The sequence below is a fragment of the Pseudanabaena sp. PCC 6802 genome (assembly GCF_000332175.1).
Classification (GTDB): Bacteria; Cyanobacteriota; Cyanobacteriia; order Pseudanabaenales; family Pseudanabaenaceae; genus PCC-6802.
In genome coordinates, this window is record NZ_KB235910.1 from 115344 (window position 1) to 346029 (window position 230686).

229 protein-coding genes, 1 tRNA gene, 1 other RNA gene and 4 pseudogenes (2 of these 235 only partly in view) are annotated in these 230686 nt (G+C 47.6%); 127 read left to right on the forward strand and 108 right to left on the reverse strand.

The features are described 5' to 3' along the window. Together PSE6802_RS0100545 and ssrS are read left to right on the forward strand one after the other, a co-directional pair. Positions 1-477, forward strand: the 3' portion of a protein-coding gene (locus tag PSE6802_RS0100545; protein WP_019498123.1) for a Uma2 family endonuclease. Its footprint begins 270 nt before the window's first position; 477 of the gene's 747 nt are visible here — the last part of the coding sequence; its start codon lies beyond the left edge, outside the window; its stop codon occupies positions 475-477. An 81-nt stretch (positions 478-558) separates the two neighbouring features. Next, positions 559-745, forward strand: a non-coding RNA gene (gene ssrS, locus PSE6802_RS31605) — 6S RNA. Positions 746-924: 179 nt separating this feature from the next. On the opposite strand, the gene PSE6802_RS0100550 is transcribed toward ssrS, so the two are convergent. From PSE6802_RS0100550 to PSE6802_RS0100575, 7 genes are all read right to left on the reverse strand, one after another. Further along, a complete protein-coding gene (locus tag PSE6802_RS0100550) occupies positions 925-1698 on the reverse strand; it encodes an MOSC domain-containing protein (protein WP_019498124.1) in 774 nt (257 codons plus the stop codon). Beyond that, on the reverse strand, positions 1682-3106 hold the full coding sequence (locus PSE6802_RS0100555) for a flavin monoamine oxidase family protein (RefSeq protein WP_019498125.1): 1425 nt from the start codon (positions 3104-3106) through the stop codon (positions 1682-1684). The genes PSE6802_RS0100550 and PSE6802_RS0100555 overlap by 17 nt, the downstream gene beginning before the upstream one ends. 176 nt (positions 3107-3282) lie before the next feature. Next, positions 3283-3555 carry a DUF4351 domain-containing protein gene (locus tag PSE6802_RS35700; protein ID WP_083901636.1) on the reverse strand — a complete coding sequence of 91 codons (273 nt, stop codon included), beginning with the start codon at positions 3553-3555 and terminating at the stop codon, positions 3283-3285. A gap of 33 nt (positions 3556-3588) precedes the next feature. Then, positions 3589-4347 carry a hydroxyacylglutathione hydrolase gene (gene gloB, locus PSE6802_RS0100560; protein ID WP_019498126.1) on the reverse strand — a complete coding sequence of 253 codons (759 nt, stop codon included), beginning with the start codon at positions 4345-4347 and terminating at the stop codon, positions 3589-3591. 159 nt (positions 4348-4506) lie between these two features. Next, on the reverse strand, positions 4507-5895 hold the full coding sequence (locus PSE6802_RS0100565) for a cytochrome P450 (protein ID WP_019498127.1): 1389 nt from the start codon (positions 5893-5895) through the stop codon (positions 4507-4509). Between the two features lie 4 nt (positions 5896-5899). Further along, positions 5900-6463 carry a Uma2 family endonuclease gene (locus tag PSE6802_RS0100570; protein WP_019498128.1) on the reverse strand — a complete coding sequence of 188 codons (564 nt, stop codon included), beginning with the start codon at positions 6461-6463 and terminating at the stop codon, positions 5900-5902. 56 nt (positions 6464-6519) lie between these two features. Further along, complete coding sequence (locus tag PSE6802_RS0100575) at positions 6520-7842, reverse strand: glycosyltransferase family 2 protein (protein ID WP_019498129.1); 1323 nt, start codon at positions 7840-7842, stop codon at positions 6520-6522. A gap of 92 nt (positions 7843-7934) precedes the next feature. On the opposite strand from PSE6802_RS0100575, the gene PSE6802_RS0100580 reads away from it, so the two are divergent. Continuing rightward, positions 7935-8828, forward strand: a complete 894-nt coding sequence (locus PSE6802_RS0100580; protein WP_019498130.1) for a hypothetical protein — start codon at positions 7935-7937, stop codon at positions 8826-8828. A gap of 245 nt (positions 8829-9073) precedes the next feature. Here PSE6802_RS0100580 and PSE6802_RS30605 read toward each other — a convergent pair whose 3' ends face one another. Continuing rightward, on the reverse strand, positions 9074-11419 hold the full coding sequence (locus PSE6802_RS30605; protein WP_019498131.1) for a protein kinase domain-containing protein: 2346 nt from the start codon (positions 11417-11419) through the stop codon (positions 9074-9076). A gap of 394 nt (positions 11420-11813) precedes the next feature. Between PSE6802_RS30605 and PSE6802_RS0100590 the strand changes: the two genes are divergently transcribed. Further along, positions 11814-12368, forward strand: coding sequence for a pyridoxamine 5'-phosphate oxidase family protein (locus tag PSE6802_RS0100590; RefSeq protein ID WP_019498132.1), 555 nt, complete (start codon positions 11814-11816; stop codon positions 12366-12368). A 2-nt stretch (positions 12369-12370) separates the two neighbouring features. On the opposite strand, the gene PSE6802_RS0100595 is transcribed toward PSE6802_RS0100590, so the two are convergent. Together PSE6802_RS0100595 and PSE6802_RS32965 are read right to left on the reverse strand one after the other, a co-directional pair. Then, positions 12371-12865 (reverse strand): WbuC family cupin fold metalloprotein, encoded by a 495-nt coding sequence (locus PSE6802_RS0100595; protein WP_019498133.1) that lies wholly within the window; start codon positions 12863-12865, stop codon positions 12371-12373. Between the two features lie 7 nt (positions 12866-12872). Next, positions 12873-13010 carry a hypothetical protein gene (locus PSE6802_RS32965; protein WP_019498134.1) on the reverse strand — a complete coding sequence of 46 codons (138 nt, stop codon included), beginning with the start codon at positions 13008-13010 and terminating at the stop codon, positions 12873-12875. A gap of 196 nt (positions 13011-13206) precedes the next feature. Here PSE6802_RS32965 and PSE6802_RS0100605 point away from each other — a divergent pair, with 196 nt between their 5' ends. Further along, entirely contained in the window at positions 13207-14673 is a 1467-nt protein-coding gene (locus PSE6802_RS0100605; protein ID WP_019498135.1) for a Fic family protein, read from the forward strand. 170 nt (positions 14674-14843) lie between these two features. On the opposite strand, the gene PSE6802_RS0100610 is transcribed toward PSE6802_RS0100605, so the two are convergent. From PSE6802_RS0100610 to PSE6802_RS0100635, 6 genes are all read right to left on the reverse strand, one after another. Further along, a complete protein-coding gene (locus PSE6802_RS0100610; RefSeq protein WP_026102963.1) occupies positions 14844-17054 on the reverse strand; it encodes a molybdopterin oxidoreductase family protein in 2211 nt (736 codons plus the stop codon). A gap of 53 nt (positions 17055-17107) precedes the next feature. Next, the gene (locus tag PSE6802_RS0100615; protein WP_019498137.1) at positions 17108-19126 is read right to left on the reverse strand and encodes an ABC transporter ATP-binding/substrate-binding protein; all 2019 of its coding nucleotides are present in this window, start codon (positions 19124-19126) and stop codon (positions 17108-17110) included. A gap of 165 nt (positions 19127-19291) precedes the next feature. Beyond that, positions 19292-20128, reverse strand: coding sequence for an ABC transporter ATP-binding protein (locus PSE6802_RS0100620; protein WP_019498138.1), 837 nt, complete (start codon positions 20126-20128; stop codon positions 19292-19294). A gap of 114 nt (positions 20129-20242) precedes the next feature. After that, on the reverse strand, positions 20243-21133 hold the full coding sequence (gene ntrB, locus PSE6802_RS0100625) for a nitrate ABC transporter permease (protein WP_019498139.1): 891 nt from the start codon (positions 21131-21133) through the stop codon (positions 20243-20245). Between the two features lie 107 nt (positions 21134-21240). Continuing rightward, the gene (locus PSE6802_RS0100630; protein WP_026102964.1) at positions 21241-22593 is read right to left on the reverse strand and encodes a CmpA/NrtA family ABC transporter substrate-binding protein; all 1353 of its coding nucleotides are present in this window, start codon (positions 22591-22593) and stop codon (positions 21241-21243) included. Positions 22594-22716: 123 nt separating this feature from the next. Continuing rightward, positions 22717-24291 carry a ferredoxin--nitrite reductase gene (locus PSE6802_RS0100635; RefSeq protein ID WP_019498141.1) on the reverse strand — a complete coding sequence of 525 codons (1575 nt, stop codon included), beginning with the start codon at positions 24289-24291 and terminating at the stop codon, positions 22717-22719. Positions 24292-24679: 388 nt separating this feature from the next. On the opposite strand from PSE6802_RS0100635, the gene PSE6802_RS0100640 reads away from it, so the two are divergent. Together PSE6802_RS0100640 and PSE6802_RS0100645 are read left to right on the forward strand one after the other, a co-directional pair. Continuing rightward, positions 24680-25081, forward strand: a complete 402-nt coding sequence (locus tag PSE6802_RS0100640; RefSeq protein WP_019498142.1) for a VOC family protein — start codon at positions 24680-24682, stop codon at positions 25079-25081. 722 nt (positions 25082-25803) lie between these two features. Then, complete coding sequence (locus tag PSE6802_RS0100645; RefSeq protein WP_019498143.1) at positions 25804-27414, forward strand: mechanosensitive ion channel; 1611 nt, start codon at positions 25804-25806, stop codon at positions 27412-27414. Between the two features lie 146 nt (positions 27415-27560). Here the strand turns inward: PSE6802_RS0100645 and PSE6802_RS0100650 are convergent, their stop codons facing one another. Next, positions 27561-27986, reverse strand: coding sequence for a hypothetical protein (locus tag PSE6802_RS0100650; protein WP_162139182.1), 426 nt, complete (start codon positions 27984-27986; stop codon positions 27561-27563). A 157-nt stretch (positions 27987-28143) separates the two neighbouring features. On the opposite strand from PSE6802_RS0100650, the gene lysS reads away from it, so the two are divergent. The 4 genes from lysS (at position 28144) to PSE6802_RS0100670 (ending at position 32722) form a co-directional block, all read left to right on the forward strand. Continuing rightward, the gene (gene lysS, locus PSE6802_RS0100655; protein ID WP_019498145.1) at positions 28144-29721 is read left to right on the forward strand and encodes a lysine--tRNA ligase; all 1578 of its coding nucleotides are present in this window, start codon (positions 28144-28146) and stop codon (positions 29719-29721) included. A gap of 58 nt (positions 29722-29779) precedes the next feature. Beyond that, a complete protein-coding gene (locus PSE6802_RS0100660; protein WP_019498146.1) occupies positions 29780-30376 on the forward strand; it encodes a Uma2 family endonuclease in 597 nt (198 codons plus the stop codon). A gap of 11 nt (positions 30377-30387) precedes the next feature. After that, positions 30388-31017 carry a class I SAM-dependent methyltransferase gene (locus tag PSE6802_RS0100665; protein ID WP_019498147.1) on the forward strand — a complete coding sequence of 210 codons (630 nt, stop codon included), beginning with the start codon at positions 30388-30390 and terminating at the stop codon, positions 31015-31017. Positions 31018-31156: 139 nt separating this feature from the next. Continuing rightward, complete coding sequence (locus PSE6802_RS0100670) at positions 31157-32722, forward strand: bifunctional aminoglycoside phosphotransferase/ATP-binding protein (protein ID WP_019498148.1); 1566 nt, start codon at positions 31157-31159, stop codon at positions 32720-32722. Positions 32723-32768: 46 nt separating this feature from the next. Here the strand turns inward: PSE6802_RS0100670 and PSE6802_RS0100675 are convergent, their stop codons facing one another. Further along, positions 32769-34115 (reverse strand): Fic family protein, encoded by a 1347-nt coding sequence (locus PSE6802_RS0100675; protein WP_026102966.1) that lies wholly within the window; start codon positions 34113-34115, stop codon positions 32769-32771. Positions 34116-34418: 303 nt separating this feature from the next. Next, the gene (gene rbsK, locus PSE6802_RS0100680) at positions 34419-35366 is read right to left on the reverse strand and encodes a ribokinase (RefSeq protein WP_019498150.1); all 948 of its coding nucleotides are present in this window, start codon (positions 35364-35366) and stop codon (positions 34419-34421) included. Between the two features lie 226 nt (positions 35367-35592). On the opposite strand from rbsK, the gene PSE6802_RS0100685 reads away from it, so the two are divergent. Then, on the forward strand, positions 35593-37803 hold the full coding sequence (locus PSE6802_RS0100685) for a cation:proton antiporter (protein WP_019498151.1): 2211 nt from the start codon (positions 35593-35595) through the stop codon (positions 37801-37803). Between the two features lie 15 nt (positions 37804-37818). On the opposite strand, the gene PSE6802_RS0100690 is transcribed toward PSE6802_RS0100685, so the two are convergent. The 3 genes from PSE6802_RS0100690 to PSE6802_RS0100700 all read right to left on the reverse strand — a co-directional run bounded on the left by PSE6802_RS0100690 (position 37819) and on the right by PSE6802_RS0100700 (position 40039). Then, positions 37819-38466, reverse strand: coding sequence for a class I SAM-dependent methyltransferase (locus PSE6802_RS0100690; protein WP_019498152.1), 648 nt, complete (start codon positions 38464-38466; stop codon positions 37819-37821). A gap of 87 nt (positions 38467-38553) precedes the next feature. After that, complete coding sequence (locus tag PSE6802_RS0100695; protein ID WP_019498153.1) at positions 38554-39264, reverse strand: hypothetical protein; 711 nt, start codon at positions 39262-39264, stop codon at positions 38554-38556. A 115-nt stretch (positions 39265-39379) separates the two neighbouring features. After that, a complete protein-coding gene (locus tag PSE6802_RS0100700; protein ID WP_202950662.1) occupies positions 39380-40039 on the reverse strand; it encodes a Uma2 family endonuclease in 660 nt (219 codons plus the stop codon). A 68-nt stretch (positions 40040-40107) separates the two neighbouring features. On the opposite strand from PSE6802_RS0100700, the gene cobJ reads away from it, so the two are divergent. From cobJ to PSE6802_RS30615, 3 genes are all read left to right on the forward strand, one after another. Further along, positions 40108-41958 carry a precorrin-3B C(17)-methyltransferase gene (gene cobJ / locus PSE6802_RS0100705; protein ID WP_019498155.1) on the forward strand — a complete coding sequence of 617 codons (1851 nt, stop codon included), beginning with the start codon at positions 40108-40110 and terminating at the stop codon, positions 41956-41958. Positions 41959-42000: 42 nt separating this feature from the next. After that, positions 42001-44004 carry a protein kinase domain-containing protein gene (locus PSE6802_RS30610; RefSeq protein ID WP_019498156.1) on the forward strand — a complete coding sequence of 668 codons (2004 nt, stop codon included), beginning with the start codon at positions 42001-42003 and terminating at the stop codon, positions 44002-44004. Positions 44005-44184: 180 nt separating this feature from the next. Next, positions 44185-46206, forward strand: a complete 2022-nt coding sequence (locus PSE6802_RS30615) for a serine/threonine-protein kinase (protein ID WP_019498157.1) — start codon at positions 44185-44187, stop codon at positions 46204-46206. Between the two features lie 428 nt (positions 46207-46634). Here the strand turns inward: PSE6802_RS30615 and PSE6802_RS0100720 are convergent, their stop codons facing one another. Further along, positions 46635-46934, reverse strand: coding sequence for a DUF3593 domain-containing protein (locus tag PSE6802_RS0100720; protein ID WP_019498158.1), 300 nt, complete (start codon positions 46932-46934; stop codon positions 46635-46637). Positions 46935-47035: 101 nt separating this feature from the next. Here PSE6802_RS0100720 and aroB point away from each other — a divergent pair, with 101 nt between their 5' ends. Both aroB and infC read left to right on the forward strand, forming a co-directional pair. Next, complete coding sequence (aroB, locus tag PSE6802_RS0100725) at positions 47036-48169, forward strand: 3-dehydroquinate synthase (RefSeq protein ID WP_019498159.1); 1134 nt, start codon at positions 47036-47038, stop codon at positions 48167-48169. Between the two features lie 216 nt (positions 48170-48385). Next, positions 48386-48907, forward strand: coding sequence for a translation initiation factor IF-3 (gene infC / locus PSE6802_RS0100730; RefSeq protein WP_019498160.1), 522 nt, complete (start codon positions 48386-48388; stop codon positions 48905-48907). Positions 48908-49025: 118 nt separating this feature from the next. On the opposite strand, the gene PSE6802_RS31615 is transcribed toward infC, so the two are convergent. Both PSE6802_RS31615 and psbB read right to left on the reverse strand, forming a co-directional pair. After that, complete coding sequence (locus PSE6802_RS31615; RefSeq protein ID WP_071592241.1) at positions 49026-49124, reverse strand: photosystem II reaction center protein T; 99 nt, start codon at positions 49122-49124, stop codon at positions 49026-49028. A 13-nt stretch (positions 49125-49137) separates the two neighbouring features. Next, positions 49138-50664 (reverse strand): photosystem II chlorophyll-binding protein CP47, encoded by a 1527-nt coding sequence (psbB, locus tag PSE6802_RS0100740; RefSeq protein ID WP_019498162.1) that lies wholly within the window; start codon positions 50662-50664, stop codon positions 49138-49140. A 513-nt stretch (positions 50665-51177) separates the two neighbouring features. Between psbB and PSE6802_RS0100750 the strand changes: the two genes are divergently transcribed. The 8 genes from PSE6802_RS0100750 to PSE6802_RS0100785 all read left to right on the forward strand — a co-directional run bounded on the left by PSE6802_RS0100750 (position 51178) and on the right by PSE6802_RS0100785 (position 59165). Then, the gene (locus PSE6802_RS0100750) at positions 51178-51816 is read left to right on the forward strand and encodes a DUF3318 domain-containing protein (protein WP_019498164.1); all 639 of its coding nucleotides are present in this window, start codon (positions 51178-51180) and stop codon (positions 51814-51816) included. Between the two features lie 277 nt (positions 51817-52093). Then, complete coding sequence (locus tag PSE6802_RS0100755) at positions 52094-53026, forward strand: DUF1517 domain-containing protein (RefSeq protein ID WP_019498165.1); 933 nt, start codon at positions 52094-52096, stop codon at positions 53024-53026. A 226-nt stretch (positions 53027-53252) separates the two neighbouring features. After that, positions 53253-54278 carry a type I glyceraldehyde-3-phosphate dehydrogenase gene (gene gap, locus PSE6802_RS0100760; RefSeq protein WP_019498166.1) on the forward strand — a complete coding sequence of 342 codons (1026 nt, stop codon included), beginning with the start codon at positions 53253-53255 and terminating at the stop codon, positions 54276-54278. Positions 54279-54452: 174 nt separating this feature from the next. Further along, entirely contained in the window at positions 54453-55148 is a 696-nt protein-coding gene (locus PSE6802_RS0100765; RefSeq protein ID WP_026102969.1) for a 2,3-bisphosphoglycerate-dependent phosphoglycerate mutase, read from the forward strand. A 127-nt stretch (positions 55149-55275) separates the two neighbouring features. After that, a complete protein-coding gene (locus PSE6802_RS0100770; protein WP_019498168.1) occupies positions 55276-56454 on the forward strand; it encodes a transaldolase in 1179 nt (392 codons plus the stop codon). Positions 56455-56619: 165 nt separating this feature from the next. After that, positions 56620-57258 (forward strand): histidine phosphatase family protein, encoded by a 639-nt coding sequence (locus PSE6802_RS0100775; protein ID WP_019498169.1) that lies wholly within the window; start codon positions 56620-56622, stop codon positions 57256-57258. A 43-nt stretch (positions 57259-57301) separates the two neighbouring features. Then, positions 57302-58663, forward strand: coding sequence for an aminopeptidase P family protein (locus PSE6802_RS0100780; protein ID WP_019498170.1), 1362 nt, complete (start codon positions 57302-57304; stop codon positions 58661-58663). Positions 58664-58757: 94 nt separating this feature from the next. Then, positions 58758-59165: a hypothetical protein gene (locus PSE6802_RS0100785; RefSeq protein ID WP_019498171.1), complete on the forward strand. Its 408-nt coding sequence runs from the start codon at positions 58758-58760 to the stop codon at positions 59163-59165. A gap of 102 nt (positions 59166-59267) precedes the next feature. Here PSE6802_RS0100785 and mazG read toward each other — a convergent pair whose 3' ends face one another. The 4 genes from mazG to petN form a co-directional block, all read right to left on the reverse strand. Next, positions 59268-60083, reverse strand: coding sequence for a nucleoside triphosphate pyrophosphohydrolase (mazG, locus tag PSE6802_RS0100790; RefSeq protein ID WP_019498172.1), 816 nt, complete (start codon positions 60081-60083; stop codon positions 59268-59270). 156 nt (positions 60084-60239) lie between these two features. Further along, positions 60240-61358 carry a signal peptidase I gene (lepB, locus tag PSE6802_RS32400; RefSeq protein ID WP_019498173.1) on the reverse strand — a complete coding sequence of 373 codons (1119 nt, stop codon included), beginning with the start codon at positions 61356-61358 and terminating at the stop codon, positions 60240-60242. 39 nt (positions 61359-61397) lie between these two features. Beyond that, the gene (locus tag PSE6802_RS35145) at positions 61398-61520 is read right to left on the reverse strand and encodes a hypothetical protein (protein ID WP_263970270.1); all 123 of its coding nucleotides are present in this window, start codon (positions 61518-61520) and stop codon (positions 61398-61400) included. 32 nt (positions 61521-61552) lie between these two features. Then, the gene (gene petN / locus PSE6802_RS31620) at positions 61553-61642 is read right to left on the reverse strand and encodes a cytochrome b6-f complex subunit PetN (RefSeq protein ID WP_071592242.1); all 90 of its coding nucleotides are present in this window, start codon (positions 61640-61642) and stop codon (positions 61553-61555) included. Positions 61643-61731: 89 nt separating this feature from the next. Between petN and PSE6802_RS0100800 the strand changes: the two genes are divergently transcribed. Beyond that, positions 61732-62055, forward strand: coding sequence for a hypothetical protein (locus PSE6802_RS0100800; protein WP_019498174.1), 324 nt, complete (start codon positions 61732-61734; stop codon positions 62053-62055). A gap of 145 nt (positions 62056-62200) precedes the next feature. Further along, entirely contained in the window at positions 62201-64081 is a 1881-nt protein-coding gene (locus tag PSE6802_RS0100805) for a hypothetical protein (protein WP_019498175.1), read from the forward strand. 7 nt (positions 64082-64088) lie between these two features. On the opposite strand, the gene PSE6802_RS0100810 is transcribed toward PSE6802_RS0100805, so the two are convergent. The 3 genes from PSE6802_RS0100810 to PSE6802_RS0100820 all read right to left on the reverse strand — a co-directional run bounded on the left by PSE6802_RS0100810 (position 64089) and on the right by PSE6802_RS0100820 (position 66500). Next, a complete protein-coding gene (locus PSE6802_RS0100810) occupies positions 64089-65411 on the reverse strand; it encodes a 3-isopropylmalate dehydratase large subunit (RefSeq protein WP_026102971.1) in 1323 nt (440 codons plus the stop codon). Between the two features lie 177 nt (positions 65412-65588). Further along, positions 65589-65996 carry a ChuX/HutX family heme-like substrate-binding protein gene (locus tag PSE6802_RS0100815; protein WP_019498177.1) on the reverse strand — a complete coding sequence of 136 codons (408 nt, stop codon included), beginning with the start codon at positions 65994-65996 and terminating at the stop codon, positions 65589-65591. Positions 65997-66065: 69 nt separating this feature from the next. Beyond that, on the reverse strand, positions 66066-66500 hold the full coding sequence (locus PSE6802_RS0100820) for a DUF1824 family protein (RefSeq protein WP_019498178.1): 435 nt from the start codon (positions 66498-66500) through the stop codon (positions 66066-66068). Positions 66501-66577: 77 nt separating this feature from the next. On the opposite strand from PSE6802_RS0100820, the gene PSE6802_RS0100825 reads away from it, so the two are divergent. After that, on the forward strand, positions 66578-67033 hold the full coding sequence (locus tag PSE6802_RS0100825; protein WP_019498179.1) for a hypothetical protein: 456 nt from the start codon (positions 66578-66580) through the stop codon (positions 67031-67033). 90 nt (positions 67034-67123) lie between these two features. Here PSE6802_RS0100825 and PSE6802_RS31625 read toward each other — a convergent pair whose 3' ends face one another. Both PSE6802_RS31625 and PSE6802_RS0100835 read right to left on the reverse strand, forming a co-directional pair. Further along, entirely contained in the window at positions 67124-67888 is a 765-nt protein-coding gene (locus tag PSE6802_RS31625) for a DUF928 domain-containing protein (RefSeq protein WP_071592243.1), read from the reverse strand. Positions 67889-67965: 77 nt separating this feature from the next. Then, on the reverse strand, positions 67966-68205 hold the full coding sequence (locus tag PSE6802_RS0100835; RefSeq protein WP_026102972.1) for a hypothetical protein: 240 nt from the start codon (positions 68203-68205) through the stop codon (positions 67966-67968). A gap of 234 nt (positions 68206-68439) precedes the next feature. Here PSE6802_RS0100835 and PSE6802_RS0100840 point away from each other — a divergent pair, with 234 nt between their 5' ends. Then, the gene (locus PSE6802_RS0100840; RefSeq protein WP_026102973.1) at positions 68440-69231 is read left to right on the forward strand and encodes a TlyA family RNA methyltransferase; all 792 of its coding nucleotides are present in this window, start codon (positions 68440-68442) and stop codon (positions 69229-69231) included. A gap of 11 nt (positions 69232-69242) precedes the next feature. Here the strand turns inward: PSE6802_RS0100840 and PSE6802_RS32970 are convergent, their stop codons facing one another. Next, positions 69243-69968, reverse strand: a complete 726-nt coding sequence (locus PSE6802_RS32970; RefSeq protein ID WP_019498183.1) for a calcium-binding protein — start codon at positions 69966-69968, stop codon at positions 69243-69245. 294 nt (positions 69969-70262) lie between these two features. Here PSE6802_RS32970 and thyX point away from each other — a divergent pair, with 294 nt between their 5' ends. Together thyX and thiO are read left to right on the forward strand one after the other, a co-directional pair. Next, complete coding sequence (gene thyX, locus PSE6802_RS0100850) at positions 70263-70964, forward strand: FAD-dependent thymidylate synthase (protein WP_019498184.1); 702 nt, start codon at positions 70263-70265, stop codon at positions 70962-70964. A 28-nt stretch (positions 70965-70992) separates the two neighbouring features. Further along, positions 70993-72030, forward strand: a complete 1038-nt coding sequence (gene thiO / locus PSE6802_RS0100855; protein WP_019498185.1) for a glycine oxidase ThiO — start codon at positions 70993-70995, stop codon at positions 72028-72030. 144 nt (positions 72031-72174) lie between these two features. On the opposite strand, the gene PSE6802_RS35705 is transcribed toward thiO, so the two are convergent. The 3 genes from PSE6802_RS35705 to PSE6802_RS0100865 all read right to left on the reverse strand — a co-directional run bounded on the left by PSE6802_RS35705 (position 72175) and on the right by PSE6802_RS0100865 (position 74748). Next, positions 72175-72330, reverse strand: coding sequence for an SUMF1/EgtB/PvdO family nonheme iron enzyme (locus PSE6802_RS35705; protein WP_412973430.1), 156 nt, complete (start codon positions 72328-72330; stop codon positions 72175-72177). Positions 72331-72533: 203 nt separating this feature from the next. Further along, a complete protein-coding gene (locus tag PSE6802_RS0100860; protein WP_019498186.1) occupies positions 72534-74357 on the reverse strand; it encodes an SUMF1/EgtB/PvdO family nonheme iron enzyme in 1824 nt (607 codons plus the stop codon). Beyond that, positions 74350-74748, reverse strand: a complete 399-nt coding sequence (locus tag PSE6802_RS0100865; RefSeq protein WP_019498187.1) for a Pepco domain-containing protein — start codon at positions 74746-74748, stop codon at positions 74350-74352. The genes PSE6802_RS0100860 and PSE6802_RS0100865 overlap by 8 nt, the downstream gene beginning before the upstream one ends. A gap of 63 nt (positions 74749-74811) precedes the next feature. Between PSE6802_RS0100865 and PSE6802_RS27225 the strand changes: the two genes are divergently transcribed. Next, the gene (locus PSE6802_RS27225) at positions 74812-75345 is read left to right on the forward strand and encodes a cupin domain-containing protein (RefSeq protein ID WP_019498188.1); all 534 of its coding nucleotides are present in this window, start codon (positions 74812-74814) and stop codon (positions 75343-75345) included. Positions 75346-75356: 11 nt separating this feature from the next. Here PSE6802_RS27225 and PSE6802_RS0100875 read toward each other — a convergent pair whose 3' ends face one another. Continuing rightward, entirely contained in the window at positions 75357-76115 is a 759-nt protein-coding gene (locus PSE6802_RS0100875; protein ID WP_026102974.1) for a carbonic anhydrase, read from the reverse strand. A 175-nt stretch (positions 76116-76290) separates the two neighbouring features. On the opposite strand from PSE6802_RS0100875, the gene PSE6802_RS0100880 reads away from it, so the two are divergent. Continuing rightward, positions 76291-76926 (forward strand): Crp/Fnr family transcriptional regulator, encoded by a 636-nt coding sequence (locus tag PSE6802_RS0100880; protein ID WP_019498190.1) that lies wholly within the window; start codon positions 76291-76293, stop codon positions 76924-76926. 120 nt (positions 76927-77046) lie between these two features. Here PSE6802_RS0100880 and PSE6802_RS0100885 read toward each other — a convergent pair whose 3' ends face one another. The 4 genes and pseudogenes from PSE6802_RS0100885 to PSE6802_RS0100900 all read right to left on the reverse strand — a co-directional run bounded on the left by PSE6802_RS0100885 (position 77047) and on the right by PSE6802_RS0100900 (position 80528). Beyond that, a complete protein-coding gene (locus PSE6802_RS0100885; protein ID WP_019498191.1) occupies positions 77047-77613 on the reverse strand; it encodes a 50S ribosomal protein L25/general stress protein Ctc in 567 nt (188 codons plus the stop codon). A gap of 135 nt (positions 77614-77748) precedes the next feature. Next, positions 77749-79062, reverse strand: a complete 1314-nt coding sequence (locus PSE6802_RS0100890) for an adenylosuccinate synthase (protein ID WP_019498192.1) — start codon at positions 79060-79062, stop codon at positions 77749-77751. Positions 79063-79401: 339 nt separating this feature from the next. Continuing rightward, positions 79402-79590 (reverse strand): annotated as a pseudogene (locus tag PSE6802_RS32980) (helix-turn-helix domain-containing protein); the annotation flags it as partial. A 239-nt stretch (positions 79591-79829) separates the two neighbouring features. Next, positions 79830-80528, reverse strand: a complete 699-nt coding sequence (locus PSE6802_RS0100900; protein WP_019498194.1) for a pirin family protein — start codon at positions 80526-80528, stop codon at positions 79830-79832. A 137-nt stretch (positions 80529-80665) separates the two neighbouring features. Here PSE6802_RS0100900 and PSE6802_RS27230 point away from each other — a divergent pair, with 137 nt between their 5' ends. Next, entirely contained in the window at positions 80666-81085 is a 420-nt protein-coding gene (locus tag PSE6802_RS27230; RefSeq protein ID WP_019498195.1) for a winged helix-turn-helix transcriptional regulator, read from the forward strand. On the opposite strand, the gene PSE6802_RS0100910 is transcribed toward PSE6802_RS27230, so the two are convergent. Together PSE6802_RS0100910 and PSE6802_RS30620 are read right to left on the reverse strand one after the other, a co-directional pair. Further along, the gene (locus tag PSE6802_RS0100910; RefSeq protein ID WP_019498196.1) at positions 81045-82262 is read right to left on the reverse strand and encodes an esterase-like activity of phytase family protein; all 1218 of its coding nucleotides are present in this window, start codon (positions 82260-82262) and stop codon (positions 81045-81047) included. The two genes, PSE6802_RS27230 and PSE6802_RS0100910, sit on opposite strands and share 41 nt — an antisense overlap. 82 nt (positions 82263-82344) lie before the next feature. After that, on the reverse strand, positions 82345-83724 hold the full coding sequence (locus PSE6802_RS30620; protein WP_019498197.1) for a late competence development ComFB family protein: 1380 nt from the start codon (positions 83722-83724) through the stop codon (positions 82345-82347). Positions 83725-84548: 824 nt separating this feature from the next. On the opposite strand from PSE6802_RS30620, the gene PSE6802_RS32985 reads away from it, so the two are divergent. After that, positions 84549-84677, forward strand: a tRNA-Met gene (locus PSE6802_RS32985). Between the two features lie 176 nt (positions 84678-84853). Continuing rightward, positions 84854-86458, forward strand: a complete 1605-nt coding sequence (locus tag PSE6802_RS0100920; protein ID WP_019498198.1) for a TROVE domain-containing protein — start codon at positions 84854-84856, stop codon at positions 86456-86458. A 6-nt stretch (positions 86459-86464) separates the two neighbouring features. Here the strand turns inward: PSE6802_RS0100920 and PSE6802_RS0100925 are convergent, their stop codons facing one another. Continuing rightward, on the reverse strand, positions 86465-87343 hold the full coding sequence (locus PSE6802_RS0100925) for a transglutaminase family protein (protein ID WP_019498199.1): 879 nt from the start codon (positions 87341-87343) through the stop codon (positions 86465-86467). A gap of 19 nt (positions 87344-87362) precedes the next feature. Continuing rightward, positions 87363-88307, reverse strand: coding sequence for an alpha-E domain-containing protein (locus tag PSE6802_RS0100930; protein ID WP_019498200.1), 945 nt, complete (start codon positions 88305-88307; stop codon positions 87363-87365). Positions 88308-88607: 300 nt separating this feature from the next. Here PSE6802_RS0100930 and PSE6802_RS30625 point away from each other — a divergent pair, with 300 nt between their 5' ends. Beyond that, positions 88608-89660 (forward strand): calcium-binding protein, encoded by a 1053-nt coding sequence (locus PSE6802_RS30625; RefSeq protein ID WP_019498201.1) that lies wholly within the window; start codon positions 88608-88610, stop codon positions 89658-89660. Positions 89661-89745: 85 nt separating this feature from the next. Here PSE6802_RS30625 and PSE6802_RS27245 read toward each other — a convergent pair whose 3' ends face one another. Then, positions 89746-92253, reverse strand: coding sequence for a two-partner secretion domain-containing protein (locus PSE6802_RS27245; RefSeq protein WP_162139184.1), 2508 nt, complete (start codon positions 92251-92253; stop codon positions 89746-89748). A 195-nt stretch (positions 92254-92448) separates the two neighbouring features. On the opposite strand from PSE6802_RS27245, the gene PSE6802_RS0100945 reads away from it, so the two are divergent. From PSE6802_RS0100945 to PSE6802_RS27255, 17 genes are all read left to right on the forward strand, one after another. Further along, positions 92449-93036, forward strand: coding sequence for a Pvc16 family protein (locus tag PSE6802_RS0100945; RefSeq protein WP_019498203.1), 588 nt, complete (start codon positions 92449-92451; stop codon positions 93034-93036). 91 nt (positions 93037-93127) lie between these two features. Then, positions 93128-94243: a hypothetical protein gene (locus PSE6802_RS0100950; protein WP_019498204.1), complete on the forward strand. Its 1116-nt coding sequence runs from the start codon at positions 93128-93130 to the stop codon at positions 94241-94243. 12 nt (positions 94244-94255) lie between these two features. Then, positions 94256-96190, forward strand: a complete 1935-nt coding sequence (locus PSE6802_RS34585; RefSeq protein WP_019498205.1) for a phage tail sheath family protein — start codon at positions 94256-94258, stop codon at positions 96188-96190. A 157-nt stretch (positions 96191-96347) separates the two neighbouring features. After that, on the forward strand, positions 96348-96788 hold the full coding sequence (locus PSE6802_RS0100960) for a phage tail protein (RefSeq protein ID WP_019498206.1): 441 nt from the start codon (positions 96348-96350) through the stop codon (positions 96786-96788). Next, on the forward strand, positions 96788-97231 hold the full coding sequence (locus PSE6802_RS0100965; protein ID WP_019498207.1) for a phage tail protein: 444 nt from the start codon (positions 96788-96790) through the stop codon (positions 97229-97231). The genes PSE6802_RS0100960 and PSE6802_RS0100965 overlap by 1 nt, the downstream gene beginning before the upstream one ends. An 87-nt stretch (positions 97232-97318) precedes the next feature. Next, positions 97319-97480, forward strand: coding sequence for a DUF5908 family protein (locus PSE6802_RS34195; protein WP_019498208.1), 162 nt, complete (start codon positions 97319-97321; stop codon positions 97478-97480). A gap of 3 nt (positions 97481-97483) precedes the next feature. Next, entirely contained in the window at positions 97484-98155 is a 672-nt protein-coding gene (locus PSE6802_RS0100975; protein WP_019498209.1) for a CIS tube protein, read from the forward strand. Positions 98156-98157: 2 nt separating this feature from the next. Then, positions 98158-99900 carry a type VI secretion system tip protein VgrG gene (gene vgrG, locus PSE6802_RS0100980; protein ID WP_019498210.1) on the forward strand — a complete coding sequence of 581 codons (1743 nt, stop codon included), beginning with the start codon at positions 98158-98160 and terminating at the stop codon, positions 99898-99900. A gap of 9 nt (positions 99901-99909) precedes the next feature. Beyond that, entirely contained in the window at positions 99910-100188 is a 279-nt protein-coding gene (locus PSE6802_RS0100985; RefSeq protein ID WP_019498211.1) for a PAAR domain-containing protein, read from the forward strand. Positions 100189-100225: 37 nt separating this feature from the next. Further along, on the forward strand, positions 100226-100663 hold the full coding sequence (locus tag PSE6802_RS0100990; protein ID WP_019498212.1) for a GPW/gp25 family protein: 438 nt from the start codon (positions 100226-100228) through the stop codon (positions 100661-100663). A 15-nt stretch (positions 100664-100678) separates the two neighbouring features. After that, the gene (locus PSE6802_RS0100995; protein ID WP_019498213.1) at positions 100679-103636 is read left to right on the forward strand and encodes a baseplate J/gp47 family protein; all 2958 of its coding nucleotides are present in this window, start codon (positions 100679-100681) and stop codon (positions 103634-103636) included. 2 nt (positions 103637-103638) lie between these two features. Further along, on the forward strand, positions 103639-105891 hold the full coding sequence (locus PSE6802_RS0101000; protein ID WP_019498214.1) for a hypothetical protein: 2253 nt from the start codon (positions 103639-103641) through the stop codon (positions 105889-105891). 17 nt (positions 105892-105908) lie between these two features. Next, complete coding sequence (locus tag PSE6802_RS0101005) at positions 105909-108566, forward strand: hypothetical protein (RefSeq protein WP_019498215.1); 2658 nt, start codon at positions 105909-105911, stop codon at positions 108564-108566. Positions 108567-108578: 12 nt separating this feature from the next. After that, on the forward strand, positions 108579-110135 hold the full coding sequence (locus PSE6802_RS30630) for a contractile injection system tape measure protein (protein WP_156815363.1): 1557 nt from the start codon (positions 108579-108581) through the stop codon (positions 110133-110135). Beyond that, the gene (locus tag PSE6802_RS0101015; protein ID WP_019498217.1) at positions 110120-111481 is read left to right on the forward strand and encodes an ATP-binding protein; all 1362 of its coding nucleotides are present in this window, start codon (positions 110120-110122) and stop codon (positions 111479-111481) included. The genes PSE6802_RS30630 and PSE6802_RS0101015 overlap by 16 nt, the downstream gene beginning before the upstream one ends. 20 nt (positions 111482-111501) lie before the next feature. Beyond that, on the forward strand, positions 111502-114705 hold the full coding sequence (locus tag PSE6802_RS0101020) for an eCIS core domain-containing protein (RefSeq protein ID WP_019498218.1): 3204 nt from the start codon (positions 111502-111504) through the stop codon (positions 114703-114705). A 21-nt stretch (positions 114706-114726) separates the two neighbouring features. Continuing rightward, complete coding sequence (locus tag PSE6802_RS27255; protein ID WP_019498219.1) at positions 114727-115158, forward strand: tetratricopeptide repeat protein; 432 nt, start codon at positions 114727-114729, stop codon at positions 115156-115158. 161 nt (positions 115159-115319) lie between these two features. On the opposite strand, the gene PSE6802_RS0101030 is transcribed toward PSE6802_RS27255, so the two are convergent. Both PSE6802_RS0101030 and PSE6802_RS0101035 read right to left on the reverse strand, forming a co-directional pair. Next, positions 115320-115601, reverse strand: a complete 282-nt coding sequence (locus tag PSE6802_RS0101030) for a type II toxin-antitoxin system RelE family toxin (protein WP_019498220.1) — start codon at positions 115599-115601, stop codon at positions 115320-115322. 1 nt (position 115602) lies between these two features. Next, positions 115603-115881, reverse strand: a complete 279-nt coding sequence (locus PSE6802_RS0101035) for a type II toxin-antitoxin system Phd/YefM family antitoxin (protein ID WP_019498221.1) — start codon at positions 115879-115881, stop codon at positions 115603-115605. A gap of 299 nt (positions 115882-116180) precedes the next feature. On the opposite strand from PSE6802_RS0101035, the gene PSE6802_RS30635 reads away from it, so the two are divergent. After that, positions 116181-117236, forward strand: coding sequence for a calcium-binding protein (locus PSE6802_RS30635; protein WP_019498222.1), 1056 nt, complete (start codon positions 116181-116183; stop codon positions 117234-117236). A gap of 264 nt (positions 117237-117500) precedes the next feature. Here PSE6802_RS30635 and ftsH read toward each other — a convergent pair whose 3' ends face one another. Continuing rightward, positions 117501-119387, reverse strand: coding sequence for an ATP-dependent zinc metalloprotease FtsH (gene ftsH, locus PSE6802_RS0101045; protein ID WP_019498223.1), 1887 nt, complete (start codon positions 119385-119387; stop codon positions 117501-117503). Between the two features lie 257 nt (positions 119388-119644). Beyond that, positions 119645-120850, reverse strand: coding sequence for a lipid-A-disaccharide synthase-related protein (locus PSE6802_RS0101050; protein ID WP_019498224.1), 1206 nt, complete (start codon positions 120848-120850; stop codon positions 119645-119647). 184 nt (positions 120851-121034) lie between these two features. On the opposite strand from PSE6802_RS0101050, the gene PSE6802_RS0101055 reads away from it, so the two are divergent. The 6 genes from PSE6802_RS0101055 (at position 121035) to PSE6802_RS0101080 (ending at position 124082) form a co-directional block, all read left to right on the forward strand. Next, positions 121035-121733, forward strand: coding sequence for a DUF3120 domain-containing protein (locus PSE6802_RS0101055; RefSeq protein WP_019498225.1), 699 nt, complete (start codon positions 121035-121037; stop codon positions 121731-121733). A gap of 79 nt (positions 121734-121812) precedes the next feature. Continuing rightward, positions 121813-122808, forward strand: a complete 996-nt coding sequence (locus tag PSE6802_RS0101060; RefSeq protein ID WP_019498226.1) for an adenylate/guanylate cyclase domain-containing protein — start codon at positions 121813-121815, stop codon at positions 122806-122808. 14 nt (positions 122809-122822) lie between these two features. Further along, positions 122823-123002, forward strand: a complete 180-nt coding sequence (locus PSE6802_RS34390) for a hypothetical protein (protein ID WP_026102976.1) — start codon at positions 122823-122825, stop codon at positions 123000-123002. A gap of 29 nt (positions 123003-123031) precedes the next feature. Then, complete coding sequence (locus PSE6802_RS34395; RefSeq protein ID WP_026102977.1) at positions 123032-123304, forward strand: hypothetical protein; 273 nt, start codon at positions 123032-123034, stop codon at positions 123302-123304. A gap of 41 nt (positions 123305-123345) precedes the next feature. After that, positions 123346-123654 (forward strand): type II toxin-antitoxin system HicB family antitoxin, encoded by a 309-nt coding sequence (locus tag PSE6802_RS0101075; RefSeq protein WP_019498227.1) that lies wholly within the window; start codon positions 123346-123348, stop codon positions 123652-123654. Further along, positions 123654-124082: a type II toxin-antitoxin system VapC family toxin gene (locus tag PSE6802_RS0101080; RefSeq protein WP_019498228.1), complete on the forward strand. Its 429-nt coding sequence runs from the start codon at positions 123654-123656 to the stop codon at positions 124080-124082. The genes PSE6802_RS0101075 and PSE6802_RS0101080 overlap by 1 nt, the downstream gene beginning before the upstream one ends. 26 nt (positions 124083-124108) lie before the next feature. Here PSE6802_RS0101080 and PSE6802_RS0101085 read toward each other — a convergent pair whose 3' ends face one another. The 3 genes from PSE6802_RS0101085 to PSE6802_RS32990 form a co-directional block, all read right to left on the reverse strand. Further along, on the reverse strand, positions 124109-124411 hold the full coding sequence (locus tag PSE6802_RS0101085) for a HigA family addiction module antitoxin (RefSeq protein WP_019498229.1): 303 nt from the start codon (positions 124409-124411) through the stop codon (positions 124109-124111). A 54-nt stretch (positions 124412-124465) separates the two neighbouring features. After that, a complete protein-coding gene (locus PSE6802_RS27270) occupies positions 124466-124723 on the reverse strand; it encodes a type II toxin-antitoxin system RelE/ParE family toxin (RefSeq protein ID WP_051050541.1) in 258 nt (85 codons plus the stop codon). A 365-nt stretch (positions 124724-125088) separates the two neighbouring features. Then, on the reverse strand, positions 125089-125268 hold the full coding sequence (locus tag PSE6802_RS32990; protein ID WP_156815364.1) for a hypothetical protein: 180 nt from the start codon (positions 125266-125268) through the stop codon (positions 125089-125091). 31 nt (positions 125269-125299) lie between these two features. On the opposite strand from PSE6802_RS32990, the gene PSE6802_RS32995 reads away from it, so the two are divergent. The 10 genes from PSE6802_RS32995 (at position 125300) to PSE6802_RS30650 (ending at position 133043) form a co-directional block, all read left to right on the forward strand. Next, complete coding sequence (locus tag PSE6802_RS32995; protein WP_225902621.1) at positions 125300-125737, forward strand: hypothetical protein; 438 nt, start codon at positions 125300-125302, stop codon at positions 125735-125737. A gap of 465 nt (positions 125738-126202) precedes the next feature. Beyond that, on the forward strand, positions 126203-126703 hold the full coding sequence (locus PSE6802_RS0101100) for a DUF2231 domain-containing protein (protein ID WP_019498232.1): 501 nt from the start codon (positions 126203-126205) through the stop codon (positions 126701-126703). Then, positions 126700-127302 carry a DUF2231 domain-containing protein gene (locus PSE6802_RS0101105; protein ID WP_019498233.1) on the forward strand — a complete coding sequence of 201 codons (603 nt, stop codon included), beginning with the start codon at positions 126700-126702 and terminating at the stop codon, positions 127300-127302. The genes PSE6802_RS0101100 and PSE6802_RS0101105 overlap by 4 nt, the downstream gene beginning before the upstream one ends. A 27-nt stretch (positions 127303-127329) precedes the next feature. Then, on the forward strand, positions 127330-128265 hold the full coding sequence (locus PSE6802_RS0101110; RefSeq protein WP_019498234.1) for a cytochrome c oxidase subunit II: 936 nt from the start codon (positions 127330-127332) through the stop codon (positions 128263-128265). Beyond that, positions 128262-129941, forward strand: coding sequence for a cytochrome c oxidase subunit I (gene ctaD / locus PSE6802_RS0101115; protein WP_019498235.1), 1680 nt, complete (start codon positions 128262-128264; stop codon positions 129939-129941). Before PSE6802_RS0101110 ends, ctaD begins: the two co-directional genes overlap by 4 nt. Beyond that, positions 129928-130539 (forward strand): cytochrome c oxidase subunit 3, encoded by a 612-nt coding sequence (locus tag PSE6802_RS0101120; RefSeq protein ID WP_019498236.1) that lies wholly within the window; start codon positions 129928-129930, stop codon positions 130537-130539. Before ctaD ends, PSE6802_RS0101120 begins: the two co-directional genes overlap by 14 nt. Before the next feature lie 11 nt (positions 130540-130550). After that, positions 130551-132068 (forward strand): GMC oxidoreductase, encoded by a 1518-nt coding sequence (locus PSE6802_RS0101125; protein ID WP_019498237.1) that lies wholly within the window; start codon positions 130551-130553, stop codon positions 132066-132068. A gap of 28 nt (positions 132069-132096) precedes the next feature. Then, complete coding sequence (locus PSE6802_RS0101130) at positions 132097-132336, forward strand: hypothetical protein (RefSeq protein ID WP_019498238.1); 240 nt, start codon at positions 132097-132099, stop codon at positions 132334-132336. A gap of 40 nt (positions 132337-132376) precedes the next feature. Further along, a complete protein-coding gene (locus PSE6802_RS34200; RefSeq protein ID WP_193372393.1) occupies positions 132377-132550 on the forward strand; it encodes a DUF6888 family protein in 174 nt (57 codons plus the stop codon). Between the two features lies 1 nt (position 132551). After that, positions 132552-133043, forward strand: coding sequence for a DUF6887 family protein (locus PSE6802_RS30650; RefSeq protein WP_019498240.1), 492 nt, complete (start codon positions 132552-132554; stop codon positions 133041-133043). Positions 133044-133192: 149 nt separating this feature from the next. Here the strand turns inward: PSE6802_RS30650 and PSE6802_RS0101145 are convergent, their stop codons facing one another. The 4 genes from PSE6802_RS0101145 to PSE6802_RS0101160 form a co-directional block, all read right to left on the reverse strand. Continuing rightward, the gene (locus PSE6802_RS0101145) at positions 133193-133378 is read right to left on the reverse strand and encodes a hypothetical protein (protein ID WP_019498241.1); all 186 of its coding nucleotides are present in this window, start codon (positions 133376-133378) and stop codon (positions 133193-133195) included. Between the two features lie 389 nt (positions 133379-133767). Next, positions 133768-134163 (reverse strand): efflux RND transporter periplasmic adaptor subunit, encoded by a 396-nt coding sequence (locus tag PSE6802_RS0101150; protein ID WP_019498242.1) that lies wholly within the window; start codon positions 134161-134163, stop codon positions 133768-133770. Between the two features lie 300 nt (positions 134164-134463). Then, a complete protein-coding gene (thrC, locus tag PSE6802_RS0101155) occupies positions 134464-135774 on the reverse strand; it encodes a threonine synthase (protein ID WP_019498243.1) in 1311 nt (436 codons plus the stop codon). A 125-nt stretch (positions 135775-135899) separates the two neighbouring features. After that, positions 135900-136268, reverse strand: coding sequence for a VOC family protein (locus PSE6802_RS0101160; protein WP_019498244.1), 369 nt, complete (start codon positions 136266-136268; stop codon positions 135900-135902). Between the two features lie 177 nt (positions 136269-136445). Between PSE6802_RS0101160 and PSE6802_RS0101165 the strand changes: the two genes are divergently transcribed. The 13 genes and pseudogenes from PSE6802_RS0101165 to PSE6802_RS0101220 all read left to right on the forward strand — a co-directional run. Then, the gene (locus tag PSE6802_RS0101165; RefSeq protein ID WP_156815366.1) at positions 136446-137087 is read left to right on the forward strand and encodes a hypothetical protein; all 642 of its coding nucleotides are present in this window, start codon (positions 136446-136448) and stop codon (positions 137085-137087) included. Between the two features lie 22 nt (positions 137088-137109). Then, a complete protein-coding gene (locus tag PSE6802_RS0101170; RefSeq protein ID WP_019498246.1) occupies positions 137110-137559 on the forward strand; it encodes a VOC family protein in 450 nt (149 codons plus the stop codon). A gap of 131 nt (positions 137560-137690) precedes the next feature. Continuing rightward, the gene (locus PSE6802_RS30655; RefSeq protein WP_019498247.1) at positions 137691-138422 is read left to right on the forward strand and encodes a hypothetical protein; all 732 of its coding nucleotides are present in this window, start codon (positions 137691-137693) and stop codon (positions 138420-138422) included. 736 nt (positions 138423-139158) lie between these two features. Beyond that, positions 139159-139596 carry a large conductance mechanosensitive channel protein MscL gene (gene mscL / locus PSE6802_RS0101180; protein ID WP_019498248.1) on the forward strand — a complete coding sequence of 146 codons (438 nt, stop codon included), beginning with the start codon at positions 139159-139161 and terminating at the stop codon, positions 139594-139596. A gap of 344 nt (positions 139597-139940) precedes the next feature. After that, positions 139941-140282 carry a phosphoribosyl-AMP cyclohydrolase gene (hisI, locus tag PSE6802_RS0101185; protein WP_019498249.1) on the forward strand — a complete coding sequence of 114 codons (342 nt, stop codon included), beginning with the start codon at positions 139941-139943 and terminating at the stop codon, positions 140280-140282. Between the two features lie 165 nt (positions 140283-140447). Next, positions 140448-140825, forward strand: a complete 378-nt coding sequence (locus tag PSE6802_RS35150; RefSeq protein WP_019498250.1) for a hypothetical protein — start codon at positions 140448-140450, stop codon at positions 140823-140825. Between the two features lie 22 nt (positions 140826-140847). Further along, on the forward strand, positions 140848-141198 hold the full coding sequence (locus tag PSE6802_RS35155; RefSeq protein WP_019498251.1) for a Uma2 family endonuclease: 351 nt from the start codon (positions 140848-140850) through the stop codon (positions 141196-141198). Between the two features lie 24 nt (positions 141199-141222). Beyond that, complete coding sequence (locus PSE6802_RS0101195; protein WP_019498252.1) at positions 141223-143025, forward strand: tetratricopeptide repeat protein; 1803 nt, start codon at positions 141223-141225, stop codon at positions 143023-143025. A gap of 8 nt (positions 143026-143033) precedes the next feature. Beyond that, positions 143034-144137 carry a glycosyltransferase gene (locus PSE6802_RS0101200; RefSeq protein WP_019498253.1) on the forward strand — a complete coding sequence of 368 codons (1104 nt, stop codon included), beginning with the start codon at positions 143034-143036 and terminating at the stop codon, positions 144135-144137. A 21-nt stretch (positions 144138-144158) separates the two neighbouring features. Beyond that, positions 144159-145637, forward strand: a complete 1479-nt coding sequence (gene cysS / locus PSE6802_RS0101205; RefSeq protein WP_019498254.1) for a cysteine--tRNA ligase — start codon at positions 144159-144161, stop codon at positions 145635-145637. A gap of 59 nt (positions 145638-145696) precedes the next feature. Next, positions 145697-146014 carry a DUF2281 domain-containing protein gene (locus tag PSE6802_RS27290; RefSeq protein ID WP_019498255.1) on the forward strand — a complete coding sequence of 106 codons (318 nt, stop codon included), beginning with the start codon at positions 145697-145699 and terminating at the stop codon, positions 146012-146014. Further along, the gene (locus PSE6802_RS0101215; RefSeq protein ID WP_019498256.1) at positions 146001-146354 is read left to right on the forward strand and encodes a type II toxin-antitoxin system PemK/MazF family toxin; all 354 of its coding nucleotides are present in this window, start codon (positions 146001-146003) and stop codon (positions 146352-146354) included. Before PSE6802_RS27290 ends, PSE6802_RS0101215 begins: the two co-directional genes overlap by 14 nt. 58 nt (positions 146355-146412) lie before the next feature. Next, positions 146413-146568: pseudogene (locus PSE6802_RS0101220) on the forward strand (CysS/YqeB C-terminal domain-containing protein); the annotation flags it as partial. A 45-nt stretch (positions 146569-146613) separates the two neighbouring features. On the opposite strand, the gene ppsA reads toward PSE6802_RS0101220, so the two are convergent. Further along, positions 146614-149064 carry a phosphoenolpyruvate synthase gene (ppsA, locus tag PSE6802_RS0101225; RefSeq protein WP_019498258.1) on the reverse strand — a complete coding sequence of 817 codons (2451 nt, stop codon included), beginning with the start codon at positions 149062-149064 and terminating at the stop codon, positions 146614-146616. 233 nt (positions 149065-149297) lie between these two features. On the opposite strand from ppsA, the gene PSE6802_RS0101230 reads away from it, so the two are divergent. After that, the gene (locus tag PSE6802_RS0101230) at positions 149298-149819 is read left to right on the forward strand and encodes a CAP domain-containing protein (protein WP_019498259.1); all 522 of its coding nucleotides are present in this window, start codon (positions 149298-149300) and stop codon (positions 149817-149819) included. Positions 149820-150050: 231 nt separating this feature from the next. Here PSE6802_RS0101230 and PSE6802_RS0101240 read toward each other — a convergent pair whose 3' ends face one another. From PSE6802_RS0101240 to PSE6802_RS0101250, 3 genes are all read right to left on the reverse strand, one after another. Further along, complete coding sequence (locus PSE6802_RS0101240; RefSeq protein WP_019498261.1) at positions 150051-151910, reverse strand: tetratricopeptide repeat protein; 1860 nt, start codon at positions 151908-151910, stop codon at positions 150051-150053. A gap of 223 nt (positions 151911-152133) precedes the next feature. Further along, positions 152134-153129: a UDP-glucose 4-epimerase GalE gene (gene galE, locus PSE6802_RS0101245; RefSeq protein ID WP_019498262.1), complete on the reverse strand. Its 996-nt coding sequence runs from the start codon at positions 153127-153129 to the stop codon at positions 152134-152136. 269 nt (positions 153130-153398) lie between these two features. After that, positions 153399-153542: a high light inducible protein gene (locus PSE6802_RS0101250; protein ID WP_019498263.1), complete on the reverse strand. Its 144-nt coding sequence runs from the start codon at positions 153540-153542 to the stop codon at positions 153399-153401. A gap of 123 nt (positions 153543-153665) precedes the next feature. On the opposite strand from PSE6802_RS0101250, the gene PSE6802_RS0101255 reads away from it, so the two are divergent. The 3 genes from PSE6802_RS0101255 to PSE6802_RS0101265 are packed head-to-tail and all read left to right on the forward strand — an operon-like array spanning position 153666 to position 156202. Then, entirely contained in the window at positions 153666-154877 is a 1212-nt protein-coding gene (locus PSE6802_RS0101255) for a zeta toxin family protein (protein WP_202950663.1), read from the forward strand. Between the two features lie 8 nt (positions 154878-154885). Beyond that, positions 154886-155809, forward strand: coding sequence for a bestrophin family protein (locus tag PSE6802_RS0101260; protein ID WP_019498265.1), 924 nt, complete (start codon positions 154886-154888; stop codon positions 155807-155809). Positions 155810-155851: 42 nt separating this feature from the next. Then, the gene (locus tag PSE6802_RS0101265) at positions 155852-156202 is read left to right on the forward strand and encodes a phenylpyruvate tautomerase MIF-related protein (protein WP_019498266.1); all 351 of its coding nucleotides are present in this window, start codon (positions 155852-155854) and stop codon (positions 156200-156202) included. Here the strand turns inward: PSE6802_RS0101265 and PSE6802_RS0101270 are convergent. From PSE6802_RS0101270 to lnt, 4 genes are all read right to left on the reverse strand, one after another. Beyond that, the gene (locus PSE6802_RS0101270; protein ID WP_019498267.1) at positions 156192-157328 is read right to left on the reverse strand and encodes a WD40 repeat domain-containing protein; all 1137 of its coding nucleotides are present in this window, start codon (positions 157326-157328) and stop codon (positions 156192-156194) included. The two genes, PSE6802_RS0101265 and PSE6802_RS0101270, sit on opposite strands and share 11 nt — an antisense overlap. A gap of 74 nt (positions 157329-157402) precedes the next feature. Continuing rightward, the gene (locus PSE6802_RS0101275) at positions 157403-157660 is read right to left on the reverse strand and encodes a Txe/YoeB family addiction module toxin (protein ID WP_019498268.1); all 258 of its coding nucleotides are present in this window, start codon (positions 157658-157660) and stop codon (positions 157403-157405) included. Next, the gene (locus PSE6802_RS0101280; RefSeq protein WP_019498269.1) at positions 157644-157907 is read right to left on the reverse strand and encodes a type II toxin-antitoxin system Phd/YefM family antitoxin; all 264 of its coding nucleotides are present in this window, start codon (positions 157905-157907) and stop codon (positions 157644-157646) included. The genes PSE6802_RS0101275 and PSE6802_RS0101280 overlap by 17 nt, the downstream gene beginning before the upstream one ends. A gap of 126 nt (positions 157908-158033) precedes the next feature. After that, on the reverse strand, positions 158034-159593 hold the full coding sequence (gene lnt, locus PSE6802_RS0101285; protein WP_019498270.1) for an apolipoprotein N-acyltransferase: 1560 nt from the start codon (positions 159591-159593) through the stop codon (positions 158034-158036). Between the two features lie 161 nt (positions 159594-159754). Between lnt and PSE6802_RS0101290 the strand changes: the two genes are divergently transcribed. Then, positions 159755-161479, forward strand: coding sequence for a pentapeptide repeat-containing protein (locus tag PSE6802_RS0101290; RefSeq protein WP_019498271.1), 1725 nt, complete (start codon positions 159755-159757; stop codon positions 161477-161479). A 67-nt stretch (positions 161480-161546) separates the two neighbouring features. Here PSE6802_RS0101290 and PSE6802_RS0101295 read toward each other — a convergent pair whose 3' ends face one another. After that, entirely contained in the window at positions 161547-162074 is a 528-nt protein-coding gene (locus tag PSE6802_RS0101295) for a globin family protein (protein ID WP_019498272.1), read from the reverse strand. 122 nt (positions 162075-162196) lie between these two features. Between PSE6802_RS0101295 and PSE6802_RS0101300 the strand changes: the two genes are divergently transcribed. Further along, entirely contained in the window at positions 162197-162649 is a 453-nt protein-coding gene (locus PSE6802_RS0101300; RefSeq protein ID WP_019498273.1) for a peroxiredoxin, read from the forward strand. Positions 162650-162896: 247 nt separating this feature from the next. Here PSE6802_RS0101300 and PSE6802_RS0101305 read toward each other — a convergent pair whose 3' ends face one another. The 7 genes from PSE6802_RS0101305 to radA form a co-directional block, all read right to left on the reverse strand. Next, positions 162897-163517, reverse strand: coding sequence for a Uma2 family endonuclease (locus PSE6802_RS0101305; protein ID WP_019498274.1), 621 nt, complete (start codon positions 163515-163517; stop codon positions 162897-162899). A 41-nt stretch (positions 163518-163558) separates the two neighbouring features. Then, on the reverse strand, positions 163559-164266 hold the full coding sequence (gene ispD / locus PSE6802_RS0101310) for a 2-C-methyl-D-erythritol 4-phosphate cytidylyltransferase (RefSeq protein ID WP_019498275.1): 708 nt from the start codon (positions 164264-164266) through the stop codon (positions 163559-163561). A gap of 7 nt (positions 164267-164273) precedes the next feature. After that, positions 164274-164789 carry a GIY-YIG nuclease family protein gene (locus PSE6802_RS0101315; protein WP_019498276.1) on the reverse strand — a complete coding sequence of 172 codons (516 nt, stop codon included), beginning with the start codon at positions 164787-164789 and terminating at the stop codon, positions 164274-164276. 1 nt (position 164790) lies between these two features. Then, positions 164791-165009, reverse strand: a complete 219-nt coding sequence (locus PSE6802_RS0101320) for a DUF2839 domain-containing protein (RefSeq protein WP_019498277.1) — start codon at positions 165007-165009, stop codon at positions 164791-164793. Between the two features lie 92 nt (positions 165010-165101). Next, on the reverse strand, positions 165102-165584 hold the full coding sequence (locus tag PSE6802_RS0101325; RefSeq protein WP_026102979.1) for a TIGR02652 family protein: 483 nt from the start codon (positions 165582-165584) through the stop codon (positions 165102-165104). 105 nt (positions 165585-165689) lie between these two features. Further along, positions 165690-166700 (reverse strand): phosphoribulokinase, encoded by a 1011-nt coding sequence (locus PSE6802_RS0101330; protein ID WP_019498279.1) that lies wholly within the window; start codon positions 166698-166700, stop codon positions 165690-165692. A 610-nt stretch (positions 166701-167310) separates the two neighbouring features. Beyond that, positions 167311-168750, reverse strand: coding sequence for a DNA repair protein RadA (gene radA / locus PSE6802_RS0101335; protein ID WP_026102980.1), 1440 nt, complete (start codon positions 168748-168750; stop codon positions 167311-167313). Positions 168751-168971: 221 nt separating this feature from the next. Here radA and PSE6802_RS0101340 point away from each other — a divergent pair, with 221 nt between their 5' ends. Continuing rightward, positions 168972-170198 carry a polysaccharide biosynthesis/export family protein gene (locus PSE6802_RS0101340; RefSeq protein WP_225902622.1) on the forward strand — a complete coding sequence of 409 codons (1227 nt, stop codon included), beginning with the start codon at positions 168972-168974 and terminating at the stop codon, positions 170196-170198. A gap of 284 nt (positions 170199-170482) precedes the next feature. Further along, positions 170483-170923 (forward strand): cupin domain-containing protein, encoded by a 441-nt coding sequence (locus PSE6802_RS0101345; RefSeq protein WP_019498282.1) that lies wholly within the window; start codon positions 170483-170485, stop codon positions 170921-170923. A gap of 93 nt (positions 170924-171016) precedes the next feature. On the opposite strand, the gene PSE6802_RS0101350 is transcribed toward PSE6802_RS0101345, so the two are convergent. The 3 genes from PSE6802_RS0101350 to PSE6802_RS0101360 form a co-directional block, all read right to left on the reverse strand. Beyond that, positions 171017-171382: a hypothetical protein gene (locus PSE6802_RS0101350; protein ID WP_019498283.1), complete on the reverse strand. Its 366-nt coding sequence runs from the start codon at positions 171380-171382 to the stop codon at positions 171017-171019. Positions 171383-171385: 3 nt separating this feature from the next. Then, a complete protein-coding gene (locus PSE6802_RS0101355; protein WP_019498284.1) occupies positions 171386-172039 on the reverse strand; it encodes a hypothetical protein in 654 nt (217 codons plus the stop codon). Positions 172040-172203: 164 nt separating this feature from the next. After that, positions 172204-172464 (reverse strand): hypothetical protein, encoded by a 261-nt coding sequence (locus tag PSE6802_RS0101360; protein WP_019498285.1) that lies wholly within the window; start codon positions 172462-172464, stop codon positions 172204-172206. 329 nt (positions 172465-172793) lie between these two features. Between PSE6802_RS0101360 and PSE6802_RS0101370 the strand changes: the two genes are divergently transcribed. Both PSE6802_RS0101370 and PSE6802_RS0101375 read left to right on the forward strand, forming a co-directional pair. After that, a complete protein-coding gene (locus PSE6802_RS0101370; RefSeq protein ID WP_225902623.1) occupies positions 172794-173963 on the forward strand; it encodes a peptidylprolyl isomerase in 1170 nt (389 codons plus the stop codon). A gap of 9 nt (positions 173964-173972) precedes the next feature. Next, on the forward strand, positions 173973-174920 hold the full coding sequence (locus PSE6802_RS0101375) for a PhoH family protein (protein ID WP_026102982.1): 948 nt from the start codon (positions 173973-173975) through the stop codon (positions 174918-174920). 26 nt (positions 174921-174946) lie between these two features. On the opposite strand, the gene folP is transcribed toward PSE6802_RS0101375, so the two are convergent. The 4 genes and pseudogenes from folP to PSE6802_RS0101390 all read right to left on the reverse strand — a co-directional run bounded on the left by folP (position 174947) and on the right by PSE6802_RS0101390 (position 181495). After that, complete coding sequence (gene folP, locus PSE6802_RS0101380; protein WP_019498289.1) at positions 174947-175795, reverse strand: dihydropteroate synthase; 849 nt, start codon at positions 175793-175795, stop codon at positions 174947-174949. A gap of 6 nt (positions 175796-175801) precedes the next feature. Further along, positions 175802-176281, reverse strand: a complete 480-nt coding sequence (bcp, locus tag PSE6802_RS0101385) for a thioredoxin-dependent thiol peroxidase (protein ID WP_019498290.1) — start codon at positions 176279-176281, stop codon at positions 175802-175804. Between the two features lie 69 nt (positions 176282-176350). Further along, positions 176351-176439, reverse strand: a pseudogene (locus PSE6802_RS35710) (RNA-guided endonuclease InsQ/TnpB family protein); the annotation flags it as partial. A gap of 4 nt (positions 176440-176443) precedes the next feature. After that, the gene (locus tag PSE6802_RS0101390; RefSeq protein WP_019498291.1) at positions 176444-181495 is read right to left on the reverse strand and encodes a diguanylate cyclase domain-containing protein; all 5052 of its coding nucleotides are present in this window, start codon (positions 181493-181495) and stop codon (positions 176444-176446) included. Between the two features lie 51 nt (positions 181496-181546). Between PSE6802_RS0101390 and PSE6802_RS33000 the strand changes: the two genes are divergently transcribed. Further along, positions 181547-181699: a hypothetical protein gene (locus PSE6802_RS33000; RefSeq protein WP_156815368.1), complete on the forward strand. Its 153-nt coding sequence runs from the start codon at positions 181547-181549 to the stop codon at positions 181697-181699. Between the two features lie 575 nt (positions 181700-182274). Continuing rightward, positions 182275-182943 (forward strand): hypothetical protein, encoded by a 669-nt coding sequence (locus tag PSE6802_RS0101395; RefSeq protein WP_019498292.1) that lies wholly within the window; start codon positions 182275-182277, stop codon positions 182941-182943. 376 nt (positions 182944-183319) lie between these two features. Here PSE6802_RS0101395 and asnS read toward each other — a convergent pair whose 3' ends face one another. Together asnS and PSE6802_RS0101405 are read right to left on the reverse strand one after the other, a co-directional pair. Beyond that, positions 183320-184708, reverse strand: a complete 1389-nt coding sequence (gene asnS, locus PSE6802_RS0101400; RefSeq protein WP_019498293.1) for an asparagine--tRNA ligase — start codon at positions 184706-184708, stop codon at positions 183320-183322. A gap of 193 nt (positions 184709-184901) precedes the next feature. Continuing rightward, the gene (locus tag PSE6802_RS0101405; protein ID WP_019498294.1) at positions 184902-185111 is read right to left on the reverse strand and encodes a hypothetical protein; all 210 of its coding nucleotides are present in this window, start codon (positions 185109-185111) and stop codon (positions 184902-184904) included. A gap of 329 nt (positions 185112-185440) precedes the next feature. On the opposite strand from PSE6802_RS0101405, the gene pgl reads away from it, so the two are divergent. Next, a complete protein-coding gene (gene pgl / locus PSE6802_RS0101410; RefSeq protein ID WP_026102983.1) occupies positions 185441-186160 on the forward strand; it encodes a 6-phosphogluconolactonase in 720 nt (239 codons plus the stop codon). Between the two features lie 51 nt (positions 186161-186211). On the opposite strand, the gene PSE6802_RS0101415 is transcribed toward pgl, so the two are convergent. The 4 genes from PSE6802_RS0101415 to PSE6802_RS0101430 all read right to left on the reverse strand — a co-directional run bounded on the left by PSE6802_RS0101415 (position 186212) and on the right by PSE6802_RS0101430 (position 188911). Beyond that, positions 186212-186493 (reverse strand): DUF1816 domain-containing protein, encoded by a 282-nt coding sequence (locus PSE6802_RS0101415; RefSeq protein WP_225902624.1) that lies wholly within the window; start codon positions 186491-186493, stop codon positions 186212-186214. A 106-nt stretch (positions 186494-186599) separates the two neighbouring features. Continuing rightward, positions 186600-187835: a 23S rRNA (guanosine(2251)-2'-O)-methyltransferase RlmB gene (rlmB, locus tag PSE6802_RS0101420; protein ID WP_019498297.1), complete on the reverse strand. Its 1236-nt coding sequence runs from the start codon at positions 187833-187835 to the stop codon at positions 186600-186602. 8 nt (positions 187836-187843) lie between these two features. Then, positions 187844-188206, reverse strand: coding sequence for a Mini-ribonuclease 3 (locus tag PSE6802_RS0101425; RefSeq protein ID WP_019498298.1), 363 nt, complete (start codon positions 188204-188206; stop codon positions 187844-187846). Between the two features lie 360 nt (positions 188207-188566). Beyond that, positions 188567-188911: an STAS domain-containing protein gene (locus PSE6802_RS0101430; RefSeq protein ID WP_019498299.1), complete on the reverse strand. Its 345-nt coding sequence runs from the start codon at positions 188909-188911 to the stop codon at positions 188567-188569. A 109-nt stretch (positions 188912-189020) separates the two neighbouring features. On the opposite strand from PSE6802_RS0101430, the gene gatA reads away from it, so the two are divergent. Then, positions 189021-190490: an Asp-tRNA(Asn)/Glu-tRNA(Gln) amidotransferase subunit GatA gene (gene gatA, locus PSE6802_RS0101435; RefSeq protein WP_019498300.1), complete on the forward strand. Its 1470-nt coding sequence runs from the start codon at positions 189021-189023 to the stop codon at positions 190488-190490. Positions 190491-190619: 129 nt separating this feature from the next. Here gatA and PSE6802_RS27295 read toward each other — a convergent pair whose 3' ends face one another. After that, positions 190620-193295 carry an EAL domain-containing protein gene (locus PSE6802_RS27295; protein ID WP_019498301.1) on the reverse strand — a complete coding sequence of 892 codons (2676 nt, stop codon included), beginning with the start codon at positions 193293-193295 and terminating at the stop codon, positions 190620-190622. A 198-nt stretch (positions 193296-193493) separates the two neighbouring features. On the opposite strand from PSE6802_RS27295, the gene PSE6802_RS0101445 reads away from it, so the two are divergent. Next, complete coding sequence (locus tag PSE6802_RS0101445; RefSeq protein WP_156815369.1) at positions 193494-193835, forward strand: hypothetical protein; 342 nt, start codon at positions 193494-193496, stop codon at positions 193833-193835. A gap of 70 nt (positions 193836-193905) precedes the next feature. Here PSE6802_RS0101445 and rpsR read toward each other — a convergent pair whose 3' ends face one another. Genes rpsR through PSE6802_RS30660 form a run of 3 tightly spaced genes read right to left on the reverse strand, consistent with a single transcriptional unit; the run spans position 193906 to position 195411 of the window. Further along, complete coding sequence (gene rpsR, locus PSE6802_RS0101450) at positions 193906-194121, reverse strand: 30S ribosomal protein S18 (protein WP_019498304.1); 216 nt, start codon at positions 194119-194121, stop codon at positions 193906-193908. A gap of 5 nt (positions 194122-194126) precedes the next feature. After that, positions 194127-194315, reverse strand: a complete 189-nt coding sequence (rpmG, locus tag PSE6802_RS31640) for a 50S ribosomal protein L33 (protein ID WP_071592246.1) — start codon at positions 194313-194315, stop codon at positions 194127-194129. Positions 194316-194373: 58 nt separating this feature from the next. Then, positions 194374-195411, reverse strand: a complete 1038-nt coding sequence (locus PSE6802_RS30660; protein WP_019498305.1) for an RDD family protein — start codon at positions 195409-195411, stop codon at positions 194374-194376. Positions 195412-195664: 253 nt separating this feature from the next. Here PSE6802_RS30660 and PSE6802_RS0101460 point away from each other — a divergent pair, with 253 nt between their 5' ends. Beyond that, entirely contained in the window at positions 195665-195919 is a 255-nt protein-coding gene (locus tag PSE6802_RS0101460; RefSeq protein WP_019498306.1) for a TIGR02450 family Trp-rich protein, read from the forward strand. Here the strand turns inward: PSE6802_RS0101460 and PSE6802_RS0101465 are convergent. Next, a complete protein-coding gene (locus PSE6802_RS0101465) occupies positions 195916-197469 on the reverse strand; it encodes a hypothetical protein (RefSeq protein ID WP_019498307.1) in 1554 nt (517 codons plus the stop codon). The genes PSE6802_RS0101460 and PSE6802_RS0101465 overlap by 4 nt on opposite strands. Before the next feature lie 227 nt (positions 197470-197696). Beyond that, positions 197697-198650, reverse strand: a complete 954-nt coding sequence (locus tag PSE6802_RS0101470; RefSeq protein ID WP_019498308.1) for an ABC transporter ATP-binding protein — start codon at positions 198648-198650, stop codon at positions 197697-197699. A gap of 96 nt (positions 198651-198746) precedes the next feature. Between PSE6802_RS0101470 and PSE6802_RS0101475 the strand changes: the two genes are divergently transcribed. The 4 genes from PSE6802_RS0101475 to PSE6802_RS0101490 all read left to right on the forward strand — a co-directional run bounded on the left by PSE6802_RS0101475 (position 198747) and on the right by PSE6802_RS0101490 (position 204293). Next, entirely contained in the window at positions 198747-199478 is a 732-nt protein-coding gene (locus tag PSE6802_RS0101475; RefSeq protein WP_225902644.1) for a glycosyltransferase, read from the forward strand. A 236-nt stretch (positions 199479-199714) separates the two neighbouring features. Continuing rightward, entirely contained in the window at positions 199715-200473 is a 759-nt protein-coding gene (locus PSE6802_RS0101480; RefSeq protein WP_019498310.1) for an ABC transporter ATP-binding protein, read from the forward strand. Positions 200474-200485: 12 nt separating this feature from the next. After that, complete coding sequence (locus PSE6802_RS0101485; RefSeq protein ID WP_019498311.1) at positions 200486-202852, forward strand: ABC transporter permease; 2367 nt, start codon at positions 200486-200488, stop codon at positions 202850-202852. 7 nt (positions 202853-202859) lie between these two features. Further along, entirely contained in the window at positions 202860-204293 is a 1434-nt protein-coding gene (locus PSE6802_RS0101490; protein WP_019498312.1) for an efflux RND transporter periplasmic adaptor subunit, read from the forward strand. Between the two features lie 55 nt (positions 204294-204348). Here the strand turns inward: PSE6802_RS0101490 and PSE6802_RS0101495 are convergent, their stop codons facing one another. Continuing rightward, complete coding sequence (locus PSE6802_RS0101495; protein ID WP_019498313.1) at positions 204349-204738, reverse strand: hypothetical protein; 390 nt, start codon at positions 204736-204738, stop codon at positions 204349-204351. A gap of 252 nt (positions 204739-204990) precedes the next feature. Between PSE6802_RS0101495 and glgA the strand changes: the two genes are divergently transcribed. After that, entirely contained in the window at positions 204991-206466 is a 1476-nt protein-coding gene (gene glgA / locus PSE6802_RS0101500) for a glycogen synthase GlgA (protein WP_019498314.1), read from the forward strand. A 204-nt stretch (positions 206467-206670) separates the two neighbouring features. Here glgA and PSE6802_RS0101505 read toward each other — a convergent pair whose 3' ends face one another. Both PSE6802_RS0101505 and PSE6802_RS35160 read right to left on the reverse strand, forming a co-directional pair. Further along, complete coding sequence (locus tag PSE6802_RS0101505; RefSeq protein ID WP_019498315.1) at positions 206671-206985, reverse strand: addiction module antidote protein; 315 nt, start codon at positions 206983-206985, stop codon at positions 206671-206673. Continuing rightward, positions 206972-207124 (reverse strand): type II toxin-antitoxin system RelE/ParE family toxin, encoded by a 153-nt coding sequence (locus PSE6802_RS35160; RefSeq protein WP_263970302.1) that lies wholly within the window; start codon positions 207122-207124, stop codon positions 206972-206974. Before PSE6802_RS35160 ends, PSE6802_RS0101505 begins: the two co-directional genes overlap by 14 nt. A gap of 337 nt (positions 207125-207461) precedes the next feature. Here PSE6802_RS35160 and PSE6802_RS0101515 point away from each other — a divergent pair, with 337 nt between their 5' ends. Then, positions 207462-207941, forward strand: coding sequence for a GNAT family N-acetyltransferase (locus tag PSE6802_RS0101515; protein ID WP_019498316.1), 480 nt, complete (start codon positions 207462-207464; stop codon positions 207939-207941). Between the two features lie 570 nt (positions 207942-208511). Here the strand turns inward: PSE6802_RS0101515 and PSE6802_RS0101520 are convergent. Then, on the reverse strand, positions 208512-209933 hold the full coding sequence (locus tag PSE6802_RS0101520; protein WP_019498317.1) for a GTP-binding protein: 1422 nt from the start codon (positions 209931-209933) through the stop codon (positions 208512-208514). A 224-nt stretch (positions 209934-210157) separates the two neighbouring features. Between PSE6802_RS0101520 and PSE6802_RS27310 the strand changes: the two genes are divergently transcribed. The 9 genes from PSE6802_RS27310 (at position 210158) to PSE6802_RS0101560 (ending at position 215181) form a co-directional block, all read left to right on the forward strand. Then, complete coding sequence (locus tag PSE6802_RS27310) at positions 210158-211039, forward strand: Tic22 family protein (protein WP_019498318.1); 882 nt, start codon at positions 210158-210160, stop codon at positions 211037-211039. Positions 211040-211245: 206 nt separating this feature from the next. Beyond that, positions 211246-211431, forward strand: coding sequence for a hypothetical protein (locus PSE6802_RS0101530; RefSeq protein ID WP_019498319.1), 186 nt, complete (start codon positions 211246-211248; stop codon positions 211429-211431). Then, a complete protein-coding gene (gene rpmH / locus PSE6802_RS31645; RefSeq protein ID WP_071592247.1) occupies positions 211428-211568 on the forward strand; it encodes a 50S ribosomal protein L34 in 141 nt (46 codons plus the stop codon). Before PSE6802_RS0101530 ends, rpmH begins: the two co-directional genes overlap by 4 nt. Positions 211569-211620: 52 nt before the next feature. Next, the gene (rnpA, locus tag PSE6802_RS0101535) at positions 211621-211974 is read left to right on the forward strand and encodes a ribonuclease P protein component (protein WP_019498320.1); all 354 of its coding nucleotides are present in this window, start codon (positions 211621-211623) and stop codon (positions 211972-211974) included. Next, positions 211964-212374: a PH domain-containing protein gene (locus tag PSE6802_RS0101540; RefSeq protein WP_019498321.1), complete on the forward strand. Its 411-nt coding sequence runs from the start codon at positions 211964-211966 to the stop codon at positions 212372-212374. Before rnpA ends, PSE6802_RS0101540 begins: the two co-directional genes overlap by 11 nt. Positions 212375-212402: 28 nt before the next feature. Next, the gene (yidC, locus tag PSE6802_RS0101545; protein WP_026102986.1) at positions 212403-213800 is read left to right on the forward strand and encodes a membrane protein insertase YidC; all 1398 of its coding nucleotides are present in this window, start codon (positions 212403-212405) and stop codon (positions 213798-213800) included. Between the two features lie 35 nt (positions 213801-213835). Continuing rightward, positions 213836-214336, forward strand: coding sequence for a Jag family protein (locus PSE6802_RS0101550; protein ID WP_019498323.1), 501 nt, complete (start codon positions 213836-213838; stop codon positions 214334-214336). A gap of 12 nt (positions 214337-214348) precedes the next feature. Then, entirely contained in the window at positions 214349-214858 is a 510-nt protein-coding gene (locus PSE6802_RS0101555; RefSeq protein WP_019498324.1) for a YceD family protein, read from the forward strand. A 68-nt stretch (positions 214859-214926) separates the two neighbouring features. Beyond that, complete coding sequence (locus PSE6802_RS0101560; RefSeq protein WP_019498325.1) at positions 214927-215181, forward strand: DUF6761 family protein; 255 nt, start codon at positions 214927-214929, stop codon at positions 215179-215181. A gap of 21 nt (positions 215182-215202) precedes the next feature. Here PSE6802_RS0101560 and rsmG read toward each other — a convergent pair whose 3' ends face one another. Both rsmG and PSE6802_RS27315 read right to left on the reverse strand, forming a co-directional pair. Further along, positions 215203-215907 (reverse strand): 16S rRNA (guanine(527)-N(7))-methyltransferase RsmG, encoded by a 705-nt coding sequence (rsmG, locus tag PSE6802_RS0101565; RefSeq protein WP_019498326.1) that lies wholly within the window; start codon positions 215905-215907, stop codon positions 215203-215205. A gap of 108 nt (positions 215908-216015) precedes the next feature. Further along, entirely contained in the window at positions 216016-217341 is a 1326-nt protein-coding gene (locus tag PSE6802_RS27315) for a calcium-binding protein (RefSeq protein WP_019498327.1), read from the reverse strand. 284 nt (positions 217342-217625) lie between these two features. On the opposite strand from PSE6802_RS27315, the gene PSE6802_RS0101575 reads away from it, so the two are divergent. Then, complete coding sequence (locus PSE6802_RS0101575; RefSeq protein ID WP_019498328.1) at positions 217626-218060, forward strand: HHL1-like protein; 435 nt, start codon at positions 217626-217628, stop codon at positions 218058-218060. A gap of 88 nt (positions 218061-218148) precedes the next feature. Here PSE6802_RS0101575 and PSE6802_RS0101580 read toward each other — a convergent pair whose 3' ends face one another. Together PSE6802_RS0101580 and PSE6802_RS33990 are read right to left on the reverse strand one after the other, a co-directional pair. After that, positions 218149-218784, reverse strand: a complete 636-nt coding sequence (locus PSE6802_RS0101580) for a YIP1 family protein (protein WP_019498329.1) — start codon at positions 218782-218784, stop codon at positions 218149-218151. A 43-nt stretch (positions 218785-218827) separates the two neighbouring features. Then, positions 218828-218980 carry a hypothetical protein gene (locus tag PSE6802_RS33990; RefSeq protein ID WP_019498330.1) on the reverse strand — a complete coding sequence of 51 codons (153 nt, stop codon included), beginning with the start codon at positions 218978-218980 and terminating at the stop codon, positions 218828-218830. A gap of 289 nt (positions 218981-219269) precedes the next feature. Between PSE6802_RS33990 and PSE6802_RS30665 the strand changes: the two genes are divergently transcribed. Continuing rightward, a complete protein-coding gene (locus PSE6802_RS30665) occupies positions 219270-220946 on the forward strand; it encodes a cupin domain-containing protein (protein ID WP_019498331.1) in 1677 nt (558 codons plus the stop codon). Between the two features lie 48 nt (positions 220947-220994). Here PSE6802_RS30665 and PSE6802_RS0101595 read toward each other — a convergent pair whose 3' ends face one another. Then, positions 220995-221486, reverse strand: a complete 492-nt coding sequence (locus PSE6802_RS0101595; RefSeq protein ID WP_019498332.1) for a 2TM domain-containing protein — start codon at positions 221484-221486, stop codon at positions 220995-220997. Positions 221487-221739: 253 nt separating this feature from the next. Between PSE6802_RS0101595 and cbiT the strand changes: the two genes are divergently transcribed. The 3 genes from cbiT to PSE6802_RS33005 all read left to right on the forward strand — a co-directional run bounded on the left by cbiT (position 221740) and on the right by PSE6802_RS33005 (position 223344). Then, complete coding sequence (cbiT, locus tag PSE6802_RS0101600; RefSeq protein ID WP_019498333.1) at positions 221740-222342, forward strand: precorrin-6Y C5,15-methyltransferase subunit CbiT; 603 nt, start codon at positions 221740-221742, stop codon at positions 222340-222342. Positions 222343-222800: 458 nt separating this feature from the next. Then, positions 222801-223166: a Uma2 family endonuclease gene (locus tag PSE6802_RS27325; RefSeq protein WP_263970275.1), complete on the forward strand. Its 366-nt coding sequence runs from the start codon at positions 222801-222803 to the stop codon at positions 223164-223166. A gap of 31 nt (positions 223167-223197) precedes the next feature. Beyond that, entirely contained in the window at positions 223198-223344 is a 147-nt protein-coding gene (locus tag PSE6802_RS33005) for a hypothetical protein (protein ID WP_019498335.1), read from the forward strand. 205 nt (positions 223345-223549) lie between these two features. Here the strand turns inward: PSE6802_RS33005 and PSE6802_RS27330 are convergent, their stop codons facing one another. From PSE6802_RS27330 to PSE6802_RS32430, 4 genes are all read right to left on the reverse strand, one after another. Beyond that, positions 223550-223924: a hypothetical protein gene (locus tag PSE6802_RS27330; protein ID WP_019498336.1), complete on the reverse strand. Its 375-nt coding sequence runs from the start codon at positions 223922-223924 to the stop codon at positions 223550-223552. After that, positions 223921-224130: a hypothetical protein gene (locus tag PSE6802_RS31650; RefSeq protein WP_071592248.1), complete on the reverse strand. Its 210-nt coding sequence runs from the start codon at positions 224128-224130 to the stop codon at positions 223921-223923. The genes PSE6802_RS27330 and PSE6802_RS31650 overlap by 4 nt, the downstream gene beginning before the upstream one ends. An 85-nt stretch (positions 224131-224215) precedes the next feature. Continuing rightward, positions 224216-224773 carry a hypothetical protein gene (locus PSE6802_RS0101620; RefSeq protein WP_019498337.1) on the reverse strand — a complete coding sequence of 186 codons (558 nt, stop codon included), beginning with the start codon at positions 224771-224773 and terminating at the stop codon, positions 224216-224218. 653 nt (positions 224774-225426) lie between these two features. After that, a protein-coding gene (locus tag PSE6802_RS32430; RefSeq protein ID WP_156815370.1) for an IS3 family transposase occupies positions 225427-226534 on the reverse strand; the annotation gives its coding sequence in 2 pieces (ribosomal slippage) (positions 225427-226266 and positions 226268-226534; 1107 coding nt in all). Positions 226535-226707: 173 nt separating this feature from the next. Here PSE6802_RS32430 and PSE6802_RS0101635 point away from each other — a divergent pair. From PSE6802_RS0101635 to PSE6802_RS34595, 7 genes and pseudogenes are all read left to right on the forward strand, one after another. Continuing rightward, entirely contained in the window at positions 226708-227556 is an 849-nt protein-coding gene (locus tag PSE6802_RS0101635; protein ID WP_019498340.1) for a DEAD/DEAH box helicase family protein, read from the forward strand. Positions 227557-227766: 210 nt separating this feature from the next. Then, positions 227767-228605 (forward strand): IS5 family transposase gene (locus tag PSE6802_RS27335; RefSeq protein ID WP_156815411.1). Its coding sequence is split into 2 segments (ribosomal slippage): positions 227767-228115 and positions 228115-228605, totalling 840 coding nucleotides; the frame shifts between segments, so codons are not numbered across the junction. Between the two features lie 19 nt (positions 228606-228624). Beyond that, positions 228625-228927, forward strand: coding sequence for a hypothetical protein (locus PSE6802_RS0101645; RefSeq protein WP_019498341.1), 303 nt, complete (start codon positions 228625-228627; stop codon positions 228925-228927). Next, positions 228924-229217, forward strand: coding sequence for a hypothetical protein (locus PSE6802_RS0101650; protein ID WP_019498342.1), 294 nt, complete (start codon positions 228924-228926; stop codon positions 229215-229217). The genes PSE6802_RS0101645 and PSE6802_RS0101650 overlap by 4 nt, the downstream gene beginning before the upstream one ends. 25 nt (positions 229218-229242) lie before the next feature. After that, positions 229243-229629: a transposase gene (locus PSE6802_RS27340; protein WP_019498343.1), complete on the forward strand. Its 387-nt coding sequence runs from the start codon at positions 229243-229245 to the stop codon at positions 229627-229629. Next, positions 229523-230113, forward strand: a pseudogene (locus tag PSE6802_RS27345) (transposase family protein); the annotation flags it as partial. The gene PSE6802_RS27340 and the pseudogene PSE6802_RS27345, both read left to right, overlap by 107 nt. A 23-nt stretch (positions 230114-230136) precedes the next feature. Continuing rightward, positions 230137-230343 carry an integrase core domain-containing protein gene (locus PSE6802_RS34595; protein ID WP_071592249.1) on the forward strand — a complete coding sequence of 69 codons (207 nt, stop codon included), beginning with the start codon at positions 230137-230139 and terminating at the stop codon, positions 230341-230343. A gap of 219 nt (positions 230344-230562) precedes the next feature. On the opposite strand, the gene PSE6802_RS0101665 is transcribed toward PSE6802_RS34595, so the two are convergent. Continuing rightward, positions 230563-230686 (reverse strand): ISKra4 family transposase gene (locus PSE6802_RS0101665; RefSeq protein WP_156815358.1); it runs 952 nt beyond the window's last position. Within the gene, positions 230563-230686 belong to an annotated coding region that runs on past the window's edge; the region does not span the whole gene.

The window sequence follows — 230686 nt, forward strand, 5'->3', positions numbered from 1 at the left end:
GGTATAATTCGCCGCAGCTATACTCCCCACTTAGAAGGCGACCCCGTAGCGGTGGTGATGGAGTTTCTCTCAGATGAAGATGGTGGCGAGTTGTCGGTGCGATCGACTCCACCCTACGGAAAAATCTACTATTACGAGCAGATTCTGCAAGTACCTACCTACGTCACCTACGATCCCTACACTCCCAGTTTGGAGGTACGCTGTTTGCAAGAAGGACGTTATCAAATCCAAACAGCCGACGAGCATGGGCGAGTGTGGATTCCTGAGTTGCAATTGTTCTTGGGCATGTGGACGGGAGAGCGATTGCAGCAGACAACTACCTGGTTGCGTTGGTGGAACGCTGCAGGCGAGCTGCTGCTTTGGAGTGCCGAACAAGCCGAACAGGAACGCCAACGCGCCGAACAGGAACACCAGCGCGCCGAGATGCTTGCGGCCAGGTTACTAGACCTTGGTGTCGATCCAGCGCAATTGACCTGAATCAGATAGCCCCCCTAACGTATTTGCATCTACCTCTGGAGTAATTGATTGCTAAGCTTAAAATCCTTATTATTAAAAGTAACTCCTCTGTGGCGTTGGTGACTGCCAAATAAGTTTCTTGATCTATGTTCGTTTTTGAGGAGGCGTTCTCGTCTTAGCAACAGTATGCCAGACTCGCATCTGGAAACTTAAGTAATGCTGAGTGTTTTGTCTCCACCTGGTTAAAACCGGGTCAAAAACTACGGTAAAACGGCGTTGCGGAGGAGCCTTATTAGCAGGCGCTAATGTGGGTCAATACGCCCAAGAAGGGGAGGCAGGGCGGTCTTGGGGGTTCCCCGCTAGAGCCACTGCCATGTTCCACCCCTTCACCCCGTCAATACAACCTGTTCTCAATTGAAAAACGCCATAGTACCTTGTCCGAACTTTGGGGGGCATTTCAACTAATTTTTAATGGAATTCGTCACCTGCAATTAATTTCTTACCCGCTTCTGTAGGTGAAATACGGGTATTGATTGCAAGACGGTAAAAATGATTGAAGCGCGATCGCTCCGTCCATTCCGGTAAGGTTTCATCCCGCTTGCGGACAAATATTTTTTGGAAATCATCATAGACATCGCCAGTTTCAGGATCGCGAGTTGGTACGACGCAGCGCTGGCAGGGGTTAATCCCCTCGAACGTAACATCTCCTAGCTTAAAGATAACGGCATCTCCGGCGGTGGCGAACAATCGATCTTCCCAAAACGGTAATTCTGCATCTAATTCCAGATTGGTACGCAATCGCCGTTGCACTTGTCGATCGGTAAGCGGCGGAAACCACGAGGCGATCGCATTAATCGTGGCAGTACTAATAATGGTTGGCCCTGGGGAATCGGTATCGTCGGGGAACCCCATGTCAAGGTTTTGGGCAATCTGGACTGGCTGCTCGAAGTAGGCACTCAGCCATTCGCTCATGGCAGAGCGATCGCGGTCTAGATCGAACGTCACCCGATCGCGATCGCCCTGCACCCAGAGCGTAACCCTACGCGTGTCGAGATCGAAGACAGAGCGCAGGAGGTGGACTTTGGCATTGCGTTTACCATTGACGAACCTCCCAGCATTATCGATGATGGCAAACTCGCGATCGCCTTTGAGCGCGCCACTGGCAAGGATTTCCACCTCAGTGACGCTTGCGCCGTCTAGGGATTTGATGGGGAAAATATCAATTCTAGCAATTTTGGGCATGGGAAATCGGGTGATATGGGGGATATAACAGGCAAATTCTTGAAATTTCCCGCGCCACACGCAACCCGGAAAGATATGCACCATGTGTAGAGCCGAAATACCTATCTTCCGTTGCTTCGCCAGCAAAAAAGATCCTGCTGTCTAACGATTCAGCCAGCTGTTTTCGCATTTGTGGCGTTGAGCCGACTGCGTTAAATGAATAAGAACCAAAGGTGAAAGGATCTGATGCCCAACGGGTAATCTGATAGTCAAGTGGTTCGGGTATGTCATGACCAAACATGGTTTTGAGCGTTTGCAGCGCGCTGGCTACGATTTTCTCATCTGTCCAGGACTCAATTTCCCGTCCCCGATCTGCCGCATTAAAACCAAGAAGCACTGGTAAATTTGCCGATCGCATAAAACTGAACCATTCTGCCCACTCACCATGTCGAGCAGGGATGTATCCCAGCCAATCGACATTGGCTGGCCAAAAAGCTTTAGGAAAACGCAAAAAACACTTATTGAGAACGCCCATACCTAATTTATCAATGGCATCCAGTTTTGATGGAGGTAGCTCGGGGTTAAAGCGCACTTCCCTAGATTTCAACACGCCCAGCGGTAAAGTGACGATCGCGCAGTCAGCAATATGTTCTGCCTTATTAGTGACAACGCGAACGGAAGAAGTCGATCGCTGGATTTCTTTAACTGTTTGTCCTAGTTCGACGCGAAGGTTTTTTGCCAAGTGTTCGATAATCTGCCAAAACCCTTGCGGAAACAGCGCATCTTCCCCTCGAAATGCTTTATCATCGTCAAACCACCGTGCGGAAAGCTCTTGGATACTACCGGCATATTCGTGCTCGATGTTGACATTTAAAATGAAATCTACAAGCTGGCGATCTTCAGTTGATAACCGAGCGAGATCGATCTCTGCATCAATGGCTTTTTTGATAGAGAGGTCATCATCGCGCTCTTGGAATTTTTTTAATGCCAGATCGATCCATTTTTGCAACTGTTCGAGATGCTCTTCTTCTCGCTCGGAAAGGATCTGGCCGGAGAGGTTGTAAGTAGCATTGCTGTTATAGCTTGTCAATATCGTCTGAGCTTCGATTTGTTGAGCGATCGCGGTTAATGGATTTCTCTTAACTCCATGTATCCACGTTGCGCCCATGTCCAAAGGCGCATCAAGCCAATGCGTACTCGTCCAAATACGTCCTCCCATGCGATCGCGAGCTTCCAGAACCAATAGATCGTGACCTTGCTTCTGCAATTCGCTGGCAGCAGCAAGTCCAGCTATACCTGCACCGATAACCAGAATTCGCTTTTTACGATTGGCAGCTCCAACTCTTTTGTCAAGAGCAGTTTGGGAGCAACTGACTATTCCCCCTGCCAGAATCGCATTTATTAGCCTCAAAATTGCTCGTCTATTCATCGAAGATCGTTATGTTTACTGCTATTTTCCACAGTTGAACTCACCCGCGACGATCGCATTAAGCTTATGCCTAAGATACCATACCAAGTCAGGTGTAGCAATGCGTTTCATCCATAGTTATGTTAAGCGATCGCCATTCTAATTCTCACCCAACTAGCGATCTGCTACTAGTAAAATCACATGGCGATCGCGCTGTCAATTCTCTGTCGAATATAGCGGTTTTCAGATGAAAACGAGAAGGGGGTTTGGGGGCGTTGCCCCCAAGAAGGGGAGGCAGGGCGGTCTTGGGGGTTCCCCGCTAGAGCCACTGCCGTGTGGAACCCCTTCACCCCGTCAATAAAACCTGTTCTCAATTGAAAAACGCTATAGCAATTGAGGTCGGTGATGCTAGTGAAATCTAACAAAGCCTCGCTGAGAGATTCTATTTGCCCAAGGGAGAGATTGGTAATTTAGCTTTGGTAGCGATCTCCAACCTGTCCTGGCTAAAACAAGTCCTTCATGCCTCTTAACTTAGCAAATACGCGATGAGGTTCGGACATCCTGGTGGCAGCTTGTAAAGCGGGGAAATCCCAGCGCAGGAATGGATTTGTTTGTTTTTCTATACCAATATTAGTGGGAATGGTCGGTTCCTGTTTTTGCCTTGCTGCGGTTACATCCCGCAGGCGTTCCTGCAAAATTGGGTTATCGCCATCAACAGTAATAGCAAATTTTAGATTATTCAGCGTGTACTCGTGGGCGCACCACACTCGCGTATCATCTGGTAATTGCCTGAGTCGAGCGAGAGAATCCACCATCTGCGCGGGAGTACCCTCAAATAAACGACCGCAACCGCCCGCGAATAGAGTATCGCCACAAAACAGATCGCCGGATTCGGGAAAGTAATAGGCAATATGCGCGAGTGTATGACCTGGTACGAAAAATACTTCAGCGATCTGGTTGCCAAACTGCACCCGATCGCCTGCTTGCAGAAATACTTGTTGACCGGGGATTCTGCCGCGATCGCGATCGCCGCCATAGATAATTAATTGCGGAAATTTTTGTAATAGCGCTCTATTGCCACCAACGTGATCGGCGTGATGGTGGGTGTTGAAAATCGCTACTAACTCTGCATCTAATTCTGCCAGCTTGCTCAATACAGGCTTAGGCTCTGCCGGATCGACTACCGCAGCAATCTGGCTAACCGGATCGTGCAGCAAGAAAATGTAATTATCGCTCAGAGCTGGTAATCGATAGACTTGCATAGTTTTACATCCAATCCTATCAATGCATTTTGTATACTTATAGCGGTTTTCAGATGAAAACGAGAAGGGGGTTTGGGGGCGTTGCCCCCAAGAAGGGGATCCACCCCTTCACCCTGTCAATAAAACCTGTTCTCAATTGAAAAACGCTATACTTAACGCCTAAGTTGGACTCGCGATCGCCTCTAAAGATGCGTGGGTCTGTTCGCGTCTTCCTTGCATTGCCATTCTCACACCTCTAGCCGGAGCCAGGGTAACGCCGCGACGACGCGGTACTTCTGGATGAGAATCGAGCAGCTTGAGTTGATAGCGGGAGAGTACTGTTGCTAAAACCAACTTCATCTCAAACATTGCTAATGCTTCGCCAATGCAGCGGCGAGTGCCGCTCCCAAAGGGAATAAACTCGTAGGGCGAATACTGGCGCTCTAGGAATCGCTCCGGTCGAAATTGCGTATGGTTGGGATATAAATCTTCGCGTTGATGTGTCAGATACATGCATCCCATCGTTACCGTCCCAGGTTCCAACTGATATCCCATCATCTCTACTGGCTCTTGAACGACCCTTGGGAAAGTTAGCATAGCCACCGGATAAACGCGCAGGGTTTCTTGACAGACTGCCGTCAGGTAGGGCAAACGACTGATATCGACATGTTCTGGGCGATCGCCTAAGCTAGCTAATTCTTGCCGAAGTTTGGTCGAGACTTCCGGGTACCGATGAGCCCAATATAGCAACCAGGCCATGGCTGTTGCTGTCGTTTCATGACCTGCTATCAACAATGTCATCAATTCATCGTGTAGCTCTTCGTCGGTCATAGGCTCGCCGTTCTCATCTCGTGCTGAAATCAGTAAGGAAAGAACATCGGTACGATTTGAATCTAGATTCCTGCGTCGTTCGGCAATCTCAGCATAGATTAGCGCGTCTATTTGTTGGCGCAGGCGGATAAATTTCCCCCAAGGACTCCAGCCTCCCAGATCTCGTTGCAACCAGGGAAAAAATAGAAATGCTGTAGAGAATGAAGAAATAAATAAATCGGCGATCGCGGCTAAAACCTGCTTCAATTGCTGATATCGTTCCCCTGCCGACATGCCAAATACAGTTTCCATGATTATCTGCAAAGAGATGTCCTGCATGGCCGTGCGTGCTAGAAAAGGACGACCTTTTGGTAACCCATCCATTACCTGTTCTGTTGCCCTGACGATCGAATCACCATAGGTACGCACGCGATCGCCGTGAAAAGGAGGCATAACTAACTGGCGGCGCTTTTTATGGCGATCGCCATCAATGGTAATTAACGAGCGATCTCCAAGTACGGGGATTAAGAGCAGATTAAAATCCTTAGGGGCGGAAAACTGCTTGCGATCGTTAGTCAAAATTTGCTGCATCGCTTGGGGATGGCTGACCAGGATCACAGTATCGGCAAATCCTGTCCCCCTAGAGATAAATAGATCGGGATAGCGATCGTGATTGCTCTCTAGATAACTCACAGGATCGAAGAGCCAGTGCAGGGTTTGCCAGATGGGATGAACTTGCGAGCCGACTAAATTTTTCATAACTTCAGAAGAAATCTTTCACAAAGCAACGGAAGCCAGGCAGTAGATCGCTAGTTAGTTCATCGTTGGCATATAGAACAGCAACTAAGCCCAAGGATATTTCCTGTCGACGATAAACTTCGACTTGCTGCAATCTCCAGTCAACGATCCAATACTCCTTTGCCCCACGAACTGAATAGAGCCTGAGCTTGAGATCGCGATCGCGCCGTTCGTTATCTGCACCAGGAGATAGCACTTCTACAACCAGATCGGGCGCATCCATTAAATGTCCTGCTTCATCTAGTAAAGTTGCCAATCTTTCGTTACTAGCCCACACGACATCGGGAATTACGTTATCAGTATCGACAAAAATTATGCCCGGAGCGATCGCAGCTCTGCCTAAACCTGTTCGCCTCGACCAATTCCTTAACTCCGTATAAATATTGCCACAAGTTTCCTGATGTCCCCAATGCGGCGCTCTGGTCACAAATAATTCTCCATCAATAGTTTCATAGCGATTACCATCATCTGGTAGCAGTTCTAAGTCTGCGGTTGTCCAGCGCAAGCGTTCTGTGGCTGACTGAGTCATAGGAAGTCCCCAATTCGCGATACAAACATTTTAAGCTATCGAGATTGCACCCGAAGCTAGCCTTCCAACTCTTCTAGCACCATCAATGTATCTCCTAGACCCTGATGCACGGTCTTGACCCATTTCAGGCGTTTAGGACGAACCGACATCCGCAACGTTACGCTTGCCATCACGGGAATCCAGTGCAGCATATAGATGGTGCCTCGCAGGGTTTGGATCGCTGTAGACATTAAAGGTGGGCGGTATGAGGAGCGAATACCGCAGAACATGCCGAGGGTGGATAAACCCAATGCTAGGGAGACTAACGGACTGAGTATGGGTGGCTTATGCAGCGCGATCGCGCCAATCAGGTCGGGAATGGCAGCGGTTGGCAGCAGATATTGCATGAGCAGAAAGGCCAACATATCAAAGGTTTTGACTGTCCCCATTTTGTTGCCCAAAATCAGCGGCCAGTAGTCGAGGAAGCGTTGGTAGCCACCCTCTGCCCAACGGTTGCGTTGGTGCCATAACTGCTTCCAGGTCAGTACGCCTTCTTCCTGGACAGGGGGATAGGCTAAACAGGCAATGTCCCAGTCGGCAAGATGCAACTTAAAGGTTAGGTCGAGGTCGTCGGTGATGGTTTGTTCGTTCCAGCCACCGCAGCTCAGGAGGGCAGAACGCCTTACAAATTGACCGTTGCCGCGTAATTCTCCCGTGCCGCCCACGCGGATGCGACGATCCTGCAACCACAGATCCAGCGCCATTTCCGCCGACTGTCCCCTCGTCCAGAAATTGGTAGAAAAATTGGCAATGCTTTTACGCAACTGCACGGCACCCATATTCGTTTTTTGAAATAGGGGCAGCAGGGCATACAAACAGTCAGGAGGAACCTGGGCATCAGCGTCAAATACACCAATAATTTCGCCTTTAGTCAGGGGCAGTACCTCATTCAATGCCCCAGATTTACCACCCTGCGATCCTTCACCGCGCCTCAAGGTTTTTAATTGCGGATATTTTTGCTGGAGGCGTTCTAAAACTTCGTGGGTGCGATCGCTACTGTTATCGTCAATTACCCATAGTTCCAGGCGATCGCTCTGGTAATCTAGCTGGCACAATTCCGTAACTAAGCGGGCAATTACTGCCTCTTCGTTCTTTGCCGCTACCAATAGCGATATAAAGGGTAGTTCCTCCTCGCCTGGACTGACGGCAATATGAGCAGCACGCCTTGGCAACACGAGCCGTAAAGCGTGTATGCCTAAAATTGCGGCTAGAGCAAAAACAAATTTCTGTCCCCATGGTGCCAGGTGCAACGCAAATGTACCAGTGTAAATTGATACTAGTGCGATCGCTGCCTTCAGTCGCCGCCTGTCGCCTCGTTCGCTAAAATTTATCTCGCCCATTAACTCCTGACATTATTAAGATTCGCTAAAATCATCATTGCATAATATTAAGACTAAACCATGACTCAAACACCCGATCGCAGGCTTAGATTATGCGCATTCTAGTTACGATCCCTCATTTTTACAACCCAGATGGCGACCATCAGTATGGTTCGGTGTCTCCAGATCCCAAGCCCCGCATTCAAGCCTTGACCAATTGCATATCGGCTTTGCACCACCAATTTGGTAAAGCTCAATATTTCGGTCATTTTGCGCCGTTTAGTCTTTTTTATGCCAATCAGTGCCAGGATGCCACGCTCGATTTAGTAATTTGCACGACGCAGGGTTTGCACGTACTCGACAAGCTGCCAATTTCGGCTGAGTCCTACCAGCATCATGCTACTAATGCCGAACCAATGCTGTTGGGGTTTGAATGTCAGGCTTTCCTGGCCGAGCATCTAGGTAAGTACGACTACTATTGCTTTTTAGAAGACGATCTGATCGTGCGCGACCCCTGGTTGTTTGCCAAGCTAGATTGGTTTACGGCATTAGCGGGGTCAGAAAGTTTGCTCCAACCCAATCGCTACGAACTGTCCCTGACAATCGGCGATGGTATCCAAAAAGTCTACATTGACGGCGACATCGACCCCGATTTCGTCGCTCAATTTCACCCGCAATGGGAACAACCGGAAATTACAGGTGAGGTGATGCAGCAGTCGATATCTTTTCAAAAAGCAGGCAATCCCCATGCGGGCTGCTACTTTTTGAATCAGGAGCAAATGGCTTATTGGCAACAGCAGCCTCATTTTTGCGATCGCGACACCAGTTTCGTTGGGCCTCTGGAAAGCGCCGCCACGTTAGGCATATTGCGCGCGTTTAAGCTTTACAAACCCGCACGTCAAAATGCCAATTTCCTAGAAGTTCAACACTTTGGCAATGTCATGATGCAGAGGCTTCTAAGGGCGGTTGGCATGAATAAATTAGTAGAAGAGGGGAATCCCAATTGAAGCAAGATTGCCTGACGACTGGAAGTTGCGGCTACACAAATAAAGTCCGCGAAGGCGGACTTCAAACCCTAAGATTGCAACGAGTTACAAACTCACCTTACGCGGAAGATCCCGAAACCCTCACCCCTAGCCCCTCTCCCTCAGGGAGAGGGGAACAGAACCAGAGCGGGGGCTACGCCCCTGCGACCCTTATTTATAGAGGGTACGTATAGGTTAAAGGAGATAAGGATTCCGCGTAACATCAGTTACGAACAACCATTACGCTTGTAAAAGCGAGCGGGGTAGAACTGATTTGAACTCAGTTGCTCGTTGCGATAGTCAGCACATTTCAAGATTTCATTTACCCGATTAGCAACTCTACGGAAAGATGTATAATCAGGCTCTTCACCTTGTCCGTATCGAGCTTCCTTCTGGATATCAGCAGGTACTTTCAGTAGCGTTTTTGCAACCAACTCGCGCTCCGGTTGCGACAGGTTTGGTGAAATGTAGACCCCAGCGGGCGGGACTGGGATATCCTCATTCCGGGGTTTAATAATTCTGAATATTGGCTTGCGCTCGCCAGGATTGGGGCTGACAGGAACATCAACATCCGGGGAGGTGGTGCGATCGCCTGAGGCCGTTTCCGATCTATCCTGCCTTACCTGTGGTGCAGATGAATTGCGACGAAAGATCGAATCTTCCCGACCCACACCTACATCTGCTACACCAGATTTGACCTTATCAGAAATTTCTCTGGGTGAGTTGTCATAGCTTGCTTGTAGGGCTGTGCCGTAGAGATGGAAAAGCGGTATGTAGAAAGCTTGCGGACTGTCAAAGTTGCCAAGTGCAATTTTGAGACTGGGATTTTCCACAATGTCATCAAATTTTTGAATGGGACTGTCTGCCCTAACGAAAAAGACTGCTTCAGATGGTTTGCGCTCTGGGTTCGATCTGGCTGCATATGTATATCCATTGTCCTGCGCTACAATCGAAAGCGTTGGTAAAAATGTAAATGCGATATCCCATTCTTTGTTGGCAAGCTTCTGCTTGACTTCGTTAATTGCTTGCTGTCCGCCTCTAATAGAAACCGTTGAAATTTCGTAACCGACATCATTACCCATCTCATTTTTGAGAAACTGTTCCAAGGCTTTGTAGTTATCCTTCGTCAAGTTTCTAGTCGTAATTACACCAATCGTGAGCTTGCGATCGCCACCAGCATCAACTAACTTCGTTGCTGCTGGAGTGGGAAGTATTTGGTTAACGATTGGGAAACCAGCTACTCTTAGCCCAAACACTGTTCCCCCAGCTATGAGCGCAAGGGCTCCAGCCGCGATCGCCAATCGCTTTAACCCACGCCGCTGAAGTTTAGCAGGTGATGACAAAGGTTGACTGGGAGGAAATCCCGACTGAGAGACTGGCTGGGAAATGCCTGGCGTAGCTGGCAGTGGCTGAGCGTTCCCACTGTAATGGATGTTAGCTGGTGGTGTTAAGGGTGATGTGGAGCGATTACTATGACCGGGCGACTGGGCTGTTTTTGCATTAGTAGAATGTACTGCTGCAGCTTCAGTGGGATCAAAGGCTTGACCAGAAACTATTGTAGATTCAGAAACTATGGTAGGCTCAGAAGTCTGACTGGCAACTACGGTTGGCTGCGAGATATAATTTTCCGACGGGGATGATGCGGAATATCTAGCATTGGCTGATATCCGCAGGTTAGGCGGTACGGAGTTAGGAGTTTTCAGAGTTGGCTCTCCAGCAAAAGATGCCTTTGCTCTCACCAGGACAGGAGAAATTTGTTCCAGGGCTTGCAGCACTTCGGTGGCCGATTGATAGCGATCCCTAAAATGAGTTTTTACCATTTTGGCGAGGATGGCTGATAGCTCGGGACTGACTTTGGCAAAATGCTGCCACACAAATTCTCCAGTTTGTTCGTCCTCTTGAAGTTGGCTGGGGAGCATTCCTGTCAGTCCTTGAATGCCTACAATACCTAGGGAATAAATATCGCTATTGAGCTTTGGCCTGCCCTGTCCTTGCTCGGCTGCCATATAGCCAAACGTGCCAATTACATTGGTAGCGGTTACGAGCGGTGCACTTGTTCCAGTTTGCATTTTCAACCGCTTCACGGCTCCAAAGTCAATCAATACTAACTTGCCATCTGCTTGACGGCGAATAATATTATCGGGTTTGACATCGCGATGAATGACACCTTGGCTGTGGACGAAACTTAAAATTGAGAGAACCTCTTTGAGCATCTGAATTACCTGAGGCTCTGTCCAACGATTCCCCAGTGCCATTTCTACTCGTAAGGGATATCCTTCTATGTACTCTCGGACAAGATAAAATTCCCCTTCCTGCTCAAAGTCATCGATTAGCCGTGGAATCCGGTCGTGATCGCTCAATTGTCTTAAGGCATCGACCTCCCGTTTGAAAAGAGTTCTAAAGGTCGATATGCTATTGGGATCTGTATGCATGGGATGCATATGTTTAATTGCATACTTGGGGCTACCTGGTAGGGTCATATCTTCAGCAATATAGGTTAAGCCCATACCGCCCGTTCCCAGTGCTTTAATAATTCTGTAGCGTTCGTTTAAAATCTGTCCGATCGCGGCCATGACTGCACCTCAACTTAATACTCAGGTGTGTATGCAATCAAAATTTACGTGTTTGGAACTCGTGGTGCAGTGACAGAAATCCCGTGCAGAATAAGATCTGCATCACACCCCGATCTTAGCAGCTTATTTTCTGGCTGGAGATTATACCAAATTGCTCGCAAATTTTCTGATAGATAAGGCACAGCAGTTTTGGTCACATCTGCACTAGAGTCAGAATTGTCTAAACCACAACCCCTCACAGACAACTCCAGGTGGGGGGGTTTTTTGTACCCTGCTGTGCCACGCAGAGAGTAGCATACTTTTGCAAATTTGCAAATTAATCAAGTTAGATTATCAGATTGCCGCGATCGCTGCTAAATCTTAACTAATCTTAACTATCTCAACTAAATTAAATATGGCTAAGTTCTATCCCTACTTAACCCCCGAACTGCGAGAGTTTATCGTGCAGCAGCATATTTTTTTTGTTGCCACCGCACCGCAGCAAGGTCGCATAAACCTTTCTCCTAAGGGGATCGATACTTTGCGCTGCCTGAGCGATCACGCTCTTGCGTACCTTGACCTTACGGGTAGCGGCAACGAAACCTCCGCGCACGTGCAGGAAAACGGACGCATAACCATGATGTTTTGTAGTTTCACTGCACAACCGCTGATTTTGCGCCTCTACGGTCAAGGGCACATTTACAGACCTCGCGATGCCGAATGGCCTCAGATGTACGATCTATTCCCCGCTACACCCGGTGCCAGGCAGATAATCAGTATTGACATTGAAAGCGTCCAAACCTCCTGCGGTTTTGGCGTACCGCTGTACGACTATGCGGGCGAACGCGAAATGCTGACCGCATGGGCGCAGGGAAAAGGCGATCTTGGCTTGCAGGAATATTGGAGCAGCAAAAATCAATTCAGTATTGATGGGTTACCGACCAATTTGCTGAAGAATGGGTCGAATTGACTTTATTGTGAGGAGCGATCGCTGAAGTACCCCGTCCAAAGCCGTACTAAGGCTGCTGCCTCTGCCGTACCCTCCAGAGGGAAATGCGGTAGGAAGTCTTTATCTGAGGCGGCTTCGTAGGGGCCTTCCTTAATTTCTAGAATCGCTGTGTCTGGCTGTAGAGCTACCAGGGTATGATAGACTCCCTCCGCCAGTTCCAATCCCCACGGATCGCCACCCACGCGGAAATATTCCTCCACATTTCCGGTTTCATCTAGAATCAGCAGCCCTAGCTCTCCTCTGAGCACTGCAAATAGCTCGAACCCATTTCTGCCTGCTACTCGACGATGACAGTGGGGGCGCACGTAGGTGCCTGGTTGCAGCACGTTGACGAAGCGCTGCACCCGATCGGTTAGTTGGTGGAGGTTATGGTTTTGGCGCAAGCGCGGATTTAAGCGAGCTTGCTCGCCCGCGCGATCGAGCAGAGATTGGGTTAGGAGTGCGATTGGGTTTTCCATAAGTAGCTTAATTTTGCTCCAACCAACTCGATAAATCCTCTGGTGCAGTAAAATCCAACAAGGCTCCTGCGCTGGGTATGAGCCATTGCACGAATTGACGGGGAGATTGCTCGGCCAGGTACTTGCAGAGGTTATCGACAGGCATGGTGATACTTTAGCAAAGTTCAGCGCGATCGCAAGGATGAATTATAGCAGTAAAGAGCTAGTCGTAGCGATCGCCAGTTTTTTGCGGTGTCGCAAGAAGAGTATTTAACCCAAATCCCATCTCACATCCGAAGAAGAACCACTTGCAATCTACATTGCTACAATGTTTTTTAAGTATGTGGCGTGAGTAAACAGTTATGTTGTGGCAACCAATAGAAGATTTACCACTAGATTGGCAAAATTTAGCAAGTTCTGAATTGCCACCTCTTGTAACTGTTTGGGATGAGCAAGCAGATCGTCTGCGTCAATCTGGAGAATTTCGGGCTTTCAATGAGAAGCTACGTAGAGAAATAGCAATTGAAACTGGGATAATTGAGCGTCTATATACAATAGATCGTGGTATTACTCGCTTACTAATTGAGCAGGGGATTAATGAAGCACTAATTCCTCATGGAACTACGGATCGTCCGGTTAAGCAAGTGGTTTCCCTTATTAAAGATCAAGAAGCTGCAATTGAAGGATTGTTTGATTTTGTAGGTGGACAGAGGACACTATCAACTTCTTATATTAAGCAGTTGCATCAACTGCTAACTCAGAGCCAAGACAGCACAGAAGCCTTAGATCCAATTACAGAGAGGATATTTCGTGTTTCTTTAATCAAAGGCGACTGGAAACATCAACCCAATAATCCTTTGCGACCAGATGGTTCTGTTCATGAATACTGCCCTCCAGAGCAGGTCACATCCGAGATGGATACACTAATTGCGTTACATCACCAACATCGCGATCGGAAAGTTCCTCCTGAAATTGAAGCTGCATGGTTACATCATCGCTTTACACAAATTCACCCATTTCAAGATGGGAATGGTCGTGTTGCTCGTTGTTTAGCAAGTCTAGTATTTATTCAGGCTAGTTGGTTCCCTTTGATTCTTACTCGTGACGATCGAGCAGTCTATATAGCGGCTTTGGAAGAAGCAGATCGAGGTAATCTATCTAGTCTGATTAATCTCTTCGCCAAGAGTCAAAAGCAAGCTTTCTTAAAGAGCCTTGGATTATCGGAGCAAGTCTTATCAGAGGCGCGGCGCACTCAAGTGGTCATTTCCTCCATAGCTGAAAAATTAAAGCGAAATCAATCAGCATCTATTCAGGAAAGATGTAATAAAGCAGAAAACTTTGCTTCCAGTTTGTTTGATATAGCTCTTGTTCGTCTACAAGAGGTTGCTGATGAAATTAAGCTATCTGTCCAGAATTTTGTAGATGATGCCCAAGTTTTTACAGTTTTTGCTGCTGCTGGTGGTACTCACTCATATTACCATCGCTACCAAGTTGTGGAAACAGCTAAGCAGTTGGGGTACTTTGCCAATCTTCGTAACTACCATTCGTGGATTCAATTAGTTATTGATGTAGAGACATCAACTACGCTTCTTTTTTCGTTTCATGTTCTAGGACATGAATATCGAGGATTACTTGTATGCACTGCGTGTGCTTACCATAGAGATGACTCTGAAGAAGGTGAGCGTAATATTAGTGATATTCAGTCTTTGACAGATTCTCCATTCCAGTTTTCCTACGCGGATGAAGAAGAGAATTTAGTGGAACGTTTCAAACAATGGTTAGAAGATGTAATTGTGACTGGTTTAGAGTATTGGAATAAGAGCATTTAAGTGTAGTAGAAAGCTATTATAGCTATAGCCAACAGGCTTAGGACGGGGTGCAGGGGTTCCACCCCTGCGGGGGGGCGCAGCCCCCACACCCCCTGTCCTAACAGATCTGTCTATGGCTATACATGGGAAACAAGGCAGCACAATTGGGGCGGCGAGTTGTGGCGCGCAATTCAGGATGGAGTTTTTAAGACAGTTAATTCCATCTGAGAGTCAGTCGATGTGGATTGAACCGCAGCGGTTTTAAGTGGAACAAGCTGTACTGCGCAGGCTTTGAGTTCGGGTTGTTTGGAATCAGGGCAGGCTTCCGCATGAGTCAGTACGTTAGCTTCAGCATCATCTGCCCACAGCGCACCCCAATGCATGGGCACAAATACAGTGCCTGGTGCGATGTTTTTGGTCACAACCGCAGGTAAACGTAACTTGCCCCTACGCGATCGCACTTCCACCCATTCTCCATCTGCAATGCCAACTGTTTTAGCATCGCGGGGATGTACCTCAATAAAAGGGGCTGGATGCATTTTTTGGATTTTGGCAATCCGACCTGTCCGCGTTTGAGTGTGCCAGTGTCCGTACAAACGCCCTACAGTAAGCACAAAAGGGTAATTGGGGTCGGGAGGTTCGGCCAATCCCCGCGAATGATACGCCGCAAATCTAGCGCGGCCATCGGGCGTATTAAAGTGGAGATCGGTATATAGTCGAGAGGTTTCATCTGGGCTGTGGATGTTTTTGTCAGAACACGGCCACTGGAGGGGGCCTTCTTGACTTAAACGCTCGTAGGTAATTCCAGTTTGATCGCAAGGGCGATCGCGAGTGAATTCGGTAAATTCAGCAAAAACCTGGGCTGCGTCGGTAAATTTAAACCGATCCGCAAATCCCAAACGGCGACCGACCTCAGCAAAAACTTCCCAATCGGGACGAGCTTCGCCGGGAGGTTGCCGAAACTGAGGGCATAACGTGACCCTCCGTTCGGAATTGGTCATCATCCCTGTTTTTTCACTCCATTGTGCCGCTGGTAACAAGACATGGGCGAATTCTGCTGTCTCAGTAGGATAGTAAGCGTCCTGGTAAACTGTAAATGGAGATCGCAATAAAGCTGCTTTTGTCCGTTCCAAATCAGGCATGCTCACAACCGGATTGGTAGCTGAAATCCAAACGAAACCTACATCTCCAGTTTCCAATCCTAAAATCATATCCCAAACGGTAAGTCCGGGTTTAGCTGAAATTCTGCCAGGAGGAAGTCCCCATAGTTCTTCCACCTCAGCACGATGTACGGGATTTTTGACCAGTCGATAACCGGGCAAAATGTGGGAGAGACCGCCAGCTTCCCGACCGCCCATAGCATTAGGTTGTCCTGTTAGCGAAAATGGCCCAGCCCCAGGTTTACCAATTTGGGCGGTCATCAGGTGCAAGTTAATCAGGGTACGTACCTTAGCTGTACCTTCGGAGGACTGATTAATTCCCATCGACCAGAGCGAAAGCACCCTTTGCGATTTTGCCCAATACTGCGCTGCCTTCTCTAGATCGCTAACGGAAATACCGCATGTCTGCGCCACAATTTCCGGATCGTAGTGCGAGATGACTTGGGCGTAATCGTTAAACCCTTGAGTACATTCATCCATAAAGAGGGTCTCAATATGTCCATCTCGCATCAGAATATGGGCAATACCATTCAGGAGATCGATATCTGTACCTGGTTTGATGGCTAAGTGCAGGTCGGCAACTTGAGCTGTTTCAGTGCAACGCGGATCGACTACAATGAGCTTAACGTTGTGATTTTTCTTGTGGTTCTTGCGGAAGCGATTGAAAATAATGGGATGACACTCAGCGGTATTGGTGCCAATTAAAAACGCACAGTCAGTGAGGTCTAAGTCTTCGTAGCAGCAGGGCGGGCCATCTGTGCCAAAGCTTTGAGTATAACCCGCCACAGCAGACGACATGCAAAGTCTGGAGTTGGCATCAAAGTTGTTAGTACCCAAACAGCCTTTTAAAAGCTTTTGCGCGACATAGTAATCTTGGGTTTGAAATTGTCCCGACCCGTACATGCAAATGGCATCTGCTCCTTGTGTAAATCGCACGGTTTGAATGCGTGCCACAATACAATTGAGAGCTTCATCCCAACTGACTTGTCGAAATGGTTCATCTAGGGAATCTCTCATCATGGGATGTAGAAGGCGGCTCTTGTGCAGAGATTCAGCAATGGTTGCCCCTTTTACGCAAACCATCCCTTCACTAGAGGGGTGAGCGCGATCGCCCCTTACCCGCCAGACTGGCGTTCCTTCTTCATCTCGGCTTACTCCCTTACCAGATTCAGCAGGTGGAGATACTTCCAGTCCACACCCAACACCACAATAAGGACACAATGTCTTGAAAGAATCACCCATCTAAATATTTTCTCAAGCAATTCAAAAGTTCATGAATTAGGTAGCGACTTATACTATAAAACGCCATTCTCGACTAACTGGGTATTCGCTGCGAACTGAGAGAACTTGGCATGAGCTATGGCTTGAACTGGAGCGGTGGGATCGAACGTGCTACCGTCAGCTAATGTAATCGGAGCCATAGAAGCAGGGGCAATGGGAATTTCCAAGTCCTCAGCAGCCTGTCGATAGACACTGGGTTGCACGACTCTATTGAGTAGCTCTTGATAGCTTTCAGGGAAAGGAGCTATTCCCCAACGAGCCATTTGAGCAAGTATCCAGGTCTGCTCGTCCATGCGAGGCATGTTATCTAATAAGAATTGATTGAAATTCGTGAGATACAAAGATTTACCTCTACCAGTACGTAATGGCCCTGCAAATCCTGGGCGCACAAATAGGGGGTGAAGGTTAAGATATTGAGGCTGGGAAATCACACCCAAAGCCTCATCGCGATTATCCCCAGACTGGCAGAACTGGCAAGCTTCCAATAAAGCCTTGACTAAGGCTAAGTGCGTGTTGGGGTACTGCTCTGCCCAATCCTCTCTCACTCCCAGTACTTTTTCCGGATGGTTCGGCCAAATGTCAAGATCTGTAGCAACTATAAATCCAGCATTTTCTTCCTGAACAGCACGGGAGTTCCACGGCTCTCCTACGCAATAACCCGCAATATTACCAGCGATCAAATTTGATACCATCTGCGGTGGTGGGATGACGATAATCTCTACATCCCGGTTAGGATCGATTCCTCCACTCGCTAACCAATGACGCAACATCAGATTGTGCATTGAAGCTGGGTGCACCATCCCAAATGTTAGTGGTTTTTTGTCTTTATTTCGATCTATGAATTGCTTCAGAGTAGCTAGATCGCGAACTCCTGCTTCGTAAAGGAACTTGCTGAGAGTAATCGCATTACCGTTACGGCTGAGCGTGAGGGAGGCAATGGTTGGTAATGGTGGCTGATTGCCAAGCCCCATGGTCAAAGCCAATGGCATACCCGTTACCATTTGAGCTGCATCCAATCGACCTTCTCTAATACCTTCAGCAATACTATTCCAGCTACTTTCCCTGGTCAGCGCTACTTCAAGACCGTGTTTGGCGAATATGCCCTTTTCCAGCGCGATCGCAAACGGGGCGCAGTCGGTGAGTGGAATAAAACCAATCGCCAGATTGGTCTTTTCGATATTGCCGCGCGAAATTGCTGCCACCTGCTGCCGCTTGGTACGCTCGGCTTTGACTTTCTTTTGCCGATCTAAAAATTCCACCACTTCGCTTCTGATGCGATAGTAGCTGGGATGGTTAACCACATCCATGCGCTGGCGCGGGCGAGGCATATCCACTTCGAGAATCTTGCCGACATTGGCAGATGGCCCATTAGTCATGAGGACAATGCGATCGCTCAGTAACAACGCTTCATCGACATCGTGGGTAATCATCACCGCCGAGATGCGATACTGGTTGCAAATTTCCATCAGCTTCTCTTGCAGGCGACCGCGCGTGAGGGCATCGAGCGCGCCAAACGGTTCGTCGAGCAGCAGCAGCCTGGGACGAAGCGCTAAAGCCCTGGCGATCCCTACCCGTTGTTTCATCCCACCCGAAATCTCGCGAGGATATTTGTCGGCGGCATGACTCAGACCCACAATTTGGATATGCTCTTCGACAATGCGGGCACGTTCGGGTTTGCGCAGGTGTTTGAAGACGCGATTAACGCCGAGGGCAATATTCTGGCGTACCGTTAGCCAGGGCAAAAGGGAATGGTTCTGAAATACCACCATCCGATCCGGGCCGGGATCGTGTACTTCTTTCCCATCCAGTACGATACCACCCGCAGAGGCGCGATCCAAACCCGCCAGAATATTCAAAATCGTAGATTTACCGCAGCCGGAGTGCCCGACGATACAAACAAACTCACCCTCTTCAACTTTGAGGTACACATCTTTAATGGCGATGTAATCTCCTTGTTTGGTGGGAAATACGCGATCGATGTGATCGATCTCCAGAAATGTGGGCTTAGTAGGAAGAGCGCAAGAGGGATTCATAGGATTCTTTATCTATATGAATGATTCTGAAAAAAGCTGACCGCTGAAAGCTATAGCAGCTTTCACTTGAGAACGGGTTTTATTTTTGGGGTGAAGGGGTGGAACCCCGACCTGGGGGCAACGCCCCCAAACCCCCTACTCTTTCCGATCTGAAAACCGCTATACCTAATCAGCTTCGTCGTCAAGGGCAAAACGATGATAGAGGAAGTCAAGAATATAGTTTCTGAGGGTATAGAAGCGAGGATCGTCCATGATGGCTTTGCGATCGCGCGGACGCGCAAAGGGCACCTCTAATACCTCTCCCAATGTTGCGGCAGGGCCATTGGTCATCATCACGATGCGATCGGCGAGAAAGAGCGCTTCGTCAATTTCATGGGTAATCATCAGTGCCGTCACGCGATGTTCTTGCCAAATTTTGAGTAACTCTTCTTGCAGTTCTTCGCGGGTGATGGGGTCGAGCGCGCCAAATGGTTCGTCTAAAATCAGAACTTCCGGTCGGATGGAAAGGGCGCGAGCGATCGAGACTCTTTGCTTCATCCCACCCGACAGTTGTTTGGGCTTCTTATTCATTGCCTCCGTCAATCCGACCATTTCCAAGTTCTGCTTGGCAATCTGCATTTTTTCCTGCCTGGACTTGCGGGGGTAAACCTTTTTCACGGCAAGGTAAACGTTTTCCAGCGCAGTTAACCAGGGTAGCAAAGAGTAGTTTTGAAAAACGACCATGCGATCGGGGCCTGGCCTGGTGATGGGCTTGGATTTTAAGCAGATTTCACCTGTCGTTGGTTTATTAAATCCAGCGACCATGTTGAGTAAAGTAGTTTTACCGCAGCCAGAGTGACCGATCACGCAGATAAATTCACCCTCATAAATTGTGAGATTGATATCTTGCAAGACCGGGTAAGGACCTTTGGGTGTCGGGTAAATTTTGGAAACACCATCAATAGCGAGGAAAGGATCTCGGTTCTTTCTCTGAGTGCGATTGGCCAGATTGAGAGTTTGCATAGTGTAAAAATAAAAATGCCTATAGATGCCAAAAATCTAGAATTTGAATAGATGGGATTGGTTGGGCGATCGCTGTTGTAAAGTGAAGCCTGCCCGCCCTATCTATGGAGTCTCTTAGCTATCTGATTGAACTGCAAACTTGCTGACATAAAAAATCAGTTTATCAAGTAGGAAGCCAACAATACCAATGTATCCCAGGGCTAGAATCAGTTCGCTAAACTTGCCACTGTTATAACTATCCCAGATAAAGAAGCCAATTCCTACACCACCCGTTAACATTTCTGCCGCTACAATTGCCAACCAGGAAAGACCCACAGCAATCCGCAACCCTGTGAATATATAGGGCGCAGCGGAAGGTACCAAAATCGTGAAGAAATACTCGATCTTTGATAAACGCAATACCTTGGAAACGTTGCGGTAGTCCTGCGGTACTTGCTGCACGCCGATCGCCGTGTTCATCAAAATCGGCCAGACAGACGTAATAAAGATGACGAAAATGGCAGCGGCCTCGCTAACCTCTACTCCGATGGCTTTAAGCTGTTCGGTCAGAGCTTGAAACCCTGCTAGAGCGATCGGCAACCATGCCAGCGGCGGGATCGTGCGGAGTACCTGGAAAATCGGGTCGAAAGCACGATACAGCAATTTGCTAGTGCCAATGACAATTCCCAAGCCGACTCCAGCTACAACCGCAGCGGAGTACCCAAACCCCACGCGCCTGAGACTGTTTAAAACCAGCCATCCCATGCCTTTATCAATCTCTAGTCCCTCCACCTTGTTAACTTTACTGTCAAAAAAGGGATAAATAATTAATAGGTATGTATCGGCAATTACTTTTGATGGTGGAGGTAGGGGTGGTTTGGGGCCAGAACAGAGAGCCTGCCAAATAAACAAAAGAACCGCAAATGCGATCGCTGGCGGAATAATAAACCCTGCTTTATCTTGAAGCCATTCCTTAACTTCTTTTGTAAGCAGAGTTTTTTTGGAAGTCAGGCTTCCTGTTGCCATATGATGTCTCTCCTGTTGTGGATGTTTAATTAGTGGTAGTAACCAGTCAATGAGGGAAGTCAGGATTTCCGCCAGGTTATACTCTAGTGGAAATCCTGCTGCGAAATCTAAGCCTTTTTGATCTTGAGTCCCTTTAGATATTCATCGGGTTTCTCAGGATCGAACTTCACGCCATCAAAGAAAGTCTCAACACCACGGGAGGTACTCTTGGGAATGTCTGCTTCCAGCTTCAGTGCCTTAGCAGCAGCTTGCCATATGTCTTCGCGGTTGACAGCATCCACCAGTTTCTTGGCATCGGTATTCGCAGGGAAATATCCCCAACGCATATCCTCGACCACAAACCACAGATCGTGGCTCTTAAATGGATAGGAGGCATTATCCCTCCAGAACTTCATGGAAATGTCTGGAATTTCTGCGGTTCTACCATCGCCGTAATCCACTTTGCCTTGCAGGCGACCGAGGATTTCGGCGGGCGGCACCTTCAGCCACTTGTCCGCTCCGACGATCTTGCACATTTCTTCTTTGTTCTCTGGCTTATCACACCAAACCTGGGCTTCCATCACAGCCATGAGTAAAGCTTGCGCAGCTTTGGGATTTTTATCCACCCAGTCTGCTCGCAACGCAAGCGATTTTTCGGGGTGATCTTTCCACAGTTCGCCAGTTACCAGCGCCGTATAGCCAGATTGCTGTGCGACTAAGCGCGCGTTCCAAGGCTCGCCCACACAGAAAGCCTGCATGTTACCAGCTTTCATGTTCGCCACCATCTGAGGCGGTGGTACTACTATTGTAGAAACATCTACATCGGGGTTAATACCATTCGCAGCTAGCCAGTAGCGCATCCAGAGGTCGTGCGTACCGCCTGGGAAAGTGACGGCACACTTTACATCCTTCCCACCGGCTTTGACCTTAGCAAATACTTCCTTAAGTTTGTCATTCTTGAGGCCGATCTTCGCCTCTTTGAAGTCGTTTGCGACTGAAATCCCTTGCCCATTGATATTGAGGCGAGCCAGGATATACATAGGCACCTTTTTCCCATTGGTGACCTTACCCTCAGAGATCAGATAAGGCATGGGGGTGAGGATGTGCGCGCCATCAATGCCGCCGCCCTCAGAACCAAGCACGATATTATCGCGAGTAGTGCCCCAGGATGCTTGCTTGACAACTTGCACGTCCTTCATGCCGTACTTCTCAAAGAAACCTTTTTCTTTCGCAATAATCAGCGGAGAGGCATCAGTAAGAGCAATAAACCCTAGCTTTGCGGTTGTGACTTCAGGAGTAATAGCAGTACTCGTTGTTGTTGTCGTCGAGGAGGTAGCGGTAGTATCTGACTTGGGGGAGGGGGAAGTCGCCGAACTAGTAGATTCAGTCGCAGATGGCCCTGCACATCCGTGAATCGCAACCGTACTTAATGCCGTCACACCAGCCGTAGCAATAAATTTCCGTCTTGAGAGCTTGCTCATTCTTTATTTAGTCCTTCTAATTTCGATGTTCTTCATCTGGGTTTGGAGATTCTATAATTCCTAGCTTAAGAACTATAGGGATAATACTTTCGTGGCGAGTCTAGGGGGCTGAAAGTATTGGTGTTAGGTAATACCAGCTAACTGGAGGTTCGCATTCGATCGCTCATCTGCCCCTTGCTTTGGCGAGGCACCAAAGTTATCTATGAGAAGCTTACCAACTACTTCTCTGAGATCTTCACACGGCACCTTCTCCATCACGCACTCACCGAGATGGGCACCTTTCCCGACCTTACCACCCATGTAGATGTCAACTCCATCTACAACTTTACCATCTTTCTTGGTCTTGCATCCAGAAAAGCCAATGTCAGCAACCTGAGGCTGGCCGCAGGAATTGGGGCAACCGCTCCAATGAATTCGCACTGACTTGGGTACGTTTAAATCTGCTTCTAGCTGCTCGATTAACTCCAAGGCGCGATTCTTGGTTTCGATAATTGCCACGGGGCAAAACTGATTGCCCGTGCAGGATACCAGCGATCGCCGCAGATTGGTAGGTGCAACTGAGAATTTTTGCAGGAGCGGCTCGCTCAAGAAAGCATCCAGTTTGGCATCGGGGATGTAGGGGATAATCAGATTTTGTTCGACCGTGAGGCGAATTTCGCTCTTGCCATATTCATCGGCTAAGCGGGCAAACTCGTACATGTCAGGCGCGTAGATGCGACCAACGGGTACTTGCAGGCCGACGTAGTTAAATCCCACCTGCTGTTGCTTGTGAACGCCGATATGATCTCGCTTTTCCCAAACAATTTCATCCTTGGGAGCAGCAGGGGAAAGAGAATGCCCTAATTGTTTTTCCACTTCGGTGCGAAATCTCTCTAAACCCCATTCATCGATCAAATACATGAGCCGACTTTGCTGGCGGTTTTGTCTGGAGCCGTTATCCCGAAACACGATCAGAATGGCTTGACAAAGATCGACCACTTCTTCCGGTGTAACCCAGACATTCATCGGCACTGCTTCGGCAACGCGCTTGGAGGAGAAAAATCCACCCACCAGGACATTGAAGCCAAAGTTACGCTCGCCCGTTTCCAGCGATTCCATAAACGCAGGAATGAAGGCGATATCGTTGATTTCGGCATGGGTGGAGTTATCTTTGCATCCCGCGATCGCGATATTGAACTTACGAGGCAGATTCGTAAATTCTGGATTCCCTTCACCGTTGTTAGTAATCGCGGCTTGCACCTGTCGAGCTAGTTCTCTGGTGTCGTACAGTTCGTCCGCGTCGATGCCTGCTACGGGAGAACCAGTAATATTGCGCACGTTGTCCATACCGGACTGTACGCTGGTGAGACCGACGATGCGGAACCTCTCAAAAATATCAACTATGTCTTCAATGCGAATGCCGCGCATCTGAATATTCTGGCGCGTCGTAATATCGGCGACACCGTCCTCACCGCAGCGCTCTACCACACTAGCTAGCGTCCGCATTTGCGCGCTCGTCAAAACACCGTTGGGTATGCGCATCCGCAGCATGAACTTGCCAGGCGTAGTTTTGCGAAAGAACACACCTACCCACTTCAGGCGATGCTCTAGATCGTCTTTGTCGATCGCCTCCCAACCAATCTTGGCAAAGTGCTCTAGTTCCGCTTTCACGGCTAGACCATCTTTGGTCGCCTTCATATCTTCAAACTTGTTTGCCATTTAGGGTATATATATTTCCTAGACAAAAAACTCAATGAGCGCGATACAGTGCTTGCATCTCCAAGCCCAGATTCAGGTCTTGCTAAGTACTGAACCTGGTTTGAAAAACTTTTCACATATGCCAAGTTACCGATCGTCGGCATGGGAATTAGTATTTATTGTTACAAAACATTACGCAATATGTAAAAAGATCGTAAAAATAATGCAGTTATTGCAATTAATTTGATAGGGCAATTTTGACTGACTCCCAAAACCAATAGCTTCGGGGATTTGCGAGCGATCGCCCTTTTACGCAACCCCTAAAAATTACTCGATATTAGGAGCTAGCCTACCTGTAAACTTTTGTGTCATTTATCTTGGGATCGTTAACTAGCAATTCAGGTATCGCATGGAAATTGACTATATAGCCCTCTTTGTTTCAGATGTGGCGCGATCGGTTGCATTTTATCGAGATATTTTGGGGTTTGAGTTTAAAAAGCTGCCCAAAGATAGCGGCTGCGAAGGGCGCAGTGGCTGCTTAAAAATTGGCATCTACGATCGCACCTGGTTAAACGAATTATTTGGCGATCGCACCCAACAACCAGTTGGTGGCACCCCCTTCCTCCTCTCCATGACCGTAAGCGATCTAGATGCGGTCTACCAAGACCTGATGGCAAAGCACGTCAAAATAATCAAACCACCAACCCAAATGCCCTGGGGACAAAGGATCGTATTTTTGACAGACCCCGATAATAACCTCCTCGAAATCGTCCAAAAATCTTCAACCCCTACGATGGTGACGAACGGATAGGCGGTGACGAACGGGTAGACGGTGACGAACGGGTAGGCGGTGACGAACGGGTAGGCGGTGACGAACGGGTAAGGGTTTAGCATTTGTCCGACAGCCTTAGCATCAAATGCAAAAATGCATGACAAATGCTAAACCCCTGCGTCAACGCCCAACGCCTAACCCCTAACCCCACCCCCCCATACACCTCCAATAAAAAACAAAGGCACTGCGGGTGGAAGCAGAACCTTTGCACGAGGAATCTTTGCCTATGAGCTGTATTAGGTAATTGGCATAACAACTAGTTAATAATTGCTAACCCTACCCAGAGGAAGCTTAATGGCTTAACTTAGCTTTTGACACGACTATATTGCAATGCTTGGCCGCAAACGTAAACTTGAGAAGTTGCAATTTCATCAGCATAAAAGTGCAAGTTTTACAGTGATTTTTAGCATCCATCCCGTCACATATGAGCACCAGACTATCTCTAATTCACATCAAATCCGATCTCTATTGTTGGGGTAAGAGGTTAACCCGAGCAGCACTTTTGGTTAAGACAATTTAAGACAAATCTAGACAATTTGAGATAATTTGAGACAATTTATCTCAATTATTCGTTGTAGTATCGGTTAGGGGCAATTGCTTTGTTTTTTCTCAAAATTATTTAGTAACTGCCCCTCAAGTCGATAATTAAAGGCAGTAATATGAGTGAAACTTTGCAGAGTGCGGCACGGGTATTCTGGTCTATGTCGATTTTGCCAGATATCCAGGCACAAAAAAATCTCCCAATCCTGGTAGCACAAGCTACACCTCCTCCAGATTTTCTCAGTCAATTTGGTCTCAGTCCTAATAATCCAGTTCTGACTATTATCCTGGCAGTAATAACACTAGTTGTTGGTTGGATATTTGCTTTGATCGCTAGCAGCATTACCAGCAACTTGTTGAAGCGTACCAGTGCCGATAACCAAATTGCTGGATGGGTTTCTGGTGGTGACCCTAACGCTCGACCATTACCAGTCGAGAAATGGGCGGCATCATTTGTCTTTTGGGTGGTGATGGTCTTTGTCCTCGTCGCCTTTTTGCAGATTCTGGGCTTGTCAGCGGTTGCGACTCCAATCAATCGATTTCTAGAGCAGATTCTCACCTTCCTACCCAAACTAGGTGGGGCAATTCTCTTGCTAGGGATTGCCTGGATATTGGCGACGGTAAGTAAATCGTTACTAATTCGTTCTTTAAGATCGCTGCAATTAGAAGAACGCTTAAACGAACAATTTGGCACGACAAATAATGCTCGGACTAATTTGAGTGAAACCCTTGCCAGTGTTCTGTACTGGCTGATCTTTTTGTTGTTTTTGCCGCTAATTCTAGAAGCTTTGGAACTGCGGCAAACACTCGCACCCTTGAATAACTTAACCGATCAGTTTCTCAAGGCTATACCAAAGATTATTCAGGCGATCGCAGTTGGTGGCATCGGTTGGCTAATTGCTGTAGTGGTACGTCGCCTGGTGACCAATTTACTATCAGCATCAGGTATAGATAGCCTTGGCAGCAGGTTCGGATTGTCTCAAACTGCTGGCTCATCAGCCCCTTCTAGTGTAATTGGCACCATTGCTTACGTCCTCATTCTTATTCCTGTAGCTATTTCTGCCCTGGAAGCTTTGGAACTTAGGGCAGTTTCCGCCCCAGCATCAGATATGTTGGGTCAAGCCCTCAGAACCTTGCCACAAATTTTCATGGCTGGGGTTGTGTTGGTAATTGCCTATTTTGCAGGACGGTTTATCGATCGAACGATCGCCAATATTCTGACTGGCCTTGGGTTTAATAACGTTTTACCAGCGTTGGGTTTCCCACAGCTTACCGGAACCGCTCAGACCACTGACTCGACTCCTGAATCTGAAGGTTCGACCATCCAGCAGACACCGTCTGAAATAGTTGGGATTGTAGCATTTATTGGCATCATGCTATTTGCTGCGATTACTGCCACCAATATTCTGGGGATTCCAGCATTAACATCCTTACTACGCGGCATCATCGATACCTCGGGGCAAATTTTAGGCGGTCTGATCGTATTTGCGATCGGTTTGTATCTAGCCAACCTGGCCTTCAATCTGGTTAATGCTGCCGGTACGCGCCAGTCTCGCATTTTAGGGCATACGGCACGGATATCGATTATTGCCTTTTCTGGAGCCTTAGGTTTACAGCAAATGGGCATCGCTACCAATATCGTTCAACTCGCATTTGGATTATTGTTGGGCGCGATCGCCGTAGCCATTGCGATCGCCTTTGGTCTTGGCGGTCGCGATATCGCAGCCGAGCAAATTCGCGAATGGTTAGCATCGCTAAAGCGAAATGACTAAAGCTATAGCCATAGACAGATCTGTTAGGACAGGGGGTGTGGGGGCTGCGCCCCCACGCAGGGGTGAAACCCCTGCACCCCGTCCTAAGTCTGTTGACTATAGCTATATTTAAAGAAATGCCCTAAATTCAGTTTCTCAGGGCATTTTTATGGTGCGGCACAGTATTGGTTGATTTCACCAATCAGCTTACCTTCGCGATCGCCGTTTGCTTTCGTCTCCTTGGTAATCCGATCGAGTTCGGATTGCTTGTTCGCGCTGGAGGCTTTGCCGATTTCCCTAGCGGCTTGAGCAGATTCTGAATATACGCTAGCCAGCCGCGATCTGAAATCTTGAAGCTTAGGATCTTCCAGTTTTAGAGCTTGCATTTCCTCACTGAGGTTTGCTATGTCATCGGCGATGCGCTCGAACTCCTTAGCATTTTTAGGCGGAGTTATATTTTTGGTCTTATTAGCAACTTTATTCAGCTTATGGCACTGAGCAATACGGCTCTCGCCGCACCCATAGAAAGAAAAGGTAATAAAAGCAGCGATCGCGATCGATAATCTACGATATGTAAACCAGGACAACATCAAAAAATTTCGAGACAGTTATTAAGTTAGTGCTGATCCACGATAACAGTGTTTATGCTCCGCATTTTTATTTTTACTCCTGGTGGTAAAACAACAATTTATGAATATGCTAGAAGAAGTATGTAATTAAGACTTAGACACTGAAGTTAGATTTTTAGATATGTTTTGGGCTGATAAAATAGCGTCGGAAATTCAAGAATACCAGGTTGTCAATGACTCTAAAACCCCATCCGGTCGGGTTCACGTCGGTTCGCTGCGCGGCGTAGTCATTCATGACGTTATCTACAAAGCCCTCAAACACGCAAATAAACCAGTTAAGTTTATCTATGGTGTCGATGATTACGATGCATTGGACACGGTGCCCGGCTACCTGGATAAAACTAAGTTTTCCCCCTATTTAGGCTACCCTCTTTGCAATGTCCCCTCACCTGGCGATCGCGCTTCCGACTATGCCAAATACTTCATGGGCGAGTTTTTAGAAGTATTCGAGCATCTGGGCGTGCGCCCTGAGATCTACTACTTGCGGGATCTCTATCGCTCGGGACAGTTAAATCGTTATATCGATCTGTTTTTGCAAAATGCCCATCTCGTGCGGGAGTCCTATCTAGAAATCAGCAAAGCCAAGCGTCCCGAAAATTGGTATCCTTTCAACCCGATTTGCGAAAACTGCGGCAAAATCGCTACCACTGTAGTCACCGACTATAACGGCAAGGAAGTGTTCTATACCTGCGAACCCAAAGCCATGACCTATGTGGAGGGATGCGGTCACTCTGGCTGGGTATCGCCCTTCGACGGTAACGGTAAGTTGCCCTGGAAAGTAGAGTGGGTGGCAAAATGGGATCTGCTCGGCGTAACCATTGAAATGGCAGGCAAAGATCACTCGCAAAAAGGCGGATCGCGCGATGTCGCCAACTCAATTTGCCGCAAAGTCTTGAAGAAGCAACCTCCATTCCATTCTCCCTACGAATTTATCTTAGTGGGAGGCTCGAAGATGAGTTCCTCTAAGGGAGTAGGCTCTAGCGCTAAGGAGGTGGCAGATTTCCTCCCACCGGAACTATTACGCTATTTGATGCTGCGCACGCAGCCCAAGACCGTAATTGATTTTGTCCCTAACTATGAAACAATTACGAGACTATTCCGCGATTATGATACCTTAGTAGAGAAGTTTAAATCTCAAGCTGGGACAGAAACTGACGAGTTCACTCCACTAGAATATTCGCAAGTTGGCGATCGGATTCTGCCCTATCAGGTGTTCGATTTCAGTACTTTGATTTCGCTGCTGCAAATCCCACATTTGGATATCGAAGCAGAGGTGGAAAAGCGCAGTGCGGCTCCGCTGAGCGATCGCGACTGGCAAGTAATTCGAGAGCGCATAACCGTTGCCCAGAAATGGCTCCAGGACTATGCCGACGAGGAAGAGAAGCTAGTTTTATATCTAGATACCCTGCCTGAGCGCATCAGTGAAGTTACGCCAACTCAATTTACCTATCTGGCAAAACTAAAAGAAAATCTGGAAGTATCTGAAGCATGGGACGGTGAGGCACTGCAAACCATCTTATTTGCCACATCAAAGGAAGTCGGAATTCCCCAAAAAGATGCCTTTGCTTCTGTCTATCTGTCTTTTCTCGGTAAAGAGCGCGGTCCCAAAGCGGGTAGCTTGCTTTCCTATTTAGATAAACCCTTTGTAATTGCTCGCTTACAGGAAGTAGGAGGATTGAATTCTGCCGCGATCGCCTGAGATTCACGAACTTGGAATCGTTTCTATTTACCTAATTACCCAGTCAACGAGGTGTCATATGGTTCAAACTCTACCTAATCCTACAGCAGCCGATCGCGATCGACATCTCATATGTTCCGATATTACTTGGCAACAGTTTAAGCTGATCCAAGCTGGTTTTGCCGAATCCAAAAGAGTACGGCTATTTTATGACAACAATACTATCGAAATTTTTATGCCTGGACTCGCCCATGAATTCTTTAAAACCGTCATTGGGATGTTGCTGGAGTTGTTTTGTCTGGAAAATAACATAGAGTATATACCAATGGGATCTACGACCCAAGAACTTGAAGGGGAGGTTTCGGTTGAACCTGATGAATCTTATTGTTTTGGTACTGCCAAGTCTACCCCTGATTTAGCGGTTGAAGTTATATTTACCAGTGGTAGCCCTCGCAAATTAGAACGATATCGAATTCTCAAGACTCCCGAAGTTTGGTTGTGGCAAGATGGCGTATTTACTCTGTATCACCTGTATGAGGACGGTTACAAGCAAATTACCAGCAGCGAAATTCCTGAATTAGCAAACCTGGATATAGAGTTACTAACTCGATGTGTTTTGATGGCAAAAACCTCTCGCCTGGAAGCGGCGAATACTTTTCGCAATGCGAAGAAATAACAGGGAAGGACATGGCAACCATACTAAGAGAATGGAGCTATCGCTATCAGTGGTTGTACGATACGGTATCGGCACTGGCAGCCTTGAGTGTAGGCGGTAATGCCAGGTTCCGTCGCCTATTTTTGCGGGACTTGAAGATCGCTCCTGAAATGACAGTTTTGGATATGTGTTGTGGCAGCGGTCAGGCAACCGAGATTCTCGTGCAATATTCCCAGCACGTCATTGGTCTGGATGCTTCTCCATTTGCGATCGCTCGTGCCCAAAACAATGTTCCTCAAGCCGAATATGTAGTTGCCTTTGCGGAAAAAATGCCATTCTCCAACGGGCAATTCGATCTAGTAGTCACCAGTACGGCTCTGCACGAGATGCAGCCAGAACAGCTTCGGCAAATTTTGCAAGAAGTGCAGCGCGTCCTCAAACCAGGTGGATGTTTCTGCGCGATCGACTTTCACACTCCTTCTAACTGGCTGTTTTGGCCGCCTCTAGCCTTATTCCTCTGGCTGTTTGAGACCGAAACGGCATGGCAATTGCTCAAAACCGATCTTAACGCCCTCCTGAATGAGGTTGGATTATCCGCGCGCAGCGTCCACCTATACGCAGGTGATAGCCTTCAGGTCGTACAGTCGATTAAACGCTCGTAAGGAATATTGCGATCGGCAATGACGTGTCTCGCGTGGGGTTTTGTAGTTGAAGTCTGCGGCGAAAAAGCGATCGCGCCGCGCACCCCTCAAACGCTAAACTAGATGCACTTGTAGTAACAAAATCGAGTAACGCACAGTTATGACTGCAAATTTGCCGCCTTTAATTCAGCAAATGCTATCTCCTGACTTTTATCCCCATGCAGTCACGCAGGAGATCGAACTAATCCAAACGCATATATCGTTCGTGTTACTAACGGGAGAATATGCCTACAAGGTGAAAAAGCCAATGAATTTTGGCTTTCTGGATTTTTCGACGCTGGAAAAACGTCTCTTTTTCTGCCAAGAAGAAATTAGACTAAATCGTCGCCTCGCGCCCGAATTGTATTTGCAGGTCTTGCCCATTGTCGAGCAAAATGGCAAATTTACGTTTTCCACAGAGAAAGAACCCGCTGTGGAATATTGCATCCAGATGCGCCAGTTTCCTCAATCGGATTTGCTGATTAATGTCTTCGATCGCGGCGAGCTAACTCCCGCCCATGTGGAGGATATTGCCAAACAGCTAGCCAAATTCCATGCCACTGCGGACACAAACGAGCATATCGCCAGTTTTGGTACCAGGGAAGCTGTTAAAGCCGTTGCCGACGATAATTACCAACACACGGTGAAATATATTGGATTGGCGCAGACCCAGGCGCAGTTTGACCAAACCAAAGCATTCAGCGACAAATTTTTCTCAGACTATGCCGATCTATTTGCCGATCGCGTTGCCCAAGGCAAGGTGAAAGAATGCCATGGCGACGTGCATTTAAAGAATATTTGCCTTTATCAAAGGAAGGTGCAAATCTTTGACTGTATTGAGTTTAACGAACCATTTCGCAATAGCGATACCCTCTACGATGCGGCCTTTTTGTTGATGGATTTACAGTATCGCGATCGCCGCGATCTGGCTAACGTCTTCCTCAATACATACCTCGAACAAACTGGCGACTACGATGGAGTACCCCTTTTGCCGCTCTATAGCAGCATGCGTGCTTATATCCGTGCCAAGGTCACCTCATTTTTGTTGGACGATCCTGGCATCCCGCAGCCAGTTAAAGAGCAAGCGCAAGCAGAAGCAGCCGCCTACTACAAACTGGCGTGGCAATATACGCAATCTACGCAGGGCAAAATTACGATCGTGTCGGGGCTGTCTGGTTCGGGGAAAAGCACGACTGCCCGAGGTCTAGCGGCGCGTTTAGAAGCACTTCATATCCGTTCCGATGCGATTCGCAAACACCTGGCAGGGATAGATTTGATGCAGCGCGGCGATGATGCGCTCTATACACCGGAGATGACGGCTAAAACCTACGCTAGACTGGCAGAAATCGGGATGATGCTTGCTAGTAAAGGCTTTAACGTTATTCTGGATGCCAAGTACGATCGCATCAACCTGCGAGCCGATATTATCGAGCGAGCAGAAGCGCAGGGCATACCCTGGCAGATTCTCTATTGCCATGCCGATATGACATTACTGAAGCAACGGCTGAGCGATCGCGTTGGTGATGTCGCAGATGCCACTGCCGATCTGGTGGATAGCCAAGTGCAACAATTTGAGACATTTACAGCGATGGAGTCGGTAAATTTAATGCAATTGGATACTACTAATACTGTAGATTTTGTCAGTTTGGCGAGTAATATCAATTCTCCAAAATCTAACCACGCCTGAATTTTGTGTAAGGGCGAACACCGTTCGCCCTTAATTTAGAGAAAGGTCAGATTTGTAGTCTTGTTTTTAAGTTAGCTGGAGCGAGATAGAGGACTGTTTTGCCGCTTTTAGGTTTAGCCTGCACTAACAAGTCTTTTTCGACTAACTTATTTAGATAACTACGTGCAGTATTTTCGGTTACGCCAAAATCGATCGCTACTTGTCTGGCAGTAAATTCTCTGCCAGGCGCTCTTAGTGCTGCTTTTAATATTTCTAAATGCCCTCGTTTTAATGTTTTCGCCACAGGGCTTCGATCTATCCACTCCATAAATTCATAGAATTCCCGTCTTTTTCTATCCATGTATTCATACAAGGATTTCACAGCTTTTTCTATGGTATCGGTTTGATTGTAGAGAAAATAGGTAAGATCGAAATCGTCAGTTTCCGTGTAGATGAAAGCTCGATCGTACTCTCCACGTTTTTCCTGGATGAATTTGCTAATAGAAACATATTCAAACAGCCAGTAACCCGATCTGAGAATGCTCCAATAGAAAATAGCTCTAGCGGTTCTGCCATTGCCATCACCGAAAGGATGGATATATGCGATCGCAAAATGCAGGACGATCGCCTTGATAATTGGATGGATGAAATTGTCGCTCTGACTGCGATCGCTATTTGCGAAATCGCACAGGTTGGTCAGTCTCTCTCTTAGGGTTTGCCAGTCAGGTGGATGGAAAGCGTTCTCGCCGTAGGCATCCGCAATAAAAATATTATTCTCGTTTCTCAATTCGCCTGGTCTTGCCTGATTCTCGATGGCCTTGTGCGTGGCAATTCTATGCAGTTCTAATATAAATTCGAGAGATAATTCCTCATCTTGACTCTCAACCGCTTTTTGCATCAATAAATAATTATTGAGAATCATCTGCTGAGACTTATCTTTTGGGGTGAGATTCTTTTCCAGCATTTCCTTTGCAACTTCACGAGTTGTGGAAGCACCCTCAAGCTGAGATGAAGTAATGGCTTCTTCCTGGATCGGGTTTTTAATAAGATAATGACTTCTTTCGTAGGAAGATACTGGAACACTAGCTCCGATCTCTCGACTGCCACCTGTCAGCTTATCGATCGCATGTAGTTTTGCCAACAAAGATTCAGGTACGCAATAACTAAAGCAGCGATCGCCTTCGGCTTGTAATAATGGTAATTCCTTAGCGATCGATCTTCGCGCCAGTTTAGTAGCCCCCCATGCCGCCAACTCGTCGTCCCCTGATTCAACCCTCCATTTAAAATCGTTCCAGTGCAAATATCTTCCTTGGGCATCAGTTGCTTTGTATTTCCCAAGCAACCGCAAGAATTTCTCAGGTTTAACCTCTTGCATTAGTTTTTCAAGAGGTGCGGGCACTCTAACTCTTCCCATAGAGGTTATTTGAACTTATATCTGTTTTTAGTTTATGCGATCCTAAAGGTAGATAAACGTAATTTCTTAATTTTGCGTTTTCGCTATGGACAGGAGTAAAAAATCCATTGATATAGCTATAGCCAACAGGCTTAGGACGGGGTGCAGGGGTTCTACCCCTGCGTGGGGGCGCAGCCCCCACACACCCTGTCCTAACAGATCTGCATACGGCTATATAAGGGCAGGTTTGGCTAAATGTTGTTGATTTTTAGCAATAACGCTCTGGCCAAACCTGCCCCTACATGTAGGGTCTCAACGAAAACCTTACGGGGAGAGATTTTCTGGCACAATATGGCGATGCTGCTCTAAAAAACTCGTTAGCTCATCTAGAGTAGGCATAGCCGCTTGAGCGCCCGATTTGGTCGCGCAGAGCGCTCCTGCCGCCGCACCCCAGACTAGGGCTTGTTTGAGAGTTAAACCAGCCGCGATCGCGGCTGCCATTGCCCCATTAAACGCATCGCCTGCCGCCACCATATCTACAGGTCGGATTGGGAAGGCTGGCATAAAGAAAGTTTCATCGGCGGTAGCGCATACGGCACCTTGCCCGCCCAGTTTCACGATCGCCGTCCCCGCACCCATCTGCACCAGAGCTAAGGCGGCTTCGATGGCGGTTTCGCGATCGTGCACTGGAAAGCGTAACAGTTGACTCGCCTCGATTTCGTTGGGGGTAATTATGTCGATACAAGCAAAAAGCCATGCGGGGATGTCAGTAGGTGCGGGTGCAGGATCGAGAATTACTGGTATGTCGTTGGCACGAGCTAGCCGTCCTGCCAGTTCCACCGTATTCAGGGGGATCTCTAACTGCATCAGTAAAACCTTAGCGTAGGGTAGTAACTCAATCATGTTCTCCACATCAGACTGACCCACATTGCCATTTGCTCCTGCCACAATCGCAATTTGATTCTCTCCAAGGCGATCGACCATAATCATGGCTGTACCCGATGGAGATCGCTCGTCTACCGATACATGTGCGATCTGCACGCCTTGAGATTGGAGGCCGTCGCATAACTCAGGACCAAAGCGATCGCGCCCCACACGCCCCACCATATGTGTTTGAGCGCCTAGGCGCGCCGCCGCTACCGCCTGATTTGCACCTTTACCACCTGCTGCAGTCAGGAGATCGTAGCCATCGATCGTCTCGCCTGCGATCGGGAGACGGTTCACTTTCACGACGAAGTCAGTATTGATACTACCCAAAACAATTACAGACATAGTTTTTTAAGCAAAGGTAATTAAGTATAGCTGCAGCCAACCGAGTTGGGAAGGGGTGAAACCCCTGCGTGGGGGCTGCCCCCCACATCCTCTGTACTAAAATATCTGCCTACGGCTACATATAAGGATCGACTTCGTTCGTAGTAATCGGGCGCACTACCGTTGTCACGACATCTAGGCTAAAGTGTTGAGGACGATACGTCCGATCGGGCAGCATGAAAGATCGATGAAAATAGCCATTTTAGTGTTAATTGAAGTTCTAGTCGTGATCGGTCTGTCACGCCTGGTAGGGTTGGCATTCCGCTACATCAAGCAACCCTTGGTAATTGGCGAAATTGTGGCAGGAATTATGCTGGGGCCTTCTTTATTAGGACTAGTGGCTCCCGATGTGGCAGGGTGGTTATTTCCCCCCACTGCAATTCCATTTTTAGAGGTATTGGCGGAAGTGGGGTTAATCTTTTTTATGTTCCTGATTGGATTGGAACTGAATCCTAAGTATCTCAAGGGACAGTTAAACGTCGCAATTTTGACTTCCCATGTCAGCATTGTAGTGCCTTTTTCGTTGGGCACGCTGGCGGCACTACTGCTTTATCCACAGCTTTCCAATGGGAGCGTCTCCTTTACTGCCTTTGCCCTATTCTTGGGTTCGGCAATGTCAATTACTGCTTTCCCCGTACTCGCCAGAATTATCACTGAGAAGAATCTCCAAAATACGCGGATTGGGAGCCTAGCGCTAACTTGCGCGGCGGTTGACGATGTTACGGCCTGGTGTCTGCTGGCAGTGGCGATCGCCGTTGCTAAAACGAACAGAATGGTAGATGCGATCCCAACCGTTTTATTGGCAGCGCTGTACATCATTTTGATGCTGACCGTAGGGGCAAAGTTTATGCAACGCCTCGCCAAATACTACGATCGCACCAAGCGACTGAATCAGTTTGTTTTAGCGATGCTGTTCTCAGGGGTGCTAGCATCTGCTCTGATTACCGAATTAATTGGCATTCACCTGATTTTTGGAGCGTTTCTGGTGGGTGTAATTATGCCCAAGGATGCTGGATTCACAAAGGAAATCGCAATCAGGCTGGAGGAATTTATCCTGATCTTCATGCTGCCTGTATTCTTTGCCTACAGTGGTTTGCGCACTCAAATCGGTCTGCTGAACCGCCCGGAATTGTGGCTGCTCTGTGGATTAGTAGTCGCTGTGGCGATCGCGGGGAAATACGTGGGCACCTATGTGGCGGCGACTTTTAGCGGGATTAATAAGCAGGATGCTTCAGCCCTGGGCTGGTTGATGAATACGCGCGGCCTCACCGAACTAATTGTGTTGAATATTGGTTTGGACTTGAACGTGATATCGCCACTACTATTTACGATGCTGGTGATTATGGCCTTAGTGACCACCTTTATGACTTCGCCCTTAATAGAGGCAATTTATCAGAAGAAACCCAGTAAAGTTGAACCTCTGACCGTGGCTGCCCCCCATGCAGAACTCTCTACAGATATCAGTCAATCTGCGCCCGCATATACCGTTTTGGTTCCTGTCGCCAATCCCAGTACGCAGCAGGGATTGGTCAAACTGGCTTTAGCGATCGCCTACGGACAAGTTCCCATAACTTTTAAGGATAATGGAGAGAAACAGTACGTGTCTGTCTTTCCACTCAGTCTTTTGCAGCTAGAAGTGGAGTATCTCTATGAGAGTCTGCCGGAAGCCGCAGAGATAGCTATAGAAAAGCGACGCAATCACCTGCAAGAATCGCTGACAAACCTGGAGCCAGCCGCAGCAAGAGAATTTATCCATCCGATCGTGCGCGTCTGTGGTGATATCGCTCGCACAACTACGCAAATTGCTGAAACCGAACGCGCTAACCTGATTATTTTGGGATGGCACCATCCCATATTCACGAACAATCGCTTGGGTGGTGCCGTAGGGCAAATCTTGAATACCGCCACGACTGATACCAGTATTTTCTTTGAATCGCGCCAAAAAGATGGCAATGGCGATCGCTTCGAGCCAATCTTCAATAACTTACTGGTTCCCTATGCAGGCAGCATTCACGATTTCTTAGCATTAGAGATAGCTATTCGCCTGTTACTAAATCACCCCGAGTCAAACTTACACATTCTGCGCGTTAGCAAGGATAGCCAGCCGTCAGTTCCACCAGGCCGCAGTTTTACACAAACCTTAGAGCTACTTCCATCTCAGGTCAGCGATCGCATTAAGATTTCTCTGGTTGCGGATAAGGAGATCGATGCGGTGGTAGAAGCAAGCAGTTCTGTAGATCTGACGATCGCAGGTGTAAGTCGCGAATGGGGTTTAGAGCGCCGCACCTTTGGGAAATATACCGATCGACTGGCAACGCGGTGTCAGTCAGCATTGCTGGTTACCCGTAAATATAAGCTGGCACCTTCCCATCTAGTTGGGATTTTGCAGATCGCTTAAAGATTGCCAAATCACCTAATCTTCTCTATAGGCAAGCACTGCATAAAATGGGTCGCTACCACCCATCCCTAAAAATGATAATAAGTTATAGGATTGAGTCTGGTTTACGATCGCTTCGGGCTTGCCAAACCCCGGTACTGCTTGCAAATAGCGTCCCACCAGATGCAAGCGACTCGCCTCCGAACCATCGCGCCACGCCTGAATCGCCTTCTGATAAAACATGCGATTGGAGAAGCTGATAATCACTACACCACCAGGTTTGAGAATGCGATGGATCTCAGCAAAAATAGCTTCGGGATACTGGAGGTATTGCACCGATACCGCAATTAAGACCGCATCAAATTCGCGATCGCTGAATGGCAGTTGCAAATTCTCATTCAGATTCTGGACAAAATAGCGATCGAGACGCGGATTGCGAGCTAATTCTTCCGCATTTAAACCGTGCCCCTCCACGTGCGCGAATTCCATTTCATCCGGCAAATGGGATACCCAGCTACTCATCAAGTCCAGAATGCGCGTTTGGGGCTTCAGGCGATCGCGATACAAATCCGTGAGTTGCTGGATAAACCCATCGTCAACATGGGTGACAAATCGAGGATAATCGTAGAAGAGGAGATCGTTAGTTTGGTCGAGCTTAGCGCGTTGTTCGGGTGATAAGAGCATGTTTAAGAAGCACAAATGTTAATGTCTTCCTTAATAATACTTAATAATTTCCGGGATTACCAGATGATTTAAATCCGCATATTGTAATCATTCTTTTGTCTGGGTAACATCCCCAAATTTGTAGAGATTATTACATACTAGACAAACCTTCTCAAATTGAAATATAAAATCGCAAGATTGAATAAGGTCTTGGATGACTTTCCATTTCTTCCGATCGTGACGAACAGCAAGAACCGAGATACAAAAGTCGGACATACAGACCCAAGTTGCCCAACTTACTGGCATTGCGAGAGAATTCATGCAGTATGAAATATCAATAATATTCTTCTCGGACGAACCCAGATCGTCAATTAATTTGTTCTCAAGACAACTCAGAGCAGTATAGAAGTCTGGAAAGACAGATATTTGCGGTTGTTGCTCGGTGGGATAATGTGGAGATATAGGAAACTGAATTTGATTTTGTAAATTAATAAATAGATTTTTATCAAGCTGCTGCTTTACTATAAAGTAGCTATGGTGTAAGACTCTTTTAAGAAACTTGGTATTAATGCTGCGCCCAAGATACGTTTTAAACTCCTTGACAGAAAGTACATGCCTAACAGCTTCCTGAGGACTACTGTAAAATAAGATCTCAGGTTTAGGGTAACTACTTTCAGCATAAGCTGCTTCAATTATCTCTATAACTTTTTCCTTATCAAGTAATTTTGTAGATACTGCGATGTTTTGCCACTTTACTCTATAGACAGCAAGTATCTCCTTTTGTCCATCCGTTAGTTCGGTAATGATGTGTTGAGACATATCGTATGGAATCTAGCAGGTATCCTAATTTTTTACCATTCTCTGTTCGATCGCATTGAGCAGTCACTCTAACTCCTGGTTGAGAACTGCATACGCCTGTTCGTTTACATGTAGTTCATCTCAAGCTCCGACAAAACTGCCTGACCGATCGCACCACCGTTAAATCCGTCCCAGTTTTTCGTAAATCCAACCATTGTTGTAGCTGTTCCACGCTCGCAATAGGAAATGCTCTACTGGTCGTCGAATCAGTGTAAACTCCATTCTCTAAAATTAGAATCTTAAGGCGATCGCTCTGATATAACCATATCTCTGGTACGGCGATTGCCTGGTAGATAGCTAGTTTATTGTCAGAGCGGCGAGCAATATCTACTTCTATGGCGAGATCGGGTGGTAAATCAGCGATCGCTGTTTGCAAGCCTTGACCTGCTCGAGCATTTTGAATGTAGAAGCAACTATCTGGTTCCAAACCTCGATTTAACTGAGGGCGGTTGATGGTCATGGCACCCAGGTCATTGAACTCATAACCCAGTTCCTCTGCCAAAGTTAAAGCGATCGCTGCTAAAACTCGATTGCTGACCTCGTGTCTTTGGCTTGGCATTCTGATTTCTAAAACTCCATTGGCAAAGGCAACCCGAGTCGAGCGATTATCCCCCAACTCTTGCAGGAGCGCCATATAGTTCTCCCACGTTAACCCAGCGATCTGGATGGCACTGCCAGGGGTAATCTCAATTTGGCTGATGGGTGTGGCGATCGCAGTCATAATTTTGTCGCCCAAGAGGTTTTATCGATATTATAGGCACTACAAAGATGCAAATTTATAGATAGGCTGCTTAATTTTTCTTTATGTTTAACGATCGCAACATTGCAGGTATTGCCGTAACACCAACTGGAACATCTTTGCTTCAGCGTCTAATTGAAATCGAAATCCAGATCGTCGATACCGACCTAAAATCTCATCTTGCCACCATATGGACAAAATATGATGGGTTTGTGTTTTGCTTAGCCACAGGAGCCGTAGTGCGCCTGATCGCACCGTTATTACAAAATAAAGCTACCGATCCAGCAGTAGTGGTGGTGGATGAAGCCGGGAAATTTGCAATTAGCCTGTGCGGAGGGCATCTGGGTGGGGGCGATCGCCTGACTCGCACGATCGCCGCTCAGTTAGGAGCGGAAGCAGTAATTACCAGCGCTTCTGAGAGTGTGCGGCTACCCGCGATCGATACATTGGGCGAGCCGTTTGGCTGGCAGCGCGGCACGGGCGATTGGAATGGAGTGGCAGGTGCGATCGCTCGCCAGGAATCTATTCAGATAATTCAGGAAGCAGGTTCGACATTATGGCAAACGGCTTTACCGCCAGGACATCCCTTTCAATTTGGCTGGACTGAATCGCACGAGCATACTTCTGCAAATTCTCCAGCAGCAAGAGTATGGATTAGCCCCACGCAAAGGCGATTCTCATCCGATGCCGATGTCCCTAAAGTGCAGTGGCATCCCCGCATCCTATGGATAGGGATTGGTTGCGAACGCGGTACACCTCGTACTCTAATCGAACGGGCGATTCAGCAGACCTGCCAGGCAAACCATCTAGCAGAAGCCGCGATCGCTGGAATTGCCACGATCGATCTCAAAGCTGATGAAGTAGGCTTATTGGAGTTCTGTCAATCGCGCAATTTGTCGCTGCGATGTTTCAGTAGCGAATCTTTGCGCGCCGTTGACGTGCCCAATCCCAGCATCGTGGTCGCCGCCGAGGTGGGTACGCCTAGCGTGGCAGAGGCAGCCGCAATTCTGGCAGCCAGGATGCAGGATGCGAGTAATTTATCAGAGCTAGAGTCAAATTCCGCATTGCATTCTCATCTGCTGGTGCCCAAACAAATATTTCGGCGCAGCGAACAGTCGGGAGCGGCAACCGTAGCGATCGCCGTGAGCCAAATGGAATTGACAGGGAGGCAGGGCAGGCTTTTGCTGGTGGGAATTGGGCCAGGCGCGTTAGATCAGATTACACCGGCGGCGCGGGTAGCATTGACGCAGGCAGATGCGATCGTTGGCTATCATCTCTACGCTCAATTAATCGAACCTTTGCTGCATCCCGGACAGATTGTCGAAACTTCACCAATTACCCAGGAACGCCAGCGGGCAAAGCGAGCGGTGGATCTGGCACAGTGGGGTTTGAGCGTCGCGATGATTTCTTCTGGGGATTGCGGGATATATGGCATGGCGGGGTTAGTGATGGAAGAATTAGAGGCTCGGGCATGGGATGGTGTCGCACCCAGCGTTGAGATATATCCAGGGATTACGGCGTTGCAAGCAGCGGCAGCGAGAGTCGGCACGCCGCTCATGCACGATTTCTGTGCCATTAGTCTCAGCGATCTGCTCACGCCGTTAGAAACGATTCGACAGCGCCTCGTCGCGGCGGCACAGGCAGGTTTTGTCACGGCATTTTACAATCCCCGTTCAGCCACCAGAACCGAACCAATGGCGATCGCGCACCGCATATTTCTAGAGCACCGCCATCTCGATACCCCAGTGGCATTGGTGCGATCGGCCTATCGTCCCGACGAACAGATTACCCTGACTACCTTAGGAGATTTGGATATTAACCAAATCGATATGTTTACCACTGTGTTGATTGGTAATGCAACAACCAGATTTTATCAAGGCAAGTTAATTACGTCCCGTGCTTATAAAAATTCGTGACTTGGGTATACTGACGCAAGCTAGCTATGTTGAACAATTCCGATGCTGGGAAAAATACTTGTTAATCGGTTCAAGATTACTAAACGACTGAGTCAGGGTGGCTTTGGCGAGACCTTTATTGCCGAAGATATGCATTTGCCAGATCGCCCCAAATGCGTCATCAAGCAACTCAAACCGATAGATAAACGCCCGTTTGTTTTGGCAGCAGCCAAGAAATTATTCGATCGCGAAGCTCAAACCCTGTACAAACTTGGCAAACACGACCAGATCCCATCCCTATTAGCCCACTTTGAAGAAGGCACGGAATTTTATTTAGCTTTAGAATTTGTTGAAGGTCAAGTACTGAGTGACGAGATCTTCCCCGGACATCCCATGGGCCAGTCCTACGTAATGCATTTGCTGCGAGACTTGTTGAGCATTCTGGATTTCGTGCACAAGCAGGGCGTGATCCATCGCGATATTAAGCCAGGCAACTTAATCCGACGCTTTTCCGACCACCGCTTAGTTCTCATTGACTTCGGTGCGGTCAAAGAAGCCGGCCTACAGCAACCCGACCCACAGGGGCATACTAGCTCGACCGTTGCTGTTGGGACATTTGGCTATATGCCGGACGAGCAAGCTAATGGTAGACCCAAGTTTACCAGCGATGTCTTTGCGGCTGGAATGCTGGCCATCCAAGCTTTGACGGGCATCTCGCCAAATCAATTACCAGAAGACCTGGCTACTGGCGAAGTGGTCTGGCGCGATCGCATCCCATTCATTGACCCCGAGCTAGCGGCAGTGCTGGACAAAATGGTGAAATCGCACTTTACGCAACGATACCAATCTGCGTCAGAAGCGTTAGAAGCCTTGGGAAAAGTAGCGGAGCCAGCCACAATAGTCTCAGTCCCTCCCACTATTCTGTCTCCTCAACCATCCACGCCAAATATTCCCCAACCTGGGTTACCCACCACAAAATCCGAGTTGCCACAAGCACCAGGCCAAACAACCATCGTAACGGCAGAAGCTGGCACAACCGCAGAAACTGACATAACCGCAGAAACTAAAGTAGACGCGGGAACGATCTCTAATCCCACCAAACCACAAAACGCTACTAAACCGCAGGTCAAGCTCCCAAATTCTCGAATTCCAACAACTCTATATAAACAAAAGTCTAGAAGTAATGGAAAACTAATATGGTTGGGAGTTGGAAGTATTGCAGTTGCGGGCGCGATCGCTAGCTACTTCTTTGTCCAATCTGAAGGCGATAAACGCCTCCTGGCAAGGCTAGAAGAAGCAAAAACCTTTAAAACCGCTGAAAACTATTCGCAATGTCTTGAGATGGCGAGATCGATTCCTTTTGGCACTCGCTATGACAAGGAGGCGAAGGCGCTTCTAGAAGATTGTCAAATTGGCCAAGCGAAACCCATCCTGGCTCAAGCGCAGCGACTCGCAAAGGAGAATAAGCTAGAAGTAGCGATCGCGATAGCCAATAAAATTCCCTCTACAAGCGCTGCGTATCCAGAGGTGCAGAAGCAAGTAGAGCAATGGGCGGAGAACTTATTGCAAATCGCCGCCAAACAATTCGAGCAAGGGAAATTAAAAGAGGCGATCGCCTTGATTAAGTCCATTCCACCAGACTCTCCCACTGGGAAGAAAGCCCAGGAATTAGCTGAGCAATTGCGAGCCCAATGGATTGCAGACGAAGCTGCCTTTAAAGCTGCCGATAAAGCTGCAAAAGAGGGGAAATGGAGCGACGCGATCGCTGCTTCGGCGCAAGTTAAAACCACCTTTTGGCAGAAGCAAACATATCCAATTATTGAGAAGGCAAATGCCGCGCTAACACCTGCGACTGCTCCTCCCACCCCCGAGCCCGTTCAAACAACCGTCCAACCAGCACAGACCGTCCAAACAACCGTCCAAACAGCCCAACCAGTGCAGCCTACTCCAACCCCTGTGGTGCAGCAAGCTCCGCCACCGCCACCGCCACCACCACCGCCACCACCGCCACCACCACCGCCGCCACCGCCACCACCGCCGCCACCGCCACCACCACCAGTAAGGTAACCCAACGTAGTTGACTCATGCATAGCAGGCGATCGCTGAGTATAGGCACGATTACCTCAATATTGATGTGGTAAGGCCACAACCAGATGCGATCCGGCAAGCTAATTACGCCCCGCTCTTACGAAAATTTGAGACAGGCGATAAACTAAAAGTAAGCTAGCTAAAATTAAACGATCGCCAATGCTGGGAACAACCCTTGTCAATCGTTACAAAATCACCAGAGAACTAAGTCACGGTGGCTTTGGACAGACATTTATTGCTGAAGATTTGCATTTGCCCGGGCATCCTAAGTGCGCGATCAAGCAGCTAAAACCAATGGACACCCGTCCGGTGGTTTTGGAAGCTGCCAAGAAATTATTCGATCGCGAAGCAGAAACCCTGTACAAACTAGGCAAACACGACCAGATCCCGTCGCTATTAGCCCACTTTGAGGAAGGTGCGGAATTTTACTTAGCGCAAGAGTTTATCGAAGGTAAGGTCTTGAGTGACGAGATTCTACCCGGTCAGCCCTTGAGTCAGCCGTACGTGGTGCAATTAATGCAGGATATCCTGCATATTCTAGATTTCGTGCACAAACAGGGTGTAATTCACCGCGATATTAAGCCAGCTAATTTAATTCGCCGCTTTTCAGACAATCGCTTAGTCCTGATCGACTTTGGCGCGGTTAAGGAAGCTAGTTTACAGCGGCTTGACCCACAGGGGCACACTAGCTCCACTATGGCTGTGGGAACCTACGGCTACATGCCCGACGAACAAGCCAATGGTAGGCCCAAATTTGCCAGCGATATCTATGCAGTTGGGATGTTGGGCATTCAGGCTTTGACTGGTGTCTTACCCAATCAACTGCCGGAAGATTTTGCCACAGGCGAGGTGGTCTGGCGCAACATGGTTCCATCGCTTTCCCCTGAGCTAGCAGAGGTGCTGGACAAAATGGCGCGATCGCATTTCACTCAACGCTATCAATCTGCTTCGGAAGCAATAGAAGCACTACAAAAAGTACCAGAACCAGTCGCAGCAATGGCAGGCGTGGCTCCTACTGTTTTACCCGCGCAATTCAATCCTCCCAGTATTGCACCACCCCCAGCTATCCAACCTTTCGTATCGCCTGTAGTACCTGCTACAGAAACTTCGAAACCTACGGAAGTGCCTCAAGTAGGTCTTCCCATTCAAACACCTGCACTAGAAACAGCAGTCCAGCCAGGTGCGATCGCAAATCCGACAACACCTCAGAATGGATTACCTCAAACCACTACTCCACAATCCAATAATCCTCCTGGAATTCCAATTTCTACAACTCCGCACAAGCAGAATTCAGGGATTAAGCTCAACAAACAACTGGTCTGGATCGGAGTTGGCAGTATTGCCGCTGCGGGCGCGATCGCCAGCTACTTTGTCGTCCAGGGAGAAGGGGATAAACGTCTCCTGGCAAGATTGGAAGAGGCAAGAACTTCTAAAGCAGCAGGAAATTATTCGCAGTGTATCGAGCGCGTAAAATCAATTCCCTCCGGCTCTCGCTATGAGGGAGAAGCTAAAGCACTTGGGGAAGAATGTCAAACTGCCCAAATCAATTCCCAAGCAAAAACTATTCTCGCAGAAGCGCAGCAACTCGCAAAGGATAACAAACTGGAAGCAGCGATTGCTGCTGCTAATAAGATTCCCTCCACCAGTTCATCCTACCCAGAAGTGCAGAAATCGATCGCGCAATGGTCTGAGAGCTTACTAAAAATTGCCACCAGACAATTCGAGCAAGGTAAATTAAAAGAGGCGATCGCCCTGACTAGATCCATCCCACCAGGTTCTCCCACTGGGAAGAAAGCCCAGCAATTAGTAACGCAATGGCAAGCACAATGGAATGCAGACGAGGCTGCCTTCAAAGCCGCAGATAAAGCTGTTAAAGAAGGGAAATGGAGGGATGCGATCGCGTCTTCGCAGAAGGTAAAAACCGCTTTTTGGAAAAAGCAAACCGATCCGATTGTTGCAAAGGCGAATGCAGCGCTGACACCCGCACCCGCACCCGCACCGGAGCCAGTCCAGGCAACGCAACCCGTCCAGACGCGAGAAACCTACGTGGAACCTGCGCCTGTCTACGAGGCTCCAGCCCCTGTCAGACCGGCACCACCACCGGAACCCGCCTACGTGCCACCCCCACCAGCACGGGAACCCAGCTTAGACAGCTTACCCGCACCTAGCAAGGGTAATTGAACAAAAACTATTTCTCGGTGAACCTGCTTTAGCTGGCGATCGCCCGCGCAGTAAATCTACTTCAACCTAGTTGGTAGAACTCCCGATTATTGTGAATTTCTATAGCGGTTTTCAGATCGGAAAGAGTAGGGGGTTTGGGGGCGTTGCCCCCAAGAAGGGGAGGCAAGGCGGTCTTGGGGGTTCCCCGCTAGAGCCACTGCCGTGTGGAACCCCTTCACCCCAAAAATAAAACCCGTTCTCAACTGAAAAGCGCTATACCTAATTTGAGGCTTGAGGATCGGACAATGGCTCAGTCTAGTAAAGTGGAATGATGGTTGTTAAACATGAATGCGATCGCTCCTCAATCTATCTATATTTAACAACTCCTCGATCTAACACCCTATATCAAAGCCATTAGTCAACTGGATGAGCAATTTCAGTAATGTGTTCTAGTTTTTCTCGCCTTTTCTTAAGCGATCGCTGGCATTCTTAAATCCAAGTACGATGAGAATATTGGCGATCGTCAGCAAAGACTCGGCTCCCCCATGTAAAAAATCCACATTGGCCAGAGATTCTTTGTAAACCAACTTGGCATAAATGCCAACGGGAATGGTCACGGCCACAAATACGAGCGTACCATAAAAACCCCAGAGGGCTAGTTTGGGCATTTTCCCCGATCTGGTAATAAACCAAAGAAATGCTAAGTAGGGAAATAACGAAAGTGCGAAGAGGGCATCTTTTGTCAACATGATGATTTCGTTAAAAACTTTGCCGTTGGTAATTTGTACGGCTCTCTACATAAGATAATTAGTATCTTTGAATATAGCAATCTCGATTTACAACTAAACACATGTCCAGTCCTGCCACCACCATTACCGTTGATTTCAGCCATGCCAAACTAGCATCCAGGAATTATGAGATTGCGATCGCACCCCAAAGCTTGCCATACCTGGGCAAAAAAATGATGGAGCTGGAAATAGGCAAGAAAAGTAAAAAGGTTTTAGTGGTTTCTAATCCAGTCATATTCAAACATTATGGTACCACCGTTACCACATCGCTCCAGTCAGTTGGGTATGAAGTTGCCGATCTGATCTTGCCGGCTGGCGAACGTTACAAAAATGCTAACTCCCTGCAAAAAATCTACGATGCCGCACTTGCGCATCGGCTAGAGCGCGGCTCGACCATTGTGGCATTAGGTGGCGGCGTGATTGGCGATATGGCTGGCTATGCCGCTGCCACCTGGTTGCGGGGTATTAGTCTCGTCCAGGTGCCAACCACTTTGCTGGCTATGGTCGATTCCGCAATTGGCGGTAAGACGGGAATCAACCACCCCCAAGGCAAAAACCTGATTGGTGCTTTTCACCAGCCTCGTCTGGTTTGGGTCGATCCCGACGTGCTGCGTACCCTACCAGCACGCGAGTTCCGCACTGCTATGGCTGAGGTAATCAAATACGGCGTAATTTGGGACGCAGAATTATTCGAACAGATGCTGCAAAGCAAACGCCTCGACCAATTGCGCTATATCAAGCCAGATCTGCTGTTTGCCATCTTATCTCGCTGTGCCCGAGCCAAAGCGGAAATTGTTTCCCAAGATGAAAAGGAAGGTAATATTCGCGCTATTCTCAACTACGGTCACACGATCGGTCACGCGATCGAGGCGGTTACTAACTATCGCCTCTTCAATCATGGCGAAGCGGTCGGATTGGGTATGATTGCTGCTGGTGCGATCGCTGCCTCATTAAACTTCTGGACAGAGGCAGAGCGCGCAAAACAACAAATCTTAATCGAAAAGGCTGGCTTGCCACAGCAGCTACCAACCGACATAGATTTGCACGAGATTGTAGCGGCTCTATCTAAAGATAAAAAGGTTACAGATGGTAAAGTACAGTTTGTTGTACCAACTACTATTGGGAAAGCTATGGTTACAGACCAGGTGACAGCGGATACAGTCAGCAAAGTTTTGACGCAAAACTTGACACCCTGAAATTGAAATGTTTACTATAATGACACCAATATGTCAAGCAGTAAATTCTGCTTAGCATCAACAATTATAGCTATAGCCAACAGGCTTAGGACGGGTTGCAGGGGTTCCACCCCTGCGTGGGGGCGCAGCCCCCACCCCCCTGCACTAACCGATCTGTCTACGGCTATAGGTTAAAAATTAAAACAACAATATCGGAGTAAACTTAACAGATTTTTCATGAAGAAACCCAATCGAGACCTTCCTGCAATTAATGAGCGAATTAGATTTCCTAAGATTAGAGTAATCGATGCCGATGGCGGACAACTGGGGATAATGACTCCCAAGGAGGCTCTTAAAGTAGCGGAAGAAAAAGAACTCGATTTAGTACTTGTCAGCGATAAAGCCGATCCTCCTGTCTGCCGTGTCATGGACTATGGCAAGTTTAAGTTCGAGCAGGAGAAAAAAGCGCGCGAGGCTCGCAAAAAACAACACACTGCTGATGTCAAAGAAGTTAAGATGCGCTACAAAATTGAGGAACACGACTACCAAGTGCGCATTAACCACGCCGAGCGCTTTCTCAAGGATGGGGACAAAGTCAAAGCAACCGTTATGTTTAGGGGGCGCGAGATTCAGCATGTCGATCTAGCTGAAGAACTATTAAATCGGATGGCAGTTGACCTGGGCGAAGTAGCAGAAATCCAGCAAGCACCAAAGCGCGAGGGGCGTAATATCACAATGCTCATGGCACCTAAAAAATAGATCGAGCGAGATAGTAATAAATCGCAAAATGCCCCAGCCTATTCCAGGTTGGGGCATTTTGATTAATCTAGTAAGGTGGGCAGTATGCCCCACCTTACTAATTACTGATAGACCATTTTTACTTTTTAGTGACCTTGGGCGGTTCGCGGAAGAAAATCGCGAAAAAGAACAGACCGATAATGCAAGCAAAAATTAATACGTATGCAATACTTTCCATATATGTCTATACCTTAAACGCTTACACGAGTAGACTTGTCGCCCACCTTTTGGAAGGCACCCCATTCGACTTGTTCTTCTTCGAGGTCGGGATCGATACCCGCAAACACATCGCGGAATAGCGTACGCGCACCATGCCAAATGTGACCGAAGAAAAACAGCAGTGCAAAGACGGCATGACCGAAGGTGAACCAACCGCGAGGGCTAGTCCGGAATACACCGTCTGAATTAAGGGTTTCCGAGTCAAAATTAAAGGCTTCGCCGAGTTGAGCCTGACGAGCTAATTTTTTCACAGTGGGCGGATCGGTAAATGTTTTACCATCTAAAGCGCCACCGTAGACTGTAGCCGTGACTCCAGCTTGCTCAAAGCTATATTTGGATTCAGCCCGACGGAAAGGAATGTCAGCACGGACAATGCCTTCGCTATCCTGTAGTACTACGGGGAAAGTTTCAAAGAAGTTGGGCATGCGACGGACACTCAACTCATGACCTGCCTTATCAGTGAAGACAGTGTGCCCCAACCAACTTTTCGCAATACCATCGCCATTGTTCATGGGACCAGCGCGGAACAGGCCACCCTTAGCAGGGCTGTTACCAACGTAATCGTAGAACGCTAGCTTTTCCGGAATAGATCCCCAAGCCTCGCTGCGAGAAATGCCATTAGCAATTCCCGTTTCGACGCGACGCTCGATTTCTTGCTGGAAGTAGTTGTTATCCCACTGATAGCGGGTGGGACCGTATAATTCAATTGGTGTAGCGGCAGCACCATACCACATCGTACCTGCCACTACGAAAGCAGCAAAGAATACGGCGGCAATACTGCTAGATAGTACGGTTTCGATGTTGCCCATCCGCAGAGCCTTATAGAGACGTTCTGGAGGACGGACGGTCAGGTGGAACAAACCAGCAATGATGCCAACAATACCAGCAGCAATGTGGTGGGCGACGATACCACCGGGGTTGAATGGGTTAAACCCATCCGGCCCCCATTCTGGTGCCACGGCTTGAACGTGTCCCGTTAAACCATAGGGGTCGGAAACCCACATGCCAGGGCCGTACAGGCCGCTGAGGTGGAAAGCACCAAAACCAAAACAAAGTAATCCGGACAAAAATAAATGAATACCAAACATTTTGGGCAAATCTAAAGCAGGTTCGCCCGTACGCGGATCTCTAAATAGTTCTAGATCCCAATTCACCCAGTGCCAGATGGCAGCAAGGAAGAGCATCCCTGCCAGCACAATGTGGGCAACAGCCGTACCTTCAAAAGTCCAAAAACCAGGGTTAGTTGCTGTTTCACCTGTAATGCTCCAGCCGCCCCAGGAATCGGTGATGCCCAGGCGAGCCATAAATGGCAGCACGAACATGCCTTGTCGCCACATTGGGTTAAAAACGGGGTCGCTAGGATCGAAGGTGGCAGTCTCATAGAGAGCCATTGACCCTGCCCAGCCTGCCACTAGGGCAGTATGCATAAGGTGTGTTGCAATCAGCCTTCCTGGATCGTTCAGGAGAACTGTATGCACTCGATACCAGGGTAATCCCATTTGCTATTAATCCTCTATCGATGATGATCTTAATGATTCTTTATCTTAAATGATAAGAGACCGCTGAACCGAGCGATCGCTCGATCGTGAGTCACTGCTTATCCAAAAATTTTATTGGTATTTCCCATACATATGACATATATATGACGTATATAGGGGAAATTTTTGCTATTCAGGAATTTCATAGAATCAGCCTAGATGGCAAGCTTCCACGATCCAGTTAGCAAGCTATATAGATAGTTAGTATTCTACTAGTACTAGCTGCTAAAGCATTGTTTTGACTGCAACTATGGCTAGTCTGACTTATATCTTATTACAACATGGGCTTTCATGCGGCAACTGCTTTAGTACTGCTTTAGTTGCCAATGCAATTAGCTGTATGCTACCGATTGCATTCAATTCCAGTATGCTGAAGCAACCTACTAACCAGTTTTTTGTTAATGGTATTAATGCTAGATTATTAAATCTAGAGGATAAACATATCTCGATTGGTTGAATCCTAGATAAAGACTCATGCCTTCCCCAAATTCTTCATTAAAAAACACGTTCTCTAGAACTGAGATCAGGCGACTAGAAGATCTACTGCCCCCAGAGCTGCAAGCATGGGTAAAGGTGATCCCTGCGGACGGCATTCGTCCCAAATTAATTACCTGCGAAGAGGCAGGTGGCGATGAGGTTGTGGTCATTATAGATATGTTGAAGTGGGAAAGGCTGGCACAGGATCAGCGCAACCTCTTGTTTTGGCACGAAGTCGCGCGCATTCAAAATGACACCATTCCTAAAGATGGTTGGGAGGTGGCTGCTCTAGCTATTGGTTTAGGTGGTGCGGTTGGCGAGCTATGGGTACAAAACGGCTTGCTGTTTGTCCTGGCGCTAGCTATCTGTGGTGTTGCCGGGTTCCAACTATGGCGGCGCGGCAGCACTAAAAAAGACATTAAGACTCTGATTGAAGCAGATCGAGGCGCGATCAAGCTAGCAGTCCGCAATGGCTACGCCCTACCTGCTGCCTATAAAAGTTTGGGTAGTGCGCTGAAGCTATTGGTAAATGAAGCTGAGGGCGGTAGGCAAAGGAACAACATGGATAAAAGACTTGAAGCACTAAGGGCCGAAGCTGCCAAAGCTCGACGCAGCTACGAGGGCGCTGGCGAATAAATTCGCGCCTATACGAACCCAGTCTGCGGAGGCAGACTGGGTTCTGACAATCTGCGCAGGCGGATTTTGTTTTTGTAGGTGCAGTTACTCTTCGAGAAGCCGCTTCGTGTCTACAGCCGCCAAGCACAAGGTTTTGTCAGTCAAACAGGCCAAAAGCTAATTTTTGCAGTCTTGCGGTTGATGCCGACTCAGTTTCGCGCGCTGTAAAATAGAGATAAACTAAGCCCGTGAGATTTCGAGTTGAGAGCTTTATATGTCAAGCTTTAGTCAAAAATTTATGAAACGCTTTAAAACGATCGCGCGATCGCTGGTAGCTATCTGTCTGGTGGCTCTCGTATTTTTTAGTCACGCTGGCAATGCCCTGGCCCGTAGAGGTGGTGGGCGCATTGGCGGTGGGTCCTTTAGAGCCCCAACTCGTTCAATTCCTAGCCCCAGTCGATCTGGTGGTAACTACTACCCTGGCGGCTACTATCCTGGTGGCAGCAGTTTCTTTTTGTTACCGTTTTTCTTTGGTGGTGGCGGCGGCGGTTTGTTCAGCATGTTGATCTTGCTTGCGATCGCTGGGGCCGTGCTGCAAGCATTTCGCGGTAACTCTGACTCCGAAGCAGGTATAACTAGCGACACCAGCAAAGTTACCCTGGCTAAGCTCCAGGTAGGGTTACTGTCATCGGCGCGGGAGTTGCAAACCGACCTGAGCCGTTTAGCCCTGGAAGCGAATACGGGTTCTGCGGAAGGTTTAGCATCGATTTTGCGGGAAACTACGCTGTCCCTACTACGCCATCCCGAATACTGGGTTTACGTAAGTAGTGGCAAAGAGATCGCTCAGTTTGCCCTCGCGGAACAGAAATTTAATAGTATGGCGATGTCCGAACGCAGCAAGCTTACCGAAGAAGTAATCTCTAATGTTAACAGTCGCCTGTACCAGGCTCCTACTGCGTCTAAATCTCTGTCAGCGGCAGGTGAAATTGCGCTCGAACATCCTAGCGAGTTTGTGGTAGTGACTTTAATAGCAGCGATCGCGGGTGAGTCGTTAGGGAACCTCGCAAAAGTGCGATCGGCAAGCGAATTGAAGCAGGCTTTAAACGCGATTGGTTCAATTCCAGCAGATCGCCTCCTTGCTCTAGAAGTTCTGTGGGAGCCTCAGTCCGAGGAGTTTACCCTTACTTCTGAAGAAGTACTAACGGTATATCCAGAGTTAGTGCGAATTTAATAGATCGTCAATGGAGAGTTCAAAAAATTCCTCGCCGACAATAGGCGAGGAATTTTTTGATCGGACTTCAGTAGGATTCCTTAAGTAGTGTATAGAAAGAGGTGCGATCGCCCCCAAGGTGTAGCTTAAGAAAAGCTTTATAGATCAACGATCCCAGCCTGGCGCTTTTAGACTTAAGTACGACTGCTTACAAACAAAGCGAATGAATTTATAGGTAGCGATCGTTATGACTAAATTAAAAGTTGGTATCAACGGATTCGGACGCATTGGCAGGCTTGTCCTGCGGGCAGGAATCGGTAACCCCGATCTGGAATTTGTCGGCATTAACGACCTCGTACCGCCAGATAACCTGGCGTATCTGTTCAAATATGATTCCACGCACGGAATCTTTGACGGCAACGTCACCGCTAGAGAAAACGGTATCGATATTGACGGTCATTTTATTCCCTGCACGTCAATTCGGAATCCTGCCGAGTTGCCCTGGGCAAAAGCGGGAGCCGATTACGTGGTGGAATCTACTGGTCTATTTACAGATTACGACGGAGCGGCGCAACACGTTGCGGCTGGGGCCAAGCGCGTAATTATCTCCGCTCCTACCAAAGACCCAGCCCGAGTACCAACCTTCCTGGTGGGAGTGAACCATCAAAACTTCGATCCAGGTAAAGATGTGGTGGTTTCCAATGCCAGTTGCACGACTAATTGCCTTGCCCCAGTTGCTAAAGTGCTTAACGATAATTTCACGATCGCTGAAGGTTTGATGACCACCGTACACGCCATGACCGCCACCCAACCCACCGTAGACGGCCCCAGCAAAAAGGACTGGCGCGGCGGTCGCGGTGCCGCACAGAATATCATTCCGTCTTCTACGGGTGCGGCGAAGGCGGTGGCGTTGGTATTGCCGGAACTGAAAGGCAAACTTACAGGTATGGCTTTCCGCGTGCCGACTCCGGATGTATCGGTGGTAGATTTGACGTTCAAAACGGAGAAGCCCACCAGCTATAAAGAAATTTGTGCTGCCATGAAAGAGGCTTCAGAAAACGGCCTCAAAGGTATTCTCGGTTATACGGACGAAGATGTAGTTTCCATGGATTTTAAGGGTGACTCGCGTTCCAGTATCTTCGATGCTGGAGCAGGAATCGAACTCAATTCCAACTTCTTTAAAGTCGTATCCTGGTATGACAACGAATGGGGCTATTCCTATCGCGTTGTTGACCTCATGCTATCGATGGCAAAGAAGGACGGAATTCTTTAGGGATAATCGCCAGGAATTTGTAGGGTGGGCATTGCCCACCCTACACGAGAAATTCATGTTGGAGTAGGTTTAGCAAGAGGTTTGAACTTTGCCAATATAGCTTGGACAAAACCTGCCCCTAACAATGAACTTTTTATAGTAGTCCTGAACGGCTTACCCTATCAGCTAAACAGCATGTCTACACTGATTCTAATTCGTCACGGTCAGAGCATCTGGAATGCCGCCAATAAATTTACCGGATGGGTAGATGTGCCGCTCAGTAAAAGGGGGCGGGCAGAAGCTGTCTGTGCCGCCTTTAAGATCGGCGCGTACGAAATCGATGTCTGCTTCACCAGCTTGCTGATTCGGGCGATCGAGACAGCGGTGATTTGCCTAACCGAATGCGAAGGAGTTTGCATGGGTAAAAGCCCCATCCTCAAGCATGGCAAGGACGATCCCCAGTGGCATGACTGGGATCGCTACGAAGGCGATCGCGCTCAGGAATTGCCAATATTCCCCAGTGCCGCCCTCGACGAGCGCTATTACGGCGATCTCCAGGGTTTAGATAAAGCTGAGACGGCGGCTAAATTTGGCGAGGCTCGGGTGGCAGCATGGCGGCGTTCCTTTAGCGATCGCCCGCCCCACGGCGAAAGCCTCGAAGATACGATGCGGCGCACCCTGCCATTTTTTCGCGATCGCATTTTTCAGCATCTGTTACAAGGTGATAACGTTTTGGTTGCCGCCCACGGCAACTCATTGCGCTCGATTATCATGGAGTTAGATAATCTAAGCGCTGCCGAAGTTCCCAATCTGGAACTAGCGACGGGCGTTCCGATCGCCTACGAAATCGATCGCACAGGTCAAGTCACCCACAAACAGATCTTGAGTTGATGGCTATAACGTTAACAAAACTGGTTTGAGATGGGGTGTGAGGTGCTGCCCAGCGCATGGGTTCCACCCCTGCACCCCGCTCTAGATTAAGCACTATTAAGCAATAGATTGACAAAGGAGCAAAAACATGGGCCAAAATCTACTAGAACAACTAAAAGAAATGACTGTCGTGGTGGCAGACACTGGCGATATCAACGCGATCGAAGCTTTTACCCCACAGGATGCTACTACTAACCCCTCCCTGATTACCGCTGCCGCCCAGATGCCGCAATATCAGGAAATTGTAGACCGCACGCTCAAACAAGCAAAGCAAGACGCAGGTGAAGGGGCGACATCAGACCAAATTGTCTCCCTGGCATTCGATCGCCTCGCCGTTGCCTTTGGCCTGCGCATCCTCAAAATTATTCCAGGTCGCGTGTCTACGGAAGTCGATGCCCGCTTGTCCTACGATACAGAAGCAACAGTTGCCAAAGCTCGCCAGTTAATCGCACAGTACGAAGCGGTTGGTGTTTCGCGCGATCGCATTCTCATCAAAATCGCCTCTACTTGGGAAGGAATTCGTGCCGCCGAAATCCTGGAGAAGGAAGGCATTCACTGTAACTTAACATTGCTATTTGGCTTGCATCAAGCGATCGCCTGCGCCGAAGCAGGCGTGACTTTGATTTCCCCCTTTGTCGGGCGCATCCTTGACTGGTACAAAAAAGAAACTGGGCGAGACAGCTATCCGCCTGCCGAGGATCCGGGCGTGCTCTCCGTCACCAACATCTACAACTATTTCAAGAAATTCGGCTATAAAACCGAAGTAATGGGAGCCAGCTTCCGCAATGCCGCAGAGATTACCGAATTGGCAGGCTGCGATCTGCTCACCATTTCCCCAGCGTTACTGGCAGAGTTGCAAGAGACAGTGGCTGAACTGCCGCGCAAGCTCGATCCAGACAAAGCCGCTCAGTCGGAGATTACCAAACTGCATATCGATAAGGAAACTTTCGATCGCATGCACGAGAGCGATCGCATGGCATCGGACAAGCTGACGGAAGGCATTCATGGCTTTACCAATGCCTTAATTGCTTTAGAGAAATTACTCGCCGATCGCCTCAAGCTGCTCGAAGGCAATGAAACGCTCAGCCATGCAGCGGAGGATGTATTCCGCGTCTACGATCTCGATGGGGATGGCTTTATTACCCGCGAGGAGTGGTCGGGTACCGATGCCGTCTTTGATGCCCTCGACATCAATAAAGATGGCAAAATTACGCCGGAAGAGATGGCAAGTGGGATTGGTGCAGCCTTTTATTTAGCCAGCGTTTAGGATCTCGTTCGCAAATCAAACCTCTGTAGGAGTAATTCTCTCGCGGTTGCTCCAATTCGGTTTCAGTTACCCCTTTACTTGAAGTCCGCGCAGGCGGACTTTGTTCGTGCAGCCGCGACTTTTAGTTGCCAGGGCAATATTCTCTAGAGAAAAGAGACATCTCATATGAGCCTCAAGTTATACTTTCTGCGGCATGGGCAAACAGAATTTAGCCATGCCAATGCCTATTGTGGCGATCTAGACCCAGAGTTGACCCCAGAGGGATTGCAGATGGCAAAAGCGTTTGGTGTAACTTACAAAACAACACCCTGGGTGGCGGTTTTTGTCAGTCCCATGCGACGCACGATCGCCACCGCCAAGCCCCTATGCGATGCTATCGGCATCGAGATGCAATTGCGCGGCGGTCTGAAGGAGATATCCTATGGTAAATGGGAGGGTATGTCGCCGGAACAAGTTAATCGCGATTTTCACGACGACTACATTCGCTGGCTCGCAGAGCCAGGATGGTACTCCCCCACTGGTGGCGAAACTGGCGTTTGCATCCAGCGTCGAGCTGCGCGGGTACTCGAAGAGATTGAGGAAACTTACAAAACGGGCAACGTGCTCGTTGTTTCTCACAAAGCCACAATCAGAATTATGCTCTGCGAACTGATGGGAATTGATGTCGGTCGTTTCCGCGATCGCATTGGTATGCCCGTCGCCTCCGTCAGTATTGTGGAAATGGCAATGCACGGGCCTTTATTGCACGTCATGGGCGATCGCACTCACCTCAGCGAGTACCTGCGCAATCTGGAAGGGACGTAATCGCAATATCCTGTGGTTTAGTCAAACATTTATATACAGCACCATGTCACTACCAGAAACCCTGCGCGATCGCCGCCAAAAACTCGCCAACTTATGCCCGCATCCAGTAATTCTGTGGTCGGGACAAAGCCATGCCCGCAACTTTCCCCATAACACCTATCCGTTCCGCGCCAGCAGTCACTTCCTCTACTTTGCCGGACTACCCATCGAAAATGCGGCAATTCGCTTAGCATCCGGCAAACTGGAACTCTTTATCGACGAAAGCAGCCCTGACAGCGCCCTGTGGCATGGGGAGATGCCGCTGCGTTCGGAAATTGCCGAGGCGATCGGAGCCGATGCCGCCTTCCCTTTGTCTGAACTTGCTACAAAAACAGACTCCGCTGCCACGATCGCCGTGCAGGATAGTTCCACATATACCGAGCAGACCCAACTGCTCCATCGCGAAATCCATCCCCAAACTGCGCCTACAGGTATCGATCTAGATTTAGCATCAGCAATTGTGGCGCTCCGGCTCGCTCACGATGCTGGAGCGATCGCAGAGTTACGCAAAGCCTCAGAAGTTACAGTTGCAGCCCACAGCGCTGGTATGACCGCTACCGCCACCGCCAAGCGCGAATCGGATATTCGTGCCGCGATGGAAAGTGCCATTATGGCAGCAAATATGGCCTGCTCTTACCAAAGTATCGTCACCGTGCATGGAGAAGTGCTGCATAATAATCGCTACCACCATGTCCTCAACTCTGGCGATCTGCTCTTAGCTGATGTGGGTGCGGAAACTGAGACTGGTTGGGCAGGCGACGTTACCCGCACCTGGCCAGTATCGGGACGATTTTCCCACAGCCAGCGAGAGATTTACGATATTGTCCTTGCCGCCCACGACACCTGTATTGCCAATGTCAAACCCGGAGTGGAATATCAGGATATCCATCTCTTAGCATGTCGCACGATCGCCTCTGGACTGGAAGATATCGGCATTCTGAAGGGCAAAATCGACGACCTCGTCGATATGGATGCCCATGCTCTATTCTTCCCACATGGCGTGGGTCATCTCCTCGGTTTGGACGTGCATGATATGGAAGATTTAGGCGACCTGGCTGGTTATGCGGCGGGGCGAGTCAGGAGCGATCGCTTTGGCCTATGTTACCTGCGCTTAAATCGCCCCTTGCAGGCAGGGATGCTGGTCACGATCGAACCCGGCTTTTATCAGGTGCCCGCCATTTTAGAAGATCGAGAGCGGCGCGATCGCTACAAGGATGTCGTTAATTGGGAGCGTCTAGCCCAATTTGCTGACGTGCGCGGCATTCGCATTGAGGACGACGTACTGGTAACCGACACTGACTGCGAAGTCCTGACCGTAGCGTTGCCAACCGATCCAGATCTCATCGAGCAAAAATTGGCAGCTTAAATTGGCAGGTTCGCTAAAGTTCGAGTACAATTAGTGCGAGCTTATGGTACAAAATTAACCAATTGAGCCATGTCTATGCTAAGGAGTTGAAATTATGTGTGTAGGATGCCTTATTACATCAGCAATTTTAGCGTTTAGCCCCGTGCAAACTGGTACAGCCCCCCAGCAACCCCAGGCTAACCTGACGCAACAAAGACAGATCGCGATCGCGCGGGTAATTAAGCAACTCCCAGCATCAAACGATGTCAAGCTGCTACGCGAAGGTTTGGAGTCAATTCAAGGGCAATTATCCGTCGCGATCGACGACAACGAAGCCCAGCAAATCCTCAAAACTGAGGTTGCAAGCCTCTCGCAAAGAATTACAGCCGATTCCAATGGCAAATTCATGTTTGAGACCCTGGATCGAATCATCACCGAAGACGACACTCCATCCCTGTGGCAGCAGAAATCACTATCAAACCAGAAAGCCCCGAGCTTTCAATGGGGTTGGCTAAAACATTAAGGGATCCGCAATTAAATAACCTACCACGATCGGGAATGCGCCTCTGTAAGGGCGAACGGCCGTTCGCCCTTACGATTGTTATCCTATCAACCTGCAACTCCCTTAAGGGATTTCTCCTCTCTCAGACAGATGGCGCTTGGCAGCTTGCCACAGGCTTTCCATTTCTGCCAGCGTATGCTCGCTCAGAGGTTTGTTAGCAAAACTTTCCATATGTTCGATGCGAGCAATAAATCTCTGGTTCGTACTGTGTAACGCCTCAGTAGGATCGAGATCGTACCACCGTGCAATGTTAATTATGGTGAACAGGAGATCGCCCAATTCGGCTTGCTGCCGTGCTTTATCCTCATACGATAGAGCATGACGAAACTCGCCCAGTTCTTCCTGAAATTTATCCCAAACTCCATCGATATTATCCCACTCAAATCCCTGCGCTGCCGCCTTTTGGGAGATTTTCATCCCTGCCATCAGCGGCGGTAAACTGCGCCCGTAGCGGTTCAGCTTCCGACTCAACTTCTGCGCTTCGGCTGGATCTTCTCCCTTTTCGGCTGCTTTAATCCGTTCCCAATTGCGATGGACTTCATCCATATTTTCTACGTTCAGATCGCCAAAGACGTGAGGATGCCGACGAACCAGCTTCTGCGCGATACCTTCAGCTACCTCCGCGATCGTAAACTGGCCGCGATCGCTGGCTACTTGAGACTGCAACACTACCTGCAAAAGCAAATCGCCTAATTCTTCTGCGATCGCGCTGGTATTGCCGCTGCGAATGGCAGCCACAGTCTCGTAGGCTTCTTCAATGATATAAGGAATCAACGTTTCGGGTGTCTGTGCCAGATCCCAAGGGCATCCGCCTTCAGGCGATCTCAGCTTTGCCACCACATCCAGCAAATGTTGCAGAGCAGATAATTTGTCGTCCATGAGTGAATGGCACTTAAATAAGCAAAGGACATAGATAAAAAGTCTTCAAAGCCCGATCTAGATAGCTCGAAAGCTTAAAGACCCCAAAATCTATGACTAATCATAAGCCCAACTAGATGGAAATGCTCAAACAAAAATTTGAGCAGACTATTAGGACTACTCTCTTAAATCTCTGGGGCGGTTATCAACTGGCCAATAGCGTAAATAACCTCGCCCAACGATATTCTCTGCAGGTAAAAAGCCCCAAATATGAGAGTCAAGGCTATTGTTGCGATTATCGCCCATCACCCAGTAGCGATCTGGCGGCACGGTAAAGCTGGGTTTACCACTAACCTGGACAATCTGCTCCGGCTGAAAGCATTGCACGCAGTCATTTGAACCTTTCGTAGGTAGATTGTAGTTTGTCGGTTCCTTAACGTATGGTTCGCTCAGTGCTTGCCCGTTGATAAATACCTTCCCATCTTGAATGCTAAGGCGATCGCCCGGCATCCCAATTATTCGTTTTACAAAGACCGTTTTAGGGTCACTTGTCACAGGGTTAGCAGGTGGATTAAATGCTATTATTTCAGTCCGCAATGGTTTTCGCAGGCGATATGAGATCTTATCAATTAGAAGGCGATCGTCTGCCTGCAATGTTGGCTCCATCGAACTAGCAGGTATGTATCGAGGTTCAACAACAAACGCTCTAGTAGCTGCACTCAGTAGTGTAAATGCGAGCAGTACTATCAAATAGACACTTAGGAAAATTAAAATTAATTTTTTCGATGATTCTCGGCGAGTGGGTGCAGATATGTAGGCATGATAGGAAACGACAGTACCAAATACGATTTCAAGTAATCCTACAAAAAAATCTGACGAACTCAATAGAACAATCCATAGAGCAATTAATCCAGCTCCAACAACCCACTGCCGCAAATAGATATGCCCAATTCCAGGAATAATTCTAGACAGGAAAGCTGCTAACCAGGGATCTTTATTACTGCGTCTAAGTTGCTCGAAATCAGTATCGTTGCTCTCCCTAGCAGATTTGTGGGCATCAAACAAATTCCAAATACTAAAGCCTATAGAGAGCAACCCTAAATTGAGCGCCAGGATGGAATTACCCTGAGGACTCAGTAAAGCCCAAAAAGCTGATATAAGCAGTGCCAGTGCCAGACCTATAAAAATCCATCCCTTAAGTGCTTTGCCTGCATATATTTGCCCGATACCCGGAAAAATTCCCGATAGGCTTACCACAAGCCAGGGTTCTTTGCTAGTAGGTAGGTCGGTATTCATAATAGGTGGAAGATTTTGCGCTTCAACGAACGTCCGAATTCACTGACGACGGCGATCGCGGCGCGTTAAGTAAGTCAGATAGCCAACTCCAACTGTAACAGAAACGAGAAGAACGAAGGCTATCCATGTAATAGCTGTAATGGTAATGTCGTATCCTGACATTTTTCTTAGTTTTTTACTTAACTATGTCAATACTACAAACCGTTACGTCCCCACACCACAAAGGCGATCGACAGCGTAAACATGCCTAGTAATGCCACCCAACCAAATGTCAAAATATCCATATGCTACGTTTTACAAAAATTGATTAATTTCCATAAATAATAATACGACACTATATACCTACCTAATACGCCGTCTACCTAATCGACCCATGCCGCTTAAAATTATTGACAGCTATGACGCTAGTTTTGAGCTAGATCCGGATGCCAAAACTGCCCTTTTTGCTCTATTAACAGGCACGGCTTTTTTGAGCCAGATCGCCGAGCAGTTGCAGTGTGCCAAAGTCGAATTTATGGAATTGGTGTTTCAGCCGGTGCCCTACACCACATCTGCACCCAAGGGGATGCCGCCGGAGTTCGAGCAGTATCATGACTCCCCTCACCATGCCATTATCAACGTGCCGCCTAATTTTATGTTCAAGGCTAAGGTGTTTAAACCCAGCCGCCTCTGCGCTATATATCGCAAGATCTTTTAGCCAAAATCTCTGTAGGGGGCAGGTTTTGCCAAAGTCTATTGGCAAGAACTGATTAAACCTCATCCAAACCTGCCTCTACCTCAGAAAATTACATCTTATTTTCAAGAACGATCCTTTATAGTTCGTTTAACATGCAGGTAATTTAATGCTCAAACGGATTCAGCAATATCGCGAGGTTTGGTTGCCGGTTGTTTTTTGCCTAGCGATTTTCCCAGCCTGCCTATTGGGGTTTCTGATTGTCAAATACAGCGTTAACGTCCCGTTTCAAGATCAGTGGGCGATCGCGAGATTATTACCGAAATGGGTCGAGGGTACTCTTTCCTTTAGCGACCTGATTGCCCAACATAACGAGAGCCGCAAGTTTTTTCCGCGCCTGATTTTTCTCACCCTGGCGCAGTTTACCCACTGGGACTCGCGCTACGAGATGCTGGTTTCGTTTCTCCTGGCTTGTCTGGTGGCGGTTAATATTTATCGTCTCAATCGACTCACTATTGGTGGTAGTGCCGTACAAGGATTGTTGCTAGCAGCGATCGCTAATCTAATCATTTTCTCGCCCGTGCAATGGGATAACTGGTTGTGGGGCATTCAGGTAGTGGTATTTATGCCCATTGCCTGTATCACCACCGCCATTTCGGTTTGCTATTCCCAACTCAAACTCAACACCAAATTTGGCATTTGCCTGGGTTTAGCCATTGTCAGCATGTACTCCTATGCCAATGGCATCCTGTACTGGTTGGTAGTGTTTCCCGTTCTCTTCCCAACATGGCGCGATTGGCTTGCCCATCGGCGATTGGTCGTAGTCTGGTGGATCGGTTTTGCGATCGCCTGCGCGATCTATTTCTACAATTACCAAAAGCCAGCCCAAACCCCCAGTTTTGCCTATGCTTTGACACATCCCATCGCAGCGGTCCATTATTTCCTCGCCTTCCTCGGCAATCCATTAGGATATGGTGGTGTTTTACCACTGGTTCTGCAATCGTCCATTGTTGGATTATTGCTACTATTGTTAGCTGGGGGCATCTGCCTGTATTTCACCAAACATCCCAAGTTAATCTATCCCAACCGTGGCTGGTTGAGCTTGGGAGCCTATTCATTACTGAGCGCCTCGATTACTACGCTCGGTCGAGTTGGTTTTGGCATCGAGCAGGCTACGTCATCGCGATACACGACCTTTTCGTTGTATTTCTTGGTGGCATTGATACATTTGGGTTGGGGGGCAGGGGTTGGAGGTTGGAGGTTGGGCGGGGGATCCCGCAGGAGTTTAGCATTTGTCTGTCAATCTCCTCATCAAACGCAAGAATTCCTGACAAACGCTAAACCCTTACTGGACGGGAGTGGGGGCGGTTGGGAGTGGGGGCGGTTGGGAGATTGGCGGCGATTTTCGAAGGTGGCGATCTCGGCTGGAATAAGCATTCTCTTACTTCTGCATAGTCAAACTTTCATCTATTCCGTGCAGATGATGGGATACACCAGAACCAGCCGCTTGCAAGGGAAAGCGTGCTTGCTTTTAATTAACAATTTCGTGCAAGAGGATTGTCTCAGAGAGAAAGTGAGTCCCCGCCTATCTGTGGTGCAGGAGCGCGTACACCAGATCGATAAATATGGATTCTTGAAACCACCTTTACTCACTACAAAAGTTGCAGAGGATATCAGTGGAGATAGTTCTGAGAATGCAAATAAATACGGCTACTTTGACAGTCTGCATCGAAACTCAGATGGGAGCTATACGGCGATCGGTTGGGCGATATTACCGCAAAAGCGATCGCCAGCAGATGCCTTAATTCTGACCTACACGGATGCAAATAACAAATCGATTATGTTTGCTGTGGCAGATAACCAATTCCCCAGGGATGACATAGCTAAAGCCTATGGCAACTCTGACTACCGCAATTCTGGCTGGTTAGGAAAGATTGCGAAAGATAAATTACCAACAGGAAAAGTGCAGATTAGCGCCTGGGCATTTGATACGGATACGGGCAAAGCATTCCGACTCAGCGGCGATCAATATGCGATACGCCTGCCCTAACCAGGATCTAAGCCATAAATTCCCGTGGATCGGTGACGTAACCTGTCAGAGCTGAAGCTGCCGCCGTGTAGGGGGAAGCTAGATAAATTTGCGCTTGCTTATTACCCATACGACCGGGGAAGTTGCGATTCGTGGTCGAGACGCATACCTCGGGTTCGTTCAATCTGCCGAATGTATCCTGAGGGCCACCCAAGCAGGCCGCACAGGAAGGCGCGGCAGGCTCGATGCAGCCAGCCTGTAGGAAGATTTCCGACAGAGTCATGCCATCGATTTTTTGGGTAAACAGATCCTCGTACACTCTTTGCGTGGCAGGGACGAGATAGGTGGGGACTTTTACCTGCTGGCCTTTGAGGAGTTGAGCCGCATTGATAAAATCAGTGATTTTGCCGCCCGTGCAGGAGCCAATATAGACGCGATCGATCTTGACATCTTTGCATTCGCTGACAAGGGCGCGATTATCGGGCGAGTGGGGCTTAGCGACAACTGGCTCTAGTTGGGAAACATCGTAATGTTTGCAGTAGTAGTACTGCGCGTCGTCGTCTGCATACAAAGGATTGAAAGATTTATCTGTGCGTGCCCGAACGTAATCAAATGTGGTTTGGTCAGGGGCAATTACACCATTTTTACCGCCTGCCTCGATCGCCATATTACAGAGGGTCATGCGCTCCTCCATCGTCATGCGAGCGATCGTATCGCCTTCAATCTGCAAAGCGCGATAGTTGGCACCGCTTACGCCAATGTCGCCAATTACTTGCAAAATCAAGTCTTTAGCCAATAAATAGGGGGGCATTTCACCGTTAAATACGAACCGCATCGAAGCAGGCACCTTGAGCAAAAGCTTACCCGTCCCCATCACAAACGCCGCGTCGGTATTGCCAATACCAGTGGCAAACTCGCCGAATGCACCCGCATTGCAGGTATGGGAATCGGTGCCAAATAAGACTTCTCCTGGGCGTGTATGACCTTCTTGAGCTAGGGCAACGTGGCAAACGCCCTTGTAGTCGGGGTTAGCTTTAAAGTTAGATAAATCGGTAATGTCGTAGAAATATTTAATTCCCTGTTCTCGCGCAAATTCGCGCAAAATATCGACATTGCGGTTGGCGCGGGCATCTTTAGTAAAGATGTAGTGATCGGGGATCAAAACGATTTTTTCAGCATCCCAAACCTTCGCATCGGCACCAAACTCTTTCTTAAAGACACCAATGGTACCGGGGCCGCAAACATCATGGGTCATCAGCAGGTCGGCATTCACCCAAATATTTTCGCCAGGGCTGACGCTGGCACGTCCTGCTGCTCTTGCCAAAATTTTTTCGGTGAGTGTCATTCCCATAGTTTGCGATCCCGTTGGTTAATTTAAAAAACTGAAGTAAGGTTTAAGTACTAATTGTACATAGTACGACTCAAAAGTAGTGCTCTATCAGACGCATTAGCACGCTCGTATCAGATGATGTCACAGAGCCAATCGCTTATGAATATCAATATCTTCATCGGCGATCGCACCAAAAATTTATAGGGCAGCTAACTTTTCCGGTGTCCAGGTTTCACCATATTTCTCTTGTAAAGACATCCACGCTTCAATTTGCCCCGGTGCGTACTCGCCTGGTTTACCCCATTGCAAAAAGATGCTTAATTGCGACTCATCAGAGTGGTTGAGCAGTCTGATCGCGTAGGTGGTAAAGTTACCGCGTTTGGCTTCTCCCGTTTCAAACCGCACCCGTACGATTTCATCCATGTTGAGGTGAAATTCAAATAGTTCCGAGTGCATGTTGGCATACTTGCCCTTGGGCAATTCAGCGTAGAACAGTTTTTCCAGTTTGCCTTTAACTTCTAAAACCGCACCGCCATTGGTCACAATTAAACGTACCAATCCCAGAGCGTCGCATTCTTCTAGAAAATCTTTTAAAGTAGCAGTCATGCGAACTATGTCCTCAAAAATTTACAAGTTATTAGACTGTTAACATTAGCACTTTTAGAAAACCTGCTTCTAAACCGATGAATTCTTTACGTTGAATAAATCTAATGGGAAGTGTCCGTAGGTAGCGTTATGCCCGTCGCTGTAATCTGATTGGTAAGAGACTAAAACACCTTTATACTCGCCTGAATAGGATGAAGCATGGAATAGATTGCGATTGGGATTAAATTTGATATACACGGAACCGTCGCGATCGCTGTCAATAGGAGGAAGATTATAGGCAAATGCCTGCGCGTACTCTTCTAAGGCAGTGGTACCTTGTACCAAAGAGTCAGCGCAAACACCAAAAATCTGATAATCGGTATGTGCTTTCAGGAATAACAAAGCCTTGCGCAGGCTCTCTTTCTGTTCTTCTGAGCAAACAGGTTTATTGCCCAGATCGCTGAGCGCAACCAAAATGTCATGAGCGTCAGAGATAGTTAATTCATCGCGATCGATAGGTGACATAGTCTTTAGATTATTTAGGTGCCGGACAGAGTCGTAAAATTATTAAAATTAAATATGCGATCTAATCATAATTTTGCATGGAACGTGGACTTCTGTGGTTGCCTTTATTAACTTTATTTATTTGGCTTGCCTGGGCAGGCTGGAATGAATATCAAAAAATAGAAGCTTATCGACGATGGGCAAAAGATTTCGATCGCCATAAATACGATATATACGCCATACTCGGACAGTCAGGCGATCGCCTGGTATGGTGCAAGCCAGCACGCCAACAGCCCATAGAACAAGGGAGTATTAACTTTGGCGAGCTAAAGCAAGTTTGTATCAGGATTGACGATCGCGCATTTTCCGACCTCACTAATTTGCCTGAGACAATTGCCAGCATCAAACACATTAAGACAGTAGCGCTCGAATTAATTCCCAAGACCAGCACGCCGCTATACAGCATTCCCTTTACCGACGTGGCGATCGCGCTGAACTGGTTTCTCTATTTGTCGAAGCAACTAGACGAACGACAAGCCCAAACGCAAAAATAATCTGCCCCCAGAATAGAACTAGCGGGCAGACGGCAATTTCTTTTCCAGATTTAAATTAACCCAATGTAGGTCAAAGATCGGCAATTCAGACTACATTTCTGTGGAATAGTCAACAACTTGGCTGAGACCGACTTGTTCTAGCAACAGACGACGCATAGTCAAAATTTCTGGGTCTTGGGGTTTAGCTTTCCGAGCAGTGTCGATCGCAGAGAGGGCATCATACCAAAAACCCGATTGAGCGTAGGTAATTGTCCGCTCGTAGTCTGTTTTAGCAGATGCGAGCTTTGTCGCTAAATCTGAGGGTGGCAGCGATCGCTCGATCCAACTTTGAGCGTAGATGGAGCTAGAGCGTTGTTTAGGATTGCATATCAGGCTTACGGACCAGCGATAAGCTTTACCAGGCTCTAGCTGAGGTAAGTGACCGGGCAGAGTCACCTTCATTATTTCGGTCTTGCGGACAAACTTTTGAGTAACATATATGGGCTGAGCTACTTTAGGCTCGACGATCGCAAACTCCATCGGTAAGCCGACTCCCCCTGAAACAAACCAAAAGAAGGTGGGATGGCCTTGCATAGTTTGCCCCACATGATTGTCGGGTACTAGGAGACGAAGAGAGGCAGGGATCGACTCTTCACACCCTCGGGAACCAGATGAACCTTGGGTTGTACGAGGTGCAGCTTGAACGGGTGGTATGTATATTCTTTGTCCTCTCGCGCTCTGGGGCGATCGGTTTGTAGAGCTGTGCTCTAGCTTCAGTGGATTAGCACCAACTTGACCAGGGTAAAGAGACAGTAGCAATAAATAAATAGAAGATGCCCCAGCCAAAGATGCTTGAAATTGACGGGGAGTAACCATAACCTGTAATTTTCGGTAAATGAGCTTACCCTAATTCTATAGCTACCACTTCTAGTTTTTCCCTGCGATCGAGAGTGCTAGCGATCTTCTAGCTCAACTAGTGTAAAGCACTCCCACAGGGATCTTTTTCCCTCAAGCTGAAAGTTCACAACTTCCTTGATTTTCTTTCCTTCGTATTCCTTACCTGGCAGTGAGTTTAACCAACTAACAATTTCATCCGGCACACTGCGCCTTAAACTACTAAGCTGTCCGCCACTCTCCCGCTTTAACTGTTCGGCATAGTCGCGGCTGTTCATATATATAACTATACGGGCCATAAACTTATAATTTCAAAAGTAACTGTTACTAAAATTTAAAATTTAAGGAAGTTGCGTATTATTAAGTAAAAATACTGATACCAAATTAGCCTGGTTGTAATGATTTGATAACTTTTGTTAAGGAAATTTTCAGATTTGCTCGACGGGATGCTAGTCCTGAAGAGGGATAGAAGCCTCTCCGCATCAGTCTGGGGAAATATCCTGTCAAAGATTTTTAACAATTACCTAAAAAAATTGAAACAGCGTTTAGATACATTACTAGTTGAACTGGGGCTGATCCCATCGCGAGAGCAGGCGCAAAGGCTGATTCGCTCTGGAGCGGTACAGGTAGAGCATGCTGTAGTTGATAAGCCTGGAACCGAAGTTTTGACAACAGCAGCAATTCAAATTAAAGAGCGATCGCCGTTTGTATCTAGAGGTGGCGAAAAACTAGCTGGAGCATTAGCAGTATTTGAACTCGATCTGAGCGATCGCATCGGTCTTGATGGTGGCATTTCCACTGGAGGATTCACCGACTGTTTGCTCAAACACGGTGCCGCCCGTATTTATGGTGTCGATGTGGGATACGGGCAAGTAGCTTGGGAAGTACGCAAAGACCCGCGCGTCGTCCTGAAGGAACGCACGAATTTGCGCTATCTCACACCAGAAGACCTATACCCACCGGATGCCCCACGCCCCGACTTTGCCGTGCTGGATCTATCTTTCATTTCCCTGACAAAGGTAATGCCAGCACTGTGGGAATTGCTCCTGCCGCCGCGCGAAGTACTCATGCTGGTCAAACCGCAGTTTGAGGCGGGGAAGCAACAAGTAGGCAAACATGGCATTGTCAAAGACCCCAAAATCCGTGCCGAGGCATTTCATCGCGTCATGACTGCCGCGATCGCTCAGGGGTGGTACTTTCATGGTATGACGCGATCGCCAATTCAAGGCAAAACTGGCAACCATGAATACTGGCTCTGGCTGCGGGATAGTGGCTCGGGTAACTTACCAACTATAGATGAAATTAACGTAATGACTGGGGGGTAGGGGTTGGGGATTTAAACGTAGGCAAAATACCTGGCGTTAAGGCTCAAGCCTTCCGTACCGTTAACGATCGCGATGAGGTCATCTTGACCGCCGATCGCAGACAAACCATCTTTATCCAGGTAAATGGCCGTCCCCGTACCGAAGCCCGCAGGCGGAGATGCGGCAGTATAACTGCCTTTTAGGGAAAGCTGGATGCTGTCTTCGCTCAGATTAAAGTCTGTAATTATTGCCATACCAAAAGCTGCCGTATTGCCATCGTCGTAAAATGACTTGCTGGCATCGCCAAGTACGAATATATCCGCGCCCGTACCACCAGTAAGCGTGTCCGTTTCGCCTAAACCAGGGCTGGCATCCGCTGAGTTAACACCGACTAGAGAATCGTTGCCGCGATCGCCGCTTAACGCATCGCTACTGCTACCACCCGTTATGCTATCGTTCCCCCTACCACCGAATAGGGAATCGATACCGTCGCCGCCGCGAACTAGATCGGCACCGATGTTACCGCTAATAAAGTCATTGCCGCCACGGCCAGCTATGGCATCATTATCCTTACCGCCAAGGATGAAGTCGTCACCATCGCCGCCGTCAATGCTGTCATTACCTAGATTACCGCTGATGGTATCTGCGGCATCCAGCCCAAAAATGGTGTCGTCTCCACCGAAACCAAATATGAGAGATGGATCGCCCACAGGGGAAGCCAGCACTTCAGAAGCGTCTGTACCTATAAAAACTGTCATTGTCACTCCAATTAATTTTTAATTTGTCTAAACTTTTAATTACGGTATAGCGTTTTTCAACTGAGAACAGGTTTTATTGACGGGGTAAAGGGGTGGAACACAGCAGTGGCTCTAGTCTGGATTATTCATGAGGAATACAAAATGTGGAGACAAAGGAGCTTGAAACAGTTTAGGATCTAGCTCTCTAAAGCTTTTAATGTCACCATTGTGCCATGACAGAGTGTAAATCAGAAATTCGGTTGCCCCACAGTATACTAGATACCCTGGTTAGTCAATGAATCTGGAGGAAACATTTTGAACTGGATCGATCCCTTAGGAGATGGCAAAAGCAGAATTGAGTTGATCGGCTCGATGGGCAGCGATCTTGATGTAGTCAACGATGCCAGAGCTTCGTTTGAGAAATCATCCCAAACACTGAACGAAAAGGATGTCAAATTGATTAATTATTTGATCGAGCACGAGCATACCTCTCCCTTTCGTGGCGTTGTGTTTAAGTTCAAAGTTAAAGCTCCCTTATATGTATGCAGACAGTGGTGGAAACATGTAATTGCTAGCAATCACAATGACGAGCAGTTGGGATGGAATGAGAAAAGCTTTCGCTATGTCGCGATCGATGATAGTAATGAATTCTTCGTGCCATCGGTATTTCGCCAGCAGTCTGCCAATAATAAACAAGCAACGGAAGGCGCGCTTTCAGAGGAAGCCAACCGACAAGCTAGGGAAACTTATGCGGCTCAATGCCAAGCCAGCTACGAAGCTTATCAGAAACTTTTAGAATTAGGTGTTGGTAGAGAACAGGCGCGAGGCGTGCTGGTGCCATCCGTCTATACCTCGTGGGTTTGGACGGTTTCCCTACAAGCTGTACTCAACTTTATTGGGCTGCGGCTAGGAGCGGGCGCTCAAAATGAAATTGCCAGTTATGCCGATGCTATTCTGCAACTGATCCAGCCCATAGTGCCTGTTTCGATCGCCGCATGGAAAACCCACAAAGGATAGCATTAGCCAACCGCTATAAAATAACACTATGAGTAATGTTCTAATTATTGGCGGCGGTATAATTGGGCTGGCGATCGCGGTGGAGCTATCTCTGCGTGGTGCGTCTGTCATCATTGTGGAACGCGATACGTGTGCTCGGGGGGCAACCTGGGCTGCCGCTGGCATGTTAGCACCGGAGGCAGAACAATTGGAAGGCTCGCTGCGCGAACTGGGTATTCGCAGCCGCGACCTATATGCAGAATGGATTAGGAAGCTAATGCACCTTACTGGTCAGGACTGCGGCTACTGGTGCTGCGGTATTCTTGCGCCTACTTTAGAGCCGCGTCCAGAATACCCTCAATACATCGATCGCGCGCAACTCGATAAGCGACAATCTGGTCTGAGCGCTACTGTCGCGGGAGCCTTGTGGTTTTGGGAGGATGGGCAGGTAGATAATCGCCTGTTGGCAAAGGCTCTGATCGTTGCTGCGCGATCGCTGGGCGTGCAGATCTTAGAAGGCACAAATGTCTACCAAATCGCCACCAGTGGCGATCGCGTTACGCACCTCGACACCAGCCAGGGCAAGATGCAGGCAGATCGATACCTGCTTGCTACGGGTGCGTGGACGCGAGAGTTGATGCCTCTGCCCGTAACGCCACGCAAAGGTCAAATGCTATCCGTATTCGATCGCGATCGCCGCTTGCAGCGCGTCTTATTTGGCACCAATACATATATAGTGCCGCGTCAGGATGGCCAAATTATTATCGGAGCTACGGTTGAAGATGTAGGGTTTGCAGTGGGTAACACGGCCTCAGGCGTAATGCAGCTTCTGAGTAATGCGATCGCCATCTATCCAGCGATCGCGGATATGACAATTGAATCTACCTGGTGGGGATTTCGCCCCTTCGCGCCCAATGAGATGCCGATCTTAGGAGCGAGTTGCTATGAGAATCTCTGCTTGGCAACGGGGCACTATCGCAACGGCATTCTGCTCGCTCCCATTACCGCACAGTTTATGTCAGACTGGATTGAAGGTAAATCTGCAGATCCGCTGATAGAGAAGTTCAATTTCCCTTCAATTGAGTGAGTCAGCTAATTCTTCGGTTTCCCTACCAAGCTAACTGACTCGTTTGATATTCGGATGCAGTCACCCGCATCGCTGGGACTGAGTTTGGACTCTCTGGGTGCGCCCGATGAAATCCCTTTCACCAGTTCTGACTGTAGAGAGTACTCACAGGGAAGAAACCAAGACCACACGAAAACCAACATTGTTGTTGATATCGCGCGCGTTGTTCCTGTTGCGGTTAGACGAACGACAGTTCCTGGCATTGTTGTTCCACGAACCGCCGCGCATCAGCTTGGAACTCAACCCCAACCGATGTGCCATCAAGAAAGATCGACAAAGATCGGCAGGCTCAGTATGACATAAATTCTCGCTTTTTGTCTTGGCGACTTTGGATCGGAGATCGACTACCTGCAAAAGCTAAAAGAGCTAGAAATCGAAAAAAATTCGAGGCGCTTCGCGCCAAGGGTAAAGAGAAAGAAGGGCAGAGAGTAAAAGGGCTAAAGGGAAAAGGGAAAGGAGAGTCCTCACAGGGAACAAACCAAGACCACACGAAAACCAACACCGTCGCCGATATCGCGCGCGTCGCTCCTGACGCGGAAAGACGAACGACAGTACCTGGCATCGAGGCCCCACGCACCGCCGCGCAACAAACGATAACGATTATCATTTTTGTCTACATTCAGATCGCCCCAAGCTTCGTTGCCATTTTTCTTTAAGCGATTTGGTTTGTCGCTATAGCTGTCGTAAAACTCATCTAGACACCATTCCCACACGTTGCCGTGCATCTGGTACAGGCCCCAGGCATTCGGCGAAAAACTATCCACATTAACTGTTTGCTGTCGGTATTCGCCTTTGGGTGCGTCGCCGTAGGGATAGTTACCGTCGTAGTTGACCAGATCGGTGGTTATTATCTTGCCAAAGGCAAAGGGCGTCGTCGTGCCAGCGCGACAGGCATATTCCCATTCGGCTTCGGTTGGCAAGCGTACCTCTCGTCCGACTTTTTCCGAGAGCCTCTTACAAAATGCTCGCGCGTCGTGCCACGATACGCCCACCACGGGGTGCTTGTCGCCTTGAAATTTGCGCTCATATTTTTCAGACGGCTTTGTACCCATCACTGCTTGCCATTGGGCGTTGGTGACGGCATATCTGCCCATCCAGAATGCTTGTAATTCTACCTGGTGCTGAGGTATAGACCAATCCAACCATTGCTCGGCATCTTCTCGCTTGACACCATATTTCAGCGCGTTTTCTAAGGCGATTTTGCGTTCCTCAGGTGGCATTCCCATCGTAAAGCTTCCCACAGGAATTTCTATCAGATCGAGCGTTATGCCACTGCCCAAGTCTATTTGAAGATTGCGAGTCGAATCATCTTCTTTGAGAGCAGTAGAAATGTTTTTTGCACCTCCAGCGTTAGCAGTACGAGAAATTAGCTCGTTTGATTGGGGAGGTTGCTTATTTGCCAAACGCTGAAAGGCAGCGATCGCCTGCATATCCATTCCACCCGCCGCGACATTAACGCGCAACCATAGTTGGAAGGCTAAGGTAAAATCCCCTTCTGCCTCAGCATGAAGAGCATCTATTTTGAGGATGTTAATATCGCTGAGATTCGCAAATTTGGGGAGTAGGATGTAATGCAGCTTTGTAGCTGGTTCGATAACAGCGTAGGGAGTTTGCAAATAATTTTTATACTGTTGGGTTAGTTTGGGAACTTGATGGAGCAAATAGTTGTTGAGTCTTTCCACGGTTGCATTGTTACCCTCGCCTTGAATCTTCAGCGCTTCGAGCAACACATGGGTAAACGCTCCCTGCGCTATCTCATCGATTTCGTAGGAAACCTGACTGGGACTGCATGAAAAGAAAGTTATCACGCCCTGTTGTTTTTCTCGTCCGATTCCTAAACCACTTTTCACACCCTCGCTACGACAAGCATCGATACATAAGACGATGTTATCCGCTCCACTCCTCCGCAAGCGATCGGTTACATCAGCAATGGGAATTGCCAGGTTAGGAGAGCGCGGATTGCCATCGCTGGGCAAGAGATAATCGCGTCCTTCATAGGGCATCCCATGACCGCTGAAATAAAACCACAGCGTATCTCCCGCACTCAAAAATGGCGTTTCAAAGCGATCCGTCAAAAACGATATCAGCGTTCCATAAGTTGGCTGCGTTTTACGCCCGTGCCTATTACGCGGCGAATCGTCGGAGAAAAAATATAAATCCTCTGGTTGGACGTTTAGATCCCGTGCAAAGTAATCGCGCATTTTTTTAGCGTCGCTTTTTGCATACTGCAACGGCTGAATTTCGTCGTAATCGTTAATGCCAATGACAACAGCACAATTTCTAGCCATTTACAGGTTTAGACGACTCCGAACGCTTAAATTTTAACTCGATCGCCCCTTTACCTGCCGCTTTTACGCCCGTACCGAGCAATTTAATCTCACCCTCGCCGCCGATCTCAACCGATAGCGTAATCTCATCCAGTTGTAATCCTGCCTGCGGTTCGACTTGCTTTTGCACGCTGCCAAACAAGCGACTCACAACTCTCACAAACTGCGACATCTGCGCCTCTAGCTTTTCTGCCTTAATGCGGCTATCTTTTAACTCTTCTCCTGAGACTGTCGAACTGGCGTAAGGATTAATCCCCCTTGTAACTTCCTTAGCTCCATCTGTTGGGCGCTCATTGTGAGTAACCGCCGTTACAATCCACAACTCTTCATCTTGCCACTGACTGCTTGCCATAGCTAGTTCCTAAAGTTTACCCCTAATTCTCGCATAGACGAAGCCTATACTCTACACCCTGGCATGTATTTCAGTTTACCTGGGGTAGGGTTGATTGATGGTGAAACTTCCTCTGGCATTGTTATCACTCCCCTGAAGTTCCAGGGAGTATTTAGCATTGGTGGGCCAATTGAGCCAGTAGGTAGATTTGCATACATTGATGGCGGCACGAATTCACTGTTGATTCCACCTGTATATCGAGGCGATCCCAGTTTTTATGCCTTGTATTTCCCTCCCGCTGTAGACCAAACATTGCATACCCACACTAGCTACCGCATTGGCGCGATCGTTCGAGGTAGCGGGGTCTGTGAAACCCCAGATGGCATCACCGAACTGAAGCCAGGAATTATTTTTTTTATCCCGAGCGATCGCCCGCATAAATTTCGCACTAATGAGGATAGCCTGGTTTTAGTCGTCTTTCATCCCGATAGCGATACTGGATTCACTCACGAAGACAATCCTATGCTCAGGCGCACGATGGTTGATGGTATCAGCGCTGCTCAGCTACCAGATATTCACACGACGGTGCTCAATTTGTTGGCAAAATCTCCTCAGTAGTTAAGAAAGTACTAGCTAACCAAGCTAACTACACCTGTGTCTAGATCGTAGTATCCACCGACTACTTTCAGTTTACCCTGCTGCACGAGCTTGAAAATCACTGGAGAGGTTTGCAAGCGCTTAGTTTGCAACAAAATGTTGGACTTAATTGCATTCTCCAGGCGATCGCCAGGTTTCCCTTCAGAAGCATCAACTGCTGGTTTGATTGCATAGACTAAGCTACCGATCAAACCAGGAAAATCACCACCCGTGACGGCAGCTTTAACCGCACCGCAGCGTTCGTGCCCCAATACCATTAGCACCTTGGCACCCAACACTAACGTGCCAAATTCTTGGCTGGCAATATCCTCAGTGGCCGAGATATTGCCAGCCACGCGCACGACAAAGAGATCGCCAATGCCTCGATCGAAGATAATTTCTGGCGTAACGCGCGAGTCGGCACAGCCCAGAATTGCCGCAAATGGGTTCTGATCCTGCGCCACCTCTGTCAAACGTGCAAACTCTTGATTGGGATGCTTGCGCTTTTCTTCTACAAAGCGCTTGTTGCCATCAATTAATCTTTGCAAAGCTTGGTCGGGCGTAATGTCATTTGACTTAGCTTTATCAACAGGTTCAGAGGCAACTGCGGCATCGTCAAATTGAGTTTTGAAGTTTTGGGCGAATTCATTGGTTCCTAACCAACCAGTTATCGCACCTGCGCCAACTGTGCCTGCACCAAATTTTATGAGGGATCGGCGCGATAGAAAACCTTTTCCAGACTGCTTTGTCATACTTTTACCTAAATTTTGGGATATTTCGATCGAAATTTCATCTCTATCCACAAAACCATCAAATATGCTCAATTATTCATAAAATTTACATAATTTGATAGTCCATTGCGATATGCACCTTAACCTCGGCTTAAGACTGACGATCTAGTATGGAAGATAAGCATTACGGGTTTGTATGTCTTACTTCTTAGATTCCACAGCTAATCTGCACTCGGATTGGCGACAATTATTAGAGAATGTCTACCAGGGGCGCAGTCTGTACCCGTTCCGCAGCGGGCAGAATATCACCATGTATCCCCACGAAATTTGGGTGGTTTGTCGAGGCATCGTTCAACTCAGTACGTTGCATCCAAGTGGCGATGAGGTGTCCTTGGGCTTGGTCGGCCCCGCTATCCCCTTTGGCTTGCCGCTCACTTTACTCGATCCCTATCAGGCGATCGCTCTATCGGATGTCGATCTGATGCGATTTACCATGCTGGAAGTCGAATCATCTCCTCAACTTTTGCAGGGTATTTTTCGTCATCTCAGTCTGAGATTGCAACGCACCGAGGCCATGCTGGCACTGGTCAGCCACCGCCGCGTGGAGGACAGGTTAAGGCAGTTGTTGTTATTACTCAAGGATGAAGTCGGGCAGCCCGTTGCCTTGGGAACAAAACTGAGCGTGCGCCTCACCCATCAACACCTCGCCAATGCGATCGGCAGTACCCGCGTTACTGTTACCAGGGCATTGGGTAGTTTGCAGTCAGAGGGAATGATTAAGATCGATCGCGATCGTCACATCCTTCTGATGAAAAACTTTACTCGCACATAATTTTAGGGCAATACTCCCGCGATCGCCCTGGTTGGTAGGGGTCAGGCACGGGGGCACTGCCCCTAAACGATTTGGGGCAGAAAGCACTGCCCCTACGCGTATTGCATTTATGAGAAGCGACTAACCTTTGTTGCGACCAGCCATGATATTAACTACAAGTGGTGTGGCATCGCCAACCAGCGTTACGCCTTCGGGGAGGGCAATATCGCCAACGTGAATGCCCTTACCGACATTGAGGTTGGTAATATCTACCTCAAGGCTTTCTGGGATCGAATTGGGAGGACACGAAACTTTAATTTGGTTCATCAGTACTTCTACCGAGCCACCACCAACTTTAACCCCTACGGGTACTCCGGTAAAATGTAGGGGGATGTCTACTTCAACTGACGATTGCGAGCCGATCGCAAAAAAGCTGAGGTGATAGATATCATTTTTGTAAGGATGCATCTGGACTTCGCGCAGGATTGCTACACCTTTGAAATCACCATCGCTAACGCTGAGATCGATCATAGTATTGTTGACCTTTGCCTGGCGTAGGAGCGCGATCGTTTCTTTGCCGTCCAGGCTAATGGCAGTAGACTCTGCACCTTTATGCCCGTAGACAGTAGCGGGAATGCGACCGCTGCGACGCAAGGCGCGGGGGTTGGTGTTAGGAGTGCGGGTTGTACCTGCAATGCTGAGTTTCATGGTTGTTGTTAGTTGGTATGGGTGATTGTGAGAGATTGGTGGTTATATCGACTGGCCGCACCATGCAAGCCAATGCAGCAGACCAGGAGCTAAAGCTAAACTAGCTGCCATGAGCTTATTGGGTTAAACATTCAATTACACATTGAGCAACCCCCGTTTAGGTCCGTGGATGGGATCTTCCACAATAATTGTTTGTCCCCTGCTGGCACCTATCGAAACAATCGCGATCGGGATTTCTAGCAGATCCTCTAAAAACTTCAGGTAACTTTGAGCTGCCAGGGGCAATTCTGTTAAAGATTTGCAGTCCTGGGTGGAGGCTTTCCATCCGGGCAAAGATTTGTAAATGGGCCTGCACTTGGCAAACACGCGCGCGTTGCTGGGAAAGTCACGGATTTCCTGGCCGTCGAGTTCGTAGGCAACGCAAACGTTAATCTCGTCCAATTCATCGAGGACATCTAGCTTGGTGATGGCAAGACAGTCCAATCCGTTGATGCGGACGGCATAGCGACCGATGACCCCATCAAACCAACCGCATCGCCGCCTGCGGCCAGTTGTAGTGCCAAACTCGGCACCGCGATCGCATAGTAACTCACCAGTACAATCGTTCAACTCCGTAGGGAAAGGCCCTTCACCCACGCGCGTCGTGTATGCCTTAGATACGCCGATAATGCGATCGATCGTAGTCGGCCCTACGCCCGCTCCAATACAGGCTCCACCTGCGATCGGATTGGAAGAAGTGACATAGGGGTAGGTACCGTGATCTAAGTCGAGTAACGTACCCTGGGCACCTTCAAATAAAATGTTGAGGCGCTTTCTAATGGCTTCATCGATTTTCAGCGAGGCATCAACTACATACGGCTTCAGCAACTCCGCATATTCGGTATAGCAGGTAATTACTTCCTGTGGATCTAGCGGTGGCAAGTCATACATTTTCTCCAGAACGATGTTTTTCTGCTCGACTGCCCAACGCAGGCGTTTTTGCAAAACATCTTTGTCCATCAAGTCGAGAATCCTTATGCCAACTCTTTCCGACTTATCCGCGTAGGTTGGCCCTATGCCTCTGCCAGTCGTACCGATCTTATGCTCGGCTCTTTGCGTTTCCGAAGCCTTATCGATCAGTCTGTGATAGGGCATGGTCACGTGAGCCGTCTCTGCGATAAATAGGTTATCTGTAGACACGCCAAGCCGATGTAGCTGTTCTAGTTCCTCCAAAAGAATTTGGGGATCTACAACGGTGCCACTACCGATAATGCACTCAGTTTGCGGGTACAGGATTCCTGAAGGGATCAAATGCAGCTTAAACGTCTGCTCATTGACTACAACAGTATGACCGGCATTTATGCCACCCTGATAGCGCACTACAACATCGGCAGAGCGACTGAGCAAATCTGTGATTTTGCCCTTTCCTTCGTCACCCCACTGAGTTCCGATTACAATTACATTAGCCAAGGATTTGAATTAAATAACGATCGCACAAACACTAGATCGTTACAAATAAATGTCCTCTTGTCAAGGTTGCTAAATTAGCAAATAAGCACCTGTTAGTGCAATTGTGCTGAAACGATCGCAGGGGTACAGCTAGTTCCTTGAGCGGGGGAGTTTTGTGTCCTTGTTTTGGCATTGCAAGCAATGGCGTACGACAGGCGATGTTAGACCAAATCATGGCGACCTGGCATAGCCAGGTCAGAGCCTGGTTGACTGACAAATCTATAGCCCCTCATCCCCCAATCCCTTCTCCCAAAAGGGGCGAAGGGGAGTCAGAAGGATTAATCCCTAGTGGCTACAGCTATACGTCCGATATTCCCGCCAATATTTCAGTGCCACCAGCACGCGGTCTTCGAGGTCGAGTTTGGGCTTGGCTCCTGGTTTCGCTGTCGCCCTCCACTCCGGTTTCAGCGCTTTGACTATCTCCTTGAAGGTTTGATGCCGGATGCCGAAACGCCGCTTAAACTGCCTATCTGTCAAAGTTTGCGCTATTGTATAGCGGTTTTCACTTGAGAACGGGTTTTATTTTTGGGGTGAAGGGGTTCCACCCCTTCTTGGGGGCAACGCCCCCAAACCCCCTACTCTTTCCGATCTGAAAACCGCTATATAATTCATCATCAGGACTGTGTTGATTTTTAATAGTGTTGTCCTGATATTTCCTTATTCTGTCCCTCTTGGCAAAATAACCTCACCCTAATTTGCAAGAGGTCTATGTATTAAAGCGCTAATCCCTAAGCTAAATCGAAGATGAGAACTTCAGCGTCGTCCTTACCGATGAGTTGCAGTTCGCCAGGTTGGCTTGTGGCTGCACCATCACCTGCTTTCATAGGTTGACCGTTGAGCAGCGCTTCGCCTCTTGCCACCTGAACCCAAGCGTGACGACCTGGTTTTACTGTATGCGTTACTTCAGCACCATTGCTCAACACGGTGGCATAAAGATTGAGATCTTGATTGACTGTAACGGAGCCATTACGTCCATCATTAGATGCGATTAGAAGCAGGCGATCGCGCTTCTGCTCGACCGTAAAGTTTTTTTGTTCGTAGCTCGGTTGCAGATTTTGCCGATCTGGCAAGATCCAGATCTGGAGGAAATGCACTTGTTCGGTTTTGGAGTGGTTAAATTCGCTATGCGTAATCCCCGTGCCAGCGGTGAGGCGTTGGACTTCGCCTGGCGCGATAATCGAGCCATTGCCCATACTGTCTTTATGCTCCAGTGCCCCTTCTAATACATAGGAAATTATTTCCATATCTCTGTGGGGGTGCGTGCCAAAGCCCATCCCACCTCGAACCCGATCCTGATTGATTACTCTTAAGCTACGAAATCCCATATGTGCGGGATCGTAGTAATTAGCGAAGGAAAAACTATGGTAGCTATCTAACCAACCATGATTTGCATGGCCTCTTTCTTCTGCTTTGCGTAATGTCAGCATGTCGTGCTCCTTAGTGTTATTTAGCGATTTATTTAACTATATAAACTCTAATTGATATACAATAATATTGTAAAGTATGCACTTTTTAGTAATATACTACCTAAAAAGATACTATACAAAAGTAATAGGGAAATGCGATGAAATTAGCGATCGCCGAGGATAAAGACACCGCTCTTGAAAATATCGAACACAAGCATCTAGAGCGCAGTACCTGCCCTGTTGAATGCGCGCTCAAAGCGATCGGAGGGCGCTGGAAAGTCCTGATCTTGCGGGAGTTGTTTCTGGGCACTAAAAGATTTGGGGAGTTGCATCGCGCCCTGCATGGCATCACCCAAAAAATGCTGACGCAACAACTGCGCGAACTGGAACAGGACGGCATCGTCAGTCGCTATGTCTATCAACAAGTACCGCCAAAAGTGGAGTACTCCCTGACTGGCATGGGACAGACCTTAAAGCCGATTCTGGATTCCATGCACGCATGGGGGTTGAAGTATCTAGAGCAAACGGAGAATAACTCTAGCGCTTCTGTGCGAGTCGAAACAGGAGAAACTGATTAACCTGGGCTGCTTGGAAATTGTTGTCGCTAACCAGGATCAAACTTTGGCTGCCATCTGCTAGTAATGGCCCCAAGGTCATGCTCTCCAGGTTATCCAGGCGTATTCCCAACTTATCGAGATCGAGTAGAAGCTGCTTGCGAATGGGTCTGATATTTGTATTACTTCCTTTCAAGCTGGGGATGCTGGAAATATCGCTGGCACTACCCGTAGCAATCTGAAATAGCTTGGCTCCAAACTTCAGACCGCTAAAAGAGCGCTCTAAACTGAGAAAATGACCGCCGCGATCGATCGCTAAAATTTCAGTTAGGCCATTAATGCCATTACCAGGAGAGGGTTCTACGGGATAAAGATGTTCTGAAACTACTATGGTAGGCCCGCCACCAACCAGGTAGTGCAACATCCGGCTCCTTGCCCCTTGAGTCTTGTCGTCAGTAGCATCGGGATTGTCCTGTTTATCCTGTGCTAAAGCCGACTCAGTTGCTGCAAATATACGAAACGGATCGCCCGGACTCTCTTTAACTACAGTCAGCGCTTCAAACCCCAGATTATCTTCTATTCCTTTGGGAGCTTCCCCCTGCGCGGCTGGTAAATACCGCGATGGAACGGGCAGACTTTTCCGCCATTTTCCAGTTTCTAGCTCGAACTCATCAATAAATGCGGGAATGCCCGAGCGGGCGATCCCCTCGCTAGATATGTACGCTGTCTTACTTGTGGCGATCGCCATTCCTTCTGGGTCGATGCTACCCTTGGCATAGAACTCGCCTTTCGGATTGCTCAGGAACTGAACGCTTTCCACATTCACTCGTTCAAATTTAGGCGTACCAGATTTACCCGGATCGATATCGATCTCCAGCGTGTAGAACCTGGCAGGAGCTAGATCGCTGCGATCGTCAGAGAGGACATAATAGCGATCGCGATCGCGGTCGTAGGAGATCGCCGATAACCCGCCTACAGGCGTACTGGCAAATTCCTGCTTGGGTAGTTGGTACTCGTGCAGAAACTGCAGATCGAGCTGGAGAAAAGTTCGATCTCCTGTAGATTTTGCTTGACTGGGATGAGCTATACCGAAAAATAGGAAGATAGCAGCTAGGAAAGCACCTAACCACGCCCTGTGACGAACTTTAGGATCGCGCGCGCGCGATCGCCATTTATGATATGTACGATCTATCTGTTGCATGGAACTGCTCGGCAGCCAACAGATACAAGCTTAGGAGATTTCTGAGAGAAAAGATATAGCGCTTTCCAAAGGATTTGATGTATTAATATGGCAATACGCCATCATCAACCATTTCGCTGCGAGTATAAGTGAGTGGGAAATCGAATAGCGACGATCTTAGTTCGATGTAGGCAACTTCAGGAAGAGACATCAAGGTAGCCGCAGCCAGATCGCGCGGATTGTCAACCAGTACCCCAAATACTTTGCGAGAATTTGCCTTGATAGTCAGAACGTCACCCTGGGTGCTATCAATGAGGGTAATATCAGCATCTCCAGGTTGGAGGCTCAGGTCATCGTAGATTTGCCCCAGTGTCTGCCACTGCTGACGCCAGTTAACCCGATTGCGGCGCACGTATTCCAGAGCTTTTTCTACAATCGTGTTTACGTTTCGCCAGGTAATATCGCCCCGCTTTAAGATCTGTCTGAGTTCGACTAACGCCTGTTCGTGCTCTAAGTTAAACCTTGCTAATGGTAAAGGGCCGACCAGTCGCTTGGGAGACTTACTCAAGGTCAGGATCGACTGCACTACGGTTGACTCTATTTCGCTTGCCAATTCAGCATGAGCCCTATGGCGCTGCTGGAGCAATCCCTGCTCGCAGGTGGCATAAAGAGGCGGCAGGCGATTTAGAGAATAGGCAACTACATCCTCAAGCTTTACCTTTCTGGATAAAACTGTATCCAGGCGTTCCATTTGTGCTTGCGCGATCGGAACAATCACCTTCTCCAGGGCATTGACAAAGAAACATGATGCTGACAGCATATACGACTCAAACTCTTTGTCCTTGACAGGAGGAGTATCCACGTGATGATGGGATTTGTGGTTTTCCTTGTGGGATTCGTCGGCAAGGGTTTGCTCTGTATTTGTTTTTTTCGCGTTGCGATCGCCATCTTGCCGATCGCAACCCTTATGGTGAACCTTAGATCTTTTCAAATAGCCCATGAGTTCGGAGACGCGACGTTGCGTTGGATCTGTAATCAGATTAATGGGCACAATTCCCTGACTGCCATTAACTAAAGCTTCTTCCACTGCCGCAGGTACTTCTTTCCAGGTTAATTCTGGTTTGTTGAGAAGCTTAGCTAATTTACTGAGCGCCAGCGCCGTGCTCTCTAGCTCGATCTGGGGAATAGGCTTGGGTTGCCGCAAGGGATCGCGCCGCACCGCCATCATGCCATGATGCACGGCGTTGATAATTTGCGATCTCAACTCATTATTAGCCCGCTTGCGTTGCTGCAGCCAGCCGCGATCGGTACTGGCATAAAGAGGTGGCAGACGATTCAGAGCATAGGCAGCAACCTCACCTAAGGCAAGTTGAATGCGTACCTTGCTGCCAAGGCGCTGGATCTGTTCTTTAGCTTCGTCTACAACTAAATCTTCCAATACATTTCTGATGCTGATCGCATATTCAGGCGAGGGAGTAGTCACGGCTTTTACCAATATCTAAAGGTTGAAATACAAAACTATAGCTGCTATACCCAAATTTTCTGGCCTAGCGGTCATGGCAATAACCTCTTTGAGCTCTGTGAATTCAGGCCTGCTACAACAATACCCATTTATTCAAGGTATGTATCCAGTATTTTGACTGAAGTTTGACGCACTCCCACGCTTGAAAGACGTGGGATTCAGCGATACGACGAACATCGTGGAGCTACCCCTGTCTGAAACGTTCTTCCGCTCTAGACAAGGCGCTACCTAGTGAATGACTCCAACAATTAGAACTGGCTTTCTTGCTTCAGGACTGACAGACAATGCGGAACCCTCGATGTTATTACCCCTAGCGATTCAAGTGTTCCAGTTAACCTGTCAAGCCTACACTCTTGCGTTACGTTTGAGCTTTTACCCACTCCATTTCTGAGTGGAACCCACCAAAACCCAAGCATGTTGAAGAGCTTGAAAACTTGCAGATATTATACTAGGGATTTACGCTACCTTAACCTTAATTTGTTATAAAGCGCTACATTCTACCCATAAATGCGGCGGGCTTTGCTTGTAGTTGCTTTAAGCCAAGTACACGTTTACAGGCATTGATATGGTTGCGTTCTTGCAAGAGTTCTAACCCTTCTACTTGCAATTTATTTATAGCTATAGCCAATAGGCTTAGGAGGGGGTGCAGGGGTGGAACCCCTGCGTGGGGGCGCAGCCGCCACACCCCCTGTCCTAACAGATCTGTCTACGGCTATATCGTGTTTTTGAAAATTAGCATTATTACTATGTAGCATTTTTGTAGTATATATGCTACATTGAATTTTGTGGCGGGTAGCTCAGTGGTAGAGCGCCAAAAACATCCTTGTTTGCAACTAATCCGCAAGGGTCGAAAAATGAGGGTTATCGACTCATAATCGGGTGGACAGGGGTTCGAGTCCCCTCCCGCTACACCAATGATTCTTGGGGTGGATGGCTCAATTGGTAGAGCGCCATATTTGCCTGTAAAGGACGAAAGAACGAAGGTTATCGCTCTTAACGATTACCCTCCTTTGTTCGCTGCGAGATGCGGGTTCGATTCCCGTTCTGCCCCCTCTCCATTTATTGCCCGCAAGGGACGGAGCTTAAACAAATGAACTACAAATTCTTTACGCAAAAATCTACTAATACACCCCAGAGTCAGCCAATTAAGGGTCGCGAGTCAGAAATGGTTCAGGGACGTTCGGGTGGCTATATGTTTGATGCCGGTATCTGGAGCATGTTGCGGCGTTGCTTGCTGATTGGTACTGCCAAAAGTACCTACTATGCGGGCAAGCAGGAACTAACTGACGATTTTGTCAATGTCATCCGTCAGTGCGTGCATGAGAATCCAGCCCGCGTGGCTCAAGAGATTCTCTATGCCAGCGACGGTCGTGCCATCAACAACAGCGCTCCTATTTTTGCACTCGTATTGCTGTCTATGGGCGAAGCGCCGGAAGCAAAACAGGCTTTTGGTGAGATATTTGCCCAAGTAGTTCGTACTGGCAGCCACTTCTACGAGTGGTTGAGCTATACCAAATCTCTGCGTGGCTTTGGCAAGATCGTGCGGGAGTGCGGCAAATCCTGGCTCTCTAACCCCAACGTGAAGGCATTAGCCTATCAGTTGCTGAAGTATCAACAGCGGCAGGGATTTTCTCACCGCGATGCTTTGCGTCTATTCCACGTCAAACCCATCAGTGACGAGCACCAGGCTTTGTATAACTGGGTAGTCAAGGGTTGGCAGGAACTCCCTACTGATATCCCATCTGAGACTTTGGCGCAGATCTGGTGGTATGAGTGGCTCAAGCGCAATCCCGATCGCACCCATGAAGCGATCGCGTGCGGTCATCTCACCCACGAGATGGCAGCTCCAGTTGGTAAAATGGACAGACAGGCATGGCAGTTGCTGTTTAACGAGATGCCGATTGGCGCGCTGTTGCGCAACCTGGGTTCGCTCACAGAGTTGGGTGTCTTGCGCGTTGACGACAAGGCAAACCTCAAGCGGGTAGAGTCTATGCTGAATAGCAAGGAGCATCTGCACAAGGGGCGCATCCATCCCATCGACGTGTTGAAGGCACTCAAGACCTATCAATCCGGCGGTCAACTCGGACGCAGCCAAAAGACCTGGCAGGCAATCCCTCGCATTGTAGATATTCTAGAGAAATCTGTGGAATTATCATTCGACGCGATCGCACCAACTGGCAAGGTGTTTATGCATGCGGTAGACGTATCTGGCTCGATGTCTTATACGACAGTTAGTTCCGTCGGTCTCACCTGCTGTGAAATTGCTACAGCAATGGCTCTGGTGACTGCTAAGTCCGAGCAGAACTACGCAATCCGTGGTTTTGCTACCGATTTTTGCGATCTGCGCGTTACTGCTAAAGATTCATTTAGCTCTGCGTTGCAAAAGGCATCCGATCGGAATTTTGGCGGTACCGATGCCTCAGTCGCATACGATTGGATGATTCAGCACAAGTTCAAGGCAGATATAATCTGCTTCTGGACTGACTCAGAGTCTTGGGCAGGTCGCCGCCACCCTAGCGAAGCATTGGCAGCATATCGTCAGAAGGTAAACCCCAATGCGAAGGCTGTCTACGTGACGCTGGCTCCTTATCGGATTACGCTAAGCGATCCTAAAGACCCGATGTCTTGGGATTTGGGTGGCTTCGATCCGGGCACGCCGCGCATCATTCAGATGCTGGCAACTGGCGATCTGTAACATGAGTCATTCAAAAATTTTTTGGATAGAGAGAGAAAACTCTATACTGGAACTGACATTGCCAGATTTCAGCTTACCCGTAATGGGAGCCGTGTAAATGGGGAGGGCGCTAGCAGCGATCGCGATGTGGCGATCGCTGACCGCCAACCCATGCGTTGGATCGTAACCGCGCCAGCCCGCCCCCGGCAGATATATCTCAGCCCAGGCATGAAGATGTCGCTCAGTAGAATCAAGGTCGCCTTCCTGGTAGCCGCTGACAAAGCGAGCGGGTATACCAACGGCCCGACACACTTCCATAAATAAGACGGTGAGATCCCGGCAAGAGCCTTCCTTTCGGCTCCAGGTAAGACCGGCAGGCATGGGTGCACCTTCTTCCCGTATAACATAGCGACATTCTTCGTAGAGTCTTTGATTGAGGTTGCCAAGGAAAGTTACTACCCAATCCTGACTATCGTGTCTTAGTTCCTGGGCAAGCTGAGTAGCGATCGGGTCGCAGATGGATTGTCCGATCGATTGCCCATAGGCTTGTCCTGAATTTAAATATGGCTGTAACTGCGTTAAGTACGAGGCAGGATAATCGATTGGCAGCCGCGTTGCCCAAGGTTCCAGTAGGTAATTAAATGGGTTGTCACAATAGGTCTCCACTTCCGAACTAGCTTGCACTGTAAGATACTGAGTGGGCTGCTCGAACCAAATCTGAGCGATCGCATTACCATCCAAATCGACAATTTGCGAAAGGTTAGCTGGTTCAGGATCGATGTCCAATTGGAAATGCAACAATTTTTGCATGATATCGCAGCGCGGTCGCAACCGCAGCATATGGGGCAACAGGCTTACGGTTTGTGCATAACTATAGGTTGTAGCATGGAAGATTTTGTAGCGCATGATTGGTAACGTTCATGATTCATTCTAAAGTGAAGAAAGTTTGAAATATTTTGTCACCTACATCATTCAGACGTTGTTGCAGATGATCGAGAAATTCATGTAATCCAGACTGAATGATCTCCTCAATTGTCAAATAATCCAATTCCGATCGCAATTGTCCCAGAGTTCGTTCTAAAGGATTTGTCCAGGTACCGGATGGCGTGCCAGCAATCTGATAGATGGAGCGTTCCGCCTGGAGAAGACAGAACTGAATCGAACGGGGGAACTCACGATTGAGGATCAGGAATTCCGCCACTTGAGTGGGCGTAATGCGATGCTGACCCGTTTTACGGTACATTTCATAGGCGCTAGCAGATTTGAGCAGAGACATCCATTCCACTTCATCCAGAGTTGTGCCAACATCTTTGACGGAGGGAAGTAGAATAAAATACTTGACATCAAGAATGCGCGAGGTTTTATCTGCCCTTTCTAAAAAACGCCCCACTTGTCCAAAATGCCAACCTTCATTATGGGTCATCGTAGCATCCATGATCCCAGCAAATAGGTGGCTGGCAATCTTGACTTCTGCAAAAAATTCGTGATGCATTTCTGAAGATGATTGCTTAGTCGCGGCTTCCTGCACGAAAAGATAGAAAGAATTAATCTGTTCCCACATCTCGGTCGAGATAATTTCCCTGATGGAACGGGCATTTTCGCGGGCGGCACGCAAGCAAGAGAGAATAGAATTAGGATATTTAGGATCGAAACTGAGGAAATGAATGACATTTTCAGCAGTGGCTTGACCGTACCTTGTCTGGAACATGGACAGATCGCCGGTGGTCATGATCAATGGCTCCCATTGTGCTAGTCCAATGGGCATTTCCATAATTAGTTTGAGATTAACGTCAATAAACCGAGCGACATTCTCGGCTCGCTCGATATAGCGATTTAGCCAGTAAATAGAGTCAGCAACTCGACTAAGCATGATTCAGATCGACCTTACATTCTTTCACAGCATATAGCTTTTAAGTTTTAAGTATGAGGGTGAGGGCTGTGCCCCACGTAGGGTTACCCCTACACCCCATCCTAATTCCTAATTGGTATACCTTGCTATACAGCTTATACAGGCAAAGCGATCGCAACTTGTGCCTTTTGCTACCTAATTTTAAACCTTACATTTTCCAACTTTTTCTGATTGGTTTAACCAGGCGACCAAATGTGTGCTTAAGTGGTTAAGTTTAAGGCGCTTTGTTTAGTTGACTAAGACATACTAAGTAAGGAGTCTATGGCTTTTTTCGATCTAACTAACGATGTTGACGCTGTTACGTTAAACCTCGAGCAGGTAAACTCAGGAGCCACAGTATACAAGTTAGGCGATTCTGTGCGGGCGCTTGATGGTGATGATACTGTCACGGGTTCGGATGCTGAGGACGATATTAACGGTAACAGGGGCGATGATGTCATTTTCGGGGCTGGCGGCAATGATTTTCTACGTGGCGGACAAGGTAACGATCTCGTACAGGGCGATGGTGGCAATGAGGAAGTCAATGGCAATAACGGCAACGATACATTGAACGGCGATGAAGGCAATGACATTCTGCGCGGTGGGAAAGATGACGATTCTCTCAACGGCGGTGGCGGCGATGATACGCTCTACGGCGACTTTGGTGCAAACATCCTTACAGGTGGAGTTGGAAGCGATACATTCGTCCTGCAATACAATAAAGGGACTGATACAATTACCGATTTTCGCGTTAATGAAGATGCATTTGCGATCGTGAGTGGCGAATTTAATATCGATAATCTCAACGTGTTTGACAGTGGGAGCGATACTGTAATTACAGATAAAATCTCAGGACAGACGATTGCAGTGGTGAAAGGCGTTGACAGCAAAACTATCAGCAGTGAAATCGGTTTCAGTACTACTAATTTCGATCTGCCACTCAGATTAAGAATATCGGCTCAGTCTAATAAAGCTACTGTTGGGCTCACCAATCTCCCTTCTCTAACCCCTGTAAATGCATGGACTAGACTTGGTGGTGGAGGCGAGGGTTGGTCGGCGAGTGGGGTACTCGATATTAACAGCGGGAATATAGTTTTCAGTACATATGTTCCTATCCGCTCTGCTTTACCTGAAACCATAACGCTAACAATCGATACATCCTTGCTTGGCCTGGGCACAGTAGGATTCGAGGAGGCAAATTATGGTTACCAGCTTTTCAACGATTCAGATATAGTTTCAGATATATCGGTTCCAATCGTGCTAAATAGCAATTTGACTACCACCACTATTACTTTCTCTGATAAGCCTTTAGCCCCACTACCATTACTAAACTGAGGATGAATCTCACTGCAATATTACCAAATCCGCGTTAATTATCCCTCATATTGCCTGGCGTTAGCCAGGAACTCGATCTTTTGGGTTACTTGGGGCAGGTAATCGCTCCGATCGCATGACCGGGCGACTGACTATGCGGAACCTGACTCAGCAGTACTACTTTGCCATCTTTTGCGATCGCCCATTGTTGGGCTTCAGTAATTATCTCTGCCTGCGATGCCGAATTGAGATGGGATGACTCCGACGATTGCGCAGATGATTCTACAGGCGAATTGCGATCGCTCTTTAAAAGGGATTCCTCTCTACCTAAATCTTCTAACGTGCTATTTGTCCGCAATAGATCGTTGGGTAATGTTGGTAACCCACCCCTACCTGTAATGATAAATTCGTTACCTTTGCGATCGGCCAAACATCGTTGGGCAATTAACTTGCTAACATCAACGGGAGTGAGGGAGAGAGTCACAAGTCCTTTACTGGCATCAATATCTGGCGTGCGGATTTCTACCACGCCATTGAACTCTTGTCCTAATGCTGAGGTAGCAGTGATTTCACTATCTGGCGTGTTAAAATAGCCTTGCGGTACGTTCGCGATTACGCGACCGCCAAAAGCAAACTCTGCATTAGCACTGATATCGCTATTCTGGAGTGCTGCCAGAGTTGTAGCATTAATAAACACATTGCCACCAGTAGCCGTGCCAAAAGCATTGGCTGAGATGTTGCTGTTGCGCAGTAATTGCAACGAATCTCTGGTTTGCAGGTTGATATTGCCGCGATCGCCTGCTCTAGTTTCCGCCTGCAAGGTACCCTGCCGATCCAGGCGCACCAAATTAGCGTCAATATTCAAGTTACCCGCCGCTCCCGTGCCAGTTGCACTCACTTTAATCTCTGCACCGTTACGGACAATTACAGTTGGAGCTGCGATCGTCACATCCCCTGCTTGCCCTGTGGCAGTGGTAGTAACCCCCTCTAAACCTGACGCAGTGCGGATCGCACTGGCAAATCGATTGTCAAAAGTGCGCCCCGACAATTCCACTAATTCCGATGCCTTGACAGTCACAGTCCCAGCTCTACCCGATCCGAGAGTGCTGGACTGGGCTTCAGCACCGTTGAGGATTGTAAACCGTCCCGCATTAACTACCAGGTTCCCACCGTTACCCGTGGAGTTGATATCCGAGGAAGCCTTCAATCCACCCGATATTGTGGCGCGATCGCTACTGCGCCTATACGCCCCATTTAGTTCGATCGTATTTGCGTTAACGGTTAAGTCTCCCGCCTTACCGGAGCTAAATGTGGTAACCTGAGCGATCGCTCCATCCAGAACCAGTAAACGCTGTGCATCGATCGTGAGATTGCCGCTATTGCCAAACGAATTCGATGAGGCAAATAAACCGCTAGCGATTTCACCATCAGTACCGACTAACTCGATCCGAGCGGCTTTAACGATTAAGTTACCTGCTCTGCCACTGCCAAAGGTATTTGTCGTAATCTGCGCGCCATCTCGCACGCTCAGTAACTTTGTTATCAGGCTAATATCCCCACCATTGCCAGTGGCACGAGAACAGTCAATGCCTGTCGCACAAACGGTTGCCGCTATCCCACTATTAAAGCCTTGAGATTTGCCAACCACTTCGATGGAATCAGTTGTCGTTACCTGAATATTCCCGCCAGGCAAAGCACCTAATGTAGTTGCCTGGATGGCTGACCCTTCAGTAATCAGCAACTGGCGACCCTGCACCTGGATATCACCACCACCGTTGTTAGTCGTGCGATCGGTAGTATCCACAAAGGCTAACTGCGATAACTTAATATCTTGAAAGTCATTCACACCTTGATATCCTAACAACCAACCTTGAGGAATGGGAGCGAGGCTGACCAGGGAGGTAGGAGCCACGCTACCCAGTTCGATCCTTCCCCTTTCAGCAGTGAGAAATCCACCAGCGATGTCTAAATCTCCTCCCACCAGGGCTAATGTCTTTCCAGTCGGCACCTGCAATCCCACATTGTCTGCTTGAGAACGGGTGACGATCTTCGCAGCGGTATTGCCAAACTGCAATCCGGTTGGTACGCTAATCGTTAATAAAGGTGGTGTTTGCGATTCTGTAGCGCTAAATTCAATGCCATCGCCAAATTTGATGCTGTTAGCAGTGCTAGCCACAAAAGAACCACCAACATCCAGTCGAGCATTAGGGCCAAAGATAATACCGCTAGGATTTAGCAGAAATAGATTGGCATTGCCCAAAACTCCCAATACCCCATCAATATTGGAAACATTACCGCCAGTGACGCGACTAAAGATATTAGCGATCCCGCTGGGATTGTTGAAGTAAACTCTCTGCCCGAGATTGATGTTAAACTGTTGAAAGCTATGGAAGAGATTGGAACCCCGCACGGCACCACCATCAATGCGATCGATCGCTACGCCATTGCGAATTACATTAGGAACCACTACAGAATTGCGATCGCCGAGCGTGCGATCGGGAACAATTTGTGCAAAAGCCGGATCGGTAACTAGAGTGGGTGCGATCGCGCTACAAGCTACACAGATGGCGCTGCTAACAACACGAACCCCTGATTTTCGGCGTTGATTTACCACGGCAAAGCAAATCTTCAAGAACTTAAGGTATTCCCAACATTATGTCATTCTTGGTAGGTTAATACTTACCTACCTTCACAAAAGTAAACTCCTTACTTTTTCTGACTTTTTCTGACTTTTTCTCACTGTTCAAATCGGGTTGCGGAATGTAGGATTGAGGGGTGACGTTGTAGAAAGCTATGACTTTTTTCGACAATGTTAGATATTGCACTTACATTTCTTAAAAATGAATTAAATACTTATTTGCAAACCCAGATCGGTTCGGACTCGGCTACTGTCGAGATCGTTAACTTAGTGGATGAGACAGGTAAATATACGGTTACGAACAGCATTGCTGCTTCCATCATCAACATTGAGGAAGATCGTATTTTTAAATCCCAGGTTCCAGATCGCATTTATGCAAATGGGCAACATGTCATCTTAGAACCTGACTTAAAGCTTAATTTGTATGTGTTGTTTGCCGCTAATTTCCCGAAAGACTCTAGCTCCCGACCAAACTACGACCAAGCTTTAAAATACATCTCTTATATATTGATGTATTTCCAGATGCATCCTGCTTTTACCTCACTAGAATATCCTGCTCTCGACTCGCGTATTGATAAATTGACGGCAGAGTTACAATCGCTTAACTACGAGCAATTGAATCAGATATGGGCGTTTATTGGAGCCAAACAATTACCATCACTTATTTACAAGATTCGCATGGTATCAGTACAGGGCATGGTGCCAAAAGCTATTCAGTTACCCATTATGGAAGTCAAAACAAATCTTCACAGTCGATAAACCAAAAAAATTTAATAGAACATTTTAGTTACTCCCGCTACCTGTCCGCTCCTTGACTACTATTGCGCAGTCTATAAGGCTTTCAACGATCATGCTATTTCGCACATTATTTACGATCGCTATATCCCATACATACTATACTCAGGGCTGTAAGGATTTCAGCTTTATCATCCCTGTAGATAGCGTTCAATTGTTAAATAATGGCAAACTAATAGCAAAAATCCGCGATGGTAAACTGCACGTTTTGTTTGCAGTAGATGAGGCGGCTGAAGATGGGGCAGATGCAACAGATCGAACGGGCAAGCCCCTGGTTTCCCTGGCAGGTAAAAGCCTCCGCATTGGCTTAAAATTGCTCAATCCTTTCTTTAGCAACTTCACGCAATTTACTAGCTCCGACTTCGATAACTTGACGCAAATTCCCATCTCGGCTCTAGATTTTTACTCATTTTGCCCTCTCTATAGGAATTCTGCAAATCCCCTTGTTCTGGATAAACCTAAAGCTGTGGCCTTAGTAGGTCAAGTATTGAATCATTCTCTAAGCCAAACAACGGCACGACCGATAACCGTAACTCTCAAAAATAGCGATGGACAGGTTTTACCACCAGAATTGACAGATGCACCAGGCACGATCGCAACCGAAAACAATCGTTCCAGCGTTTCTTTTAATCTCACAGGGAAAGCATCAGGTCTCTATAGTGTCGAGGAATCCAGTTCTAGCGGCACCCAAACTACTAGTTATTACTCCGACTTGGAGTTACAACAGCAAGGGATTTTCGGTGCGATTGAAATTGCGATCGCGGATAGCCTCTATACCAAACCTCCTGACCAACCGCCAGAATTCACGATCGCGTTTAAAGCTAGGGAAGAAACTCTGAAATATTACATACTCGCCCAGAACTACTCTGATTCTCAGTTCAATCAGTTGACTGTTTCAGATGCTGGAGAAGAGGGGCGATCGCAAATTAATTTCACTAAAGTGCTTCCTGCTGCTTTTACGGAGGGTGACATCCCTCCAGGTTTACTTGGCAATGGTGATGTCAAAATAGCGCTGTTTAAGTCGCAGATAACCGTGCCGCGACAGGAAAAAGCCCGCCAGAAGATCCAGTTGAAATCAAACGACACAGTGCTGATTTCCCATTTGCCTCAGCCTGATGTCAATAAAACAAATGCAGATGCGATCGTCCAACTTGCAAAACCTAGACCTTAAGGATACAAACCCATGCCAACTTACAAAACTCCTGATGTTTACGTAGAAGAAATTTCGATCTTTCCGCCCTCGGTAGCAGAAGTCGAAACTGCGATTCCCGCTTTCATTGGCTATACTGCCAAAGCAACCAAACTCTCAGGGAACGATCTCCTGGAAATTCCTACAAAAATCAGTTCGTTACTCGACTTCGAGACTTATTTTGGCAAAGCAGCCAAGATAAATCTTTCCGAAGTTGTAATTGATGAAAATAATAATTTCCTCAGATCTAGTTTTACCAACAATTACTATTTGTACGACAGCATCAGGTTGTTCTTTGATAATGGTGGTGGGAATTGCTATATAGTAGCCGTAGGTTTTTACTCAGAACCAGTAGACCAAGAGAAATTGAAGAAGGGTATAGATGCGTTAAAGAAATACGATGAGCCTACCATTCTCCTTTTTCCGGATGCTGCTGGACTAGATGCTGACAAGCTGAGCGCTGTTCAGATTCATGCACTCTCTCAGTGCGCCAAGCTTGGCGATCGCGTAGGTATTTTGGATACCCGAAGTAATGACCTTAATGGAACCTCTTTCCGTGAAAAAATCGGCATTAATAACCTTAAATACGGAGCTGCCTACACACCCTGGCTGAAAGTCAATTATCCGAAGAATGTGTCTTATAAAGATGTGAAATCAGCGATCAAAAAAGGGGCTGCAACGGTTAACTTGAACACATTGACCACTGATACTGAGATTCAAGCTGCTATTACAAGATTAGATGTGGCATTATCCGATACCGATGCTCTTAATAGCCAAATCACAACACGGTTGGCAGGTATTGCATCGCTCACAGCCAGATACGATACGTTACTTACCGCCTATAAAAATAGTAAAACGCTTGCCAATATGCAGGCACTTTTCGGGTTCTTGTTTGAAATCGCCAGTCTTATAGATGGTTTCCTTGATTCGATTATTGGAGTAAAAGGCACTGAGCTGAAGAAAAACATCGAAGACTCAGTCACCAATTCCCTCAAAAATGCTTTTGGTGAACTGATCGGCAATGAAAAGGAACTGGACGGAAAAGTAGATGGCGCTTATACTCCGCAATGGGAAGTCGATCCCGATCCATCTGCTACCCAATGGGGTAACATATTTACTTCATCATCACCAGCGGCTTCAACAACAGCAATTCCTAGTACGGCGACTACCGATGAGACCAGATCTGCTGCTCTGCTGCCCAACATCAACAAAAACTTCAGTCTGATTAATGAAGCGATCAACAGTTTTATCTCAGGTGCTTTAGGATATGTGAGTACCTACGAGAAAAGCTTGTACGACAGGTACCCAATTTATCAGAATATAATTAGAGGTATCAATGACACTTCAACTACTATTCCACCCAGTGGTGCGATCGCTGGAATCTACGCAATGGTGGACGGACAGCGCGGTGTGTGGAAAGCTCCAGCCAATGTGAGTCTAGCTAGCGTGATTGAACCGACTTATAACTTCGATCTATCCGAAACGGATAGCTTGAATGTTGACGCGAATGCTGGTAAATCCATCAACGCCATCCGATCGCTTACGGGTAAAGGGACATTAGTTTTAGGGGCGCGGACACTGGCAGGAAACGATAATGAATGGCGCTATATTTCGGTGCGTCGCTTTTTCAATATGGTCGAAGAGAGCGTCAAGAAATCCACTTTCTGGGCGGTGTTTGAGCCGAACGATGCCAATACCTGGGTGAAAGTGCGCGGTATGATTGAAAACTACCTCAACCAAAAATGGCGCGAAGGTGCCCTGGCCGGAGCTACTCCCAAAGATGCCTTTTTTGTGAAATGCGGCCTGGGGATTACTATGACCGCTCAAGATATCCTTGAAGGCAGAATGAATGTGGAAATTGGCATGGCAGTCGTGCGTCCGGCGGAATTCATTATTTTGAAGTTCTCACACAAATTGCAGACATCTTAAGAGTTTTTCGAGCAAAAGATATCAATGGGTAGGGGCAGGTTTAGCCCAAATCCAATATCTCTACCCTAAGATCGACCGCAAAACCTGCCCCAAAAATGTTTTATTTCCCCGAATCCCGCGATCGCAAACTAATCCAAATTAAGCAGAAGAAAGAATTATGGCTGACAAACTATATCCCCTTCCCGTCTTTCATTTCCGCGTCGAGTTCGGCACGGAACAACTGGGCTTTACCGAAGTGGCTGGATTAACCCAAGAAATCCAGGCGATCGAATATAGAGCTGGTGATTTTCCCGAATTTTCTTCGATCAAAATGCCAGGTTTGAGAAAGTTCAACAATATCACGCTCAAACGCGGCATCATGCAAAGCGATAACAAGTTCTTTCAATGGCTGATTAGTGGCATGAAGTTGAGCAAGGTAGATAGAAAAGATCTCACGATCAGCCTGCTCAACGAAAAGCACGAGCCAGTCATGAGTTGGAAAGTTACAAGGGCTTTTCCGGTTAAGTTAGAGGGACCGCAACTAAAAGCGACTGGCAATGAAGTCGCGATCGAATCGCTCGAAATTGCCCACGAAGGTCTAGAAGTGGAGAATCTCTAGTGGTCTACTATCCACCAGTTGGGTTTCATTTTAAAGTCGAGGTGCAGGATCTGGCCGCCACCGCTAATGATGTCTGCTTCACGGAAGTCAGCGGACTCTCAGTCGAAATGGGTACTGAGGAAATAGCCGAAGGAGGAGAAAATCGCTTTATCCAGAAATATCCCACCCGCACCAAATACCCAGAATTGGTGTTGAAGCGCGGACTGCTGGTTAATTCAAAGGTGACAGATTGGATTCAACAGTGTCTGGAAGGTTACAAAATTCAACCCAAAGATATCTTCATTAAACTACTGAATGAAGAACACCAACCCCTACTGACGTGGAACGTAGTTAAAGCTTATCCTACCAAATGGGCTGTGAGCGATCTGAATGCCTCAAATAATGCCATAGTGATCGAGACCTTGCAGTTCTTTTATCAATATTTCACCCTGGTCAAATCTTAAATATATCGTAGTGGGCATTGCCCACCCGCACCGTTTCAGTGACATTCCGCCTTAGTTTCTTAGTGAAATCGCAGGAGAGAATTTCTCATGGCAATAGTTGTTGATGAAGTAGTTATCTCAGTAGATGTGAGCAATCAAGCTTCAGGTGGGGCAACTGCTCCTGCCACAGGTACCGCCGATAAGCAAACCATTATTAATGAATGTGTCGAACGAATACTTGACATCCTCAGACAAAAGGAGGAGCGCTAAACCATGAGCGATAAGGGAACGCTAGAAAAATTAACAATTCTATCCTACGAAAAAGCGGACTATTCCGATCCAAAGCCAGAGGGTAGATTTGAAGCCTATGTCAATCCGAGTGAAATCACCATAGCCTATGAGATTGAATATGACAGCGCTCAAGGTTCGGGTACGACTAACAGTCGGATGACTTTTAAAAAAGCAAAACCCGGCGATCTTTCGCTTACCTTCTTTCTCGATGGCACGGGCGCTAATGGCAAACAAATCGACGTACAAAAGAAAATAGAGGAGTTCCAACTCGCCACGGGTTACAGTGGCAAAATTCACCGCACAAAATATCTGAAAGTGATGTGGGGAACTCTGCAAATCAAGCGCTGCGTCCTCAAAAGTGCCTCGATCGCCTACAAACTTTTCCAACCCAATGGCATTCCCTTACGGGCAGTAATTACTGCCAATTTTACCGATAACTCCGACGATAAAACTCGTCAAGCGATCGCCCAAGACCAATCGTCCGATCTGACCCACGTACGCCTTGTAAAAGCAGGCGATACCTTGCCTGGTTTGTGCTATCAAATCTACGAAGATCCTAGCTACTATTTAGAAGTCGCCCGCGCCAACAAGATCGCTAACTTCCGCAGTCTCACCCCCGGCACCAAAATTTTCTTTCCCCCCTTGGAGAAGTAAAAATGCCAGAAACTCGAACTTTACCTATTCCTACCGAACATCGTGAATTTACCGTCAAGGTGGATGGTAAAGCCGTGGGACGCGAACACCAGTTATTAGCGGTGTATGTCATCAAGGCGGTGAATAAGATTGCTTCTGCTCGCTTGGTCTATCTAGACGGGTCTGCCGCTGCCAGCAATTTTCCCTTGAGTAATACGGATACATTTATTCCAGGCAAAGCCATTGAGATTCTAGCTGGGACTGACAAAGATCCGGTTTCCCTGTTCAAAGGAATCGTAATTCGACAACAGTTGAAAGTGCGCGACCATACTGCGCCTCAGTTAGTAGTGGAATGCCGTCACCCCGCTGCGAAGCTGACGGTAGGCCGCAAGAATGCCTACTTTTTCGATAAAACTGACAGCGACATTATTAGCGATCTGCTTAAAAAGGCGAAGGTTGAATCGGACGTAGAGATGTCATCTGTAACTCACAAGCAACAGGTGCAGTATCACTGTACAGATTGGGATTTCCTGCTAGCACGCGCCGAGGCGAATGGCAAACTCGTACTTACAAATGACAAGCAAGTAAAGGTAAAAGCACCTGTTTTGGGCGGCAAGCCAGTCTGTACGCTCCAGTTTGGTGCCACGATTTTGGAGTTAGACGCCGAAATCGACGCTCGCCTGCAATACAAGGCGGTTAAGAGCCTGACCTGGGATTCTGCTCAGCAAGCTACTTTGGAGAAGAATGCCGCAGATCCTAAATTCAAGTCGTCGGGTAATTTGAGCAGTCAGAATCTGGCTGCGGCAGTGAACCTGGATTACTATCGACTTCAACATGTGGCGGTCAGCGAGGATGAGGCACAGGCATGGGCGAATGCCCACTGGCTAAAATCCCAAATGAGCAAGGTGAGCGGTCGAGTCAAATGCGAAGGCATTCCTACGGTGAATCCCGGCGATATCGTCACCTTGAGTGGAGTGGGCGATCGCTACAACGGCAACGTATTTGTGACGGGCGTGCGCCAGGACTTTGACCTAGTGCAAGGTTGGAAAACCCACATCCAATTTGGCAGTGTAGAAAAATGGTTGATGGAGGAAAATGCTGTTTCCGCACCCAAAGCATCTGCTCTTCTACCAGGCGTAAATGGCTTGCAGATTGGAGTGGTGGTGAGTAATGAAGATCCCGATGGCGAACATCGCGTGCGCGTGAAAATGCCATTGGTGAACGATCGCGAAGATGGCACCTGGGCGCGGGTGGCGGCAGTCGATGCGGGTAGCGATCGCGGTTTCTTTTTCCGTCCCGAGGTTGGAGATGAAGTGGTGTTGGGTTTCTTGAATGACGATCCTCGGCAGGCAGTGATTTTGGGAATGTTGCACAGCAGTGCGAAACCAGCACCATTAAAAGGATCGGATGACAATCACGAGAAGGTATATCAAAGTCGCTCCAAAATGAAACTTTATTTCCACGACAAGCAGAAGGCGATCGCGTTGGAAACGCCCGCAGGCAACAAGCTGACGTTAAACGAGGAAGATAAAGCGATTAAAATTGAAGATCAGAATGGCAACAAAATTACGATGGATCGGGACGGTATCAAAATTGAGAGTAGCAAAGCGATCTCGCTCAAGGCTGGAACAGAGTTGACCATTGAGTCGGGAACATCACTAAATGCCAAAGGAGGAACAAATTTGAAGTTAACAGGCACATCGGGAACAGAACTATCCAGCACAGCCACGACCACAATCAAAGGTGGTCTAGTCCAAATTAACTAAAGAAATCCTATGCCAGCAGCAGTAAGAGTCGGAGATCTCAGCAATCACGGTGGCACTATTATCGGCCCCGGAGTCAGCAATGTCTTAATTAGCGGCCAACCAGCCGCTGTCGCAGGCGACGGCCACATCTGCTCGCTCCCACCGATCGGCCATCAACCCACCGCCAGCATTTTCCCAATGGGTAGCGCGAAAGTATTCATCGGCGGCAGACCCGCATTACGGACATCCGATGCCTGCTTATGCGGAGCAATGGCAGCTGTGGGCGCACCAACAGTGACGATCGATTAAAGGCCATTAAAAGCAATTCAAGGGAGAATAAAGTACAATGCCAGACCTAGCCTACACATCATTTCTGGGAACAGGTTGGAGTTTTCCACCTGAGTTTGTGATGGAGACGGGCGAAGTCGTGATGACAGCAGACGAAGAAGATATTAAAGCCAGTCTGAATATCCTATTTGGGACTGCGATCGGCGAACGGTTTTTCAATCCTCAATACGGACTCGATATGCAGGAAATTCTGTTTGAGCCGATGAGTACCACCATAAAAACCTATCTGAGCGATCGCATTAAGATAGCAATCTTAATCTACGAACCACGAATTGAGTTGTTGTCGTTAGATCTCGATACAACAGCTCAAAATGAAGGTAAGATCGGCATTGTCATGGAATATAAAGTGCGAGCTACCAATTCGCGCTACAACCTCGTTTATCCGTTCAGTATCACTGACGGCAACGAAGTCAGGGGAGTGCTGGGAAATTTGTAAAGGCGGCAACCTAACATGGCTGAACAAGACATTATCCAGAATCTCATCTTTCAACTCGGGCAAAGCCAAAGCGATCGCCTGCCTAAGGAGTTGGGAACTCACTTTGCTGACATCGACGAGCGCACCACAGCAGATCTGCTGCGCTTTACCAAAGCATTGGCAGAATTTGTCAACTATTATCGCCATAGTTCTGATGCTCCAATTGGTGACTGGCGTAATTTTTTCCCTAAAGAGTCGGAGATCGATGCGATCGCAGAACTGTTAAAAAACGAAAATACCAATACAGCCAGCACATCCCCTCATCTAGCTCTGTTTCTAGCATTTCTAGAGCTTTACAAACAGCCCCAAAGCATTATCAACCAGATTACGGCACGCCATCTCGATTTTTATTATCAAGACGTATTGCGGCTGCAAAAGAAAACGGCAATTCCAGACAAAGTACATCTATTAATCGAACTCAAAAAAAATGTCGCTCCCATTCGCATTGCACCAGAAAATTTATTCTCAGCCGGAAATGATGCCACAAATGTGGAATTGCTCTACGCACCAACGCGGGAAACCATCGTAAATTCTGCCAAAGTCGAGTCATTGCGTTCCCTATTTTTCGATCGGCAGGGACGCGGCACGATTCGCTATGCCCCAATCGCTAATTCTTCGGATGGCTTGGGTGGGAAGCTAAAGGAAACCGATCCCAAATGGTCTGGCTTTGGCGATCGGAACCTACCTCCGGCGGAAGTGGGATTTGCGATCGCCTCTCCCGTGTTGCGGATGCAAGAAGGTACTCGCAAGATCGACGTATCTCTGCAGTTGACTGATGTAGATGCAACGCAACTAAATAATGCTTCGCTCCATCAGGCTTTTGACGTATCGATAACTGGTGCCAAAAACTGGCTGGGGACATATACTGTTTCTCCCAGTTTGAGCGTTGGAAATATGCTGATATTCAGTTTTACGGTGCCGGAGACTGAAGCTGCAATAGTTGACTACGACCCTACAATTCACGGCTATTCCTACAGCGATCGGTTGCCAGTCTTAAAGATCTTGTTAAGAGCAAATAATCCCAACCTCGGCTATCGCGACTTCAGAAATGTGACGCTGCAAACTGCCACTATCTCAGTGGAAGTATCGAATATTACTGCGCTGCAATTAGAAAGCGATAGTGGTACGCTCGATCCGAAAAAAGCTTTTTTACCATTTGGACCCCAGCCGACTGCGGGTTCGCGTTTCCTCATCGACTATCCAGAAGCATTGGCAAAGAAACTATCTGAAATAACCCTAAAAGTACAGTGGAAAGATGCACCGACAGATTTTTCAAGCCGTTACAGTGGTTATGGAGTCAGTGTCAATAACAGTTCCTTTACTGCCGCTGTTGCCTTCAACGATGGTGGCAGTTGGGTAAATGCAAGTACTGGAGTACAATTATTTAACTCTAGTAATGCTACTGCGCTGCATACCTTGACTTTGCCACCCAGGAGTGGAGAGATCGCCCTCTTCCTCGAACGAGATTTTCTCCACTCTACCTATCGCACTAAATATGTCGAATATGTAGTGAAGTATAGCAAAGAAGGGAAAGATTTGACGATTTTAAAGGAACCCTACACCCCCACAATTCAAAGCATCTCACTAGCCTACAAAGCTCATTCCGATACGGTCAATATTTCCTCCACTGCACCCAATGATTTCGCGAATTCATGCCTGCACTTCTTTCACATCAGTTACTTCGGACAGATGCGAGAGCATGGCTATCAACGCCAACAGATCGAGGATCGGATTCGGTCAGGCATCAACACAGTAGTTCCACTCCTACCGAGTTACAGCCATGCTGGCGAGCTTTTAATCGGCTTGAGTCAATTAAATGGCGGAGATAGCGTCGGCGTATTATTTCAGGTGGCAGAAGGCACCGCCAATCCGGATTTGCCCTCCGAAGACCTCCAGTGGTTTGTCTTATGCGATAACTATTGGAAGCCACTCAACCGCTCTGAGGTCTTACTGGATACAACAAATCGGCTTCTCACTAGCGGCATAATTCAATTTGTTATTCCCCCCGAAGCAACAACTCACAATACGATTTTGCCCAGCGGGTCGATCTGGCTCAAAGCCGCCATTAGAATTAGTCCCGCGATCGCAGATAATGTCACTGCTGTTTGTCAGCTAGTTGATGTCATCGCTAATGCTGTGGAAGTACAATTTGCGAATCGAGATAACGACCCTCGTCATCTCCTGACTGCCCTCCCACCTGGCAAGATTACCAAACTTGAGAACGGACTCTCCGCAGTCAAGACGGTGCAACAACCCTACGCCTCCTTTGGCGGTAGTGCCGAGGAAATTGACGATGCATTTCACGCCCGCGTCTCCGAGCGACTGCGTCACAAGAACCGCGCGATCGCGGCATGGGATTACGAACGCCTGATTCTGGAAGCTTTTTCCAAGGTACATCAAGTTAAATGCATTCCCCACGCCAAGGAAAATGCCTGGCTTGTCCCCGGCCATGTCTTAATCGTAGTTATTCCCGATCTCAAGCACAAAAACACCATGAATCTGCTGGAACCAAAGGTGGATGCGGATACGATCGACCGCATTACCACCTACGTGCAAAAGCGAGCGGGGATGCAGGTAAAGATACAGGTAAAAAATCCACGCTATCAGAGGATTCAGATGGATTTTAAAGTCGAATTTTACCCTGGCTATGAATTTAACTACTACAAAACTCAACTAGATCGGGAGATCGTGCGATTCCTATCCCCTTGGGCGTATGAAAGCGATCGCGATATTTCCTTTGGTGGCAAAATTTATAAATCAGTTATCCTGGATTTTGTGGAGGATTTGCCCTATGTCGATTATGTCACGGATTTTAAAATGTACAGTCCCATTGCAGGCACGACTAAAAATATCGATCTGAATGAGATACAGCCACACACGCCCGATACAATTCTTGTTTCCATCTCCAATCACATAATTAATCCCGTAACCTAGTCATGCTTTCCCAACTCACTATTACCAAGAAGACTCGACAACTGGCATTCGATCGCGAGCAATTGTACGCAAAGGGTCTGGAGTACGTCCAGAAATTGTCCAGTCAAATTTGGACGGATTATAACGTCCACGATCCAGGTATTACGACGTTGGAGTTGTTATGCTATGCTCTGACAGATTTGAGCGATCGCGCCTCGCTCCCGATTCAAGATTTGCTTGCAAGCGAAACCAACAATGCCAGGGAAATGAAGAAGCAATTCTTCACAGCGCGCCAAATCTTGCCCAGCCGCCCATTAACGCTTTTAGACTATCGAAAACTACTAATCGACATTGATGGTGTCAAAAATGCCTGGTTGCAACCTGCTAGACTGACCTATTATGCCGATACGGTCAGAGGGGAGTTACTGCGGGAGAATCCTCGCCGACCGGAGATTGTGGAGGTGAATCTAGCTGGTCTGTACGAGGTAAAAATTCAGTATAGCGATGAAATTACCACTGCTGAGGCTCAACAGAATGTAAGCCAGGCCGTGCAACAGAAATTACATGCAAACCGCAACCTCTGCGAAGACTTTGTTAGTTTTACTGAAGTAGACATCCAGAATTTCCAACTCTGCGCCGAATTGGAACTCGTTCCAGATGCAGATGTGACGAGAGTAAATGCAACTATTCTCGATCGCGTACAGGAATACTTATCTCCATCGATTAGATTCTATACTCTAAGTGAAATGCTAACTCGGCAGAAGGTAGATGGAACTGCCTATACTGTCGATGAAATTTTTGATGGCCCAGCTCTAGAGAACGGTTTTATCGACGATCGCGAACTAGCAAATGCTGACTTACGCAGAGAAATTCGCCTCTCGGATATTATCAGCATCATAATGGATATTGATGGGGTGCAAGCAGTTCGCGATATCATCATCAATCCCGAAGGAACCGCAGCCCCACTAGCTAATAAATGGCTAATTTCGGTCGATCCAGGAAAGCAAGCTAACTTGAACCCTGCCGTATCGCGTCTGGTCTTCTACAAACGCAATATGCCAGTCTTACCTGGCAAGGTAGAAGTTACAGAGCCAACTGCTCGATCGCTAACTAACGAGAAAAACGACCTGGATATTCCTTTAGGAATCTACCAAGAAGCAGGCAATTACTATTCAGTTCAAAACCACTTTCCAGCAATTTACGGACTGAGTGAAGTGGGCTTGAGCAGTACGGCGGACGACAAGCGAAAAGCACTAGCTTACCAATTGAAAGCCTATCTGCTTTTCTTCGATCAAATCATGGCAAACTACATGTTTCAGTTGAGTCGAGTAAAGGAGTTATTTTCAATTAATCCCGACGTAAAGCAAACCTATTTCTATCAAGCAGTCCAATCCTTTGCCGATTACACCAAAATCTACGCTGCCAATGCCACAAATGTCATCGATATCCTGCAAACTCAGAATAGCGATCGCGAAAAAGCTACGGGGTTCAGTCGCCGCAATCGATTTCTCGATCGTTTAATCGCTCGCTTTGCCGAGCGGGTTCATGACATCGGATATACCATGTACTCAAACTCAGGATCTCAAGCCGAACAAAGTATCGCATATAAATGCAGATTTCTTCAGGATTATCCCACAATTAGCAGCGATCGCGCCTTAGCCTATGACTATAGCCTCACAGAAGAAAAAGATTTATGGGATTCTGAAAATGTTTCTGGTTTAGAGAAGCGATTAGCAAAACTATTAGGCATTTCCAATTACCAACGCAGAAATCTCAGTGAAGGTAGTGAGAGTATTGATGAAGGCATGTATTTGATTGAAAATATATTGCTACGACCCGAGCGTCCAGACGATCCCTTCCTACCCATTTGCCCTGACCGCAACTGCACTGACTGCGCAGATCTCGATCCCTATTCCTATCGCATCCAGATTATTCTACCAGCCTATGGTCTACGATTTGGAAAGTTAGAATTAAGACGATTTGCCGAACAAGTAATTCGAGAAGAAACCCCTGCCCATATTCTGCCGAAAATCTGCTGGATTAGCAAGGAAGATATGACCGTTTTTGAGAAGCTCTATCGCGATTGGATCTACCTCAAAGCGGGAGTAGATACTAGTCAACCACGGGAGAAACTGAGCGCATTTATTGACCAATTGTTTGCAGTCAAGAATGTCTATCCCCCTGGTAATTTGCATGAATGCAGCAGCCCTGAAACCCAAGCAAAATTCATTCTCGGACGGACTACCCTCGGCACAGAAAATCAACCCAACAAGTAAGTACAAGGATTAATGCCATGTCAGAACTTCTCCAAAGCCTTGCCAAAATCGATGTTAACTATAGTGTCTTTGAGAAAGACCAAGTATTAACGCACGAGCAGCTTAATAGCATAGCCAACTATTTGGATGACCAAAACCGACTAACTCGAATCATGCTTTTAGGTGTGGGTATTGCCTATGGGTTAAGGGTTTCTATCAATGGCGATACTGTGAAAGTTACGGCTGGGATAGGTGTGCCTACCGATGGCGATTTGCTCTATTTCAATCAAGACACTATTTTCGATCGCTTCAAACTCTACGACAAATCCCAGCCAAAATATTCGCTACTTTACCGCGAAGAAGACATGCTTCAGGTTTACGAATTAGTGCGTCAAGGTAACATCGATGCCGAAGCAGTGAATTTCAACCAATTTGAGACCCAAGTTGGTAAGTCTCGTAGTAGCATGGTAGCTGTTTTGCTGATGGAAAGCTACATCAAGGATAATGATATATGTTCAGGAACTGATTGCGATAACCTAGGACAGGATTGTCTGAATACTCCTAAGTTATTGCTGGTTGACAAAGCCGATATTGAGAATTTAAAGCCGACGATCGTCAGTTTGAATGAAGCTGCCAGCAAACTGAATGAGATTATTCCCGAACGAGCGATCGTTCCGAGAACAATTAATACTTTTAGCGAACTCACTGCCATTTATAGCACCACTAATAATACTCTTGTTAGGCGCATTGTGGATGAATTGCCAAAACTCTACGCTCTCTGCTCTACTTTCTTTAAGGATATCTTTCCCATCGATCCTGCCTGGAAAGGAAAATTAGAAGAAATTAACGCAAATTTTATCCCAGCTAACGGAATTCAGTATTACTATGACTTTCTCAAAGATCTGGCTGAAACTCATAACCATTGCTTAGAGCTTTTATTTGGTCAGACAAACTGGAACTGCCCCGATCCTGCCAGTTTCCCAAAACATTTGCTATTGGGCAACTTGATCCCAAATAACGATCCCGATAAAAATCGCACTCCATTTTACCCTTCAGCAATCACCAGTCAACCCAAGGGACAGTTGGAACACTTCAAATTTCTCGCGAAAAAACTGGATACACTGATTCAAACGTTTCAAGTACCCAATCCCAACACAGATTCAGAGATTCGCATCACCCCTAGCCTATTTGAAGACCAACCATTGGAAGAGAGAGCGATACCCTATTACTACCAGGTCGATGTGGAGAAAAGTAAAGCTTGGAATTATCGCCTGACTCAACGCAAAATGGAAGCACGTAATTATTCCTACAATGCCAATCTCTACAGCGGTATAACCAATCCTTTAGCTCTACAAATTGGGCGCTTTCCATTCTTCCGTATTGAAGGTCATTTAGGTAAAAATGTCGCTAAAACCCTTGATGATATCGAAAAACAGATCGAATCATATAATCTACCCTTCACAGTTCGCGCTGTTCTGCTAGGGCAGGATAAAACCAAATTAGAAAGGAAACCTGGCATTCGCTACACCGATTTGCATCGCTTTCACTATCTGTTGCGGCAAGATGCCTATCATCAATTGAGTGAAGTATCGCAGTTTAGTAGTAATTTCCGCAGCGAAGTTAATAATCGGGCAAGCAGTGTTGTGGAACGGAATAATGATGCTGATGGAATTAAGGCGATCGCCACTGAAAAAGACAACATATTAAGAAGCAAGGCAACTTTAGCCCAAACAAAACTCCAGGGGAACTATTCAAGCTATACTGCCGATGTTTCTTGGAAGAATGATATGAGTGATGTCTTGAGAACAGCAGGTGAATTCAAACGCAACCTGGGTGATGTTGTCAAAACCGAATTCACTACCCCCTTTGATTCTATAATCGGCAACACTCACATTCAGTGGATCGATTGGTTGGATCGAATTATTAAAAATAAAGATGACAAAGAGGAAGAGAAACTCTTGTTCTCTAAATTTATTTCTCAGCATCCCAGCCTGGAGCACTTTGCTGGAGTCACACGCGGTGGCACCTTTGTCTTGGTTTATGATGGCAATAAAACCGTAGTTGCAGACTTTATGTTGCCCTATTACAGTGAAGATAAAGCAGAAGAGGTTCCTGAAGAACCAACTCTAACTAGACCGACAATCAGACCTGAGACAATTATCGATCAAGGAATTCGAGTCACCCCTTCATTTGGTAAACGCTTCCTGGACTTCAAAGGGGTTATCGAACCAGAATTTACCCAGAAATTCGATCAACAACTCAAATATTTGGATATTTACAAAGGCTTTGTCGATACTAGCACAAGTATCTTTACAGCCGTGGGCAATATCAAGCCACAAAAATTTACCGATCCCATCCTAGATGTACAAATTCGCGAGATGGCTGTCGAACGGGAAAAAATCGAGCTACTGAGACAGCGAGAAGACCTGTCAAGGCAGCGCGATCGCGCAGAGCAAGAATTGGCTGCATCGCTAATAGCGATCGCTGAATATATTGGTAGAGCAGGTATCAGTGTTGCATCGGGAAGTGAAGGAGCGAGAGCCATGCAGTCAGTATCCGAGGGTGCAGTAACTATCAGAGCCTCAAGAACAAGTCAAACTCTTGAAACTCTAAAAGGAGAATTGGATGGTGTGGCGAGAAGATTTGATAGACAGGATCTAAGAGAAGCTATCGCTCTAATCCTGCGTTCATTATAAATGTTGCAAATTATGGCGAACCTTTCCCATAGAATCCGCAGACTGCGCTGTTTGGTTACTGCTAATAGCCAAACGGAAGCTTTTGCGATTCGGCAGAACTTGCGCGATCGCTGGCAAGATACCCTGATGCCTGCTTTTGAGGGTGTATTTGACGAAATTGCTAGTGGCGATCGCGTCATTCGCATCCCGAAGATCGAACTCCACCTCAAAGTTTCTTCCGAGCAGCAACTCCTGGAGGATCTGCCGAGGTTAATCCAACAGCAGATCGAGGAGCAATTCCAGTCATTACAGCCAATTGATGGAGAAATAATTCCAGCTACTCAATCGAGAGCGACTGAGCAACAGATAACAGTAAAGCAAAACCAGTTTGCTACTTTACTCCACTATTTGCGGACGGGTTCGTTACCCTGGCACGCAGCGCCTGGCTCAGTATCTGAAGTTGCCACTGACTTTAAAGAACTCTGCCGCACAGAGCGATCGCAACTGATAGATTATCTATCCAACCAACTAGAGACTGCACCCTTCTATTTCCGATTGCTTCAACTCTTGTCGGAAACGGAATCGATCGCTCTCGTTAACACTCTCATCAATGCCATTTCAGATCGCCTTTCGCCGATCGCGCGCGCAGCAATTACCGACTTCATTCGGTTTGTCTTCGATCCAGATCGGAGTCACCTGACTCGTTATACTCAATTACACACATTAGCAGCTATTCTGCCAGAGTATTTGGGACGCTCAAAACAAAACCTGAAACCAGACTTTAGTTCCTCCGCCTTCAGTGGAATTATCGATAAAGGGTTATCTCAAACGGAACTCGACTACAAAACTTTTATCCCCTCGATGCCTGCGAATTCCAATGTTTTATCCCAACAATCTACTTTAGATCGCGCATCCCCTGAAATAATCGATCCCGATACATTGCGATCGCCCCTCAATCCAAACACTATTCATTTATTCCGGGATACAGAGAATATCGATAATCTGTCGAACCGAAGACCTGATTTGTCCGATCGGGCATTGATTTCCGCACCAGAAATCGACTCAACTGGAGATAAATTCCCTCTCTTTGTCAACTACGCTGGGCTGGTTTTAATCCACCCATTTATTAGCTCGTTTTTCGCAGCGACTGGCGTGAAAGAAACTGGTAGTAAAGCGATCGCCGCTTCCCAACTAGTTCGTGCTGCCACCCTGCTCCACTTCCTCGCAACTGGAGAGTCAGAGCTATATGAATACGAACTCGGTTTCATTAAAGTCCTATTAGGGTTAGAACCTGAAATGCCACTCCTGGTCGAGGCGGGATTAGCGCAGGAGGGCGATCGCAAAGAAGCCAAGACATTATTACAGTCCGTCATCAATTACTGGAGCGCACTCAAAAACACCTCTGTTGATGGACTGCGCTCCTCATTTCTACAACGTTCGGGTCTGTTGCGCAAATCAGAAAATGGCTGGAGTCTGCAAGTCGAGCACCAATCCTTCGATATGTTGCTCGAACATCTACCCTGGAGTATCAATATTATCAAACTATCATGGATGCAATATCCCCTCTACACCGAATGGCAAACGTTTTAACGGATAATGCCCAAGATCTCGATCGCGAACTGGATTGGTTTGCTGCAGTCCTGGACGCTCGACTGCGAATATACTTCAAATCAGATCCAGAAGATGAAAACAGCGTAGCATCAATTTTTGATATTCCCCCTCCCGATCTCAGTCATAGCAATTCCTCTTATGCCCAACTGATCCGGCAGCACGATTTTCCCAGCGGCGAACGTTTAGCGATTGTGCTGGCACTTATACCTCACATCCGTCCGCAGCTTCTGGATGTACTCTGGACGAAGAATGACGCGATCGCACGCGGTTTTACAGAATTTGGCGGTTTGCAAGGTACTACTCATGGCGGCTTCATTCCCACGGGCGAAACCGTTGCTTTTCTGCTAGCTAGCGACGATCTTGCCGATCGCTTCAAACTAATGCGCCTATTTGAAGGCGACCATCCCTTCGCTCGTTATAATATCCTCCATCTTGCAACCGTTGCCTTTGGCGAACCTCTGCTCAGCGGTGCTCTAACACTCTCGCGGGAGTATCTATATCGGTTAACCACTGGGATCGAACACAAGCCCAACTTTAATAGCGAATTTCCTGCTCGCCTGATTGAAACAGGACTCAACTGGGAGCATCTCATATTACCTTCAGCCACTTTAGAACAGCTTGATGAAATCAAGCATTGGATTTTGTACGGACATATCCTGCTTCAAGATTGGCAGATGTACCACAAGCTACAACCAGGGTTTACCAGCTTGTTCTATGGCTCCCCAGGTACGGGTAAAACCTTTTCCGCGTGCCTGCTGGGCAAACACTGCGGCTGCGACGTTTACAAAATCGATCTGAGCGCGATCGTCTCCAAATATATTGGCGAAACCGAAAAGAATCTAGCAAAAATCTTTGATATGGCAGAGCACAAAAAGTGGATACTGTTCTTTGATGAAGCCGATGCCCTGTTTGGCAAACGTACCAAAGTGGATGATTCTCACGATCGCTATGCCAATCAGGAAATTAGTTTCTTACTACAGCGAATTGAAGAGTTCAATGGAGTTACAATTCTGGCATCTAACCTGAAAGGCAATATTGACGATGCGTTTATTCGTCGCTTCCAATCCATCGTACATTTCCCCATGCCTAAACCTTCCGAGCGCCAGCGCATCTGGGAACATGCTTTTTCACCTAAAGCTGTGTTGGAAGAGAAGATCGATCTTGCCAGAGTTGCAGAAAAGTACGAACTTTCGGGAGGTGTCATTATGAATGTCGTGCGATATTCCTCCCTGAAATCGCTCAGCCGCAATGAGAATACGATTTTACTTGAAGATATAGAGGAAGGTATCCGCCGCGAATTACTCAAAGAAGGGAGAACTATCTAACTAACCAAGGGATAAAAAGAGTGGAAACAGGTCAGTATAAAACCATAAATCGTGCTTCTACCGTGCAAAAGCCAGCCGCTTCTCTCAAAAGCGTGCAAACTGTCGTGCCAAGAGGCTCGGTGCAGCTACAGTCCATGAAGGTTTCCTCTCCTAAAGATCCAGCGGAAAAAGAAGCCGATACTACCGCTAAGAAAATTATGCGGATGGCAATACCAGAGAGTTCGATCGCCTACGTCAAAACTGGCAGTGACGGTCTCTTCCGGCAGGTGAAACAGGAGGAGAAAGACAAGAAAGTACAGACTAAACTGCGATCGCCATACATCAGTCGTTTTGCCGACTCGGGAATCTTCACCCAAAGGAAGCCCGAAGATATAATTCAGCGCAAAGCAGAAGGCCAGCCCAACGTTGCCTCTAATGTGGCAGCCGACATTCAAACTAGTATGGCTTCCGGTTCGCCGTTGCCCCTCAGCGTGCGTCAGTTTATGGAACCGCGTTTCCAAGCCAACTTCAGTAATGTCAAGATTCATACTGGCGATAAGTCTGCGAAATTAAATCGACAATTAAACGCCCAGGCGTTCACAGTCGGCAATCAAATTTTCTTTGGCAAGGATAAGTTCCAGCCAGAACAATCAGAAGGGAAGGAACTGATTGCTCACGAATTGACCCACACGATCCAGCAGGGTGCCGCCATCCAGCGGAGCGAAGATGTGGCGATCGCGCAACAATCGCCAACTCAGGTGCAACGCTTGGGACTCAGCGATGCGCTCAACTACTTTGCCGATAAAGCTAACCTGATTCCTGGGTTCCGAATGTTCACCATTGTGTTGGGCGTGAATCCAATTAATATGAGTTCTGTAGATCGGAGCGCGGCAAATATTCTGAGGGCGATCGTAGAATTTATTCCTGGCGGCGGCTTCATCACCCAGGCATTAGATAACCACGGAGTCTTTGAAAAGGTTGGCAACTGGGTCGAACAGCAAATTCAAACCCTCGGGCTAGTTGGCAGTGTCATCAAACAAGCGATCGCGAAGTTCCTCGACTCCCTCAGTTGGAGCGATATTCTTGACCTTGGCGGAGTTTGGGAGCGAGCCAAGCGCATCTTTACCGAGCCAATCGATCGCATTATCAATTTTGCTAAAGGACTGATAACCGGAATCCTCAAGTTTGTCAAAGATGCGATCTTGAAACCACTCGCAGCTCTAGCACAGGGTACGCGGGGCTACGACTTGCTCAAAGCCATCCTCGGTGAAGATCCGATTACGGGCGAACCCGTACCGCGCAACGCCGACACCCTGATCGGTGGATTTATGAAGTTGATCGGACAAGAGGAAGTCTGGGAAAACATCAAAAAGGGAAATGCGATCGCTCGCGCTTGGGCTTGGTTCCAGGGTGCACTTGAAGGCTTAATGGGCTTCGTTCGCACTGTTCCGCGCAAGATCGTTGACACCATTACCTCTCTGACAATTCAAGATATCGTGACTGTGGCTGGGGCTTTCACCAAAATAGTCAGTGCGTTTGTGAATATCGCCACGGATTTCATCAGTTGGGGCATCAAACAAGTTATTAGCCTGTTGGAAATCCTGTTCTCTGTCGTAGCGCCGGGAGTCATGCCCTACATCAAGAAAGCCCAAGCAGCTTTCACGACGATTATCAAAAATCCCATTGGATTTGTGGGCAATTTAGTCAGAGCGGGAAAACTAGGTTTCCAGAAATTCGCCGACAATATTCTCGAACATCTGAAGGCTGCCTTAATCAAGTGGATTACAGGGCCGTTGGGCGAGGCTGGAGTTTATATTCCCCAAGCATTTAGTTTGATCGAAATCGTCAAACTGGTGCTGTCAGTGTTGGGACTAACCTGGCAAAATATTCGCAGCAAATTGGTGAAAATAATCCCCGAACCAGTATTGGTTGGTCTTGAAAAAACTGCTGGCATCTTAGTAACGCTGGTGAAAGATGGTCCTGCCGCAGCCTGGGAGCAAATCAAATCTGAGTTGACCGATCTCAAAGATCAACTGATTGCCCAGGTTACTCAAATGATTACGACTGAGGTTGTGAAGGCGGCAGTGGTGAAATTGGTGAGCATGCTCAATCCAGCAGGTGCAGTTATCCAGGCAATTATTGCTACTTACAATACCATCACCTTCTTCATCGAAAAAATCAACCAGATCGCCGCTGTCGTTGCATCCTTTATTGATTCCATTGCTGCTATTGCCGCAGGTCAAATAGACAACGCCGCCAAGAAAGTAGAAATGACAATGGCAAATACCCTCACAGTATTGATAGCCTTTTTAGCTAAGTTCGCAGGCTTGGGCAATATCCCCAATAAAGTAGTCGGCATCATCAAGAAAATCCGAGCACCAATTGATAAGGGATTGGATAAAATTGTGGGCTGGCTGGGCAATATGTTGAAGAAGTTGAAAGGTGCTATTGTTCAAGCAGGTTTGCCTGAAGATCCACAGGAACGGCTTAAATTGGGGATGGAAAAAGCCATCAGTGCTGTTAATCTTCTACCAGGAAACGCGATTGGTAAAGCCTTAATAGCTCCTGTTTTAGTACCAATAAAAATTCGTTACGGATTTCAACACCTAGAGTCTGAATTACGGGAAGGAAATTGGTGGTTAAAAGGGCAGATAAACCCCTCTATCACTATCAAGACTAGTAAAAAAGCGGGTTCTACTGATTCAATCACTCTAAAACCAGGAGCGTGGATTAAATCAAAATTTGTGGATGGAATGTGGGTTGCTCAAATTTCCTCTATTTCTGAAAAGAATGTCACGATTTGGTACAACGACGAAAGAAAAGGAAGAGAAATAATTGAACGTGAAGACTTTATTAAACGATTCAAAGCAGGAGATATATCTGAATATGACTATGATAAAACCAATCGGGAAAAATATCTTGGATCTAATGTTTCCAGAGATGTATTGTTAGCACAATATAAAGCTGAAGGGACACATTATCAAAAAGTTGGTGGTGACGAGCGCGTACAATATCCAAAAGCTAAAGGTGCCCGATGGTATTCCGTATCGGAATGCGACGCAAGCCATGAACCAACTGATGCTGTAACTTACTGGAATAGGACTGGTTACAAGCATGGGGCACTATCTTCACAAGTTAGAGCCTGGATGACAAATCCCAAAAACTATGTTTTTGAACCTGCTAGTTCAAATCGTTCCAGAGGCTCCCGACGTGGAGAGACATATCGACCTCCAGCTAAAGCTTAAATGTTCAAGGAATAAATAAACATGAAAAATGAATTACTTTCACAAAAAATTGTTGACTTCACTCAAAAAGCCAAGGCGCTGATGTTAAATGGAAATTATCAAGCCTCTATCAATAAATATAAAGAGGCATTAGATTTATTGGGCGAAAAAGCTATGAATTCAAAATATGCTGTCATGCTTTTTTCAGGAATTGGTGAGATATATTTCTTACAAAAGAAATGGGAAGATGCACTGGAATATTATGGTTATGCAGTCAATAGCGACGGTGGACTAGGCGAACCCTTGATTCATCTTCGATTAGGTCAGTTACGTTTTGAATTAGGGCATATAGAAAAAGCCAAAGATGAACTGTTGAGAGCCTACATGGGGGGAGGTGACCTGATGTTTAAAGGTGAAGACCCAAAGTATTTTCAAATTATTTGTGAAATCGTCTGTAAGGCAAGTTCGACCTAATGCGATTGGGGATTGATAGAGAGTGCAATCGCATGAGGCTAAAAAAGGCGATCGCTTCTCTGAAGTGGGTGGGAAATTGCGATCGCAATAGGTGAAGAGAGGCGATCGAGGCGTTAGGAAATTCAGATGAGAACGTTAGGATTGTTGCGATCGCGCTTCAATTATCCCAAAAGTCGCTTCAGTTGTTTGTAAACTTCATCATCATTGCGCTTGCCAACCAAGAGTACCTCAACCAAATCATCGTCTGGCTTGAAAAGATAAACAATCCGATATTCACCACTATCCACCCGATAATAACCCGAATAACCAATAAGCTCCTTGCTATCAGGAGGTAATGGATCGATGTTCAAAGATAATACTTTCTTGGCAATCTGCGCCGCAATCTTAGGCTGCAATCCCTTGAGGAAATCTAGAACTGTCCCAAGCCCATCTAGCTTTGCCATGCTACAAGTTGCGGTTATCAAGGGCGGCTAGACGTGTTAGCTCGGTAGTAAAAGTTTCAGTGCCAACCATTTGAGATTGATTTCGGGATAGTTCGGCTAGTTTCCCCAAAGCCCTATCTTCCAGGCTATCTAGACGTTCTATCAATTGACGATAATCATAAATCGACAAAAGAACATAGGTAGGTTGCGATTCCTGAGTTAACAGAACAGGGGCGGCAGCCGCTTGATTAAATACCTCATCCGAGCGATCGCGGATGTCGATAAGTGTAAAGCTCTGCATAAAGTCAGCTTGCTTAAATAGTTCACATACCTATTGTAGTACATCTCCATAGTGCGATCGCAAGATTTTGGGCAGAGGGGAAGATCGGCAGTGCGAGATCGCCTCTCTATTAACGTGAGGTCTATCGAACTGACGTTCTACTAGCTCTAGCAACATAGTTTTTAGAGAACACAAACATAAATTCCTCACTTTTTCTGACTTTTTCTATCTCCCCTACTCAGGTCACTAAATATAGGATTAAGGCATGACGTTTAAAGCACTTTGTTTAGTCGCTCAAAGTTTACGCTGAGTAGGAAGTTATGGCTTATTTCGATTTAACTAACAGTGCTGACAGCACTACTTTAACTCTCGGTCAGGTAGGCTTAAGTGGCGCTGTAGTATATGCATTGGGTGATTCCGTTCGCGCCCTTGATGGGAACGATACCGTCACGGGTTCGGATGCTGATGACGACATTAACGGCAACAAAGATGAGGATGTCATTTCCGGTGCTGGTGGCAATGATTTTCTGCGCGGCGGACAAGGTAACGATCTCATGCAGGGCGATCGCAACAATGATGAAGTCAATGGCAACAACGGCAACGACACTGTTGACGGAGGCGATGGCGATGATACCATGCGTGGTGGGAGAGATGATGATTCCATTAGTGGTGGTGATGGCGCTGATACTCTCTACGGCGACCTCGGCATAGATACGCTTACTGGTAGAGATGGGAGCGATACCTTCGTTCTCCAAGCCAATAAGGGAACCGATACAATTACAGATTTTCGTCCGAATGAAGATGCATTTGCGATCGTGAGCGGTGAGGTTGATGTCAATAATCTCAACGTGCTACCCAGTGGAAACGATACGTTGATTACTGACAAAATCTCAGGACAAACGATAGCAGTGATACAGGGTGTTGACAGCAAAACCGTTGAAAGCGAACTTGGCATTAGTACTGGTAGTAATCTCCCGCGCAGATTGAGAATACTAGCTCAATCTAGTAATGTTGCTGGTGGGAATAACCCTACTCTACTACCTGTAAACCCATGGGAAAAGCTAGGTGGTGGTTCTGGGCCTGGGTGGTCCGCGAGTGGCGTGCTTGATATTACTGGCTCTAGCATTGTTTTCAGTTCGTTTAAACCCTCACTCATTGCTCTGCCTGAACTAATAACGCTGACAATCGATCCGTCTTATCCTGGCTTTGGTAGTTTTGGGTTTGGATCTGCAAATTATGGTTACAAGCTTCCTAACTTTTCAGATCTAGTTACAGATATATCAATTCCACTTGTGCCAAGTAGTAATTTAACTGCTACCACCATTACTTTCTCAGACGATCCATCTGCACTTGCAGGGCTGCCACTGTTAAGTTAGCTAGGAATATAGCGTTTTTCAATTGAGGACAGGTTTTATCGACGGGGTGAAGGGGTTCCACACGGCAGTGGCTCTAGCGGGGAACCCCCAAGACCGCCCTGCCTCCCCTTCTTGGGGGCAACGCCCCCAAACCCCCTTCTCGTTTTCGTCTGAAAACCGCTATACCATCCTTCAGGCTATGCGATCGCTAGCTATGGAAGCATGTTGCCCCTCTATCTCAGACAGAAGGGCAACAGCAGGGGATTTCATTTGCGAGAAATCGCTCTATAACTGGGGAACGTAGCGCTCTTTTTCAGGTACGGCGGTGTACTCGGCCACGATTTGGCGAAACTCTTCACCATCCATAGTTTCTTTTTCGATCAGGATATCAACAATGCGATCGATCGCAGCGCGATTCTCGTAAATTATTTTTAGCGTGGTTTGATAGCACTGGTTGACAATATCTCTGACCTGATGGTCGATACGAGCCGCAATTTCTTCCGAATATTCCGAACGAGACATCAAATTATTCCCCAGGAACACCTCAGTATTTTGTCCTTCTAGAGACAAAGGCCCGATATCTGACATGCCAAAGCGAGTCACCATCTGACGAGCCATTCTGGTCACTTGTTGGAGGTCGTTACCTGCACCAGTCGTGATTTCAGAATTGCCAAACACTACTTGCTCCGCAGCCCTTCCGCCCAGAGCACCGCAAATTCTTGCCAGGATTTGCGATCGCGAGATCAGGAACTGCTCTTCCGAAGGCGTAAACCAGGTGAGCCCGGCTGCCTGTCCTCTAGGGATAAGAGTAACTTTTTGCACGGGATCGTGGTCTTTAATCAGCGTGCCCACGATCGCATGGCCGACTTCATGGTAAGCAATCAGACGCTTATTCTTACTATCGACCAGGGCTTTACCTTCTAGACCAGCTATCACGCGATCCACAGCATCATCGATCTCGGACATGGCGATCGCATCCTTGCGACGGCGGGCGGTGAGAATTGCAGCCTCGTTGAGGAGATTAGCTAGGTCAGCACCAGTGAAGCCAGGGGTTCGACGGGCGATCGCTTCTAAAGAAACCTCAGGACTAACCTTCTTGCCACGGGCATGGACGTTAAGAACTTGCAAGCGACCTTTGATATCTGGAGGATCGACGAGAATCTGGCGATCGAAGCGACCGGGACGTAGCAATGCCGCATCTAAGACATCAGCTCGGTTCGTAGCCGCAATAATGATAATACCTGTATTGCCTTCAAAGCCATCCATTTCCGTGAGGATCTGGTTTAAAGTTTGCTCGCGTTCGTCGTTACCGCCACCAATACCGGCACCCCGCTGGCGACCGACCGCATCGATTTCATCGATAAAGATAATGCAAGGAGCGCTTTCCTTCGCTTTTTTGAACAGATCGCGCACGCGAGAAGCACCAACGCCGACAAACATTTCGACAAATTCAGAGCCAGAAACGGAGAAGAAAGGTACGCCTGCTTCCCCCGCGATCGCTTTTGCTAGCAAGGTCTTCCCAGTGCCAGGAGGCCCTACTAATAACACGCCCTTGGGGATCTTAGCGCCAACTGCTGTAAAGCGTTCCGGCTTCTTCAGAAAAGTGACGACTTCCTGTAATTCTTCCTTAGCTTCTTCAATTCCAGCAACATCATCGAACTTGACACCAGTTTGAGCATCCATCGAGAATCTCGCTTTTGACTTGCCAAAGTCCATTGCTTGCCCCGGCCCTCCCATTTGATTGGAGCGACGGAAGAGGAAGAACAGGCCAGCTACTAGAGCAATTGGAAAGATGAGATTGCTCAAAAAGCCCCAGATCGCAGTATTGTTGCGCGGTGGATATACAGCCAAATCCACCCCTGCCTCATTCAATTTACCCATGAGTTCGGGAGCGTACAGGGGCAAATCTACCCTGGCGCGAATCTCGCGGTTGGCAAGCTGGGGATCTGCGGCGACGACGATCGCAGTGCGCCCGCCATCAAATATATCAACTTTACGAATGCCGTGTTTGTCCAGGTATTCTAAAAAGCTGCCATAGGACATGCGAGAATTGGCAGCATTGATAACCGCTTGCGACTGCGATGGACTGGTCAAAAATGTTTGCCACGCAAAAAATGCGATCGCAACTAGTGGCAAAGACCATAGTAAAAAAGTTTTCCAAGAAGATTTCATAATGTTGCGTATGCCTGCTCGATCGATGCTTAATTAAAGTTAACTTAATTTTCTGCCAAGATACAATGACTCTATGTGCAGATATTGTTTTTAGCTGTTATAGCTATAGCCAACAGGCTTAGGAGGGGGTGCAGGGGTTCCACCCCTGTGTGGGGGCTTCGCCCCCACACCCCCCTGTCCTAACAGATCTGTCTATGGCTATAGCTATTAGCCATTAGCTTTTAGTGGTGTTTTCGTAAGTTCTGGGGAGAACAAACTTATTGCCGCAAAAGCGTGTTACCCCAAAGTAATGCAGCCAGGCGATCGGCAATTTGGGCAGAGCCGCCTGGTTTACCCACTCTTTCTATGCCGTTTTGCTGGCATTCTTCTAGGTAGGCTTTGTCCGCTAGAGTTTGTTGTGTCAATCTCGCTGCTTCTATTAAGGTTTGCGGGTTCGCAGTCTGCTTGCCAACTGTCTTGACTGACTTACCCAGCAAGCGCATTTGGGCTTCGGCAAAACGATAGGTAAACTGCGGCCCGCCGCCAGGAATTTGAATGACAGGCTTGCCCAAACCTACGGCTTGCTCGATCGCCGTACCTGCCATGCCTATTGCCAGATCGCACCGTTGCAGAATATCGGCGAAAGCGTCGCAGTAACAAATAATGGCGATATTGCTGCGATCGTGATAAAGTTTGCCATTGCTCCAGCAATGCCATCCTTGCTGGGTTGCAACTTCCTCCAGGGGTGTCTTGCCATTCACCCCTATTTCCATCATCTTTGGTACCACTGCGGCTCGAAACTGGACTGGAACCGCCGTGAATTCGCGCTGGATTTCGATCGCCAGATCGAGCAGAATCGCTAAATTGTGGCTGGCTTCAGGTAGGCGGCTACCAGGTAAAAGAGCGATCGTGGGGCTGTTGGGAGCTAAATCCAGATCTTTGCCAGTAGGTGCTAGCACATCCATAATTGGGTAGCCTGCAAATACGGTTGTGCTGAAACCTTTGGTTTGCATTAGTTCGGCGGTGAAGCGATCGCGGGTAAATATCTGTCGGCAACGAGGCGATCGCAATAACAGCTTCGCTAGCAAAGGTAATGTTAATTTCCCTTCGTAGTAGGCAGATGATGAGACTAAGAAGGAAGCATAGGGACGACCAGTTATGCCTGCTGCCAGTAAAACCACAACATCGCCAGTGGCAAAGATTAGATCGCAGTTACGGCTGTAGGCTCTAATGGCTTGCAATTGCTGCCCAACTAAGCTCGGCAACCCCGCCTGCACGTCTGCGAATAATTTGGCTCGATCCATATAAACGAATCCACCGGAGGGCAAATGCCTCGTGGGCGCAATAATCGGTATGCCTAGATTGCGATACGCATTCCCCTCCCCGACCATTGGCATGGCTGAGATTTCCGCGCTGGGGTAGCGACTTTTGAATTGTTTTAGAATTTCACAGGCATTTAAATCCTCCCCATGCCCGTTGCTCAAGAATAAAATTCTTTTGGTAGGTAAATCAAGATTTGGAACTAGTGGCGGTGGATTCAATTTATTTGGAGTTGGTGGCAATAATGTCTAGAAAACTGCCCAAGTATATGGGCGGCTGCATAGAATTTAATGATATGTTAAGTAGCAATAATAATAATTAATATAAATTTAGCTAAGTTAATAAGCGTTGTTTTCCTATATCGTTACCCTTCAAAACCGAAACCCCTTAGCACTTCTGCGCACAACCAACATTACCGTATGGCTAGTCGCTGTTTTTTTAGTATCGGTACCTGTTTTCTTTGAAGCCCCTTTAGTCAGGTTTGCGCCCTGGCTTAGTCTGATAATTACAGTCGGCTGGCTATCGCTTAGCAGGCATCTGATCGAGACCGATCGCTCCCCATGGGGCAGCTTGCTTTGGGGATTTAGTCTCACCTGGTTGTGCGGCTCGCTCTATTGGGGATGGTTGCGTTGGGAGCCACTCTGGCACTTGCCCGTCGAAGCGATCGCTTTACCCTGGGCAATTTGGGCATTGCAACCGTCGCAGCGCAAGCTATACGATATTGGAGCCTGCTTTTATCTAGGTTCCCTATTAGGTACCGTTGTAACGGATCTTTACTTTGCGATCGCCGGACTTATGCCGCATTGGCGATCGCTGATGCTGGTAGAAAACGATCTCAGTGCCATTCGACCGATTCTGCAAAGCGCGGTAGCCCAGGTGCAGTCTGGGTGGGGAATTGCTTGGGCAGTAGCTTTGGGTTCCTTACTGGTGATGCTAGGGGTGCGATCGCTGCGATATACTGAGTTACGATACTGGGCATTTAGCGGAGCCATACTCAGTACGATTTTAGTAGATAGTATTTTTGGTATGGTGGCAGCTTTGAACTAGTTGGGTGGGCAAGGATAATAAGCTAATAAGTATACTAAGTGTTTCGTGAACTCAGTCCGCGCAGATTCAGACCCACACTATGGAAACGCATTCTTATCCTTATCTACTAATACATACCGAAGATGGGGATAGGAAAATTCCTCTCATTAACGAGACTTCCTGGTCGCTGGGACGCGGTCAGGACAATGACATTGTATTTGATGATAAGTGGGCATCCCGAAACCACGCTATCTTGCAGGTAATGGACTCGGGCAGCTTTTACCTGATCGATCTGGGCAGTCTGAACGGTTCGTTTGTGAATGGTCGTCGTGTCAGCATACCCGTCACTCTGCACAGCGGCGATCGCCTCACTTTGGGAGCTACAGAAATGCAGCTCGTGTGTCCCACTGCTAAGACCCTCGTAGAAACAGACGAAGGTCCCCCCAAGCAAAAATCGACCGTGATGTTGCATACTCGTCGCCTGATTACCGTCCTGGTAATTGACATTCGCAACTATACTGGTCTAACTCGTCAAGTAGAAGAGCAGCTACTATCGCAAGTAATTGGTTCCTGGTTTGGCAGTGCGGGCGACATCATCCGTCGCTATGGTAGTTGGGTAGATAAATACATTGGCGACGCCGTAATGGCTGTCTGGATTCACAATACTGATAAGGAATCTGGCAGTGTCGCACCCACTGAAATGCTGCAAGTACTGCACGCCCTCCACGCCCTCCACGCCATGAGCGACGAACTCAATAACAAATTCACTCTACCGTTTCGCTTGCGTATTGGGGCTGGGGTCAATACGGGCAATGCAATTGTGGGACAGATGGGGGCAGGCGATCGCCCGGAATATACAGCCCTGGGCGATACGGTCAATGCTGCCTTTCGCCTGGAATCCGCCACCAAAGAAATCAGTGCCGACATCGCCTTGGGGGAAACCACCTATGCCCTGATTCCCTCTGCCGAGCGCCTCAAATTTCAGAAGCACTCTGTCAATCTCAAGGGCTACGACATGCCCACCGTAACCTATGCTGGCACCTTTGCAGATTTAGCCTGTTTTTTGAGCAACCTTCCCACTCAACCTAAAACCTAAATACTTGCCATCCCATGACTACTAGTTTTGCGATCGCCGAAGAGATAACTACGTTTCGTCAAGTTCAGGAAAAGTTAGGTCTGAGTCAGAGCGACGATGCTCAGTTTTTTGTTGAATGGATGGCGGAACTTCCGGCGTTGAGCGAATTAGAACAGACGCGATTAGAGCAGGTGCGCCGCAACTATCTCTACTAGAGCTAGCCCTACCGCAAGCGTTGACATATATGGCAGCCCATCCAGAACCGACTCGACCTCTTTATGGGATGGTTACAAACGGCAGTAGTTTTTTGTTTCTGAAAACTGTGGATAAGCAATATGGGATCTCCGATTTATTTGCGGCGCGATCGCCGTATCGCAATAATTTGTCTGAGGTACTAAAAATCTTGAAATATCTGGACTGCACCGATCGCCTTTTCCTCCAACGCGTAGGCGGACGCTATCGCTTTAACCACAAGCTATTACAAGATCATTTCGCCGAACTGGCAACTGAGCAATGATACTTCTTGTAGAATAAAAACAGAGCAGGAGGAAGCGATCTGTGGAATATCAAGTATTTGTTCAAAATCCAGGCGATCGGCAATTTGTAGCTTCGGTACTAGGAATGCCTACAGTATATGTAGAAGGCACGACAGAAGAAGAGGCTATAGCCAAAGCAAAAGCCGTTTTGGAGTCTCAACTCGCTACAGGAAAATTTGTCCCTATTCAAGTAGATTTACCCAATTTTACAGATCGATCTAGGTTTCATCTGCAATATGCTGGCATTTTTGAGGACGATCCAACATTTGACGATTGGATGGAAAAACTTGCCAATATTCGTAAAGAAGCAAATACTATAGAAGATCCATAATGAATCTCTATGTTCTAGATACCGACCATCTTAGCCTTTACGGACGTAACCACCCAAAAATCGTTAATAGACTCAGGGCAAGTCAAGGACAGATTGCGACAACTGCAATTAACGTTGAAGAACAGTTGCGCGGGAGATTGGCACAGATTGATGCAGCAAGGAAAAATGCAAAAGATGTGGCCAATTTGTGTATGGCATATCAGCTATTGGTAGAAACAATGCTTTTGCTGTCAGAATTTCAGGTGCTTCAATATAATACAGATTCCTATGCGATTTATCAGTCTCTTAAGGCTAATCGGCTCCGGGTTGGAGCGCAAGACCTACGCATTGCATCGGTTGCATTAGCTCATGAAGGCATTCTTCTTACTAGAAATATACAAGATTTTGAGAAAATTCCTAATCTTGCAATTCAAGACTGGTCAGTCTAGTTAAAGTTTCATTAATATTTCTCAAATCAAGCGATATACGGTGCGATCGCCTTAAGAGCTTCATTCTCAGCCTGCTGTGCGTGATGCAAATCCCAACATAATTGCAGATTAAGCCAAAAGTCAGCCGAAGTCGAAAAGAACTTCGCCAAGCGCAGGGCAGTACTTGGGGTTACACCTCGACGACCATTAATAATCTCATTCAGGCGTTGATAAGGAACATGAATCGCCTGTGCTACCTCTCGTTGGGTCAGACCCATTGGAACGATAAACTCTTCCAATAGAATTTCGCCAGGATGTGTTGGTAAGCGATGAGTAGGTATACGTATCATAAGCAAAGATAGAATTCTTCGTAGGTTTGATATCTTTCCAAACGCGATCGCAATTTAATGATAGTCCGTAATTTCTACGCGATCGGCTCCAGCATCAGTCCAAACCAAGCAAATTCGATATTGGTCGTTAATGCGAATGCTATTCTGCCCCTTGCGATCGCCAACTAAAGCCTCTAGCCGATTTTTAGGCGGCACGCGCAGATCGCCTACCACTGTAGCAGCATTGAGTTGGTCGAGTTTTCGACCCGCCACTTTCCAGATTGACTCTGGACAAGTATTGCGTGCTGCCTGAGTATTTTTGCCATTAAAAATATCTTCAGTGCCTTGATTCTTAAACTAGACGATCGTAGTAACATGATAGCACGGTACTCATGCTAGTACACAACGTCAATACAGCAAAATATAAAGATTAAACCTATTCAAACAGGTCTGCCTTATCTATATCCCTAGTCTGCTTTAGCCGACTTCAGCTCTGAGCCAAGAAATTGATTTCTTAGATTTGTGGGATAATGATGGGTAAGTCCTACATAGCTTGGAAATTTGCAAGCCTCTCTATTGCTAATATCTTCGCGATCGCCCACTTTATCCCTGAGCAAGAAAACTTTTTGTAGTTTGAGGTAGAGAGTCTTGGGAAGATTTGGATCGAGTGACAAACCTATTGGGATTTGGCCGAAACTCTATTGTTTCTGGGCTGCGCTTGCGATTTGCTCGGCAGTTGCTCTGGCTGGTTTCTCATCCGCGAGCATTACTCGGCTCTTGACGATCGCGTTTCTCTTTGGACAAATTGCGTTGCGTTCGACATTAGTAAAGGCTTTTTCCTGGCTTTCACCAAGAACTCGATTTATTGCTTTAGGCACCGTTCTTGCTATGGTGGTGGAGGGCTTTCATATGATTTCCATGCCAGTTTTTTTATCGTTACGCATTGGCTGGAATACTTCTCTTTTGCAAGGATCGCTTCAATATGCGCTCGATCTAATCTTTACCGTGCCCGCCTATATTGTAATTTTCTCAGTTATCTGGTACTTCATTAATCGATATAAATATACGCTTTGGCAGTACGTTTTTGTCATGGGACTGGCGCAAGCATTAGGCGATGGCGGTCTCTTTTTTTTCCTAGGCGCACCATCAATGATTTTCTTTTTACCCTATCCAATGACGAATTACCATGCCATCAATATCATTCCTTTTCTGTCGGTGCGCGATCGCCTGAGCCAAGAGCGATCGTCGGGCGCTTTTGCTTACTTTGCTATTCCAGGGGTAATTGGAACCTATTTTATCTGCGGAGCGATCGTAAAATTCCTGGGTAAGTCTTTGGGGCTGGAATAAAAACATCAAAAGCTAGATTTTCGGTTTAACGACGATTTGTTAAACTCTCAAAAGTTAATAACAATCTTAAATTTTTTAGAAACTGCTGTTTCTGAATGCATTAATACATTCAGGTTAAGGCAAAATTTGCTAGGTTTATTTACTAGGTTAAAAATTATACCAATTTAATACGGTAAACCAATTTAATGCAGTAAACAGGACAGATCGAAACGGGTGAAGGTGTTCCAACCCCCTCGTGGGGTCAACGCCCCCACCCCTTAATATGTAACCCAAGCAATTTAAATTAGTATAGCGATGCTAAATCATTTACGAACGGGGTGCAGGGGTAGAACACGGCAGTGGCTCTAGGGGGAAACCCCCAAGACTGCCCTGCCTCCCCTGCGTGGGGTGCAGCCCCACAACCCCTTTTTCACAAATCATTTGCGATTGCTATATTAGAGTCCGGATAGTCTCCAGGAGAGTATTGTGTTTGAATATCTTCCGCCTTTAAACGATCGCAACTTGCCCTACCCGGACACAATTCATCCGATCGTGGTGCATTTTGTGATTGCAATGGTGTTGTTTGCCTTTATCTGCGATGCGATCGGCTTTTTTACGCGCAATCCTCGCTTGTACGAAGTAAGTTGGTGGAACCTGTTCTTTGCCACCATTTCCATCTTTATTGCAGTGATTTTTGGGCAAATTGAAGCAGGTTTATCCGACCCCTATACAGCCGTGGCACCGGTATTGAACTTGCATACGCTGCTGGGATGGTCGCTTTCGGGAATTATTGCTGCCGCGACGGGATGGCGCTACGTGATTCGTTCCCGCGATCCGAAACAGTTGCCGATCGCCTATTTAGGTATGGGAGTGCTGCTAACGGTTTTAACGTGTTTCCAAGTTTATCTGGGCGACGAACTGGTTTGGGTGTATGGCTTGCATACCGAAGCAGTAGTAGAAGCGACCAAAGGAGGAGTTTTGCAATGAACGAAACTGCTTTCGATCCACTGCGAGAGATTGGTGCCAATGGCTTGCCCTATGCCATCCCCATTCATCCCAATTTAGTGCATCTGACGTTGGGGTTGTTTATCGTGGCGATCGCCTTCGACATCGTTGGCGTTCTGTTTCCCCTCGAAAAACCCGTGTTTAAGTTCCTGGCAATTCCAGCTACGCGTTCCAATTTCTTCGATGTGGGCTGGTATAACATGCTGGCTGCCGCCATCATCACATTTTTTACGGTTGCAGCGGGTTTTTACGAAATCATGCTCGCCGATCCACCCGCAAACATTAAAAGTGACTGGGGATTGAAAGCCATGGAAACCATGCTCTGGCACGGTGTTGGTGGTGTGTTATTGTTAGCGGCGATCGTGGCAATGACGGTCTGGCGAGGCTTTCAGCGCTTCCTCTGGCGCAAAGATTTATCCAGACAAGTACAGTGGAGCTATTTGTTAGTGGGTTTGGGCATCTTTTTTCTCATGTTCCTCCACGGTACGCTTGGCGCGCAAATGGCATCCGAGTTTGGCGTGCACATCAGCGCCGATCGCCTGTTATTGTTAAGTAAAGATTCTCTTCTATTGTCGAAATAGTATCTCGAAATAGTATCGCTCGTAATTATGAAAACTCGTACGATTTTGACGTTAGTCGCGATCGCGATCGCGCTAACTGCGATTAGTTTGTGGATGGGGCAGCAGTCGTATTCCTGGTTTCCGCCGCAGGCTTCGGCTGAGTCCATCGAGATCGATAATTTGTTCAGCTTTCTCGTATCGCTTGGCACGTTCATTTTCCTGGGCGTTGCGGGAACTGTAATCTACTCAGTTCTGTTTCAGCGGGCTGGCAAATACGATGACAGCGATGGGCCGCACATTGAGGGCAACGTCACGCTAGAAGTTGTCTGGACGGCAATTCCCATTTGTCTGGTGATTTGGATTGCGGGCTACAGCTACCAGATCTACGACCGCATGTCGATTCTCGGACCGATGGAACACGTACACATGGGTATGCCAGCCGTTGAAGCCGCTCCGCTCGCCGATTCTACCAGCCGCGAACCATCCATACCTGCGGCGGAACCGAAGGAAAGGATTGAAGTGCGGGCGCGCCAGTGGGCTTGGGAGTTTCGCTATCCCGATCGCCGTATCACGAGCACGGAACTGCACTTGCCCGTTAATCGACGGATCGAATTGGCGCTGAATTCTGAAGATGTCTTGCATGGTTTCTTCGTCCCTGCCTTCCGCATCAAACAGGATGTCGTTCCCGGTCGAGCGATCGACTTTGAGTTTACGCCAATTCGCGAAGGTACCTACCGACTGCGCGATTCGCAATACAGCGGCACCTATTTCGCTGCCATGCAAACAAATGTCGTGGTCGAGTCACCAGAGTCCTATCAGCAATGGCTGACAGATGCAGCCAACCGTACTCCCGCCACAGCTTACAACCAAGCTTTTGCGGAATATCGCCGCGCTCAAGAAAGCGGTACGGCGGGATGGAAAACCGTCATCCCCGCACCTCCACCTGTTGTCAATTACGCTAATTCCGAAGAGAGTGCCTCATGACCAATATTTCCGTTGACGCGATCGCGAAACTGCCCGGACAGCCTGACGCGCCACATAACTGGAAGCGATATTTCAGCTTCAGCACCGACCATAAAGTCATTGGCATTCAATATATTGTCACTTCCTTCTTTTTCTTCTTGGTGGGTGGACTCCTTGCCATGATTATGCGCGGCGAACTGATCACGCCGGAAGCGGATCTCGTCGATCGCGCCGTATACAATGCCCTGTTCACCATGCACGGCAGCATCATGCTATTCCTGTGGACGTTCCCCGTCCTGGTGGGTTTGTCCAACTACCTCGTGCCCTTGATGATCGGTGCCCGCGATATGGCATTTCCGCGCCTGAATGCAGTGGCGTTCTGGATGGTACCCGTGTTGGGCACGATTATGATGGCTAGCTTTTTGGTGCCGGGAGGCCCATCCCAATCAGGTTGGTGGGCTTATCCACCAGTAAGCTTGCAGAATCCCACTGGTAACTTAATCAACGGTCAGGTGCTGTGGATTCTAGCGGTGGCGATTTCTGGCATATCGTCAATTATGGGCGGGATTAATTTCGTCGCGACGATCGCGCGGATGCGCGCACCGGGCATGACCTGGTTTCGGATGCCCGTGTTTGTCTGGACGGTATTGGCAGCGCAAATCATTCAACTGTTTGGCTTACCCGCCCTGACCGCCGGAGCGGTGATGCTGCTGTTCGACCTTACGGTTGGCACCAGCTTCTTCAACCCAGCCAAGGGCGGCGATCCTGTCCTGTTCCAGCACTTTTTCTGGTTCTATTCCCACCCGGCGGTATACGTGATTATCCTGCCCATTTTTGGCGTGTTTTCGGAACTGTTTCCGGTCTACGCCCGCAAACCATTGTTCGGTTACAAGGTAGTAGCCGTATCGTCTGTAATTATTACAGGACTGAGCGGCATTGTCTGGGTGCATCACATGTATGCCAGCGGCACCCCCAGTTGGATGCGCATGATCTTCATGCTTACGACCATGGCGATCTCCGTGCCGACGGGTATTAAAGTATTTGCCTGGGTAGCGACACTCTGGGGCGGGAAGTTGCGCCTCGATACGCCCATGCTATTCGCGCTGGGCGGCATGCTGATGTTCGTATTTGCTGGCATCACTGGTATCATGCTGGCATCGGTGCCGATCGACATTCATGTCAACAACACCTATTTCGTGGTCGGTCACTTTCACTACGTGATTTACGGTGCGGTAGTGATGGGCCTGTACGCGGCACTCTATCACTGGTTCCCTAAAATGACCGGACGCATGTATTCCGAAGGATTGGGCAAACTCCATTTCGTCCTCACATTTATCGGTACGAACTTAAACTTCTTGCCCATGCATCCATTAGGATTGCAGGGAATGCCGCGTCGCGTTGCCTCCTACGATCCGGAATTTGCATTTTGGAACGTGCTTGCTAGCCTCGGTGCATTTCTACTGGGGATATCCACGCTGCCATTCATTCTAAATATGGTAAGTTCCTGGATTCGCGGCGAGAAAGCCCCATCCAACCCCTGGCGGGCGATCGGTTTGGAATGGCTGATTGCTTCGCCCCCATCAGTCGAAAATTTTGAAGAACTGCCCGTCGTGATTGCCCCACCCTATGGCTACGGCAAACAGGAACCCTTAGTAGCCAACCCTGACAAACTGGAGGTCGTTCATGAATCCCGCTGAAGTCGATATCGTTCAAACCGCAACGAGTTCCGTCCACGGAACGCACGGCCATGAAGAGGCCGACAACCGCATGTTTGGCTTCATTGTCTTTCTCCTTTCAGAAAGCGTTATCTTCCTGAGCTTTTTTGCTGGCTATATCGTTTACAAAACCACATCCCTTGATTGGTTGCCCTCTGGCGTAACGGGACTGGAAATTAACAATCCAGCTATAAATACGATAGTGCTGGTATCCAGCAGTTTTACGATTTACATCGCCGAGCGCTTCCTCCATGCCAAAAAACTCTGGGGTTTCCGCGCCTTCTGGTTGCTGACGATGGCAATGGGCAGTTACTTTTTGTACGGTCAGGCAGTGGAATGGCGCAGCCTTCCCTTTGGCTTCACCGATGGCGTATTTGGCAGCACTTTTTACTTGCTGACCGGATTTCACGGCTTGCACGTACTGACGGGCGTGCTGTTGCAGTCGATTATGTTGTGGCGATCGCTGATTCCCGGCAACTATGACAAGGGAGAGTTTGGCGTTGCTGCCACATCGCTGTTCTGGCATTTCGTCGATGTCATCTGGATTATTTTGTTTGTTCTCATCTATGTGTGGCAGTGAGGGAAATTCCAATGATTATTGATGACCGAAATTACGACGTAATTATTATCGGTACGGGTGCGGGAGGGGGTACGCTAGCAGCCAAACTCGCACCGACGGGCAAGCAGATTCTCATCCTGGAACGGGGCGGCTTCATGCCGTTAGAGGAGCAAAATCGAAGTAACGTCGATATCTTCAAACGAGAGCGCTACCACGCACCCGAACAGTGGTACGACAATGTTGGCGAACCGTTTTCGCCGCAAACTAACTATGCTGTTGGCGGTAACACCAAGATCTACGGTGCGACGTTGATGCGGATGCGAGAGAAAGACTTCAATGAGGTCTCGCATCAAAATGGCATTTCTCCGGCATGGGAACTGAAATATCAGGACTTTGAACCCTATTATACAGAAGCTGAAAAGCTCTATCAGGTACACGGCAGTACTGCTGTCGATCCGACAGAACCACACCACAGTGAAGACTATCCTTTCCCAGCCGTCGAGAGCGAACCTCTTCTCCAACCCGTTGCCGATGCGATCGCTACTCAGGGACTGCATCCCGCCCCTCTACCGTTGGGTTTGACCCGCCAGGCAGATGACCCCACCAGCGATTCCGAAGTGTTTGGCATCGTTCCCGCGATCGCGTTTCCTAACGTTACCTTAAAAACCTCTGCTAAAGCGATCTGCCTGCATACGAATCCGTCGGGACAAACTGTCAAAGCCGTAGAAGTAGAAATTGGCGGACAATCCCATTTGTTTTTTGGCGATATCGTCGTACTTGCCTGCGGCGCGGTGAATTCAGCCGCATTGTTACTCCGTTCTAGCAACGACAAGCATCCTAACGGACTGGCGAACAGTTCCGATCTGGTGGGACGCAACCTGATGAAACACCTGATGACGGCGATCGTGCAACTGACATCAAAGCCAAACTCTGGCAAGTTTCTCAGATCGATCTCTGTCAACGACTTCTATTGGGGAGATGAGAATTTCCACTATCCCTTGGGACACATTCAAAACACGGGCGGATTGCTGCAAGATATTATTTTTGCTGAATCGCCACCCGTTCTGTCCGTATTAGCGAAGATCGTACCTGGGTTGGGTCTGCAACAGTTGGCTACTCGTTCGATTGGCTGGTGGGCGCAGACAGAAGTCTTACCCGATCCCAACAACCGCGTTCGCGTACAAGACAACAAGATTTACCTGGACTATAACCCAAACAACTTAGAAGCGCACGATCGCCTGGTTTACCGCTGGATCGAAGTACTGAAAAATATAGAGAAAAGTAGCGATCGCTCTATCTTTCAGGGCAGCGGCATCCACCCCCGTGGCGAAGCTCCCATCCAGGTAGTCGCCCATCAATGCGGTACCTGTCGATTTGGGTCAGATCCCCAAACCTCGGTATTAAATCTCGACTGTCGCACCCACGATGTCGATAATCTCTATGTGGTAGACAGCAGTTTCTTTCCATCCAGTTCTGCTGTGAGTCCAGCGCTGATGATTATCGCGAATGCTCTAAGGGTGGGAGATCGCCTGATCGAGCGATTGCAATAGAAAAGATTTGGATAAAGTTTGAAAGATTATGTCAAATCCCTCCGTCAGATGGAAGGCTATAATTTTGCTAAACAAGAGTTATTACCTCCACTACGGGGCTAAACTGCAAGAAAAGGAGAAAGAAAACATTAGCAATAGACTGCAAATTAATGCGCTTATTTTAAAAGCAGGCTCTACAAATACCATCCAATTTTTCCAAACTGCTTATGGTGTTACAGGTAGTACGACTAATCAAATTATTAATCCGCCTCGACCTGATATTATTTAGAGCAGCTACAATAAGGCTAAGGAGTGAGGAGTAACATAGGGTGCTTTCAGAAGCACAGTTAAGAAAATGCTTTTTGGTTTGTCAAAGCTTGTCAAGTATGTATTTGCCCATTTACCTGGTTCGATTTGATTCGCGCTATAGCGCTATCTATATTCTTGCAGGCGAAGAAACAGAAGTATTGATTGGCAGTAATGGCGAACTAGTGGAGATTTAGAATGACAATCCAGCCTGACTATAAACAAATGAATCGTGCTGAATTACGAGAGTATATGTTAGCGCATCGCGATGACGAGCAAGCCTTTCATGCCTACATGGACAAAGTTCAGCAAGAATCTATCAAAACTCCCATTAGTGATGAAGTACTGGCCGACCCGCAAAAATTTTCCACTTTCCTCGAACAACGGAAACAACGCAAACAGCAAAATGCCAAACAACAAGGCATGACAAGTCTGGCAACGAAATTTCAAGCGCTTGTGACTCAATTAGACCAAGGCCTAATTGATAGGTTACCAGAAGAGGAACAAACGCTACTCGTCAAGATACAACTGCAACACAAAGTTGAAAAAGATCCAACTTTTAAGTGGCAATTGTTGAGTGCTATCAAATCCAGAGATATTGAGAAAGTAAAAGTTCTCACCAACGACCTGGTTGTCAGCATTCCTCTCGAAACTCTCAAAGGCTGGCTAGAGGCAGACCCCAAAGAATAATTCTGACGATTATCGCTAATGTGTTTACGGGTAAGCGATCGCTCTCCAATAGCCTAAGGCAATTAATCCCAATTGCAAAAGGGAGATCCTAAAAGCCTCCTTCAAGAGTGGGGGCTTTTAAGATCTCTTTCGTGTAAGTCATAGCAATATTACTCATCTATGAAGTCTCTGGAGAAATCTTGTTTGGCAAGCTGAACAAACAAGGACTGCTGACCTAAATAGAGCAGATGTAATTCTTCCAGAAGCTTTCTTGCTGCTTCCAGGTTATTGATTCCTTTAACCTGTTGGCAAAACATCGAATGTGCAAATTGCTTCTCTAGTGATAGCTCGTTCATAATAACCCTCCTGAGTTAAGTTAAGTAGTACGGTTGATAGATTTAACACGCTTAACTTTGGTAGGCTATCTACATTGGTCTTATTAATTTACTGCTCCTGGCAGCTTCACCCTTGCCTAATTACCTACCTATTTCTGTTCTGCTTTTATCCTCATCGAATTTCCCATAATTTACAGCGATCGTTATCAGGATCGAGTGCGATCGTAATCAACTCACTAAAGCCTGGCAAAGTCACATGCAAGTATCGGATATTTATAGTCTCATTCTGCCCGTTTTTGCATAGAAAGCGATCGCTCTCTATGCATATTTCCAGCAAAATCACCCGAGTGGGTGATGCTGGAGGTGCACTAACGATATAGGTCTAGCGATATAACTCTAGCGATATACCTTTAGACGGTACAAGCTGGCATATTTTGAAGAGTTTTGAGTTGTTGCCTTGCCTGCTTAGAACGGGCGATCGCCGCTGCCAAATCTCTTTTGGCTTTTTGCAATTGCACTTGGGCTAGATCTACCTGTCTTTGCGAAACCGCGCCTGCTTGCGACAACTCTGCAAGTTGTTTGACTCTCTCTTCCGCAGTTTGTAGTTGCTCTTTTGAAGCCGTTATCTCCGTATCTGTTTGATAAACTGCGCTAACCAGTTGTGCTTCATATTTTTGGCATCTGCTACTTACCGAACTTGCCTGCACCGAACTCAATCCTCCACCCCAGATCGCACCCATTGACGCGATAGATGCCAAGCAGGCAAACACGGGAACGGATTTAGCGATGTTTTTATATCTCAGCATAGTACTAGTATAACCAATCCAAATAGGTGACTGAGTCCTATTGAGGTGTTGGCTAGTATTCTGAATCTGTAGAGACGAGTGCGGTTCCCTTAACGAGTGGCTTCAGTCGGCTCCGGCTGCAAAACCTGTTTGTATCGCGACATGATATGAGAAGTGCTTGGTTAAGCAGTGTCAAACCCTCTATCTTCCATCACAGATAGATATCGCAACCGGACTGTTAAGCTTGCCGATCGAAGTGAGCCTAACAAAACCCGTTTGGTCATAACTCAGGCGATTGTGCTAGAAAGAGTCAGCAGGGTTTTAAACCGAGACAGGTTGCCATTCCAGGCGTTCGAGAGTTTGAGAGCGTTCTAGTGCCCGCTCGAAGCTGCTGAGTTTTGGCTCGATTTGTAGCGGCTCGCCCACGTAACCCTGTACTGCTTCCTGGGTCTTGAGTCCATTCCCTGTGATGTAAGCAACCGTAGTTTCGTCCGGATCGATCTTGCCTGCTTCTACTAGCTTCTTGAGTACGGCGATAGTCGTGCCACCTGCGGTTTCGGTGAATATACCTTCGGTTTCTGCCAGTAGCTTGATACCTTCAATAATTTCATCGTCTGTGACAGACTCGATACTGCCGTTGGTCTTGCGCGCGATATCGATCGCGTAAACACCGTCAGCCGGATTGCCGATCGCGATGCTCTTGGCAATAGTTTTTGGCTTAACGGGAGCAATAAAATCGCGACCTTCCCGGAAGGCAGAAGCAATGGGCGAGCAACCTTCGGCTTGGGCACCGCTAAAGCGGACTGATTTCTCATCTACCAGGCCAACTTTGACAAACTCTTGGAAGCCCTTGTAAATCTTAGTGAATAGAGAGCCAGATGCCAACGGAGCCACAACACGATCGGGTAGCTGCCAGCCAAGCTGTTCGATCGTCTCGTAAGCCAGTGTTTTAGAACCTTCGGAATAGTAGGGGCGCAAGTTAATGTTCACAAAGCCCCAACCGTGGGTGTTGGCTACTTCCGAGCAAAGGCGGTTGACCTGATCGTAATTGCCCTGTACCGCAAATACCTTGGGTGCGTAGATCACAGTACCTAATACCTTGCCTGCTTCTAGATCGGATGGAATAAATACGCAGCAATCCAAACCAGCATGGGCAGCGATCGCTGCCGTAGAATTCGCCAGATTGCCAGTACTGGCACAGGCAACCGTATTAAAGCCTAATTCCCGCGCGCGACTGAGGGCAACCGAAACCACGCGATCTTTGAAACTGAGCGTGGGCATGTTGATGGCATCGTTTTTGATGTAGAGGTTTTTGATGCCGAGTTTCTTAGCCAGGCGGTTTGCCTTGAGTAGTGGGGTCATACCCGTCCCCACATCGATATAGTTATCGGTTTGTACGGGTAAAAAATCGCGATAGCGCCAGATGGACAGTGGGCCAGCTTCAATGGTGGCGCGGCTGACCTTAGAGGCGATCGCATCGTAGTCGTAGTCTACTTCCAGAGGTCCAAAACACAACTCACATACGTGCATAGCCTTAGGCTCATACGTAGTACCGCATTCTTTACACTTGAGACTGTTGAAAGTGGTTGTAACTTTCTCGCAGGAGTAGGTAGATGTGGTTGCTGTGGTCATGATATCGCGTGCGTTTTTAGGAGTTGACTAACTTGCTTTGAACCATAACACAGTCTTTGGAACAGCGTCAAACATACCCGACTTATTTAGTCGGGATTGATTGAAGTTAGCACTGGGTAAGATATCTAGGCAGTTGGAGGGGCTGATAGCTCTACTATATTGCCATCAGGATCTTGCACGAACAGGGCGGCACGACCGGAAGCACTCATTTGGATGGGGTAATTATGTTCCTGCAACTGCTTTTTGGCTTCATCAAGATCGGCAACCGCAAACGCAATGTGGCGATCGCGTCCCCATTTTTCTGGCAGCTCGCGGGCGCGATCGCAATGGCCAAGCATAAGATGGATTTGGTAATCGCCTACCTGATACCAAGCACCAGGGAAACGCAGTTCTCGGCTGACTTTACTTAAACCCAGTACCGCGCCGTAAAAATATTCTGCTCTAGTTAGATCGGAAACTAAAATGGCAGCGTGCAGGCATTTAAGGATTTGCATGGGTGGTCTACTCTCAGTAAAATATTCGTCGTAAAATTTCAAACTAACAAAGAATTCAACGGCGTAAAATAGCTTGAGAAATAGTTAAAATTATTTGCATAGATTTCAAGGTTCCCATCGGTGATGGAAGATCCGTCCAGTTACAGTGACAGCTCATCTTCAGGATCGCACCAATTTATGCATTCCGCCGGGCGCATACTCAGACGCAAGCAGGGAATGCCTATCTGGGCAATTGTCGCGATCGCGCTGCTAATGCTTGCCCTCTGGAATTGGCAGCTTGTGGTGGCCACAATTGCTGGCGTAGTCGTAATGAGCTTGGTATACGTCGGGCAAGATTGGAATTGGAGCAGTCTAATTTTGCGCTGGCAGAGACTGTTGAATCATCCCAATCGCCAGTTTACAGTTGCAGTAGTCGCGGGTGCGGTAGCAGTATGCTTTACATACATGGTGGCAGCCATTTGGCACGGGATTGATAATCACTGGCTGGCTAGCGCCGGTATTTTGCAACTGATCGCAACATTGGCAGTGTTGGGGCTACTGTTTAAGCAGGCGATCGACAAGTGGATTGAAACTCAACGGTCTAACGTTGATGCCTTAGTCGCACAATTTACTGCTAGCGACGATCTAGAACGCTTAATTGCCGTCAAACAACTGGCCCAACACCTGCAACAACAGCGATTGCCGCTCAACCAGGAAATAGCGATCGCCCAGTATTGCCAGGTCTTGCTCGGCAGAGAAACCGTTCCAGCGATTCAGGATGCGGCTTTAGAAGTTTTGGAAGCAATAAACTACAAGCAGATCAAGTCCTCAGCAAACTAAAAAATAGCCAGGAGATCCTTGCATGGTAGACAATCCCCCCCACCTTGTCACTGGGAATCTGCGCCGCGTCCACCATTTTGCCTTTAACATCAAGGATATGCGGGCTTCTCGCCATTTCTATGGCAATATCCTGGGCCTGCACGAGTTGCAAGGCGACGAAATCCCCAGTACCCTCAAAGCTTTAGTTGAAGCTGGCAAAGTTGCAAATTTTGCCTTGCCAGATGGCACAGTTATCGATCTGTTTTGGGAGCCAGAACTATCTCCGCCCGACCCCGATCCACAACGACAGTTTACCCGCGCCAATCATCTGGCATTTGATATTGCTCCCGATTTGTTCGATCGCGCGGTTGAAGTGTTGCGATCGCATCACGTACCAATGGAAGGCGAGCCAGTCAGTCGCCCCACTGGTCGGGGGATATATTTCTATGACCCTGATGGCTTCTTGATTGAAATTCGCTGCGATCCAGCATAAAGACCGCGCTTGATGTCGCTATTTTTAGCAAAAATACCTACGAAGTTTAATAAAAATGCCGATAATGCGTTACGATCGCCTAGTATTTAAAAGTAAAAATTAGTACCTGGCACAACAGGGAGAATTTAATTATGCGTTTTCAAAATTTATTAGCTGTAACAGCAACAGCCATGCTAGCCCTAGCAGCCTGTGGTACCAACACAACTACGCCAACACCAACGACGACAACTGCAGCTACCCCAACTACAACCACTACTGCTCCAGCCTCACCCACAACCGCAGCTACTCCCACAACAACTGAAGCTCCAGCCTCCAAATCTAAGGTTTTGAGCAAGGCAACCACACCAGCTACTGGAACTAGCTCTCCGGAGAAGTTTCTTAAAGTAAAGGCAGATAACCTGCAATCCTACAAGCACAAAACCGGGTTATTTGAAATTGACATTCCAGAGGGCTGGACGCCTACTGATAATTCAAAACCAAATGAAACTATTGTTTTGTGGTTCGATCCTACTAAGAATTCTCTTATTTCCGTTGACATCTTCAATGCGCCAGAGGGCATTGATAGTGCCAAGATGACCGAATTACTCAAGAGCTTCCTAACTAAAACATTTGGCTCCCGACCTGGATTTTTTATGGAAGAGCCTATTTCTCAATCTGATGGTAGCGTGCAGATTGTCTGGGGCTACACGGAAACAATTCAAGGAGCCACGGGTCGGATACAAGGCAATAGCTTTATTGAGAAGATCGATGACAAGATCTCCCTGCTCACTACTGGAGTGCTAGAGCACCAATTCGACGACCTAAAAGAGCCTATGTCCCGCGTGATCAATAGCTATAAAGTCAACGCTTCGGTCAAGCTGTAAATCTGCTGCATTAACTGCAGGGTGGGCATTGCCCGCCCTTTCTTCTAGAGATAGTTATGCTGATTTAAACTGTGTAAGGTTACAAATGGGGGCGTTGCCCCCACGAAGGAGTTCTTTTATCCTTTTATCCCCTTCACTCTTTCTTGTTTATCGTTCAAATTGGTGTTAGCTCTTTTGCAGAAATCGCCTTTAACAGTGTAGGTATCATCAACAGGACTTACGCAAAACCGATCCCCCACCCCCCTACCCTTACGGGAAGGCAAAGCCTAGCAAAAGGGGGCTTTTGGATTTCCCCCCTTGATAAGGAGGGCTAGGGGGGATCTTGCATTTCAGCATTCAATGCGTAAGTCCTAATAAAGTATAGCCATATACAGATCTGTTAGGACAGGAGGTGTGCGAGCTGCGCCCCCACGCAGGGGAGGCAGGGCGGTCTTGGGGGTTTCCCCCTAGAGCCACTGCCGTGTTTCACCCCTGCACCCCGTCCTAAGCCTGTTGGCTATAGCTATATAAAGTTGGCCACATGCATTTGGGGACAATTCCTTAGCTATTCAGCCTCCGACACAAATTTAGCAAATAAACTTTAAATTTTTGGGTATAACTGCAAATAATTGGCATTCTTAGCATAAGATGACCAAAACATACTGATGCAGAATTTGTCGCTTTGCATTCGTATACCCCCAAGTTATCTAACATTTTCTAGGAACACCCTAAATTTTTAAAAAGTTAAGAGGAAGTTATGGCATCAAGACGAGGTAGAGCCGCTGCAACCGGCTTTCTAAAAGATTTTCAGACTTTTATCATTCAAGGTAATGTTGTCGATCTAGCTGTGGCAGTCATTATTGGTGGCGCATTTGGCAAAATTGTGGAATCCTTAATTGGAGATATCATTACTCCTGCTATTTTGAAGCCAGCTTTAGAAGCAGCTAAGGTTGAAGATTTGGCTAAGCTTTCCGCAGGTGGCATACTTTACGGCAAGTTTCTGGCTGCCGTAATCAACTTTCTGGTGATTGCCTTCGTAATTTTCTTAGTGATCCGGGCACTTGAGAAATTTAAGCGCCAGGAAGCAGCAGCGGAAGAAGCGGCAGCGGCTCCAGATCCAGTACTTGAGTCGCAGGAGCGCCTTACCAGTACAATGGAGCGCCTTGCTAGTGCGTTAGAAAACCGAGGTGTTTAAACTATTAGGTACCTTGTTAATCTAAGTTAAACTAGAGTATTCCTTTGATGCCATTTGCGTGAGTGAGTGGCATCAAACTTGTTTATGGGTTACACGAAATCCTGGTTTGTTATACCAATTCTCTAAAGTAAAATTACAGATTGCTGGAGGGGCGAACGGCCGTTCGCCCGTACGTAGATTGATATGTAGTTCGATTTTGAAGAATTGGTGTTACCCCCTTTTCTTCAAGGCTGCGCAGGCAGACTTTGTTGGTGTAGCTGCGACTTCCAGTCACCAGGCAATATAGGAGTAATGAACGCGGATTTGGTATTAGGGTGTTGCATTGATTGATTGAATGGAATGCTATGAATTTAACTAGTGATTGGATCGATCGCCTGAAATTCGATGCGAATGGTTTAATACCAGCGATCGCTCAGGATTACCGTGATGGTGCCGTGCTGATGATGGCGTGGATGAATAGAGAAGCGATCGCTCGGACGATAGAAACCAGAGAAGTCCACTATTGGAGCCGTTCGCGCCAGGAACTATGGCACAAAGGGGCAACTTCCGGGCATATTCAAAAGCTCCAGGAAATGTATTTCGACTGCGATGCTGACGTACTGCTATTAAAAATCGAGCAGGTAGGAGATATTGCCTGTCATACTGGAGTGAGAAGCTGTTTTTTTAATCAAGTGCAGCTAGGGTAATTATACCAATTTGAATAGTAAACATGACAGATCTAAGGGGGGAAGGGGTGGAACCCCTTCGTGGAGGCAACGCCCCCACACCCCATCTGTAACCCGAACAATTTAAATTGGTATTAGATTGACTCGTAGACTTATCGGCTGAAGTTCACCATTGGAGGTAGCTCCATGACAACAACATTACCAATACTCACGGAAGAGCAAATTAGAGCCAGGCAATTTATTGAACTGAAGGGCATTAGTTGGCAGACTTACAAGGAACTAATGGCCCAGTTGGGTGACGATCGCGTGTGGAGAATTGCCTACGACCAGGGTGTGCTGGAGATTAGAATGCCGTTAACAGAACACGAAGAACCAAAAATTATAATTGCTGACCTCGTTACAGCTCTAGCTGAAGAACTAGAAATTGAAACAAGACAGCTTGGAGCCTTGAAGCTAGAGCGTGAAGACCTCACCCGTGCTGTCGAACCCGATACTTGTTTTTATATTCAAAGTGAGTTAGCAGTGAGGGGAGTTAGAAGTATTCACCTATTGCTCCGGCAATAATACAGCCTGCATTTTTTAGGTAGTGACCCTTGAAACAACCGTATCTCCTGTAATATCTCAGGCTGCCGGAGCAATACCTGAGAATCCACCACCAGATTTAGTAGTTGAGTCCGACTATAGGCATTCTTCGATCGATAAATTCTCCCTATACGCTGCGCTTGGCGTGCCCGAGTTGTGGCGATATCGCAAAAAGAATCTGGAGGTATATCAACTCATTGATGGAAAATATGAGCAAGTAACATGTAGTGCTGCCTTACCTACGTTCCCAATTGCCGAGGTTACAACTTACATCGAACAAAGTTTTGAGATCGGGCAAAGGGCAGCAGTGCGCTTATTTAGGGAGCGTATTCGAGAAATTTTGCCTCAAAAATAAACCGACAACAAGCCCAGGGTACATATGAAGGATCGACGCGGCAAGAGTTGGAACTACGCGCTGCTGGCATTGCAGTTGGGATTAATTCTCTCTCTAACTTTTAGCTTTTTTGTTGCGAGTGCTTTTGCTGGTGCGATCGCAAAAGTAATTGCCCAAGAGGTTCCCCAGGAGTTTACTCAAGTACTCGCCCAGGCAACTACGCGCAAAGCCTCTGCGAATCAGGAGGGTTGGCAGCTCTACAAAGCCCAAAAATACGAAGAGGCAGTAGTGAAGTTCCAACAAGCTGTGCGGGAAAAGCCCGACGATCCTAAACCACATTGGGGGTTAACTTTAGCGTTCAACCAACTGAAACGCTATCAGGAAGCTAAGAAATCCCTAGATCGAGCAGTAAAACTAGATCCCAACATTACATTTACGAATCGCCAAACCTACAACAAGATTCGACAAACTATTAACAAAAAGATCGGCCAAGATCGAGGCACTATCCTTCAGCCACCAAATCCCTCACCTCCTCCCAAACAAGGCACCGATTTAGAGTTGATTGCGCTGAAAACTGACGCTGTGGTTGTAGATGCCTCAATGTCAAAGTTAGTGGATATCGCCCAGCTAAGACAGGTCGCGAATGAGGCGCAACCGTTTACGATCGAATTTATTGTTAAAAAGAGCATTCCAGGCGATCGCCTGGAATATGCCAAAAAAATATTTACTTATCTCAATCTTAAAAATGGTGCCGTAATTGTTGCCACTCAGCGGGGAGTGGATGTTTATTCCGATCGATTGACGAGCGATCGCGCCGTGGAACTTAGTAAAGCGAGTCGAATAGAATTCGCACCTGATAATTACTCGCCAGGACTGGTAGTTCTTGCCCGATCTGTAGTGGCAGAGGTGCAAAGGCAAGAGGGGCAAAATAAGGGCTTGGGATTTGTGGCATTGACTTGCCTGGCAGGAGGTAGCGCTGCCTTTTTCATCCATCGTCGCTATAAATGGAAGGAGAGAGTAACGCAATTGCAAGAGCTACGCTATCAGGTCAGCACTAATCTCGATGACGTTGATAGTTACATCAAAGTTTTACCGCAAGGAGATGCAGCGAGTCAGGCAAGCGCTCTTTACCAACAGGCTGTTAGTGAATTTGTCCAGGCTTCAGAAATTGTGGACGCACCGCCTAAAAATCTTACCCAGCTAGAGCGAGCAGAAAGTTCGCTGGAGTTAGCACGCCAACACTTGCAAGAGGCTCGTAAGTGGATCGATCGCTCCACAGGCGTTACTGCGCCTCCAAGCGCTCCGACAATAGTAGAGCGAGAAAGCGAGCGAGAAGAATATGTCGCATGTTTTTTTACTTCTCAACCTCTACGCATCTCAGAAGCCCAAACTAGAACCATCGATGTTGATGGCGTACCGCAGCGCGTGCTGTGCTCTCCTGCCTGTGCCGCTCAGATCGATCGCGGTCAAATTCCCAACATTAGAGCAGTACGCCAATACAATACTTACATTCCCTGGTACCGTTACCCTGACTACAATCCTTACCGCGATTACTACAGCTACGATCGCGAATGGATTGTCGTGTCCTACCGCGATATCCAACCGGAATATCGCCAGAGCGAAACTATAGTCATTACGCCCGATCGCTCGCAATATCGCGATCGTAACATCCAGCAAATAGAACAACAAATTGATTGGAGCGCCCAGGCTAACTCGGCAGTTAGCTTCAATGCCGGAGCAGAAAGCCAAAGCGATACGGACTTCTACAGTAGAGAAGACATAGGAGATGCCTCTATAGATGAGACTCCACGGGAGACAGATTTCTTCTTTACGGGCGATCGCTCGTGACATCGCGCATGAATAAGAAGCGCTGGCTGTTCTACGCGGTCAATGGTTTGGGCTTAGGGCATCTCACCCGTCTCATGGGACTAGCCCATCAACTGCGGCAGCGATCGCCGGAATCGCAGTTCCTATTTCTAACTTCGTCGGAAGCAGAATCTCTACTGTGGCAAGAAGGCTTTGCTAGCGTCAAAGTCCCATCACAAGCGGCATGTCGCCGCAGCGGTTTAAACTACAGCACTTACGTCTGCCTGTTGCATACAGTGGTAACCAATGCGATCTCTGCCTTCCGCCCGCACGTTCTGATTGTCGATACTTTCCCAGCGGGTTCAGCGCAGGAACTCTTGCCCGTCCTGCGGTGGGAGGGACGGCGAGTATTTATCTATCGCGAGCAAAAATCGGCGGTATGCGGTGAAAAATGGTTTCAGGATTTGCTGGCCATGTACGACCTGATTTTGGTACCCCATACCAAAGGCGAGGTAGAATTGCCCGTGCCGCCGCACGTCCCAGTAGAGTGGGCGGGTCCCATGCTGTTGCGATCGCAAATGGAGGCACTCGACCCCAAACAAGCCCGCTCGCGCTTGCAGCTCCCCCTGGAGGGGCAGTTGCTATACGTTGGGTTTGGCGGTGGCGGCGATCCGGAATACGAACAGTTACTGGCATGGGTGTTGGCACAGGCAGAATGCTTGCCACAGTGGCAGTTTGTCTGTGCTCGCCCGCCCTTAGGCAATATATCGGCAGTGGCAGCCAATTTGTCGAACGCGCCTAACGTGCAGCAAATTAGCTACTATCCGCTGGCGGAGTGCTGGGGTGCTTTTGATGCCGCGATCGCCGCAGCGGGATACAACACTGCCGCCGAATTATTACACAATGGTATACCAACTATTTGGGTTCCCTTACCGCGACAGGTTGACGATCAGGTATGCCGCGCCCAGCGTATTGCTGAAAGTCAGGCAGGTTGGATGGTAAATCCATACGATAGCGAAACGCTGCGGGCAACTTTGTTGCAGCTAAATGATGCATCGGTGCGATCGCGCGTTGCCGCTAAAGCCAAACAAATAGTTACTGGCAATGGTGCGGCATATGCAGCCGATTACTTGCTAAGCTGGATAAGATCTTAGGAGATTTCTCATTAGCCAATCATGACCTTCCGTATCTACAACAGCATCACGCGCAAGAAAGCAGAATTTCATCCCCTAGAGGCGGGAAAAGTCAAAATGTATGTTTGCGGGGTGACTGTGTACGACTACTGCCATCTCGGTCATGCCCGTGCCTATGTGGTATGGGATATGGTACGGCGCTATCTATCCACTAAATATCAGGTGCGCTACGTCCAGAATATTACGGATATAGACGACAAAATTCTCAATCGAGCCAAAGAACGCGGCAAGACGATGGAGGAGATTGCGGAGGAATACATTCATGCCTATAACGAGGATATGGCAAGGCTGAATATCCTACCTGCGGACGAATATCCCCGCGCTACAGAATCTATTCCCGCCATTATCGATCTAATCGAGCAGTTGATTGACAGCGAACACGCCTACGCCGTTGATGGCGATGTCTATTATGCCGTGCGTCGATTCCCCAGCTACGGCAAGCTATCCGGTCGCAAATTAGAAGACATGCAAGCAGGAGCCAGCGGTCGCGTTGATGCCACCGAACTGCACAAGCGCTATCCGTTTGATTTTGCGCTCTGGAAAGCAGCAAAGCCTGGCGAGCCTTTTTGGGAATCACCTTGGGGTAAGGGGCGACCGGGCTGGCATATTGAATGCTCGGCAATGGTGCGATCGCGCCTCGGCGACAGTATCGACATCCACGCTGGTGGTGCGGATTTGCAGTTCCCCCACCACGAAAATGAAATCGCGCAATCGGAAGCAATAACGCATAAGCCTTTAGCAAATTACTGGATGCACAATGGTTTCGTGAATATTGAGGGCGAGAAGATGTCAAAATCCCTCAATAATTTCACGACAATTCGCGCTCTGCTAGAGCATTACGATCCGATGGCAGTGCGCTTATTCATCCTGCAATCCCACTATCGCCAACCAATTGATTTTACTGAGGATGCGATTAATGCGGCGACTAAAGCATGGGAAACAATTCAAGATGGCTTGCTATTCGGGTCTGAGTTTGGCAAACAATTAGGATGGAAGGATATTCCAGAGAAACTATTAAATAGCGAATATGTAACGCGATTCACCGAAGCAATGGATGACGATCTCAATACCTCGGTGGCGATCGCCACAATTTTCGAGCTAGCCAAAACCCTGAAGACCGAGCGCAATATTCTCATCCATTCTGGTAAAACCGAGATCGCACCTCGCGAATTAGCTCAGATTTGGCAAACCTTATTACACCTTACTCAAATATTGGGCTTAGAAGCTCATCATAGGGAAGCAACTTCTAGTACTACCTTATCAATTAATAAGGGGATTCAACCTGAAGCAGAAGTTATCAAAGCTAGTGAAAGCCAAAGGGTTGAATTGTTAATTCAGCAACGCAAGGAAGCAAGACAAGCCAAGCACTGGAAAGAAAGCGATCGCATCCGCGACGAACTAAAAGCAATGGGAATTACACTAATCGACCAGCCTGATGGTTCGACTCGCTGGCATCGCTGAGAAGGCAAGCTAAATAATGTCTGCAATTGTACGATATCATGAGATGAGACGAGCTGTATATGTTAGCTAACAACACAGATAGGGAAAAAGAGTCTACGGATATGGAAAAAGCAATGGTTGCACATTTTCGTGAATTACCATCCGCTCAACAACGTGAAGTTCTAGACTTTGTGGAATTTCTGGCTCATAAGTTAGCCACAACAAAGCAACAAACATTAACTCTGCTTGAAATTGCCAAACTTCCCATTGCAGAACGACATAAACTGCTCGCTCCATCAATCTCTGCTACGGCTGATGATTTTTTATACGACCCTGAACTGACTGAGTTCTCAATACTAGACGGAGAAGACTGGGAGATCGAGCATGAACGATCCTAAAAGAGGAGATATTTGGCTAGTACAACTCGATCCAACTAGAGGCCAAGAGATTCAAAAAACAAGACCTGCATTGATTGTGAGTTCCGATCTGTTCAGCACTATCCCTATGAGAATTATTATTCCCATCGCTACATGGCAACCGAAATTCCAAAATCGCCCTTTCATGGTTCCCATTCTCAAAACAGAACAAAATGGTCTGGACGTGGACTCAGCAGGAAACGTGTTACAAGTGCGTAGCGTGACTACAGAAAGATTTGTGCGATGTTTAGGCAGTGTTTCAGTAAAAGTTCTCAAGGAAGTGGTGGCTGGATTAATTATTTGTGTTGACTATGAATTGTAATTCTTGTTTGGTAAACAAACCGGACAGTAGCCCAACCTCGGATACTGCGTCAGATAAAATCTCAGATGAGCAAATCGAACAGGCGATCGCGCGAAGACTAGCTGCTAGAAGAGCTAAGAATTTTGCCGAGAGCGATCGCATTCGCGACGAACTAAAAGCAATGGGAATTACCCTAATCGACCAGCCTGATGGTTCCACTCGCTGGCATCGCTAAGCATTATAGCGGTTTTCATCTGAAAACCGCTATATACAGTTTACTTTAGAGAGTTTGGTTAACTTGCTCCTCCACCTTAGCTAATTCCAGGATTGTCTTCAACACCGAATCAGGATTCAGGCTGATCGAGTCAATGCCCTGTTCTACCAGGAACCTGGCGAATTCGGGATAATCGCTGGGAGCTTGGCCGCAGATCCCGATCTTGCGATTGTTTTGCTTGGCTTTGGCGATCGCCATAGCGATCGTTTGCATCACAGCCTCATTGCGTTCGTCAAAAAGACCTGCAACTAGAGCCGAATCGCGATCGAGACCGAGAGTTAGCTGCGTGAGGTCGTTGGAGCCAATCGAGAAGCCGTCAAATACCTCACTAAATCGATCTGCTAAGATCGCATTGCTGGGAATCTCGCACATCACGTAGACTTGCAGTCCATTCTCGCCGCGCCTTAAACCGTGTTTCTCCATCTCAGCCAGTACCTTCCGTCCCTCCTCTGGGGTGCGACAGAAAGGAATCATGGGAATTACGTTAGTCAAACCCATCTCATCTCTGACGCGCTTCAGGGCTTGGCACTCCAATCCATAGGCTTCCCGATACTTGGGATCGTAATAGCGCGACGCACCCCGCCAACCTATCATGGGATTCTCTTCTTCAGGCTCAAATTGCCTGCCACCTTGTAGATTGGCGTATTCATTGCTCTTGAAATCAGACATCCTTACCACTACAGGATTGGGGTAAAAGGCTGCCGCGATCGTGCCGATCCCGTGGGCGAGCTTATCGACAAAGAAATCTGATTTGCGATCGTAGAGAGCGGTAAGCGTGGCAATCTCTCGTTTGACCTGTGGATCTGAGATTTCATCGAAATGGATGAGTGCCAGCGGATGCGTCTTAATATGGTTGGCAATAATGAACTCTAATCTCGCTAAGCCCACACCATCGCAGGGAATTGACGACAGACCGAATGCCTCTTCGGGATTGCCCACATTCATCAAGATCTTCGTCTTCAGTTTCGGTAGTCGATCCAGCGTAGTTTCCTGGACGTGGAATCCCAGGCGACCAGCATAAACTTTGCCTTCCTCTCCTTCAGCACAGGATGCCGTTACGGCTTGACCGTTGGTCAACCGCTGCGTGGCATCGCCACAGCCCACGATCGCAGGGATACCCATTTCACGGGCAATGATCGCGGCATGGCACGTACGCCCTCCCTGGTTGGTAATAATGGCACTTGCCTTCTTCATGATCGGTTCCCAGTCAGGGTCGGTTTTGTTGGTAACCAGTACCTCGCCAGCTTGAAATTCGTCAATTCTATGTACGTCTAAGATTACTCGTGCTTCGCCTTGCCCGATCGCTTCGCCTACCGCACGTCCCCTGACCAGAACCTCACCGCGATCGTCGAGCTTATAGGTACGCAGCACGTTACCCGATTTCTGCGATTGGACGGTTTCGGGGCGCGCCTGCACGATAAATAGCTCGCCTGTAATGCCATCCTTTGCCCATTCGATATCCATGGGTGTAGGTTTACCCCTCACGTTCGAGTAGTGCGTTTCGATCGCGCACGTCCATCGGGCTAACTCTAGAATTTCATCATCGCTAATCGCATATTTACACCTTTCCGATTCTGGCACTAAGATATTTTTGGTTTGCTTCGTACCGCCGATGTCGTAGATCATTTTGATCTCTTTTGTGCCCAGGCGCTTTTCGATAATGGGACGGAATCCTTGCATCAATGTGGGTTTAAATACGAAGTATTCATCGGGATTCACTGCCCCCTGTACGACATTTTCGCCCAGACCATAGGCAGCAGTGACTAACACGGCATTCTTAAACCCTGTTTCCGTATCGATCGAAAAGATCACGCCAGAGGCGGCAAGATCGGAACGTACCATCTTCTGCACCCCTACGGATAGGGCGACATCGAAATGATCGAAGCCCTTAAGCGTGCGATAGGAAATCGCACGATCGGTAAATATAGAAGCAAAGCAACAATGACAGGCATCCAACACGGCTTTTAACCCGTGCACGTTTAGATAGGTTTCCTGCTGCCCTGCAAAACTGGCATCGGGTAAATCTTCTGCCGTGGCGCTGGAACGTACTGCCACGTCGGTATCAGCACCGTAAATCTGGCAGAGTCGATCGTAGGCTTCCGCGATCGCATCTTGCAGATCTTGAGGGAATGGTGTCTGTAACATCAACAATCGCGCCTGTCTGCCAACCGATCGCAAGCTGTTGAGATCTTCAACATCGAGATCTGTGAATAGTAGCTGTAATTTCTCTCCTAACCCCGCAGCTTTGATAAAGTGGCGATAGCTATAGGCAGTAGTGGCAAACCCGTTTGGTACGCGCACGCCCTGAGGTGATAGCTGTTGCAGCATTTCACCTAGAGACGCATTTTTACCGCCGACGAGCGGTATATCAGCAATTCCTACTGTTTCTAAGGGTAGTACGAGTGCCTGTTCCTTGGGGATGCTAGGTAACTCACTGCCCGCAACTGCTTGCAACATAGCTTTGTTCCTCCTAGTTTTCCGCTATACCTTATATTATCTGTTTAAAATTTGAGGAACTCATGAGGATCTAGATCGAAATTTGAGGAACTCATGAGAAATTTACAAAGTCACTGCAATCGATGCTATTGAGCCAAGTAATACCAATTCTTGTGGGCGAACAACTATGTGCCTCTGCAAAAATCTGTAAATTTACTTTAGAGACTTGTGATAACACTTAATTACGGAGAATAATGAGTCAGAAATTACAGAAATTAACGATTTTTGTCATTAGCTTAGCTAGCGGGCTGTCAAATATTTGGATTCCCTCAGCGATCGCGCAATCACCGCATTTACCAGATCGTGCGATCGCTCAAACGGACGATAGTATAGCGATCGAGCGAGCCATCCACAATCGCATCAACCAGTACCGCAGTAGAAATGGCTTGTCACCCTTACGTTTAGACGAGCGCCTCAGCCAAATGGCGCGATCGCACAGCGAAGCAATGGCTGATAGGCGTGTTGCATTTGGGCACCAGGGATTTGAACGTCGCCGCAAAGCCGTTCAAAAAATGATGGAATATAGCGATATAGCTGAAAATGTTGCCTATAGTGGCGGAATCCAGCGACCGACGCAGCAAGCAGTTGAAGTATGGCTAAACAGCAGCTCTCACCGCGCCAATATAGAGGGTCAATACGATACGACAGGCATAGGAGTTGCACTCAGTCCTAATGGCAGGTACTATTTCACTCAGATTTTTGTGAAGAGGAGATAGGCTAAATGCAATCTCCGCAACGGTCAATCGAATTAGTTATCTGGCTTCAGTTATGGGTGGTGGTGCTATTTAGCATTAATCGATATCTGACGAAATATCTGTTGCTCACCCCATGCACTCGGCTCTCCAGCGATCGCAGTGGCGATCGTCAACCCCAACGAAAGTTTACGCTGCATGTGCCTTATCCCTCCATAATCTCTTTCGACTTTGTTTTTGCCATAGCTAGAGTTGCTAGTTTCTACCCTTACTGATTTCGCGCTCTAATTTACGGATCTCGTCTTTAATTTCATCACTATCCTCATTATTACTCAAAGCTAGCTTATATTCTGCCAGAGCCTCTTTCAGTTTGCCTTGTTGCTTCAGGATCTTGGCAATCGATACGTGCAATGAGCCTGGCTCTTCAGGATTAAGTTCTAGAGATTGGCGATAGGCGGCGATCGCCTCATCTTTCTTCCCTAACTCAGCTAAGACGTTGCCCAATAGCTCATAGGTGTAGGGATTGCGATCGGGATCGTTGGCGATGCCCTGACGGTATATGGCTGCTGCGTCGTTGAGCTTGCCGTTCTTTTGCAACAATTCGCCTAGATCCCAATAATGCTGGTATTCTTTGGGATCGAGTTCGATTACCTTGCGATATTGGGCGATCGCCTCATCTATTTTTCCTTGATTTTGCAAAATCTCTGCTAGGAGAGAATAACCTTCATGCTTTTGGGGCATAGCAGCAATAGCTTGTTTAGCGATCTGCACTGCTTCACCTAGTCTGCTTTGTTCGCTCAAAAAGATAACTAGTTGGTAATATGGTTGAATCTCTTGAGGCTGAGAATTGATTAATTTGCGATAAATTGCGATCCCTTCGTCATATTTCTTAGCAGCCTTAAATGCATCCGCTAAAAACACATAATATCTTAAATCCTGTGGAGAGAGTTCGATTAGCTTCTGATAGATTGCGATTACCTCATCATACTTATGAAGCGAACCTAAATGTTTCGCTAGCCTACTATAGGCTTCAGGCTTATTGGGGTTTTTGACGATCGCTTCCCGATAAATTGCTGTAGCATCTTCCGCGCCTAGATAGGCACTAGCTAAATTAGAAAAGTGAGATTCTTGGGCAATCAAAGTCGCAAAGATTGATCGTAGTTCATCCTTTTTGCCTTTAGCATGTAGGATTTGAGCTAAGTAGATATATCCCATGTCATCCTTGGGATTTAATTGAATAAAACTACGATAAATGCTTTCTGCTTTATCTAGTTGACCTTGTTGCTGGAGAAGCATTCCATAAAAAAGGTACACAAAACCATCTTTTGAATCAAGATCTATCGCTTTACTATAAGCGTTAAGAGCTTCACTTAGCTTGCCTTGCTGTTGAAGAGTGAGTCCTAATAGAGAATACAAACGACTATTTCTCGGGTTAACTTCAATTCCCCGACGATACAGAACAATAGCCTCATCCAACTTCTTCTGACGTTGCAATATAATAGCTAATTTTGAGTATGCTGCTTCATCCGTAGGTGATTTAGCAATTCGTTGTCGATATAACTCAGCAGCACGATTGTAAGCAGCTTCGGCTTCTTTTTTTCGTTGCTGGGTATCTAACACGCAGCCCAACAACTCGTATCCTTTGGGATTATTCGGATCGAGGGCGATGCTTTTTTGATACTGGGCGATCGCTTCGTCATACTTTTGTTGGTGTTTGAGGATATCCCCCGCTAGGAAATACCCAAACGTCCATTTGGGATCGTGTGCGATCGTGCGTTGCACTAGCTTGTTGGCAAGTGCCATATCGCCATTGATATGTTGCCAGAGATAACAGGAAAAGTTGTCGTCTTTTTCCCCATTGCGTCGATAGCTCAAGATCTCTTCAAATAGCTCGTCCTCTTTGTTGCGATCCTTATTGCTATTGCATTCCCTTGATTTAGTCGTTGGGTTGGCAGCAGGCGTATCGGCTTGGGGTTGTTCTGCGGCGGGGCGATCGCTTACTTGCGGCGACTGCGGCGGTAGTTCGGCATTGTCACCCCATACCTTAGGCACTCCGACTGTAACCGTGGCGATCGCGCTAGTAATTGCCAGCACAGTAGCAAATTTACGACTCATAGATATCTTTAACCCAAATACGATTGAATATTGCACGTACTATAGATGCGCATCCAACCTGGGCATCTATGTTAATCATGCTACCCAAAAACAACGGATATATAGCTATAGCCAACAGGCTTAGGACGGGGTGCAGGGGTGAAACCCCTGCGTGGGGGCGCAGCCCCCACACCCCCTGTCCTAACAGATCTGTCTATGGCTATATATCGACTATCTATAAAGATTAATTGCCATGTCTAAATTGATGCCATTGCCAAGCATGGGTCAGGATTTGTTCGAGGTCGGCATACTGCGGTTGCCAGCCCAGAATATCAATCGCCTTGGCACTGCTGCCCACCAGTACGGGCGGATCTCCAGGGCGGCGATCGCTCTCTACTACGGGAATCTCTTTGCCAGTTACTCGCCTCGCTGTATCGATAACTTGCTTCACGGAAAAGCCATTGCCATTACCCAAATTAAATACATCGCTCTCTCCGCCTTTAAGCAGATACTCCAGACCCAAGACATGGGCTGTAGCTAAATCGGTGACGTGGATGTAGTCTCGAATGCAAGTACCGTCAGGAGTAGGATAATCCAATCCGAAAATCGATACCGATTCTCGCTTACCCATTGCCGCCATCAATACCAATGGAATCAAATGCGTCTCAGGATTGTGATCTTCTCCCAATCTACCCTCAGGATCGGCACCAGCCGCGTTAAAGTAGCGGAAGCAAACCGATCGCAACCCATAGGCAACATCAAAATCCTTTAAGATCCTCTCTACCATCAGTTTAGTAGCACCATAGGGATTGATGGGATTTTGGGGACGATCTTCGGTCAAGGGGATTTTCTCGGGATTGCCGTAGGTGGCACAGGTAGAGGAAAACACAAATTGCTTAATGCCAGCATCTCGCATAGCTTCCAGTAGGGTCAGCGTTCCCACTACGTTGTTGCGATAGTATTTATCAGGAGCTTGAACCGACTCCCCCACATAGGCATAGGCAGAAAAGTGCATCACCGCCGCAAAATCGTGTTTCTGGAATAAACCGTCCAGCAGAGCGCGATCGTTTGTATCCCCCACAACTAACTCTGTCTGCAACACGCGATCGACCAGATCCTGGTGCCCGTAGACAAGATTATCTAAAATTACCACCTCGTACCCCGACTGTTGCAGTGCTAATACGGCGTGGGAGCCAATATAGCCAGCCCCACCCGTTACTAAAACCTTTGTCTTTGCCATTTGCCAAAATCGATAAACGTTTACGCACAGCGTTCAATAAGAACCCTAGCAAAGTATACCGTTTCGCGACTAAACTATTAAAGATTGCAGGTTCTAATCTGCTTTCTTTCCTTTGTCTTGTAAGATCGAAATGAATCTACTTCTCGTCGCATTTGGACTTCTATTTACCAACCCTCTAACCAAAAAAATAGAGCCTACTTGCGCAGGCTCTAAAGGGATTACTTTTTTCTAGACTTGGAGATGAAACTAGCTTTTACCGAGGATTGCGCCTACAGCAAGCCAATTTGAGACAGAATGCCATGACCAGTGAGTAATTCGGTGGCAAGACCGATTACGAAACCAAGCATTGCCAAACGACCGTTCCAAGTTTCTGAGAAGTTGTTAAAGCCGAATTTAGGTTCTGTGTTTTCCATGACCGATGAGCCTCCGCTTAAAATTTGTGTGAAGAAATGTATACCTGATTCCTTAACAATAATTCATAATTTTGGGCTTGACATACCGCCCAGGGTAGATAATCAAATTATATCGTATTGATAATGAGCAGTTATACTTATGCTAAAACCATGCTAAAAAATGCAGAAGAGCGCAGGCGCAGGCTAGATTTGTTGAACGATCGATGTGAGATGCGGCGGGACGCATCCCGAAGGGAATCGCCACTTACGCAAGCACAGTACGAGTTTCTAGAATCGCAGCTACTAAAAGATCTCCCAGAGGTAAAAGCGTTCGCGGCAGCATTTGGTATAACTCAGCAAAATGTTACCGAGTATGTACGAAGACACCTGGAGTTACTGCCAGATGTCTATACGTCATTGATACAAGCACATCCAGCTTTTAGTCGCGATCGCGATCGCACCCTCAATACTCTATGGGATTTGTGGCTACCCTTAGCCACGCGGCTGGCAGATCGGCAAAAGGCCAGATCGCGTCCTTTCGTACAGGGGATTTTAGGCGGGCAAGGTGCGGGTAAAACGACATTGGCGATCGCTCTAAAAATCCTATTGGCTCGCATGGGTCTGAGCTGCATTGGCATATCTCTCGACGATCTCTACAAAACCCATGCCGAGAGAGAGGAATTGCAACGACAAGATCCGCGTTTGATTTGGCGCGGGCCACCCGGCACGCACGATATAGATCTGGGCATACAGGTATTAGATCGATTGCGACAAGGGTTAGGGCAGGCACAAGGCGCTGTCCCTACAACAACCCCCACCCCCGAAGACCAGCAGCCCCCCATCTTCATCCCCCGGTTTGACAAGTCTAAGTATGGTGGCGATGGCGATCGCGCGGAACCAGAAGCGATAACAGGCGCAGATATCATCCTGTTTGAAGGTTGGTTTACGGGAGTGCAACCTGTAGATCCGGCAATATTTGCAACAGCACCAGAACCAATTATTACTGAAGCGGATCGTCAATTTGCGATCTCCACTAACGAACGCCTCAAAGCCTATCTGCCCCTTTGGCAAAGACTGGATAGCTTAATGCTGCTCTATCCCTCAGACTATCGCTATAGCAAGCTTTGGCGACTACAGGCCGAGCACGAGACGATCGCCAAAGGTGGTGATGGTATGAGCGATGAGGATGTTGAAAAATTTGTGGAATATTTCTGGCGAGCGCTCCACCCTGAATTATTCATTACGCCATTGATGCGCAGCCCCGATCTATGCGATCTTGTGGTAGAAATTAATATCGAGCACCAACCCGAACGCATCTATGCCCCACGCGATCGGCGATCGCGATCGAACAAGTAAGCGAGGATATGCATACAGAAAAGCGGAATTGGGTCAAAATTGCCCTTAGCTATCGAGGTTCGGTAATCCCTGAGATTTTGCCACGTGCTACATTTTGTGGTGTGTTTGGCCTTGTAATTCATCTGCTCCATACAAAAGGGTTTCCAGTATCCCTCCCCGCCCTGGACAGTCTCATTCCCAATATTGTCATGGGGCTATTGTTAGTATTTCGCACTAATACCGCCTACGATCGCTTTTGGGAAGGACGTAAAGCCTGGGGTAGTATCGTTAACTCAGTACGCAATCTGGCGCGATCGATGCTGATTGCAATTACAGAAAAGGATCCGGAAGATTTCGAGCAAAAAACAGCTACTCTGCGTTTGTTGGCAGCATTTGCAGTTTCTATGAAGCTGCATCTACGGCACGAACCCCTCAATACTCAAATAGAAGCACTCCTATCGCCATCGCAGTACGTTCAGCTTCAGAAAATGAATCACCCACCCTTAGAAATTGCTTTTTGGATTGGTGACTATTTGCAAAAGCAGCAAGAGTTGGGCAATTTGGACAGATACCAATTAACTGCCATGCAAAAGCTCCTCAATTATTTAGTGGATGCACTTGGTGTCTGCGAACGCATTCAAAAAACACCGATGCCACTCGCTTATTCCATTCATCTCAAGCAATTGTTATTAATTTATTGTCTATCGCTACCATTTCAGATGGTCAGCGCCGTGGGGTGGTTGACTGGTCCCACCGTAGCTCTCATTAGTTTTACAGTCTTTGGTATTGAAGAAATCGGCATCCAAATCGAAGATCCATTTGGACTCGATGCCAACGATCTACCTTTAGATAATATTTGCCAGAATCTACATCGCAATATCGAGGATTTAATTACGCTGGAACCAAGTCGCAGAAAATATCTCAAAGATCCTTTGGGTTCCTACCAGACCTGATTTTGAGTTATGATTTGGACGTTCGCGATTTTCAATAAACATATGCCTCTAATCAAAGTGCAAACTTCTGCAACTGCTCCGGCGCAATCTGAAGTGGAAACCATGCTCAAAAGTCTTTCTGCCGCTCTCGCTAAGCATTTAGGGAAACCCGAGTCGTATGTCATGACGGCTTTGGAGTCCGATGCTACGATGACCTTTGGCGGCACGAGCGCTCCAACTTGTTACGTCGAGATTAAAAATGTGGGTAGCATGAGCCCTCAACAAACCAAAGCAATGAGCCAGGACTTCTGCCAAAAGCTAAGTGAAGGTTTGGGCGTTCCATCTAATCGCATTTACATAGAATTTGCCGATTCTAAAGGCTCCATGTGGGGTTGGAACGGCTCTACTTTCTAGTAGAGAGGAAGGCTAAGTCCCATATCCTTACAGTAAAGTCGGCGGATGAGGTGGCAAGGGATTTGCCATCGGGACTGAAACTCAAACCGATCGCCCAATCGCTATGACCTTCCAACTTGGCGATTTGCTTGCAATTTAAATCCCAGATGCGAGCCGTTCCATCTTGGGATGTTGTGGCGAGATATTTACCATCAGGACTAAAGGCGACATTGCGCACTACGCTAGTATGTCCTTTGCACTGGGCAATCTCTTTGCCATTGATATCCCACAGGCGAGCCGTATTATCCGAGGATGCGGTGGCGAGATACTTGCCATCGGGACTGAAGGCTACGCGCCTGACCCAATCCTGGTGCCCCTTAAACGTGGCGATTCCCTTCGGGATGCGTCCCGCCGCATTTCCTTGCAAATCCCAAAGTTTAGCGGTATTGTCAGAACCTGCCGTGACAATATATTTGCCATCGGGACTAAAGATGGCCTGCCAGATTTGCCCCTCACCTGCTTTAAAATCTTTAATTATCTCTCCCTTAAGATTCCATAACTTCACCGTGCTGTCAGAGGAGGCAGTGAGAATGAACTGACTGTCGGGGCTGAAATAAGCACTATTTACCCAGTCTTTATGTCCCTTAAATTCCTGGATTAGTTTCCCCTGGAGATCCCAGAGGCGGGCGATTTTATCCTGCGCTCCGGTCAAAATAGTTTTCCCATCTAGGCTAAAGCTAGCACTCCAGATAATACTATCGTCGGGTCTAATCTCAATTACGACCTTACCTTGTCTGCTCCAGACCTTGGTGGAGCCATCCGATGATGAAGTCAGAAGCAGATTGCCATCGGGACTAAAACTGACATTCAGAACGCTGGTTTCATGGGCTTGAAATGCTTTAGTTTGTACGGACTTAGCATCTGATTTAGAATTCGGGCTATTTCCAGCCCAGAAGTTACCTGTTCCAGAAGTACAATTTATAGAGTGGGCGTTGACCACCCTACAGTTATTTGGGAGTTCTATATCTCTATTTAAAGGTGTAGCAGAGCGCAAGTCGGCACTGGCTGAGAAAGGCTTATAGGCAAGAATAGAGAGTGACAGTAAACTAGTGCAAAAGGTGAAAAATGGGATATTGAGCCTTGTCATTATGAATTTTTTTTAGCGTGAACGTAAACAACAACTTTTTATACCAAATCTAAGCTAAAAATCGCTATCTTCAACTATTCGTAATGAGACCAAACAGACACAACTCTAATCGTTTGAGCCTGGTCGTCAATTGAGTAAACCAGTCGATGTTTGATGTTGATTCGCCTTGAATAATAACCCTTTAAGTTGCCTGAAAGTTTTTCATACGGTGGTTCGTAGGGGTTGCGTTTCAGGATCTCCAGTAAAGAGGCAAGATTGGCTGCTAAATTCGCAGATTTCAACTTATGAGCGTCCCTGAGTGTCTGCCGACTAAATTCAATTTCCCATTCCATTTAATACGTGCAAAAATTCTTCTTCAGACACCCAATCATTTTCTCGCTCAGCCTCTCTAATGGTCTCAACTAAACCAGGTATAGATTGCAAATAAATTGTTTCCTGTATGCTTTCCCAATCTTCTTTAGATATTAAAACAGCATCGCCTTTCCGGCTGGTAATCACTCGCGGTAAGTGGTCTTTATTAACTTGCTCTACCAGGCTAAACAAATTAGCTCTAGCCTCACTCGTGCTGATAATTTCCATATAATATCCTTAAACGCGTACGACTTATTGTACCACATGTTCGCCGATCGCTCGATCTTTACTCGATGGGATCGGCTACTCTCAGGGGAGGAAGTACACCTCATAGACCGACAATACTCAGAAATCTTATTTCCTGGTTAGTGGGATGTAAGTTCTGAGCAATATACCTGCACTTAACAAACTCAGTAAAGGTGTGAGCCAATCGCCCCACTTCACATAAAGCGTTTGGGTTTGGCGCAGGTAGACTGTATCGCTATGGGTTTCGTAGGTATTGATGCCGGAGAGCCAGATCGTGCGCCCATTCGGATCGACAATGCCGGAATAACCCGTGTTAGTGGCGCGTACGGCCCAGCGATCGCTTTCAACCGCACGAGCAACATCCTGAGCGTGGTGCTGGGCTGGCATCGTCTCGGCATAGTGAGCGTTATTAGAAGCGGTAAAAATTAGCTGGCCGCCGGCGGCGGCCTGATAGCGGAAATGACTGGGATAAGCCGATTCGTAGCAAATGCCCATAATCACTCGCCCCCAAGGCGTATCGACGATTTGATCGCTTTTGCCAGCTTCCACTTCCCCCCTAAGAGGCGACAACCGCTTAATTAGACCTCCTAAAATCGCTTTAAAGGGAATGTATTCCCCCACGGGAACGAGTCTAACTTTGTCGTACTGAGCCAAGGTTTTGCCAGTACCGTCCAACAAAAAGAGACTATTCGTATAACCAAAGGGATTGCTCCCATCATCCGGGTGCCGCAATCTCCCAAAACCTCCCATCCAGGTAGGGACTTTATATTTTTGGACGGCTAGATCGAACGGCGATCGCCGAGGATCGCTATCGGGATATAGAAATGGCAAGGCTGTTTCCGGTGTAAGAACGATCTCCGAGCCTGCTCGCGCCAGTTGCTCGTATCCTTGGGTATAGCGCTCTACGCCCAGCTTCAATCCATCAAACTTGAGCTTTACGGGATTGGGAATATTGCCCTGGATAATGCCCGCCTTAATCGCTCTGCCATTATCCGCAGCCATTCGATCGCTTTGCATAGCATAGGCACCGTATAAACCTACGCACAGCAACAATCCTAGTGCGATCTGAGCGTATCTCCATTTATGGCGCGTCGATTCGCTCCGAAAACGGAGAATCGTTTCAGCTAATAAGCCATTAACCGCCACGATCGCCGCCGTAACTGTTTGCTGCCCCGATAGTTTGGAAATTTGCAGCATGAGGAGGTCGTGCGGACTTTGAGTGTAGCCCAGAGCCGTCCAATATAGCGGTCCCCAACTCCAAATGACTTCCAAACCGCAAAACATGGCACATGCCACGATGACGCGACCGGGAACAGAGAGCTTGGGAGTCAGCCATGCCATCCCTCCTGCCCACAGACCGGACAGCACCAAACCCACGCACGTAATAATGAGCCAGACTGTAATAGCGATCGCCAGGCTTGCCAACCAGGGTACGCCCAGCCAGGTCATCGGATGCACGCCGGTAATCCAGAACAGTGCCATCCCGTGATAGAACAAACCCCAAACGGCACCCATGCGCATAGCATCGCGAACTTTGAGGCGTTGCGTTTGCAACCACAGGGGAATTAGCGCTATCCAAGCCAGGATCCAGAGGCTAAATGGGTCGGGGGTTAACCCCATGAGAATGCCGCCGAAAGCGGCAAAAGCAACATTGCGCCAGAAATGCATAGGCTAGGCTACTGCAACAGGTAATAGCATAGACTTTGACGGGATATGAAAGCAAGCCTTTCTATTCTAGCCTTTTCTCTTGCTGTTAATTGTAAAAATGTCCATTACAAGACATTATTAAAGCTAATCTTGAAATATCCAGAAAGCAAGGATTACAGAAAATGTCCGATCGAGGAAGCGAAAAAATAAATATATCAGAACTGATTGGGCTGTTGTTAGTACTATGTGCGCTGGGAGCATTTCTATTCTTTCTATATTCAAAACAGAATGAAAGTATCTCTAAGCTCGAGAACAATATCGATCAGCTAAGCAGGGATATTGATGCTTTACGATCGGAAGCAATTCATAGAGATGAACTAAATCAAAAAGTTGTTGCGTTGGAAAGTCAGATTAACGCAATATCGGATATCAACTTAAAAAAACAACTAAACGAGGGTTTAGCGAAGTTAAGACAGCAAATAAGTGCTCTCCCTGCTACAGTTGCTACAAAAGACCGAATTTCTCTACAGAAAGATCGAATTGCTTTAGAGAAAGACTGGATTAACACTCGTAATGCTGTAGTTGGCGGGTTGCTTCAAGCTGGAGGCTTATTTTTCTTCACTATAACAGCCTATCTTACTTTTCGTAATCTTAAAGTTGCAGAGGAGAATCTTAGAGTTTCAGAAGAGAAGCAAGTTACCGAGAGATTCAACGCACAGGAGAATCTTAGGGTTTCAGAAGAGAAGCAAGTTACCGAGAGATTCAGCAAAGCAGTAGATCAATTAGGAAGTGACAAGATAGAAGTTCGGCTAGGTGGAATTTATGCACTGGAACAGATTACTAAAGACTCCAAGGAGAAAGACTACGGAATTATGAATATTTTGGCGGGCTTTGTACGCGAACGCTCTACAGCACGATGGAAGAAAACAGAAAACACTCCGTCCAACACGCAGACGACAGGCAATTCGCCAACTCTAGAGCAAAAGATATTAACTCTCCCCCCAACAGATATTCAAGCTGCACTGAATTTTGTTCTAAAACAGGACAAAATTAAAAATCTCGATTTACGCAGTGCAGATTTTAGTTGGATGATATTAACTCATTTCATCTTCAAAGGAAAGAATCTTCAAAGAGCTAACTTTAACAATGCCGATCTGAGCTATGCTGACTTTAGTAGAGCCGACCTGAGCTATGCTAACTTTAGTAACGCAAATCTAAGCGATGTTACATTCCAGGAAACCATCCTCAACTTTGCCAACTTTAGTGGAGCTATTCTCCAACGAACAAGATTTGCTGGTAAAGACTCTAAGACAGGCGAGCCTATTAAGGTATCTGAGCTCAAGTATGTAAAATTTAGCGAAACAGATCCTCAGACAGGACAGCTCAAAACAGCCGACTTTAGCAATGTCGACTTCGGTGGAGTTGACCTCAGTGGAGTTAGTCTTCCAAGCACAAAATTTGTCGGAGCCATTCTCACTGAAACAAAATTTGTCGGAGCGGATCTTAGAGGTGCCAATTTCACTGAAGTGAACCTCAGTAAAGCAGACTTTAGTGGTGCCAATCTCAGTGATGCTGACTTCAGTAATAGTATTGTCACTGAGACAAAGTTTGATGGTGCCAACCTCAAGAACGCTAAGCTTAGGAATGTTGCTCTCAACAAAACCGACTTCACTAAGTTTCCCAAAGGAGAAAAAACTCATCTCACAAGGGTCAATCTTGAAAATACCGATCTCACAGGGGCTGACCTCAGTGGCATTAATCTGGAAACCGTGTATAACTTAACCCAAGACCAGCTTGATAAAGCTTCCACATACACTAATACTAAACTACCTAACTATCTACCTAACATTTCACCGATAGAATTAGTTTCACCTCAACAAAAACAACCAAACCAAGAAGAGGCTTAATTACTCAGTCCCTAATAAGTGCTAAAACTTTCTACCTCCCCTGATATCGCCGATCGTTTCTCGTCATCTACCCCACACTGGCAGCAGATCGGTCAAAGTAAGACGCTAACTCAGCAAGCAAAACCGATAAATTCTGCTGCTCGTCAGCAAAAAGATCTAGAGTAAGGCGTTTCATATTTTGCACAGCACGTGCGACGGAAGCACCGGGAACACCCAGAGCTGAATAGGTTTCGCGGAGACCATTCAAGCAGCGATCGTCTAGAACGCTGGAATCTCCTACAAGCATGGCATAGGTGATATAAAGCAGGATATACTCCATGTCACGCAAACAAGCAGCCATCTTGTGACTGGTATAAGCATTGCCACCAGGAGCAATAAGATGTGGCTGCTCGGCAAACAGAGAACGAGCACTGTCGGCGACGATAACCTTTGCATTGCTGGTTATGCGTTTAACAATATCTATTCGACTCTTGGATTCAGATGCTAAATCTTGTATGGCGCTTAGGGTGCTAAACTCCTGGTTGCTTAAAAATCGACCTGAACCTGAACCAGCCTCAGCCGCCTTACTTACAGCTTCAGAAAGGGCGCTAAGCATGACAACTCCTCCTTCTCTGATAACAGATAGATTGTAGCATTGGTAAATGTCGGCTCTTCCCTAATCCACAACTCAAGTTAATATGGTTTGTAAATTTGTTCTGTCGAATTTACAAAAATTACATGGCTGTTGAAATAGGTCAAAAAGCTCCGGATTTTACTTTGCCTAGCGATCGCGGCGATATTACACTCAGTCGCTACCAGGGCAAAACCAATGTTGTACTGGCCTTTTATCCTGGTGACTTTACTCCTGTTTGCACCAGCGAAATGCAGTGCTTTGCCGACGATTGGACCAAGTTTCGAGAGTCGGGTGCTGAAATTTTGGGCATCAGTGCCGATCCGATCGAGAAGCACATCGAATTTTCTAAAAAACTCGGTCTAGAATTTCCCCTACTTAGCGATCGCAATAAGCAGGTCAGCCAGCTATATGGTGTTGCCGGACTATTCGGTAGCAAGCGCGCCTACTTTATCATCGATGTCCACGGCATCGTCCAGTACAAGCACATCGAGTTTCTTCCCGTATTTAAGCGCGAAGATAGCGAACTCCTGGTAGCGCTACGCAAATTGAAAAGTTAAAACTGACATGTCGCTAACAATCGCTCGAGTTGTAACTCTATCGGCGATCGCGTCCTGAGCGGACTGGGCTTAAGCGCTCTAGCCCTTGCCAAAGCGCAAGGGCAAATTGCGGATTTGCCCAATGGGAACTATCGCTCAAAGCAGCCTCCCAAAAGTTGCAACCCCACTTAAAATTGTCCGGCAGCGATCGCAAGCTGTTCGATCGTAAGGGTTAAATCTGGGATGCGAACTACCTGCTAAATTGTGACTAGCAATTCCGTTTGACTTCGTCATCTTTCCATAAAATTTGGGCTGCGGTTAGTTGCAACCCAGGAAATGTGGGAGAGATAATACGCTCGCGATCGCGAAAGCGGTTAACTTGATAGCCCCCATTCACCAATGAATAGACGCTTACGGTCGGGCGCTTGGGAGAACCGATATACTTTGCTGCCCCGAACGGATCGGGGTCGGCAATCCAGTACTCTTGAATTCCTCTATTCTGATACTCTGTTACCTTTTCCCGGTAATCCTGCAACGCAGTGCTATCGCTCGCAATTTCCACAACCAAAATCGCAGCAACCGTCAGAATAGCAGTCCGATCGAGACAGTCTGAAATGGCATCAAAGGGCACGATCGCAATATCTGGCAAGCGTGAAGTGTCATTCATTGTCTGCAAGCCAGCCCCTTGCACGACAATCCAGGGGCGATCGTTTTGGGCGATTTCTTGCTTAAAGGCAGTGACTAGACGATCGGCAATGAGGAAATGCAGCCAGGCAGGTGGAGTCATCAGATGCAATTCCCCTCGAACTAATTCGTAGCGCTCTTGACTCGTTTCACAGAGGTTCAGGTATTCCTCAAAGGTTAGCTTTTTTGTAGTTGCGATAGTCATTTGCGATCGCGCCTCCCATAATGAACCCAAGGTAACACATTTTATAGATCGCTACTTCTATGGGTATTGCCACGAGATTTGAGGATAAACTCGGCGATCGCTAGATCCTGTGGCGTAGTAATTTTCAGGTTGGTTTCTTCACCCATGACGATTTGCACTGGTAAACCGACTTTTTCAAACAAAGCGGCATCGTCAGTTACCTCCCATCCCTGTGCCTCTGCTCGTTCGTGAGCGGCAATTAGTTTATCGACAATAAATCCCTGGGGGGTTTGGGCTGCCCAAAGGTACTCGCGGCTGGGCGTATCCGTTACTACACCCGCATCCACAATTTTGATGGTGTCTTTGACTGGCACTGCCGCAATAAACCCCAAACATGTGTCTAGCGCCGTAACGCAGCGCTGTAATAATTCTGGCGTGGCTAAACAGCGGGCACCATCGTGTACCAGTACGCGGTTGGCATGGTCGGGCAGCGATCGCAAGCCATTGAATACCGATTCTTGACGAGTAGCCCCACCTTGAATCCAGGCAATTGGTTTAGCGCGCTCCAATCGATCGAAAATTTGTTGAAAGCCTTCGCGATCGCAGGGTTGACCGACTACGCCAATCCAGTCGATGGCAGTGGCGGCGATCGCCGCTTCTAGAGTCCACTGCAAGATTGGTTTACCTAAAAGTTCCAGGAGTAGCTTGTTGCGATCGCTACCCATACGCTTACCACTTCCCGCCGCCGGAATCAGCAGATAACAGCTCATAGATCGCTCACTTAATATCCAATATCCCCTCACTCTTGCGTTTAGGATTAAATCGCACCTCAAATGCTGCACCTCGTTCGGCAAGTTGGGCGAGAATATCTTTCTCTACGCGACGGGCAACATTTTTCAGTACCTTCTCCTGTTCTGCTTCATTAATTGCCTGCTCTAGTTGATGCTTCTCATCGTCATTCATCAATCGGCGACAATCCAGGGGCTGCTCCCACAAGTCAGTATCTGCAGTCAGATCGTCGAACCAGGCCGCTTGTATTTCACTTAAAACCGTACGGCTGGGCTTAGTAACGGTGGTAAATTTTAGCCAATGGCACTGGGACGGCACGCGAACTATATGCAGCTTGAGGCTGCTGGCAATATCGCGAGAGATGCCTACATATCGCAAGCACTTATCGGCATCGAAAATCGCATAGACCCCGATCTTGCCTTCTAAAGCCGGTGAAATATTGCCGGATTCATCTAAATAGGGCGCAAAAGGAATTTCAGTTAGAGGGGGAATAACGTCTGCCAACTTATTGCACCACTTCCCACCAACCAAAACTGGGGCCAATAAATCGCACCACGATCCAGAACGCAACCATGACACCGATGCCAATCCAGGCACCAGTAGACGTAATCTGGACAAACTGCTCTGCTTTTTGCTTGGTCAAGAAAGGTAGCCATGACGCTATAGGCTCTGACTTACCATAGTCATCTCCTAATGCTTGCTTGCGACGCTTAGATTCACCCATGATCTTTCAAAATTAGCTCTGCTAGATTCAGACTTAATTGTAGAGGCTTAAGGTTTAATTCTCCAACATGATTCGCGCATACTTAGTTCCTTTTAAAAAGGCCGAAAGGAAGGGTAGCGAATTGGGGCACCGGGTTCTTTGTCAAGGTCGAAATTGACAACTCTCCAGCGGGGTTCTACGTCTTCGTGAGGGCTAAATTCCACAACTAAGCCGTACAAGCGCAGAGTACTGCTATCGTCACTGCGTTCAAGATAGTTACTGACTAGATTCTTATAGCGATGCGCAATTGTAATTTTAGTGGCGCGGTAGCCTTGCGTATACAGCTTATCGAGATATTCGTGAATTTCAAAGCGAATCGTGTCGGGGTGAGTGTGCTGCCTGTACCATTCACCATCCCAAAGCCGCCACTGACGCTCTGATTGCAGATGTATGAGGTCTTTGGTGGCAGATTTAACTTCAAATGCCCCATGCCTAGGGCACAAATAAGTATCGGTTAAGATTAGTGCCTGAATCGTCTGTCTACAATGGGGACACCTAATTTCTGGGCCAAAAATTGGATATTGCGAAGGTGACATGACATTGTGCATGGCAGACTCAACTAGCATAATAGGTACCGAGACTACCTTAATTCAGCACTCAGTACCTATCGAATTTTATCACGCCTTAGATTGCAATCTGGTCTAAGAGGCAGCTACAGCGACTTTTTCAGGAGCTTTTTGGGTGAGACGCTCGTAGGTAGCGCGCATCTTCAGACCGACTATTACTTGTAGTAAACCAGTGCCGTTGTTTGAGCCTGGATAGTCGGGATGCTTGAGCAGCAATTGAGTTAATTCGCCGTACTCCTTAGTAGAAAGGTTGCTGAGGTGATTTTCTATGTAGATAACTTCATCAAGGCGATCGAATTGGCCGTCAACTTCCAGAACGGTAACGGGATGACCGTAGTAGCTGTCGGAACCATAGTAAAGTTGAATGCCAGGGTAGGAGCAAGTTAGTTTCTTGCCGCAGGGAGTCCAACTGATGGTGGAGCCTTCGTCAAATAGGTAAGCTGGTTCTAGACCTTCAATACCTTCCCTTTGCACCATGCGAACTCGCAATACCTTCCGATCCTTGTCATCCTTAATCAGGTTAGTCGGGAGAATTTGAATGACAACGTCAGCATGGGCTTTTTGAGGATCGATGTAAGCATCAAAGTCAGGGCGACGGGCTTCGATCGCTTGCATAACATCCGCTAGAGTATGACCCCGCTCTGCCATGTCGCGCTGGATTTTCCACGCCACTTTCACTTCATCGCTGAGGTCGAGATAGACGCTAAAGTCTAGCAAAGTACGCACCCTTTCATCGTAAAGGGGATGCAAGCCCTCGATGACGATGACGTGATTGGGCTCGATCCGCTCGGGGGGATCGATCGCGCCAGTCTCGTGATTGTAAATGGGCTTCATAATTGACTCGCCACTCTTGAGGGCTTTGATCTGCTCGTACATCAGATCGAAATTGTTGGCGCGGGGATCGAGGGCGGTGATGCCCGTTTCTTTACGTTGCTTGCGATCCAGGGAATGATAATCGTCTAAGCAAATGACAGTCATGAATTCTTCGCCAAACAAGTCTTTTAATCTACGCAAGAAAGTAGACTTACCGCATCCAGAGTCTCCGGCTACTCCAATTAAAACAACGCGACCTGGCTTAGTGCTCATAGAACTGACTCGATCCCTTTTTCTTAATCTTTGCTTATTACGTATTTAATACTACTTTATAGGGGTATCATCTAGCAAAAATACCGATCGTAAAATACCGATACTCGACTCTGCGATCCCCAATAATGCTTAGGAGATTGCTATGAAAAAATATACCGATAATTGTAAGGGCAACCCCCCTGTGGGTGCCCCGATCGATCAATGGCAGGCATGGGTGCGCTGCCCCTGCGGGTATTTCCTTTACCAGAAATCTCCTTAAACGTTTAAGCGATCGCCCCTAACCCTCAGGTAGACGATCTGGGTCAAATCCTTGCGATCGTAAGTATGCTTTGAGGGTGTTCTTGAAAGTTTTTCACAAAGGTATAGCCGTAGACAGATCTGTTAGGACAGGGGGTGTGGGGGCTGCGCCCCCACGCAGGGGAGGCAGGGCAGTCTTGGGGGTTCCCCGCTAGAGCCACTGCCGTGTTCCACCCCTGCACCCCGTCCTAAGCCTATTGGTCATAGCTATACCATCGAACTCTGGCAGTTGAGTACGATCCGGTAGACTTAAGGTGGGTGGGGTGTTGGCGATCGTCATAGGTCAAGAAGTTTGATATGACTCGATCTTAACTCAATCGTTTGGATCGTCAGAAGAGGAAGTAACCGTGCGAGGCAAGGCAGCAATTATCGCATCCATGACTTTCCCGACTGGGACGAGTTCTAAACCATAGTCTTGCGTGACTTGAATATTGGGAATAATGGCGCGTTTGAAGCCTAGTTTGGCTGCTTCCTTGAGGCGCAAGTCGAGTTGCGAGACCGGACGCACCTGACCGCCTAAGCCAACTTCGCCAATCAGTACCGTACGCGGGTCGACAATGCGATCGCGGAAACTAGCAGCAACGGCGATCGCCACCCCCAAATCTACGGCTGGCTCCGCTACATTAATCCCTCCCGCCGATGCTAGATAGGCATCGAGCTTAGATAGCGGAATACCGATGCGTTTTTCTAAAACTGCCAGAATTTGCAGGAACCGATTTGTTTCAAGCCCTGTTGTAGTGCGGCGCGGCGAGCTATAACTGGTAGGACTGACGAGCGCTTGCAGCTCCACGACCAGGGGGCGTGTCCCCTCACAGGCAACGATCGTGGCAGTACCGGGTGCGGGTTCTTCGCGGTTGCCTAAGAACAATTCTGAAGGATTGCTCACCTCAATCAAACCCGACTCGGCCATTTCAAAGATGCCGATTTCCTGAGTGGCACCGAAGCGATTTTTGACCGATCGCAGTAGGCGATGGGTAGCAAAGCGATCGCCCTCAAAATACAAAACTGTATCCACTAGATGCTCCAGCACCTTAGGCCCCGCGATCGCCCCTTCTTTCGTGACATGTCCGACGATCAACAGGGTAATATTTTCGCGTTTCGCCACCCGCATCAGGACGGACGTACATTCTCGTACCTGCGATACCGAACCGGGTGCAGCGTTGAGACTGGCAAAATAAAGCGCTTGAATGCTATCAATTACGGCTACGGGCGGACGCAGGGATTGCAGTTCGTACACGATGGTTTCGAGGTCGGTTTCCGGCATCAAGTAAAGATTCTGAGCGTCCCGTTCGTGCAAGCCAAGGCGTTGCGATCGCAGTTTGACCTGCTGTGCCGATTCCTCTGCACAAACGTACAGAGTTGGGTACTTACGCATTAGCCTTTGCGCTGCCCCCAACAGTAACGTACTTTTCCCAATCCCAGGCTCGCCGCCAATCAGGACGAGCGAACCGGGAACGATGCCGCCGCCAAGCACGCGATCCAACTCCTCATAGCCTGACGGTAGGCGGGTTTGATGCGAATCATCAATCTGGGTCAGGGTCAGCGACTGCATGGGAGTGGCAGGTGCTGCAGCACCTTTAGTTTGGCGCTGGGTAAGGCGGCTAGCTAAAAGATTGGGGTTCCCAGGCGCGATCGCTTCGACGGATTGCTCCAGAATGGATCCCCAGCTACTACAGTCAGGGCACCGCCCGTACATTTGCGGAAAATCGGAACCGCACTGAGTGCATACGTAGCGTGACTTTGATTTTGCCATTTTGGAATCGAGAGCACAACCTGCCACTTTTTTGCGGCAAATTTGTCATAATATAATGTGGCTTTTTGTAACAATTATGTGGAAATTCTTGATTTCTTTGCACTATAGCAAACGATCTCGTGTTGTCACTGATATTAATCGAACAGCATTTCACGTTCAGACGCCTGCTTAGATTGTTAAAGGCAGCAGATGGTGAGGAGTTGAAGGAGTTGGAGCAGTCTATGGTTAGCTTGTGTCAGGATCGACATTATTTGTCATATATCTCATGTACTGCACTAACAGTAGTAATGATATCTAGTTTGACATCTACAAGAGTTGAAGCTCAAGCATCAGTTCCTAACCGAAAAATAAGCAATAGTGCAGTCAAAGTAATACCTAGAAACAGTACGTTACCTCAAATATCGCCCAAGGTAACCGACTCAACCTCACCAGCATTACCTGCCATCCCTTACCGCGATCCTAAACTTGCTACGCCTGCCAGTACGCCAGTTGGTAGTCCCGAAGATGAATTTAAAGCCGCTTCCGACTACCTGTTAGGCCCAGGCGATGAACTTGACATCAGGGTTTTTGGCTACGATGAATATACTGGTACGCAGCTAATTTTACCTGACGGCACCATTACGCTACCCGTGGTGGGCAGAATGACAGCAGCCGGACAAACTCCTGCGTTACTAACTCAAAATATTACAGCTCAACTGCAAACCCTACTAGTAGAACCAGTTGTAACCGTGCGAGTGTCAAGGTTGCGACCTTTACTCATCAATATCACTGGCGAGGTACAGCGACCGGGGCCAATTCAACTCAGGGCACTCACAGGCGAGGGTACGACCTCGGCGACTGGGGAAAGTGTTGTCACGGCTGGCTCTATCCCGACGGTGAGCACGGCGATCGCTTCGGCGGGCGGTATTACCAAAAACGCTGATGTTAGGAATGTAGTACTCAAGCGCCAAAAGTTCACTGGCGAAACCGTATCGATTAAGCTTAATTTGTGGGAAGCGGTGAGATCGGCTACTAATACGCCGGATATCATCTTGCGCGATGGAGATACGCTGTTTATTCCTAAAGCAACCGAGGCAACAGAAATCGATCCAAAATTACTGAGTCGCTCTACACTTGCACCTAAGACTGTTCGGATTACAGTATTTGGTGAGGTAAAATCCCCAGGCGAACATCAGGTGGCTCCCGACAGTACCATTTCTAAGGCTGTAGGCGTAGCGGGCGGCCCCACTAAGGAGGCCAACCTGGCTGCGGTTGCCTACGTGCGTCTAAATGAGAATGGCACGATTGTAAAGCAAGGTCTGGATTTGAGTAATTTGAGCGACAACGTGCAGGTACAGGAAGGCGACGTGGTAATTGTGCCGAGAACTGATGTTGCTACCTTCGGCGATATCCTGCAAACTGCCTCAACCATACTCAATCCACTCCTCCTGTTTCGCATTCTGCGTTAAGAGGATTTCTAACCTACAAACCCTCTTTTTGTCACAGGTTTAGTCCGCTCCCAAATCCGCATTAATTACCCCTAATATCGTCTGGCGACTGGAAGTTCGGCTACACAAACAAAGTCCGCGCAGGCGGACTTCGAGTAAAAAGGGGTTGGCAACCCAGGATTTGGCATAAAAAAATTGGCCTCAACACAAATCATATTTCGATCGCTTTGGCAACATAAATTACAAATCTTAAAAATTAGATACACTAACCTAACTTTCAGCGCTACCTGATTGAGGGAATTTCTATGAGTGCGATCGATGGTGTTGAAATCAAGTACCTTACCTCCATGAAAAGTGGAATGGCGGAGTTCTACACGCCGCAAAGCTGTCACGAAACAATGCTGGTACAGGTGAAACCGTGGGCAAACGACGATCTGTTCGTGCATCATTTTCAAACCGATCAGCTACTGGTAGTGCGAGGCAGCTTTGTATTGGTGATTCTGCAAAACCGCCGCTATAGCTACATTGGCATGAGCGAACATCTGCCATGCGTAGTAAAAATACCGCCTAATATTCCTCATGCTGCTATTAACTTTAGCGAGGAGCCTTGCGTTATGGTCAATGCGGTATTGCGTCATGGCAAGGTACACGAACGAGACTACACTCCTTTACGGCGACCTTTCCCATACGACATGGCAGCGGCAAAAGCAGCATTAGAGCGTCTAGTTTCTCCTCTTAGTGCCTGACCTGGTTGCAAATCTTGCCGAGTTTCATCCTCCTCTGATGTCAGCCGCCAATCTATTAACTGGCTATCTCTCCAACCGAACGTCTATTCGCTCTTAGTCTCGATAGATATCAAGTTCGTCAATCCTCATCTCAAAAGGATCGCCTTTACTAGGTGGAGGAGAAATGCGGATTTTGCCGATACTGACAAAGCTTTTGAGGGTAGTGGCGATCGCGAAAACTTCGTTCAGTACGCTCCAACTAGTTTTTAAGTCAGGGCAGTTAATTACTAAGGTCATGGCACTGGAATCAGTTGTAAAATACCATTCACAACTAGAGAGTAATACTTCAATCTTATTAGGACAAGCATCGTAAAAGTTTTTGCCAATCGCTACTTCTAATTGCCTGCGCAAGAAACTATCTATTTGCGTTGTTTGAGAGGGGGGGAGATCGTCTGGCGATCGCGAAAATTCTTTTGTCATAGATTAAAAAAACGCAAATCCAGTTTCTGCCAAATATATCTCATCCCAAGAAGGCGATCGGTAGTCGCGATTGATGCCGCGATCGACATGACCGACAATACTTGGGAGGTCGTAGCTCGCGATTTCCTCTTTGAGAAAAGCAGCGAGCTTTTCTTCCCAACCATCGGGATAATTTCTGATAACTGGATGCTTGACGATGAGAGACTGATACTGACCTTTATCCGGATCGAGAATGACATCGAGCGCGATCGCGGCCAAAGGTCGTACGAAAATACCAGTAGCTGCGATCTGAAATTCAGAATCAAGTCTCCTTTGTTTGAAAACAACAATAAAATGTCCGCCTTCTGGAATTTTATAAGGCACTTTGCTGGGATCCCTGACTGGTTTGACTTCGAGGTTATATCCTTTAGTTAAACCCTCTCCCAGAGTTATCCCATCATATTGTTGGTCGGGATGGGGAATAAAAATCGTAAATTGATGCAAGTCTAACCAGGGATTGACAACTGCTTCGTCAGTTTCAGTTTTCCAGTCGCGGTATAACCCGAACATTTCTTGACCGAGATTGCTTTCGCGATCGCAGATATTGATCGAGGCCATGTTAAGCACGCACTGGTCAAACTTATTAGTTCCCAGTATCTCTGAGGCTAAAATTTCCATAATTCCATAAAAAGAAGATTATTTACGCGCAACAGCTAATTGATTTTGACATTCGATCGCGATCGCATTGGCAATACTCTCTGGATATTCAGCTAAAAAGTGTAGCTCGGGTCGTACTCGCTCGCCATTATTGTAGACTTGAATTATCCATTTATCTCTGGCAATTAAGTTTCTAACTGTTGGGTTGGTTGTTCGGGAAATAATCCTAATTGTATTGCTAATTCCCGAGCAACATGGACTAAAAATTTAGCGCTATCGGGGTTATCGTGATGAGCGAAATATGCTGCTACTTTAGTCATAGTTTGGACTAAACCAGCATCAATTAATTCCATGTTGCTATCCAATATTTCGGGTTCTTTTCCATTCGGACACGCAAGCAGTTGGTTTATGACCTCCATATAGAGATCTTCGCGTTGTGCTGTCATAGTGAAATTTCCGCCAGCTTAGTAGGAGAAAAATTATTTACGCAGAGAGGTACCATACCCTTGAACATAAACGCGATCGATTTTTGTATTTGTTGCTGCTGTTACAAGTTGCTAAAAAGCAACTCGTTAGGTTTAAGAATTAAGCTTTTTTTCCAGTTTTAGTGGCGAACTTCGTATTTGCTGGATTGGTCGCTATTCCCATAGCATCGTTACCCGGTCAGTAAAGCGATCGCCGTCCAAAATATTCGTACTGGCCCTAATAATCGATTCGGATCGCCTACCTTTAGTTACGGACTTATCGATCCCATTTAAAACTAGTTAAGAACCAGTTGCACTCAGAAGATCCCGACGATGTTATGGTGGGATTAGCTAGTTCGTTAAATTTGGGTGCAATGTTTAGCAAAAAGTTTTCCGTAAAGCGGCTGTTAGGCATGTTTGCTGTTGCCTTTGCTGTAGTCATGTCAGCAGTATTATTCTACGCACAGCCCAGTGAGGCGGCACTAATTGCAGCCTTGCCATCTACAACTGCAATCAAAGATCCCAGAATTCTCCTGCGCCAAGCGCTGCCAATTGAAAACTCGCAAATACGCGACGTGCAGCAAAAACTAGAAAAATTGCCCCGTCAAACTAACTTGAAGCGCTGGGGTAACATATCTAGTGATGTCGATAACGTCGTTCAAACGCTGACACAGCAAAGTGACAAAATCTTAGCTAGCGTTGCTCCTGCTCAAAAAGAAGCAGCGATCGCTACCCTTGCGGATTTAAATAAAACACTCATCCCTCTACAAGAAGCAGTCGCTGCCAAGGACCGCAACAAAGTTAAGCCTCTGGTAGAGAAGTCATTAGAGTATGTTGGCTTATTAGAAAGTCAAATGGTACAGAATTTCCCTTTCCAAGTGCCAGATGCCTATGCTAATTTACCTCAGCTTAAAGGCAGGGCGATCGTGGAGATGGAAACCGAAAAAGGAGCGATCGCAATGACCCTAGATGGTTTCAGCGCTCCTGTAAATGCAGGGCAATTTGCCGATCTCGTGCAACGGGGATTTTACAATGGCTTAGTGTTTAACCGCGCTGACGATAACTATTTCTTGCAAGCAGGCGATCCGCCTGGCGATGCCGATGGCTTTGTTGACAAAAAAACTGGCAAAGTCCGTACAGTACCGCTAGAAATTCGCATTCCCAGTAAAAAAGAACCCATATATGGCAAGCCTCTTGCCGATGCGGGCTTCGATCGCGTCACCCCTGTCCTGCCCTTCTCTGCCTATGGCACGCTAGCAATGGCACATCCCGGCAACGATCCTAATGGTGGTTCTTCACAGTTTTTTATCTACCTGTTTGAATCTGACCTTACGCCTGCGGGTTTGAACTTGATTGATGGCAACTACACGGCATTTGGCTACGTTACCGAAGGGGAAGAGGTTTTGCGCAACCTCAAACTAGGGGACAAAATTATCTCTGCTAAGTTGGTAGCTGGAGCCGAGAATCTGGTGCAGCCATAGAGTCAAAACATGGACGCTCCTACAGTCATTCTTTTACCGACACCAAGCAGTGCTATGCGATTGGCGGGCGAGCGGGAGGAAAATCTCAAGCTGATTGCCAAGCTAACTGGTGCTAAGCTGTTGCTGCGCGGCCAGGAACTCACGATTGGTGGAACTGAGCCACAGGTGGCTATCTGTCAAAAGCTAATCTACGGGTTACAACAATTATGGTTGCAGGATCGCGAGATTTCTGCCGTTGATATTGCAGCAGCCAAGCAAGCTCTCGATACGAATCGGATGCAGGAATGGAGCGATCGCCCTACTATTGCCCGTACCCGTCGCGGCGAAATGCTTCAGTCTCGGACATTTCGACAAAAGCAGTACATGCAGGCGATCTCCAACCACGATCTGACATTTGGTATTGGCCCGGCTGGTACGGGTAAAACCTTTTTGGCGGTGGTGGCAGCCGTGCAAGCGCTGCAAAATAATGAGGTGGAGCGTTTAATTTTAACGCGACCTGCTGTAGAAGCAGGAGAGCGGCTGGGATTCTTACCGGGCGATCTGCAACAAAAGATCGGTCCGTATCTGCGCCCGCTCTACGATGCTCTCTACGAGTTAATCGATCCTGAGAAAATACCCCAGATGATGGAACGGGGCATCATTGAAGTAGCACCGCTTGCTTATATGCGAGGACGTACGCTCAATAACTCCTTTATCATTGTGGACGAAGCGCAAAATACTACACCGGCCCAGATCAAAATGGTACTAACTCGTCTGGGATTCAAGTCGCGCATGGTAGTGACGGGAGACCTTACCCAAATCGATCTGCCAGCCCCCCAAAAGTCAGGTTTAGTAGTTGCCAAGGAGCTTCTACAGAACGTGGAGGGCATTGCCTTTGTGATGTTTAATAAATCGGATGTCGTACGACATCCACTGGTGCAGCGCATCGTTGCCGCTTATGAAAAGGCGGGTAGTTGAGAACCAAAAGTTCTGTGATATAGCGGTCAAATCCGTCGATAAATGGCATCGCTGACGCGACATATGTCGCGGATCTCCCTGGGATCGTGCACGCGTAGCACATTCGTTCCCCCCGCGATCGCCACAGTACAGGCGGCGGTTGTCCCCCAAAGTCGCCCAGTGGGATCGGGCTGATTGCACAGCTTGCCAATAAAGCTTTTACGCGATACCCCAACTAAAATGGGACAATCGAGTTGTTGCAGTTCGGATAGATGCCGCAGTAACTCCAGGTTATGTTCTAGGGTCTTACCAAAACCGATACCAGGATCGATGGCAATCAGATGTGGGGGAACTCCAGCCGCGATCGCCTGAGATATCCGAGCGGCTAGGTATTGCCTCACTTCAACAACTACATCCTGATAGTGGGGGTTCATTTGCATCGTGCGCGGCTCCCCTTGCATGTGCATGAGGATAATGGGAACCCGACACCGCGCGGCTAAGGGCAACATATTGACATCGAGCGTGCCAGCCGAGACATCATTGATAATGTCAGCCCCAACCTGGATCGCCGCCTCTGCCACTGCTGCCTTAGTCGTATCAACTGAAATGGGAATATCTGGATACTTGCTGCGAATTGCCTCGATCGCTGGGAGGACGCGATCGATCTCGTCACTGGTACTTACAGCTTCCGCGCCCGGACGTGTAGACTCGCCACCGATATCAAGAATGTCTGCGTAGGGAATCAAGCGATCGGCATGGGCTAGAGCGCCACCCGCCGAATTAAACAGGCCACCATCGCTAAAGCTATCTGGCGTAACATTAATGACACCCATGAGATAAGTACGCTTATCCCACACAAAAGCGCGATCGCGGATCTGCCAGGACGGCATGCTCATAGTCGATTAGCTCTTTTGATTAATTAGGGTGTCGAGGTCAGCAAGCACCTGCGCTGCATGGGTTTCTGGTTTAACTTTGAGATAAATCTTAGCAATTTTACCTGTCGGATCGATCGCAAAGGTGTTGCGGGTGATACCCATATATTCTTTACCCATAAACTTCTTGAGTCCATAGCTCTCGTAGGCAGTTGCCGCCGTTGCATCCACATCGCACAACAAGCGAAAGGGCAACTGAAACTTGGTGATAAATTTACTATGGGATTTAGCGTCATCGGTACTAACTCCCAAGACTATAGCATTGTAAGCTTGATATTCCGCATAGGCATCGCGGAAGGCACATGCTTCCTTTGTGCAGCCTGGGGTGTTATCGCGGGGATAAAAGTAAAGAATTACCCAACTACCTCGTAAATCCTGGAGATTAACAACATTGCCCTCCGTATCCGGTAGGCTGAAATCAGGAGCGAGATCGCCAACTTTAAGACTCATAGAAAACACAGAAACACTTGCTATAAAAATACTGCCCGGAAACGATGCAGTCAAACTTATTTGAGGGGGATTCAAACAAAGCACTGAACGAATCGAAAGATCGAGTTTCCCCATCTAAAGCCGCAATCTGAGCAAGCTTGGCTAGTGGGTTCCCAGCGGTATTTAATGGCAGATACTTGCTCGATCGCGTCCCTGGTACTTGGCTGCATACAAGGCCCGATCTGCATTGGCAATTAGATTTTCAGTGCTTGTGTCTGGGGTGGGAATGAAGCTAGCAATCCCCAGGCTTAAAGTGACATGCTGGCTTACAGCAGAATCTGCATGGGGAATGGTGAGAGTAGCGATCGCCCTACGGATAGACTCGGCAACGGTTGATGCACCGTCTGTGCTGGTATTGGGCAAAATCACCGCAAACTCTTCGCCACCGTAGCGAGCAACTAAATCTGTAGGTCGTTGGAGAACCTTTGCAATTGCTCGCGCCACTTGGAGCAAACAATCATCACCGCGCTGGTGTCCGTAGCAATCGTTGTAGCGCTTGAAGTAGTCGATATCAATGAGAATTAGCGCTAAAGGTTCTTGCGATCGCAGGTGTCGTTGCCATTCTCGAGCAAAATAGCGATCGAAGTGACGGCGATTGGCAATTTGGGTCAGTCCATCCAGATTTACTAAGTTTGATAGTTCCTGATTGGCGCGTTGGAGTTCGGCAGTGCGCTCTCTAACTTTTTGTTCGAGCGTGCGGGTGTATTCAGCTTTCTCAGCATAGAGAATGGCGTTTTCCAGAGCGATCGCGGCTTGACCAGAAAGCAACTGCAAGAGTTCGATGCGATTTGCTGTAAAGGCTCCAGTGGTGAGGTTATTTTCTAGATAAATAATCGCTACTAGTTTGCCCCGATCGATTAACGGGTAGCAGAGAACTGATAGAGGTTTGGCGGATTGGATATAGGGATCGTGGGCGAAGTTGCCCGACTCCACAGCACTATCCAGTAAGATGCTTTCCTGCGTGCGGGCGACATAATACAGGACTGACTCTGGCATAATCTCGCCAATTGATTGTGAGAGCGAAGCACGATCGGGATCGGTACTGCTACGCGCTGCGATCGCAAATGTGCCCAACTCACCTGAATCCAACGGAGTATGCAATAGCAGACAACCTGTTTGTGCGCCAGCATTTTCTAACAAAATTTGCATCAAAGTTTGCAAGAGTTTTTCCAGGACAATTTCCGTCGCGATCGCTTGCGATGCTTTCATCACCGTGGTCAGATCGAGTTCGGCTCCGCTTCTGCCACCAGTCGCGATCTGGGCAGTTGCAAACGGATGGGATGATGCTTGATATCCTGGAAATTTCAGTAGCTGAGGATAATGGGCATCCAGTTGCTCGACTTTGGCTATCGATCCCCAACGCAGGTAACAGTAGCGGGCATCGAGCATGTAAGTGCGGGCAATGTTTTCTTTGCCCCAATCCAAATAGAATTTGGCGGCAAGTTCGTTGGCGAGTGCTTCTTCTTGAATGTACTGCTGTTCCATCGCGCCAGCGATCACGCGATCGTAAAGTTCGATCGCTTCCAATTTTCGATCCAGCACTCGGCAAGTTTCGGCTTCTACTAACTGCCACTTATGCAAATAGTTCATGGGGGCGTGCTCTGCCCAATGGTGCAATCTGGCTTGATTTGCCTGGACTCGTTGCCATTGGGGTGCCAACTCCGCATCCAATTTCGGTAAAGTAGCTAGCGCGATCAGGGAGTCATAGAAATAAAAAATAGCTTCGGTAATAGTTTGTACGCCAGCCGCGAGATAGAGCCTGGCTTGAGCTATATCTGCTGAGGCTAGTGCGATATCTCCAATTAGAAATCTCAAAACAGCCTTGTATAGATGGAATTGAAATATTGCCGCTGAATTTTTGGAATCAAATATCTGCCCTTGGCTAGAGGAGAACTCAATCGCATCCGGACTGCCAAGTAGGAAGTGGATGGATTCCCAATAGATAGAACAGTAATTCGCTGCGGTGAATTGGTTATAGTCAAGGAACTGTCGATGGTATGACCGAATCTGGGTTTCCAATTCCGCTAGCGGTTTACCGCACCAGAAGGAATTGATACAAAATCCATTACCGTTATGCCCGACAAATCCAAGATTGCCAGCTTCTAACCCAGCTTGATAGCCTGCTTTAAGAATGGGTAGGGTTTCTCGTAGATGCGCCTGTCGATGGTGTAAAAAGAGTCCAACTATGGCAAAAGTTTCGGATCGCATATTTTTGGCATCGGAGATCGAGGCAAGCCGATAGGCCAGTCTGCCAAACTGACCGGATGTGCTGGCATCCTGGAGAAAGCTGTTGAGAAATAGTCCATAACAAGCATAGCCATAGGCTGAAGCAGTACTATTACCATATCGGATCGATAAATTTACCAATAAGGCAATCAGCGGTGGAAACAGAGGCGAACCAAGCATAAAACAAGCTGGCCCAATCGCGGCAGCAACCTGCATAATTGCTAGCTTTTCACGCTCCACCATTGCTGGAAGGTGAAATAGCTCCTCAATGGTTCGATCGCCGATCGAGGAGTTAATTTCTCGTACTGCCTGCTGAATCTCTTCAGAGCTAGGGGGATTGGGCAACCGAACTCCTAATTCTGTTAGAATTGAGTGGCCGACAGATATTGCTTCTGAAAGCCTATTATGAATCGATAATGCCTGAATTCTGACGAGGTAAACGCCCACTTGCTCTAATGGAGTCCTGGCACGATTGATCGCGGCATCCACCCATCGATTCATCTGGTCAAATTCCCCACACAATAAAGCCACTTCTGCGGCAAGTTCGTGCAGGGCTAAGGCTGTCTCATATTGGCGTTGCCAGGCTGCACTGCCCAGCAAATTTAGCGCGATCGCGGCATATTCGCCCGCCGCTTGATAGGCGATCGCCATTCTGGCTTTGCGGCAAGCCATGAGATTGAGTTTTGCGAGTCGATCGCGATCGATCTGGTCGGTAATCAGAGCAATCCCATGATTCAAATGATTTACGATGACAAAAATTTGCTCCTCTCTGACTTTGGGAGACCAATGTTGTCGCAGTAATTTCCCAATTTTGTAGTGAATGCTCTCTCTTTCTACTTTCGGAATCAGATAATAAGCAGCTTGCTGAATCCGATCGTGCCCAAATTGATAATCCTGAATCAGGAGGTTCTCATCGAGCGGCGATCGCGGCAGCAAAAAACCCCGTTCCATCGCTGTCTTAATATCGACAAAAACTTCCGCATTCATCCGTTCTTCCACCAACGCGATCGTGTCTAGATCGAACTTGGAACCCAAACAGGCCGTAAGGGACAGCACTTTCTGTACGGATGGCGGCAGTTTCTGCAATTGCCCGACCATCATCTCCACCACATTATGCGTGAACCCCATCGCTTCGATCTGGGCTACATCCCAGTGCCATTTTCCTATGGTGCGATCGAATGCCAGTAAATTATCGCTATACAGAGTTTTCAAAAACTCATTCACAAAAAATGGATTCCCCTCAGTCTTGCGCATCACCAATTCAGCCAAACTGCTGACTGCTTGAGTCTCGCTATGTAAAGTCTCAGCCATCAGTTGCTCGACGTGCGACAAGCGCAATGGTGTCAAGTTAATTGTTTCGAGATTGACTCTTTTTTGACGCAGTTGTGCGAGCATGTGGGTGATGGGATGGCTCTCCGATACCTCGCGATCGCGATAGGCAACTATCAGTAATAAAGAGTCGATCTGGCGATCTCCCAGCAAGCGTTCGATCGCATTCAACGTTGCCAAATCCGCCCACTGAAGATCGTCCAGAAAAATCGCCAGTGGACGTTCTGGGCTGCAAAATGCTTGAATAAAATGTTGGAAAGCTAAGTTAAACCGATGTTGCGATTCGCTGGCACCCAAACTGGGAACCTCAGGTTGCACGCCGATGATTAACTCCACTTCGGGGATGACATCAATTATCACCTGCCCGTTCGCGCCTAATGCTGCTAATAAGCGATCGCGCCATTGTTTTAGGATCGCTTCTGTCTCGCCGAGTAGTTGCTTCACCAGGCTGGCAAAAGCATTTACCAAAGCCGAGTAAGGAATATTTCGCTGAAACTGGTCAAATTTCCCACTAATAAAGTAGCCCCGTTTGGCGGTAATTGGCTTGCAAATCTCCTTTACTAGCGCAGATTTACCAATGCCAGCGTAACCAGTAACGACGATCAGCCCCGCTGCTGATGTCACCTGCCCCTGGACAGTAACGCAATTGTCCTCTGGACATGCTACGCGATCGAATGCTGTGAGTAATGCGGCAATTTCCCGTTCGCGGCCATAGAGCTTTTGGGGAATTTGCAAGAGATCGGAGATATCGTTGCAGCCGAGGGTAAAGGGAGCGATCGCTCCCGTCTTTTCCCACTGCCCCAAACATTTTTCTATATCCGTTTGGAGTCCCCTAGAACTCTGATAGCGGTCTTCAGCATTCTTTGCCAGCAGTTTCATGACTATATCTGAGATCGCTTTAGGTATTTTTGTATGAGCCAACAAATGCGGCGGCACAGGTTGTTTGGCAATGTGACAATGTACCAACTCCATGGGATCGCTGCTGGTAAATGGCAACGTACCTGTCAATACCTCGTAGAAGGTAATGCCCAAGGAGTAAAAATCCGTGCGGTAATCTAATGACCGATTCATGCGTCCAGTTTGCTCTGGGGAAAGGTAAGGGAACGTTCCCTCTAGAGCATTTGGGGTACTCGGTGTCGGGTTTTCGCGACTGAGTTGTGTAGAAATGCCTAAGTCGATTAATTTGAGCAGTCCCGTCTTTGGATTAAAAACAAGATTAGCAGGATTGATATCTTTATGTATGATGTTTTGACTGTGCAGTTGCGCTATCCCATCCACAATTTTAAGCGCCAAAGGCAAAAACTCACCTACAGTCAGGCTTTGTTGGCGCTGCTGCAACCACTGGTCGAGCGAAATCCCGCCAAAGTCTTCCACGATCATTACCAGAGTTTTTTGCCACTCTTCTAAGCCGTAGGCTTTGATAATGTTGGGCATTTGCAGTTGATAGGTAAGGCGATACTCCTGTCTGTAACGCCGGATCTGGCTAGGTGTAGGGTGCTCGGCTTTGAGGATTTTCAGAATCAGCGATCGCCCATCTTTGACTCGACGAGCGCGATAGACGCGCGAGTTATCGCCATCATGGATTTGCATTAAGTCTTTAAATTCGGAAAAAGTGTCCATGGCAGGAACGACTATTTAAACTCTTGCTTAAAGAAGTTTTTGAGAGGTGAGGTGATAAATCCCTGGTGGTGCAGTCGATCCAGGCGATCGCCTGAGATAAATGGGAATATCTGGGTACTTGCTGCGAATTGCCTCGATCGCTGGGAGGACGCGATCGATCTCGTCACTGGTACTTACGGCTTCCGCATCGGTACTAACTCCTAAGACTATGATATTGTAAGCTTGATATCCCGTATAAGCATCAACGCAGAAAAACTTGCTATAGCGGTTTTCAGATCGGAGGTGAGCAAGGGGTTTGGAGGCGTTGTCCCCAAGAAGGCGAGGCAGGGCGGTCTTGGGGGTTCCCCGCTAGAGCTACTGCCGCGTTCCACCTCTTCACCCCGTCAATAAAATCCGTTCTCAATTGAAAAACGCCATATCAAAATACTGCCCGGAAACGATGCAGTCAAACTTATTTGAGGGGAGCGAGGAAATTAAAGTAAAAACCAACATCAGCCTTCACGAGTTTTTACCTATTTGTTTGGTATATAGGTTTGATAAATAAAATGGGATTTGCGAGCTAAAAAACGTCGGGCAATTTGCGCAGTTTTTATCGGCTATTTTGACAAAATTAGGACTTACGCATTGAATGCTGAAATTCAAGATCCCCCCTAGCCCCCCTTAAAAAGGGGGAAATCTAAAAGCCCCTTCTTTCTGGGCTTTGCCTTCCCGTAAGGGTAGGGGTTTGGGGGATCTGTTTTGCGTAAGTCCTGAAAATTCACACGTAGGTATTGTCAACCATGGATATAAGTGAACGTCTACAGAAGAGATCCGAGCAATTGCAATTACTCGGTGCCGCGATCGCTCTTTTAGAAAAAATCGATCTGGAGGATATCGTTAAGATTACTGATGGTAGTCGCTTAGGTAAGATTGCCAAACTCTTAAACGAGGTAAAGACAAGCTTGGGAGATATCCAAATAGAGGATCGACTTAATCAAAACCTATTAACGATCGATAAGGCTATGCCAAAATCATCTTCTAAAAGTAGGGAAACAGTCTCCAAGAATGCACTTGTACCCGCTCTAGTAGTTTCGAGGGGAACGGGTAGTAAAAATATCAAATCAGCCAAGCCTCAAGAACCAATACGACAAGTCGCCGTCAGTTCTGCTCAGCAAAACGCTATTATCATGGATTATCTCCAGCAAGTTTTCTCCGATACAGAAACATTTCCCAGCCGCAAAAGCATAAACGAATTTTTTAAGGACTACTTTGAAATCGACTATAACCTCAATAAGAAATCGCGAGTAGAAACTATTAAGAGATTATGCAGGTTGCTCCTCAAAAAGCAGGATAATAGAGTTGTTATTGGCGATATTTTGTTGAAAGCAACTAATTCTAAGCACGGAGCTTTTCTCAAAGCAGACGATACTGTCTTCTTGAATTCCGTCAGAAGATATCCAGGTCGATAACTCCTGTTTATACCAATTCTTCAAAATTGAACTACAGATCGATCTATGTACGGGCGAACGGCTGTTCGCCCCTCCAGCAATCTGTAATTTTATAGCTATAGCCAATAGGCTTAGGACGGGGTGCAGGGGTTCCACACGGCAGTGGCTCTAGCGGGGAACCCCCAAGACTGCCCTGCCTCCCCTGCATGGGGGCGCAGCCCCCACACCCCCTGTCCTAACAGATCTGTCTACGGCTATACTTTAGGGAATTGGTATTACTTGAAGTCCGCGCAGGCGGACTTTGCCTGTGTAGCCGCGACTTCCAGTCGCCAGGCAATATTAGGGATAATTAACGCGGATTTGGTATTACTTCAAGATCGCTACCGATTTCCGGATTTTAGAAATCGGCATTCAAAGGCGATCGCGGGAAGGGGATGACATCGCGAATATTGCCCATGCCGGTGATAAATTGCACGAGGCGCTCGAATCCCAGACCAAATCCCGCGTGAGGCACTGTACCGTAACGCCGCAAATCCAGGTACCACCAGTAATCCTCAGGGTTTAGACCCGCGCTTTTTATGCGGTTTTCCAATACATCAAGCCGCTCTTCGCGTTGAGAGCCGCCGATAATTTCACCGATGCCGGGAGCCAGAACGTCCATCGCTCTGACGGTTTTACCGGACTCGTCAAGGCGCATGTAGAAAGCTTTAATTTCCGTGGGGTAATCCATTACCACCACTGGCTTTTGGAATAACTCCTCTGCCAGGTAGCGCTCGTGCTCGGATTGCATATCTAAGCCCCACTTCACGGGAAACTCAAAGTCCTTATCGCTCTTTTCCAGCAGCTTAATGGCCTCGGTGTAGGAAATGCGCTCGAATTTTTCATCAACAATCTTTTGAGCATTCACCATGACCCGATCGCTGATGCGTTCTTGGAAAAACGCCATATCCTCAGGGCAGGTTTCTAGAACGTAGCTAAAAATATACTTGAGAAAATCCTCCGCCAGGTCAGCGTCGCCTTCTAGATCGCAAAAAGCCATTTCCGGCTCTATCATCCAGAATTCGGCTAAGTGGCGGGAAGTATTGGAATTTTCGGCTCTAAATGTGGGGCCAAAGGTATAAACATTAGAAAATGCCATCGCCATAATTTCCGCTTCCAACTGACCGCTCACAGTTAAAAACGCCGGTTTGCCAAAAAAGTCCTGCTCGTAGTCGATCGGCTTTGATGCTCCTACCAACTTTGCTAGATCGATAGTCGTAACCGCAAACATTTCGCCTGCACCTTCACAGTCGCTGGCCGTAATTACTGGTGTATGTACCCACAGGAAATCTCGTTCCTGGAAAAATTTGTGGATAGCGTAGGAACAGGCATTTCTGACTCGAAACACGGCACCAAACGTATTGGTGCGCGGGCGCAGATGCGCGATCGTGCGTAAAAACTCGAAGGAATGCCGCTTTTTTTGTAATGGATAGGTTTCGGGATCGGCAGCACCGAAAATTTGCACTGACTGCGCCTGCATTTCAATCCGCTGACCTTTACCAGGGGAAGTGACTAAAACCCCCTCTACTCCCACAGCAGCCCCCGTACTAATTTGCTTAATTATCCGTTCGTAGTCTGGTATATCTTGGGAAACAACTACCTGAAGCCCTTGCAAGCAAGATCCATCATTTATTTCTAAGAAGGTAAGACCTTTTGCCTCTCGCTTTGTCCTTACCCAACCTTGCACGGTAGCTAATGATTCCGGTTGACCATCTCGCAGCAAGTTAACGATTCTAGTTGCACTCATCTCTAGCAGCACGCATGGAACGATTACCTGCGATTATATAGCTTTCAGCGGCCAGCTTTCAGCGGTCAGCTTTTGTAAAATTTATTGTGGCATTATTTCAACACCATTGAATATCCCCCCTTGGACGCTAGCATGAGGTAATTAACTAATCCTCAGCTACCGCTTAGCTATAAGGCTAGATCCGAAACTAGTATTAATATGATGTTGCTATATCGCGGATTAGTGGTAAGCGATCGCTAATATAGTTAGTCAGATCGCGCGCTTGATTGCGATCCAGGCTGGATTTTTGTTGCACCTGCTCGATCAACCAATGCAATAAGCCATCATCATCCATACGCATAAGCTGGGATGGGTGAGCCTGATGAACCAGATCCCAAAACAGTCGCATTAGCGAAGGTGTCATAGAATTGCATTCCTTAAGAAATTATGAACTTTTTATAGTTTAAATTACTGGTATGGTACCGATGTTAAAAATCACACAAAACGAAACAATTTTCACCTTCCTATAGGGTGATTGCTACGGCATCCATACATAGCTTTACATTCCTACAATAATTGTTGCTGTAAAAATCCATTGACGTAGGCAGGTTGTGTTCGGGCGCTCAGTAATAAGCGAAAACTTGTAGCTAAACCTGCCCGTACATAAAGTCCATCAGTGAAAAATTTACAGGTTGCAATAATTTGGTACGTCTTTTGTAGAACCTAACTGAGTTTTTTCTCTCCCATAAAAATATGCCAAGACAAGTTGAAATGCTACCCGATCGCTCCGCTATAGTTGCGAGAGCTTTAGAAATCGTTGTAAAAGCCTGCGAACGAGCAATCTCGGAGCGCGGTAAATTTACGATTGCCGCAGCAGGTGGCAGTACGCCTAAACCCCTCTACGAAGCCTTGGCAACTCAACCGCTCGATTGGCATAAGGTACACGTGTTTTGGGGAGATGAACGTTACGTTCCAGTTAGCGATCCCCAGAGTAATGAAGGAATGACGCGCAAAGCATGGCTCGATCGCGTATCGATCCCACCAGAGAATATTCATGCCATGCCGACTGATGCAGCCGATCCAGCGATCGCCGCTCAAGTCTATGAATCGCACCTACAGGAATTTTTTGGGGTTAAGCCAGGTGAGTTTCCCAAGTTAGATCTGATTTTGTTGGGGATCGGTGATGATGGGCATACGGCTTCCCTATTTCCAGGCACGCCAGCGTTGAACGAGCGCGATAGAGCGATCGCCGTTGGCCAAAAAGATAGCCAGCCCAGACTGACCTTTACCGCCCCATTGATCGATCGGGCCGATCTGATTTTGTTTTTAGTGGATGGTATTGGTAAAGCCAACGCAGTTAAGGCAATTATGGCCGATCGCGGCGATGCCAACACCTACCCCGCCCGCCTCATTCAAGGTAATGCTATCTGGCTGATCGATAAAACCGCTGGCAGTGCGATCGCAGCGCAATGAGAGGCTTAGATAAGCGGGGGAAAGATTAATCGGACTTATTGGGATTATTAACTAAGACTGTCTGCTGAAGTTAAACGTGGGATCGACTTTCTTAGGACTCGCTGCTTCTTCAGTTTCATCATAGATGGTAAGTTTATCTGGCTTGCAGCGCCTGGTAACTAGACCGACCACGATTGCACCTTCAGCCTCTAAATCCTCTTTATACCCAGGTATAGCCGCTTCAGCTTCTGGAAAACTAGAGAATGGTCCAAAGTAGTAGGTACAGCGAGGTGACTCGGTAACTACTTCTATCCAGACAGCGATTCCAAGTTGCTCTAATAATAATGCGAACATATCCTTAACGTTATCAGCTAAGCCCATATACATCACAGAGTACCTTTGTTTCTGTCTTGGACATTTGACGATTGTGTACTTTTATATAGATTACAGTAAGTTAATGCTACAAACTGTTCAAACTCAACGTATTTATCCACCTCTGTCGGCAAATCTCATACAAAGCCATCCCAGTCGCTACTGAGGCGTTCAAGCAATTCACTTGACCCTCTAAAGGGATCGAAACCAGGACATCGCAGGCACGCTGAGTCAGCATGCCCAATCCCTCGTCTTCCGAGCCAACTACTAGTGCGATCGATCCCGAAAATTTAGTCTTATAGATAGGTTCTCCCTGCTCGCTGGAAGTGCCATAAATCCAAAAGCCATGTTCTTTTAGCTTTTCCAAAGCACGGTTGAGGTTAACCACCCTCGCTACTGGTAACGTTTCTAAAGCACCGGCTGCAACCTTGGCAACAGTGGAGGTTACTCCCACTGCGCGTCTTTGCGGAATCACGATCCCCTGTGCCCCCAAAGCTTCAGCAGAGCGGATAATCGCGCCTAAATTATGGGGATCGGTAATACTATCGGCAACTACGATTATGGGTTGGCTGGTTTGCGCCAGTGCTTTCGCAATCAAGTCATCAAGATCTAGATATGCATAGGCAGCAACTTGAGCCACGATGCCCTGGTGTTTGGCATGATTGCTAATTTGATTGAGACGTTTGATATCCACTTCATCGACTACTGCCCCTGCTGCTTTAGCAGCGTCGATTAATGGGAGAAAGTCTGGGGCATAACGCATCTTTGGGGTTACCCAAATGCGGTTTAGCGATCGCAAGCCCAAAAGGGCAGCCTGCACGGCATGACGACCGTAAACCAAATCGGGATCGCTTTCAGTATCGGCTGGTTCGCCAAAATTGCGGGCAGCGTTGTTAGTGAAATCGTCAGTCGCACGAGTCCGATCTAAAGTTCGGGCATGACCTTGCCCCGCATAGACAGAACCTCGACGTTCAGACGAATAGCGAGAATTGCGAGACTCACGTCGTTGGTACGATCTATCCTCTCTGCGCCCTAAGGATTCTTGAGGGTCAAGTCGGGCTTCAAAAGAGTCCTGTCGCTCGACAGATTCCCTACGGTTAACCGTGACGATCCGACGCTGAGAACTGTTACGCCCAGGTCGATCGTCACTGCGATCGGATGGTTCTGTCGCTAGTTTAGGTCGTGGCAGCGGCTTTGATGCGCCTGCTTGTTTAATTATTGGCTTGGTACTCTGGCTTCTGCGTTTGGGGTTACCTGGCTTGGGCAGTTCGATACCACTTTTTCGTTCGGGCTTACCCTTAGCAGGTTTATCTCTAAATTTCATGATTCGGTTTATTGGAGGATTTGAGCGAGGCGATCGGGGTTAGTTAAATAAAGGTAGCCGACCAGTGCCTCAAATCCTGTGGCTTTTTGATAAATATTAGGATCTAAATGACGCGAAGCTGAACCAGCCGCATTACGCCCTCTACGCACTAAGTCGTATTCATCAGCAGTTAACTCCAGACTATCGAGCTGTTCTGCCTGACTCTCGGCTCTGACATGCGACACTACTAATTTATGATAACTGTTAGCAGTTCGTGGTGGTTGTAAATACTTAAGACGAATATGTAGTTCGTACACAGCATCGCCGAGATAGGCAAGCGATGCCACTGGTATTTCCGCAAGGCGATCGACATCTGGGTGAAATATTGACATCAGCTCAAGAAGACCTTCCTACCACAAAGCCAGCTATATATATCAATCACAAATAATTCGTGAAAAAGGTGGTGTGGGGTTGTGCCCCCACGCAGAGGTTTTACCCCTGCACCCCGTTCGTAAACGATTTAGGATCGCCATATCAATCACAAATAATTCGTGAAAAAGGTGGTGTGGGGGCTGTGCCCCCCACGCAGGGGTTTTACCCCTGCACCCCGTTCGCAAACGATTTAGGATCGCTATATCCTTAATGAAATAATTGAAGCGGTTGCATTTGCTAAACATAAGTAGCCTGGGTAGAAGCTTTTATGCTAGGGGGAATCGCAATTACGGGCTACTTGTGTTTATTGGCAGCATTATTTACTTATTGGCAATATTATTTAGGGCACTTTCAACTGATGGCTGCAGTGAGAGGAATTGCTCTAACCTAACTAATTTTACAGTTTGGGTAACGCGAGGGTTGCTAATAATCTGTAGCGTACCGCCGAGACCTTGAGTCTTTTTAGCCATCTGCACGAGGACACCTAGCCCGGAGCTATCGACAAAATCGATCGCCGATAAGTCTAGAATGATATTCGCAGGGCCGTCGTCAATGCATTTACCGATCACCTTGCGAAACGCAGGCTCTGAAAATGCATCTAGTAGACCAGTGAGGCGAAATATTTGATAATTTTCCTTGACTTCGCGACCGCCTCTTAAACTCACAGTCAGGGTTAGCTGTTCAGGAATAGTGACCTCCTAAGGACGACAACCTCAATTTGCGGGTATATTGTATTTGCTTTCTATGCACTTGTCCAGCCAGTTAAACCATTCCATGCTATCAATCAGGGAAATTCACCAACAATTAACTAATCGCGATCGCTCGGCTACAGAAATTACGCAGGAGTTCCTAGATCGTATTGCAGTCCTAGAGCCGTCTTTGCACAGCTTCATTACCGTGACATCTGAGTTTGCGATCGCCCAAGCTAAGCAGGTCGATAGCCAGATCGCGGCGAATGCAGAGTTACCTATGCTAGCAGGTGTACCCGTTGGGATCAAGGACAATATGTGCGTGCCGGGAATTCCTACAACCTGTGGTTCCCGGATCCTCAAGCATTTTACGCCGCCCTACATGTCCACCGTAACCAAAAAACTTTTTGGCGCTGGTGCGGTCATGGTTGGTAAAACCAACCTGGACGAATTTGCTATGGGCAGCTCTACGGAAAATTCTGCCTTTCATCTCACGGCAAATCCTTGGGATCTCAAGTGCGTACCTGGTGGTTCGTCGGGTGGTTCAGCAGCAGCAGTTGCTAGCGGGGAATGCGCGGTTGCCACTGGCTCGGATACTGGTGGTTCTATTCGTCAACCTGCTTCATTTTGCGGTGTGGTCGGCCTCAAGCCCACCTATGGTTTGATCTCGCGATTTGGTCTAGTAGCATTTGCTTCGTCGCTCGACCAGATCGGGCCGTTTGCCCGCACGGTTGAGGATGCTGCCATCTTACTAGAAGCAATGGCGGGTTACGATCCTAACGACTCAACCAGTCTCAAGGTCGAGATTCCTAAATATTCCGAACTACTAACTCCAGATCTAACCCAATCTCTGGCTGGTAAAAAGGTGGGCGTGATTGCCGAAACCTTTGGCGAAGGTTTAGATGGGGAAGTAGAGGCGGCGGTCAGGGCGGCGATCGCCCACCTGGAGGACATGGGTGCCGAGATCCACGAAATTTCATGCCCTCGTTTCCGCTATGGCTTACCCACCTACTACATCATCGCGCCTTCGGAAGCATCCGCTAATCTGGCTCGCTACGATGGCGTTAAGTACGGCTTGCGCGATGCCGATGCCGAGAACCTGATTAGCATGTACTCGCAAACACGGGAGGCTGGATTTGGTGCCGAGGTAAAGCGCCGCATCATGATTGGCACCTATGTTTTGTCGGCGGGTTATTACGATGCCTACTACCTCAAAGCTCAAAAAGTCCGCACATTGATCAAAGATGACTTTGACAAAGCATTTGCCCAAGTTGACGTACTGGTCAGCCCCACCGCTCCCGTCACCGCATTTAAAGCAGGCAGTAAAACCGCCGATCCGCTCAGCATGTACCTCACCGACCTGATGACAATTCCAGTTAACTTAGCAGGACTACCTGGTTTGAGCTTACCCTGTGGATTTGACAGTAAAGGTATGCCGATCGGCCTCCAGGCGATCGCTAATGTCTTGCGGGAAGACGTGTTGCTCCAGGTTGCCTATGCCTACGAGCAGTCAACCGAGTGGCACAAAAAACAACCCACTGGAATTGGGAATTAGCAATCAGTCCTTGGAAGTCCAGACCACAGCGAAAGATACTGCAAGCTATGCGGCAGTGCTTTTCGATCTGAATTGAAAAACGCTATAGCAGATCGCCTAAAAAAAGGGGATATGTTAGGGTCAGTTTGCCTACAAAATAAGCGGTCTTGGTTGGTCAATTACGTAACCTTGGGCATGGTTGACCCCCAGGGCACTAATTTTTTGCAGAATCGCTTTACTGGAGACAAACTCGGCAATAGTCTGGATGCCCATTTCTTGAGCAATGCGATTGATTGATGCCACGATCGCTTCTGCAACCGAATCTTTGATAATGTCTTTCACAAAGCTCCCATCAATTTTCAAGTAGTCGATCGGTAAGGACTTCAAATACGCAAAAGATGACATGCCACTACCAAAATCATCCAGGGAAAACTGACATCCCATGTTCCTGAGCGCGTGCATCAATTGTATTGCTCGATTCAGATTTGAAATCGCTACGGTTTCAGTGATTTCAAAGCAAATTATTTTAGGCGGGATTTTATATATGTCAAATTGTTCGCGCACAAAATCTATAAATCCAATTTCGTTAATGCTAGCCCCTGAAAGATTGATAGAGTATTGGGATGATAGCTTATCGGTTTGACTGTTCATCCCTGACCTGAAATGACGCGCTAACATGCCGAACAAGGTGCGAATCACCCAGCGATCGATCGCTGGCATCAGTTTGAAACGTTCAGCCGTAGGAATAAACTTCATGGGGGATACTATTGTCCCATCCTCATCAATCATACGCAGTAAAATCTCATAGTGATTTTGTGGCAATGAAGTAGATGGAGCAGTACGCTCTTTACAATCTGGGCTTTGATTAAGACAAACAATGCTCTGGTAGTAGAGGCGAAAGCCATTTTCCGCCAAAGCCCGATTAATCTTTGGCAACCATTGCATCTGTTGCCGTTGTCTGACTAACTCCCGATCGTCAGGCTTGTAGAAGCGAATTTGATTCCAACCAGCTTCCTTGGCAGCATAGCAAGCGGCATCGGCAGTACCCATAATGCTGGCTACATCCAGACTATTGGCGGAAATCTCCACTAAGCCAATGCTAACTCCGATGTTGAAGGTTTTATTGTCCCAAACAAATCCAAACTCCTGGATAATCTGTCGAATTTCTTCGGCAAGGTGTTGAGCTTTTTCAGTCGGACAATCATAGAAAATAATACCAAACTCATCTCCGCCAATCCGTGCGAGCGTATCGGCTTTACGCATTGTTGTCTGCATCAAGGCTGCAACCTGACACAAAAGTTCATCGCCCGCTAAGTGCCCGCAGGTGTCATTAACCACTTTAAAGCGATCGAGATCCAGGTAGGCCAGTACGTGCTGTTTATCCTGGGTTTTGGCGATCGCTAGCGCCTGCCGCAAACAGCGTTCGAATTCCCGCCGATTAACCAAATTGGTGAGAGCATCGTGGCTTGCCTCCCATGACAGCAGATTCTCCATGGCACGCTCGCTAGTGACATCTCGAAATACTAAAACTGCACCAATTACCTCTCCTTCTTTAGTTAGAATGGGAGCAGCGGAATCATCAATTGCGAATTCTTGACCATCACTACCGATCAAGACTGCATTACTAGCTAGCTCTACAACGCGAGCTTCACGCAGTGCTGCTTCCACTGGGCTGGCTAAAGGCTCGCCGGTATGTCCGTCTACAATAGAAAATACTTCGGAAAGCGGGAGACCTTTGGCTTTATCATTTGTCCAGCCGGTAAGCTGTTCGGCAATCGGGTTGAGTTGTTCTACCTCACCTTTCGCATTTGTTGCGATCACTGCATCGCCGATTGAGTAGAGCGTAATTTCAGCCAGTTCTTTAGCTTGAAAAAGATTTTGTTGACTTTGCTTGAGCGCGCTGAGATAATGCTCCAGCCTGCGTAGTAAAGAAAGGGCAACTCCCCCAAATACCGAACCAAATACCAACCCTACTATCAACAGCGATATCAATAAATATAGCAAATTTGCTAGCCCCTGCTTATAGATATCTCTGGGTATATCTACCCGCAGAATCAAAGCTGGTTTGCCATAGATATCATTGACGATCGCATACCCACCAATCTCATCGTTACTGAGCGGGCTGACAAATTTAGTTCGATCCTGGCTTAGTGAAATCCGTGCGACTTGGAAATCGAGGGGCAACTGCGGATCGTCAAATTGCTTAACTGTCACAGATAGGTTAGTAGTGGCAGCTAAGTGCGAGACCTCACTGGCATCGAGGTAACGGGCAAAGATTAAAGTACCGCGACTTGGGCCTTTTGCCTCACTAGTAAGAATCTCCCTCGATACAAGTAGCAAGGGACTTTCCGGCAACATTAAAATCCCTAATGCTCTGATATTGCTGTTTGGCGCAACTGGTCTGAGGAGTGCATTGGGCTTGAGCTGCGATCGCAAGCTTTCAGGGATATCAATGCTCTTGGATTGGATGCGATCGAAACCTTGACCGGCAATCAGGCGATTGGCAGGATCGACAAATAGGATAAAGTTAAGCTTCAACGATAAGAAAGCCTGGGCATGAATGTTTGACTTGACAAAATTAGGATTTTTATCCTGCATAAAATTGTAGGCATCATCCCAGTTTGCCCAGTCACCACTTTTGCTATTAAGAGTAGCGGTTTCGTTGGAGACAGCCTGTAGCAAGCGCTCCACATTTTGGCGTACATCGCGTTGTTCGAGTTGGCTGCTACTTTCGAGGATAATATTTAGCGCGATTCCATATAGCAAACCTATTGGACCGATCAGGGTAAAGAAGATAATCAGTAGAATTTGTTTGCGAAAAATCATGGAACTTGATTATAGTTCGTTGTAAATGAACCTCACTTTCATCATTACTTCTATACCACTACCCATTTTTGATGAGAGGGGGGATAGGAAGGAGAGATTAGTTGCAGAGCTTTTAAATTCATATCACCTAGGTGAGATTATACCCATCTATAACATTAAGTTAAGGGATCTTGGGATATTTTTTAACTAACTAGCAATTTGAACAGCAAACACGAGAGATCGAACGGGGTGCAGGGGTTCCACCTCTGCGTGGGGGCAACGCCCCCATCCGTAAACCACAACAATTTAAATTGGTATAAGGAGATTTCTGGCAAGGGAAATACCCGTAGGGGCAGCGCTCCTGTGCTTGCCCTCAACCAATCGGGGCGATCGCAGATTGCCCCTACAATTATCGGTATGTTTTTTCATGGCAATCTCCTATACCAAATCCTGGTTTGCTGTCCCCTTTTCTTGGAGTTTGCGCAGGCTGACTTTGTTGGTGTAGCTGCAACTTCCAGTCGCCAGGCAATCTTAGGGCTAATTAATGCAGATTTGGTATAACCTCCTAAAACAAACATTGCCCAACCTATTAGATAGGTTGGGCTAATATCAAAAACTTATAAGGAATTAACTAACCTTCTTTATTGATGAAGGGCAACAGAGCAATTGTCCGAGCTTGCTTGATTGCAATCGTTAATTGCCTTTGCTGCTTTGCGGTTAGACCCGTAATGCGGCGAGGTAGAATTTTACCTCGCTCGGTAATAAACTTGCGCAGTAGATCGACATCCTTATAGTCAATCGGTTCAGTGGGTTTGATCGGGGAAAGGCGCTTGCGATAAAAAGCCATAGTAATTACTTAATTTCTTTGTGAACTGTGTGGCGGTTGCAGTGGGGACAGAACTTCTTCAGTTCTAGCCTGGAGGTGGTGTTACGACGATTTTTGGTAGTCGTGTAGCGAGAAACACCGGGCGATCGCTTATCGATATTAGTGCGACACTCGGTGCATTCCAAAGTAATAATGATGCGAACGCCTTTTGCCATTGGTTTTATTTGAAAGCACGGTCTAACATTATGACATAGTTAATGAACTTTACGCTAGTCAAAAACGCGGTTTTCGTGACTTTTTCTTTTTGTTGGGGCGGCGCGAGTTCTGCGGAGCTTCAAATCGCGGTTCCGAGCGCTGCCAGTCGCGATCGTCGTCGGTGTAAGGGTCTTCGTTGTAGTTTGCCTTGTAGCGATCGATGCCTCGATTATTTACTCTGTTTTCCCGATTGCTCTGCGTGTAAGGCTCTTCATCCCAATCGTCCCAATCATCAAATCGATCCTGTCGCTCTTGGCGTGGCGATCGCCCGTAATTTTGGTCGTAACGATCCTGCCCATAACGGTTCCGCGCACTGCGATTTTGGCTTTGCTGCTGGTCGGGATCCTCGTCGTAGCGATCGTCATAGGGTTGACGATAATTTCTTTCTCCCCAGCCATCATCGCTGCCATACTCATCAAAATCGTCAAATTCGTCGTAGTCCTGACTGTAGCCTCGATCGTAGCCCTGGGTGTAACCCATGCGACGATCTCTACTACTTTGGTAAGCTTTGCTGGCACTGCGGCTAGCTTGACCGAATAGTTTGGTGACTTTTTGGTCGAGTTGTAATCCTTTACGGCAGGCAATCACGATCGTGCCAGCGAGGCGATCGTGCAATGTTTGCATCTTTTCGGAGTCAGCCAGGGCAATGACACCATCGGCAACGATCGGAATCAGCGCAAACAGGCCGATCGTATTGGTGAGGCCGCCATAGCTAAATCCAGCCAGTACAAAAGCCATCCCCAAGTAGATTACAGATTCGCGTTTCAGCAATTCCAGCACGCCCGCAGTTTTGCCATAGGTCATATCTACAACCCTAATGCTCAGCAACCACCGACCCAGGCTTTGCCCCTGATTCTTGCCTGCAACGATCACGCGGTTAATTAGCCAGGCTATCCCAAAAATTATCAAGCCCAAGCCAGAATTACCTAACCCCAAAAGTGCCTCAATTAATTGCCCCAAGAACGCACAGGCAATAAAATCCACAAACAGAGCGGCATTACGTTGAGCTAGACGTGCGAGGGCAAGTCGAGAATATGCAGGTTCGTAATCCATCATAAAAAGATGTGCTGGGCGATTGTTAAAATACTTTAAAGGCGTTTGGCATACTTGGCGCAACTCCCCTGATTGTAAACCATTGCTTCGATGCCAATACTATAGTTACGACCATATTCAGATCTATTAGTACAAGGGGGTGTGGGGGCTGCGCCCCCACGCAGGGGAGGCAGGGCGGTCTTGGGGGTTTCCCCCTAGAGCCACTGCCGTGTTCCACCCCTGCACCCCATCCTAAGCCTGTTGGCTATGGCTATATATGTCTAAAAAGCAAAAGTTCCCCTATCTAGTCGGCTCCAAATGGACGGCTTTACAAGAAACATTTGGTTGGCGGCATTTTGTGGTAACCAATCGCAAAAATGAGGGCAGTTTAGTTTTTGCAGAAATGAAAGCCGCCTGCGATCGCTCGGTGAGATTCTGGCTAAATGCCAAAGCCTTGCGGGATAGATCGTTATGGTTACCTGGCTGGAAAGCCCTGGACGAACGGTTGCCCGTCATTGCTGAAGACGATTAGGCTGGCAGGGTACCGCTGCGATCCGTGCTTAACTGTTGCAGTTTCGTGGCAAGACGGAATCCCAAGGCGATCGCAATAATCGCCTGCACGACAATCCCCACGACTAAATTTGCTTCAGAGGCTGCACCTGATGGATACACTGGAAGCCCGAGGATAATCCACAGTAGCGGCACGCGCTCGGGCGTAAGCGACAACAGACTCAAAAAGATAGGGGGTAAGATCGTAATACTGACAATCGTTCCCCATGCCCACACGACAGGACGCTGGATTTTTAAAGACAAGATTAACTGCACGATCGTGGCATAGACGAGCATCGTCGTGGAAAAAAGTACTAGCGCGAGGATTCCTTTCAGTTTGTAAGTGCTGTCGTTCCACAGACTTACCCAAGGGATGAGTAGAGCATTGGCGATAATGAGATTCACCGCGATCGCGATCGGAGCGGGGCTTTTATCTGCCCAGATCAAATCTCGTACCAAACCTCCTCTCTGCAAACCATAACGTACCCAGTCCAGAAGTGCTTGTCTCTGAGTTGACAGGGACGCAATCAAAATGAGAAAACAGATGAAATTAAAAACATAGAGTCCCCCAAATTGAGCGAGGTAGATTAGCCGATCGGGGGGATTGCCGGAATATAAGCAAAAACCCAGACAGAAAACTTCTAAGAAGGCAACGGTGTAATAGCTTTGTTTTTTGCCGATCGCGGTTGCACTTGGACTATTAAAGCGTCGTTTGACTAATTGCCAAACCCCATAGGTACCGATACCAAGGACAGCCAGGGTAAAGATATGAGATGTGAAAGGATTTTCGGCTAGCTGGAGATAAAACCACTGAAAATCTGGGATGGAGTTAATTGCGAAAACGGTTCTAGAGAAAGAACTCCAGGTCGTACTTAAATTCCAAAACATGTAAATATTGGTAAGCCAAAGCGTAACAAACGCCAACAGGATAGGCCCGCTAGATATACGCCCCGCAATCAGGATGCGATCGCCGCTCCAAAGCGCCTGGAGCACTGCGGCGCTAAACAGAAATATGCCCGTCGCTAGCAATAGCACGTAATAACTGACTAGAAAGCCAATAGGCGTGCCTGCATTAATGGCAGCGACAACATGTAGAGGTACGATCAGTGCTACACCTAAATACGACAAGATCGGTACGCCTAAGAGTTTGCCGACCAGAATGCTGAAACAGGAACGAGGACTGAGGCGGATAAAATTGAGCGTGCCGCGCCTTTCCTCTTGGGTGAGGTCGGCCACGAGCGCATAGACTCCGGCAGCAAAAAAGATAAAAGGCAAAAGCCAGGCAATAAAGCGAAATTGGTCTTGCCACCAGATCGGCCAGTTAACCGTGCAGGGTGTTGCCGTATCCAAACAATACCGCGAATACCTCTGCCCTTCTCTAGGTAAAGATTGCCAAAAAGAGAGGATAAATAGGAGTTGAAAAACAACCGAGCCAGCTACAGTAACTGCGACGCTACGAAACTTTAGCCTACCTTTCAGTTCTCTCAACAGTTGCGGATTCCAGTCACCGATTTGATTTAGTAGTTGATTCATAGTTCATGATTTGTGGTTCGACATAGGCGGGGGATATCGCAGGGGTTTAGCATTTGTCTGTCAATCTCCACATCAAACCCAAGCATCCCTTACAAATGCTAAACCCTTACGGGGCGGTTGGGCGTTCGGCGTTAGGGGTTGTGTTGTGTTTTCGTTTTTTGTCATTTAGATTTTAGGGATTGATTGTAAATATCTCTTTCTCTATCAACAACCGACAATCAGCCAATTTAAGTTGTTTGTTTGTAGCCGAGCTTGAGGAAGATTGCTTCCAGGCTTTCCTGGGTGCGACGAAATTCGGTAATGGGAACGCCTGATTCAATTAGCGATCGCAATAAGGCAGCACATGCTTCCAAATCGCCAGTGAAATCGATCCTAACTCCGTTAATGCCATCTAAAACCTCGCAGTTCGCAACGTGGGGTTGCGATCGCAGAGCAGATTCTAAAATTGATGCTTTATCCAAGGATGAGATGACAATCTGTTGCCGCCCCTGTCGTTCGTACAGATCGTGCAGGCGAGAGCTTTCTACCATGCGTCCCAACTCCATAATGCCAATGGAGCTACACATCTCTGCGAGGTCGCTCAGGATGTGGGATGAGATCAGAATGGTCATGCCCTCAGCCTGAAGACCTTTGATAATATTGCGAAACTCAACGCGGGCGATCGGGTCTAAGCCTGAAACTGGCTCGTCGAGTAGTAATAAGGTGGGCGAGTGGATAATCGTTCGTGCCAGGCTGAGGCGTTGTTTCATGCCCCGCGATAGGGTGGCGATGAGACTGTCGCGCTTATTGCCCAGGCTAACCAACTCGATGACTTGATGTAAGCGCTGGATGCGATGCGTTCCTTGCAGGTGATACAGCCGCGCAAAATAGTCGAGGTAGTCCCAGACCGTTAGATCGTCGTAAAGAGGAAAATCATCTGGTAAAAAGCCGAGCTTGCGTTTGAGATGTGGGTTAGCTTCTCCCCGCAAGAAGCGCTCCCCACCAATGTAAATTTCGCCATTAGTCGGTTCCTCAGCGGCGGCTAACATCCGAATCAAAGTCGTTTTACCCGCACCGTTCGGCCCGATTAGACCGTAGACTTCACCGTTGGCGATATTTAAAGTAACATTATTAACAGCGGTCTGTTGCTCGAATTGTTTGGTCAGACCGCTCGTCCGCACCGCTAGTTCTTCTGTTGCCATATAGGTTATCCCAGTGTTTTAGCTCCCATGCCAGCCAAAATTCAGTATAAGGTGAGTAACTAACATAACGCAGGAGCCATAAGTATTCTAGTTTCTATTGTTCTACCTTGTTTTAACGAGTTGCGTCACGGTTACCTGGAACGCATTTTGCTTAATCTCCAGAATCAAAAAGGGGATAAGGAAATTATTTTTGCAATCGGGTCTAGCAGCGATCGCACCGAGGAAACCATCCGCCATGCTCGCCCGCAACTGGAACAGACTGGTGTAGTAAAGATTCTGCAATCCAATGCCACCAATCGCGCTCAGCGACTCAATTGCGGCATTGCTGCCAGTACGGGTGCAGTCGTGCTATTGCACCATCCTGCCACCTTACTACCTGAGGGCAATGCCTTGGTAAATTTGCAAACAGCAATGGCTCAGTCACAAAGCCTGTGGGGCGGCTTTCACCATCGCTTCGATCTGGAGCACTGGTTATTGGACTTCACATCCTGGTACTCCAACCACATCCGCACCAAACGCAGGGGAATCGTGTATTTAGATCACTGCATCTTTGCCGATCGCAAATTACTCAATCGGGTAGGTAACGTCCCCGATCGCGATATTTTTGAGGATACGATACTGAGCGATCGCCTGCGACAGTTTGGAATGCCCGTCCTGGCAAAAGGTTATGTCACCACTTCAGCCAGGCGATTTCGACAAAGAGGTATTTACAAGCAAGCACTTTTAAATCAAATCCTCAAACTTGGTTATTATTGCGGCATAGATCCTAAATCAATGAATAAGCTTTACGAGCGCAAAGTAGCGATTAACAACGACTACGATGACTGAAATGGTTGTTTCAGGACATTTCTCATAAATAAAATGCCTGTAAGGGCAGGTTTTGCAGTCAATCTACGCCTATAACCATTATATTTGGGATAAACCTGCCCCTACCCCAGGGGATATATTTTCTCTTAGAAATCTTCTGAATCCATGTCTGGCAAAAGTCCTCACAAGTTTCTCAAGTTTCCGACTTAAAGTAGGAGGTAAGGCTCTAGATCTATTATGTTGGGTATGACTTAGACATGACACAGAATCGCTATCGCTGGGATCGCGCTTATCCAGAGCCTCAAATACCTCCTGGTGTTGTGTTTCACGTTCGCGGCATTACCAAAGTTTATCGAATGGGCGAAGTCGAAGTTCATGCTTTGCGATCGCTAGACCTCGATCTCTACGAAGGCGAATTTATGGTGTTGTTGGGGCCGTCGGGCAGCGGCAAATCGACTCTGCTTAATATTTTGGGCGGACTCGATATCCCCACTAGCGGGCAAATTTGGTTTCGCCAGCACGATCTGACCCACGCCAGCGATATCGAGCTGACACGCTTCCGTCGCAATTGTGTGGGCTTCATTTTTCAGTTCTACAATCTGATTCCCAGTCTCACTGCCCGCGAAAACGTGGCGCTGGTGACGGATATTGTTGCCAATCCCATGCCTCCAGAAGCTGCCCTAGAGATTGTGGGATTGGGCGATCGCCTCGATCGTTTTCCGGCGCAGCTATCGGGTGGCGAGCAACAACGGGTGGCGATCGCCCGCGCCATTGCCAAGCGTCCAGAAGTGTTGCTGTGCGACGAGCCTACGGGCGCGCTGGATTACACCACTGGCAAATTAGTTTTGGAAGCGCTAGCGCAGGTAAATCAAGAATTGGGAACGACGACTGCCGTGATTACTCACAATGCGGGCATTGCTGCCATGGCCGATCGGGTGGTAACGATGCGCAGCGGTGAAATTATCCGCATTCAGCGCAATGCCCAAAAAGTGTCGCCTGCAGAATTGGAGTGGTAAACAGCAGGGGTTATGAAGGCGATCGATCGCAAACTAATCCGAGAGTTAATGCAGTTGCGCGGGCAAGCGCTGGCGATCGCACTGGTAGTGGCTTGTGGCATTGCCAGTTTTGTCTCGATGTTAAGTGCCTATGAGTCTCTGAAATTATCCCAAGCAACTTACTACGAACAGTATCGATTTGCCCAAGTGTTCGTGCAATTGAAGCGATCGCCGGAGTCATTGAGAACGCAAATTGAGGCAATCCCAGGGGTATCTCAAGTCCAAACGCGCGTGGTTGCAGATGTCAATTTGGATATTCCCGGACGAGGCGAACCATCGACCGGGAGGTTGATTGCAATTCCCGACCGCCAACAACCGATGTTGAACGATCTCTACATTCGGCAGGGACGTTATATTCAGAGCGATCGCCGCGATGAAGTACTGGTACACGAAAACTTTGCTAAGGCGCATAACTTGCAGTTAGGAGATACAATCGGAGCCATAATTAACGGACGGTGGCAAACATTGCGAATTGTCGGGATCGCCTTGTCACCGGAATATGTCTACGCCATTCAGGGAACGGGCGACATGTTCCCAGATAATCAGCGCTTTGGCATTCTCTGGATGGGGCGCAAAGCACTGGGAACGGCGTTTAATCTCGACGGAGCATTTAACGATGTCACGCTGTCTCTGATGCCGAACGCGATCGAAGCCGATGTAATTTTCCATTTGGATCGCCTGTTGAAACAGTATGGAGGATTAGGGGCTTATGGCAGAAAAGACCAGCTTTCCAATCGCTTCCTTTCCGAAGAAATTACGCAACTGCAAGGAACTGCCACCTTTGTGCCTTCAATTTTCCTTGGCATTGCCGCCTTTCTGTTACATATTCTCCTGTCTCGTCTGATTAGCACGCAGCGCGATCGCATTGCGGTGCTCAAAGCCTTTGGCTACAGTAACTGGGCGATCGCCTGGCATTATTTGAAATTTCTGCTGGCGATCGTCTCGGTCGGAGCGCTGCTCGGCACTGCCCTGGGTTTGTGGTTTGGTGCGGCAGTGACGCATAACTATGCCCGATTTTTCTCGTTTCCAGTTCTCCGCTATGCCGCAGGTTTCGGTATCGTAGTCGGTGCCATTTTCATCAGTGGCGGTTCCGCATGCCTGGGCGCGCTCGCAGCAGTCCGCAAAGCTGTCTCCCTGCCACCGGCGGAAGCGATGCGTCCCGAACCTCCAGCTCGGTTTCAACCGACGCTCGTGGAACGCTGGGGCTTTCAGCACGTCTTCTCTCCTGTGGGGCGAATTATTCTTCGCAATCTGGAACGGAAGCCGATCCAATCTGCCTTAACTACGCTGGGCATTGCTCTGGCGATCGCCATGCTGGTGGTCGGTCGCTATTTCACCGATGCCATGCAAACTATGATCGACATGCAGTTTCGCCAGATCCAACGTGAAGACGTAACGATCGTATTTAACGAACCGCGTCCAGCGCGAGCGCAATACGACGTGACTCATTTGCCTGGAGTTTTGCAAGCCGAACTGTTTCGGATGGTGCCGGTGCGCCTCCAGTTCGAACATCGCACCTATCGTACTGCATTAACCGGACTGGATGCCCAGGGCGAGCTGCGACGATTGCTCGATCGCCATCTCAAACTCGTCTACATCCCGATGAATGGGGTGGTGCTGACGGCAAAACTGGCTGAAATTCTCGGGGTGAGTCCGGGCGATCGCCTGACGGTCGAAGTCCTGGAAGGAGAGCGACCCATCCGTTCGATCCCCGTGGCTGGGCTAGTTGACGAACTGATTGGCGTTTCGGCTTACATGGACGTTCGTGCCCTGCACCAAATGATGCGCGAAAGCGGTACGATTTCCGGTGCCTACCTCTCAGTCGATGACCTCCAACTCGATCGCCTGTACGCCTTACTCAAACAGACCCCAGCCGTTGCCGGGGTTTCGGTGCGAGCCAGAGCGATCGCTCGGTTTGAAGAAACGATCGCGGGCAGTTTGGGCATCTTCACCGCCGTTCTGGTCGCATTTGCTTGTATTATTGCCTTTGGAGTCGTGTACAATGCCGCTCGCATTGCTTTATCCGAGCGCGATCGAGAACTGGCAACGCTGCGAGTCATCGGTTTTACGCAAGCAGAGATCTCCGTCATTCTGTTAGGGGAACAAGCTCTATTAACGATCGCGGCAATTCCAATCGGATTTGCAATTGGATTTGGCTTCTCTGCTTTATTATCGCTCACCTACAACTCCGAACTCTATCGCATTCCCTTAGTCGTGACGCGATCGTCCTATGCGTTTGCCACAATTGTGATAACGATCGCCGCTCTGATCTCAGGCGCGATCGTGCGCCGCCAACTGGCTCAACTCGATCTAATCGCCGTTCTCAAAACGAGAGAGTGAAGATGTTATGAAACATTTACCCAAATCTCCCCAACCCCCATCAGAATCGCTCGATCGCGCGCTCAATAATAAACGGGAACCGGATCGAGCGATGCCCGATCGCGACAAACCGACCGCCAAACGCTCCCTGAAAAAGTGGGTGTATGTCATTCTAGGGGTTGGGGTTGGCCTCGCTCTAGTTTGGGCGTTTCGTCCCACTCCCATTGCTGTCGATACGGCCAGGGTAGAACGCGGCGACCTGCAAGTGGCGGTCAATGCGGAGGGCAAAACCCGCGTCCGCGATCGCTATACGATCTCCGCTGATGTGGCGGGTCAGTTGGAACGCATCCAACTTAAGGAAGGCGATCCGGTGCGCTCGGGCGCGATCGTAGCTCGCATCGAACCCTTACCCCTCGACGCATCGGTACGACAAACCCTGGCTCAGTTGGCGCAATGGCGAGCCGAACGCGAAGGGGTTGCCACCCAACGCCCCAAAACAGCTAGCTTAGAGCAGGCCCAAAGCCGGATTCGCGCCGCGATCGCTACTCAACAACAAGCAGAAGCAAAAGTTGTAGCTACTCAAGCTGCCCTGGAACAAGCGCAGCGCGATCTGCAACGCATCCGAGATTTAGCAGCAGGGGGGGCGATCTCTCGCCAGGATCGGGAAAATGCAGAACTCAACGCCACCACTAAAGCCAAAGAACGAGATGCTGCCATCCTCGCGGCCAGAACAGCCGCGTCCGAAGTAGACGTAGCGCAAGCCGAACTCAAAGTTCTCCAACTCAAGCAAAGCGACCCCGATTATTTACTCAAGGTCTACGATGCTCGCATAGCTAGCGTTTCAGCCGAGTTAGCCAGATTGCAAGCGGATGCCAAGCGGACAGAAGTGCGATCGCCCGTCAGCGGACGAGTTCTGAAAATTCGGCAGCAGAGCGCTCAATATGTCACGGCAGGTACTCCCCTTCTGGAACTCGCCGATCCTGGCAAATTGGAATTGGTAATTGATGTCCTGTCGAGCGATGCCTTGAAGATTAAGCACGGTAACACGATTCTGGTGAATCCGGGGGCAGATACCCCTCTTTTACGTGCCAAAGTACGCTTAATCGAACCGTCAGCATTCACGAAGGTATCGGCGCTAGGGGTGGAAGAGCAACGAGTGAATATAATTGGCGACTTTGTCGATGCATCGCGGTTGGGAGATGCCTATCGCGTTGACGTTCAGATCGTCGTGTGGCAAGGAAAATCTGTCTTACAGGTGCCCTTGAGCGCCATCTTTCGATGCCAGCGCACAAACTGGTGCGTTTTTACAGTTCAGGATGGCAAAGCTATATCTCAAACCGTGGCGATCGGGCAACGGAGCGATTTAGCCGCAGAAATCCTCCAGGGTCTCCAACCTGGAGAAATAGTCGTACTGCACCCAACTGAACAGATTCAGTCAGGCACTCCGGTCAAGCCACGCTAAATGTTGGTGGCGCTCTTAATTTCGTAATGCTACTAAAAGCTTGCGATCGCCTAAGCTATGGCTGTGCTGAATTCCCTTGTTGTACTGCTGGCATGAGATCGTTCAGTTCTTCAATTCTTAACATCCGAATATCTCGAACGGATGCTGCAAACCAAGGAAGTTTTTGAGACAGATCGATCGCAGCAAGAACGCAGGTAACTGCATTGATATTCTCGTTACCGAAATAAACGCTACCTTGCTGCCAATTAAATCCATGCCTCTGCAAAATTTTTCGGATCTCAATATATGCGTTGTTGTAAGGATCGCCGTAGTTATTTCTTAAGGACTCGATGTCCATATCAAAAGAAATTGCGTACACTCTAACTCCTGCAACACTATTTTGAGGATGAATTGCCTGCGTACGAATTTTAGCTTCTAACGACTTGTTGATTGCTTCAGAAAGCATCCATACCTCCCTAGGTCTCTAACCATGACTAAGTCTAACCTTATAGTCACGAGCATAGTTAATTTTTTACCCAGTCGATCGCCACTCTTGCCCCAATACCCAATAGGTCATTGAAAAACGCTATATGAGGAAATCTTGAACCGCAAACCCAAATTTGTACCAAATGGCTTAGGCAATTGTTACCAGAAAAATATTATCTTTTGTAAATGGTGATGATTCGTTTTATTTGACATTTTAGTTTGAGGAGCAAAGATGTACATTGTGCAAATAGCCTCTGAGTGTGCCCCTGTAATTAAAGCTGGAGGCTTGGGCGATGTGGTTTACGGGCTTAGCAGGGAGCTGGGAATTCGCGGTCATGGTGTTGAGATTATTTTGCCCAAGTATGATTGCATGCGCTACGACCACATTTGGGGCTTGCACGATGCGTATCAAAATCTAGTAGTACCTTGGTACGGCGCAGCGATTACCTGCTCGGTACATTGTGGCTGGGTGCATGGGTTGCAATGTTTCTTTATCGATCCCCACTCTAACGATCTGTTCTTCAATCGGGGCTACTACTATGGCGGTCAAGACGATCAAATGCGGTTTGCCTTTTTTAGCAAAGCTGCCCTGGAGTTTCTACTGCAAACTGGCAAGCGTCCCGATATAATTCACTGTCACGATTGGCAAACGGGTTTGATTCCGGTCATGCTCTACGAAATGTACAGATACTATGGCATGGAGAACCAGCGCGTTTGTTACACCATTCATAACTTCAAGCATCAAGGTATTGCTGGGGTTGACGTGCTGTGGGCGACTGGGTTAAACCGCGAACCCTATTACTTCGCTCAAGATCGCCTGGGCGATAACTTCAATCCCTTCGCGCTGAATTTTATGAAGGGTGGTATTGTCTACTCCAACTTTATCAACACGGTTTCGCCTCACCATGCCTGGGAAGCCCGCTATTCCGATGTGGGCTGCGGCCTATCCCATACCTTAGACGTGCATAACCATAAGTTTGGTGGCATCCTCAACGGCATTGACTGCGAAGTCTGGAATCCTGAAGTAGATCGCTACATTCCCTATCACTTCAACAAGGACGATCTAACTGGCAAAGCGAAAAACAAAAAAGCGCTACGCGAGCGGCTAATGTTGGGGCATGGCGATAAGCCTCTGATTTGCTACATCGGTCGCTTAGACGATCAAAAGGGCGTGCATCTCGTGCATCATGCCATCTATTATGCACTCAGTCGGAACGCACAGTTTGTGTTATTAGGTTCCCCTACTGAACCAGCGATTAACTCCTGGTTCTGGCATGAAAAGATGCATTTGAATAATAATCCTGACTGCCATTTAGAATTAGGGTTCAATGAGGAACTATCTCACCTGATCTATGCTGGGGCGGACGCGATCGTCGTTCCCAGTAATTACGAACCTTGCGGTCTCACGCAAATGATCGGCTTGAAATATGGTACCGTGCCAATCGTGCGGGGCGTAGGCGGTTTACTGAATACAGTATTCGATCGCGACTACGATACTGAAAAGCTACCCGAGGAGCGCAATGGCTATGTATTCTATCAAACGGATGCCAGTGCTCTAGAATCGGCAATGGATCGGGCGATCGGTCTGTGGTACGAGTACCCACAAGAATTCCAAGAGCTTGTAGTCCAGGGCATGGAATATGACTACTCTTGGAATCACCCAGGTCAAAAATATTTAGGTATCTATGACTATATCCGCCATAAATAAACTCGAAAGACCCATCATTCTAACAATTCAAATGTTGTAGATGGTTCATCCCAAATCCTGTTTAGGGAATTGCGTAAAAATTAAGATATAGCCATAGACAGATCTGTTAGGACAGGGGGTGTGGGGGCTACGCCCCCACGCAGGGGTGAAACCCCTGCACCCCGTCCTAAGCCTGTTGGCTATAGCTATACTAGGTGGGTATGCCTAATCGTAAGACGGTAACTTTTGTGGCATGAGGCGGTAACCCATTGCCTGAAGGATGGCACTGATGCTGCTGAATTGAGGATTCCCGTTTTCCGAAAGGGCTTTTTGCACTCCTTTACGGCTCAATCCCGTCATATCAGCAATCTGGCTCACGCCCTTAACGCGGCTGACAATTCGCAGAGATGACAGTAGAGCAGCGGCATCGCCACTTTCTGCATATTCGTCAAATAGCACGGTGATGTAATTGTCTATCTCATCAGGATGCTTGCGGAGGTATTCTTCAGTCACCTCACTAAGAGTTCTATAGTTGCTCACGACTTAAATACCTCCGCCAATAGATTTTTGCTTGTTGAATGTCATCGTCTTGACTACCTTTGTCTCCACCACACAGCAACACAACAATGCTGCTGCCGTGTTCCGCAAAATAGACTCTGTAGCCGGAACCAAAGAACATCCGTAACTCGCTTACTCCTTCCCAACCGACTTGCAATCTCCAACGTTGCCCTGTTCTAGACGGGAGAGACGAGCAAGAATTCGCTTCCGCGTGATGTCATCTCGTAGTTCTTAAAGCCATCGAGTAAAAGGTTCTTCTCCGTTGGAATCGGCATAAACGATAACCCGCTTGGGTGTAGCTGTATCCGACAAGGCTGGCTCTTCCTGAAAATATAACATGGCGAACTATAGTTCGCAACTATAGTAAAATGCAAGCGGTAGTGTTCTAAAAGTGTGGGGACAACGCCCCCACCTCCCATCCGTAACCACAACAATTTAAATTGGTATAAGGTTTCTTCATGATAAATCTAAGGAAATATAACCCTGAAGATTGGGATGCTATTGCAAATATTCACGATAGGGCAAGATTAGATGAATTGAGAGTTTCAGTTGGTGTCGAAGCATTTCTCTCATTGGCGGTCTCATTTGAGAATGAGGGACTATTTGAGGGAGAAGTTTGGGTCGCTTGCGATAATGAAACTGTAGTTGGATTTGTCGCCTTTGCCGATGATGAGGTGACTTGGTTATATGTGTCGCCTGACTATTATCGACAGGGCATCGGGAAAAAATTGTTGCGCCAAGCGATCGCTCGATGCGGTCAGACTGTATCTACATCTGTACTGAGTGGTAATGATGCAGCCTTGCATCTTTATCTCAGCGAGGGATTCAAAATTATGGAGACGAAGACAGGAAAACTTAATGGGAATGAGTCTTTCCCCGCAACTGGACATATTCTTGAGCTTGTTAAGGTAGCGAGACAGGATGAGATATTGGATTAACTGGATATTCTTAATTTCTCTGCTTTTAGTCAGCATCATATATCGGTTTTCAGATGAAAACGAGAAGGGGGTTTGGGGGCGTTGCCCCCAAGAAGGGGAGGCAGGGCGGTCTTGGGGGTTCCCCGCTAGAGCCACTGCCGTGTGGAACCCCTTCACCCCGTCAATAAAACCTGTTCTCAATTGAAAAACGCTATACTTATTCGTGATTTTCCTTTATGAGCGCTGTTCAAGAATTTACTTTGCAAGGCAATACCCACTGCCAGGGCAATTAGTAGATGTGGGTGGGCGCAAATTACACTTGCACTGTGTCGATGATGGGAATGTAATGGTTTTACAACATCATAGTCCCTTGTGTGAGCGTGGTGAATCCGCCTCGGATCGAGGGCTTTGCTCAAAGTGAATTAAGTCGGACGTTCTGATTTCAGGAGATCGTCCCAAACATTCGGCTTGCTATATCACCATACCTAGTACACCAAAACCAAAGTTTTGGAGGGGGGTGGAGGGGGTGAAACCCCCTTCTGGGGGCTTTGCCCCCATTCCCCCATGTTGCAAAATTTATGATTTGCAACACTAGGTTTTCATGCGGCTTAGATCGAGTTTGCTGCGCAATTCGTCTTTAATTCGGGCGAGGATAGATGCCTCGTCAAGGTTAGAGAGAATCTGATTCACTACTGCCTTAGGGCCTAGCGGTCCCCAGGATGCACCGTTAGCCAGATATTGCTTGGTCACCAAACCGATCGCATAGGCAGACACCCCCGCCACACCTGCTTGGGTAATTGCTACGGAGACATACGCCCCCATTGACAGCCCTCCCGTTGCAGGTGCCGTTATACCCAACAAACTCTTAAGCGACCCTAAACCCAAATTGGCTAACAGTTCGCTGGCACTGATGCCACCCATGCTAATTGCGATTTTTTGCATCAAGGAGATCGCCCCTTGATTAGTCATGTTAATGCCGTAGAGCTTAGATAAAGCCAGAATCATCGATACATTAATTACCGCCGTACTAATTACATCAACTACGGTGACGGGATTGACCGCGATCGCCACGGCTTCGGTGATTACGGCATTCCAGATAATGCGATTGGCACGGCGATCGCGAATTTCCATCTTGCGCTGTACCAGCCGCTCCTGGATCGCATCGGCAAAGATCATGGAATTCAGCGCTACCAGGACCTTGCCCTCGCGATCGAGCACGTCCAGAATTTTTAACTTGAGGTCGTTAACCTGGGGCTTACCAGGCACCATTTCTGCTTCGTAAGAGCCATCGGGCTGCTGCACTGCCTTTGCCACCAGTGGCGATGCCGCCGCCATCACAATTTCATCCTCAGTCAAAATTTGGCGCACCCGCTCGTCGCGAATCTTGGCATAAATTGCCATGCGGTCTGGCATGGGATACTGGTCGATTTTATTAAAGACCAGCAAAATGGGCTTGCTGGCTTCGCGCAACTCCGAAAGAGCTTCATACTCCACCTTCGTCATGTCGCCGGCAACCACAAATAAAATTAAGTCCGCCTGTTCTGCTACTTGATTGGCTAGCTTCGCCCGTACTTCCCCGCCAACTTCATCAATTCCCGGCGTATCGATCAATTCGATGCGCGCCGTGCCGAATCCCTTCATCGAAACCCGCATAATCTGGCTGTTACTGCCCGCGATCGCTTCCCGCGACACCTGCCAGTTAGCCGACTGGCTGGCTCTGGTGACACCATGAACTGGCCCTGTCAAAAATACTTCCTCTCCCAACAAAGCATTCAGTAAAGACGACTTGCCGCGTCCCACCATGCCAAACACAGCAATTTGGACAACCTGATGCTCCAGTTTATCGAGCATCTGTTGCAGCCCTTCTAGATCGGACTCCAGACCCTGTCGCTCTCTAGCTGTGAGATCGAGGTTAGTCACGATATCGCGGAGAGTGCGCTGTGCCTGCTTGTAATTTAGCTCAGCTAAAATCTCCTCAAAACTAAGATCGTCCGCGTTGTCATTCACATCCATAATTCGGCAAAAAAGCAGAGGAACTATCACTATTATCTAAGAGTCTGAAGGTAACGGAAATTTGCTTAGGAAATGTACCTGAACTAGCTGTGGCAAAAACTCCGATCTAAGGTATATTGCTTGGAACTTAACTAACTTTTAGACGCAAGCTATTGACTAAATTCAGTTAACGCAGAATATTAGTATGCTTGCGCCAACCCTCGAAACCCAGGAGAAATAAATCTGTGATTAAATCATTGCTAAAACTAGCCACAGTTGCCAGTGTGGTAGGGGCGATCGTAGTGGCTCCCATTACTAATCTTAGGGCAGAGGCGCTCACTGAAGCTCAAGCCCTAGAGCGACTGACTGGCATTCCGGTTTTTACCATTACCGATGACAAGGGCAACCCATTACTTGGTTCGCAGCAAAAGCAAGGTGGCGGCGAACAACAGCAATTCTTACTGTTCTTCATGAATCCCGACGATGCCCAGTCAATGCTGGGGCAGATCAAATCTACCAACCCGGAACTTGGGGGCAAAGCCCGGGTAATTGTGCGTAACATGAGCGAGGCGATTCAGCTCATCAAGAAAAATAACGACAAAAAGATCGCGTTTCAGATCGTGCCGTCTAAAGCCAGCATAGATTCTGCAAAAAGTATCCTGTCAGCGCAGGGCAAGCCAACTGATAAGTTGCCTAACTTGCCTGTCTTTTTTGCTATAGGGGGCAAAGATAAAGATCAAGGGCTCTTGACTGTAGAACAAAATGGCAAGCAACTCGTACCCTTTTTCTTTGACCAGAAGGATCTACAGGGCTTAATCGATCGCGCCAAGCAGCAACAACCTAACGTGGCAGTCGATACGAAAATCCAGGTCACTTCGCTGCTCAATGTAATTGACTCCATGGTGACCAAAGATAACAAGTCCAACCCCGAGGCAGAAAAATTTATGTTCGTGCCCTCTAGAGCTGCGCTTGAGGTGGCACTAAAGCAACAGCCCAAAAGTCCCCAGTCCAGTCAACCGCAGTTGAAGCCAAGCGCCCAAAATCCAGCTAACCTCAAACCCGCGACAAAACCTGCCGCTAAGCCTGCTGCCAAACCTGCTGCCAAGCCTCCCGCTCCTAAAAATTAACCGGCGGAAAAAGCTAAAGCTGTTTTTAAATACGTGCCTTCCGCATAGCTCTTGGCACGTATTTTATTTTGGAGTTATACCAAATCTTGCTTAGTCACCCCCTCTTATAGCTATAGCCAGTAAGCTTAGGACGGGGCAGGGGTGAGTCCCTTGCGCGGGGGCTACGCCCCCACACCCCCTGTAATAACCGAGCTGTCTATGGCTACTTGGAGTCCGCGCAGGCGGACTTTGCTCGTGTAGCTGCCACTTTCGGTCGCCAGGCAATATTAGGAATAATTAACGCGGATTTGGTATTAAATCAGCAGGCGGTTATTGGGGATTCTAAAACCGCAGCAAAAATGATAGAATCAAAAACCTTGGCAATATTTGATATTCTCGCAAAACTGCAATGACTAAACGTACCTTGGGCGGCACCGTCCGCAAAAAGAAACGTACTTCAGGCTTTCGCGCCCGGATGAAATCTCCTACAGGGCGGCGCGTAATTAAGGCTCGTCGCCGTCGCGGTCGGCTTCGCCTCACAACGGTTTAGTACTTTATTAATTAGTGTTTAGGTTTCATCAGCCCCAACCCATGAGCTTACTGTGCTGCCTGCTAAACATCGCTTAAGGCGGCGACAGGATTTTGCTACTGTTTATGCAAAAGGCGATCGCTACAGCGGTCGGTACCTGCGATTGCGCGTTTACAATACGACCAATCTGGGTTTTGCTAGCCAGATTGGTATAGTAATTAGTAAAAAAGTAAGTAAAAGTGCGGTAATACGTAATCGAATCAAGCGTCAACTGCGTGCCATTTGCCGTCAACTTCTGTCACAATTGAAACAAGGTTTGCAAATAGTTGTCACAGTTTCTACCTTAGATGGTAGTCCGAGCTATACACAGCTTGGTAACGACCTCACCAAACTATTGATCGAAGCGCAGGTATTGCATGGCAGTTAAAGAAGAAATCTATTTTGAAGGCAAACCGCACATTGGTGACCTGATTATCGGGTTGCTCATCAGCGTGTTTGTAATTACAATTCCCCTTACAATTAGCTCAATTGTAAGGGCTTTGTGGGTTAGGTACCGCATTACCAATCGCCGCATTACTGTAACTGGAGGCTGGATGGGGCGCAACCGCACCGATGTTATCTATGCGGAAATTGCTAAAGTGGTAATCGTACCCCGTGGTTGGGGTAGTTGGGGCGATATGGTGCTGACCTTAAAAGATGGCTCTCGCTTAGAGTTAAGATCTATACCCAAGTTCCGCGAAGTTTATGACTACATCGAGTCGAAACTCAGCCTCAAAGCCAAGGAAGCCAGTGGTACTTTAGGTACTGCTGGAAAAGCTGCAACTTAAACTCTAACTAATATTATTTTCAATCAAGATGGATTTCGGTGTAGGTTTCCTTTCAAATAACGTCATGTTGCCGATCCTGGATTTTTTTTACGGGATCTTCCCCAGTTATGGGTTGGCAATTGTAGCACTGACGTTGGTCATTAGATTCGCACTATTCCCTGTTAGCGCCAACCAGATCCGCAGTATGCGGCGGATGAAAATTGCTAACCCAATCATGCAACAGCGCATTAAAGAGGTGCAAGAGCGCTACAAAACCGACCCTGCTAAACAGCAGGAGGAAATGGGTAAAGTCAACGCTGCTAACTTTAAAGAGTTTGGTAACCCATTATCGGGCTGCCTACCTGCACTATTGCAAATGCCAATCTTGTTTGCATTATTCGCCACACTACGCGGATCGCCATTTGCTGACATTAACTACAATATTAATTTTCAAGTATTTCCTAAGGAACAACAGGAGCAAATTCAGCCTCAAGCTTTTGTTTCTCCACCCCAGAACATTTATTTTGCCGACGAAGTTCACTACCCAATTATTGCATCGATACCCAGCGGCACCAACCTGGTTGCAGGCGAGCAAACCAAAATTGCTTTGCAGACCTCTGAAGGGGAGAAATTTGACAGCTTAAATGCCAAATTCCCAGACATCGATCTCACTCCTACCTGGCACGTTACCAAGGGGAGCGAAAATGTGGAGCTGCTACCTGACGGCACGGTAAAAGCAATCCACCCTGGTGAAGTCACCGTGCAAGCCACCATACCCGGTCTGGCTGCTAACAAGGGTTTTTTGTTTATTCAGGCGTTGGGGAAAGTTGGTGTCACCAATCCGGATGGCAGCATTAGCTGGGATATTTTAATTATGGTGCTGGGCTTTGGTATTAGCTTGTACATAAACCAGGCACTATCAGGAGGATCGAGCAAGAGCAACTCCGATAACCAGCAACAGGAGACCATGAATAAGGTCACTCCTATTATCTTTTCTGGGATGTTTCTCTTCTTCCCGCTGCCAGCAGGCGTGTTGCTTTATATGTTAGTTGCCAATGTTTTCCAAACAGTTCAGGCATTTATCGTGTCTAAGGAACCTCTGCCAGAAAATCTTCAGAAGCTAGTTGAAGCCCAAGCAAGTGTTGCATCCCAGCCGATCCCCAAGTCACAGGTAACCAGGACTGAAACGACTAAGCCAGAAACCACCAAGCCTCAAGCCGCTAAAACTCAAGTAACTAAGTCCCAGGCAGATAAACCTCAACCTGATAAGGCGGAGACAAAGCCTGCTACTGAAACACAAAAAACAGAGCCTAAAGCAATTAAACCGAGCGAATCCAAACCAGTCAAAGCACCTCCTATTAAACCTAAAAGCAGTCAAGGGGAAAAGTCTTCGCTGCCGTTTGAGCCAGGTTCGTCTAAATCCTCATCTAAGAAGAAGAAAAACTAGGGTCTTTCGATAAGTGTAGGAGTTTAAAAGCAGACATGCAGCAGACTGATAAGAGTTGCGATTGGTTGAAGCAATTGCTCGATCTGATGGGCTACCCTACTCAGGTTAAAGCAATACCGGCTCCGATCGTAGATCCCAATTCGACCGATATTAATGTCTGGCTGGAAATCGATCGCAGTAACTTAAACGACCTACAGATCCAGATGTTACTGGGTCGAGATGGTTCAAATCTAGATGCAATACAGTCTTTAGCTAATCTCTATCTGAACCTTGGCAAGGAGTCTGAAGGCGATCGGCATTTTTACACGATCGAGCTAAATGGTTATCGTGCCGAGCAGCAGGCACGGCTCAAAAGTCTGGCTGAATCTGCTGCCAGCCAGGTACGCCAGACGCATCAGGATTGTCAAATTAAACATCTATCTCCAGCCGAACGCCGTATCGTACACATGCTTCTTAAAGAGTGTCCCGATCTAGAAACCTTTAGTGAAGGCGTGGAGCCTCATCGTTACCTGATCGTCCGAGCGTTACAAACCTAACAGTTACAGCCAATGGAAAAGATCTTCATCCCTCAATTGGCAAAGGCAGTTGATGCCACCGAGACAATTCAGTTCAAGGAATTTATTGAAGGACTCAATACGCTGACTCCCGTGCAAGGGGCAATGACCGTCAAGCATCTGGGTTCGGTGTTGGAAGTCAAAGCCGAGGCATGGGCGATCGTGACACTTACATGCGATCGCACGCTACAGCAATTCAACCACCGCCTCTACGTTAATAATTCTGACGATCCCGAACTAATCTGGTTGTCGGCTCCAGTTCCCAGCGACCAGTTGCCGAAAGAGCAGGAGATCGATATTAACGATCTAGTGGAAACCCTGCCACCTAACGGTTACTTCGATCCAGCCGAGTGGCTCTACCAACAGCTATGTCTGGCTATCCCATTCCAGAAAATTGCTCCAGATGCCCCACCCCTGACAGAGCTAACTGAACCTTTGCCACCAACTACAGTAATTGATAAAAGATGGGCAGCTTTGAGTTCTCTCCACATTCCCGAAGCCTAACCTTTTAGGTAGTAGTGAGGCAAGTTCTGGCAATGGTAAAATGCATACATGCCGTGAGATAGTGACCTATGCTACAAGATACACTTACAATTCGGAACTATCAAAAACTCACTGACTCTCTGGTAGAAATGTGGGAACGTGGTTATCGTACAGATGAACTACGTCTGTTTTTGGATGGTTACCTTGCCGCACTCCGTACTACCAATGCTATGGAAGTACATTTAATTCATCGTTTAGAGCAAGAAGCTACTAGATTTCTCTACGATGCTTCTAACTTTAATACGCCTTACAACAGCAACCTGCAAACTGAGCGAGAGATGTAGGTTTGGGTGGCAACCTGTAATTCAGTCTGTAATTTCCGATCGCGCAACTTTATGCGCAACTTTATAAATATGTATGCAGTGCCTCTGACTGGCAGTCAATGGGGTAGTAAAGCTTTCAACGCGGGTAATTTTAGCCTCGATCTTAGTGTTGACAAATTGGTGGCAGGTATCCTCTAGTTCCAGTTGCTCGAATTCCGTCCACTGACCTCGATAAAGAATTGCGATTCCTCCGACCTTGAGAAACGGCAGGGTGTATTGCGCGCAAAGTGCGGCGCTGCCTACGGCGCGTGTAAGTGCAAGGTCGTATTTTTGAAAATGCGTACCCAATTGGTTCAAAGCTTCGGCACGTCCGGTAAATGTGCTGACCTGTTCTAGACCTAGCGATTCTACAGCACTGCGAATAAAATTAGTTTTCTTAGCTTTACTATCCAGCAAGCTCAAGTGCCAAGAGGGTTGGGCGATCGCGATCGGCAAACCCGGAAAGCCCGCCCCCGTACCTATATCAATTACCTTTAGCCCAGGGTGCTCCCACACTTCTAGTACGCCGCGCAATGAATCCCACAGATGCTTTTCCCAAAATTCAGCTTCGTCAGTAATGCGGGTGAGGTTTTGAGTTTGATTGCCTGCTAACACCAAATTGTAGAGTTCTGCAAACCCTTGTTCTTGTGCAGGTGTTGGTTGCCAATTTAGAGTTTGTTGCCAATAGGAAGAAAATTGCTCAAACATCAAGTCCTCGATAAATATGGCTCTGCACCCTTATTAGGGATGGAGCATACCAAAACTGTAGGGCTAACAGTAGTTCGCCCTACAGATAAAGATCGCAGAGCCAGATCGCTAAATCAACGTAAAGTCACCAGTTGCCAAACCTGCAACGCCTTGCAAGAAAGCAAGGTCAACCGCAGCACCACTGCCAGCCCCATCAACATCAAACTTCAAGAATTGAGTTGCCGTATCAAATAAGAAGTTGGGGTTAGCACCTAGTGCTACCGGCGCGGCACCAGAGACCAGGGTAAATCCGCCAGAGTTAGCTGCAGTTGTAATTGTACTGCTGGCAGTACCGCCAAACGCAGTCGCCAGGATTCTGATTTTGTCAGTACCGGAGACAAAATCGGTAATCGTATCAGTGCCTTCATTTGGAGCGCTAAAGGCGAATACACTAGCGCCGCTACCACCCGTGAGAGTGTCAGTACCCGCACCACCTACAAGCGTATTGTCACCAGCAGCACCATTGAGCGAGTCATTGCCTGCACCACCATCAATGAAGTCATTATCATCGCCACCATCAACGATGTCATTACCATTGCCACCGATTATCGAGTCATTGCCGGTACCGCCAACGATCGAGTCGTTACCATCCAAACCGCTAATCGTGTCTGCCCCACCAGCACCATTAATCGTATCGGCACCGCTAGTAGCGATCTTACCAGGCACGCCTGTAACTGGGTCAGAAGATGTAGCACCAATCGTTTCTGGCAATTCGGTGCCCAGGATAGTATTGGGCGTGCTGCTGCCGCCACCGCCGCCGCTAGTTCCTAAGCTAATAAAGTCATCGCTGGTGATATTAGCTGCTGTAGCACCAATTACGGTTGCGAGTAGCGCGCCGCCACTGGAAATTGTGACATTATCACCATTTTGAGCGATCGCCAGATCGGCAAAAGTTAAGGAGCCATCTAATCCGAATTTATCTTGTCCGTCCGCAAAGTCAGCGATCGTATCTTCGCCTGAAGCAGTGGCAACAACAAAAACATCATTACCTTCTCCACCCGTAAGCGTATCGTTACCTTGATCGCCATAGAGCGTGTCATTGCCTACGTCCCCGAATACCTGGTCGTTATCCTGTCCGCCGCGCACAAGATCGTTGCCCTGTCCGCCAAAGACACTGTCATTGCCAATATTACCGTTAACAAAGCCATCATCACCAGCATTACCGTTGACGAGATCGTTACCCTGACCGCCGTAGACCGAGTCATTTCCCTGACCGCCATAGACTGAATCATCACCAGCATTACCGTTGACAACATCATTATCTGCGTTGCCATTGACGATATCGTTGCCAGCTAAGCCGCGCACGGTGTCGTTGCCAGCCAAGCCGCGAATATCATCGCCATTAGAAGTGCCATCTAGAAAATTATTACTGGCATCACCAAGAATATTTGCCATATGTCGTTGTTGGGAGCTTTTAGAACATTTGCCAGAGCACCTTAGCATTAGTTTTTAATTTCGTCAAAATAAGTTTTATCAAAATTGATAAAAATAGGATATAATTTCTAGGGCATTTTTAGGAAGTTTGGTTTGGACTGTAATTCTCAAAGAAAAGTTCAGAATTTTGCGATCTGCTGTCAAGAACTTAAGCAAAATTTAAACTTCTGTCTAAGGACTACTTCTCGCAACCCGCAATAAACTCTAAACTACATGGATATAGTAAAAAACATTTACATAAGTCCATGGCAACTCCTACAGGATTCGGCAAAGTTACCGCACCAAAGCCTAAAGCTGAGAAAAATAAAGCTAAGCGTACGGTAGCTAGTCAAAAATATGAAGAAATGAAAAGCTCTGGCTTGCCAGAGTTTAGTATTTACGTGCGGATTAAGGGAAAACCCAATTGGATACCTGCTGGTTCTATGACCGTCGATCGCAGCGACAAAATTAGTCTAGCCATCTACCAACAGGAAGAAGAGCTAATCGAAGGTGTTATGCGCTTATATCCCAAAATGCGTCAGTACCAGAGCCAGCTAGAGTATGGCTATCGGCTCAAGCAATTTAATGACGAAGCGATCGCCGTTGCCATTCCTCCACAACCAACACTGGGCGATGCCATGCAAGCAAAGCTCAAACAATGGCAAGGGCAATTTACTAAGTTGTTCGACCGGAAAGGCTAAGCATAATTCCCTCGAACTAGCCCCCTAAATCTCCGAATTTTGGGGAAGTTTGACGATCTGTTCCTCCAGAATAGGAGGCTGGGGGCACTTAATAGCCTGCAATACTCAAAAGCAGGCTAACCGAATTCCCAGTCCAGATAAGTGCCACAAAACCGCCAGCGATCGCTAACGGCACCAGGAGTGCCAAACGCCACGCACTGACTGCGATCGCTACCGATGCTGCCCATACCTGCCAGACGATAAACCATAACATTACAACTAATGCCGCACTGGTACCCCACTCCCCGCGAAGGCTTAAGGCAGGGCCGATAAAAATCCAGGGTAGGCTGGCAAATGCAGTCAGAGAGAGCAACACGTTCAGATCGATCTGACGTTGAAATACTGTTGCGAGGCGCTGTAGCAGGAGCGAGAAAATCAACCAGCCAACTAGGGCAGCCACAACCGTTGGTACGATTTGCGATGGTCGTCTACCCGTACGGATCGACTCCAAAACATTCACCAATACAAGCACGCATACACCGCCTATTGCAGAAGGGCGCGATCGCAGGCTGGCAAATGCCTGGGCGGGCGTAAATAGAGTGCCGTAGATATCTTCTAAAAATCGCGCGATCGCTCCCGTAGTCGTCGATCCTCCACCTGGAGAGGGTAGCTGCTCTACTTGTGCGATCTCCTCGCTAGCAGGATCGCTTGATTCGTCGTTTGGAGGCTGCATATCTACATTCATCAGGATCGAATTAATTATTAACAGAATTCTCAATCATTTACATTCATAACGCAATGTGCAACTTTCCCCATTGCCCTAACTCTAAATCCCTCTCCCAGAGCGGGAAAGAGACTTTGACCGATTCTGGTTCCTCTTCTCCCAAGGCAGGAGAAGGGGCTGGGGGATGAGGGAGCACGTTAGTTGCATCGCGCTTCATAGTAATTTTTGCTCATTACATATGACTGAATTTATTCTCATGAGATAGCCAGCAATGCCAACATTTCAACCAATGGTTACTGCGCCTTGAAGGCACCGCTCTATAAATCTACTTAATAAAAATCTACAGTCAGTTGGAGGGGAAAATCTTAATTCTTTAAGGAAAATTGCCTGTTAATACGCAATTCTTTTCTATAGTCAAGTCTACAGGGAAAGATATCTTGGACGTGACTAGTGTGTTGTCTGGCGCGTTGCAAGTGAACACTTTTGAATAAAGAAGGAAAACCTGCATGGCTGTAATTACTGAAGCTCCATTCAACGGGACTCCGCTTGCCGACTTGATTACCGGGTCTCCAGAGGATGATGCAATTAATGGATTTCGAGGTGACGACACTATTAATGGAGGGGATGGCAACGATAACATCAATGGTGGTTTTAATCAGGACTTAATTAATGGTGGCAATGGCAATGATGTTTTAATTGGCGATCGCGGTATAGATACCCTGGTAGGCGGGGCGGGCAGCGATACGTTTGTAGTTGCCAGAGCACCTGGAAGTAGCGGCTCCACCGAGGGCGACATCATTGCGGATTTCAATCCAGCCGAGGACAAGATCGGACTGGGTAGCGGCATAACTTTCGACCAGTTAGACGTGCGGATTGAGGGGAATAATGCTCGCCTCGTCGATCGCTTGACGGGACAACCCCTGGCGATCGTAACGAACATTACCAGTTTGAGCGCAGCTAACTTTACCTCCGTCCCAGTGGGTGACTTTGGGCGTGGCAATGTCGATCTAAACGGTCTGCCAGAGGGGGTCAGGGTAGTCGGTTTCTTTAACCTGGATGACGAGCGAGCCTACTACCTCTCGTCGTCGATTTATACCGACTACGCCAACCAGCGCGATACCCGACAAAGATTCGTTTCGTTTGACTTCCTGCAACCCCCATCGCCCAATGAGGGTACAAGGGTTGGACCTTTACCCCATACCCATTTCAACGAATTTGAGTGCTTCTTCGTGGTTGATGGCACTTTTACCTTCACAGTTGGTATGCAAGATGGCACGATTATGGAGGAGAAAGTATCTGCAGGTCAACTAGCCTATGGGCCACAGGGTCGCGTCCACGGCTTCCGTCTCGATCCGGGTACTGGCCCCGGCAGAATCTACTCTTTTGCTCTGCCGGCTGGATTAGACGATTTCTTTGTTAATTCTGGCGATGAAGTTGGCAATCGGTACAATCCGATTCCACCCATTACCCTAGAGGAAATCAGTCGCACGGCTTTCTGGGCACAGCAACGCAACGATGCCCTCTTTATCCCCAACGCAGATGGTACCGGTTCCGTAGATGGCCGTCCCGTGCCTACGTTCCGACCAGATTGGCCGGATCATCACTCAGCAGATATTTATGATGAAAGTCGGCCTGAGATCCTCGGGCCATTTGGCGAGACGCGGCGCTCTTTGCTGACCCCCGAGGAGGTAGGTGCAGTAACCGGGCAGTTTGCCTGGAAAGGAACGGGTACGGCAAAGTTCGTTCAAGATTTATCTAATCCCTTCGTACCTTTCCGTGGGCCGAACGAAGTAGCGTTCCTAGACCCCAATGTCCCAGTCTATCCTGGCGGCACTATTAGCTACGACTACATCTCATTGGAGCCAGGACACGAATTCGCGCCGCTATATACCGATCCTAGAGATGGGTTTAATCTGTTCTACACGCTGGATGGAGAACTCTCGCTCCAGTTTGCCAATGGTAAGACGATTACCGTGCCGCCTTTAACCTTCATACAAATTCCAAATGGCGTGGCATACTCGATCGCTAATTTTGGCTCTACTCCGGCTAATACGCTGGCAATCGATCCTTTCAACGCACCTGTACCTGGAAATCTCAGTCCCTCCGAAAATCCTGGGCTTGATTTCTATACTTTAAGTCAACCACCCGACGGCTCGTTCCTACCACCAGCTATACCTGCCTAATTTTAGGTAGGGGTATTGAGGCAGTGGGGCAGACATATAAATCTGCCCCTATTGTGGTTTTAGCCATTCTTCTAATTTAGCGGTTACCTTGTCAGTGATTTGGGTGGCAATCAAGCTGCGTTTTTGCTGGCGGCTCCACTGTTGGAATTGTTTTTCGTATTCGGCACTGTCGGTTTGGTAGGTCGCCCAAGCGTCCAGGGCAACTGCCAGTCCCCAACCCAACAAGGGGTAAATTGCCCAGGAAATGTTACCAGATGTTAGGAGATTGATGCCAATCAGAAAAGCGTTGACCAGGGCGTATTTGATCGCATGGTCGCGGAATTTTTTTTTCCTATAGGTGTCGAATACAACCCGTTCTCGATCCTGCACGCTTTGAGCCAGCCATTCCTGTTCGGCGATCGCGAAGTCTGCATCGCTAATCCCCAGATCGGAGGCAATTTCCCGTACTTGCTCTCGTGTCAGATCCTGTCTCGCCCCTTTACGAGCGATCGCTTTTTGTAAGATCTGCTGTACTTGTTCTTCGTTATAAAAATCAGGCATAGCCAGGACCTAGCTTAAGCATTTAGATATGTAATATTTTAGATCGGCAGGCTTTAGTAATATAGCGATCGGCTTTCAGCTTTCAGCGATCGGCTTTTTTAGAGGGTCAATCTACAAGTGGTTCGATACATCTTATATAGCAATGCTAAGTCATTTATGAACGGGGTACCCCGTCCTAAACCTGTTGACTATAGCTATACTTGGAAACTTTGATATCTACATAAAACTTTACAAGGTTTAAAAGGAGTTGTTAATGCACGAGCAGATCTGGCCTTATGTTACTCCCGGCATTCCCGACGATCTATTCGAGCGTTTGCCCGGTATACCCATGAGTAAATGCGAGGTCAGACTGCTGATGATCGCGCATCTGCGGTTACTACCCAATTCCGTGCTCTGGGATATCGGTGCGGGCACGGGTACTATTCCCGTAGAGACTGGACTGATGTGTCCGAACGGTCGGATCGTGGCGATCGAGCGCGATGAGGATGTGGTCGAACTGATCGGGCGAAATTGCCAGAAATTTGGGGTCAAGAATGTCGAAATAGTTGTGGGTAGCGCGCCAGAGTGTCTCAGCACGCTCGACCATACTCCCGATCGCGTTTGCATTGAAGGGGGGCGATCGATTAAAGACATCTTGCAACACGTATGGGAACGCCTGCCTTTGAAGGGTAGAGTTGTAGCTACTGCCTCGACCTTAGAAGGGCTATATGGTATTTCTGAAAGCTTCGCCGAACTACACGTGCGTAATATCGAGGTGGTACAGTCCGCTGTAAACCGCCTGGAAACCCGAGGCAATCGGCAAACCTTTGCCGCTGTCAATCCCATGTTTATTTTGAGCGGGGAGAAGTTGGAGTAGGGGGGGTAGGTTGAAAGTCAATTCACCCCTACAGAGACGATAAAGACCACGTGCTGGAGCTATAAATGAGGGCGTAAAATAGGGATAAACCCAATGCGGCAAGTATGGCATTCGGTAATTTTGCTTTTAGCATTATTTACAACTCATTGCTTCAGTGTTATAGCGGTTTTCAGATGAAAACGAGAAGGGGGTTTGGAGGCGTTGCCCCCAAGAAGGGGAGGCAGGGCGGTCTTGGGGGTTCCCCCCTAGAGCCACTGCCGTGTTCTACCCCTTCCCCCCGTCAATCAAACCTGTTCTCAATTGAAAAACGCTATAACTAATGTAGATCGAGCAAGTAATTTGCTGATATAGCTGCGGACAGATTCTGCTGATATAGCTGCAGACAGATATTCTGGGAACATAGATAGGGGGTGGGTGGGTATGAACGGTATTCTAACCCCGCCTCCTATCCTGAGTCTTTGCCTTACCAATTGTCAAGGTTCTCTACCTTTGCCAGAGTTTGGAGGTTCCGGCTTTGGCCTACCTTTCACTCGGCAATCGAAGCCATTCAATATCCTTGTTTAATTGTTGAGGTTTTATCTCCAAGTACGGCCAGTTATGACCGAGGTGATAAGTTTAGATTGTATCGTCGCAATCCTAGGCTGCAAGATTATGTTTTAGTTGATGCGGAAAAAATAGCGATCGATTTATACTGCAAAAACGATCGCGATCGTTGGGAGATTTTTAATTATCAGGCGGGGGATAATATCGAGTTGCAAAGTGTAGGGTTAAGCTTTTCCATTGAGTCGGTTTATGAGGATATTGTTTTTGAGAAATCCGTATAAATTGTCAGTATTTTTTATCAGTTTTTGAGTGATGAGTATTACAACTGTTAATCAAAAAAAGCTCAAACTGCTATTTCAAGAAAAGCGCGAGGAGATGTTACAGATTGCCGCTAAGCATGGGGCGTTTAATGTGCGGGTGTTTGTCTCTTTGGCGAGAGGTGAGGAGACAGATTTTTAGTGGCTTATTGACAGCAAAAACGACCTTCGAGAGTTACTTGGAACTCCCCAAAGCCTTACCAGTAAAGGTTCCCCAACCGATGGGCGATGAGGGACTCGAACCCCCGACATTCTCGGTGTAAACGAGAAGTCACTTATGATTAGGAGTACTAATAAGTAAGGATTTTGGGCATTGTCAATAAAGTATCTGGGCGTAAATCTGGGCGTTACTGCTGTTCTAACAGTCGGTCTACCTTGTTCTCGATCGCATTGAGTTTTCTCAAGATAGTGGGGCGATCGCTATCCAGAGACGCTAACAGGTTGGCAATACCTAAGGTGGCTTGTCTGAGTTCGGCGCGTTCCTGTTCCGCTGCCTGTTGGGTTGCAACCAACTGAGCTACATCCCTGCCGATCGCTTGGGTTACTGCCGTGAGATCTTCCAATTGCTCGTCAATCCGACTCATACGTTCGTTACTGACAGCGGTAGCTTCGCGTATCACTTCACGTATAGACGCGATCCCTTCACTATTGGCAGCAATCGCCGTTGCTGCTGTGGCAGCAAACTTGTCTATAGTTTCATCTGTCCAACGTTCAACGCTCATGATTTATCACCTCCCATCAATTCTCGCTGTGCTGCTTCGGTAATCACCCGTCGCAACCATGCAGATCTATTAGGAAGCGATCGCACTAAGGCATCAATATCCGCAGCGATCCTTACCGAAAGGTTTTGCCCTGCTAGTGGTGCGGTAGTACTATCGCAACGGGGTAATGCCTTTAGATTCTCAGGTCTGGGGTGTGGGTTTGGCATTCATTACTCACAGTAATATACTACTGTAGATAGTAACACACAGAATGGCTGTAGACAACAATATATTGCAGTAGTGCTATTGACATTAACCAACCCGTTCCCACATTAGCGATCGCCCGTTGCGATTGCACACCTGCCAGCGCTCGCCTTTCTCCAGAGCTTCGGCAATTAGTTGCTCTTCAGGAGTGCGATCGTGGCGTTTGGCGCGCGTGGATAAATTTTTAAAGCTAACATCCAGGTTGGCGCACAGCCTGGCAGTGCCTATAGGTGGCTCACTTTGGGGAGCAATTGTTCTCGCTGGCGAGGATATATCGGTTTTATTGGGCTTGCGCTCTAATTGGCTACTTGATCTGGCGATCGGGCTGCAAACTTCCTTCAACTCAGCCTCTAGATCGGATCTTATTATGTCTATACGTTCATCTAGACGTTTTTCGAGGTTGTCTAGTCGTTCGTCTATACGTCTTTCTAGATCGATCGTGTTTTGGTCTAATGCGGGAAGAGAAACGCGGCCATCTACAAAATCCTCAACATACTGAAGTAGTAAAGCTGATGCGCTATATCGATTAACTGCTGCTCTGGCTTTAAATTTCTCCCATAGCTCTTCCTCTATTCGGAAAGTGGCTAGGGTGTCTTTTTTGATCATTTCTATACTTGTATAGATTTTAGATATACAAGTATATCATACTTCTATACAGGTATAGAATATTCGCGAATGGGAGCCAAATTTTATGAAGAGGGAATTCCCACTTTACTTTGTAAGCATCCAGCAATCTACTAGACACCTAGCTAGGGGATAGATCTTGAGATCCAGGGATATCTGGGGAAAAAGAGATCGATGGATCGATATCGAATTGGAAATGATTATGCGAAATGATTAGAGTCTTAATTATTCCGCCACTTGGATCTGGCGATTTCTATAATCATTGTGTTCTAAATACTCCAAGATAGGCTTTTCAGGAGTAGCGGAAACTTCGTGGCACCACCTCAATTCCGAGAAAACAGTAAGTGGGTTGAATTTGCCATAAGGTTACATCTTAAAACTCAAAATTATTGAGAATCAAACGGCAAATCAAGGTTTTTAACTCTATGTTATTTAGAATATGTTTAGTTATTAGAGGTGCCCTAATGTGGTTTATGTATTTACAGAGATTGCCTCAGTATCTAGGGGAGTATGGTGAATATGAAGCGAGTACCATATAAAGTGCTCCCCATTGTCAAGACAAAAAACTACAAAAATTAAGATAGGAAGTCGCGCAGATAAAGGGTAAGCAAAATAACTACATATTTACCTCCCTATCAGGGTTGTTTAAAATGAACTGTAGACGGGGGCTGATAGCCCAGAGACTGATGCAGTCTTTCATTGTTGTAGAAGTGGAAATATTTCTCCAATTCCTGCATCGCTTCTTTAACCGATGTATAAGCTTTTGGGTATACCTCCTCGTACTTCACCGATCGCCATAGTCTCTCTACAAATATGTTGTCTAACGCTCTTCCTCTGCCATCTTGGCTAACCGCTATCCCCTTTTCCTCTAATCTGCTAGTGAACGCCACACTGGTAAACTGACTGCCTTGATCGGAGTTGAATATCTTGGGTGTGTTCTGAGTCAAAGCCTTCTCCAAGGCGCTCAGGCAAAAGGTGATGTCCATCGTGTTGGATATTTCCCAAGACAGTACATACCTGCTATACCAGTCGATGACTGCTACCAAATAGATGTATCCTTGGGGCAGTGGAATGTAGGTGATATCTGTACTCCAGACTTGGTTGGGAGTCGTAATCTCCTCCTCCTTTAAAAGATAGGGATACTTTCTCACATTGTCTTTGGCTATACTGAGGTTTGGTTTGGGATAGATGGCCTCTAGACCCATCATTCGCATCAACCTTCTCACCCGTTTAGGGTTGACAACTTCACCTTGGGTCGCCAACCAGGCAGTCATTCTTCGCACACCGTAGAAGGGCGTTGCAGTGAACTGTCGGTCTAGCATCCGCATTAGTCTCAGGTTATGCTCGGTTTCTGGTTTGGGTTCGTAGTAGAAACTAGACCTTGCCAGTCCCAATAGTTCGCACTGCCTGCTGACAGAAATTGACAGATGCGCCGGTTCAACCAATTTTTTTCTCTCAGCTACTGACAATGCCAGATTTTTTTTTCACCCAGTCCAGTTCCACTTTGAGCTGACCTATTTGCTGGTAGAGCGCTGCAGTCAGATCCTCTTGTGTTTTTTGCTTCTGGCCTCGATTACTGGCAAAAAGGGTTGGTATTTCCTCTAGCAGTTGCTTCTTCCATAGTGTGACTTGTGTAGGGTGTACTTCTGCCTCACTAGCTATTTCGTTGATTGTTTTCAATCCTTTGGCTGCTTCTAGTGCGATTTTGGCCTTGAATTCCGCACTGTGTTTTTTTCGCTGCATTGTTTATAATTTCTCCATACTATTGTGGTGATGGTTGGCAGCTTTTCTATCTTAACCTCCTGTCCGATTTCTAGGGAGCATTATAATAACACCTTTACTTGAACGATCTTACATTAAAATTATTCAGTAATTATTTCTGGCTATGTAGCTGAGGCACTTGTAAGCAGGTATTAATGAACCGTAATGAGTCGAGAACTAGACAAGATCTAATTGACCCTGCATTAGTAAGAGCAGGTTGGAATCTCAACGATCGCAGCCAGATAGGGTTTGAAATTCCTGTTGATGGTTACGATGCGGAACCTTGGAATGGCGTTACGGACTATTGTCTCTACTTGCCCAATGGGGAAGTAATTGCCGTGGTTGAGGCAAAACGCCAAAGCCGACAGCCTGAAGTAGCAGAGCAACAAGTTCGGCATTACGTTACCGAAATAGCTCAACAGCAGAGCTTTCAGCCGTTTGCATTTATGACGAACGGCGATCGCACGTTTTTCTGGGATGTCGATCGCGAGAGTAAGCGGCAAGTTGCGGGATTTTTCTCGCTGAGGGATTTGCAGAATTTGCTCTATCTGCGTCAGAACAAGATCCCTTTGCAGCAGTTAAGCGTGAATCTGGCGATCGCGGGGCGGACGTATCAGCAAGAAGCAGTTCAACGGGTAAGCGAGCGGTTTGATGAGGGGCATCGCCGTGCTTTGATGGTGATGGCGACGGGAACGGGCAAAACGCGCACGATTATGTCTTTGGTCGATTTGTTCTCTAGAGCATCTCAAGCACGTACTGTACTATTTGTTGCCGATCGCGACGAATTAGTTAGGCAGGCGTTAGATGACAATTTCAAGGTTTTTTTGCCTGATGAACCACGCGATCGCATCCGTACATACAACATTGACTACACGAAGCGTTTGTATGTTGGTACTTTGCAAACTTTGGTGAGGTGCTACAAAAAGTTTACGCCTGCTTTTTTTGACTTGATTATCTTTGATGAGTGCCATCGCTCGATTTACAATAGACCTCTTGCAGATTAGGTTGAGGTTGAGTTGCCAAAGAACCCCAAGATAGGAAAATATCAGGACATAGCAATAACGAAAAAGCGTCCTGATGATGAACTATATAATAGCGCAAACCCTACCTGCTGCACACTAGACCTCTTGCAGATTAGGTTGAGGTTGAGTTGCCAAAGAACCCCAAGATAGGAAAATATCAGGACATAGCAATAACGAAAAAGCGTCCTGATGATGAACTATATAATAGCGCAAACCCTACCTGCTGCACACTTTAAGCGTCGATTTGGTATCGAGACTAATACGTTCAAAGCAATTGTGAAAGTGCTTAAACCAGAGTGGCGAGCAACGCCAACACCTGGAGCCAAGCCTAAACTCGGACTAGAAGACCGCATATTGGTTGCCTTCGAGTATTGGCGGGAATATCGCACCTACTTTCACATCGCCACTAGTTGGGGCATCAGCGAGTCTACAGTTTGTCGAATAGTGCATTGGGTAGAGGAGACTTTAATCCGCTCACGTCGCTTTCGACTACCTGGGAAGCGCCAGTTGGTGCGGGGCTTTGGGATACCTACAGTCGCGACGTTGATGTGACTGAAACTCGCATTGAGCGTCCTAAGCGGCACCAACGTGCCTTTTATAGCGGCAAACAGAAAGGGCACACGCTCAAATGTCAACTCATAATTGACGCTCTTACTGGGCAGATTATCTGTACGTTTTTCGGCAAGGGGCGACGGCATGATTTCAAGCTGTTCAAAGCTTCTGGCATCCATTTCCATCCTCAAACCGAGAGTTTGCAGGACAAGGGTTATCAAGGCATCCAGAAACTGCATCTCTACTGCCGCTTACCCCACAAGAAACCGAAAGGTGGTCAGCTTACGCCCGAGCAGAAAGCGTTCAACCGCCAACTTGCGCGCCAACGGGTTGGCATTGAGCATGTTAATCGCCGCTTGAAGATCTTCCGCATCTTATCTGGACGCTATCGCAATCGTCGTCACCGCTTTGGTTTGCGTTGCAATCTAATTGCTGGTCTCTACAATTTTGAACGCTCTCAAGGCTCCTCAGTTGGCTAATTTGCAAGAGGTCTAATATGTGCAAAATGGATTCCATGGTGAATGGTTTGCTTTTGAAGACAATGTTGCACGGGATGCTGAATCTTTAGATAGAGATAGATTCTCTATAGATTGGGCTAGATTGTTTCCTGGAGCCTGTGATTGTCTCAAAAAAGAGAAACCTAAAGAGACTATATTTCATCTCAAAGTAAAGTTAGAATATGGAGATAATCATATTCATCCTCTAAGACCAGTTGCTTACCAAGGTAAAGCAACATATAGCAATGGAGCTAGTCGTAGTTCTCCCCGTATTAACAACATTCCACAAGAAAGATTACTATGAGCATTGAGCAGTGGCAAACATTAATCAAAGAAATTGAAGTTAAGGATATGAGGATATTAGAGAGTCAAAATAATGAGTTGACAATACAAAAAAAGAAGAAATTTGAAAGATTTGAAGCACTTACAGGTGTGCCTCTACCGGATGGTTATAAGGAATTTTGTCATGTTTTTGGTACTGGAGGCTTTGGCAAAGACGGGATAAGGATAGTCTATGCTGACTGGGAATATAGTTTAAGTTTTAGAAGCCATTTAGGAAGTAAAAGGCGCACCAAAAGCAGGTATAAATACTGATGAAGTCTAGTATAAACCTGAAGAGATGCGCCGATCCTATAATACCGATTTATCCAACCAAGAATGGGAAATTATCGCACCCATGCTACCCAAACCATCAAAATGGGGTAGGCCACCCAAAACAAATATGCGAGAGTTACTGAATGCCATTTTCTATATACTCAAAAATGGTTGTACATGGCAGAATCTACCCCATGACTTTCCGCCTTACTCAACGGTCTATTTCTACTGGCAAAGGTGGGAAAGAACTGGGCTACTGGAGGAGATTAATCGCAAATTGAGCCAACAATTTAGGGAAAAGGTTAGTAAAGAGGCGACCCGAGGAGACTTTAATCCGCTCACGTCGCTTTCGACTACCTGGGAAGCGCCAGTTGGTGCGGGGCTTTGGGATACCTACAGTCGCGATCGTTGATGTGACTGAAACTCGCATTGAGCGTCCTAAGCGGCACCAACGTGCCTTTTATAGCGGCAAACAGAAAGGGCACACGCTCAAATGTCAACTCATAATTGACGCTCTTACTGGGCAGATTATCTGTACGTTTTTCGGCAAGGGGCGACGGCATGATTTCAAGCTGTTCAAAGCTTCTGGCATCCATTTCCATCCTCAAACCGAGAGTTTGCAGGACAAGGGTTATCAAGGCATCCAGAAACTGCATCTCTACTGCCGCTTACCCCACAAGAAACCGAAAGGTGGTCAGCTTACGCCTGAGCAGAAAGCGTTCAACCGCCAACTTGCGCGCCAACGGGTTGGCATTGAGCATGTTAATCGCCGCTTGAAGATCTTCCGCATCTTATCTGGACGCTATCGCAATCGTCGTCACCGCTTTGGTTTGCGTTGCAATCTAATTGCTGGTCTCTACAATTTTGAACGCTCTCAAGGCTCCTCAGTTGGCTAATTTGCAAGAGGTCTATCGAACGGTTGTGGCGATCGCTGAAATACGAGTTGATTTACTTAATCGCTTTCGAAGATGGTATTCATTTGAATAAGGAAGTACGAAAATGGTTTAATTGGTATAATCAAGAGCGTCCGCATCAAGCATTGAATTATCGCACCCCAGAACTTGTTTACTGGGAAAGGCTTTCAGGTAGTGTCTCCACTGGAGAATCATTTCCTAAAACCACTTGATGAGGAAATTAGAGATCTCAATTTCTCAGAGCTTAGAGATCCCTCAAAGTTGTTCAGGCGATTGGGGCCACTTCATAATGCCAATTGCCATAACCAATCAAAGACCTCAGCCAAAGCAACCTCCCACCCGTAACCACTTCAGCACAACACAAATGGAAATACTAAAACTTCCTATAGTGTAAGGATTTATCATTAATGCTAAGATTAAAAGGGAGCATCTCAGTTTTGCAAGGCAAGGTTAAGAGAGCCATTAAGGTAAGCAGAACGGTGTTTGAGGACTTGTGGCACATTATCACGGTTCCATTGAGCGCCAGAGATTTTGATGCGTCTAGCGATTTGCTTA

Bases quoted from the DNA above. Each gene is read 5' to 3' on its own strand.
- PSE6802_RS0100550 (WP_019498124.1), bottom strand. From the start codon at position 1,698: ATGCCCAAAATTGCTAGAATTGATATTTTCCCCATCAAATCCCTAGAC.
- PSE6802_RS0100555 (WP_019498125.1), bottom strand. From the start codon at position 3,106: ATGAATAGACGAGCAATTTTGAGGCTAATAAATGCGATTCTGGCAGGG.
- gloB (WP_019498126.1), bottom strand. From the start codon at position 4,347: ATGCAAGTCTATCGATTACCAGCTCTGAGCGATAATTACATTTTCTTG.
- PSE6802_RS0100565 (WP_019498127.1), bottom strand. From the start codon at position 5,895: ATGAAAAATTTAGTCGGCTCGCAAGTTCATCCCATCTGGCAAACCCTG.
- PSE6802_RS0100570 (WP_019498128.1), bottom strand. From the start codon at position 6,463: ATGACTCAGTCAGCCACAGAACGCTTGCGCTGGACAACCGCAGACTTA.
- PSE6802_RS0100575 (WP_019498129.1), bottom strand. From the start codon at position 7,842: ATGGGCGAGATAAATTTTAGCGAACGAGGCGACAGGCGGCGACTGAAG.
- PSE6802_RS0100580 (WP_019498130.1), top strand. From the start codon at position 7,935: ATGCGCATTCTAGTTACGATCCCTCATTTTTACAACCCAGATGGCGAC.
- PSE6802_RS30605 (WP_019498131.1), bottom strand. From the start codon at position 11,419: ATGGCCGCGATCGGACAGATTTTAAACGAACGCTACAGAATTATTAAA.
- PSE6802_RS0100590 (WP_019498132.1), top strand. From the start codon at position 11,814: ATGGCTAAGTTCTATCCCTACTTAACCCCCGAACTGCGAGAGTTTATC.
- PSE6802_RS0100595 (WP_019498133.1), bottom strand. From the start codon at position 12,865: ATGGAAAACCCAATCGCACTCCTAACCCAATCTCTGCTCGATCGCGCG.
- PSE6802_RS32965 (WP_019498134.1), bottom strand. From the start codon at position 13,010: ATGCCTGTCGATAACCTCTGCAAGTACCTGGCCGAGCAATCTCCCCGT.
- PSE6802_RS0100605 (WP_019498135.1), top strand. From the start codon at position 13,207: ATGTTGTGGCAACCAATAGAAGATTTACCACTAGATTGGCAAAATTTA.
- PSE6802_RS0100610 (WP_026102963.1), bottom strand. From the start codon at position 17,054: ATGGGTGATTCTTTCAAGACATTGTGTCCTTATTGTGGTGTTGGGTGT.
- PSE6802_RS0100615 (WP_019498137.1), bottom strand. From the start codon at position 19,126: ATGAATCCCTCTTGCGCTCTTCCTACTAAGCCCACATTTCTGGAGATC.
- PSE6802_RS0100620 (WP_019498138.1), bottom strand. From the start codon at position 20,128: ATGCAAACTCTCAATCTGGCCAATCGCACTCAGAGAAAGAACCGAGAT.
- ntrB (WP_019498139.1), bottom strand. From the start codon at position 21,133: ATGGCAACAGGAAGCCTGACTTCCAAAAAAACTCTGCTTACAAAAGAA.
- PSE6802_RS0100630 (WP_026102964.1), bottom strand. From the start codon at position 22,593: ATGAGCAAGCTCTCAAGACGGAAATTTATTGCTACGGCTGGTGTGACG.
- PSE6802_RS0100635 (WP_019498141.1), bottom strand. From the start codon at position 24,291: ATGGCAAACAAGTTTGAAGATATGAAGGCGACCAAAGATGGTCTAGCC.
- PSE6802_RS0100640 (WP_019498142.1), top strand. From the start codon at position 24,680: ATGGAAATTGACTATATAGCCCTCTTTGTTTCAGATGTGGCGCGATCG.
- PSE6802_RS0100645 (WP_019498143.1), top strand. From the start codon at position 25,804: ATGTCGATTTTGCCAGATATCCAGGCACAAAAAAATCTCCCAATCCTG.
- lysS (WP_019498145.1), top strand. From the start codon at position 28,144: ATGTTTTGGGCTGATAAAATAGCGTCGGAAATTCAAGAATACCAGGTT.
- PSE6802_RS0100660 (WP_019498146.1), top strand. From the start codon at position 29,780: ATGGTTCAAACTCTACCTAATCCTACAGCAGCCGATCGCGATCGACAT.
- PSE6802_RS0100665 (WP_019498147.1), top strand. From the start codon at position 30,388: ATGGCAACCATACTAAGAGAATGGAGCTATCGCTATCAGTGGTTGTAC.
- PSE6802_RS0100670 (WP_019498148.1), top strand. From the start codon at position 31,157: ATGACTGCAAATTTGCCGCCTTTAATTCAGCAAATGCTATCTCCTGAC.
- PSE6802_RS0100675 (WP_026102966.1), bottom strand. From the start codon at position 34,115: ATGGGAAGAGTTAGAGTGCCCGCACCTCTTGAAAAACTAATGCAAGAG.
- rbsK (WP_019498150.1), bottom strand. From the start codon at position 35,366: ATGTCTGTAATTGTTTTGGGTAGTATCAATACTGACTTCGTCGTGAAA.
- PSE6802_RS0100685 (WP_019498151.1), top strand. From the start codon at position 35,593: ATGAAAATAGCCATTTTAGTGTTAATTGAAGTTCTAGTCGTGATCGGT.
- PSE6802_RS0100690 (WP_019498152.1), bottom strand. From the start codon at position 38,466: ATGCTCTTATCACCCGAACAACGCGCTAAGCTCGACCAAACTAACGAT.
- PSE6802_RS0100695 (WP_019498153.1), bottom strand. From the start codon at position 39,264: ATGTCTCAACACATCATTACCGAACTAACGGATGGACAAAAGGAGATA.
- cobJ (WP_019498155.1), top strand. From the start codon at position 40,108: ATGTTTAACGATCGCAACATTGCAGGTATTGCCGTAACACCAACTGGA.
- PSE6802_RS30610 (WP_019498156.1), top strand. From the start codon at position 42,001: ATGCTGGGAAAAATACTTGTTAATCGGTTCAAGATTACTAAACGACTG.
- PSE6802_RS30615 (WP_019498157.1), top strand. From the start codon at position 44,185: ATGCTGGGAACAACCCTTGTCAATCGTTACAAAATCACCAGAGAACTA.
- PSE6802_RS0100720 (WP_019498158.1), bottom strand. From the start codon at position 46,934: ATGTTGACAAAAGATGCCCTCTTCGCACTTTCGTTATTTCCCTACTTA.
- aroB (WP_019498159.1), top strand. From the start codon at position 47,036: ATGTCCAGTCCTGCCACCACCATTACCGTTGATTTCAGCCATGCCAAA.
- infC (WP_019498160.1), top strand. From the start codon at position 48,386: ATGAAGAAACCCAATCGAGACCTTCCTGCAATTAATGAGCGAATTAGA.
- PSE6802_RS31615 (WP_071592241.1), bottom strand. From the start codon at position 49,124: ATGGAAAGTATTGCATACGTATTAATTTTTGCTTGCATTATCGGTCTG.
- psbB (WP_019498162.1), bottom strand. From the start codon at position 50,664: ATGGGATTACCCTGGTATCGAGTGCATACAGTTCTCCTGAACGATCCA.
- PSE6802_RS0100750 (WP_019498164.1), top strand. From the start codon at position 51,178: ATGCCTTCCCCAAATTCTTCATTAAAAAACACGTTCTCTAGAACTGAG.
- PSE6802_RS0100755 (WP_019498165.1), top strand. From the start codon at position 52,094: ATGAAACGCTTTAAAACGATCGCGCGATCGCTGGTAGCTATCTGTCTG.
- gap (WP_019498166.1), top strand. From the start codon at position 53,253: ATGACTAAATTAAAAGTTGGTATCAACGGATTCGGACGCATTGGCAGG.
- PSE6802_RS0100765 (WP_026102969.1), top strand. From the start codon at position 54,453: ATGTCTACACTGATTCTAATTCGTCACGGTCAGAGCATCTGGAATGCC.
- PSE6802_RS0100770 (WP_019498168.1), top strand. From the start codon at position 55,276: ATGGGCCAAAATCTACTAGAACAACTAAAAGAAATGACTGTCGTGGTG.
- PSE6802_RS0100775 (WP_019498169.1), top strand. From the start codon at position 56,620: ATGAGCCTCAAGTTATACTTTCTGCGGCATGGGCAAACAGAATTTAGC.
- PSE6802_RS0100780 (WP_019498170.1), top strand. From the start codon at position 57,302: ATGTCACTACCAGAAACCCTGCGCGATCGCCGCCAAAAACTCGCCAAC.
- PSE6802_RS0100785 (WP_019498171.1), top strand. From the start codon at position 58,758: ATGTGTGTAGGATGCCTTATTACATCAGCAATTTTAGCGTTTAGCCCC.
- mazG (WP_019498172.1), bottom strand. From the start codon at position 60,083: ATGGACGACAAATTATCTGCTCTGCAACATTTGCTGGATGTGGTGGCA.
- lepB (WP_019498173.1), bottom strand. From the start codon at position 61,358: ATGAATACCGACCTACCTACTAGCAAAGAACCCTGGCTTGTGGTAAGC.
- PSE6802_RS35145 (WP_263970270.1), bottom strand. From the start codon at position 61,520: ATGTCAGGATACGACATTACCATTACAGCTATTACATGGATAGCCTTC.
- petN (WP_071592242.1), bottom strand. From the start codon at position 61,642: ATGGATATTTTGACATTTGGTTGGGTGGCATTACTAGGCATGTTTACG.
- PSE6802_RS0100800 (WP_019498174.1), top strand. From the start codon at position 61,732: ATGCCGCTTAAAATTATTGACAGCTATGACGCTAGTTTTGAGCTAGAT.
- PSE6802_RS0100805 (WP_019498175.1), top strand. From the start codon at position 62,201: ATGCTCAAACGGATTCAGCAATATCGCGAGGTTTGGTTGCCGGTTGTT.
- PSE6802_RS0100810 (WP_026102971.1), bottom strand. From the start codon at position 65,411: ATGGGAATGACACTCACCGAAAAAATTTTGGCAAGAGCAGCAGGACGT.
- PSE6802_RS0100815 (WP_019498177.1), bottom strand. From the start codon at position 65,996: ATGACTGCTACTTTAAAAGATTTTCTAGAAGAATGCGACGCTCTGGGA.
- PSE6802_RS0100820 (WP_019498178.1), bottom strand. From the start codon at position 66,500: ATGTCACCTATCGATCGCGATGAATTAACTATCTCTGACGCTCATGAC.
- PSE6802_RS0100825 (WP_019498179.1), top strand. From the start codon at position 66,578: ATGGAACGTGGACTTCTGTGGTTGCCTTTATTAACTTTATTTATTTGG.
- PSE6802_RS31625 (WP_071592243.1), bottom strand. From the start codon at position 67,888: ATGGTTACTCCCCGTCAATTTCAAGCATCTTTGGCTGGGGCATCTTCT.
- PSE6802_RS0100835 (WP_026102972.1), bottom strand. From the start codon at position 68,205: ATGGCCCGTATAGTTATATATATGAACAGCCGCGACTATGCCGAACAG.
- PSE6802_RS32970 (WP_019498183.1), bottom strand. From the start codon at position 69,968: ATGACAGTTTTTATAGGTACAGACGCTTCTGAAGTGCTGGCTTCCCCT.
- thiO (WP_019498185.1), top strand. From the start codon at position 70,993: ATGAGTAATGTTCTAATTATTGGCGGCGGTATAATTGGGCTGGCGATC.
- PSE6802_RS35705 (WP_412973430.1), bottom strand. From the start codon at position 72,330: ATGGCACATCGGTTGGGGTTGAGTTCCAAGCTGATGCGCGGCGGTTCG.
- PSE6802_RS0100860 (WP_019498186.1), bottom strand. From the start codon at position 74,357: ATGGCTAGAAATTGTGCTGTTGTCATTGGCATTAACGATTACGACGAA.
- PSE6802_RS0100865 (WP_019498187.1), bottom strand. From the start codon at position 74,748: ATGGCAAGCAGTCAGTGGCAAGATGAAGAGTTGTGGATTGTAACGGCG.
- PSE6802_RS27225 (WP_019498188.1), top strand. From the start codon at position 74,812: ATGTATTTCAGTTTACCTGGGGTAGGGTTGATTGATGGTGAAACTTCC.
- PSE6802_RS0100875 (WP_026102974.1), bottom strand. From the start codon at position 76,115: ATGACAAAGCAGTCTGGAAAAGGTTTTCTATCGCGCCGATCCCTCATA.
- PSE6802_RS0100880 (WP_019498190.1), top strand. From the start codon at position 76,291: ATGTCTTACTTCTTAGATTCCACAGCTAATCTGCACTCGGATTGGCGA.
- PSE6802_RS0100885 (WP_019498191.1), bottom strand. From the start codon at position 77,613: ATGAAACTCAGCATTGCAGGTACAACCCGCACTCCTAACACCAACCCC.
- PSE6802_RS0100900 (WP_019498194.1), bottom strand. From the start codon at position 80,528: ATGCTGACATTACGCAAAGCAGAAGAAAGAGGCCATGCAAATCATGGT.
- PSE6802_RS27230 (WP_019498195.1), top strand. From the start codon at position 80,666: ATGAAATTAGCGATCGCCGAGGATAAAGACACCGCTCTTGAAAATATC.
- PSE6802_RS0100910 (WP_019498196.1), bottom strand. From the start codon at position 82,262: ATGCAACAGATAGATCGTACATATCATAAATGGCGATCGCGCGCGCGC.
- PSE6802_RS0100920 (WP_019498198.1), top strand. From the start codon at position 84,854: ATGAACTACAAATTCTTTACGCAAAAATCTACTAATACACCCCAGAGT.
- PSE6802_RS0100925 (WP_019498199.1), bottom strand. From the start codon at position 87,343: ATGCGCTACAAAATCTTCCATGCTACAACCTATAGTTATGCACAAACC.
- PSE6802_RS0100930 (WP_019498200.1), bottom strand. From the start codon at position 88,307: ATGCTTAGTCGAGTTGCTGACTCTATTTACTGGCTAAATCGCTATATC.
- PSE6802_RS30625 (WP_019498201.1), top strand. From the start codon at position 88,608: ATGGCTTTTTTCGATCTAACTAACGATGTTGACGCTGTTACGTTAAAC.
- PSE6802_RS0100945 (WP_019498203.1), top strand. From the start codon at position 92,449: ATGTTAGATATTGCACTTACATTTCTTAAAAATGAATTAAATACTTAT.
- PSE6802_RS0100950 (WP_019498204.1), top strand. From the start codon at position 93,128: ATGCTATTTCGCACATTATTTACGATCGCTATATCCCATACATACTAT.
- PSE6802_RS34585 (WP_019498205.1), top strand. From the start codon at position 94,256: ATGCCAACTTACAAAACTCCTGATGTTTACGTAGAAGAAATTTCGATC.
- PSE6802_RS0100960 (WP_019498206.1), top strand. From the start codon at position 96,348: ATGGCTGACAAACTATATCCCCTTCCCGTCTTTCATTTCCGCGTCGAG.
- PSE6802_RS34195 (WP_019498208.1), top strand. From the start codon at position 97,319: ATGGCAATAGTTGTTGATGAAGTAGTTATCTCAGTAGATGTGAGCAAT.
- PSE6802_RS0100975 (WP_019498209.1), top strand. From the start codon at position 97,484: ATGAGCGATAAGGGAACGCTAGAAAAATTAACAATTCTATCCTACGAA.
- vgrG (WP_019498210.1), top strand. From the start codon at position 98,158: ATGCCAGAAACTCGAACTTTACCTATTCCTACCGAACATCGTGAATTT.
- PSE6802_RS0100985 (WP_019498211.1), top strand. From the start codon at position 99,910: ATGCCAGCAGCAGTAAGAGTCGGAGATCTCAGCAATCACGGTGGCACT.
- PSE6802_RS0100990 (WP_019498212.1), top strand. From the start codon at position 100,226: ATGCCAGACCTAGCCTACACATCATTTCTGGGAACAGGTTGGAGTTTT.
- PSE6802_RS0100995 (WP_019498213.1), top strand. From the start codon at position 100,679: ATGGCTGAACAAGACATTATCCAGAATCTCATCTTTCAACTCGGGCAA.
- PSE6802_RS0101000 (WP_019498214.1), top strand. From the start codon at position 103,639: ATGCTTTCCCAACTCACTATTACCAAGAAGACTCGACAACTGGCATTC.
- PSE6802_RS0101005 (WP_019498215.1), top strand. From the start codon at position 105,909: ATGTCAGAACTTCTCCAAAGCCTTGCCAAAATCGATGTTAACTATAGT.
- PSE6802_RS30630 (WP_156815363.1), top strand. From the start codon at position 108,579: ATGGCGAACCTTTCCCATAGAATCCGCAGACTGCGCTGTTTGGTTACT.
- PSE6802_RS0101015 (WP_019498217.1), top strand. From the start codon at position 110,120: ATGGCAAACGTTTTAACGGATAATGCCCAAGATCTCGATCGCGAACTG.
- PSE6802_RS27255 (WP_019498219.1), top strand. From the start codon at position 114,727: ATGAAAAATGAATTACTTTCACAAAAAATTGTTGACTTCACTCAAAAA.
- PSE6802_RS0101030 (WP_019498220.1), bottom strand. From the start codon at position 115,601: ATGGCAAAGCTAGATGGGCTTGGGACAGTTCTAGATTTCCTCAAGGGA.
- PSE6802_RS0101035 (WP_019498221.1), bottom strand. From the start codon at position 115,881: ATGCAGAGCTTTACACTTATCGACATCCGCGATCGCTCGGATGAGGTA.
- PSE6802_RS30635 (WP_019498222.1), top strand. From the start codon at position 116,181: ATGGCTTATTTCGATTTAACTAACAGTGCTGACAGCACTACTTTAACT.
- ftsH (WP_019498223.1), bottom strand. From the start codon at position 119,387: ATGAAATCTTCTTGGAAAACTTTTTTACTATGGTCTTTGCCACTAGTT.
- PSE6802_RS0101060 (WP_019498226.1), top strand. From the start codon at position 121,813: ATGGAAACGCATTCTTATCCTTATCTACTAATACATACCGAAGATGGG.
- PSE6802_RS34390 (WP_026102976.1), top strand. From the start codon at position 122,823: ATGACTACTAGTTTTGCGATCGCCGAAGAGATAACTACGTTTCGTCAA.
- PSE6802_RS34395 (WP_026102977.1), top strand. From the start codon at position 123,032: ATGGCAGCCCATCCAGAACCGACTCGACCTCTTTATGGGATGGTTACA.
- PSE6802_RS0101080 (WP_019498228.1), top strand. From the start codon at position 123,654: ATGAATCTCTATGTTCTAGATACCGACCATCTTAGCCTTTACGGACGT.
- PSE6802_RS0101085 (WP_019498229.1), bottom strand. From the start codon at position 124,411: ATGATACGTATACCTACTCATCGCTTACCAACACATCCTGGCGAAATT.
- PSE6802_RS32995 (WP_225902621.1), top strand. From the start codon at position 125,300: ATGATTTCCATGCCAGTTTTTTTATCGTTACGCATTGGCTGGAATACT.
- PSE6802_RS0101105 (WP_019498233.1), top strand. From the start codon at position 126,700: ATGAACGAAACTGCTTTCGATCCACTGCGAGAGATTGGTGCCAATGGC.
- PSE6802_RS0101110 (WP_019498234.1), top strand. From the start codon at position 127,330: ATGAAAACTCGTACGATTTTGACGTTAGTCGCGATCGCGATCGCGCTA.
- ctaD (WP_019498235.1), top strand. From the start codon at position 128,262: ATGACCAATATTTCCGTTGACGCGATCGCGAAACTGCCCGGACAGCCT.
- PSE6802_RS0101120 (WP_019498236.1), top strand. From the start codon at position 129,928: ATGAATCCCGCTGAAGTCGATATCGTTCAAACCGCAACGAGTTCCGTC.
- PSE6802_RS0101125 (WP_019498237.1), top strand. From the start codon at position 130,551: ATGATTATTGATGACCGAAATTACGACGTAATTATTATCGGTACGGGT.
- PSE6802_RS0101130 (WP_019498238.1), top strand. From the start codon at position 132,097: ATGTCAAATCCCTCCGTCAGATGGAAGGCTATAATTTTGCTAAACAAG.
- PSE6802_RS30650 (WP_019498240.1), top strand. From the start codon at position 132,552: ATGACAATCCAGCCTGACTATAAACAAATGAATCGTGCTGAATTACGA.
- PSE6802_RS0101145 (WP_019498241.1), bottom strand. From the start codon at position 133,378: ATGAACGAGCTATCACTAGAGAAGCAATTTGCACATTCGATGTTTTGC.
- PSE6802_RS0101150 (WP_019498242.1), bottom strand. From the start codon at position 134,163: ATGCTGAGATATAAAAACATCGCTAAATCCGTTCCCGTGTTTGCCTGC.
- thrC (WP_019498243.1), bottom strand. From the start codon at position 135,774: ATGACCACAGCAACCACATCTACCTACTCCTGCGAGAAAGTTACAACC.
- PSE6802_RS0101160 (WP_019498244.1), bottom strand. From the start codon at position 136,268: ATGCAAATCCTTAAATGCCTGCACGCTGCCATTTTAGTTTCCGATCTA.
- PSE6802_RS0101165 (WP_156815366.1), top strand. From the start codon at position 136,446: ATGCATTCCGCCGGGCGCATACTCAGACGCAAGCAGGGAATGCCTATC.
- PSE6802_RS0101170 (WP_019498246.1), top strand. From the start codon at position 137,110: ATGGTAGACAATCCCCCCCACCTTGTCACTGGGAATCTGCGCCGCGTC.
- PSE6802_RS30655 (WP_019498247.1), top strand. From the start codon at position 137,691: ATGCGTTTTCAAAATTTATTAGCTGTAACAGCAACAGCCATGCTAGCC.
- mscL (WP_019498248.1), top strand. From the start codon at position 139,159: ATGGCATCAAGACGAGGTAGAGCCGCTGCAACCGGCTTTCTAAAAGAT.
- hisI (WP_019498249.1), top strand. From the start codon at position 139,941: ATGAATTTAACTAGTGATTGGATCGATCGCCTGAAATTCGATGCGAAT.
- PSE6802_RS35150 (WP_019498250.1), top strand. From the start codon at position 140,448: ATGACAACAACATTACCAATACTCACGGAAGAGCAAATTAGAGCCAGG.
- PSE6802_RS0101195 (WP_019498252.1), top strand. From the start codon at position 141,223: ATGAAGGATCGACGCGGCAAGAGTTGGAACTACGCGCTGCTGGCATTG.
- PSE6802_RS0101200 (WP_019498253.1), top strand. From the start codon at position 143,034: ATGAATAAGAAGCGCTGGCTGTTCTACGCGGTCAATGGTTTGGGCTTA.
- cysS (WP_019498254.1), top strand. From the start codon at position 144,159: ATGACCTTCCGTATCTACAACAGCATCACGCGCAAGAAAGCAGAATTT.
- PSE6802_RS27290 (WP_019498255.1), top strand. From the start codon at position 145,697: ATGTTAGCTAACAACACAGATAGGGAAAAAGAGTCTACGGATATGGAA.
- PSE6802_RS0101215 (WP_019498256.1), top strand. From the start codon at position 146,001: ATGAACGATCCTAAAAGAGGAGATATTTGGCTAGTACAACTCGATCCA.
- ppsA (WP_019498258.1), bottom strand. From the start codon at position 149,064: ATGTTGCAAGCAGTTGCGGGCAGTGAGTTACCTAGCATCCCCAAGGAA.
- PSE6802_RS0101230 (WP_019498259.1), top strand. From the start codon at position 149,298: ATGAGTCAGAAATTACAGAAATTAACGATTTTTGTCATTAGCTTAGCT.
- PSE6802_RS0101240 (WP_019498261.1), bottom strand. From the start codon at position 151,910: ATGAGTCGTAAATTTGCTACTGTGCTGGCAATTACTAGCGCGATCGCC.
- galE (WP_019498262.1), bottom strand. From the start codon at position 153,129: ATGGCAAAGACAAAGGTTTTAGTAACGGGTGGGGCTGGCTATATTGGC.
- PSE6802_RS0101250 (WP_019498263.1), bottom strand. From the start codon at position 153,542: ATGGAAAACACAGAACCTAAATTCGGCTTTAACAACTTCTCAGAAACT.
- PSE6802_RS0101255 (WP_202950663.1), top strand. From the start codon at position 153,666: ATGAGCAGTTATACTTATGCTAAAACCATGCTAAAAAATGCAGAAGAG.
- PSE6802_RS0101260 (WP_019498265.1), top strand. From the start codon at position 154,886: ATGCATACAGAAAAGCGGAATTGGGTCAAAATTGCCCTTAGCTATCGA.
- PSE6802_RS0101265 (WP_019498266.1), top strand. From the start codon at position 155,852: ATGCCTCTAATCAAAGTGCAAACTTCTGCAACTGCTCCGGCGCAATCT.
- PSE6802_RS0101270 (WP_019498267.1), bottom strand. From the start codon at position 157,328: ATGACAAGGCTCAATATCCCATTTTTCACCTTTTGCACTAGTTTACTG.
- PSE6802_RS0101275 (WP_019498268.1), bottom strand. From the start codon at position 157,660: ATGGAATGGGAAATTGAATTTAGTCGGCAGACACTCAGGGACGCTCAT.
- PSE6802_RS0101280 (WP_019498269.1), bottom strand. From the start codon at position 157,907: ATGGAAATTATCAGCACGAGTGAGGCTAGAGCTAATTTGTTTAGCCTG.
- lnt (WP_019498270.1), bottom strand. From the start codon at position 159,593: ATGCATTTCTGGCGCAATGTTGCTTTTGCCGCTTTCGGCGGCATTCTC.
- PSE6802_RS0101290 (WP_019498271.1), top strand. From the start codon at position 159,755: ATGTCCGATCGAGGAAGCGAAAAAATAAATATATCAGAACTGATTGGG.
- PSE6802_RS0101295 (WP_019498272.1), bottom strand. From the start codon at position 162,074: ATGCTTAGCGCCCTTTCTGAAGCTGTAAGTAAGGCGGCTGAGGCTGGT.
- PSE6802_RS0101300 (WP_019498273.1), top strand. From the start codon at position 162,197: ATGGCTGTTGAAATAGGTCAAAAAGCTCCGGATTTTACTTTGCCTAGC.
- PSE6802_RS0101305 (WP_019498274.1), bottom strand. From the start codon at position 163,517: ATGACTATCGCAACTACAAAAAAGCTAACCTTTGAGGAATACCTGAAC.
- ispD (WP_019498275.1), bottom strand. From the start codon at position 164,266: ATGAGCTGTTATCTGCTGATTCCGGCGGCGGGAAGTGGTAAGCGTATG.
- PSE6802_RS0101320 (WP_019498277.1), bottom strand. From the start codon at position 165,009: ATGGGTGAATCTAAGCGTCGCAAGCAAGCATTAGGAGATGACTATGGT.
- PSE6802_RS0101325 (WP_026102979.1), bottom strand. From the start codon at position 165,584: ATGTCACCTTCGCAATATCCAATTTTTGGCCCAGAAATTAGGTGTCCC.
- PSE6802_RS0101330 (WP_019498279.1), bottom strand. From the start codon at position 166,700: ATGAGCACTAAGCCAGGTCGCGTTGTTTTAATTGGAGTAGCCGGAGAC.
- radA (WP_026102980.1), bottom strand. From the start codon at position 168,750: ATGGCAAAATCAAAGTCACGCTACGTATGCACTCAGTGCGGTTCCGAT.
- PSE6802_RS0101340 (WP_225902622.1), top strand. From the start codon at position 168,972: ATGGTTAGCTTGTGTCAGGATCGACATTATTTGTCATATATCTCATGT.
- PSE6802_RS0101345 (WP_019498282.1), top strand. From the start codon at position 170,483: ATGAGTGCGATCGATGGTGTTGAAATCAAGTACCTTACCTCCATGAAA.
- PSE6802_RS0101350 (WP_019498283.1), bottom strand. From the start codon at position 171,382: ATGACAAAAGAATTTTCGCGATCGCCAGACGATCTCCCCCCCTCTCAA.
- PSE6802_RS0101355 (WP_019498284.1), bottom strand. From the start codon at position 172,039: ATGGAAATTTTAGCCTCAGAGATACTGGGAACTAATAAGTTTGACCAG.
- PSE6802_RS0101360 (WP_019498285.1), bottom strand. From the start codon at position 172,464: ATGACAGCACAACGCGAAGATCTCTATATGGAGGTCATAAACCAACTG.
- PSE6802_RS0101375 (WP_026102982.1), top strand. From the start codon at position 173,973: ATGGACGCTCCTACAGTCATTCTTTTACCGACACCAAGCAGTGCTATG.
- folP (WP_019498289.1), bottom strand. From the start codon at position 175,795: ATGAGCATGCCGTCCTGGCAGATCCGCGATCGCGCTTTTGTGTGGGAT.
- bcp (WP_019498290.1), bottom strand. From the start codon at position 176,281: ATGAGTCTTAAAGTTGGCGATCTCGCTCCTGATTTCAGCCTACCGGAT.
- PSE6802_RS0101390 (WP_019498291.1), bottom strand. From the start codon at position 181,495: ATGGACACTTTTTCCGAATTTAAAGACTTAATGCAAATCCATGATGGC.
- PSE6802_RS0101395 (WP_019498292.1), top strand. From the start codon at position 182,275: ATGGATATAAGTGAACGTCTACAGAAGAGATCCGAGCAATTGCAATTA.
- asnS (WP_019498293.1), bottom strand. From the start codon at position 184,708: ATGAGTGCAACTAGAATCGTTAACTTGCTGCGAGATGGTCAACCGGAA.
- PSE6802_RS0101405 (WP_019498294.1), bottom strand. From the start codon at position 185,111: ATGACACCTTCGCTAATGCGACTGTTTTGGGATCTGGTTCATCAGGCT.
- pgl (WP_026102983.1), top strand. From the start codon at position 185,441: ATGCCAAGACAAGTTGAAATGCTACCCGATCGCTCCGCTATAGTTGCG.
- PSE6802_RS0101415 (WP_225902624.1), bottom strand. From the start codon at position 186,493: ATGTTCGCATTATTATTAGAGCAACTTGGAATCGCTGTCTGGATAGAA.
- rlmB (WP_019498297.1), bottom strand. From the start codon at position 187,835: ATGAAATTTAGAGATAAACCTGCTAAGGGTAAGCCCGAACGAAAAAGT.
- PSE6802_RS0101425 (WP_019498298.1), bottom strand. From the start codon at position 188,206: ATGTCAATATTTCACCCAGATGTCGATCGCCTTGCGGAAATACCAGTG.
- gatA (WP_019498300.1), top strand. From the start codon at position 189,021: ATGCTATCAATCAGGGAAATTCACCAACAATTAACTAATCGCGATCGC.
- PSE6802_RS27295 (WP_019498301.1), bottom strand. From the start codon at position 193,295: ATGATTTTTCGCAAACAAATTCTACTGATTATCTTCTTTACCCTGATC.
- rpsR (WP_019498304.1), bottom strand. From the start codon at position 194,121: ATGGCTTTTTATCGCAAGCGCCTTTCCCCGATCAAACCCACTGAACCG.
- rpmG (WP_071592246.1), bottom strand. From the start codon at position 194,315: ATGGCAAAAGGCGTTCGCATCATTATTACTTTGGAATGCACCGAGTGT.
- PSE6802_RS30660 (WP_019498305.1), bottom strand. From the start codon at position 195,411: ATGATGGATTACGAACCTGCATATTCTCGACTTGCCCTCGCACGTCTA.
- PSE6802_RS0101460 (WP_019498306.1), top strand. From the start codon at position 195,665: ATGTCTAAAAAGCAAAAGTTCCCCTATCTAGTCGGCTCCAAATGGACG.
- PSE6802_RS0101465 (WP_019498307.1), bottom strand. From the start codon at position 197,469: ATGAATCAACTACTAAATCAAATCGGTGACTGGAATCCGCAACTGTTG.
- PSE6802_RS0101470 (WP_019498308.1), bottom strand. From the start codon at position 198,650: ATGGCAACAGAAGAACTAGCGGTGCGGACGAGCGGTCTGACCAAACAA.
- PSE6802_RS0101480 (WP_019498310.1), top strand. From the start codon at position 199,715: ATGACACAGAATCGCTATCGCTGGGATCGCGCTTATCCAGAGCCTCAA.
- PSE6802_RS0101485 (WP_019498311.1), top strand. From the start codon at position 200,486: ATGAAGGCGATCGATCGCAAACTAATCCGAGAGTTAATGCAGTTGCGC.
- PSE6802_RS0101490 (WP_019498312.1), top strand. From the start codon at position 202,860: ATGAAACATTTACCCAAATCTCCCCAACCCCCATCAGAATCGCTCGAT.
- PSE6802_RS0101495 (WP_019498313.1), bottom strand. From the start codon at position 204,738: ATGCTTTCTGAAGCAATCAACAAGTCGTTAGAAGCTAAAATTCGTACG.
- glgA (WP_019498314.1), top strand. From the start codon at position 204,991: ATGTACATTGTGCAAATAGCCTCTGAGTGTGCCCCTGTAATTAAAGCT.
- PSE6802_RS35160 (WP_263970302.1), bottom strand. From the start codon at position 207,124: ATGTTCTTTGGTTCCGGCTACAGAGTCTATTTTGCGGAACACGGCAGC.
- PSE6802_RS0101515 (WP_019498316.1), top strand. From the start codon at position 207,462: ATGATAAATCTAAGGAAATATAACCCTGAAGATTGGGATGCTATTGCA.
- PSE6802_RS0101520 (WP_019498317.1), bottom strand. From the start codon at position 209,933: ATGGATGTGAATGACAACGCGGACGATCTTAGTTTTGAGGAGATTTTA.
- rpmH (WP_071592247.1), top strand. From the start codon at position 211,428: ATGACTAAACGTACCTTGGGCGGCACCGTCCGCAAAAAGAAACGTACT.
- PSE6802_RS0101540 (WP_019498321.1), top strand. From the start codon at position 211,964: ATGGCAGTTAAAGAAGAAATCTATTTTGAAGGCAAACCGCACATTGGT.
- yidC (WP_026102986.1), top strand. From the start codon at position 212,403: ATGGATTTCGGTGTAGGTTTCCTTTCAAATAACGTCATGTTGCCGATC.
- PSE6802_RS0101550 (WP_019498323.1), top strand. From the start codon at position 213,836: ATGCAGCAGACTGATAAGAGTTGCGATTGGTTGAAGCAATTGCTCGAT.
- PSE6802_RS0101555 (WP_019498324.1), top strand. From the start codon at position 214,349: ATGGAAAAGATCTTCATCCCTCAATTGGCAAAGGCAGTTGATGCCACC.
- PSE6802_RS0101560 (WP_019498325.1), top strand. From the start codon at position 214,927: ATGCTACAAGATACACTTACAATTCGGAACTATCAAAAACTCACTGAC.
- rsmG (WP_019498326.1), bottom strand. From the start codon at position 215,907: ATGTTTGAGCAATTTTCTTCCTATTGGCAACAAACTCTAAATTGGCAA.
- PSE6802_RS27315 (WP_019498327.1), bottom strand. From the start codon at position 217,341: ATGGCAAATATTCTTGGTGATGCCAGTAATAATTTTCTAGATGGCACT.
- PSE6802_RS0101575 (WP_019498328.1), top strand. From the start codon at position 217,626: ATGGCAACTCCTACAGGATTCGGCAAAGTTACCGCACCAAAGCCTAAA.
- PSE6802_RS0101580 (WP_019498329.1), bottom strand. From the start codon at position 218,784: ATGAATGTAGATATGCAGCCTCCAAACGACGAATCAAGCGATCCTGCT.
- PSE6802_RS33990 (WP_019498330.1), bottom strand. From the start codon at position 218,980: ATGAAGCGCGATGCAACTAACGTGCTCCCTCATCCCCCAGCCCCTTCT.
- PSE6802_RS30665 (WP_019498331.1), top strand. From the start codon at position 219,270: ATGGCTGTAATTACTGAAGCTCCATTCAACGGGACTCCGCTTGCCGAC.
- PSE6802_RS0101595 (WP_019498332.1), bottom strand. From the start codon at position 221,486: ATGCCTGATTTTTATAACGAAGAACAAGTACAGCAGATCTTACAAAAA.
- cbiT (WP_019498333.1), top strand. From the start codon at position 221,740: ATGCACGAGCAGATCTGGCCTTATGTTACTCCCGGCATTCCCGACGAT.
- PSE6802_RS33005 (WP_019498335.1), top strand. From the start codon at position 223,198: ATGAGTATTACAACTGTTAATCAAAAAAAGCTCAAACTGCTATTTCAA.
- PSE6802_RS27330 (WP_019498336.1), bottom strand. From the start codon at position 223,924: ATGAGCGTTGAACGTTGGACAGATGAAACTATAGACAAGTTTGCTGCC.
- PSE6802_RS31650 (WP_071592248.1), bottom strand. From the start codon at position 224,130: ATGCCAAACCCACACCCCAGACCTGAGAATCTAAAGGCATTACCCCGT.
- PSE6802_RS0101620 (WP_019498337.1), bottom strand. From the start codon at position 224,773: ATGATCAAAAAAGACACCCTAGCCACTTTCCGAATAGAGGAAGAGCTA.
- PSE6802_RS0101635 (WP_019498340.1), top strand. From the start codon at position 226,708: ATGAACCGTAATGAGTCGAGAACTAGACAAGATCTAATTGACCCTGCA.
- PSE6802_RS0101650 (WP_019498342.1), top strand. From the start codon at position 228,924: ATGAGCATTGAGCAGTGGCAAACATTAATCAAAGAAATTGAAGTTAAG.
- PSE6802_RS27340 (WP_019498343.1), top strand. From the start codon at position 229,243: ATGCGCCGATCCTATAATACCGATTTATCCAACCAAGAATGGGAAATT.